Source organism: Pseudomonas sp. ATCC 43928 (assembly GCF_005938665.2).
GTDB lineage: Bacteria > Pseudomonadota > Gammaproteobacteria > Pseudomonadales > Pseudomonadaceae > Aquipseudomonas.
In genome coordinates this window covers 3696021-3926706 of record NZ_CP041753.1, presented here as the reverse complement: position 1 = coordinate 3926706, position 230686 = coordinate 3696021, and the positions used below count along the sequence as shown (strand labels likewise).

Annotated in this window: 181 protein-coding genes and 5 pseudogenes (2 of these 186 only partly in view); 83 read left to right on the top strand and 103 right to left on the bottom strand. The window is 60.5% G+C overall.

The features are described 5' to 3' along the window. The 4 genes from pqqC to FFH90_RS17790 all read left to right on the top strand — a co-directional run. Positions 1-517: the 3' portion of a pyrroloquinoline-quinone synthase PqqC gene (gene pqqC, locus FFH90_RS17805; protein ID WP_018929700.1), read on the top strand. It extends 236 nt beyond the left edge of the window; the window shows 517 of its 753 coding nt (coding positions 237-753); its start codon lies beyond the left edge, outside the window; the stop codon is at positions 515-517. Next, entirely contained in the window at positions 514-1647 is a 1134-nt protein-coding gene (gene pqqE / locus FFH90_RS17800) for a pyrroloquinoline quinone biosynthesis protein PqqE (RefSeq protein ID WP_064618299.1), read from the top strand. Before pqqC ends, pqqE begins: the two co-directional genes overlap by 4 nt. Before the next feature lie 116 nt (positions 1648-1763). Further along, positions 1764-2927, top strand: coding sequence for an alcohol dehydrogenase-like regulatory protein ErcA (ercA, locus tag FFH90_RS17795; RefSeq protein ID WP_018929698.1), 1164 nt, complete (start codon positions 1764-1766; stop codon positions 2925-2927). After that, entirely contained in the window at positions 2911-4638 is a 1728-nt protein-coding gene (locus tag FFH90_RS17790; protein ID WP_111453495.1) for a NahK/ErcS family hybrid sensor histidine kinase/response regulator, read from the top strand. The genes ercA and FFH90_RS17790 overlap by 17 nt, the downstream gene beginning before the upstream one ends. A 61-nt stretch (positions 4639-4699) precedes the next feature. Here the strand turns inward: FFH90_RS17790 and FFH90_RS17785 are convergent, their stop codons facing one another. Beyond that, complete coding sequence (locus FFH90_RS17785) at positions 4700-5650, bottom strand: polysaccharide deacetylase family protein (protein WP_138867753.1); 951 nt, start codon at positions 5648-5650, stop codon at positions 4700-4702. A 202-nt stretch (positions 5651-5852) separates the two neighbouring features. Here FFH90_RS17785 and FFH90_RS17780 point away from each other — a divergent pair, with 202 nt between their 5' ends. Both FFH90_RS17780 and FFH90_RS17775 read left to right on the top strand, forming a co-directional pair. Continuing rightward, a complete protein-coding gene (locus tag FFH90_RS17780; RefSeq protein ID WP_138867752.1) occupies positions 5853-7517 on the top strand; it encodes an MFS transporter in 1665 nt (554 codons plus the stop codon). Next, a complete protein-coding gene (locus FFH90_RS17775; protein WP_138867751.1) occupies positions 7514-8659 on the top strand; it encodes an HlyD family secretion protein in 1146 nt (381 codons plus the stop codon). The genes FFH90_RS17780 and FFH90_RS17775 overlap by 4 nt, the downstream gene beginning before the upstream one ends. 29 nt (positions 8660-8688) lie before the next feature. Here the strand turns inward: FFH90_RS17775 and copD are convergent, their stop codons facing one another. After that, entirely contained in the window at positions 8689-9549 is an 861-nt protein-coding gene (gene copD, locus FFH90_RS17770) for a copper homeostasis membrane protein CopD (RefSeq protein ID WP_138867750.1), read from the bottom strand. Positions 9550-9552: 3 nt separating this feature from the next. Continuing rightward, a complete protein-coding gene (gene copC, locus FFH90_RS17765; protein ID WP_138867749.1) occupies positions 9553-9918 on the bottom strand; it encodes a copper homeostasis periplasmic binding protein CopC in 366 nt (121 codons plus the stop codon). A gap of 139 nt (positions 9919-10057) precedes the next feature. On the opposite strand from copC, the gene FFH90_RS17760 reads away from it, so the two are divergent. Beyond that, positions 10058-10678, top strand: coding sequence for a TetR/AcrR family transcriptional regulator (locus tag FFH90_RS17760; protein WP_138867748.1), 621 nt, complete (start codon positions 10058-10060; stop codon positions 10676-10678). A 78-nt stretch (positions 10679-10756) separates the two neighbouring features. Here FFH90_RS17760 and preA read toward each other — a convergent pair whose 3' ends face one another. The 3 genes from preA to hydA form a co-directional block, all read right to left on the bottom strand. Continuing rightward, positions 10757-12031, bottom strand: a complete 1275-nt coding sequence (preA, locus tag FFH90_RS17755; protein WP_138867747.1) for an NAD-dependent dihydropyrimidine dehydrogenase subunit PreA — start codon at positions 12029-12031, stop codon at positions 10757-10759. Next, positions 12032-13399: an NAD(P)-dependent oxidoreductase gene (locus FFH90_RS17750; protein WP_138867746.1), complete on the bottom strand. Its 1368-nt coding sequence runs from the start codon at positions 13397-13399 to the stop codon at positions 12032-12034. It abuts the gene before it with no gap. Between the two features lie 206 nt (positions 13400-13605). Further along, the gene (gene hydA / locus FFH90_RS17745; protein ID WP_138867745.1) at positions 13606-15045 is read right to left on the bottom strand and encodes a dihydropyrimidinase; all 1440 of its coding nucleotides are present in this window, start codon (positions 15043-15045) and stop codon (positions 13606-13608) included. Between the two features lie 621 nt (positions 15046-15666). Between hydA and FFH90_RS17740 the strand changes: the two genes are divergently transcribed. Beyond that, positions 15667-17151 carry an NCS1 family nucleobase:cation symporter-1 gene (locus FFH90_RS17740; RefSeq protein WP_018929683.1) on the top strand — a complete coding sequence of 495 codons (1485 nt, stop codon included), beginning with the start codon at positions 15667-15669 and terminating at the stop codon, positions 17149-17151. Positions 17152-17298: 147 nt separating this feature from the next. Beyond that, on the top strand, positions 17299-18582 hold the full coding sequence (locus FFH90_RS17735; RefSeq protein WP_138867744.1) for a Zn-dependent hydrolase: 1284 nt from the start codon (positions 17299-17301) through the stop codon (positions 18580-18582). A 21-nt stretch (positions 18583-18603) separates the two neighbouring features. Here FFH90_RS17735 and FFH90_RS17730 read toward each other — a convergent pair whose 3' ends face one another. Both FFH90_RS17730 and FFH90_RS17725 read right to left on the bottom strand, forming a co-directional pair. Beyond that, positions 18604-19017: a DUF6691 family protein gene (locus tag FFH90_RS17730; protein WP_019648908.1), complete on the bottom strand. Its 414-nt coding sequence runs from the start codon at positions 19015-19017 to the stop codon at positions 18604-18606. A gap of 2 nt (positions 19018-19019) precedes the next feature. Beyond that, positions 19020-19454, bottom strand: a complete 435-nt coding sequence (locus tag FFH90_RS17725; RefSeq protein ID WP_026345784.1) for a YeeE/YedE family protein — start codon at positions 19452-19454, stop codon at positions 19020-19022. Between the two features lie 171 nt (positions 19455-19625). Between FFH90_RS17725 and FFH90_RS17720 the strand changes: the two genes are divergently transcribed. Together FFH90_RS17720 and FFH90_RS17715 are read left to right on the top strand one after the other, a co-directional pair. After that, positions 19626-21122 (top strand): helix-turn-helix transcriptional regulator, encoded by a 1497-nt coding sequence (locus tag FFH90_RS17720; RefSeq protein WP_138867743.1) that lies wholly within the window; start codon positions 19626-19628, stop codon positions 21120-21122. Positions 21123-21315: 193 nt separating this feature from the next. Beyond that, positions 21316-21564 carry a DUF1652 domain-containing protein gene (locus tag FFH90_RS17715; RefSeq protein WP_064618276.1) on the top strand — a complete coding sequence of 83 codons (249 nt, stop codon included), beginning with the start codon at positions 21316-21318 and terminating at the stop codon, positions 21562-21564. A 454-nt stretch (positions 21565-22018) separates the two neighbouring features. On the opposite strand, the gene FFH90_RS17710 is transcribed toward FFH90_RS17715, so the two are convergent. The 3 genes from FFH90_RS17710 to FFH90_RS17700 form a co-directional block, all read right to left on the bottom strand. Beyond that, positions 22019-23134: a Gfo/Idh/MocA family protein gene (locus FFH90_RS17710; protein WP_111453507.1), complete on the bottom strand. Its 1116-nt coding sequence runs from the start codon at positions 23132-23134 to the stop codon at positions 22019-22021. Between the two features lie 187 nt (positions 23135-23321). Beyond that, positions 23322-24089: an SDR family oxidoreductase gene (locus FFH90_RS17705; protein WP_018929676.1), complete on the bottom strand. Its 768-nt coding sequence runs from the start codon at positions 24087-24089 to the stop codon at positions 23322-23324. A 25-nt stretch (positions 24090-24114) separates the two neighbouring features. Next, positions 24115-25182 (bottom strand): phosphotransferase family protein, encoded by a 1068-nt coding sequence (locus tag FFH90_RS17700; RefSeq protein ID WP_111453508.1) that lies wholly within the window; start codon positions 25180-25182, stop codon positions 24115-24117. Positions 25183-25370: 188 nt separating this feature from the next. On the opposite strand from FFH90_RS17700, the gene FFH90_RS17695 reads away from it, so the two are divergent. Then, entirely contained in the window at positions 25371-25766 is a 396-nt protein-coding gene (locus tag FFH90_RS17695; RefSeq protein ID WP_018929674.1) for a DUF4280 domain-containing protein, read from the top strand. Positions 25767-25960: 194 nt separating this feature from the next. Here FFH90_RS17695 and FFH90_RS17685 read toward each other — a convergent pair whose 3' ends face one another. The 10 genes from FFH90_RS17685 to tssB all read right to left on the bottom strand — a co-directional run bounded on the left by FFH90_RS17685 (position 25961) and on the right by tssB (position 38588). After that, a complete protein-coding gene (locus tag FFH90_RS17685) occupies positions 25961-26503 on the bottom strand; it encodes a toxin-antitoxin system YwqK family antitoxin (protein WP_138867741.1) in 543 nt (180 codons plus the stop codon). A 12-nt stretch (positions 26504-26515) separates the two neighbouring features. Beyond that, entirely contained in the window at positions 26516-28525 is a 2010-nt protein-coding gene (tssI, locus tag FFH90_RS17680) for a type VI secretion system tip protein VgrG (RefSeq protein ID WP_064618266.1), read from the bottom strand. A 61-nt stretch (positions 28526-28586) separates the two neighbouring features. Then, positions 28587-30038 (bottom strand): hypothetical protein, encoded by a 1452-nt coding sequence (locus tag FFH90_RS17675; RefSeq protein ID WP_064618264.1) that lies wholly within the window; start codon positions 30036-30038, stop codon positions 28587-28589. Between the two features lie 140 nt (positions 30039-30178). Then, positions 30179-32722: a type VI secretion system ATPase TssH gene (gene tssH, locus FFH90_RS17670; RefSeq protein ID WP_138867740.1), complete on the bottom strand. Its 2544-nt coding sequence runs from the start codon at positions 32720-32722 to the stop codon at positions 30179-30181. 2 nt (positions 32723-32724) lie between these two features. Then, positions 32725-33750: a type VI secretion system baseplate subunit TssG gene (tssG, locus tag FFH90_RS17665; protein WP_111453516.1), complete on the bottom strand. Its 1026-nt coding sequence runs from the start codon at positions 33748-33750 to the stop codon at positions 32725-32727. Then, positions 33714-35507 carry a type VI secretion system baseplate subunit TssF gene (gene tssF, locus FFH90_RS17660; RefSeq protein WP_138867739.1) on the bottom strand — a complete coding sequence of 598 codons (1794 nt, stop codon included), beginning with the start codon at positions 35505-35507 and terminating at the stop codon, positions 33714-33716. The genes tssG and tssF overlap by 37 nt, the downstream gene beginning before the upstream one ends. Continuing rightward, positions 35491-35934 carry a type VI secretion system baseplate subunit TssE gene (gene tssE / locus FFH90_RS17655; protein WP_111453518.1) on the bottom strand — a complete coding sequence of 148 codons (444 nt, stop codon included), beginning with the start codon at positions 35932-35934 and terminating at the stop codon, positions 35491-35493. The genes tssF and tssE overlap by 17 nt, the downstream gene beginning before the upstream one ends. A 15-nt stretch (positions 35935-35949) precedes the next feature. Continuing rightward, complete coding sequence (locus tag FFH90_RS17650; RefSeq protein ID WP_018929664.1) at positions 35950-36447, bottom strand: Hcp family type VI secretion system effector; 498 nt, start codon at positions 36445-36447, stop codon at positions 35950-35952. Positions 36448-36522: 75 nt separating this feature from the next. Further along, entirely contained in the window at positions 36523-38010 is a 1488-nt protein-coding gene (gene tssC / locus FFH90_RS17645; RefSeq protein WP_019648924.1) for a type VI secretion system contractile sheath large subunit, read from the bottom strand. A gap of 29 nt (positions 38011-38039) precedes the next feature. Continuing rightward, positions 38040-38588, bottom strand: coding sequence for a type VI secretion system contractile sheath small subunit (tssB, locus tag FFH90_RS17640; RefSeq protein ID WP_026331704.1), 549 nt, complete (start codon positions 38586-38588; stop codon positions 38040-38042). A gap of 228 nt (positions 38589-38816) precedes the next feature. On the opposite strand from tssB, the gene FFH90_RS17635 reads away from it, so the two are divergent. The 5 genes from FFH90_RS17635 to tssA all read left to right on the top strand — a co-directional run bounded on the left by FFH90_RS17635 (position 38817) and on the right by tssA (position 46359). After that, positions 38817-39266: a type VI secretion protein gene (locus FFH90_RS17635; RefSeq protein WP_138867738.1), complete on the top strand. Its 450-nt coding sequence runs from the start codon at positions 38817-38819 to the stop codon at positions 39264-39266. 66 nt (positions 39267-39332) lie between these two features. Continuing rightward, a complete protein-coding gene (gene tssK / locus FFH90_RS17630) occupies positions 39333-40664 on the top strand; it encodes a type VI secretion system baseplate subunit TssK (RefSeq protein ID WP_064618253.1) in 1332 nt (443 codons plus the stop codon). A gap of 18 nt (positions 40665-40682) precedes the next feature. Further along, positions 40683-41450 (top strand): DotU family type IV/VI secretion system protein, encoded by a 768-nt coding sequence (locus FFH90_RS17625; RefSeq protein ID WP_138867737.1) that lies wholly within the window; start codon positions 40683-40685, stop codon positions 41448-41450. Beyond that, entirely contained in the window at positions 41447-45265 is a 3819-nt protein-coding gene (locus FFH90_RS17620; protein WP_138867736.1) for a type VI secretion protein IcmF/TssM N-terminal domain-containing protein, read from the top strand. Before FFH90_RS17625 ends, FFH90_RS17620 begins: the two co-directional genes overlap by 4 nt. Then, positions 45262-46359 carry a type VI secretion system protein TssA gene (gene tssA, locus FFH90_RS17615; protein WP_018929657.1) on the top strand — a complete coding sequence of 366 codons (1098 nt, stop codon included), beginning with the start codon at positions 45262-45264 and terminating at the stop codon, positions 46357-46359. Before FFH90_RS17620 ends, tssA begins: the two co-directional genes overlap by 4 nt. Here the strand turns inward: tssA and FFH90_RS17610 are convergent. Next, a complete protein-coding gene (locus FFH90_RS17610) occupies positions 46356-47327 on the bottom strand; it encodes a 2-hydroxyacid dehydrogenase (protein ID WP_018929656.1) in 972 nt (323 codons plus the stop codon). The two genes, tssA and FFH90_RS17610, sit on opposite strands and share 4 nt — an antisense overlap. Before the next feature lie 520 nt (positions 47328-47847). On the opposite strand from FFH90_RS17610, the gene FFH90_RS17605 reads away from it, so the two are divergent. Continuing rightward, entirely contained in the window at positions 47848-49128 is a 1281-nt protein-coding gene (locus tag FFH90_RS17605) for a serine/threonine transporter (protein WP_138867735.1), read from the top strand. Positions 49129-49140: 12 nt separating this feature from the next. Here the strand turns inward: FFH90_RS17605 and FFH90_RS17600 are convergent, their stop codons facing one another. Then, on the bottom strand, positions 49141-49821 hold the full coding sequence (locus FFH90_RS17600) for a glycosyltransferase (RefSeq protein ID WP_158538457.1): 681 nt from the start codon (positions 49819-49821) through the stop codon (positions 49141-49143). Positions 49822-49968: 147 nt separating this feature from the next. Further along, complete coding sequence (gene acnB / locus FFH90_RS17595) at positions 49969-52578, bottom strand: bifunctional aconitate hydratase 2/2-methylisocitrate dehydratase (protein ID WP_018929654.1); 2610 nt, start codon at positions 52576-52578, stop codon at positions 49969-49971. Positions 52579-52987: 409 nt separating this feature from the next. Between acnB and FFH90_RS17590 the strand changes: the two genes are divergently transcribed. Continuing rightward, positions 52988-53458 carry a DUF1289 domain-containing protein gene (locus FFH90_RS17590; RefSeq protein WP_007937731.1) on the top strand — a complete coding sequence of 157 codons (471 nt, stop codon included), beginning with the start codon at positions 52988-52990 and terminating at the stop codon, positions 53456-53458. Between the two features lie 23 nt (positions 53459-53481). Here the strand turns inward: FFH90_RS17590 and FFH90_RS17585 are convergent, their stop codons facing one another. Next, on the bottom strand, positions 53482-54345 hold the full coding sequence (locus FFH90_RS17585; protein ID WP_064618244.1) for a universal stress protein: 864 nt from the start codon (positions 54343-54345) through the stop codon (positions 53482-53484). 159 nt (positions 54346-54504) lie between these two features. On the opposite strand from FFH90_RS17585, the gene FFH90_RS17580 reads away from it, so the two are divergent. The 3 genes from FFH90_RS17580 (at position 54505) to FFH90_RS17570 (ending at position 57268) form a co-directional block, all read left to right on the top strand. Beyond that, the gene (locus FFH90_RS17580; RefSeq protein ID WP_018929651.1) at positions 54505-55113 is read left to right on the top strand and encodes a tRNA-(ms[2]io[6]A)-hydroxylase; all 609 of its coding nucleotides are present in this window, start codon (positions 54505-54507) and stop codon (positions 55111-55113) included. A gap of 160 nt (positions 55114-55273) precedes the next feature. Next, on the top strand, positions 55274-55981 hold the full coding sequence (locus FFH90_RS17575) for a winged helix-turn-helix domain-containing protein (protein ID WP_138867980.1): 708 nt from the start codon (positions 55274-55276) through the stop codon (positions 55979-55981). Next, positions 55982-57268 (top strand): ATP-binding protein, encoded by a 1287-nt coding sequence (locus FFH90_RS17570; RefSeq protein ID WP_138867733.1) that lies wholly within the window; start codon positions 55982-55984, stop codon positions 57266-57268. On the opposite strand, the gene FFH90_RS17565 is transcribed toward FFH90_RS17570, so the two are convergent. The 4 genes from FFH90_RS17565 to FFH90_RS17550 form a co-directional block, all read right to left on the bottom strand. Beyond that, positions 57265-57753: a GFA family protein gene (locus FFH90_RS17565; RefSeq protein WP_138867732.1), complete on the bottom strand. Its 489-nt coding sequence runs from the start codon at positions 57751-57753 to the stop codon at positions 57265-57267. The two genes, FFH90_RS17570 and FFH90_RS17565, sit on opposite strands and share 4 nt — an antisense overlap. A 145-nt stretch (positions 57754-57898) precedes the next feature. Continuing rightward, positions 57899-59170, bottom strand: a complete 1272-nt coding sequence (locus FFH90_RS17560; protein ID WP_018929647.1) for a cation:dicarboxylate symporter family transporter — start codon at positions 59168-59170, stop codon at positions 57899-57901. A gap of 93 nt (positions 59171-59263) precedes the next feature. Continuing rightward, positions 59264-60472: a pyridoxal phosphate-dependent aminotransferase gene (locus FFH90_RS17555; RefSeq protein ID WP_138867731.1), complete on the bottom strand. Its 1209-nt coding sequence runs from the start codon at positions 60470-60472 to the stop codon at positions 59264-59266. Positions 60473-60482: 10 nt separating this feature from the next. Beyond that, positions 60483-61148 carry an RraA family protein gene (locus FFH90_RS17550; protein ID WP_018929645.1) on the bottom strand — a complete coding sequence of 222 codons (666 nt, stop codon included), beginning with the start codon at positions 61146-61148 and terminating at the stop codon, positions 60483-60485. A 128-nt stretch (positions 61149-61276) separates the two neighbouring features. On the opposite strand from FFH90_RS17550, the gene FFH90_RS17545 reads away from it, so the two are divergent. Then, positions 61277-62173, top strand: a complete 897-nt coding sequence (locus FFH90_RS17545) for a LysR family transcriptional regulator (RefSeq protein WP_138867730.1) — start codon at positions 61277-61279, stop codon at positions 62171-62173. A gap of 46 nt (positions 62174-62219) precedes the next feature. Here FFH90_RS17545 and FFH90_RS17540 read toward each other — a convergent pair whose 3' ends face one another. The 3 genes from FFH90_RS17540 to FFH90_RS17530 all read right to left on the bottom strand — a co-directional run bounded on the left by FFH90_RS17540 (position 62220) and on the right by FFH90_RS17530 (position 64852). Beyond that, positions 62220-62837 carry a DNA-3-methyladenine glycosylase gene (locus FFH90_RS17540; RefSeq protein ID WP_138867729.1) on the bottom strand — a complete coding sequence of 206 codons (618 nt, stop codon included), beginning with the start codon at positions 62835-62837 and terminating at the stop codon, positions 62220-62222. Positions 62838-62911: 74 nt separating this feature from the next. Then, on the bottom strand, positions 62912-63724 hold the full coding sequence (locus FFH90_RS17535) for an isocitrate lyase/phosphoenolpyruvate mutase family protein (RefSeq protein WP_018929642.1): 813 nt from the start codon (positions 63722-63724) through the stop codon (positions 62912-62914). Between the two features lie 45 nt (positions 63725-63769). Beyond that, on the bottom strand, positions 63770-64852 hold the full coding sequence (locus FFH90_RS17530; RefSeq protein WP_138867728.1) for a bifunctional transcriptional activator/DNA repair enzyme AdaA: 1083 nt from the start codon (positions 64850-64852) through the stop codon (positions 63770-63772). 126 nt (positions 64853-64978) lie between these two features. Between FFH90_RS17530 and FFH90_RS17525 the strand changes: the two genes are divergently transcribed. Then, positions 64979-65392, top strand: coding sequence for a VOC family protein (locus FFH90_RS17525; protein WP_018929640.1), 414 nt, complete (start codon positions 64979-64981; stop codon positions 65390-65392). Between the two features lie 3 nt (positions 65393-65395). Here FFH90_RS17525 and FFH90_RS17520 read toward each other — a convergent pair whose 3' ends face one another. Both FFH90_RS17520 and FFH90_RS17515 read right to left on the bottom strand, forming a co-directional pair. Then, positions 65396-66016 (bottom strand): LysE family translocator, encoded by a 621-nt coding sequence (locus tag FFH90_RS17520; RefSeq protein WP_019579340.1) that lies wholly within the window; start codon positions 66014-66016, stop codon positions 65396-65398. A 170-nt stretch (positions 66017-66186) separates the two neighbouring features. Further along, positions 66187-66399 carry a DUF1059 domain-containing protein gene (locus tag FFH90_RS17515; RefSeq protein WP_007937743.1) on the bottom strand — a complete coding sequence of 71 codons (213 nt, stop codon included), beginning with the start codon at positions 66397-66399 and terminating at the stop codon, positions 66187-66189. Positions 66400-66640: 241 nt separating this feature from the next. Between FFH90_RS17515 and FFH90_RS17510 the strand changes: the two genes are divergently transcribed. Continuing rightward, the gene (locus FFH90_RS17510) at positions 66641-67228 is read left to right on the top strand and encodes a LysE family translocator (protein WP_018929638.1); all 588 of its coding nucleotides are present in this window, start codon (positions 66641-66643) and stop codon (positions 67226-67228) included. Between the two features lie 24 nt (positions 67229-67252). Here the strand turns inward: FFH90_RS17510 and FFH90_RS17505 are convergent, their stop codons facing one another. From FFH90_RS17505 to FFH90_RS17495, 3 genes are all read right to left on the bottom strand, one after another. Next, on the bottom strand, positions 67253-70936 hold the full coding sequence (locus tag FFH90_RS17505; protein ID WP_138867727.1) for a hypothetical protein: 3684 nt from the start codon (positions 70934-70936) through the stop codon (positions 67253-67255). Positions 70937-71108: 172 nt separating this feature from the next. Further along, positions 71109-71942, bottom strand: a complete 834-nt coding sequence (locus tag FFH90_RS17500; protein ID WP_138867726.1) for an AraC family transcriptional regulator — start codon at positions 71940-71942, stop codon at positions 71109-71111. 34 nt (positions 71943-71976) lie between these two features. Beyond that, on the bottom strand, positions 71977-72480 hold the full coding sequence (locus FFH90_RS17495; protein ID WP_018929635.1) for a VOC family protein: 504 nt from the start codon (positions 72478-72480) through the stop codon (positions 71977-71979). Between the two features lie 265 nt (positions 72481-72745). On the opposite strand from FFH90_RS17495, the gene FFH90_RS17490 reads away from it, so the two are divergent. The 4 genes from FFH90_RS17490 to FFH90_RS17475 all read left to right on the top strand — a co-directional run bounded on the left by FFH90_RS17490 (position 72746) and on the right by FFH90_RS17475 (position 76669). Then, on the top strand, positions 72746-73201 hold the full coding sequence (locus tag FFH90_RS17490; protein ID WP_007937751.1) for a (2Fe-2S)-binding protein: 456 nt from the start codon (positions 72746-72748) through the stop codon (positions 73199-73201). 36 nt (positions 73202-73237) lie between these two features. Next, positions 73238-75406, top strand: a complete 2169-nt coding sequence (locus FFH90_RS17485; protein WP_138867725.1) for a xanthine dehydrogenase family protein molybdopterin-binding subunit — start codon at positions 73238-73240, stop codon at positions 75404-75406. 1 nt (position 75407) lies between these two features. Continuing rightward, the gene (locus FFH90_RS17480; protein ID WP_018929632.1) at positions 75408-75986 is read left to right on the top strand and encodes a hypothetical protein; all 579 of its coding nucleotides are present in this window, start codon (positions 75408-75410) and stop codon (positions 75984-75986) included. A 74-nt stretch (positions 75987-76060) separates the two neighbouring features. Continuing rightward, a complete protein-coding gene (locus FFH90_RS17475; RefSeq protein ID WP_064618228.1) occupies positions 76061-76669 on the top strand; it encodes a GGDEF domain-containing protein in 609 nt (202 codons plus the stop codon). Here FFH90_RS17475 and FFH90_RS17470 read toward each other — a convergent pair. Together FFH90_RS17470 and FFH90_RS17465 are read right to left on the bottom strand one after the other, a co-directional pair. Then, positions 76660-77937 carry an amidase gene (locus FFH90_RS17470; protein ID WP_138867724.1) on the bottom strand — a complete coding sequence of 426 codons (1278 nt, stop codon included), beginning with the start codon at positions 77935-77937 and terminating at the stop codon, positions 76660-76662. The genes FFH90_RS17475 and FFH90_RS17470 overlap by 10 nt on opposite strands. Continuing rightward, positions 77934-78359 (bottom strand): VOC family protein, encoded by a 426-nt coding sequence (locus FFH90_RS17465; protein WP_138867723.1) that lies wholly within the window; start codon positions 78357-78359, stop codon positions 77934-77936. Before FFH90_RS17465 ends, FFH90_RS17470 begins: the two co-directional genes overlap by 4 nt. Positions 78360-78473: 114 nt before the next feature. Here FFH90_RS17465 and FFH90_RS17460 point away from each other — a divergent pair, with 114 nt between their 5' ends. Next, entirely contained in the window at positions 78474-79328 is an 855-nt protein-coding gene (locus tag FFH90_RS17460; RefSeq protein WP_138867722.1) for a LysR family transcriptional regulator, read from the top strand. Between the two features lie 69 nt (positions 79329-79397). On the opposite strand, the gene fabI is transcribed toward FFH90_RS17460, so the two are convergent. The 8 genes from fabI to gloB all read right to left on the bottom strand — a co-directional run bounded on the left by fabI (position 79398) and on the right by gloB (position 90203). Beyond that, the gene (fabI, locus tag FFH90_RS17455; RefSeq protein WP_007937760.1) at positions 79398-80192 is read right to left on the bottom strand and encodes an enoyl-ACP reductase FabI; all 795 of its coding nucleotides are present in this window, start codon (positions 80190-80192) and stop codon (positions 79398-79400) included. Between the two features lie 22 nt (positions 80193-80214). Then, the gene (locus FFH90_RS17450; protein WP_018929627.1) at positions 80215-81825 is read right to left on the bottom strand and encodes an ABC transporter ATP-binding protein; all 1611 of its coding nucleotides are present in this window, start codon (positions 81823-81825) and stop codon (positions 80215-80217) included. 1 nt (position 81826) lies between these two features. Beyond that, the gene (locus FFH90_RS17445; protein ID WP_007906755.1) at positions 81827-82846 is read right to left on the bottom strand and encodes an ABC transporter permease; all 1020 of its coding nucleotides are present in this window, start codon (positions 82844-82846) and stop codon (positions 81827-81829) included. A 1-nt stretch (position 82847) separates the two neighbouring features. Then, positions 82848-83921: a microcin C ABC transporter permease YejB gene (locus tag FFH90_RS17440; RefSeq protein ID WP_018929626.1), complete on the bottom strand. Its 1074-nt coding sequence runs from the start codon at positions 83919-83921 to the stop codon at positions 82848-82850. Between the two features lie 4 nt (positions 83922-83925). Continuing rightward, on the bottom strand, positions 83926-85767 hold the full coding sequence (locus tag FFH90_RS17435; protein WP_096480091.1) for an extracellular solute-binding protein: 1842 nt from the start codon (positions 85765-85767) through the stop codon (positions 83926-83928). Continuing rightward, the gene (locus FFH90_RS17430; protein ID WP_138867721.1) at positions 85764-87596 is read right to left on the bottom strand and encodes an extracellular solute-binding protein; all 1833 of its coding nucleotides are present in this window, start codon (positions 87594-87596) and stop codon (positions 85764-85766) included. Before FFH90_RS17430 ends, FFH90_RS17435 begins: the two co-directional genes overlap by 4 nt. Before the next feature lie 285 nt (positions 87597-87881). Further along, a complete protein-coding gene (locus FFH90_RS17425; RefSeq protein ID WP_019579327.1) occupies positions 87882-89336 on the bottom strand; it encodes a transglycosylase SLT domain-containing protein in 1455 nt (484 codons plus the stop codon). Positions 89337-89435: 99 nt separating this feature from the next. After that, positions 89436-90203, bottom strand: a complete 768-nt coding sequence (gloB, locus tag FFH90_RS17420; RefSeq protein ID WP_018929622.1) for a hydroxyacylglutathione hydrolase — start codon at positions 90201-90203, stop codon at positions 89436-89438. A gap of 65 nt (positions 90204-90268) precedes the next feature. Between gloB and FFH90_RS17415 the strand changes: the two genes are divergently transcribed. The 5 genes from FFH90_RS17415 to FFH90_RS17395 all read left to right on the top strand — a co-directional run bounded on the left by FFH90_RS17415 (position 90269) and on the right by FFH90_RS17395 (position 95601). Beyond that, positions 90269-91027 (top strand): methyltransferase domain-containing protein, encoded by a 759-nt coding sequence (locus tag FFH90_RS17415; protein ID WP_018929621.1) that lies wholly within the window; start codon positions 90269-90271, stop codon positions 91025-91027. A gap of 93 nt (positions 91028-91120) precedes the next feature. After that, positions 91121-91573: a ribonuclease HI gene (gene rnhA, locus FFH90_RS17410; protein WP_003180633.1), complete on the top strand. Its 453-nt coding sequence runs from the start codon at positions 91121-91123 to the stop codon at positions 91571-91573. Positions 91574-91664: 91 nt separating this feature from the next. After that, entirely contained in the window at positions 91665-92423 is a 759-nt protein-coding gene (dnaQ, locus tag FFH90_RS17405; RefSeq protein WP_007937771.1) for a DNA polymerase III subunit epsilon, read from the top strand. Positions 92424-92716: 293 nt separating this feature from the next. Further along, positions 92717-94972, top strand: a complete 2256-nt coding sequence (locus tag FFH90_RS17400; RefSeq protein WP_018929620.1) for an Orn/Lys/Arg decarboxylase N-terminal domain-containing protein — start codon at positions 92717-92719, stop codon at positions 94970-94972. Between the two features lie 14 nt (positions 94973-94986). Next, positions 94987-95601 (top strand): GNAT family N-acetyltransferase, encoded by a 615-nt coding sequence (locus FFH90_RS17395; RefSeq protein WP_138867720.1) that lies wholly within the window; start codon positions 94987-94989, stop codon positions 95599-95601. On the opposite strand, the gene FFH90_RS17390 is transcribed toward FFH90_RS17395, so the two are convergent. After that, on the bottom strand, positions 95567-96460 hold the full coding sequence (locus FFH90_RS17390; RefSeq protein WP_138867719.1) for a LysR substrate-binding domain-containing protein: 894 nt from the start codon (positions 96458-96460) through the stop codon (positions 95567-95569). The genes FFH90_RS17395 and FFH90_RS17390 overlap by 35 nt on opposite strands. Positions 96461-96548: 88 nt before the next feature. Next, entirely contained in the window at positions 96549-96785 is a 237-nt protein-coding gene (locus FFH90_RS17385) for a hypothetical protein (protein WP_018929617.1), read from the bottom strand. 184 nt (positions 96786-96969) lie between these two features. Between FFH90_RS17385 and FFH90_RS17380 the strand changes: the two genes are divergently transcribed. Beyond that, on the top strand, positions 96970-97530 hold the full coding sequence (locus tag FFH90_RS17380) for an NADPH-dependent FMN reductase (RefSeq protein ID WP_019579321.1): 561 nt from the start codon (positions 96970-96972) through the stop codon (positions 97528-97530). A gap of 144 nt (positions 97531-97674) precedes the next feature. Next, positions 97675-98958, top strand: coding sequence for an arsenic transporter (locus tag FFH90_RS17375; RefSeq protein WP_018929615.1), 1284 nt, complete (start codon positions 97675-97677; stop codon positions 98956-98958). A gap of 22 nt (positions 98959-98980) precedes the next feature. On the opposite strand, the gene FFH90_RS17370 is transcribed toward FFH90_RS17375, so the two are convergent. Continuing rightward, complete coding sequence (locus FFH90_RS17370; protein WP_018929614.1) at positions 98981-99931, bottom strand: DUF1853 family protein; 951 nt, start codon at positions 99929-99931, stop codon at positions 98981-98983. Positions 99932-100043: 112 nt separating this feature from the next. On the opposite strand from FFH90_RS17370, the gene FFH90_RS17365 reads away from it, so the two are divergent. The 8 genes from FFH90_RS17365 (at position 100044) to FFH90_RS17330 (ending at position 111078) form a co-directional block, all read left to right on the top strand. Continuing rightward, positions 100044-100934 (top strand): NAD(+) kinase, encoded by an 891-nt coding sequence (locus tag FFH90_RS17365; RefSeq protein ID WP_007906781.1) that lies wholly within the window; start codon positions 100044-100046, stop codon positions 100932-100934. After that, positions 100931-101905, top strand: a complete 975-nt coding sequence (locus FFH90_RS17360; RefSeq protein ID WP_178114263.1) for a metallophosphoesterase — start codon at positions 100931-100933, stop codon at positions 101903-101905. Before FFH90_RS17365 ends, FFH90_RS17360 begins: the two co-directional genes overlap by 4 nt. Beyond that, entirely contained in the window at positions 101902-102771 is an 870-nt protein-coding gene (locus FFH90_RS17355) for a rhomboid family intramembrane serine protease (RefSeq protein ID WP_018929612.1), read from the top strand. The genes FFH90_RS17360 and FFH90_RS17355 overlap by 4 nt, the downstream gene beginning before the upstream one ends. A gap of 31 nt (positions 102772-102802) precedes the next feature. Continuing rightward, on the top strand, positions 102803-103063 hold the full coding sequence (locus FFH90_RS17350; RefSeq protein WP_007937782.1) for a YeaC family protein: 261 nt from the start codon (positions 102803-102805) through the stop codon (positions 103061-103063). Then, entirely contained in the window at positions 103060-103890 is an 831-nt protein-coding gene (locus FFH90_RS17345; RefSeq protein WP_018929611.1) for a DUF2797 domain-containing protein, read from the top strand. The genes FFH90_RS17350 and FFH90_RS17345 overlap by 4 nt, the downstream gene beginning before the upstream one ends. A 10-nt stretch (positions 103891-103900) precedes the next feature. Then, on the top strand, positions 103901-106558 hold the full coding sequence (pepN, locus tag FFH90_RS17340) for an aminopeptidase N (RefSeq protein ID WP_138867718.1): 2658 nt from the start codon (positions 103901-103903) through the stop codon (positions 106556-106558). A 1039-nt stretch (positions 106559-107597) separates the two neighbouring features. Further along, positions 107598-108665 carry a YCF48-related protein gene (locus FFH90_RS17335; RefSeq protein ID WP_138867717.1) on the top strand — a complete coding sequence of 356 codons (1068 nt, stop codon included), beginning with the start codon at positions 107598-107600 and terminating at the stop codon, positions 108663-108665. A gap of 28 nt (positions 108666-108693) precedes the next feature. Next, complete coding sequence (locus FFH90_RS17330; RefSeq protein ID WP_018929607.1) at positions 108694-111078, top strand: RND family transporter; 2385 nt, start codon at positions 108694-108696, stop codon at positions 111076-111078. Positions 111079-111142: 64 nt separating this feature from the next. On the opposite strand, the gene FFH90_RS17325 is transcribed toward FFH90_RS17330, so the two are convergent. The 3 genes from FFH90_RS17325 to FFH90_RS17310 form a co-directional block, all read right to left on the bottom strand. After that, complete coding sequence (locus FFH90_RS17325) at positions 111143-115858, bottom strand: dermonecrotic toxin domain-containing protein (protein WP_138867716.1); 4716 nt, start codon at positions 115856-115858, stop codon at positions 111143-111145. Positions 115859-116002: 144 nt separating this feature from the next. Further along, a complete protein-coding gene (locus FFH90_RS17320; RefSeq protein ID WP_018926179.1) occupies positions 116003-116722 on the bottom strand; it encodes a FadR/GntR family transcriptional regulator in 720 nt (239 codons plus the stop codon). 258 nt (positions 116723-116980) lie between these two features. Further along, a complete protein-coding gene (locus FFH90_RS17310) occupies positions 116981-118717 on the bottom strand; it encodes an IlvD/Edd family dehydratase (RefSeq protein ID WP_018926177.1) in 1737 nt (578 codons plus the stop codon). A gap of 193 nt (positions 118718-118910) precedes the next feature. Between FFH90_RS17310 and FFH90_RS17305 the strand changes: the two genes are divergently transcribed. The 9 genes from FFH90_RS17305 to FFH90_RS17270 all read left to right on the top strand — a co-directional run bounded on the left by FFH90_RS17305 (position 118911) and on the right by FFH90_RS17270 (position 125766). Next, positions 118911-120233, top strand: a complete 1323-nt coding sequence (locus FFH90_RS17305) for an MFS transporter (RefSeq protein WP_018926176.1) — start codon at positions 118911-118913, stop codon at positions 120231-120233. Between the two features lie 43 nt (positions 120234-120276). Next, positions 120277-121269, top strand: coding sequence for an AraD1 family protein (gene araD1 / locus FFH90_RS17300; protein WP_111453546.1), 993 nt, complete (start codon positions 120277-120279; stop codon positions 121267-121269). Positions 121270-121279: 10 nt separating this feature from the next. Beyond that, on the top strand, positions 121280-122860 hold the full coding sequence (locus tag FFH90_RS17295) for an aldehyde dehydrogenase (NADP(+)) (protein ID WP_138867715.1): 1581 nt from the start codon (positions 121280-121282) through the stop codon (positions 122858-122860). A gap of 198 nt (positions 122861-123058) precedes the next feature. After that, the gene (locus FFH90_RS17290; RefSeq protein WP_018926173.1) at positions 123059-123355 is read left to right on the top strand and encodes a DUF5629 family protein; all 297 of its coding nucleotides are present in this window, start codon (positions 123059-123061) and stop codon (positions 123353-123355) included. Beyond that, the gene (locus FFH90_RS17285; protein WP_138867979.1) at positions 123348-124517 is read left to right on the top strand and encodes a lactonase family protein; all 1170 of its coding nucleotides are present in this window, start codon (positions 123348-123350) and stop codon (positions 124515-124517) included. The genes FFH90_RS17290 and FFH90_RS17285 overlap by 8 nt, the downstream gene beginning before the upstream one ends. A gap of 155 nt (positions 124518-124672) precedes the next feature. Then, positions 124673-124852 (top strand): hypothetical protein, encoded by a 180-nt coding sequence (locus FFH90_RS17280; protein ID WP_018926171.1) that lies wholly within the window; start codon positions 124673-124675, stop codon positions 124850-124852. Positions 124853-125058: 206 nt separating this feature from the next. Further along, positions 125059-125184, top strand: coding sequence for a hypothetical protein (locus FFH90_RS30385; protein WP_007901166.1), 126 nt, complete (start codon positions 125059-125061; stop codon positions 125182-125184). A gap of 115 nt (positions 125185-125299) precedes the next feature. Beyond that, entirely contained in the window at positions 125300-125512 is a 213-nt protein-coding gene (locus FFH90_RS17275; RefSeq protein ID WP_018926170.1) for a hypothetical protein, read from the top strand. Beyond that, on the top strand, positions 125509-125766 hold the full coding sequence (locus tag FFH90_RS17270; protein ID WP_018926169.1) for a hypothetical protein: 258 nt from the start codon (positions 125509-125511) through the stop codon (positions 125764-125766). The genes FFH90_RS17275 and FFH90_RS17270 overlap by 4 nt, the downstream gene beginning before the upstream one ends. Before the next feature lie 161 nt (positions 125767-125927). Here FFH90_RS17270 and FFH90_RS17265 read toward each other — a convergent pair whose 3' ends face one another. The 11 genes and pseudogenes from FFH90_RS17265 to FFH90_RS17215 form a co-directional block, all read right to left on the bottom strand. Next, positions 125928-126533 (bottom strand): glutathione S-transferase, encoded by a 606-nt coding sequence (locus FFH90_RS17265; RefSeq protein ID WP_111453549.1) that lies wholly within the window; start codon positions 126531-126533, stop codon positions 125928-125930. Further along, on the bottom strand, positions 126530-130171 hold the full coding sequence (locus FFH90_RS17260) for an AAA family ATPase (RefSeq protein ID WP_138867714.1): 3642 nt from the start codon (positions 130169-130171) through the stop codon (positions 126530-126532). The genes FFH90_RS17265 and FFH90_RS17260 overlap by 4 nt, the downstream gene beginning before the upstream one ends. Continuing rightward, positions 130168-131412 carry an exonuclease SbcCD subunit D C-terminal domain-containing protein gene (locus FFH90_RS17255; protein WP_138867713.1) on the bottom strand — a complete coding sequence of 415 codons (1245 nt, stop codon included), beginning with the start codon at positions 131410-131412 and terminating at the stop codon, positions 130168-130170. Before FFH90_RS17255 ends, FFH90_RS17260 begins: the two co-directional genes overlap by 4 nt. A 275-nt stretch (positions 131413-131687) precedes the next feature. Then, positions 131688-133326: pseudogene (locus FFH90_RS17250) on the bottom strand (BatD family protein). After that, a complete protein-coding gene (locus tag FFH90_RS17245) occupies positions 133323-135059 on the bottom strand; it encodes a VWA domain-containing protein (protein WP_138867711.1) in 1737 nt (578 codons plus the stop codon). The pseudogene FFH90_RS17250 and the gene FFH90_RS17245 overlap by 4 nt, the downstream one beginning before the upstream one ends. Continuing rightward, positions 135056-136150, bottom strand: a complete 1095-nt coding sequence (locus tag FFH90_RS17240) for a VWA domain-containing protein (RefSeq protein WP_064618194.1) — start codon at positions 136148-136150, stop codon at positions 135056-135058. The genes FFH90_RS17245 and FFH90_RS17240 overlap by 4 nt, the downstream gene beginning before the upstream one ends. Beyond that, positions 136143-136640 carry a DUF4381 domain-containing protein gene (locus FFH90_RS17235; protein ID WP_138867710.1) on the bottom strand — a complete coding sequence of 166 codons (498 nt, stop codon included), beginning with the start codon at positions 136638-136640 and terminating at the stop codon, positions 136143-136145. Before FFH90_RS17235 ends, FFH90_RS17240 begins: the two co-directional genes overlap by 8 nt. Beyond that, entirely contained in the window at positions 136637-137581 is a 945-nt protein-coding gene (locus FFH90_RS17230; RefSeq protein ID WP_086946141.1) for a DUF58 domain-containing protein, read from the bottom strand. Before FFH90_RS17230 ends, FFH90_RS17235 begins: the two co-directional genes overlap by 4 nt. A gap of 5 nt (positions 137582-137586) precedes the next feature. Then, complete coding sequence (locus FFH90_RS17225) at positions 137587-138546, bottom strand: MoxR family ATPase (protein ID WP_007941298.1); 960 nt, start codon at positions 138544-138546, stop codon at positions 137587-137589. Positions 138547-138793: 247 nt separating this feature from the next. Beyond that, positions 138794-139147 carry a hypothetical protein gene (locus FFH90_RS17220; protein WP_086946140.1) on the bottom strand — a complete coding sequence of 118 codons (354 nt, stop codon included), beginning with the start codon at positions 139145-139147 and terminating at the stop codon, positions 138794-138796. A gap of 121 nt (positions 139148-139268) precedes the next feature. Next, a complete protein-coding gene (locus tag FFH90_RS17215; RefSeq protein ID WP_138867709.1) occupies positions 139269-139688 on the bottom strand; it encodes a hypothetical protein in 420 nt (139 codons plus the stop codon). Here FFH90_RS17215 and FFH90_RS17210 point away from each other — a divergent pair. Continuing rightward, positions 139663-144570, top strand: a complete 4908-nt coding sequence (locus FFH90_RS17210) for an NAD-glutamate dehydrogenase (protein WP_018926160.1) — start codon at positions 139663-139665, stop codon at positions 144568-144570. The genes FFH90_RS17215 and FFH90_RS17210 overlap by 26 nt on opposite strands. 103 nt (positions 144571-144673) lie before the next feature. Here FFH90_RS17210 and FFH90_RS17205 read toward each other — a convergent pair whose 3' ends face one another. The 3 genes from FFH90_RS17205 to FFH90_RS17195 all read right to left on the bottom strand — a co-directional run bounded on the left by FFH90_RS17205 (position 144674) and on the right by FFH90_RS17195 (position 147227). Next, entirely contained in the window at positions 144674-145093 is a 420-nt protein-coding gene (locus FFH90_RS17205) for a cupin domain-containing protein (RefSeq protein WP_138867708.1), read from the bottom strand. A gap of 283 nt (positions 145094-145376) precedes the next feature. Continuing rightward, entirely contained in the window at positions 145377-145670 is a 294-nt protein-coding gene (locus FFH90_RS17200) for a putative quinol monooxygenase (protein WP_018926158.1), read from the bottom strand. 123 nt (positions 145671-145793) lie between these two features. Then, positions 145794-147227, bottom strand: coding sequence for a PLP-dependent aminotransferase family protein (locus tag FFH90_RS17195; protein WP_018926157.1), 1434 nt, complete (start codon positions 147225-147227; stop codon positions 145794-145796). Between the two features lie 207 nt (positions 147228-147434). On the opposite strand from FFH90_RS17195, the gene FFH90_RS17190 reads away from it, so the two are divergent. The 3 genes from FFH90_RS17190 (at position 147435) to FFH90_RS17180 (ending at position 149579) form a co-directional block, all read left to right on the top strand. Next, the gene (locus tag FFH90_RS17190) at positions 147435-147875 is read left to right on the top strand and encodes a carboxymuconolactone decarboxylase family protein (protein WP_018926156.1); all 441 of its coding nucleotides are present in this window, start codon (positions 147435-147437) and stop codon (positions 147873-147875) included. Between the two features lie 92 nt (positions 147876-147967). Further along, on the top strand, positions 147968-148954 hold the full coding sequence (locus FFH90_RS17185) for a LysR family transcriptional regulator (RefSeq protein WP_138867707.1): 987 nt from the start codon (positions 147968-147970) through the stop codon (positions 148952-148954). 106 nt (positions 148955-149060) lie between these two features. Next, positions 149061-149579, top strand: a complete 519-nt coding sequence (locus tag FFH90_RS17180; protein WP_138867706.1) for a GNAT family N-acetyltransferase — start codon at positions 149061-149063, stop codon at positions 149577-149579. Between the two features lies 1 nt (position 149580). Here FFH90_RS17180 and FFH90_RS17175 read toward each other — a convergent pair whose 3' ends face one another. Further along, positions 149581-150273, bottom strand: coding sequence for an aspartate/glutamate racemase family protein (locus FFH90_RS17175; protein WP_064618188.1), 693 nt, complete (start codon positions 150271-150273; stop codon positions 149581-149583). A gap of 78 nt (positions 150274-150351) precedes the next feature. Between FFH90_RS17175 and FFH90_RS17170 the strand changes: the two genes are divergently transcribed. After that, positions 150352-151128 (top strand): helix-turn-helix domain-containing protein, encoded by a 777-nt coding sequence (locus FFH90_RS17170; RefSeq protein WP_111453557.1) that lies wholly within the window; start codon positions 150352-150354, stop codon positions 151126-151128. A 70-nt stretch (positions 151129-151198) separates the two neighbouring features. Next, positions 151199-151693: a hypothetical protein gene (locus FFH90_RS17165; protein WP_064618184.1), complete on the top strand. Its 495-nt coding sequence runs from the start codon at positions 151199-151201 to the stop codon at positions 151691-151693. A gap of 144 nt (positions 151694-151837) precedes the next feature. Here the strand turns inward: FFH90_RS17165 and FFH90_RS17155 are convergent, their stop codons facing one another. Then, entirely contained in the window at positions 151838-152059 is a 222-nt protein-coding gene (locus FFH90_RS17155) for a cbb3-type cytochrome c oxidase subunit 3 (RefSeq protein ID WP_138867705.1), read from the bottom strand. A 15-nt stretch (positions 152060-152074) separates the two neighbouring features. Then, positions 152075-153502 carry a cytochrome-c oxidase, cbb3-type subunit I gene (gene ccoN, locus FFH90_RS17150; RefSeq protein WP_026286424.1) on the bottom strand — a complete coding sequence of 476 codons (1428 nt, stop codon included), beginning with the start codon at positions 153500-153502 and terminating at the stop codon, positions 152075-152077. A gap of 264 nt (positions 153503-153766) precedes the next feature. Here ccoN and FFH90_RS17140 point away from each other — a divergent pair, with 264 nt between their 5' ends. The 4 genes from FFH90_RS17140 (at position 153767) to FFH90_RS17125 (ending at position 157778) form a co-directional block, all read left to right on the top strand. Next, entirely contained in the window at positions 153767-155440 is a 1674-nt protein-coding gene (locus FFH90_RS17140) for a nitrite/sulfite reductase (RefSeq protein ID WP_064618180.1), read from the top strand. Continuing rightward, positions 155437-155931 (top strand): DUF934 domain-containing protein, encoded by a 495-nt coding sequence (locus tag FFH90_RS17135; RefSeq protein ID WP_018926147.1) that lies wholly within the window; start codon positions 155437-155439, stop codon positions 155929-155931. The genes FFH90_RS17140 and FFH90_RS17135 overlap by 4 nt, the downstream gene beginning before the upstream one ends. Positions 155932-156017: 86 nt before the next feature. Then, positions 156018-156986: a hypothetical protein gene (locus FFH90_RS17130; RefSeq protein WP_138867703.1), complete on the top strand. Its 969-nt coding sequence runs from the start codon at positions 156018-156020 to the stop codon at positions 156984-156986. 120 nt (positions 156987-157106) lie between these two features. Then, positions 157107-157778: a DUF3313 domain-containing protein gene (locus FFH90_RS17125; RefSeq protein WP_018926145.1), complete on the top strand. Its 672-nt coding sequence runs from the start codon at positions 157107-157109 to the stop codon at positions 157776-157778. A gap of 456 nt (positions 157779-158234) precedes the next feature. Here the strand turns inward: FFH90_RS17125 and FFH90_RS17120 are convergent, their stop codons facing one another. After that, a complete protein-coding gene (locus tag FFH90_RS17120) occupies positions 158235-158660 on the bottom strand; it encodes a YciI family protein (RefSeq protein ID WP_019579276.1) in 426 nt (141 codons plus the stop codon). Between the two features lie 181 nt (positions 158661-158841). Between FFH90_RS17120 and FFH90_RS17115 the strand changes: the two are divergent. From FFH90_RS17115 to FFH90_RS17080, 8 genes and pseudogenes are all read left to right on the top strand, one after another. Next, positions 158842-159138: pseudogene (locus tag FFH90_RS17115) on the top strand (polyketide cyclase); the annotation flags it as partial. Between the two features lie 149 nt (positions 159139-159287). Further along, positions 159288-159788: a thiol peroxidase gene (tpx, locus tag FFH90_RS17110; protein WP_018926141.1), complete on the top strand. Its 501-nt coding sequence runs from the start codon at positions 159288-159290 to the stop codon at positions 159786-159788. Positions 159789-159968: 180 nt separating this feature from the next. Further along, entirely contained in the window at positions 159969-161285 is a 1317-nt protein-coding gene (locus FFH90_RS17105) for an MdtA/MuxA family multidrug efflux RND transporter periplasmic adaptor subunit (protein WP_019020895.1), read from the top strand. Further along, a complete protein-coding gene (locus FFH90_RS17100) occupies positions 161282-164386 on the top strand; it encodes an MdtB/MuxB family multidrug efflux RND transporter permease subunit (RefSeq protein WP_138867702.1) in 3105 nt (1034 codons plus the stop codon). The genes FFH90_RS17105 and FFH90_RS17100 overlap by 4 nt, the downstream gene beginning before the upstream one ends. Further along, positions 164383-167490 carry an efflux RND transporter permease subunit gene (locus tag FFH90_RS17095; RefSeq protein ID WP_019650008.1) on the top strand — a complete coding sequence of 1036 codons (3108 nt, stop codon included), beginning with the start codon at positions 164383-164385 and terminating at the stop codon, positions 167488-167490. Before FFH90_RS17100 ends, FFH90_RS17095 begins: the two co-directional genes overlap by 4 nt. Beyond that, positions 167487-168968: an efflux transporter outer membrane subunit gene (locus FFH90_RS17090; protein WP_111453564.1), complete on the top strand. Its 1482-nt coding sequence runs from the start codon at positions 167487-167489 to the stop codon at positions 168966-168968. The genes FFH90_RS17095 and FFH90_RS17090 overlap by 4 nt, the downstream gene beginning before the upstream one ends. A gap of 261 nt (positions 168969-169229) precedes the next feature. Beyond that, positions 169230-171365, top strand: a complete 2136-nt coding sequence (locus tag FFH90_RS17085) for a bifunctional diguanylate cyclase/phosphodiesterase (RefSeq protein ID WP_138867701.1) — start codon at positions 169230-169232, stop codon at positions 171363-171365. A gap of 193 nt (positions 171366-171558) precedes the next feature. Further along, positions 171559-172305: an SDR family oxidoreductase gene (locus tag FFH90_RS17080; RefSeq protein WP_018926135.1), complete on the top strand. Its 747-nt coding sequence runs from the start codon at positions 171559-171561 to the stop codon at positions 172303-172305. A 75-nt stretch (positions 172306-172380) separates the two neighbouring features. Here the strand turns inward: FFH90_RS17080 and mapR are convergent, their stop codons facing one another. The 3 genes from mapR to FFH90_RS17065 form a co-directional block, all read right to left on the bottom strand. Then, complete coding sequence (gene mapR / locus FFH90_RS17075; protein WP_018926134.1) at positions 172381-173790, bottom strand: GntR family transcriptional regulator MpaR; 1410 nt, start codon at positions 173788-173790, stop codon at positions 172381-172383. A 169-nt stretch (positions 173791-173959) separates the two neighbouring features. Beyond that, entirely contained in the window at positions 173960-175390 is a 1431-nt protein-coding gene (gene ccoG / locus FFH90_RS17070; protein ID WP_138867654.1) for a cytochrome c oxidase accessory protein CcoG, read from the bottom strand. 195 nt (positions 175391-175585) lie between these two features. Then, positions 175586-175819 carry a DUF3203 family protein gene (locus FFH90_RS17065; RefSeq protein ID WP_018926132.1) on the bottom strand — a complete coding sequence of 78 codons (234 nt, stop codon included), beginning with the start codon at positions 175817-175819 and terminating at the stop codon, positions 175586-175588. A 278-nt stretch (positions 175820-176097) separates the two neighbouring features. Between FFH90_RS17065 and FFH90_RS17060 the strand changes: the two genes are divergently transcribed. The 3 genes from FFH90_RS17060 to glgB all read left to right on the top strand — a co-directional run bounded on the left by FFH90_RS17060 (position 176098) and on the right by glgB (position 183877). Beyond that, entirely contained in the window at positions 176098-178095 is a 1998-nt protein-coding gene (locus tag FFH90_RS17060) for an alpha-1,4-glucan--maltose-1-phosphate maltosyltransferase (RefSeq protein ID WP_138867653.1), read from the top strand. Between the two features lie 206 nt (positions 178096-178301). Further along, positions 178302-181643 carry a maltose alpha-D-glucosyltransferase gene (gene treS, locus FFH90_RS17050; protein WP_138867652.1) on the top strand — a complete coding sequence of 1114 codons (3342 nt, stop codon included), beginning with the start codon at positions 178302-178304 and terminating at the stop codon, positions 181641-181643. Between the two features lie 2 nt (positions 181644-181645). Then, complete coding sequence (gene glgB / locus FFH90_RS17045; RefSeq protein WP_138867651.1) at positions 181646-183877, top strand: 1,4-alpha-glucan branching protein GlgB; 2232 nt, start codon at positions 181646-181648, stop codon at positions 183875-183877. A gap of 108 nt (positions 183878-183985) precedes the next feature. On the opposite strand, the gene FFH90_RS17040 is transcribed toward glgB, so the two are convergent. From FFH90_RS17040 to FFH90_RS16970, 16 genes and pseudogenes are all read right to left on the bottom strand, one after another. Continuing rightward, positions 183986-185050: an autotransporter outer membrane beta-barrel domain-containing protein gene (locus tag FFH90_RS17040; protein WP_086946121.1), complete on the bottom strand. Its 1065-nt coding sequence runs from the start codon at positions 185048-185050 to the stop codon at positions 183986-183988. Between the two features lie 425 nt (positions 185051-185475). After that, positions 185476-186276 carry an endonuclease/exonuclease/phosphatase family protein gene (locus FFH90_RS17035; protein ID WP_018926127.1) on the bottom strand — a complete coding sequence of 267 codons (801 nt, stop codon included), beginning with the start codon at positions 186274-186276 and terminating at the stop codon, positions 185476-185478. A 126-nt stretch (positions 186277-186402) separates the two neighbouring features. After that, complete coding sequence (locus FFH90_RS17030) at positions 186403-187161, bottom strand: PIG-L deacetylase family protein (protein WP_018926126.1); 759 nt, start codon at positions 187159-187161, stop codon at positions 186403-186405. Positions 187162-187447: 286 nt separating this feature from the next. Then, the gene (gene glgX, locus FFH90_RS17025) at positions 187448-189604 is read right to left on the bottom strand and encodes a glycogen debranching protein GlgX (protein ID WP_138867650.1); all 2157 of its coding nucleotides are present in this window, start codon (positions 189602-189604) and stop codon (positions 187448-187450) included. A gap of 93 nt (positions 189605-189697) precedes the next feature. Continuing rightward, complete coding sequence (locus FFH90_RS17020) at positions 189698-190039, bottom strand: DUF2934 domain-containing protein (RefSeq protein ID WP_064618159.1); 342 nt, start codon at positions 190037-190039, stop codon at positions 189698-189700. A gap of 21 nt (positions 190040-190060) precedes the next feature. Beyond that, complete coding sequence (locus FFH90_RS17015) at positions 190061-192847, bottom strand: malto-oligosyltrehalose synthase (protein ID WP_138867649.1); 2787 nt, start codon at positions 192845-192847, stop codon at positions 190061-190063. Then, complete coding sequence (gene malQ, locus FFH90_RS17010) at positions 192844-194922, bottom strand: 4-alpha-glucanotransferase (RefSeq protein WP_138867648.1); 2079 nt, start codon at positions 194920-194922, stop codon at positions 192844-192846. Before malQ ends, FFH90_RS17015 begins: the two co-directional genes overlap by 4 nt. Further along, a complete protein-coding gene (gene treZ / locus FFH90_RS17005) occupies positions 194919-196715 on the bottom strand; it encodes a malto-oligosyltrehalose trehalohydrolase (RefSeq protein ID WP_138867647.1) in 1797 nt (598 codons plus the stop codon). The genes malQ and treZ overlap by 4 nt, the downstream gene beginning before the upstream one ends. A gap of 13 nt (positions 196716-196728) precedes the next feature. Beyond that, the gene (gene glgA, locus FFH90_RS17000; protein ID WP_138867646.1) at positions 196729-198315 is read right to left on the bottom strand and encodes a glycogen synthase GlgA; all 1587 of its coding nucleotides are present in this window, start codon (positions 198313-198315) and stop codon (positions 196729-196731) included. A gap of 570 nt (positions 198316-198885) precedes the next feature. After that, positions 198886-199839 (bottom strand): D-2-hydroxyacid dehydrogenase family protein, encoded by a 954-nt coding sequence (locus tag FFH90_RS16995; RefSeq protein WP_138867645.1) that lies wholly within the window; start codon positions 199837-199839, stop codon positions 198886-198888. A gap of 13 nt (positions 199840-199852) precedes the next feature. Then, positions 199853-200896 (bottom strand): alpha/beta fold hydrolase, encoded by a 1044-nt coding sequence (locus tag FFH90_RS16990; RefSeq protein ID WP_018926118.1) that lies wholly within the window; start codon positions 200894-200896, stop codon positions 199853-199855. Between the two features lie 139 nt (positions 200897-201035). After that, entirely contained in the window at positions 201036-201470 is a 435-nt protein-coding gene (locus FFH90_RS16985; RefSeq protein WP_138867644.1) for a YqaA family protein, read from the bottom strand. Then, a complete protein-coding gene (locus FFH90_RS16980) occupies positions 201470-201916 on the bottom strand; it encodes a DUF411 domain-containing protein (protein ID WP_018926116.1) in 447 nt (148 codons plus the stop codon). Before FFH90_RS16980 ends, FFH90_RS16985 begins: the two co-directional genes overlap by 1 nt. 202 nt (positions 201917-202118) lie before the next feature. Then, positions 202119-202646: pseudogene (locus tag FFH90_RS30730) on the bottom strand (methyl-accepting chemotaxis protein); the annotation flags it as partial. A gap of 333 nt (positions 202647-202979) precedes the next feature. After that, positions 202980-204113 (bottom strand): annotated as a pseudogene (locus tag FFH90_RS30725) (cache domain-containing protein); the annotation flags it as partial. 241 nt (positions 204114-204354) lie between these two features. Next, positions 204355-205350 (bottom strand): aldo/keto reductase, encoded by a 996-nt coding sequence (locus tag FFH90_RS16970; RefSeq protein ID WP_064618145.1) that lies wholly within the window; start codon positions 205348-205350, stop codon positions 204355-204357. Between the two features lie 115 nt (positions 205351-205465). Here FFH90_RS16970 and FFH90_RS16965 point away from each other — a divergent pair, with 115 nt between their 5' ends. Then, the gene (locus tag FFH90_RS16965; RefSeq protein ID WP_111453580.1) at positions 205466-206392 is read left to right on the top strand and encodes a LysR family transcriptional regulator; all 927 of its coding nucleotides are present in this window, start codon (positions 205466-205468) and stop codon (positions 206390-206392) included. Here FFH90_RS16965 and FFH90_RS16960 read toward each other — a convergent pair. From FFH90_RS16960 to FFH90_RS16940, 5 genes are read right to left on the bottom strand one after another with little or no spacing between them, the layout of a single operon-like run. Continuing rightward, positions 206381-207340, bottom strand: coding sequence for a GNAT family N-acetyltransferase (locus tag FFH90_RS16960; protein WP_138867643.1), 960 nt, complete (start codon positions 207338-207340; stop codon positions 206381-206383). The genes FFH90_RS16965 and FFH90_RS16960 overlap by 12 nt on opposite strands. After that, complete coding sequence (locus tag FFH90_RS16955; RefSeq protein ID WP_168206170.1) at positions 207340-208629, bottom strand: phenylacetate--CoA ligase family protein; 1290 nt, start codon at positions 208627-208629, stop codon at positions 207340-207342. Before FFH90_RS16955 ends, FFH90_RS16960 begins: the two co-directional genes overlap by 1 nt. A gap of 40 nt (positions 208630-208669) precedes the next feature. Continuing rightward, positions 208670-211072, bottom strand: a complete 2403-nt coding sequence (locus tag FFH90_RS16950; protein ID WP_138867642.1) for an aldehyde dehydrogenase family protein — start codon at positions 211070-211072, stop codon at positions 208670-208672. A gap of 1 nt (position 211073) precedes the next feature. After that, positions 211074-212204, bottom strand: a complete 1131-nt coding sequence (locus tag FFH90_RS16945) for an acyl-protein synthase (RefSeq protein WP_168206169.1) — start codon at positions 212202-212204, stop codon at positions 211074-211076. Between the two features lie 21 nt (positions 212205-212225). After that, entirely contained in the window at positions 212226-213467 is a 1242-nt protein-coding gene (locus FFH90_RS16940; RefSeq protein ID WP_138867641.1) for an MFS transporter, read from the bottom strand. Between the two features lie 593 nt (positions 213468-214060). Here FFH90_RS16940 and FFH90_RS16935 point away from each other — a divergent pair. Next, positions 214061-214249, top strand: a complete 189-nt coding sequence (locus tag FFH90_RS16935; protein WP_138867640.1) for a hypothetical protein — start codon at positions 214061-214063, stop codon at positions 214247-214249. Here FFH90_RS16935 and FFH90_RS16930 read toward each other — a convergent pair. Beyond that, positions 214239-214640 (bottom strand): hypothetical protein, encoded by a 402-nt coding sequence (locus FFH90_RS16930; protein ID WP_018926106.1) that lies wholly within the window; start codon positions 214638-214640, stop codon positions 214239-214241. The two genes, FFH90_RS16935 and FFH90_RS16930, sit on opposite strands and share 11 nt — an antisense overlap. A 235-nt stretch (positions 214641-214875) precedes the next feature. Between FFH90_RS16930 and FFH90_RS16925 the strand changes: the two genes are divergently transcribed. Next, positions 214876-217221, top strand: a complete 2346-nt coding sequence (locus tag FFH90_RS16925; RefSeq protein ID WP_138867639.1) for an acylase — start codon at positions 214876-214878, stop codon at positions 217219-217221. Between the two features lie 56 nt (positions 217222-217277). Here the strand turns inward: FFH90_RS16925 and FFH90_RS16920 are convergent, their stop codons facing one another. Next, entirely contained in the window at positions 217278-218279 is a 1002-nt protein-coding gene (locus FFH90_RS16920) for a FecR family protein (protein ID WP_111453586.1), read from the bottom strand. Positions 218280-218410: 131 nt separating this feature from the next. After that, positions 218411-223273 carry a dermonecrotic toxin domain-containing protein gene (locus tag FFH90_RS16915; protein ID WP_138867638.1) on the bottom strand — a complete coding sequence of 1621 codons (4863 nt, stop codon included), beginning with the start codon at positions 223271-223273 and terminating at the stop codon, positions 218411-218413. 229 nt (positions 223274-223502) lie between these two features. Between FFH90_RS16915 and FFH90_RS16910 the strand changes: the two genes are divergently transcribed. Beyond that, the gene (locus tag FFH90_RS16910; RefSeq protein ID WP_018926102.1) at positions 223503-224543 is read left to right on the top strand and encodes an Ldh family oxidoreductase; all 1041 of its coding nucleotides are present in this window, start codon (positions 223503-223505) and stop codon (positions 224541-224543) included. A 23-nt stretch (positions 224544-224566) separates the two neighbouring features. Here the strand turns inward: FFH90_RS16910 and FFH90_RS16905 are convergent, their stop codons facing one another. Then, the gene (locus FFH90_RS16905) at positions 224567-224884 is read right to left on the bottom strand and encodes a YqjD family protein (protein ID WP_018926101.1); all 318 of its coding nucleotides are present in this window, start codon (positions 224882-224884) and stop codon (positions 224567-224569) included. Positions 224885-225050: 166 nt separating this feature from the next. Between FFH90_RS16905 and FFH90_RS16900 the strand changes: the two genes are divergently transcribed. Beyond that, complete coding sequence (locus FFH90_RS16900; RefSeq protein ID WP_007983592.1) at positions 225051-225302, top strand: hypothetical protein; 252 nt, start codon at positions 225051-225053, stop codon at positions 225300-225302. Here the strand turns inward: FFH90_RS16900 and FFH90_RS16895 are convergent. Then, the gene (locus FFH90_RS16895) at positions 225295-226215 is read right to left on the bottom strand and encodes a LysR family transcriptional regulator (protein WP_111453588.1); all 921 of its coding nucleotides are present in this window, start codon (positions 226213-226215) and stop codon (positions 225295-225297) included. The genes FFH90_RS16900 and FFH90_RS16895 overlap by 8 nt on opposite strands. 85 nt (positions 226216-226300) lie before the next feature. Between FFH90_RS16895 and FFH90_RS16890 the strand changes: the two genes are divergently transcribed. Together FFH90_RS16890 and FFH90_RS16885 are read left to right on the top strand one after the other, a co-directional pair. Beyond that, the gene (locus FFH90_RS16890; RefSeq protein ID WP_138867637.1) at positions 226301-227224 is read left to right on the top strand and encodes a carbon-nitrogen hydrolase family protein; all 924 of its coding nucleotides are present in this window, start codon (positions 226301-226303) and stop codon (positions 227222-227224) included. Between the two features lie 68 nt (positions 227225-227292). Further along, a complete protein-coding gene (locus tag FFH90_RS16885; protein ID WP_138867636.1) occupies positions 227293-228855 on the top strand; it encodes an alkaline phosphatase D family protein in 1563 nt (520 codons plus the stop codon). Between the two features lie 8 nt (positions 228856-228863). On the opposite strand, the gene FFH90_RS16880 is transcribed toward FFH90_RS16885, so the two are convergent. The 3 genes and pseudogenes from FFH90_RS16880 to FFH90_RS16870 form a co-directional block, all read right to left on the bottom strand. Further along, positions 228864-229337 carry an LEA type 2 family protein gene (locus FFH90_RS16880; protein WP_018926097.1) on the bottom strand — a complete coding sequence of 158 codons (474 nt, stop codon included), beginning with the start codon at positions 229335-229337 and terminating at the stop codon, positions 228864-228866. Between the two features lie 54 nt (positions 229338-229391). Next, positions 229392-229616: pseudogene (locus FFH90_RS16875) on the bottom strand (xanthine permease XanP); the annotation flags it as partial. Between the two features lie 44 nt (positions 229617-229660). Continuing rightward, the gene (locus tag FFH90_RS16870; RefSeq protein ID WP_018926095.1) at positions 229661-230554 is read right to left on the bottom strand and encodes a LysR family transcriptional regulator; all 894 of its coding nucleotides are present in this window, start codon (positions 230552-230554) and stop codon (positions 229661-229663) included. Positions 230555-230655: 101 nt separating this feature from the next. On the opposite strand from FFH90_RS16870, the gene FFH90_RS16865 reads away from it, so the two are divergent. Further along, positions 230656-230686, top strand: partial view of a polyamine ABC transporter substrate-binding protein gene (locus FFH90_RS16865; protein WP_018926094.1) — the 5' end (the start) only. It continues 1061 nt past the right edge of the window; the window shows 31 of its 1092 coding nt (coding positions 1-31); the start codon lies at positions 230656-230658; its stop codon lies beyond the right edge, outside the window.

The following is a 230686-nucleotide window of genomic DNA, read 5'->3' as shown; positions in this document are numbered from 1 at the left end:
GATTCTCGACCATGACGGAGTCCCCGGCAGCGAAGGCGGCATCGAAGCCTGGTTGCGTCTGGGCGAAGCGGTGGGGCTGGATCGCGAACAAATTCTCTCGCAAGAGTTGGTGCTGCCGGGTGTGCGATTTGCCGTGGACGCCTACGTCAATTTCGCCCGCCGTGCTTGTTGGCAGGAAGCGGCCAGCAGTTCGCTGACCGAACTGTTCGCACCGCAGATCCATCAGTCTCGGCTCGACGCCTGGCCCAGCCATTACCCATGGATCGACCCGGCCGGTTACGACTATTTCCGTACGCGCCTGAGCCAGGCCCGGCGCGATGTCGAGCATGGCTTGCGCATCACCCTGGCGCATTACGTCACGGTCGAGGGCCAGCAGCGCATGCTGGAGATTCTGCAGTTCAAGCTTGATGTGCTGTGGAGCATGCTCGACGCGATGAGTATGGCCTATGAGCTGGACCGCCCGCCGTATCACACGGTCACCGCCGAGCGGGTCTGGCACCGGGGGATCGCCCTGTGAACGCGATCGAGCAGCAACCCGGCCCACCGTTGTGGCTGTTGGCGGAGCTGACCTATCGCTGCCCGCTGCAATGCCCGTATTGCTCCAATCCCTTGGATTTCGCCCAACAGGGTGAGGAGTTGAGCACGGAAGAGTGGATCCGGGTGTTCCGCGAGGCCCGGGAGATGGGCGCCGCGCAACTGGGGTTTTCCGGTGGCGAGCCGTTGGTGCGCCAGGACCTGGCCGAGCTGATCAAGGCCGCGCGGGACATGGGTTACTACACCAACCTGATCACCTCGGGTATCGGCCTGACCGAGCAGAAGGTCCGCGACTTCAAGGTCGCCGGGCTGGACCACATCCAGATCAGCTTTCAGGCCGCCGACGAAGCGGTCAACAACATGCTCGCTGGATCACGCAAGGCCTTCGCCCAGAAACTGGCCATGGCCCGGGCAGTGAAAGCCCAGGGCTACCCGATGGTGCTGAACTTCGTCACCCATCGGCACAACATCGACCAGATCGCGCAGATCATCGAACTGTGCCTGGAGCTGGAGGCGGATTTCGTCGAGTTGGCGACCTGCCAGTTCTACGGCTGGGCCGAACTCAACCGCGTCGGCCTGTTGCCGACCCGCGAACAATTACAGCGCGCCGAGCGCATCACCAACGAGTATCGCCAGCGGCTTGAGGCCGAGGGCCACCCGTGCAAGCTGATTTTCGTCACCCCGGACTATTACGAAGAGCGCCCCAAGACCTGCATGAATGGCTGGGCCAACCTGTTTCTCGACATCACCCCGGACGGCACGGCGTTGCCTTGTCATAGCGCGCGTCAGCTGCCGGTGCAGTTCCCCAATGTGCGCGAGCACAGCGTCGAACACATCTGGAACGACTCCTTCGGCTTCAATCGTTTTCGCGGCGATGACTGGATGAAAGAGCCGTGCCGTTCCTGCGATGAAAAACATAAGGACCTGGGCGGCTGCCGCTGCCAGGCATTCATGCTCACGGGGGACGCGAGCAACGCCGACCCGGTGTGCAGCAAGTCGCCGCACCACAGCGTCATCCTCAAGGCCCGGGACGAAGCCGACGCGCCGGGGCAGGGCATGGAACACCTGACATTGCGCAATGAAAAGGCTTCGCGGCTGATCTATCGCGGATAAATTGCGAACGCGAAGCCCCCACCCCCGGTAGTTGCTACCCATTGGTCTGATTGCATTCGCAGCCGGATGCTTTAGTGTTGGCTTTACCTTTCAAAACAATAAAAACAGGCTTTCCAATGAGCCAGAATCTCAGTCAACTGCGTAAATTCGTTTCACCTGAAATCATCTTCGGTGCCGGCTGTCGGCATAACGTCGGCAATTACGCCAAGACCTTCGGCGCCCGCAAGGTGCTGGTGGTCAGCGACCCCGGTGTGATCGCCGCCGGTTGGGTCGCCGATGTCGAGGCCAGCCTGCAAGCCCAGGGCATCGATTACTTTGTGTACAGCGACGTTTCGCCCAACCCGCGGATCGAGGAAGTGATGCTCGGCGCCGAGCTGTACCGGGAGAATCACTGCGATGTGATCGTCGCGGTCGGCGGCGGCAGCCCGATGGATTGCGGCAAGGGCATCGGCATCGTCGTCGCCCACGGGCGCAACATTCTTGAATTCGAGGGTGTGGACACCCTGCGCATGCCCAGCCCGCCGCTGATCCTGATCCCGACCACCGCCGGCACGTCGGCCGATGTGTCGCAGTTCGTGATCATCTCCAATCAGCAAGAACGCATGAAATTCTCCATCGTCAGCAAGGCTGCGGTGCCGGACGTGTCGCTGATCGACCCGGAAACCACCCTGAGCATGGACCCGTTCCTGTCGGCCTGTACCGGCATCGACGCGTTGGTCCACGCCATCGAGGCCTTCGTTTCCACCGGCCACGGGCCGCTCACCGATCCCCACGCGCTGGAGGCGATGCGGCTGATCAACGGCAATCTGGTGCAGATGATCGCCAACCCGAACGACATCGCCCTGCGGGAAAAGATCATGCTCGGCAGCATGCAGGCCGGGCTGGCGTTCTCCAACGCGATCCTCGGCGCGGTGCACGCCATGTCCCACAGCCTCGGTGGATTCCTCGATCTGCCTCACGGCTTGTGCAACGCGGTGCTGGTGGAACACGTGGTGGCGTTCAACTACAGCTCGGCGCCGGAGCGCTTCAAGGTGATCGCCGAGACCTTCGGCATCGATTGTCGCGGCCTGAATCACCGGCAGATCTGCGGACGTCTGGTCGACCACTTGATCGCCCTCAAACACGCCATCGGCTTCCACGAAACCCTGGGCCTGCACGGGGTGAGCACGTCGGACATTCCGTTCCTGTCGCAACATGCCATGGATGACCCCTGCATCCTTACCAACCCGCGCGAGTCCAGTCAGCGCGACGTCGAGGTCGTCTATGGCGAAGCCCTCTGACGAACAGCAACGGGCGCTGACCGGGTTACTCGGGCTGGGCAATCACTCGGCGCGCAAGAGTCATTACCCGGAACTGGCCGCGCGCCTGGATGAACTGGAGGCCGAGCGCAACCGCTACAAATGGCTGTTCGAAAACGCCGTGCACGGAATCTTCCAGGCCAGCCTGCAGGAAGGCATGCGCGCCGCCAACCCGGCGCTGGCGCGGATGCTTGGCTATCAGGACCCGCAGGAGGTGCTGTTTTCCCTGACGGACCTGGCGGGCACGCTGTTCGTCGGCGGCGCGCAAGAGCTGGAAGGCATCGGCGAGGTCCTCCAGCGTGAGCGCAGCCTGCTGGGCTATGAAACCCAGCTGCGGCGCAAGGACGGCACTGTCCTCGACGTGTTGATGAACCTGCTGCTCAAACCGGATCAGGAAGGCCTGGTGGAGGGGTTCGTCGCCGACATCACCGAACGAAAACAGGCCCAGGAGCGCTTGCAACAGCTCAATGATCAACTGGAGCAACGGGTCACCGCGCGCACCAATGAGTTGCTGGACGCCAACCGCAATCTGCAACAACAGATCACCGAGCGTAAACAGATCGCCGAAGCCTTGCGCGACGCCCGTGATGCCGCCGAAGCGGCCAATCGCAGCAAGGACAAATACCTCGCCGCCGCCAGTCACGACCTGCTGCAACCGCTCAACGCCGCGCGTTTGCTGATCTCGACCTTGCGCGAGCGCAAGCTGCCCGACGTCGAGCAGGTGTTGGTGGAACGCACGCATCAGGCGCTGGAAGGGGCCGAGGACTTGCTCACCGATCTGCTGGATATTTCCCGGCTCGATCAGGCCGCGGTAAAGCCGGACATCGCCCTGTACCGCCTCGATGAATTGTTCGCGCCACTGGTTTCGGAGTTTCAGTCGGTGGCCGCGGCGACCGGGTTGAACCTGCGGGTGCACATGGGTGATTACGCGATTCATACCGACTTGCGGCTGATGACGCGGATTCTGCGCAACTTCCTCAGCAATGCCTGCCGCTACACCGACGACGGCAGCATCCTGCTGGGTGCCCGGCGCCGGGGCGACGTACTGCGAATCGAAGTCTGGGACACCGGGCGCGGGATCCCGGCGGATCGTCTCGATTCGATCTTCCTTGAATTTAACCAACTGGACGTTGGCCGCGCCGCCGATCGCAAGGGCGTGGGCCTGGGACTGGCGATTGTCGAACGCATCGCCAAGATCCTCGATTACCGGATTCAGGTGCATTCGCGGCCAGGGCGCGGTTCGATGTTCAGCATCGAGGTGCCGATTTCCCGTGAGATTCCACTGCCGATCAGCCAGGCCGCGCCGCAGCCGAGCACCGGCAACCCGCTGCCGGGGCGCCGCCTGCTGGTGCTGGACAACGAAGTCAGCATCCTTGAAAGCATGAGCGCACTGCTCGGGCAGTGGGGCTGCGAGGTGGTCACCGCCACCGATGAGGCCACCGCGCTGGTGGCTTTGCAGGGGCAGGCGCCGGAACTGATTCTGGCGGATTACCACCTCGATCACGGGGTGGTGGGCTGTGAAGTGGTCCGGCATCTGCGCGAGCATTTCAGCCGGACGATACCGGCGGTGATCATCACCGCCGACCGCACCGATCAGTGTCGACGCTCGTTGCAGCGGCTCGACGCGCCATTGCTGAACAAACCGGTGAAACCCGGCAAGTTGCGTGCGGTGTTGAGTCAGTTGTTGGCGTAGCGAGCCGATGAAAAGATCGCAGTCTGCGATCTTTTCATTCCGGTTTTGGCGGTGATTTGGCTCAGTGGTTGTACGCCGCCTCGGTGTTATCGATCAGCGGGTTCTTTTCGGTCAGCACGATCTGGGCAATCTGATCCTTGCGCATGAAGCTGACCTTCGGATGGGACTTGGCGTAACGGATAAAACGCTCCACCGCCTCGACCATCGCCGGGGTGCCGCCGATGCGGTCATGCAGACTCACCGACATCATCCGCCGCTGGCTGGCACCTTCGGCGTACAGGCGGTCGAATTCCAGCACCAATTGCCGGTAGAACTGTTGCGCCGAGAAGTGCCGGCCTTCGATCAGCACAATGTCGTTGTTGCGCAGGGTGTAAGGCACCACGGCGAATTTCCTGCCACGGACCAGTGTCACAAACGGCTCATCACGGCTGACGTCATCGATGTGATAGGTGAAGTTCAGATCCTGCAGCACTTTCAGGGTATTGGGGCTGCGCCGCAGCCAATTGGCGTTGTAGCCCACCGAGCGCTGGCCGGTGAGTTTCTGCACCGCCTCGACGCCGTCGCCGATGAAGGCCTTCTCTTGCTCGTAGCTCATGTTGTAGGAGTCGGCCCAGCGCATGCCATGGGCGGCGACTTCATGGCCGCGATCGGCGATCGCCCGCACCAGTTCAGGGTGTTTCAATGCCGCTTCGCCCACCACATGGGACGTGACCTTGATGCCGTTGCGGTCCCACAAGTCGAGCATCCGCCACAGGCCTTCCTTGTAGCCGTAGTCGAACCAGGTCTGTGCCGGCATGTCCGGGTAACCCTTGGGCAATGGAGTGCCGGAGAACGGACTTTCGGCACCGTCGGGCTGGCCGCCGGTTTCGAATTGCATGGAGAACGAAATCACCAGTTGCGAGCCATCCGGCCACGGGCGTTCCTGGGCGAACGCGAGGGACGGCAGCAGCAGGGCGGCGGCCAGCAGATTTTTCAGCAGGCGGGGGGAGCGTTGCCAGCGGGCAGTGGTCATAGGGGGCACCTTTTGAGTTGAACAGTGCCGTGAGGGTGTCATTTGGATTGCCCCGGAAAAATCCGCTACGGGCGAGAAGACTTTTAAACAGAATTTACGAATCCCGCCGAACACACCGTCCAGTGCGGGAGTAAGCCTGTGGCGAGGGATTTGTGTTTCAGCTGTGGCAAACTGACCACACTCCTTGAACCAAGGCCATCGAATGGATCACTACACCCCGCGCGACTGGCAGCCCCACGAGCGGCCCAGCCTGCCCGGATCGCCCTCGACGCCGTTGCACTCCAACCCCAGGCGGCTGGCCTACGCGCTGGTGGGGGTGTTGGTGGCATTGACCGGTGGTCTTGGCAACTCGCTGGTGGTCGCCAACCTGCCGTATCTGCAAGGCGCGCTGGGCGCGACCACGGCCGAGATGGCCTGGCTGCCGGCGGCTTACGTCATGACCAACGTGTCGATGAACCTTCTGCTGGTGAAGTTTCGTCAGCAGTTCGGCCTGCGGGCTTTCACCGAAGTGTTCCTGATGCTTTATGCGCTGGTGACCTTCGGCCATTTGTTCGTCAACGACCTGAGTTCGGCGATCGCCGTGCGCGCGGCCCACGGCATGGTCGGCGCAGCGCTGAGTTCGTTGGGCCTGTATTACATGATCCAGGCCTTCCCGGCGAAATGGCGGATGAAGGCGCTGGTATTGGGCCTCGGCACCTCGCAACTGGCTTTGCCCATGGCGCGGTTGTTTTCCGAAGACCTGCTGCAGATCGCCGAATGGCGCGGGCTGTACCTGTTCGAACTGGGCATGGCGCTGTTGTCCCTGGGCTGCGTGTTTCTGCTGAAACTGCCGCCGGGTGACCGCTTCAAGACCTTCGAAAAACTCGACTTCCTGACCTTCGCCATCCTCGCCACCGGCGTGGCCTTGCTCTGCGCGGTGTTGTCTTTGGGGCGGATCGACTGGTGGCTGGAAGCGCAGTGGATCGGCGTGGCCTCGGCGGCTTCGATCGTGTTGATCCTCACGGGCCTGGCCATCGAGCACAATCGCAGCAACCCGATGCTGATGACCCGCTGGCTCGGCAGCGGGGCGATGATCCGCCTGGCCCTGGCGGTGATCCTGATTCGCATGGTGACGTCGGAACAGTCCACCGGCGCGGTGGGGTTCATGCAGACGCTGAACATGAGCAGTCAACAGCTGCACAGCCTGTATGTGGTGATGTTGATCGGCAGTGTCGCCGGCCTGGTCACCAGCGCCCTGACCATCGACCCCAAGCACCTGATCATGCCGCTGAACATCTCCCTGGCGCTGATGGCGGTCGGTTCGGTGATGGACAGTTATTCGAACAACCTGACCCGCCCGGAAAACCTGTATTTCAGCCAGTTTCTGCTGGCCTTCGGCGGGACGTTCTTCCTCGGGCCGACCATGGTCTTCGGCATGCGTAACGTGCTGTCCAGCCCGCGCAACCTGGTGAGTTTCTCGGTGCTGTTCGGTATCTGTCAGAACCTCGGCGGCTTGATCGGCGCGGCACTGCTGGGGACGTTCCAGATCGCGCGCGAGAAGTTTCATTCCAGTCACATCGTCGAGCAGCTGACGTTGCTCGACCCGCGTGTGGCGGCGCGGGTCCAGAGCGGCGGCAACGCGGTCGGCTCGATAATTGCCGATCCGAGCCTGCGCAACCTGCAGGGCATCCGTAGCCTGGCCGCTGCCGCCACTCGCGAGGCTAATGTCCTGGCCTATAACGATGTGTTCATGCTGATTGCCGTGATCGCGGTGCTGACCATGATCTGGATTTCCATTCGCGCCCTGTGGCTGATGAGCACTACCCAAGCCGTTGCCCCGGCGCCTGCCACTCCAACCAAACAATCCAGCGGTGCCACTTCTTCATGACCGAACCGACCACCACGACAACCAACACTATTGCCGCCACCCCCGAAGGCGTGACGCCGCCATCCTCGCCGGGCTCTGAACCGCGCTCGCTGGGGGTGCGGATCATCTCGTCCCTGGGCTTTGCGGCGATTGCTCTCGTCGGTGTACTGATCGTGTTGTACGCCTGGCAACTGCCACCGTTCAGCAGCGCGGTCGAGACCACGGAAAACGCCCTGGTGCGCGGGCAGGTGACGATCATCGGCCCGCAACTCAGCGGTTACGTGTACGAAGTGCCGGTGCAGGATTTCCAGTTTGTGAAGGCCGGGGATTTACTGGTGCGCCTCGACGACCGCATCTACAAGCAGCGTCTCGATCAATCCCTGGCACAACTGGCGGTGCAGAAAGCCGCGCTGGCCAACGTGGTGCAGCAACGCAACAGCGCCGAAGCGACCATCAAATTGCGTCAGGCCGCCGTCGCCGACGCCCAGGCACAGTTGCGCAAAAGTGAAGCGGATTTGCGCCGCAACAAAGAGCTGGTCGGTGATGGCTCGGTGTCGAAACGCGAGCTGGACGTGACCCTGGCCGCCAACGCCCAGACCGTTGCCGCCGTGGCGCAAGCCCAGGCCAATCTGGACATCGCCCGCCAGGATCTGCAAACGGTGATCGTCAATCGCGGCTCGCTGGAAGCGGCGGTGGCCAGTGCTGAAGCGGCGGTGCAACTGGCGCGGATCGACCTGTCGAACACCCGCGTGGTGGCGCCGCGCGACGGTCAACTCGGGCAGATCGGCGTGCGCCTTGGCGCCTACGTCAACTCCGGGGCGCAGCTGATGGCGTTGGTGCCGAACCAGTTGTGGGTGATCGCCAACATGAAGGAAACCCAGATGGACAACGTGCGGGTCGGCCAGCCGGTGAGCTTCACCGTCGATGCGCTGAACCACCAGAAATTTCACGGGCGGGTGCAGCGGATTTCACCGGCCACAGGCTCCGAGTTCAGTCTGCTGCAGGCTGACAATGCCACTGGCAACTTCGTCAAGATCGCCCAGCGGGTGCCGGTGCGGATCAGCGTCGATGCCGATCAGGAACAGAGCGAACGGCTGCGGCCGGGGATGTCGGTGGTGGTGAGTATTGATACCGCTGCCGCGGGTGATCCCAATAATCCATGACCACCGCAAAAACCTGTGGGAGGTGTGTTTCAGGCAATGGTCATCGGGGGCAGGGTGCCCAGCAGTGAAACCGCCGCTACCGCGCCGATCCCCAGTATCCATTCCAGCATGACGCTGGTGCGCAACAGCCCCGGACGCTGCTGGCAATCCTTGACCCGCAGCCGATTGAACAGCGCCAACCCCAGCATCGCGATCACCAGCACAACCTTGATCAACAGAATCAGCGCAAACCCGGACAGCAACGGCGTCGGCCAGAACACGCCGGTCAGTACGCGCACGTTGATCAGGCCGGTCATCACCAACCCCGCCACCAACGCGTAACCGATCCCGCTGAAGCGTTGCAGTATCGCGCTCAAGGGATGATCGTCCGGTTGGCGCAGGATCATCACCAGCAACATCAACCCACCGAGCCAGGCGCCGACGCACGTCAGGTGAACAATCTGGTTGAGGATTAACAGTTGGCCTTGCAGGCCGTCGAGCATGGCGCCATGACCGACCGGGGCCAGGGTCGCCAGCAGCAGGCTGGAAAGGCCGATGCGCCAGGCCATGTTGGAACGCCAGGGCGTCAACAACAATGCCACGAGCAACAGATTGAGCAGCAGATGCCAGCGCCATACCTGACCGAAAAAGGTATTGCTCAGTACCAGGTTCAGCGTCGTCGGGTCGAATGCCGCCTCCGGGGAACTGGCCATGCTGGCGGTGATCAGCAGCAACCAGCCGACGCCGCTGAGCAACGCCACCACGCTGAGCCAGCGGGTCACTCGCGCCAGTGCCGGATCCAGCCATTTCGTTTCGCGGCCCAACAGCAAAGGCCTGAACACCCAGGCCCCAAACAGCATCAGCACCACGGTGAAATGCAGGAAGCGGCACAGCACCAGCGCCTCGGTCATGAATTACTGACCCACCTTGAAGCGGTAGGCGCCTTCACTTTTATGGGTGTCGACCGACACGGCGTGCCATTCGACCTTGTAATCGCCAGCGGCCAACGGCGCTGCCGGGGTGACGACCAGGGTTTTCTTGTCGCTGCCTTCGGTGGCGAGGCTTTTTACCGGTACGTCGGCACCGTCCTTGCTGATTTTCACTTTGGTGAACGTTGCTTCAACCCCTTCGGAAAACACCAGGCGCAGTTCCGTTGGCGCGCTCACCGAGCTGTCGGCCGCCGGGGTCTGGCTTTTCAGATGGGCGTGGGCAAACACCGATGAGGCGGCGAGCAGCGAGCCGAGCAGGGCAGCGGTGGTCAGGGCGTTCTTGAGCAGCATCGTGAAGACCTCAGCGGCAGGTTCAAAGTGGCGGGCAGTTTACCTGCCGCAGGGCCGCTGTACGAAGTTTCGTTTTCCCCTGTCGCCGCGACGTAGAGCGGATGCTAGTCTTGAGCAACGCTGTTGTCAGGGAGCCCTCATGGGCAATCACAAGATCGAGATTCGTCGCAGTAACGTCGAAAAAATCCTGTTGGCGGCCGAAAAGGTCTTCGCCGAAAAAGGTTTCGGCAGCACCGCCATGGCCGACATCGCCGCTGAAGTGCAACTGCCGCGCTCCAACCTGCATTACTACTTCAGCACCAAGAGCGATCTGTACAGCGCGGTGCTCCTGGGTTTGCTGGAGGTCTGGAAGCAAGACGCCCTGTGCTTCGAGATGTTCGACGACCCGCGCGTGGTGCTTAGCAGCTACATCCGCGCCAAGATGAACCATTCCCGCAGCCGGCCGTACGGTTCGAAAGTCTGGGCCAACGAAATCATCCACGGCGCTCCGACCCTCGGTGAGAAGCTGGACGCGAGCCTGTACGACTGGGCCAAGATGAAGGAAGCGAAAATTCGCCAGTGGGTGGAAGACAAACGCATCCTGCCGGTGGAGCCTTCCAGCCTGTTGTACATGATCTGGGCCTCGACCCAGCACTACGCCGACTTCGATCATCAGGTGAACATCCTGAATGATCATCAGCCGTTGTCGGACATGCAGTTCGAACGGGCGGTGCAGACGGTGACCAGTGTGATCTTGCGAGGGATCGGGTTGGAGCCATAGATCAAGGGATCGCAGCCTCGTTTCACTCGACAGCTCCTACAGAGTGCAACGAGGCTGTGATCCCTTGATCTTCAGCCCTCAAACCGTGACATGGTAGGGATTGCGGGGATCATGGTTCCAATCCAGAAACGGCTTGCCCGTATCCACCGGGACCATCTCGATGCAATCCTGCACCGGGCAGGTGATCTGGCACAGGTTGCAGCCCACGCACTCCTCATCGATCACTTGATATTTATGCGTGCCATCGGCCTGTTTGAGGCTGGCAATCGCCTGGTGCGAGGTGTCTTCGCAAGCGATGTGGCAGCGACCGCAACCGATGCACGCCTCCTGATCGATTTTCGCAATCACCTGATAGTTGATGTCCAGGTACTTCCAGTCCGTGGTATTGCTCACCGCACGCCCGGAAAAGTCCGACACGCTGGCGTAGCCCTGACTGTCCATCCAGCGTGACAAACCGTCCTTCATCTCCTCGACAATCCGGAAGCCATGCAGCATCGCCGCCGTGCACACCTGCACCGAGCCGCTGCCCAGGGCAATGAATTCCGCCGCATCGCGCCAACTGCCGATGCCGCCAATGCCGCTGATCGGCAAGCCCTGGGTCTGCGGGTCGCGGGCGATCTCGGCGACCATGTTCAACGCAATCGGCTTCACCGCCGAGCCGCAATAACCGCCGTGGGTGCTTTGGCTGCCGACGGCGGGATTGGCGACCATGCGCTCCAGATTGACGCTGGTGATCGAATTGATGGTGTTGATCAACGACACCGCATCGGCGCCGCCACGGTGGGCGGCACGGGCGGCGACGCGGATGTCGGTGATGTTCGGCGTGAGTTTGACGATCACCGGCAACGAGCTATAGGTCTTGCACCAGCGCGTGACCTGTTCGACGTATTCTGGCACCTGGCCGACCGCCGCGCCCATGCCCCGTTCCGGCATGCCGTGGGGGCAACCGAAATTCAGCTCGATGCCATCGGCGCCGGTGGCTTCCACCAGCGGCAGGATGTTTTTCCACGACTCCTCGACGCAGGGCACCATCAGCGACACGATCAGTGCGCGGTCCGGCCAGTCCTTTTTGACCTGGGTGATTTCCCGCAGGTTGATCTCCAGCGAACGGTCGGTGATCAGCTCGATGTTGTTGAAGCCCATGACTTCACGGTTAGCACCGAAGTGCGCCGAGTAGCGTGACGACACGTTGACCGCCGCCGGGTCTTCCCCCAGGGTTTTCCAGACCACGCCTCCCCAGCCGGCCTCGAACGCGCGGACCACGTTGTAGGCTTTGTCGGTCGGCGGCGCGGAAGCGAGCCAGAACGGGTTGGGGGCCTTGATGCCGGCGAAGACAATCGAGAGATCGGCCATTTACGCAGCCTCCACGTTGAGCATGAGTTGAGCGTTGATCGCCTCGGCGGCCAGCTTGCCGTGCTGCACGGCTTGCACGGTGAGGTCCTGATCGAGGCTGGTGCAGTCGCCACCGGCATACACGCCGGGAATGCTGGTGCGCAGCTGCTCGTCGACGAGGATGCGATCGCCCTGACGCTTGAGTTCACGGGCCAGCGGGTCGGCGAGGGCGGAAGTGTCGAAGGTCTGGCCGATGGCTTTGAAGATCGCGTCGGCGGCCAGTTCGAAGGTTTCGCCGGTGGTTTGCAGGCGACCTTCCACCAGGCGGGTACGGGCGAAGCGCATGCCGCGCACATTGCCCTGATCGTCGAGCAGCACCTCTTCGGGTTGCGCCCAGGTCAACAGCCGCACCTGATTGGCCTTGGCGATGTCCTGTTCGTGACCGGTGGCGCCCATGTCCGCGACACCACGGCGGTACACCAGGTTCACGTCCCGGGCACCGAGACGGGCCATTTGCACGGCCATGTCGATGGCGGTGTTGCCGGCACCGAGGACGATGCAGCGTTCGGCCAGCGGCAGTTGCGTCAGGTCATCGGCCTGGCGCAGTTCGCGGATGTAGTCGGTGGCGGGGAGCAGGCCGGGGGCATCCTCGTTGGGCAGGCCCAGTTGTTTGCTGGCGGCCAGGCCCAGGCCGAGGAACACCGCATCGAATTGCTGATGCAGTTCGCTGAGGGTCAGGTTGTCGCCGAGTTTCTGCCCGTGACGAATCTCGATCCCGCCAATCCCCATCAGGAACTCAAGCTCCTTCTGCGCGTAGTCGTCCACCAGCTTGTACTTGGCGATCCCGTATTCGTTGAGGCCACCGGCCTTTTCCCGGGCCTCGAAAATCACTACGTCATGGCCGTGCATGGCGCTGCGGTGCGCGCAGGACAAACCGGCCGGGCCTGCACCCACCACGGCGATGCGCTTGCCGGTTGCGGCGGCGCGCTGGAACGGGTGTTCGCTGAAGTGTGCGTTGTCCACGGCATAGCGTTGCAGCAGGCCGATCAGTACCGGCGCGCATTCCTGGGCGTTGTTGCGCACGCAGGCTTGCTCGCAGAGGATCTCCGTCGGACAGACCCGGGCACAACTGCCACCGAGGATGTTGGCCGAGAGGATCTTCTGCGCCGCACCCTGCACGTTTTCCTGATGGATATTGCGGATGAACGATGGAATGTCGATGTCGCTTGGGCACGCGTTCACGCACGGCGCGTCGTAGCAATACAGGCAGCGCGAGGCTTCCAGATGCGCCTGACGCTCGTTGAGCGGCGGCGCCAGGTCGGTGAAATGGCCGGCGAGGGCGGCCGCGTCCTCATGGGGATGCGGGAGGTGGTTCAAAGTCTTGATCACGGTGTTGGCCTCACGGTTAATTGAGGTACTGCCTCTGGTGGGCATTGGTTTTTTCGCATCATCCTGTGGCGAGGGAGCTTGCTCCCGCTGGGTGGCGAAGCCGCCCCACATCCTGCCAAATCGGTTGTCCTGCCCCCCCGAGTCGACTGGCTTTGGGCCTGCTGCGCAGTCCAGCGGGAGCAAGCTCCCTCGCCACAGAGGGCAGATCAGCGTTTTACTGCTGTCGGCTTGTGCAACTCAGCCCGCTTGCTCAGCAAATCAAACACCACCGGATACGCCGGCCGTTCGATATACCGGCCCGCGCCACGCTCGGCGCGCAAATCACCATCGGCCCACACCACACGGCCCTGGCTGACGGTGTGACTCGGTACGCCACGCACGGTCTTGCCTTCGAAGATGTTGAAGTCGACCTGCTGGTGGTGAGTCTTGGCTGAAATCGTCCGCGTGCCTTCCGGGTCCCACAGCACCAGATCGGCATCGGCACCGACACGGATCGCACCTTTGCGCGGGTAGAGGTTGAAGATCTTCGCGGTGTTGGTGGAGGTGAGCGCTACGAAGTGCTGCATCGACAAACGCCCGGTGTTCACCCCTTCATCCCAAAGCACTGCCATGCGGTCTTCGATACCGGCGGTGCCGTTGGGGATCTTGCTGAAGTCGTCACGGCCGGCGGCTTTTTGCTCGGCGCAGAAGCAGCAGTGGTCGGTGGCGGTGGTGTGCAGGTTGCCCGCTTGCAGGCCGTGCCAAAGGGCTTCTTGATGACCGCGCGGGCGGAAGGGTGGGCTCATCACGTAACCGGCGGCGGTCTGCCAGTCCGGGTGTTGGTAAACGCTGTCGTCCAGCAGCAGATGCCCGGCCAGCACTTCGCCGTACACCGGTTGGCCCTTGGCGCGGGCATAGGTGATTTCGTCGAGGGCTTCCTTGGTCGAGACGTGGACCAGGTATAGCGGCGTGCCCAACGTTTCGGCGATGCGAATCGCCCGGCTCGCGGCTTCACCTTCCACCTGCGAAGGTCGTGATAGCGGATGCGCTTCCGGCCCGGTGATGCCCTGGGCCATCAACTTGCGTTGCAGGTGATAGACCAGCTCGCCGTTTTCCGCGTGCACGGTCGGCACCGCGCCCAATTCCAGGCAGCGCTCGAAACTCGCCACCAGCGTATCGTCGGCGGCCATGATCGCGTTCTTGTAGGCCATGAAATGCTTGAAGCTGTTGACCCCGTGCTGGCTGACCAGCTCGGCCATTTCCTCGCGGACTTGCTCGCTCCACCAGGTGATGGCGACGTGAAAGCCATAGTCAGACGCCGACTTCTCGGCCCAGCCGCGCCATTGATGAAAGGCCTCCATCAATGATTGCTGTGGGTTGGGTATCACGAAGTCGATGATCGACGTGGTGCCACCGGCCAATCCCGCCGCGGTGCCGCTGAAAAAATCTTCGCTGGCCACCGTGCCCATGAAGGGCAGTTGCATGTGGGTGTGCGGATCGATGCCGCCGGGCATCAGGTATTGGCCGCTGCCGTCGAGCACTTGCGCATCGGCGGGAACATCGAGGTTTTCACCGATGGCTTTGATCACGCCGTCGGCGCAATACACGTCGGCGCGATAACTTTCATCATGGGTAATAACGGTGGCGCCACGGATCAACAGAGACATTCCGAGTTCCTCGCAGGCATGACCGACTATTGCCGGTTCTAGATGTTTTATATGAAGCAGACGCCAATCGGTGTATTCCTGTCAGCGCTGTCAAGAATAGACGCTAGCTGCAGTTTGTGGATTGAGCAAGAATATTTTTTATAAGCTTATTATTGTTTTAACTGTTTGATAAATAACGATAAAAAATGAAAATCACCAAAATGGTGAGACCGCTCACCATTTTGACGCACTTGACAGGTTGGAAATATGGTCAAGATTTTCTATGTGAAATCAGCCGGTTGAGGATGGTCTATGGTTGATGCGCAACCTTACAAAAAAGATCGACGCACCAGATTGAGTCCTGACTGTTCGGACAACTTGCCTGGCATTCGGCCTGAGTGACAGGGCAACTGACCGGGGACTCGCTAGCTGGATAAATAAAGCTGATTAACATCAGTTGGTTAGCAAAGTTTTATGGCACTGCCCGAGGCGCAAGCGGGGCACCCGGCACGTTTATTGATGCCGCCGCTGGCACCGTGGCCGGTCCGTAAAAGTTGTCAGTTTCTCCGGCCATCGTCCGGCTCGCGCGCATTGCGCCAGCCTCTGATGAGCAAAAATAATCAAAAGAACAGTGGAGCGGCCATGCAACAGATCAGATCGCAAGTGACCGAGCGCGACGGCTTGTTTGAGCTCGAAGCCGGCAGCGATGTCCTCGACAGTCCCCGATACAACCACGACATGGCACCGACCAAGGTGCGCGAACGAACCTGGAACAAATGGCACATCACCGCGCTGTGGGTCGGCATGGCGATCTGCGTGCCGACTTACACCCTCGGCGGAGTGCTCACGGCCTACTTCGGCCTGACCGTGGGCGAAGCGCTGCTGGCGATTCTGTTCGCCAATATCATCGTGCTGATCCCGCTGACCCTGAATGCCTTCCCCGGCACCAAGTACGGCATTCCGTTTCCGGTATTGCTGCGCTCGTCCTTCGGCATTCTCGGTTCCAACATCCCGTGCCTGATCCGCGCCCTGGTGGCGTGTGGCTGGTTCGGCATCCAGACCATGTTCGGTGGGCTGGCGATTCACCTGTTTCTCGGCTCGGTGTTCGATGGCTGGAAGGCCCTCGGCGGTACCGGCGAGGTGATCGGCTTCATGCTGTTCTGGGCCTTGAACCTGTGGGTGGTGATTCGCGGCGCGGACTCGATCAAGTGGCTGGAAACCCTCTCGGCGCCGTTGTTGGTACTGGTGGGCGTGGGCCTGCTGGTGTGGGCCATGCCGAATGTATCGATGACCGAGTTGCTGGCGATCCCGGCCAAGCGTCCGGAAGGGGCCGGCGTGGCCAGTTATTTTGCCGCCGGGCTGACCGCCATGGTCGGCTTCTGGGCCACGCTGTCGCTGAACATCCCGGACTTCAGCCGCTACGCGAAAAGCCAGAAGGACCAGATCGTCGGGCAGATCATCGGTTTACCCCTGACCATGTTCCTGTTCGCCTCCCTCGGCGTGGTGATGACGGCCGCGTCGGTCAAACTGGTGGGTGTCACCGTCTCTGATCCGGTCACCCTGATCGGCCATATCCAGAGCCCGGTCTGGGTCGCACTGGCCATGGCGCTGATCATCATCGCCACCTTGTCCACCAACACTGCGGCCAACATCGTGTCGCCAACCAACGATTTCCAGAACGTCGCGCCCAAGTACATCAACCGCACCACGGCGGTGATGCTCACGGGGTTGGTCGGGTTGGCGCTGATGGCCCATGAACTGCTGAAAAAGCTCGGGCTGATTGTCTCGGATCTGAGCCTGGAGACGGTGTATTCCAACTGGTTGCTCGGCTATTCGAGCCTGCTGGGGCCGATCGCCGGGATCATGGTGGTGGACTATTTCCTGATCAAGAAACAGCAACTGGATTTGGCCGGCCTCTATCGTGATGACGTGTACCCGGCGTGGAACGGGTTTGGCTTCATCGCGTTCGGCGTGCCGGTGGTGTTGACGCTGCTGTCGCTGGGCAGCGATGCCTTCAGCTGGTTCTACAGCTACGGCTGGTTCACCGGCTCGGCCTTGGGAGGGCTGATTTATTACGGGTTGAGTTCGATGCGGCCGAGTCCGACTGTCGTGAAATCTCCGGTGTGATGAGTGATCGTTCCCACGCTCTGCGTGGGAACGCAGCCAGGGACGCTCCGCGTTCCAGGAGCGGACGCAGAGCGTCCAGGGATGAATTCCCATGCGGGGCGTGGGAACTAGCGAAGAAACCGATAACAACTGCCTGAGGAGATCACCATGAACGCTGCTGTAGACGTTCTGCAATCCACCCATCAGCACATCAATCGCGACCGTCTGTGGCAGTCGCTCATGGACCTGGCCAAGCTCGGCGCGACGGTCAAGGGCGGTGTCTGCCGGCTGGCCCTGACCGACCTCGACCGCCAGGCGCGCGATATCTTCGTCAAGTGGTGCGAGGAGGCCGGTTGCACGGTCAGCATCGACGCCGTCGGCAACATCTTCGCCCGTCGTCCGGGACGCAATCCGAATCTGCCACCGGTAATGACCGGCAGCCACATCGACACTCAGCCCACCGGCGGCAAGTTCGACGGTTGCTTCGGCGTGCTGGCCGGGGTCGAAGTCTTACGCACCCTCAACGACCTCGGCGTGGAAACCGAAGCGCCGCTGGAAGTGGTGGTCTGGACCAACGAGGAAGGCTCACGCTTCGCCCCGTGCATGATGGGTTCCGGCGTGTTCGCGGAAAAATTCACCCTCGAGGAAACCCTGGCCAAGGTCGATGCGGCGGGCGTGACCGTCGGCGAAGCCTTGAACGCCATCGGTTACGCCGGGCCGCGCCAGGTCAGTGGTCATGCCGTGGGAGCGTACTTCGAGGCGCACATCGAGCAAGGGCCGATTCTTGAGGACGAACACAAAACCATCGGCGTGGTGATGGGCGCGCTGGGCCAGAAATGGTTCGACCTGAAACTGCGCGGCGTCGAAGCCCACGCCGGCCCGACGCCAATGCACTTGCGCAAGGACGCGCTGGTCGGCGCCGCGGTGATCGTCGGTGCAGTCAATCGCGCAGCCCTCGGTCATCAACCCCATGCCTGCGGCACCGTAGGCTGCCTGCAAGCCTATCCCGGCTCGCGCAACGTGATTCCCGGCGAAGTGCGCATGACCCTGGACTTCCGTCATCTGGAACCGGCGCGACTCGACTCAATGATCGCCGAAGTCCGCGAGGTCATCGAAACCACTTGCGAGCAACACGGCCTGACCTTCGAACTGACACCCACCGCCGACTTCCCGCCGCTGTATTTCGACAAGGGCTGCGTCGAAGCGGTACGCGGTGCGGCTCAAGGGCTCGGTCTGTCGTACATGGACATCGTCAGTGGAGCAGGGCACGACGCAATCTTCCTCGCCGAACTCGGCCCGGCCGGGATGATCTTCGTGCCTTGTGAAGGTGGTATCAGCCATAACGAAATCGAAAACGCCGCGCCGGATGATCTGGCCGCCGGGTGCGCCGTGTTGTTGCGGGCGATGCTGGCGGCGTCGCAGGCAATTGCCAGTGGTAAGCAGGCGGCTTGACCACTGACCTGGCGGGGATGCTCAACGGCGGGTTTGCAGCGCTTTGAACATCAGCATCCCCGCCAGCATGGCGATGGCGAACACCCAGGCCTGCCAGTGCCCCGTCGGCAACAACACCAGTGCCGGGCCGGGGCAGATGCCGGCAATACCCCAACCGATGCCGAAGAGCAGGCTGCCACCGATCAGGCGTCGGTCCAGCTCACGGCTGACCGGCAATTGCATAGGCGCACCCAGCAAGGATGTCGGTTGTTTCATGGCCCAGTGAAACGGCCCCCAAGCCACGGCAATGGCGCCGATCATGACCAGCGCCAGTGACGGATCCCACAGGCCGGCAATGTCCAGAAAACCCAGCACTTTGGCCGGGTTTGCCATGCCGGCCAGCAACAGGCCGATGCCGAACAGCAGGCCGGCGAGGAAAGCGGTCAGTTTGCGCATGTTCAATACCCCAGCAAATGACGCAGGACGAACGCGGTCACGAAGCCTGTGAACATGAAACTCAATGTCGCGGCAATGGAGCGTGGTGACAGGCGCGAGATACCGCACACGCCGTGACCACTGGTGCAGCCGGAGCCATAACGAGTGCCGATGCCGACGCACAATCCAGCGATGATCAGCCCCACCGTACCGGTTTTGAATTCGATGGTCGGCCACACATGAAACAGCGTCCAGACCAACGGTGCCGCCAACAGTCCGAGCAGGAACAGGGCTTTTTCACCTCGTCCTGAATCATTACGCTCAAGCAGGCTGCCCAACAGCCCGCTGATCCCGGCAACTCGCCCGTTGGCCACCACCATTACGCTCGCGGCGAGGCCAATCAGCGCTCCTCCCGTGAGGGCAGACCAGGGGGTGAAGTGAAGAGAATCAAACACCATGGCAACTCTCCGTATAGACAAAAAGCGGCACTAAACCACTCTTTCCCTATTGAGCATAGGGCTACTTTGGGAGGGCCACGGGTGCCGGGCTTTTTGCACTATCACAAACGTCTGCGGTCGTAATCTTCACTGGGCAGCGCGCAAAAGTGCCGCCGCAATTGTGGAGTTCCAATGAGCCAGGACGTCCTGAGCACTGAAACCAATCGCCGCCAGTTGCAGCAGATCATCGCCGGCCTGTCCGATGGGGTGATTCTGCTGGAGCTCGACCAGACCATTCTCTGGGCCAATGACGCCGCGCTGGCCATGCACGGTGTCAGCGAGATTGGCGAGTTGGGGGCCAATGCCGGGGAGTACGCCAAGCGTTTTGCCTTGCGTTATCGCAACAATCATCCGGTAGCGATCGAGAACTATCCGATCAGCCGCGTGGCCCATGGCGAGACGTTCAGCGATGTGATGGTGGAGGTGACGCAGCTGGAAAATGAAGAGCGCACCTGGGTTCACAGCGTGCGCAGCATGGTGCTGGCGGACCGTGCCGGTGAGCCGGAATCGTTGGTGCTGATCATGAACGACGTTACCGACTGGGCCAGCGCCGAGCAGCGCTTCGAGAAAACATTCAACGCCAACCCGGCCCCGGCCGTGATCTGCCGCCTCAGCGATTTGCGCTACATCAAGGTCAACCAGGGTTTCGTGGACATGACCGGCTATGCCCGGGATCAGGTGATCGGCGCTTCAACCTATGAACTGGATGTGCTGGAACGTGCCGAAAACAAGGATCTGGCCAAGCAGCGTCTGCGTGACGGCGCGACCATTCCGCAGATGCAGGCCGAGCTGCAATTGGCCGACGGTGGCAGCAAGCAGGTGATCGTTGCCGGGCAACCGCTTGAGCTCAACGACGAAGCTTGCATGCTGTTTTCCTTCGTCGACATGGAGCTTCGGCACAAGGCCGAAATCGCCCTGCGCCAGAGCGAGGAACGGTTCGCCAAAGCGTTTCGCCTCACTCCGGTGCCGATCCTGGTGTGCCGCGCCGCGGACCAAGTAGTGATGGACGTCAACGAAGCCTTCCTGGAGTCCCTCGCATTTCCCAATGATGAAGTGCTCGGCAAGACCGTGGCGCAACTCGGCTTCATTGATGACGCGGGCGCTCGCACGCGACTGTTTGCGACCCTGGAGAAAAGCGGGCGCGTGGATCGTGTCGATGTCAGGGTGCGCCGGAAGGATGCCGTGCTGATTGATTGTGCGGTCTCGGCGGACACCGTGAACATTCAGGACGGCTCTTGCTATCTGCTGGTGTTGATGGACATCACCGAGCGCAAGCGCACCGAGTTGGAGTTGGTGTCGGCGATCGAAGAGGTGATGAAAGATGCGTCTTGGTTCAGCCGTACGCTGATCGAAAAACTCGCCAATGTGAAAAACGTCAATTCGCCGCAGTTGCCCAGTGTGTCGTTCACCGACCTGACCACCCGGGAGCGCGATGTGCTCGGCCTGATTTGTGAAGGCCTGGCCGACAAGGAGATCGCCGCGCGCCTGAAACTCGCGCCCAATACAGTGCGCAATCATGTGTCGACGGTGTACTCCAAGCTCGATGTGCATAGCCGTAGCGAGGCGATTGTCTGGGCTCGAGAACGAGGTCTGTTCTCCGGCGTGAAGCGGACCAAGGGGCAACGTTAAGGTGCAAATGCACTAGTGCGGGTGGTGCAATTTCATGTATTGATCAGATGGGGCTTTTTCTAGGCTGTCGGGGTGCGAGACGTGGCTTGGGCCCGGTATCGCGTCCTCTTCGATGCAGCTGAAGGAACAACCTCATGGGTGCGAAAAGAACAGGCGGGCAGTCGACTTTACGCTGTCGCCAAGGTGAGTCGGGATGAGTTACCTGGTGCAATTGCGTATGCGGTTGGAGCGGAGCTTTTTGCCGTTGGCCTGTGAGTGTGCGCTTGCCGGGGATAATTCGTTGACGGTGAAGCTTTACCATCCGGCGACAGGGCAGGTGGATCTGGTGGTCAGCGGGTTGAACGTGGCGACGCTCCGGACGCCGGAGGCAGTGGCGGCGTTGATTGAAGAGCTGCGCTATGAGCTTGAAAGCAGTGGCTTGAATCGATCCTCCGCTCTTTAGGCGTCATATCCCGCAGGCCTGCGGTAATGGAATGGTCGCAGTCTTTCTGGCATTGGCGGGTAGCTAAGCTATAAGGAATGCGAGGGTATTTCTTTTCTGTGACAGGGCCGCGGGTTCGCGGGATGGTTTTCGAGTCGCGGAAAATGTCGATTACTTACCGCGGGTCAGCCTATGAACAATTTTGGGAAATGTGCTTTTTCACCACTGTCGCTCGCACTCTGCATGGCAATTCTCGGTGGTTGCGCCAGTCCGCCGCCTCCACCCCCGGCCGTACCGCCACCGACACCGGTTCGTACCTGTTCGACCACCGAAAGTACCGATGTACAGGGTGATATGAGGGCTGAAGGGCAGGTGACCCGAACCACGACCCTGACCCGTTGCGTCACTCAGTAAACCGGGTCCGGTGTACCGCCAGTAGCACGTGCAACTGGCGGTGTATGACCTGAGCGTCGGTTCAGACTTCCTCGATCCTGACCCACCGCGACTCTCGTGCCGCCAGACGAATCGCTGTTGCCAGGCGTTCGACTTCCCACGCCTGCTCGAAATCGGTCCCGTCCTGGCCGAGACCGGCCAGCGCCATCACCAACTCATGCACTTCAAGGGTCTTGAGTTCGTTGTAACCCAACTGGTGCCCCGGCGCCGGGCTGAAGGCGGCGTAACCCGGCAAATCCGGCCCCGCCAGCAGCCGTTGGAAACCGTTTTGCCCGGCACGATACAGCCGCAGTTCATTCAAGCGTTCCTGATCGAACGCCAGGGTGCCTTGGGTGCCGCTGATTTCAAAACTCAGGTGATTCTTGTAACCGTGTTTGAGCCAGCTGCTGCTGAACGTCCCTCGCGCGCCATTGGCGAACCGCAGCAATGCGTGGACCTGATCGTCGACCGCGACCTCGCGTCGTTCCTGACCACCCGCCGTCACGGGGCGTTGCGCATGTACGGTCTGGGTATCCGCGCACACCGCCTCGACGTCGCCCAGCAGATGACGGGCCATGGCCAGTAAATGACTGCCCAGGTCCGCCAGGGCGCCGCCGGCGTAATTGGCGTCGCAGCGCCAGGACCAGGGTGAAACGGGATCGGCCATGAAGTCTTCGCTAAACTCGCCCTGGAAACTGATGATCTGCCCCAGCGCGCCGTTTTGAATGAAATCCCGAGCCAGGCCGATGATCGGGTTGTGCTGATAGTTGTAACCCACCCGCGTCACCACGCCTGCGGCTTTGGCTGCAAGGCGCATGGTACTGGCCTGCTCGAGGCTCACCGCCAGCGGCTTTTCGCAATACACCGGTTTACCGGCGGCGATGGCAGCCATGGCCATGGGGTAGTGCAGATGATTGGGGGTGGTGATGGCGATCAGGTTGACCTTGGGGTCATCGATCAACTGTTGCCAGTCACTATGAGCCGCCTCAAAGCCCCAGGCATCGGCGCAGTGGCGGGCGCGCTGCGGGTCGGCGTCGGCAAGGGCGGCGAGTTTGAGCTTCAGCGGCAATTCAAAAACAGCGCTGACATTGCGAAAGGCCAGGGCGTGGGCGCGGCCCATGAAACCTGTGCCGATGAGTCCGATACCGAGTTCGCGCATAGCCGGGGTCCTTTGGATTTTTATTTTCAGGAGGGCTATTTATGGAATAAAAATTCGCAATATGCAAATTTCGGAATAAATATTCTTGTAGTGAGAGTGCCAATCCCCCTACGCAGGGGCGGGGTGCACGCGAGGGAAACAAAAAAGGCAGCCCTGAGGCTGCCTTCGGTTTATTCGCAAAACCGAATCAGGACAGGAACCCGCCATCCACATTCAGCGAAACCCCGGTCGTATAGCTGGAAGCATCACTCGCCAGGTACAACACCGCACCGGCCATTTCACTCGGATCCGCCACGCGCTTGAGTGGAATCTGCTGCAATGCGGTGTTCAAAATTGCCTCGTTCTTCACCAGCGCCGATGCAAACTTGGTGTCGGTCAAACCCGGCAGCAAGGCGTTGCAGCGAATGCCGAACTGCGCGCATTCCTTGGCGAATACTTTGGTCATGTTGATCACCGCTGCCTTGGTCACCGAGTAGATGCCCTGGAAGATCCCCGGTGAGATGCCGTTGATCGAGGCGACGTTGATGATGCTGCCACCGCCGTGTTCGCGCATCAGCTTTCCGGCTTCCACCGACATGAAGAAGTAGCCGCGAATGTTCACGTCGACGGTTTTCTGGAAGGCGCTGAGGTCGGTGTCCAGCACGTTGCAGAACTGCGGGTTGGTCGCGGCGTTGTTGACCAGGATGTCCAGACGCCCGAATTGTTCGCGGATGGCGGCGAAGACCTGGGTGATCTGTTCCATCTCACCGATGTGGCAGGCAATGGCGGTGGCCTTGCCGCCGGCGGCGATGATCGCGTCGGCGACGTGTTGGCAGCCATCGAGCTTGCGGCTCGAAACGATCACGTGGGCACCTTGCTGTGCCAGCAGTTTGGCGATGGCTTCACCGATGCCGCGACTGGCACCTGAGACGAAAGCGATCTTGCCGTCGAGGTCGAACAACTGAGTCTTGGACATGATTTTTCCTTGTTATGGGGCCTGATCAGAGGCTGGATTTCTGAATGACCTGCAAGCTCATCTGCTCCAGCAGTTTGTTCATGTGAATGAACTGTGCGAAGCGTTTGTCCTGGGTCTGACCATGGAAGAAGCGGTAGTAGATCTGCTGCACGATGCCGGCCAGACGGAACAGGCCATAGGTGTAGTAGAAGTCGAAATTGTCGATCTGGATGCCGGCGCGCTCGGCGTAGTAATCGACGAATTCGCGGCGGGTCAGCATGCCGGGGGCGTGGCTTGGCTGGCGGCGCATCAGTTGCACCGGTGCCGGGTCGTCGGCTTCGATCCAGTAGGCGAGGGTGTTGCCCAGGTCCATCAGCGGGTCACCGAGGGTGGTCAGCTCCCAATCCAGCACGCCGATGATCTGCATCGGGTTGTTCGGGTCGAGGATCACGTTGTCGAAGCGGTAATCGTTGTGGACGATGCTCGACGTCGGGTGATCGGCTGGCATTTTGTCGTTGAGCCAGGCCTTTACCGCTTCCCACTTCGGCGCGTCCGGGGTCAGGGCCTTCTCGTAGCGCTCGCTCCAGCCTTTGATTTGCCGCGCGACATAACCTTCGGGTTTACCGAGATCACCCAGGCCATAAGCCTTGTAGTCGACCCGGTGCAATTCGACGAACTTGTCGATGAAGCTCTTGCACAGGGTTTCGGTCTTCGCTGAATCAAGACCCAGTTCCGGTGGCAGTTCGGAGCGCAGGATGATGCCCTTGACCCGTTCCATCACATAGAACTCGGCGCCGATCACCGATTCGTCAGTGCAGTGCACGTAGGCTTTGGGGCAATAGGGAAAACCGTCCCGTAGCTGATTGAGGATGCGAAATTCACGGCCCATGTCGTGGGCGGACTTGGCTTTGTGGCCGAATGGCGGCCGCCGCAGGACGAATTCCTGTTCGGGGTATTCCAGCAGGTAAGTCAGGTTCGACGCACCGCCCGGAAACTGGCTGATCACAGGCAAACCACTCAGACCCGGAATGTGCGCCTTGAGGTATGGATCGATCAGGCTGGCATCGAGTTCTTCGCCAGAGCGGATACGGGTGGACTGGTCAGTAAGCGCCATGCTTATCCCTTCTGCTTATTTTGGAGGCCAGACATCATTGGCTAATCTAATGGCGCTCCGGGGTGGCCACAAGCGCGGCACGGTCTTATAGGTTAGCGTGTTGCCGGATAATCAGCGTTCCTGATGTGCGCGAACAGGCGCGGCGGGCTATGGTTCAGGGAGCGTCGCTTCCAGGAAGGAGATTCGACATGGGCTGTCCGCAAGTTTGCGCCACCGCGACCCTGCAATGCAGTTTCGGCGCGGCGCCGGCGGTACTCAACGTGCTGCCAGTGAACCGCACAATGACCGGGGGCATGCCGGCGGCGAACATCATGGACCACATTCCGTTGGTGAACGTCATGCCGTTCGGCACGTGCATGAGCATGGCCAACCCGATGGTCGCGGCCGCCACCGCCGCGGCGCTTGGCGTGCTGACGCCGATGCCGTGCATCCCGGCCACCGCCACCCCGTGGATCCCCGGCGGCGCGCCGACCCTACTGCTGGGCGGCATGCCGGCCATCGATGCCAACAGCACCTTGATGTGCAACTGGGCCGGAGTGATCAAAATCGTGATGCCGGGGCAAATGCAGATGCTGATTCCCTGATCGCCACAACCTCTGTAGCAGCTGGCGAAGCCTGCGTTCGGCCGTAGCAGCTGTCGAGCTTGCGAGGCTGCGTTCGGCTGCGAAGCAGTCGTAAAACCTGAGATTGCGGTACATCAGGCAGACTGCGTCAGCCGGACTTGCGACTGCTTCGCAGCCGAACGCGGCCTCGCGTTGCTCGGCAGCTGCTACAGAGCTCAGGCTTGAGAAGGATCGCTCCAGCGCCTGAACCACCAGCGCATTCGTGAGATCGGCTTGCCGTCGGCGTCCAATGGTCGTCCGTCGCTGGCGAAGCCCTGTTCCGGTTCCAGCAATTGACCGTTGAGATATCGAGCCTCGACGGCCGGCTTGCCGTTCGGATGAAAGCGTTGATAGCGCCCGTCGCGCACGCCGTCGCGGTAAAACTCGACCTCCGCCAGTTGCCCATCGGGAAAGTAATTGAACGCCTCGCCATGCAACAGCCCTCGGCGATAAGTTGCCTTGCGCTGCAGACTGCCTTCGGGGGCATAGAAACTGGCAACCCCCTGCAGCTTGTCATGGACAAACGGCAGCTGCGCCGAGACCTTGCCATTGGGGTGGTAGAGCAGGGTGGTGCCTTGCAGCTCGCCGTGGCTGTAGTGCAAATCAGCCTGCGCGCGCCCGTCATCCTTGATGTGCAGCGCACCGTCGAGCTGGCCATCGAGCAGGCGCCCTTTGAGCTGTTTATCGTTCTGTTGCAAATCCAGCGGCGTGATGGCCATGGGTTCTCCTGATCAGTTGACCTGCACCAGACCCCCCTTGATGGTCAGCATGCCGCCACCATCCACGGTCTGCGAAGCGGCGCCCTTGTTGGTCAGGCTGATCCCGGCATCGTTGGTCATCGTCGTGCCGGCCTTGTTCTCCAATGAGGTACCAGCCTGATTGCTCATAGAGGTGCCGGCCTTCTGGCTGATCGAAGTACTGGCCTCGGCCGCCAGATCGGCGCCGCTCTTGATCGCGAAACTGCCACCGCTTTGCAGGGTCAGGGTGCCGGTCACTTTGATGGTCAGGTTGCCGTCCACCGTCAGGCTGTAATCTCCGGTGACCTTGTGCGTGTAATTGCCGCCGGTACTGTGGGTCTGGTCGGCGCCCACGGTCACCGTGCGGCTGTCCTTCACATCGAGCGTGTCGCTGCCGGTCTGGATGGTCACGCTGCGTTTGCCTTTTTCCAGGGTCACGGTCTCGTCGCCGTCCTTCACCGTGCGCGTGCGAGCGTTCTGCACGGTCAGGGTTTCGTCGTGGCCGACCGTGGCGGTGGTGTCGTTGAGCACGTTGATCTTCAGGTCTTTCTGCGCCTGCAAAAACACCTCTTCGGCGTCTTTCTTGTCCTCGAAGCGCAACTCGTTGAAACCGCCGCCGCCCTTGGACGATTGGGTCTTGATTCCCGACTGGGTCTGATTCGCCGGCAGCGCATAGGGCAGCGCGTTGTCACCGTTGTAGACGCAGCCGGTTACCAGCGGTCGATCCGGATCGCCATCGATAAAGGTCACGATCACTTCCTGGCCGATGCGCGGCACGAACTGCATGCCGAAGCCCTTGCCACTCCAGGGCAGTACAACTCGCACCCAACAGGAACTGGTTTCGTCGTTCTTGCCGTCGCGGTCCCAAGGGAACTGCAACTTGATCCGGCCGTATTCGTCGGTCCAGATTTCTTCGCCCGACTTGCCGACGACAATTGCCGTTTGCGGGTGCATGCGCGGTTTGGGGGTGATGCGTTCCGGGCGGTACGGCGTGGCCTTGGGGATTGCCTCGAAGCGATTGCGATAGCTGTCGTGACTGGCGTCATGTGTCACCGCCGTCACCACCCAATCGATGTTCAACGTTGAATCATCGTGCCCGGCGAGGGTGAACCAGTGCCCCGGCACCAGCCAGCGGCAGTCGCTTTCACCGACAAAGCGTTTCTCCTGACTGCGCAAGCCGTCGACCCGCTGCTTGGTCAATGCATCGCCGCGCGCCTTGGCGTTGTAGCCGCCCGGATGCTCATACATCGAACGCGGCCCGGCCACCGCTTCGGCTTGGCCGTACAGCGATGTGGTCGGGGTGGTGAATTCATAATCCGTCGACCGATACACACCAGCCACGGCCTGAACGCAGACCTGCCCGGAGCGAATGCCGTGCAGTTCACGTTCGCCCAGTTGCTGGCCGAGATAGCTGACCTTGGGTCCATTGGGAATCGGCACAAACGCATCGTTACTGTCACCCAGCACCAGCGTGTGCTTGCCGTCCTCATGGGTGAAAAACCAGAAAATCCCTTCTTCCTCCAGCAACCGCGAGACGAACGCGAAATCGGTTTCGCCGTACTGCACGCAGTATTCGCGCGGGGTGTAACTGCCGGTGAGTGAGAGCTTGAAGTCGGTGAAGGCGTGGGCCTTGAAAATCGTGGTGACGATGTCTGAAGTGCTGAGGTTCTGGAACACGCGGTTGTTGCTGGCAAGGGTCAGCCACCAGAGCCATGGCCGTAGTACAAGCTGATAGCGCTCGGCGGTGGCGTCGGCGGGGAGTTGTCGGATTTCGGCGACCAGCGCGTCCAGCGGGCGGGTGAGGGCGTCGTTGTGCAGGGTGGCGGTGACGTGGGTGGCGACGGCGGTGGTCAGGGTGAGCGAGGAGCCGTCGTTGAGGCCGTTGAGAATTTGCGAGCCGAGCTGGTTGAGGGCCTCTTCGCCGGAAAGGGATTCAGGGTAAAGCGCCGACAGCGAGGCGGCGGTGAGGGAAAGGCTGGTGGTGGCATCGACGGAGCGGGGCATCAAGTAGCCTCAGGTGGTCAATGAATCAGCTTCGCAGCGAACCATTCTTGGCGCGGCGGCATCAACTAAGCTTAAGTCCGGCCAATGAGCAGCGTTCATCTATTGAAGTGTCTGATATGAAACTAATTCTCGACTTGATAAGGTTGTAGAAGTCGCGTTTGCTGAGGCCGAATACCTCAGTGCTACCCTTGGTTTTTCTGCTGCGGGCCATTATGGTCCGAATCACAAGATCGTTGATCTGATTGGCCGATAACTCGTCAAACATTAAGGTGAACAATACGGCTAATTGGTTGGCGTCTGCCAGATTTATGTTGGTGTTGTTTTCAGTAATGGCATATTCCTGATAGGTGTTCTGATAGTTGAGTGTCAGACGCTGTTTGATGGGAATATAGTGGTTCAGGGCAGAAATACTGGCCACCACCACGGCGATACCATCGGGAACTTGAGCATTCCAGGGTAAATGGGCCATGGGTGCCGGTTTCTTTTTAGTGGGAACCGGTTTTCCTGAGGTAGGATTGACTGTCATGGCGGTGAAGTTGTAAGTGGCAGCACCGACAATCATCACTCCGTTGTCACTGGTGCCCAGTGCCAATACACTTTTGTATTGCGTGCCTAATGCACCGCTGGCGTCGAGGATAGGAGAAAGGTCATCCCTGATGTCTGGGTCCATTACCTGATAGATATGATCCGTAACAGTAGGGTTGTCGTCCCCGCCTAATGAATAAATGAACTGATCGGCGATATAACAGAAATCTTCGTCTTTGACGTGTATATGCAACCGTTCACCAACATATTCGACCTCGGTAACCTCTTTTAATAACTGCAGGTTGTGAGTTTCGCAAAGCTTGATGATCTTTGCATTCCTGGCCCCAGGCAGTACTGCTCCCGTGAATTCGGAGCCGCCGGGGCGGGCAAGCCAGTTCATCTTTGGCGAGTGTTTGCTGGCAATATCGACCACCCAGGCGGCGGTGGCGCTACCGCCGTAGATAGCGCGGTCAATATTGGGAACTTGTTGCTCCTCGTCTTCAAGAAATTCGATACCTTCGATAACTTGTGAGTATTCAACACCGGGCGCAGGTGTTCCTGTTATTTTGGGCGGTTTACGTTGGGCGCCAATGCCGGTGGCAATCACTATTTTTTCAACGATTAAGGCATGCGAGGTATCAAACCAGGCGACGTAATTTCCTGGTTGGGTGAGTGACTTGGATATCCGCCGTACCTTGCGTGAAGGATTGTGACCGTAGCGACTACCTTTGACGATTTCACTGACGCCTTGCTGAAAAACACCTGAGGAGAGGAAGTTGTCCAGGCTCATTTCACCATTGGCAACCGTGAACGACGGTGGTGGAGAACCCGGTAAGTGCAGGAGGTGGGCGGGCTGGCCCATGGGGTGTTCTACGAGTTTTGCCCATAGTCCATCCTCACCGACAACTACAGTTTTATAGCCATCGGATGAGGTGTTCAGGAACACTGCAGCGGAAACGCCTGCGCCTATTATCAGTCGGGTCGGCATGATGACTTACCTCATATTGGCTGCACTACCTTCATCGAAAAATAACCAGCACAGCACATGGCAACTGCTTCCTCTGCTATGCGACATCTTCGGGTTTACACTTTGCTCCTGTTTACACAAGAGAGTCAGTCGTCCGGGACTTACTCCAACACCCACTCCGCCAACTTCCCCGTCACCTGCGTCATCAACACATTCTCGACATCCCTCGCACCCGCCGCACTGCACTTGGCCAACACCGCCTGCACAATCCCGGCATCGAACTCAAACTGTTTCCCGGTCGCAGCCTTGTACCGGCCGCGCAATTTCTCCAGCTTCGCCAGCACAATCCCTTCCAGCGTCGCTTCATCCAGTGGCCGATACGCCACCACCGTCATGCGCGCCAGAAACGCCGGGCGAAAGGCTTTCAGCAGCACGTGATGCAGCACTTCGTTGAAGGCATCGGTGCCCAGTTGAGCGGTCGGTGTGTCGAGCAGCAACTCAGCCCCGACGTTGCTGGTGGCGAGCATTACGGTGTTTTTGAAGTCCACCACCAGCCCGGTGCCGTCTTCCATCACGCCTTTGTCGAAGACGTTGTAGAAGGCTTCGAGCACGTCCGGATGGGCCTTTTCGATTTCGTCGAGCAGCACCACCGAATAGGGTTTGCGCCGCACCGCTTCGGTGAGTACACCGCCGCTGCCGTAGCCGACGTAGCCGGGTGGGGCGCCTTTGAGTTGGCTGACGGTGTGGGCTTCCTGGTATTCGGAAAGGTTGATGCTGATCAGGTTGCGTTCGCCGCCATACAGCGCGTCGGCCAGGGCGTAAGCGGTTTCGGTTTTGCCGACGCCGGTGGGGCCGACCAGCAGGAACACGCCGACCGGTTTTTGCGGGTCGGTGAGGCCGGCGCGGTAGGCTTGCAGGCGTTGGGCGATGGTGTTCAGCGCGGTGCTCTGGCCCATGACGCGCAGGCCCATGCGCTGGCCGAGGGTGCGCACGGCATGGGCTTCGTCGGCGAGCATCTTGCCCACCGGGATGCCGGTCCAGCCGGCGATCACCGCAGCCACGGTTTTGCCGTCGACCTGCTCCGGCACCAGCGGATCGTCCTGGCGAATGGCGTCCAGCCCGGCCTCCAGGCGCACCAGTTCGGCGGCCAGATGATCGATGCGGCTATCAGTCGCTTCGTCCGGTTTATCGTTGTCGGCGCGTTCGCTCAAGGTGAGTAATTCGCGACGGGTTTCCAGCAGTTCGCGCACGGCGATCCGTTCTTCGTTCCAGCGAATTTCCAGCTCGCGAATGGCCTGCACGTTACCCACGGATTCGGTTTCCAACAGGGTAATGCGTTCACGGTGATCGAGCCCGGTGGCCTGTTCGCGACGCAGGCGTTCGACTTCATCCTTGAGGCTCTGCTGGCGATGGCGCAGGCTTTCCAGCGGTGGCGGCACGTCGTGCTGGCCGAGGGCGACCCGGGCACACGCGGTGTCGAGCACGCTGATGGCCTTGTCCGGTAACTGGCGCCCGGAGATGTAGCGGTGGGACAGTTTCACCGCTTCGTGGATCGCCGCGTCCAGCACCTGCACACCGTGATGCTGTTCCAGTTTCGCAGCCACGCCACGGAGCATTTCTACTGCGGTGATTTCGTCCGGCTCCTCGACTTGCACCAACTGAAATCGCCGGGCGAGGGCGGGGTCTTTCTCGAAGTATTTTTTGTACTCAAGCCAGGTGGTCGCGGCGAGGGTGCGCAGCTCGCCACGGGCCAGCGCCGGTTTCAGCAGATTGGCCGCGTCGCTGCCGCCTTCCGCGCCGCCAGCGCCAATCAGGGTGTGGGCTTCGTCGATGAACAGAATGATCGGCTTGTCGGCGCTGCGCACCGCGTCGATCACGCCTTTGAGCCGCTGCTCGAACTCGCCTTTGACCCCGGCACCGGCCTGCAACAAACCGAGGTCGAGTACCCGCAGGCTGACTTCCTGCAATGACGGTGGTACATCGCCGGCGGCAATGCGCAAGGCCAGGCCTTCGACCACCGCCGTTTTGCCCACCCCCGGTGCGCCGACCAGGATCGGGTTGTTCTGACGACGCCTAAGCAGGATGTCGATGCACTGTCGAATCTCACCGTCGCGGCCGACGATGGGATCGATGCGCCCGGCGTGGGCATCGGCGGTCAGGTCCTGGGTGAACTGGTCGAGCACTGAATCCTGTTTCGGTTGCGGATGGCTGGCACTGACCGGCCGCGTGCCACCAACGTGTTCGCGCGAGTTTTCGGTCCACTCCAGCAAATTACTGCGCAAGGCTTCCCGTGGAATTTTCAACAGCGACGAGGCGCTATTGAGCAGCAGGCTGCGACGTTCATCACGGTCGAGCAGGGCCAGTAGCAGCAAACCCGAGCGGATGCTCTCCAGGCCAAGCACACTGGCCTGAACCACCGCATCTTCAAGCAGGCCGATGGTGTGCGCCGAGAGCGCCGGGGTGCGGGTACTGCCGGATTTGAACAGTTCCAGGGCCTTGTTGATTTCCGCCGTCAGGGCATCGCGCTCCAGCCCGAAGCGCGGCAGCAGCCAGGCGAAGTCGCCGCCCTCGATGTCCAGCAACTCCAGCAGCAAGTGTTCGATTTCGACGTAATGATGACCCCGTTGCAGGCAGCGCTGTGCGGCCCGTTCGAGGGCGCGGCGGTTGTCCGGGTTGAGGCGTCCGATCAGACTGGCCAGTTCCATGTTCAGGTGATCTCCAGCTGACGAAGGCGGGTTTCGATCCGTTGCACGGCAAGGCTGGTCTGGCGTTGCAGGCCGCCGTTCCAACTGAGCAAGGGCGGGGCCTGGCGACCGAGTTTCATCGGACTGGCACCGCGCACCAACAGCACCAGTGTGCAATCCAGGTCGGGGCCGAAATACAGCGCGCTGAGACTGGCCAGCGCCGGATGGGCTTCACCGTCCGGCAGAAACCGCGCCGCCTGCGCCGAGGTCAGTGGGCCAAGGGTCAGGCGGATGCCGGCGTGTTCATCCCAGACCCGAGTGCCGGCCACCGCGTTACGACCCAGTTGCAGGTTGCGCCCGCCCGGTTGCAGTCGACTGCGACTGGCCGGCGGGATTTCCCGCCAGGCACCTTCATAGGCGCTGAGTTCTACCGGCAATTCGAAGTGCTCGCGCACGATCGCGGCGAAGCCGGCCAGGGAACGACGACCGTCGGCAAACAGTGCGCTGCACGCCAAGACGGCAGAGTCGGGTACGGCCTGGCGTTCCTGCAAGGCTTTGGGCAACAGCCCGGTCAGCGCCCGCAGTTGCGCCTGCACCGGCGACGCGCCGGGGGCCGTGAAGCCGACGGCGATCCGGTGTTTGCGCATCACCTTGTACAGCAGGCTGAGCAAGCGATGCTGGAACAGATCGAGGAACTCGGCCGGGGCATAGTCCTTGGCCCGGGCCCGTTGTTGCAGCCATTCCTGATAGGCGTAGGGCAGGGGGCCGTCCGGCCCGCCGAGGCCAAACACTGGTGTCGTGAGCGTCGGTGGCTGGCCCGCGTCCAGGGTCAGACTTTCGATTTCGCTGGCGGAAAACAGCGGCGTCAACGGCCCGCGCAGGCGCAAGGCTTCCGCTTGAGGGGCGGTGCCGCTGCCCAGGGATTCGGCTTGCGGGTGTTCGCGTTCCAGCAGCAACAACGCCTGCAACAACTCGAACGCCTGCGGATCGCGCCGCAGCTTCTGACTCAGACTCAGAGGGACAGCGGCATGCCGGCTTGGGGTTGCCATGTCTTGACCTCCTTGTCTGACTGGACCAGAACCGTGCGCACGAATCGATTGGCCGTGGCATAGAGTGAAAAGAACTGCGCCAGCACCGCTGAGAACAACACGGCGCTGCTGCCGACGAAATGCTGTGGGTCGAGTTGCAGCCGGACCTCCAGCCCATTGCGCCAGCCGCGCCACGCGTCTTCACCAACATGGGCGATCACCCGTTCGCAGCCGAGGCTTAACAAGCCGTCGATTTGCCGCAAGGCGCTGGCCTCGTCACGCAGGTTGTGCAACTGAAGGATTTCCTTGAGGGCATCCAGCGCTTGCGGCCCCTCGACCAGTGACAAATGGTTGAGGGTCAGTTGCGACACCAGCCGCCAACGGGATTCGCCATCCAGTCGCGGCAAACTCTGCGGGCTCGGCGGGTTGCGCAAACGGGCCCAGGCCACCGGCCCCGGTCGTTCGAAACCCAGGGGGGTGCCGGCCGGCAGGCTCTGGGCCAGATGCCGGTTGGTGCACAGCAGTTCCCCGGTGAGGCTGTATTCGCTGGCCTCGGTCAGCGGATCGAGCCGGGTGTCCACCAGACTCACCATCAGGTCGGTGCCCAGACGATTCGGGGTCATGCCGCTGACCCGTCGCGTATGCCAATAGCATTGTTTGTCGCCGCCGATATGCTGACTGCCGTAATACGCTGGCACCCGTTGCACGCCCTGGCTTGAGCTGGCGCGCATGGCGCGGATGCTGTGGATCTCGACGCTGTTTTCCCGGTGACTGTCGGCGACCAGGCGATACTCGCTGCGGGTGCCGTCCGGGCGCAGTGGTTCCGAGGTTCGTGGAAACAGGTTGATCACCGGTGCGCAGCCCAGGGCGAAGTCGCTGGCCTGAAGGTGCAGGCGGTTGGCCGGGGCGCGGTCGAACACGATGTACAGGTACAGCGTCTGGCTGTCGCTGGAGGCGCCGGCCAATGGAATGTCGAAGAAGTTGAATTTGTCCGGGAACGCAAAGTACTCGGCGAGCAGGCGCATGCCCGGATGCACGCCGTCCTCGTCCGGCAACAGCACTTCGTCGCAGGCAAAACCGACGATTTGCGGTAACCCCGCCAGCATGACCGGCACGCTGCCGACCGGTCCGGCCAGCACCTTCACCGCGTGGGCGCCGAGCAGGTCATACAGGCAGGCGTTGATCACCGGTGAGGCGGCCAGGTGCACGCGCAATTGTTTGATGGCCAGCGTCGACCACTGGCTCTCACCCAGGCAACGCAGGCTCAGGCGCAAGGCCGAACGCGCCTGCGCCACACCGGTCAGGGCCTGTGCTTCATCGCTGCCCAGCAGCAGCGCTTCGTTGATTTCCACCGGCCACAATCGAACCGCAGCGCTGGTGCGAAAGTGGATGCTCTCGCCTTTGCTGGTGGTGACGAATAGCGGTGTGTCGCGGGGCAATGGATAACCATCGTTCAGGTTGCCCTTGCTCGGGTCCGGCTCGAACTGCACGATCGCGCAGGACGGCAACGGCCGCATGGCCAACGGGTAAAGCTGTTCGAGCAAGGCGTCGCTGAACTCGGCGTAATCGTCATCGAGCCGCCGTTGCAAGCGTGCGGCGAGCAGGGCGAAACCTTCGAGCAGTCGTTCGACATGTGGGTCGGGGCATTCACCGGGGGACAGTTCCAGGCGTCTGGCGACCTTGGGATAACGCTCGGCAAAAATGCTCCCGGCGTGGCGCAGCCAGGTCAGTTCGCGTTGGTAGTAATCGAGCAGTTGCGGGTCAATCGAGTCGCTCATGACGCACCTCAAGACCATGGCTGGCCTTCTCGATGACAAAGGCCACGGGCCAGTGCTGCTGGCCGCTGCGTAACTCGCCCACCAGCCGAATGCTCAGTTGCTGCGGATGGCCGGGGACCGGATTGACCTGGACCTCGCCCAGTTGCAGGCGCGGTTCGAAATGGGTGATCGCCTCGCGGACTTCCCGCGCCAACTGACGACGGTCATCGCTGCGCTGCTGTTGCAAGGCAGTCCAGTCAGCGATGCCGTAGTCGAGAATGCTCGGCGGGGAGGTCAGCGGACGTGAGCCGCGTCGGGTGTTGAACAGGCGCAGCAACTCCGTGTGCACCGAGTCGAGCAGCCCCTGGCGATCGAACACCTGCACGGTGTCGACCTCGCTGGCGGCGAGGCGCTCGAACAACGGTGGGAGCATGCCGGTGCCTGCCATGGCCGACGCGTCCGCTTACTTGACGAGCTTGTTGGCGGCCATGTCCCAGGTCGAGGCGGCCGTGCCTTCCTTGGTGCCGTCGTCTTTCTGGGCGGTGAGCTCCCACTTGATCTTGGTGAAGTTCAGGGAAATGGTTTCCACCGGTTTGCCACCCGTACCACCACTGACGCTGACATTGGACAGCACCACGTTGGTCAGTGTGTAGATGATGAACGGCATCAGCTTACCGCTGCCTTCGGCGGCGTTACGGCCGATGGTGATCTTGGCTTCGGGGATCGGTTTGCCGGCGCAGCAATATTCGTTGAGCGAAGGCGTCGAGCTGTCGACGAACTTGGTCAGGGTGAACTCGCCGATGTGCGGCTTGCCGGAGGTGCGCTCCGAGTTGCTGACGTCGTTGGTCACCTGCATGGCCACGTTGTGGCTGTAGGACATGACTTCGATCTTGTCCTTGTAACCCTCGAGCAAGCTATCGCCTTTGATGTCGCCGCCGAGGTCGAGAATGATTGCATCCATCGCATGAAACTCCTGAAAGTAATCGTGCTAGATAAGAAGGGGAATCCCGCCGGGTTGACCCCGGCGGGAGGCAGGTCAGGCGGCTACCGGTGGCGGCAGGGTCGCGACCAGGCGGATCGACGCGGTCAGTTCCTCAAGCTGGAAGTGCGGCCGCAGGAACACCGTGGCCTTGTAGGCTCCGGGCTTGCCGGCGACCTCGGTCACATCCACCCGGGCTTCACGCAACGGGTACTGCGCCTTGATCTCTTGCGGCGCGTTGTCGTTGATCAGCACGTAGTCGGCGATCCAGTTGTTGAGGTAGGTCTGCACGTTGTCGCGGGTCATGAAGCTGCCGACTTTGTCGCGCATGATCACCTTCAGGTAGTGCGCGAAACGCGAGGCCGCGAGCACGTACGGCAGCATCGCCGAAATCCGCGCGTTGGCATTCGCCTCGTTGGTGTTGTAGACCTTGGACTTGTTGGTGGTCTGGCCGCCGAAGAACACCGCCACGTCGCTGTTTTTCTTGTGGCACAGGGCGATGAATCCGAGGTCGTTGAGCTCTTTCTCGCGACGGTCGGTGATCGCCACTTCGGTCGGGCATTTGAGCGACAGGTCGCCGGAGGTTGTACGGAAGGTATGGGCCGGCAGGCCCTCCACCGCACCACCGCCTTCGGCACCGCGAATCGCCGCGCACCAGCCGTATTTGGCGAAGGCTTCGGTGATCCGTTGCGACAAGGCCCACGCTGCATTGCCCCACAGGTATTTGCCGTGGTCGCTGCCGTTGACGTCTTCGACGTAGTTGATGCCTTCCACCGGCGACGTGTCAGGACCGTAAGGCAGGCGCAGCAGGAAGTGCGGCAGCACCAGCGATACGTAGCGCGAATCTTCGCTTTCACGGAACGAGCGCCACTTGATCAGCTCCTGGCTCTCGAACACTTTCGACAGATCCCGTGGCACGGCCAGTTCGGTGAAGCTGTTCATGTCGAACAACCGAGGGCTGGCGGCGGCAATGAATGGCGCATGGGCGGCCGCCGCGACGTTCGACAGTTTCTCCAGCAGGCCGATGTCCTGCGGGTGCCGGCCGAAGGTGTAGTCACCCACCAACAGGCTGAACGGGTGGCCGCCGAAGGTGCCGTATTCCTCTTCGTAGATCTTCTTGAACAGCGCGCTCTGGTCGAACTCGACGGCTTTTTCCAGGTCGTTCTGCAGCTCTTTCTGGGTCACGTTGAGCAGGCGCAATTTCAGCCGGGAACTGGTCTCGGTGTTCTTAACCAACAAGTGCAGGCCGCGCCAGGAGGCTTCAAGTTTCTGCAGGTCCGGGTGGTGCAGCACTTCGTTCAGTTGAGCGCTGATCAGCTCGTCGATCTGGCTGATGCGGTCGTTGATCATCGCCACGGTGTCCTTGTCGACGGCCATGCCTTCATCGAGGACCTGAGTGGCGAATTCCGCGAGCATGTCGCGGGCGTAATCCTGTTGGCTGTCGTCATGGGCCATGCGGCCTTTGGCGATTATTTCATCGAGCAAGGACAAGGTCTCGCTTGCACTGTCACTGGCTTGGGTCTGGGCGGCGGATGAGGCGGGCATGGCAAAATTCTCCCTGGGTGGATGAGCGATCAGGCTTGCGGTTCAGCCGGTGCTTCGCTGTCGCCAGCAGGAGCGGGAGCGGCGGTGTCCGGACGAGCCGACTTGATCTCTTGCAGTCCCTCGGTGTTGGCAATGACGTCACGCAACAGCTTGTCCAGATCATCGTTGCCGTCGAGTTTGGTCAGCAGGTCGCGCAGACGCTGGCGAGCTTCGAACAGACGCCGCAGCGGAGTGACTTGCTCGACCACCTTGACCGGGTCGAAGTCATCGATGTGTTTGAAGTTGAGCTCGATGTTGAGCTTGCTGTCGTCGCCGCTGAGGGTGTTGTTGACCTGCAAGGTGGCGCGCGGGCCGATCGAGGCGAGGACTTCATTGAAGTTGTCGCGGTCGATTTCGGTGAAACGCCGTTCATTCAATTTCGGGAGTGGTTCGAGAGGCTTGCCGGAGAGGTCGGCAAGAATACCGACAACCAATGGCAATTCTTTCTTCTCGATCGCGTTGCCGATTTCGACGTCGTAGGTGATTTGCACCCGGGGTGGGCGAACCCTGTCTAGCTTGTGCTGAGTACTTTCTGCCATGGTGGCTGACTCCGATGCATGAGGCGGGAGCAATGCATCGGGAGGCCCGTTTCATCGCATTCCCTTACTGGACCGTAGGTTAGAAAGGGAGGGCAGAGGACCTGTCATTCCTTTGACGAACCTTCCGAATTCGTCGTGCCGACCGAACTACCCAAGACGCTAGAACAGGTCTATAAAAAAGCAAACGAAAAACGTTTTTGGACCGTGTCGAGAAAAGGAAAATTCATTTTGTACGCACGTCTCTTTTCTTTGGTTCTGCTCCTCACACTCGCCGGGTGTTCGTTGTTCGGGCCTCGCGTCGATCTCGATAACCTGACGCTGGACGTCGCGCCCCGCGCCAACGACGACACCCCGATTGCGGTGGACTTCATTGCGGTGAACGACGCAGATCTGCTCAAGCAATTGTCGGGTATCACCGCCCGCCAGTGGTTCGCCGAGCGTGAGCAGTATCAGCGCGACTACCGACAGCTGATGACAGTCTGGGGACTGGAGCTGGTGCCGGGTCAATTCATCGACAAACAACCCTTCCCGCTGGGGGGCAAGCGGGCGGCTGGACTTTTAGTCTTCGCCAGCTATACCACTCCCGGAGCACACCGGTTGCGGCTGGACGATCAAAGCAACGCCTGGCTCAAGTTCGACAGTCGCGAGATGACACTGGTCAGCGACCACCCGAACTGAACACAGGATTGCTCCCACAAGGGCTGATGTTCAAGTCAGGCACCACAAGAGGTCGAAGGGAATCGTATGAGTCTGCTTCCTGACGCGGTTTGCTGGCATGAGGGCATGCAGTTGCTGCCCCAGCATTTTCAGTTGCAAGGGCTCCGGGCCGAGGCGTTGGTAGCGCATTTCGCCCAAGCATGTAATCCGTGGTTCTGGGGCGTGACCCGCGTTGAATTCGATCCCTCGGCACTGAGCGCCGGGCTGGTGCGCCTGCTCAATTTGCAGGCGACGTTGCCGGACGGTTTGCCGGTCAATTTGCAGGCCGGTGTCGGGCCGATGCTGGAGCTCGACGTCAGTGAAGCGATCGACGCCACGGACAACGCCACTGTCACCGTTTACCTGGCGGTCAGTCCGCTGTGGCGTGCCGGTCAGTTACTGCCGCTCAAGGGGCGATTGCAGTCTGTCGTCGGCGATGCGCTGCCGGATCTCACCAGCGGCGAGTACCCCGAATCGATCACGGTGTGGCGCCCGAATCCGCGTTTGTGCACGCAACTGAACAAGGCCGATTCGGTCTGCCTGCCGCTGCTGAGAATTCGCAAGGAAGGCGGCGGTTTTCTTGCGTTGCCTTACACACCGCCGACGCCGTGCCTGTTACCCGAATCGGTGGTGGGCCGGCGCGTGGCGGGACTGTGTGCCAGGGCGCGGGAGAAATGCATGTTCCTCGCCGGTCGCTTGCGCCAGGCGCAGCAGGCCGGCAATCAGGATGATTCGATGGAAATCCGGCGTCAGTTGACCGCGCTGTGGGCGCGGTTGCCGGAAGTCGAAGGTCTGCTGAACAGTCGCGTGGCCACGCCGCAGGCGCTGTATGGCTCGCTGCTCGGGCTGACCGGCGCCTGGTCGGCGCTCGATCCATTGGCGGGTGTTCCGGCGTTCGCCCCGCTGGATTTTCTGGAGTTGCAGCGCGGCTATGAAACGGTGCTCGACTGGCTGGAAAAGACCCTCGAACTGATCCGCGCCGGCTATCGCAGCCTGGCGTTCGAGCGCAACGAACAATCCTTCTCGATTCAATTGCCCGACGACCAACCGAGCCAACGGCTGGTCATCGGTTTGCGCATGCCCAATGGCGCCAGCGAACAGGCCGCCAGCGAATGGCTGAGCGGAGCGATCATCGCCTCGCAGCCGCACATTCCGTTGCTCAGCCGTCAGCGCATGAGCGGTTTGTCCCATCAGGCCATGAGTCGCAATGAGCAAGTGGCCTACGGCGTTGGCGACGATACGCGGTTGTTCGTGGTGACGGCCGAAGGCCAATGGTTCGACGGGCAGTTGCCGTTGCTGATTGCCGCACCGGCTTCCAGGCTGGCCAGCAGTCCATGGCAAGTGGTGTTGTTTGTGGCCCAGGCGAGTGAAAGTGCTTGATCGAGGAAGGAACGTCATATGTCTGAGGGGAATGCCGGGACAGGTACACGAGGCCTCAACGAAGCGCCGCTGAGCAGTGCTTTTCGCCAGGCCTGGCAGCAATGGTCCCAGGACTGGAGCCAGTTGCCCAAGGACAGCGAAGACGAAGCGCTGGTGGAAGCGGTGGTCGAACTCTCCACGCAAATCTCCCAGCGACTCTGGCGAACGGCTTTTGCCAAAGTCGGTGATGCCGCCACCGAACAAGTCAAAGCGCTGGTTTATGCCTTTGTCGCGCTGGTCGATGAAACCTTGCTGTTCACGCCGTGGCCGGGCCAGTCGGCCTGGCAGGATAAACCCCTGGAATCGCGGATGTACTCCAGTCGTCAGGCCGGCGAGCGGATACCGTTGGCGATCAAGGAACTGCTGGATGAGCAAATCCCTACCACTCGCGATCTGGCCAATGTCTATTTGCAGTGCCTGGTGCTGGGCTTTCAGGGGCGTCTGCGGGGTGAACAGAATCAGGCCCAGCATGAAAAATGGCGCCTGGCGCTGTTCACCTTTGCCTGGCAGCACGAGGCGGATTATGCCGATGTCAGCGCCCGGCTCGAACAACCTTCGGCGGTGACGCCGCTGCAATTGCCGGTGCGTCTTTCGTTGCCCGATGGCTTTCGCCTGTGGTTGGGAATTCTTGCCGTGGTCCTGCTGCTGACCGGGTTGGGGCAGATGTTCTGGCGTGACATTCGCCAGGAGCTCGAACCGGTCTTGCAACTGACCGATTCGGTGGCCACCTCGGAGCAAGACTCATGAGCACGCTGGGGATTATCGGCCTGATCATCGTCGTGCTGTTGGTGCTGGCGATTGTCGCCGTGGCGGTCTGGTGGTTGCGCACGCAAAGCGGCGCGGCGATCCGCAGTTTTTACCTGGCGGTGCGGCAGATGGAGCAGGAGCAGGGCACCCGGGATCGCTACCAGATTCCCTGGCTGCTGATGCTCGGCAACGAGACTCAGGGCACGCAGTTGTGCACCCAGTGGCGCTTGCAGCCCACCGACAAACCGGGCTGGTTCGGTCGCTGGTGGTCGGACCCCGAAGGTGCCGTATTGGTGGTGCCCCAGGCGCTGTTTTTGCCGGATGAAAGCATGCACCTGCAACGGGGTGGCTGGTGGCGCTTGCTGGGTTTGATCCTGCGCTTGCGCAGTCAGCGTCCGCTGGACGGCGTGATCTGGACGGTGCCGATCAGTCGGCTGGGCAATGCCGAGCAGGCGGCGGCCCTCGGCCTGGCGGCGCGTCGACGTTTTATCGATCTATTGCAGCGCTTCGGTTTGAGTCTGCCGGTGTACGTGGTCGTTACCGGCATGGAAGAGTTGCCGGGTTTTCAGGAGTTGATTAGCGCGCTGCCGGTCGAGGCTCGCGAACGTACGCTCGGCTGGTCCTCGCCCCACGGGCCCGATGCGGTGTGGCAGGCGCAATGGAGCGATCAGGCGCTGGATCAGGTCAACCGGGCCCTGGCGGAATCGATCATCGAAATCGGCGCCTTGTCCGGGCAATTGAGCGTCGATCTGTACGGCTTGCCGGAGCGCTTCGAAGCCTTGCGGCGCAATCTGCAATCCTTGCTGGAACCGGTTTTCCAGGGTAATGCGCAAGGCGAAGCACCGCGTTTTCGCGGGGTTTATTTCACCGCCAGCCAGCCCTCGGATGACAGCGCCGACGGGTTTTCGGCCTACGACACCGGCTTGCAGCAGAGCGCTTTCGCCCGGCAACTGTGGCAGCGGCGGGTGGTCGCCGAGCGCGGTCTGGCTCAGGTGGTGCCGCGTCTGTTACGCCTGCGTCAGCGCTGGCAGCGCGTGACCGGTGGGGTGGCGCTGGTGGTCGCGCTGCTCTGGGGCGCTGGCATGCTGTGGGTGTGGCAGGACTCGGAAAAGGATGCCCATGAGTTGTCGCGCCTGATGCAAGGGGCGCAGAAAAATTACGTGGCGGTCACGGATGAATCTCATCGGCTGGAGGCGACCCGGCGCAACGTCCAGGGTTTCTGGCGGGTGCTGGAGAAGGCGCAGCGCTGGCGCTTCACCTCGGTGGTGTTTCCGACCTCCTGGTTCTCCTCGCTGGATGCGCAGTTGGAGAACGAATTGCGCCTGACCGCACAAAGTCACTTGTTGTTGCCGCTGCGCGATCTGTTGAGCGCGGATCTGGCGCAACTCAAGACCATTCGCAACACCGAACGACGGGGCAACGTCGAAAGCGAAGACCCGGCCCAATGGCAAAACTACGTCAAGGCCACGGAGCTGGTCGAGCGTGCGGTGAGTCTGGAGCAGCAGAACCAGTGGTTCAGTCAGGCGCTGAACAACACCAAGGCGCCGCTCGAAGACCTGGTGTTGCTGAGCAACAACGCCCTGTCGCTGAACCTCAACGCTGGCACGTTGCACCGCGCCGGTTTTTACAACCGGGCGCTGCTGGATGTCGACAACAGTGAGTTGAAACCACTTGACCTGACCGTCGAGCGCGCGCAGATCGAGGAGAACTTCCTCGGGCTCATGGAGCGCTGGCTGGACCAGTATTTTCTCGCTGACAACTTTGTCCGTCAGGCCGGTTATCTACGTTTGCACCTGGAGCGGCTGGAGGTCGGCAGCGGCAATTCCCTCACCGAGCTGGAAGATCTGCGGGCGTTGATCGACGACCTGCAAGCGCTGGTCGGCTTGACCAACTCGGCGTGGAGCCGGGGCAAGGGACAGGATCTGGTGCCCGGTTACCGGGCGATGATGGACAAGGTGCGCCAAAGCACATTGCTTGGTCCGCAGGTCGAACAGCAACTGGATCAACAGGCGTCGAAGTTGCAGCAGAGCTTTCGTGACCAGTGGATCACCCAGGCCGGGGCCAGGGACAATTTGCTGATTCAGCAAGGCAGCGGGCAACTGGTCTTGCAGGAGCATGTGGTGCAGTTGAACAACGCGGTGCAGGCACTGTTCAAGCGTGATTTCGTCGCCATCGCCTTGCAGGCGGATCAGTCCGACGTCCCGGATGGACAGGGGCGCGGTGTTGATGGCGACGACCTCGACAGTGCGCTGAACTACTTCGCCAGTTACAAGAGTTATGCCGCCGAAGAGCTGCCGCGCATCCCCCCGGCGTATCGCGGCGCGTTGCTGCAAGCGGCCGAAGGCGCGGTGGTCAAGGCCATGTTGTCGAGCCTGCGCGAGCACAATGCGCAGGTCCAAAGTGGTGTCTTCAATGTGCAGGCCTCTCAGGCGATTGCCTTGCAAAAGGCTTTTGTCGAAGTGCGCCGCAGCGATCTGGCCACGCGTTTGCAAACCGCTTTGAACCGCCGCGCCCTGGCCGACATCGTCAGTGGCCTCGATGAAATCGTCGCCCAGCCGCTGTTCAGCGGGCGCACCGAAATCAGCCAGTGGGACGGCTCGAAAAACTTCGGCCTGCAACTGTACGGTGCCAATGACGTTCAGGATCTGAAACTGAGCCTCAAGCAGCAGTTCAACACCATGCTCGGCATCACCGAACGCCGCACTTCGGCGCTGGAATGGCTGAAAGTCCAGCAACAGAACCTCTCGGCGCTGGATTACGAACGGGTGACGCAGTTCAGTGCGCTCAACGATGAACTGCTCAAATACAAAGAACAGAACCCCGCCAGTTCGCCAGCGCAGATCGAGCAGTTGGTGAGCCGCGACTTCATCGAAATGGACGTCGCGTCCTGTGGCCAGATCCTGCAAACCGCCAACCTGTCCGGCGGGCGCGGAACGTTGGCATTGCGCGCCATGGATCTGCAACAAACCGCCATGCAACGCTGCCAGTTCCTGCAACAGCAGCAGGCTGCGGCGGCCTGGAATGAGCTGGCCAATTATTTCAACCAGTACCTGGCAGAGCGCTTTCCGTTTGCCAATGGCTTGCAGGCCAGCGACGCCGACCCGGCCCGGGTCCAGCATTTGCTGGAGCTGATCGACAAGCGTTTGCCGGTGGCGCAGGCCGGATTGGCTCTGAGCCAGACCCCGGAACGCCTGGCCGCCGAGGACTTTCTCAATCGCCTGAAGCAAGCCAGCACCTGGCTGGGGCCGATGTTCGTGCGCGACAAGAGCGGCGTGCTGGGGGTGGAGATGGATGTGCGCTGGCGTACCGATCGGGAGGAAGAGCGCGGTGCCGACCAGGTGATTGCCTGGGGCTTGAATGCCGGGAATCAACAAATCAGCTATCCCGGCGAGGCTCAGCAGAACCTTCGCTGGATGGTCGGCCAACCAGTCCGGCTGACCTTGCGTTGGGCCAGAAATGGCTATCAGCGTCCGGCCAACGATCCGTTACAGCCGAGCCTGGTGGTGCGTGATCTGGAAGCGGGTTGGGAGTACAGCGGTCCATGGTCGCTGTTGCGCTTGATGCGTTCGCACGTGTCGGTGCAGCGCCAGCCGAACCTGGACTACACGGATTTTCCGTTGACCTTGCGCCTGCCCGTGACCACGCAGGCCAGCGCAGCGGAGCAAACCCTGATGTTTGTGCGCCTGTCGTTGATGACCCAGGGCTCGAAATTGCCGTTGTCCATCCAGCCCTTGCCGACCCGGGCTCCGCGTTCACCGTTCCTGGTGACGCGCTCGACCGCGGCGATTGAATCCCATGAGGAGGAGGGCCTGTGAATCAACCATCAACACCGTTGCCGGAACTGATTGCGCAACTGCTCGAACCGATCAGCAAGGAGGCGCCTTGTGGTCAGGATTTGCGTTATGAACCCGAGTTCGACCGGTTGCGCGAACTGCGCCGCGAGGATGACACCAGTTTGCCGACAGGGGTGTGGCAGTCGTCGATCAAGCGCGCCCAGTGGCCGGAGCTGGAAAAACTGGCCACGAGCCTGCTGCTCGAGCGCAGCAAGGATTTGATGCTCAGCGCCTGGCTGGGGGAGGCCTGGCTGCATCAGGACGGGCTCGATGGGTTGCCGGGCAGCCTGGCGCTGGTGGCCGGGTTGTGCGAACGCTATCCCGAACACCTGCACCCACAGGCTGAGGATGGCGACCTGTCGTGGCGAGTGATACCGCTGGAATGGTTGGCTCGACGCTACGCTGAAGTGTTGCTGACCCGAGTGCCGTTGTTCGAACCGCACAACCACGAATTCGACGGTTTCTGTCTGGACGCCTGGCGCCGGTTGCAGTTGCAACAGGTGCAGGGCAGCGACAGTAAAGCGGCCAAGACCTCGGCCGAGAACGCGCGCAACGAACAGAAAAAAATCACCGAACAGATTCGTGCCACACCGTTGTCATTCTGGTTGCGCAGCCAGGGCAGTCTGCTGCTCAGTCAGCAGCACTTGCAGCGCCTGGAGGTGTGGAGCGACGCTTTTCTCGGGAATCAGGCCCCAGGCTTCAAGGCGCTGCAGGACGTGATCGACGCGTTGTTGACCCTGGTTCAGGAGTTTATCGCCATGCATCCACGAAAACCGACCCCGGCGCCTCCGGTCGAAACGCCAGTGGTGGCTGCATCGAGCCCCAGCCCGACCGCCGCGCCTGAAGTCCTTGCAGTGCCCCAGGTGTTCAGCGAACCGGCGAATCGTGAAGAGGCGTACCGGCAATTGCTGCTGATCGCCGAGTACCTGGCGCGCACCGAACCCCACAGCCCGGTGCCCTATCTGATCAAGCGGGGTGTGGAGTGGGGCAACAAGCCCCTGAGCGAGCTGCTGGGCGAACTGATCAGCGCCGATGCCGAATCCCGACGACTCTGGACACTGTTGGGCGTTCTTTAGTGATTGAGCCGGGTGGTTGTCGACGGTGGCGGTAACGCAATGGGCGTCAGTACCGGTTGACCGGAAAAAAACGCCGTCAGGTTTTTGCCGGCCAGTTCGACGGTGCCTTGGGTGGCCTCCGGGGACAATCCGGCGACATGCGGAGTCAGAATCACGTTGGCCAACCCCTTGAGGGCGTCCGGTACCTGGGGTTCGTGGTCGAAGACATCCAGCGCGGCACCGGCGATCCGCCGCTGTTCGAGCGCGGTGATCAGGTCCGCCGTGACGACCACGCTGGCTCGGGCGATGTTGACGAGGAATCCGTTGGGCCCCAGGGCGTCGAGCACTTGCCGGTTGATCAGGTGTTGGGTGCCGATCCCGCCCGGGGTGGCAACTATCAGAAAGTCTGATTGGCGTGCCAGCTCGGTAGGCGTCGAGCAATAGCTGTACGGCACATCGCTGCGATGCTGGCGGTTGTGGTAACTCACTCTCATATCGAAGCCGTTGGCGGCACGTTTGGCGATAGCGAGGCCAACGGCACCGAGGCCGAGGATGCCTATGTGTTTGCCGGCCAGCGAAGGACGCATGATCTTCGGCCACTCGCCCCGACGGACGGCAGCATCTGCCCGAGGGATGTCACGAACCAGTGCCAGCAGCAACGCCATGGCGTGATCGGCAACGGAGGAGGCATTGACGCCGGCGCCATTGGTGACAGTGATGCCCCGGTTGACGGCGGCCTGCAGGTCGACGTGTTCGTAACCGGCGCCGATCACGCAGATGATCTTGAGGTTGGGCAGGGCGGCGATTTCATTGGCATACAGGCCCAACGGGCCACGCGTCAGCACCGCATCGATCTGGCTGCCCTGCCGGGCAATGGCGGCAGCGCGCTCGGCCGGGGTTGGGGCCAGGATCAAATGAAACCCCTGATGTTCGAGAATCGGCAGGTATTCATTGATGGTTTCAACCAGTACCAGAACGGTTGCGGTCATGCTGGGCTCCTGTGGGCAGCGGAGTGTGGGGCTCGAACGTCGCGTCAGATTGCTGACTCCAGAGCAGATTGGCAATGGTCCGAGATCATAGGCTATTGGTTGGCAAGCACCTGTGCAGGCGTTGGCGATACCGGCGAGCTTCTTAGATACAACACTAGATCAGTGCGCGGCAGGTGGAGAGGATTTGTCCGCGATGAAATTGCCGCAGCAGCTGTCGAGCCTGCGTTCGGCTGCGCAGCAGTCGTAAAGTCAGGCGCTGCGGTTCGTCAGGCACACCGTACATTAGGGTTTACTAAAGCGTGTCAGAAAACGACACATCGCATACCCGCTGCCGACAATTATTTTTCTAAAAGCGACAGGCCTTTGATCTGCTCCGCACAACCATTGCTCAGCTAAGCCTTTGCTTCTGCTCGTTTATCGCGGAGAATCCCGCCCCTGTTTCGGCCGGAGCATGTCTGTCGGTTTTTTCCGACGCGTCCTGACCGAGTGGCAAGTGACCGGAAAGCGGAGATCCGACCGGATGAATGATCAGGCCAATAGCGTCGACGAACGCTATGTAGCGGCGACACCAGCGAGCCTCGAAAGCTGGAATCGCCATGACACCACCTGGATGCTGGGCCTGTTTGGCACGGCAATCGGGGCCGGTACCCTGTTTTTACCCATCAACGCGGGGCTGGGCGGCTTTTGGCCGTTGCTGATCCTGGCATTGCTGGCGTTCCCCATGACGTTTTACGCGCACCGTGGCCTGACCCGCTTTGTGCTGTCCGGTCGTGAAGGTGCAGACATCACCGAAGTGGTGGAAGAACATTTCGGCATTAAGGCCGGTGCGCTGATCACCTTGTTGTATTTCTTCGCGATCTTCCCGATCCTGCTGATCTACAGCGTGGCCCTGACCAACACCGTGGGCAGTTTCCTCGAACATCAGCTGCACATCATGCCGCCACCGCGCGCCGTGCTGTCGTTCGTGCTGATTCTCGGCCTGCTGGCGGTGGTGCGTTGCGGTGAGCAGGTGATCGTCAAGGCCATGAGCCTGATGGTGTATCCGTTCATCGTCGCGCTGCTGTTCCTGGCGGTGTTCCTGATTCCTCACTGGAATGGCGGCATCCTCAGCACCGCGTCCACGCTGCCTGAGTCGTCGGCGCTGCTGCACACCCTGTGGCTGGCGATTCCGGTGATGGTGTTCTCGTTCAACCATTCGCCGATCATTTCGGCGTTCGCGGTGGACCAGAAACGTCGCCACGGCACGCATGCCCAAGAGCGCAGTTCGCAGATCCTGTCCCGCGCCCACCTCTTGATGGTGGTGATGGTGCTGTTCTTCGTCTTCAGCTGCGTGCTGACCCTGTCGCCGGCGCAACTGGCGGAAGCCAAGGCACAGAACCTGTCGATCCTGTCGTACCTGGCCAACCACTTCAGCAACCCGACCATCGCCTTCGCGGCGCCGTTGATTGCCTTCGTGGCCATTTCCAAGTCATTCCTGGGCCACTACATCGGCGCCAGCGAAGGCTTGAAGGGCTTGATCGTCAAGAGCGGCAAACGCCCGGCGCCGAAGACCCTGGACCGCATGACCGCAGCGTTCATGCTGGTGGTCTGCTGGGTCGTCGCGACCCTGAACCCGAGCATTCTCGGCATGATCGAAACCCTCGGTGGCCCGGTCATCGCGGCGATTCTGTTCCTGATGCCGATGTACGCGATCCGCAAAGTACCGGCGATGGCGCGTTACCGTGGCCAAGCCTCCAACGTCTTCGTGACGCTGGTGGGCCTGGTGGCCATTTCGGCGTTGATCTACTCGCTCAGCGCCTGAAACAGCGGGCGATCAATCGGAGCTGCCCCGGTTGATCGCCCCCTTCGAATGCCCGGCCAGACGACCTTTGGTTCGCTGGCGGCAATGCTCGATAGCCGCAACGGCTTTTTCACAGGCCTTGCACAGCGTGGCCGGCGCAGAAGCTTGCTGCGGTGCGAACCACTCGGGGCAGAAGCTGATCACGCCGTCCGGCGAATGCATCCATTGGCTCATAACGTGTTGAACCGTCCCGCTCAGGCCCTTTCTGGCGCGCAAGGCGTTAAGTGATGGCGCACAGAGCTGGTCCAGCGCCAGCCGATGGACCTCGCGCAAGAACGGTGAAATCTGTACCGAAAGGTAGGCAATGCCGAACGTCTCCTGGGCCACACGTGCGCCCAACGCCCAAAACGAGCCCACCACCACGATATCCTCATGGCGCCGCGCTGCGATGTAGTCATAGGTCGGTTCGAGCAGGTGCGAGACTGCGTTCCACTGCTCTGCCAAAGCGCTTTTCGAGTCTCGCGGGCGGGGCGTGTCGTCGCAGGTTTGCTGGCCTAACGGCTCGAATTCCAGCCCGTACTGTTCGACGGTGGCTTTGAACGCCGGCAGGCTGCACAAGGTCGCGCGATGACCGCGCAGGTTCAGTGCATTGGCCAGGCCAATGAAGGGGAAAACGTCACCGGGCGAACCGATGGCGATCAGGATGACCCGCATGACTCCTCCTTGAGATAAGGCCCGTGGGGCCTCGTGGCACGCCGTCCTGGTGCCGACATCAGGCAAAGATAGCTGGGTAATCGGCGTCAGGCATAAAAAAACGCCGCTCATCTCACGATGGGCGGCGTTTTTCATGGCTTTGTAGCGTTAGGCTTGAACGACCGGGATGTTGGCGTTCGCAGCAGCTTCACGGAACTCGGCGATCTGGTCGAAGGACAGGTAGCGGTAAACGTCGGCCGCCATGCTGTCGATCTTGCCAGCGTATTCCATGTACTCCTCGACGGTCGGCAGGCGACCCAGGATGGACGCAACGGACGCCAGCTCGGCCGAAGCCAGGTAGACGTTCGCGCCGTCACCCAGACGGTTCGGGAAGTTACGGGTCGACGTCGACACCACGGTGGAGTTCGGCTCTACACGTGCCTGGTTACCCATGCACAGCGAGCAGCCCGGCATTTCCATGCGTGCGCCGGCCTTGCCGTAGATGCCGTAGTAGCCTTCTTCGGTCAGCTGGTGAGCGTCCATTTTGGTGGGCGGCGACAGCCACAGACGGGTTGGCAGCTGACCTTTGACCTGTTCCAGCAACTTGCCGGCAGCGCGGAAGTGACCGATGTTGGTCATGCACGAACCGATGAACACTTCGTCGATCTTCTCGCCAGCAACGCTGGAGAGCAGACGGGCGTCGTCCGGATCGTTTGGTGCGCAGAGCACAGGCTCATTGATGTCCGCCAGATCGATTTCGATGACTTCGGCGTATTCGGCGTCGGCATCGGCTTCCATCAGTTGCGGGTTGGCGATCCAGGCTTCCATCGCTTGAGCGCGACGCTCCAGGGTACGTGCATCGCCGTAGCCTTCGCCGATCATCCAGCGCAGCAGGGTGATGTTGGATTGCAGGTACTCGGTGATCGACTCTTTCGACAGCTTGATGGTGCAACCGGCAGCCGAACGTTCGGCCGACGCGTCGGACAGCTCGAAAGCCTGTTCCAGCGTCAGGCCTTCCAGGCCTTCGATTTCCAGGATGCGGCCGGAGAAGGCGTTTTTCTTGCCTTTCTTCTCGACGGTCAGCAAGCCATTCTGGATGGCGAAGTAAGGAATGGCATGAACCAGGTCACGCAGGGTGATGCCAGGTTTCATTTTGCCTTTGAAGCGCACCAGGATCGATTCCGGCATGTCCAGCGGCATGACGCCGGTGGCTGCGGCGAACGCGACCAGACCGGAACCGGCCGGGAACGAGATGCCCATCGGGAAACGGGTGTGCGAGTCGCCACCGGTACCCACGGTGTCTGGCAGCAGCATGCGGTTCAGCCACGAGTGGATGATGCCGTCGCCCGGACGCAGGGAAACGCCGCCGCGGGTCATGATGAAGTCAGGCAGGGTGTGGTGGGTGGTCACGTCGATCGGCTTTGGATAAGCCGCGGTGTGGCAGAAGGACTGCATCACCAGATCAGCGGAGAAGCCCAGGCACGCCAGGTCTTTCAGTTCGTCACGGGTCATAGGACCGGTGGTGTCCTGGGAACCCACGGTGGTCATCTTCGGTTCGCAGTAGGTGCCAGGACGAACGCCTTTGCCTTCTGCCAGGCCGCAAGCCTTGCCGACCATTTTCTGCGCCAGGGTGAAGCCCTTGGTGCTTTCGGCCGGTGCTTCAGGCTTCTTGAACAGGTCGAACGGTGGCAGACCCAGTTCGGCGCGAGCCTTCTCGGTCAGGCCACGGCCGATGATCAGCGGAATACGGCCGCCGGCGCGGACTTCGTCCAGCAGAACCGGGGTCTTCATTTCGAAGGTGGTCAGGACTTCGTCGCTGTTGTGCTTGGTGACTTTGCCAGCATGCGGGTACAGGTCGATCACATCGCCCATGTTCATGTTGGAAACGTCGAACTCGATTGGCAGTGCGCCGGCATCTTCCATGGTGTTGTAGAAGATCGGAGCGATTTTGCTGCCGAAGCAGAAACCGCCAGCGCGCTTGTTAGGCACGTAAGGAATGTCGTCGCCGAAGAACCACAGTACCGAGTTGGTAGCGGATTTACGCGAGGAACCGGTACCGACCACGTCACCGACGTAGGCGATAGGGAAACCCTGGCCGCGCATTTCTTCGATCTGCTTCATCGGGCCGGTCTTGCCTTGCTCGTCCGGAACGATGCCGTCACGGGCCATTTTCAGCATGGCCAGGGCGTGCAGCGGGATGTCTGGACGCGACCAGGCGTCTGGAGCAGGGGACAGGTCGTCGGTGTTGGTTTCGCCGGTCACCTTGAAGACGCGCAGGCTGATCTTGTCGGCCAGCACCGGGCGCTTCTTGAACCACTCGCCGTCAGCCCAGGACTGCAGCACGGCCTTGGCGTGAACGTTGCCGTTCTTGGCTTTTTCAGCCACGTCGTGGAAGGCATCGAACATCAGCAGGGTGTGCTTGAGTTCTTCGGCAGCCACTGGCGCCAGTTCGGCGTCGTCCAGCAGGTTTACCAGGGTCACGATGTTGTAGCCGCCCTGCATGGTGCCGAGCAGTTCAACAGCGCGCTTCTTGTCGATCAGAGGGGATTTGGCTTCGCCCTTGGCGAGGGCAGACAGGAAACCGGCCTTTACATAGGCGGCTTCGTCCACTCCTGGCGGAACGCGATTGGTGATCAGGTCAACGAGGAAAGCTTCTTCGCCAGCCGGGGGATTCTTCAGCAGCTCGACCAGGCCTGCAGTTTGTTCGGCGTTAAGCGGCTGGGGAACGATACCCAGTGCTGCGCGCTCTTCGATATGTTTGCGGTAGGCTTCAAGCACAGTTATTACCCTCATCAGTGGTCCCAAATGGGTGTCCGGGACGCTCATCCCGAAATTACCGTACTCATGCGCTGCGTGGCGTTGTGGGCCGCTTAGCCAGAATTACCGGCAATTCCTTACAGAAGCTGCTTTCAAAGTTTTACGCCTGCAGAACGGGGAGCTGATGAGGGTTGGCGTTGGGCTTTTCCCCGCTGGAAAAACCCTTCGCCAACACCGCTCTGAAGGAACGACTGTGCTCGTGACGCTTTGAAAACAGCTTCTTAACGGACATTGGCGCCTTAAAAGGCTGGCTGATTCTACGGCAAAAAAATTTGAAAGGTAAGTTAGGTCCAAAACTTTGAGGGGTGATGAATGTTAGACAAAGGGCTAACATGCCGACCTGTTCTGCTTTCCCGTGTTTTGTCTACCTATGCCCAATCAGACCATCAAGACCCCCTGCGTCGGCCTCTGCTCCACTGTTTACGGTGATTTGGTGTGCCGTGGCTGCAAGCGTTTCCATCACGAAGTGATCCACTGGAACGGTTACAACGAGGAAGAAAAACGCGCGGTGTGGTTGCGGCTTGAGCAGCTGTTGTCGCAGGTGATGGCTGCCAAGGTAGAAATTTTCGATCCCGCGCTGCTGAGAATGCAGCTGGAACAGCGCAAGATCCGCTTTGTGCCGCATCAGTCGGAGTATTGCTGGGCTTATCAGTTGATCGCCCGGGGCGCGCGGGTCATCAATAATCTGGAAGCCTACGGAATGGTGCTGCTGCCGGAGTTCCGCGACTGGAACCTGCCGGAATTGCGCGATGCCATTGATCGGGAATTTTTCCTGCTCTCGGAAGCGCATTACCAGCGCTACATTGCGCCGGGGTTTCTGAAGGACGCCTTTGGCGGATAGCCTTTGAAGGCAAAAGATCTTGCTCAATGCCGGGTCACGATCTCTTCCAGATGATCCATGATCTCGTCCGGCTTGAGCACCAGCACATCGCTTTCCAGCGCATCGAGCACCACTTCCGCCGTATTGCCGATCAACGCCCCGGACAACCCGGTCCGCGCCACCGTGCCGATCACCGTCACGGAGGCCCCCAGCTTATGGGCCATGAATGGAATCAATACATCCGCCGGGCCTTCCTCGATGTGCAGGTGGTCGTCGTCGATGTCGAACTCGGCCTGGAACGCCTGGCACTGCTCGCGGTAACGGGCCTCGATGGTTTCCTTGAGCTGCATCGTCGGGTCGGCCGCCGACAGCATCGGCGACGGATGGGCGCTGATTACGTGCAGATGGGCTTTGGCCAGGCTGGCAATGTCGTAGCCATGATCGATGATGCTGGCATGCAAGGTGCGGTGTTCGCCGTCCATGTTGCCGACATCGATGGCCGCCAGGATCACTCCACCGGTCCAGGGTTTGGCGGTTTTCACCAGCAGCACCGGAGTCGGGCAGTAGCGCAGCAGTTTCCAGTCCGCCGGAGTCAGCAGGGCCTTTTTCAGTGGGCTGTCGGGATAATGCTGCTTGACCACCAGCCCACAACCTTCAGCCTGCTGCACATCGATAATGGTGTCGTGCAGGCTTTCGTTCCAGGCTTGCTCGGTGGTGACGTTGTACCCGTCCGCCAGCAGAGCCGCCTTGAGCACGCCGAGCATCGCGCTGTGATCATGCTTTTTATCGCAGACCAGCAGGTGCAGATGAGCCTGGGTCACGCCAGCGATCAATTTGGCCCGTTTGAGCGCCAGGCTTTCCGAGTGTTCGGGTTCGATGACCACCAGAATGCTGCGAATGGCTTGCATGATCGGGATCTCCAGGAAGGTAAAAACACTGCGTTGGACAACTATAGTTGCTGGTCGGGCATTCGCGACTTGATGCATATCAACGGTGGCGACTGGTGGTCTGTCGGCAGGCCGGTATAATCGGCGCCCTTCGTTTTGAACCTTTTATCCGTGAGCCCCATGATCCTTCCCGAAATTCACGAGTTCCTCGGCTGCCGCACGCCCGACGGTTGGGTCCAGGCCGCGCTGGCCGATCAGGAAACGCTGCTGATCGACCACAAAAACTGCGAATTCAAGGCGGCCAGCACGGCGTTGAGCCTGATTGCCAAGTATCACTCCCACGTCGATCTGATCAACCTGATGTCGCGTCTGGCCCGGGAAGAGCTGGTGCACCACGAGCAGGTCATGCGCCTGATGAAAAGGCGCAAGATTGAACTGCGCCAGCTGTCCGCCGGGCGTTACGCCTCGGGGCTGCGCAAAGTGGTGCGCAGCCACGAGCCGGTGAAGCTGGTGGATACGCTGGTGGTCGGCGCGTTCATCGAAGCCCGCAGTTGCGAGCGTTTCGAGGCGTTGGTGCCGCATCTGGATGAGGAGCTGGGCAAGTTCTATTTCGGCCTGCTGAAAAGCGAGGCCCGGCATTTCCAGGGGTATCTGAAACTGGCCTATCAATACGGTGACGCCAAGGACATCGCCCAGGTGATCGACAAGGTGCGCGACGCCGAACAGGCGTTGATCGAGTCGCCGGATGTGGAGTTCAGGTTTCACAGTGGTGTGCCGGTCGCGGCGTGACAACGTGTCATCTTCAATAATTGTAAAAAACTCTTAAAAGAATGAAACATCGCCAAAAACCGGCTCTCGTGGCCGGTTTTTGCTGTCTGCGATAACCGTCCCTTCACCGATTGGCGCCATAATGCCGGCCATTTCATTCAAGGGTTGGCAGACGGTCATCATGGAGAGTCTGGGTTTTGGCAAAGTATTGCTGGTGGAAGACGACGAGAAGCTCGCCGGGCTGATTGCGCATTTCCTGTCCCAACACGGTTTTGAAGTCCGCGAGGTACACCGTGGAGACCTCGCGGTAGCCGCTTTCCTTGAATTCAAACCGAAAATCGTCGTACTCGACCTGATGTTGCCGGGCCAGAGCGGCCTGCACGTGTGCCGCGAAATCCGCAGCGTATCCGACACACCCATCGTCATTCTCACCGCCAAGGAAGACGACCTCGATCACATACTCGGCCTGGAATCCGGTGCCGACGACTACGTGATCAAACCCATCAAGCCCCCCGTGCTGCTCGCTCGTCTGCGTGCCTTGCAACGCCGTCAGATGCCGGACAGCAGTGTGTGCAGCTCACTGGAATTCGGCCATCTGAGCATCGATCGCAATTGCCGCGAAGTGCGCCTGGCGGGCGAGGGCATCGAGCTCACCACCATGGAATTCGAACTGCTGTGGTTGCTGGCCAGCGCTGCCGGCAAGACGCTGTCCCGCGACGACATCCTCAACCGCATGCGCGGTATCGCCTTCGACGGCCTCAACCGCAGCGTCGACGTGTACATCAGCAAACTGCGCGGCAAGCTCAAGGACAACCCGCGCGAACCGGTGTGCATCAAGACCGTGTGGGGCAAGGGCTATCTGTTCAATCCGTTTGCGTGGGAGCTGTAGATGCTGCGGTTATTTTTGGGACTGTTTCTGGTGATGACGGTTGGCCTGGTACTGGGGCTGCAAACCGTCGAGCGCACGTTCGATGCGCTGCTCGATGGTCAGATGCGCAGCTACAACCAAGAGGCGGTGCGTGGTCAGGCCTGGTCGCTGGTCGAGCAATTGCGCGGCCTGGACAGTCCGGCCCGGGAGCGACAGTTGGAAGCCATACGCCCTCACTACGGTTTGGGCCTGGCTCTGGTCGAGACCGATCAATTGTCTCTGACCGGTCAGGAACAAGCCGAGTTGGCCCAGGGCCTGCTGGTGATGCGCGACAAATACACGCAGTTCATCTCGCGCATTGACGACGGTTCGCAGCTGCTCAGCATCAAGCTGCCGGCCGAGCCGAGTCTGATGCCGTTCTACATTGCCGCGGCCTATCTGATGATCGCGGTGATGATCGGTTTTGTGTTGTTTTTCTGGGTGCGCCCGCACTGGCGCGATCTGGAGACACTGCGCCTGGCCGCCGAACGCTTTGGCGATAACGACCTGTCGGCGCGTATCCAGTTGTCCAAGCGCTCGAACATTCGTGACCTGGCCGAACACTTCAACCTGATGGCCGCGCGCATCGAGGGACTGATCGCCAACCAGCGCGAGCTGACCAACGCGGTGTCCCATGAGCTGCGCACACCCATCGCGCGGTTGTCGTTCGAACTCGACCAACTCAAGCAACAGCCCGACCCAACCCAGAGCCGCGAGTTGATCGCCGACATGTACGCCGACCTTGGCGAGCTGGAAGAAATGGTTTCCGAGTTGCTGACGTACGCCAGCCTTGAACGCGGCGCCACGGTGATTACCCGGGAGAACATTCAGGCCAGCCATTGGCTAGACAGCGTGGTGGGCAGCGTGACGCTGGAGGCTGAAGCCGCCGGGGTGCAACTGCTGATTGTCGAATGTCAGGTTGACGAAATTCGTATCGAACCGCGCTTCATGGCCCGGGCAGTGATCAATTTGCTGCGCAACGCCATTCGTTATGCCGACCAGCGGGTGGAAGTGTCGTTGGTGCGCACCGGTGATCACTACGAGGTGCAGGTCAACGATGATGGGCCGGGCGTGCCGCTGGACGGGCGGGAGAAAATCTTCGAACCGTTCTCGCGCCTCGATGCCAGCCGCGACCGCCGCACCGGTGGTTTCGGCCTGGGCCTGGCGCTGGTGCGGCGGGTGTCTCAATCCCATGGCGGGCAAGTGGAAGTGGCGGATTCTCCGTGGGGCGGGGCGTCGTTTCGCATGACCTGGGCGCATTTGGATTAGCGGCTCAAACCCAGGCGTTCATGCCACTGGGCAATGGATTCTACCGGGTACACCTCGAATTGCTGGTCCCCCGGATGCACCTCGACTTCCACCCACGGCGCCTTGGAGCCGAGCATCAGGTGCGTGTGCTCGGGCGGCACCGGCAACGGGGTGTCGATGGCCGAGGCAAACGGGTGAATCAGCTCCGGCCATTCAAGGCTGAACAGCCATAATCCCGAGCCGCACAGGGAACAGAAATGCCGCTCGGCGGTGCTGCGCCGGGCGCGCTTATCGCCTTCGTCCTTGAGCCGCGCATGGTAAATCGAGATGTGCTTGCGACCACGCACCTTGAGGCTCTGGGCGTCGCCCGCCAGGTTGATCGCATAACCGCCACCGCCCTGGGTCTTGCGACAGATGGAGCAGTAGCAACGCTGATAAGGGTAGGGGTGGGCGCTGGTCAGGCTGAACGACACCGCGCCGCAATGGCAGGAGCCTTCGAGCTGCATGGGGGCCTCCGATGGGGTTGGGATGACTCAAGACAGACTAGACCGTAAGCGTTTCTGGACAGTTGAATTTATGGTGGCCGTTCAGGCGCCTTCGCGGGCAAGACACAAGCGGGCTTGCTCGCGAAGAACGATGACGCGGTCTGCGCTACGAGCACTGCCCCTGCGGCACCCTCAGGCAATGAGCCTCGCGACCCTCCCACTTGGCGATCACCAGTGGCGCCAGTGCATTGCCAAGCACATTCAGGGCGGTGGTCGGCATCTCCATCAACCGATAAACCCCGGCAATGAACGCGATGCCTTCCAGCGGTAATCCGGCACTGGCCAGGGTGGCCGAGAGAATCACGAACATGAACCCCGGCACGCCGGCAGCCCCTTTGGACGTCAGGACCATGGTCACCACCAGCAACGCCTGATCGCCCAGGCTCAGGTCGATGCCGTACAACTGGGCGACGAACAAGGTGCCGATACCGAGAAACAGCGACGCACCGTCAAGGTTGAAGGAATAACCCACCGGCACCACGAAACTGACCAGCGACGGCGGCACGCCATAGGTCTCGAGTTTCTTCATCAGTTGCGGCATCACCGCCGCCGAGCTGGCGCTGGAGAAGGCCAGGACCAGTTCATCCTTGATGTGGCGCATCAGCGCGAACAGGTTGATCCCGCACAGTCGCGCCACCAGGTTGAGCACCACCAGCACGAAGAACGCGATCGCCACGTAGCTGACCATGATCAGCTTGGCCAGTGGCAGCAAAGAGCTGAAACCGAAGTTTGCCACGGTCACGGCAATCATCCCGAACACACCGATCGGCGAGTAGGCCATGATCATCGATGTGACCTTGAACATCGCTTCCGAGACACCGCGCAGCAACGCGATCAACGGCTCCTTGCGTTCGTTGCCAAGCTTCGAAACGCCGAGGCCGAACATCACGGCGAAGAACAGCACCGACAGCAGACTGCCTTGGGCCATCGCGTTGATGACGTTGTCCGGAATAATGCCGACGATGATTTGCCCCAGGCTGTGCCCTCCGGCTGCGCTGCTGGTCGGCAGGGTAACGGCGGCCGCCTTGAGGCTCGCCAGATCAGTGCCGGCACCGGGTTTTAACAGGTTGCCGATTACCAGTCCGACGATGATTGCCAGGGTGGTGATGCTGAAGAAATACGTCAGCGACTTGACCCCGATGCGGCCCAGGGATTTGCCGTCGCCATGACCGGCAATGCCGACCACCATGCAGGAAAACACAATGGGTACGACGATCATCTTCATCAGCTTGATGAAAATGTCGCCGGCCGGTTGCAGCAGGTTGTTCACCAGCCATGGACGAGACTCGGGAAAGCTGTGCAGCAGGGCGCCGATGGCAATGCCGGCGAGCAGGCCGATCATGATTTGCCAGACCAGCGCGATACGGGGCTTGTGCATGGGGGATGCCTCATTTGATGACGTGATTATGAGTGTTGTTCTAGGCAGTCAATGAGCAGCCGTCCGATGGCTGTCGGGTGTTGCGATCAGCCGTCAGCGCAAGCGTTGGCACGCTTGTTCAAGTCGACGGCAACCTTCTTCGATCACGTCCAGCGAACTGGCGAATGACAGGCGGATATACGGCGACATGCCGTATGCCGCGCCGCTGACCGTGGCCAGGCCGTGCTCCCTGAGCAGGTAGGCAACCAGTTGCGTATCGCTGTCGATGCGCTCGCCGCTGGTGGTGGTTTTGCCCATCAACCCGCTGACGTTGGCGAACACATAGAACGCCCCGTCCGGTGGGGTGAAGCTCAGGCCGTTGATCGGTTGCAACAGTTCGAGCATGCGGTCACGGCGTTGTTGGTAAACCTCGCGCATGCCCGCAATCGGTGCCTGATCTCCGGCGAAAGCCGCGACCGCTGCCGCCTGGCTGACCGAACTCGGACACGTGGTGGTCTGCGACAGCAGTTTGCCGATGGCACCGATCAACCACGCCGGACCTGCGCCAAACCCAAGACGCCAACCGGTCATGGCGTAACCCTTGGACGCGCCGTTGACGATCAGCGTGCGCGGTTTCAGGTCTGGGGCGAGCAGGGTCAGCGACACATGCCGGGCGTCGCCATAAACGAACTGCTCGTAGATTTCGTCGGCCATGATCAATACGTGAGGATGCCGACGCAGGACGTCTGCCAGTGCCAACAGCTCGGTTTCGCTGTAGACCGCGCCACTCGGGTTGTTCGGCGTGTTGAGGATCACCCATTTGCTGCGCGGGGTGATTGCCTGCTCCAGCGCCGCTGGCGAGAGCTTGAAACCGTTGGATTCATCGCCGGGAATGATGACTGGAGTGGCGTCGTTCAACCGGGCGATGTCCGGGTAAGACACCCAGTACGGCGTGTGCACGATCACTTCATCGCCCAGGTTCAGTGTTGCGGCCAGGGCGTGGTAGATGATGTGCTTGCCGCCGCAGCCGGTAACCACTTCGTCGAGCCCGTAATTCAGACCGTTATCGCGCTCAAGCTTGAGGCAGATCGCTTTTCGCAAGGCGAGTGTGCCGTGGGTGGCCGTGTAGTGCGTGTCACCGCTGTGCATCGCGGTGCTGGCGGCGTCGAGGATATGTGCCGGGGTGTCGAAATCCGGTTCGCCCATGGTGAAGTTGACGATGTCCCGACCCTGGGCGCGCAACTCGGTCACCAGTGCGTTGGCGGCGATGCTCGGCGAAGGCTGAATGCCCAGCACCCGATCAGACAAGAATGAAGTGCTCATTGTGTTCCCCTTAATCGGCCAGGCCGGCCTGCTGCAAGACCTTGTCCATCCAGCTCTGGCGCAGGGCACCGGTGGCGATTTCGGCTTTGACTTGTTCTTCGTGGGCCGCATGTTGTGCCGCGCGACGCAGTACTTCGGCAGCATCGGCCTGGGAAAACGCCACCAGGCCGTCTTCGTCGCCGACCAGCAAATCGCCCGGTTGAACCAGCATGCCGCCAATCGACACCGGTACGTTGATCTCGCCCGGACCGCTCTTGTAAGGGCCGCAGTGCACGACGCCGCGGGCGTAGCAGGGGGTATCGTCGAAACTGGCGACATCGCGAATCGCGCCGTCAATCACGAAACCGACGCAGCCACGCTGCTGGGCGTAGAGCTTGACCAGTTCGCCGATCACCGCGTTGTTGGTATCGCCCTGGGCGTCCACCACCAACACATGGCCGGGTTGCAGCATGCTCATGGCCTTGTAGATCAGCAGGTTGTCGCCCGGACGGGTTTTGACGGTCAGGGCGGTGCCGACCAATTTGCCGCTGCGGTTGTAGCGGGTCAGGCCGCGAGCACCAATGTGCCGGCCGAGGTTGTCGCTGATGTGCGGCGTGACCACATTGGCGAACGCTTCGAGCACTTCGGCAGCGGCCAGCGGTGGGTTGGGAAGAATGCGTGAACCGGGCAAGGACATGGCTGATCTCCTGAAGAATGAGTTAGCAGCCGATCAGGGCTGTGGCTCGATCTTAGGAGTGATAAACAAACAGTTTTAGCGATATTTTATTATGCGGTAGTATCGCTTTTTTTCATGTGGTGTTTGCAATGATCACCTTTAAGCAGATTGACGCGTTGTTCTGGATTGCCGAGTTGGGCAGCTTCGAAGCGGCAGCGAACAAGCTGAACATGTCTCAGTCGGCGATTTCCAAACGTATCCAGGAGCTGGAAGAAACCTTCGACGTGGAGATTTTCGACCGCAGCAAGCGCAACGCACGGCTGACCGAGAAGGGCGGCGAACTGCTGGATTACGCCAAGGATTTGCTGGAACGCCGTGACTATTTGCTGGAGCGGGTCAGCGCCCGTGAAGTATTGGTGCGCAGGTTTCGCCTCGGGGTCACCGAACTGACGGCGTTGACCTGGTTGCCGGCGCTGGTCGAGTCGCTGCGGCAGGCTTACCCCAAGGTGCAAATCGAGCCTTCGGTGGAACTGAGTAGCGAACTGTTTCGCAAACTGGAAAACGATCAACTCGATCTGGTCATCGTCCCGGATGTCTACAACGATGCGCGGTTCGTCAGCACCCCACTGAAGTCCGTCGAAAACGCCTGGATGTGCGCACCAGATCTGATTACCGACCCGGATCCGGTGAGTATCGAGCGCCTGGCCGGTTGCACGGTGCTGACCCAGGGTTCGCAGTCCGGGACTGGCTTGATCTACGAGCGCTGGATGGCCTCCCACAACGTGCAGATGCCTAAAACCATCACCAGCCATAACTTGCTGGTGCAGGTCGGATTGACCTTGTCCGGAGTTGGCGTGAGTTATTTGCCCAAGGCTTGCCTGTCACACTTGATCGAACGAGGCGCATTGCGCGCCTTGGTGACGACGCCGGGCCTGCCACGGATTCGCTACGCCGCGTTGCACCGCACCGATCGTCAATTCGGTCTGAACCAGGATGTCGCGCAACTGGCGTTGCAGTGTTGCGATTTTTCGCGGCTGTTGCTCTAAGCACTCTGTAGCCGCCAGGCTTGCCCGCGATGAACGATAGCGCCGTCTACCGGTTAGGCACCCGCCACAAATACCACGACGCCACCGTCCGATAAGGGCTCCATGCCAGCCCGATATCAATCATCTGCTTGCGACTCGGCTGTTGTTCCAGCCCCTTCAACCGGCGATAACCCTCTCGCACTCCAAAGTCATCGGCCGGCAAAACGTCCGGGCGCTCCAGGCTGTAGATCAGCAGCATTTCCACGGTCCAGCGGCCCACTCCGCGCAAGGTGATCAAACGCTCGATCAATGCTTCATCGTCCATCGCCAGCGCCGTGGCGTAGTCCGGCACCACGCCGTCCAGAGCCGCCTGGGCGATGCCCTGAATGGTTGCGATCTTGCTGGCGGAAAAGCCGCAACCGCGCATCTGCTCGAAGTCGGTCGCCAGGATCTGCTCGGGTCTGGGGAAGGTGCTCGCGGGAAACAACGCCAGCAGCCGGCCGACAATCGCATCGCCAGCCTTTGCATGCAGTTGCTGATAGGCAATCGCCCGCACCAGCGACTCATAAGGATCGCGCGCCGCATGGGGTTGATGCAGGCAGGGGCCGATGGCGCTGATGTGGCGCTGCCAGTCGGTATCGAGGGCCGAGAGAAATTCGCTGGCCAGTTGATAGGTGTCGGGCATGGAGCATCCTGAGGGGCGGGTGGCTGCGGGAAGACTAGTCGTCTCCCCGCAGCGCCGCACTCCATTGCTTGCGGTCAAACTTTGCCGGTCGGGGCCAGCAGGGCGTTCACTTGGCTGTAGGTGAAGGCCTTGAGGTGACTGCTGTCGAGCGTGCCGGTTTGCAGAAAGCTTTTGGCCAGGCCGGCCATGGCGCCGTAGAGGAATTCGGCGATGCCCGAGCCGGCGCTCAAACGGCGCACGCCAAGGGCTTGCAGTTCTTCAGGCGAAGGCAGGCCCGGGAAGCCGAGCACGTTAAGCGGCAGCGTCGTGCCGTGGCACAGGGCGTCGATCTCGTACGCCGCCGTGACGCCAGCGGCGAACAGTCCGTCGGCACCGGCCGCCTGATACAACGCGGCGCGTTTGAGCGTCTCGGCGACGCGATCTTCGGCCGGCACCAGGCCCCTGAGGTACACGTCAGTGCGGGCATTGATGAACAGCTTCACATCCCGGCGATTGGCAACCTGGCGCGCGATTTCGATCTTGCGGGCCAGCAGGTCGGGCGAGGCAGCACCGTCCTCGATATTGATCCCCACGGCACCGGCGGCGATCACCGCGTCGACCACTTGCGCAACTCGCTCCAGGTCATCGGAATAACCCGCCTCAATGTCCACGCTCAACGGCACGCTGATGACCCGGGCGATGGATTCGACGGTGGAAACCAGCCGCTCAAGCGGCAAGGTGTTGCCATCCGGATAACCATGCACCCAGGCCACCGCTGCGCTGCTGGTGGCCACGGCTTTGCTGCCCAGCTGCTCCACCAGTCGCGCCCCGGTGGCATCGGCGACGTTGGTCAGAATCAACAGCCCGCTCTGGTGCAGTTGATGGAATTGAGTGTCGAGTGTGTCCATTGAATGTCCCTCCTTATGACTTTTTATTGAAAAACAATGGAGTGATCAGAATGCCAGTTGTTGGGTGATTTGCACCGCGGCGCTTTCCAGCCTGAGCAGAAACGCTTTACGCGGTTGTCCACCACCATAGCCGGTCAACGAGCCGTCTGCGCCGATCACCCGATGACAGGGCAGCACAATCGCCAGACGGTTTTGCCCGTTGGCCATGCCCACGGCGCGACTGGCGCCGGGCTTGCCCAGTTGCGCGGCAATCGCGCCATAGGTGCTGGTCTGGCCGTAGGGGATCTTCATCAATTCGCTCCACACCTGCTTGGCGAACGCGCTGCCGGGCAGGTGCAGGGGCACGTTGAATTCGCTCCGTTTGCCGGCGAAGTATTGCGCCAGTTCCTCTTCGATCTGCTGCAAATGCCCGTTGTGTCCGGGGGCCACGGCGTAGCCATAATGGTTCTGCAGTTCTTCGATTTCCTTGGTCAATGCCGGTCGGTCGAGAAACTCCAATAGCACCAGCCCACGCCGTTCGGCCATGGCGATCATCGGTCCCAGTGGCGTGGTCAATCGGGTGAACAGCAACGGCTCGCTGTGGGCGGCGCGACCGGGGGTGATGTGGAATGACTTTTGAAACGCATCGCGAAAACCGCTCAAGGATTCGTAGCCGGAATCGAACGCCGCGTTGTCGATGGATTCGCCCTGTTTGATGCCACCGAGGGCGATGCCCAGGCGTCGGCTGCGCAACCAGGCGTGAAAGGTCATGCCGAAATGCTGCTTGAACCAGCGCCGCAGTTTCAGCGGCTCGATGCCCTCGGCGAGCAATTGGGCATCGGTCCAGCGCTGGTCGGGGTCGGCGTCGACGGATTTCAGCAGTCGTTGCACCCAGTCCGGCGCAATGGCCGCGGCGTCCAGCGGCTTGCACCGCAGGCAGGCTCGATAACCCGCCGACATCGCCTCATCGGCATGGGCGAAGAACTCGACGTTTTCCGGCTTCGGTTTGCGCGCCGTGCAACTGGGGCGGCAGAAGATGCCGGTGGTTTTGACCGCGGTAAAGAACACCCCCTCGTAGGCGGTGTCGCGTTCGAGCATGGCGCGAACCATCTCGGCGTGGGGCGGAAGCACAGCGTTTTGTAGGTTCATGGGCTGAGCATAAGCCGCGTTGCCTGGCGCCTCTACCGGAAAATCGACAGAGAATTTTTGTACCCTGAGCTACAGTCATCGGGTCACCGGCAATGCTGTAAACGATATTTTCAGGAATCCATCCCAATGCAAGCATTCACGATTAAACACATCGATCACATCGTCCTGCGCGTCGAGGACCTCGAACGCAGCATCGCGTTTTACGGCGAGGTACTCGGCGCCGAACTGGTCAAGCGCCGCGACGATCTGGGCCTGGTGCATTTGCGTGCGGGCACCTCGATGATCGACCTCGTCGATATCCAGGGCGAACTCGGCCGCACGGGCGGGGCTGCCGCTGGTCGCGAACGGCGCAACGTCGATCACTTCTGCCTGCGCATCGAACCGTTTGACGAGGATGCGCTGGTCAGTCACTTGCAGTCCTTCGGCCTGAAACCCGAGAAAGCCGCCGTGCGTTTTGGTGCCGAAGGCAACGGGCTGTCGATCTATTGCTTCGATCCGGACGGCAACCAGGTCGAACTGAAAGGACCGTCCCAAGCGTAAAGGTCAGGCCCGTTTCGCCATCAACAGCACCGAAGCTGCCGCCGACAGCAACCCCGCGCAGCAACGGTTGAACATCCGCTTGCCCCGTGGTTCGGCGAACCAGCGGCGCATGTGCAGGCCCATGTAGGCGTAGGCGCTGATGGCAATCCATTCCAGCAGCAGGAACAACGCGCCGAGCACCGCGAATTGTGGCGCCACCGCCTGGGTCGGGTCGACGAACTGCGGCAGGAAGGCGGTGAACAGCAAAATGGCCTTGGGATTACCCGCTGCCACCAGAAACTCCTGCCGCGCCAGGGCCAGGATCCCCACTGGCGTGCCGGTGATGTGCTGCTCGGCCTCGGGATTGGCACGCCACAGTTGCCACGCCAGGTACAACAGGTAAGCGGCACCGATGATCTTGATCGCATAGAACAGCCATTCCGAGGTTTTCAGCACCACCGACAATCCGGCGGCGGCCAGGCCGATCATCCCGGCAAACGCCAGCAAACGCCCGACGCCGGCCACACAGGCACGACGATAGCCATAACGGGTGGCGTTGCTGACCGACAGCAGATTGTTTGGGCCGGGGGCCATGTTCAGGGCGAAGCAGGCCGGCAAAAACAGGAGGAGGGTGGCGAGGTCCATGAACGGGGCTCTAGGAACGAGAGCGGTATTTTTATCATGGGTGGTTGGTGATTTGGCCCATACAGCGGTGGATGCAAATAGCCGTACAGAGAAAAACACGGGAAAAACACGGGACAGACCACGATTGTTCGGCATTTGCCTTGAATCGTGGTCTGTCCCTTTTTGCGTTCCTACGCCGGACGCGGTGCTTCTACGGGCGGGGTGCCGTCGTGGAACATTGTCTTCAGTTGAGCACGCAGTTCTGGTGAATCGGTGTGCTTGTGAACACTGACCGCATGCTGTGCCGCGGCCTCCAGCAGTTCGTTTTCAGAGTCTGCGGACAGGGCGACCGAGCATTTGGACGCGCTTGGGAACTCGCGGCAGTCGATGTATTTACGCGCCATGATCTTCTCCTCCCTACGATGAAGGCAGGCTGTGGCCTGCGTGAACGATCACTCGACGCGCCCCGCATCGAGTGTGCCGACTCTTGAAGTATAGGCCCGCCATAAGGTCCCTCGTGACAGTCTTGCAACCTACAGGAAGTGACATGCGTCGCGGGACAGGCAAGGGTTGTTTTCTTCAATACAGCATTCCCCTGGCTCTTTACTTTGAGCCCTGGTTCAACTGAATTGAAGAAGGTATGCAATGAGTCTGATTCTTTCCATGGCGGCGTTTGCCTTGGTCGCTTCCATTACACCGGGGCCGGTGAACATTGTGGCGTTGAGCTCGGGGGCGCAGTTCGGTTTTCGCGCCAGTCAGCGACATGTCGCCGGAGCAACGCTGGGTTTCGTTTTATTGCTGGTATTGATGGGATTGGGGTTGCATGAGGTATTGCGGTTGTGGCCGGCGCTGACGCAAGTGGTGCAACTGGCGGGTGTTGCGTTTCTGTTGTTCATGGCCTGGAAACTGGCGGCGGACGATGGCCGCATCGATGCGGATAAATCGCGCCGGGCGCCGTCGATGTTATATGGCGCGATGATGCAATGGCTCAATCCGAAAGCCTGGCTGGCCTGTGTAGCGGGCATGGGCGCGTTCGTCGCGGACGGTGAGGCGCGGCTGGTCTGGCAGTTTGCGGCGGTGTATCTGGTGATCTGCTATGTGTCAGTCGGCTGTTGGGCGTATGCCGGGACATGCCTGCAGGGTTATCTGAATAATCCTGTAGGCATGCGATGGTTCAACCGGCTCATGGCATTGTTGCTAGGGCTGAGTGCGGTGTATTTGTTGCTTTCCTAAGCAACATACCCTCAGTCATTTACCTTAATCGAGTCCGTGCAGCAAACTGAACTCTTGTTTTGTCAGCGGTGTGAACCGGTTGTTTCGAAGCTGGCTGATGGCATACAGGGCACGACCCGTACGGCCATTACCGTCGCCTAGACCGTGGAAACCTACGACGGTCGCCAGCAACTGTTTGTCGAAATGCTCATGACTGGAGTTCAGTGTTTTCAGATGTTGTTCCATCGCGGCGAATCCACTGATGTTGCTAGCGTATTTCTTGTCATTGACGCCCACGCGCACGACGTCCGAGGTGGCTGGCACGATACGGGCATGCAGCTGTTTGATCACGGTCGGATCAGTCAGTGTTTTTTGATTGCCGGCGTACTCGCGCAGTACCGCAACGATGCTGTCGAGGTCGTTGCCAGGGGAGGTAGAACCATTGACGATCCAGGCGCCGGCCCTTTGCGAGTTATCGGTAAAGCCCATTGGATTGAAGGCTGATTCTGGCATGACCTGATTAAACGGTACCTTGCCCAGGTCTTGCTGTAATACGTTTTGTTGGTAATTCTTCATGTAGGTGACGTTTTTCGCTTCGACCTGGGCAAAGGTTGCCAGTGTATCGGCGTAACCTTGAGCACCGGATGCGGAGCGGGCGCTGGTGTAGCTGTATTGAGCTTTTTCCAGGACTGCCTTGAAAAGATCTTCAACAGGCGTTCGACCGATCAATCCCTGCAGATCTTGCGCTTGCTTGAGTCCGAGCGCCGATTCAACAAGCGCATTGTTGAACAGATGCTCCAGTTCGGACGGCAGAGCGCCATCTGGCAGTCGACTGTTCTTGTTGCCCAGGCGGGTCACAATCTGTTCAACGGTTTGAATGCTGTCGTCCTTGAACAGCGCTCGACCATGGGCAACCGTGTCCAGCGACATTCGAATCCGGGGGCCTGCGCCGGTATGGTTGATGGCCCGGAGTAGATCATAGCTGTTCGCGCCCGTCAGATAGCGCAACTGCCGCCGAGCCAGATACGGGGTGGAGAGCGCATGAGCGCCTAGTTTCTTCACGCCCCGAGCCAATAGTTTTCCGCCGCCCTTGAGCAGTTGAGGCACTCCGTCAATGGGGTTGAAAAGGCTGATGACAGTACTGCCAACAACTTTGGACGTGGAAAGGAGTTTGGAGACCAGGGTCGTGGCCTTGGCGCTGATAGCGGTAACTTTAATGCCGACGACGGCAAAGGAAACAGCGAGGGCCGCCGCGTCCATGACACAGCCGTGAATAGCGCGGTTTTGTCGGGCAGCAACCCCCGAGGAAAGCTCCTCGACGCATTCCTTGAACGGAATGATCAGGTTCAGAATGAATGTGAAGATGGCGTCGGTCTTTTCAATCGCTTTTTCCCGTCGTGTCTGATCGAGGCCCAGTTGCATCAGTTCATCTACAGTGAAATAGGGGTTCTCTTTTGCAATAAGGTCGCTGATTGCTTCTTTTCGCGTGGAACGAAAGTAACGGTTCGGCGAGGGGGGGCCTGCACTGGCCGACGATGGGTTGAATTCTCCGATCTTGCGGATAAAAAAGGCGGACCGGGAATAGCTGCGGGGGGCCGTGTTCGCTCGATAAGCCTGTATATCCAGACGGCCTTCCAAATGGTGTTTGTGGTTCACAAACGTCGCTACAGCGGACCCACTGGCCATGAAGAGAGGGCGAAACACTTCGCCAAGTTCCTCGCTGTATACGCATTCCGTCCTCATTGGAAACAGTTGATAACAACGAAGCTCTGAATCAAGTACCGCACAAATGAGAACGCCATAACGGCCCGTCTTCCCTGGAACGGGCGTCGCTGGTCTTGCTACGCCCGTCGGGTTGGGAATATTGGTAAATCGGGTGGTTGTGTATTCCTGAACACTATAGATACCTAGATGGCCGTCCTCGATGAACGACCTGTCCTTCGGGCTTAGTTGCGAAAAGGTGACGTTGATAATGGCCGACAATGCTTCGGTCATTGAGTTGTGATGATTGTGGACCGCTTGCTGAAATAAATCCGCAACGGGGTACATGTCAGCCAGATCAGGGAAAGCCTCGTAAATGCTGGTGCCTTTGGCTCGATCCCAATCCTGGGTGTGAAGCTCGTCGCCCAGGTAAAGATCGACAACCGATACCCGCCTTCCTGCGCCGCCGCCCGTTCCGCGATGTTTGACCAACAGTTCCTCGGGGTCACAATCCGGCACCTGGGATTTCAGTTCTTTAAGCGCGAGCGCCTTGCGATGGGGCAGCGGTTTGCCCAGATCAATCAAGGCGCTCGTCATCATGTCCGCATGTTGCTTGTACTCATCCATCGCCACCGTAACGGCTTGCTGATTGAGGTTGCCCTCTGAATCCCGGGAGATCAGGTCGTTCATCAGCGCCCAAGTGATCACCGGGTCAGCCGAGTGTGCGGCAAACACTGCTTTGAGCTCGGGTGTCAATTGCGATGCGCGGGCGAACCCCAGCAGGTGTTGGTAGGCCATGCTCCGGGAAACACCGGGGGTGATCGCTTCGGCAAAGTGTACGGCCTGGGTGAAGACGACCCACGCCGGTGTGCCGATACGCAGATTGGACGGCAGTTCATGGGCAAGATATTCCGGCGCCATGCCACCCAGGACCCATTCCGCGACGAGCGGGGCAATCATGGCGTCGAGCTTGAGTTGGCTGACCAGATGCTGTTCAAGTTGCGTGCGGACCGCTGAGGGGGAAAGCAGCAAATGACGTTTCGAGTAGAGGTCAAAACCTGCAAACGAGGTATTGGCGCTGTCCAGTTCCGGATCAAGGTCAAGCAGCATCACCGCAATCATCAGCTGTTCGATGAACTGCTCGGTGGGCTTGGGGCCGTTTTCATCAGCGAACCAGCCTAATGCCGTCATGAACGCATGCCCATTATTCGCGCTCGACACTGCAATATCGATCAGCCGTGTCAGACGGTAACCTTGGCTGGTGGGCAGTTTGTCGGCGGAAAAGCTTTCAAGTTTCAGCGCATGGCCATAAAGCGAAACCAAAGGAAGTTCGCCTCCGGTTTCTTCCTCGATCACATCGCGAATGAGGGCGCGATTTTTCTCCGTGAGTTCGAACGGTGAGTCTTTGGGAGGGCTCAGCAACTCCCAGTAGTTCCCATAGGGCGACGGTGCTGGAAGGGGGGTGACATTCAGTAAGTCAATTAACTCTTTTGCACTTTCCACGCTGGCCGGAAGTGGCAAGCTGTGAAAACGCAACCACTGACTTATTGTGATTTTTTCGGTGGACGTCACCCATCCGCCAGTCAGCTTGGCACTGCCTGAAAGGAGGCGTAGTTGTTCGTCGATATCGGCAACGCCAGTGAAGTGATGGGCGATGTCGTTACGCTCGGAGAAGAAACTGACAGTGATCAGCTCACCGTTGGTTTCACGGGTACTGATGTTGTCATAGGAATAAAAGAGTTGGCCGTGTTCATTGACATGAAAGATGTTTGTTCGGGAGATGCCTTGTTCGACCGCGATTTTTTTGAAGTCGGGTTGCCGGCTGAGCCTCGCCAGGCAGGTAGTAGCTGGATGATGTAGTTGGGAGAAGTCGGAATTCGGGTCACAGGTAACTGATACACGATCCCACGACCATCCAACGGTTGCCATGACGTCTTCATCGCTGAGGAAGTTGGCGATGGCTTCAATGACTAATTGTTTTTCGCGTTGGTTGCTGGAATGAAATACGTTGTTGTTCGGCGTGTTCAAGTAAGAAGCTCCATCTTCTGATATTGGGTTGTAGCGTGGGAAGGGAGCTTAAATAAGAGTTTGGAGTGTTGTCATATTAGTTATATGACTTTGTATGAATTTTACCGGCATGGCTCGTGGGTTTATATTAACTAACCTGTTTTTGACAGGGGGCGCATGTCGACATATTAACTTACCCGCGATATTGCCCTGGTGTCGCCGCCAGATGTTGCTTGAACGCCCGCTGAAAATGCGCCTGATCAGCAAATCCGGCCTCCAATGCGACATCGGCGATCAGCCTGCCGCTACGCAGTCGATCCCGGGCGAACTGGATGCGCCGGTTTACCAGAAATGCATGGGGCGTCATGCCGTAATGCTGTTTGAAGGCGCGGATAAGGTAGGACGGCGACAGTTGCGCCGCTTCGCAAATGTCTTCGAGCTTGAGCTGGTGCGTGCAGTTATCGCGGATGTAGTCGGCGGCCCGTTCCAGCTTGAAGTTAGGCTCGCGCAACGGTTGATCTATAGGGTTGAGCCGCTGTTGCACCTCGGTGAAAAACTCCACCGCCGCGCTGTGCTTGCGCAGCACGTCTTGCTGCTGATCGATCAACACCTCGTATACGTTCTTCAGGCCGGCAAACAGCTCGAGATCGCGATTGTGGGTGATGGAAAACCGGCGAAACGCCGAATCCTGGCTGAAGCCGAGCTGATGCTGCAAGTCAGTCAGCCAAGGCGTCTCGACGTACAGCATCAGGTACGACCAAGGCTGGTCATCGATCGGATTGCAGGCATGCACATCGCCGGGGTTCATCAACACCACGGTACCGGCGCTGACCTGAAACTCCGATTGCTCATGGATGTAGGTGCTGCGCCCAGCGGTGATAGCACCGATGGAAAAGTGTTCGTGGGAATGCCGGGCGTAGCAGACCTCGCGGCCGTCGGCGATGGAGCGGGCTTCGATGAAGGGCAGGGCGTCGTCGCGCCAGAAACGCGGGGCTTTGTCTGCATCTTTGGCGACGGTGTGCTTCATCTCGATGTCCTTGGCGGGCCAGTGCCTGAGTGTATTAGCTCTGGCCGGCAAAGGCTCGTTCCAGTTCGGCGATGTCGAGCTTTTTCATTTGCAGCATCGCTTGCATCGCGCGCTGGGACTTGTGCGTATCGGGGTCTTGCATCATGTGCATCAGCGCGATCGGCACGATCTGCCATGACACGCCGAATTTATCCTTGAGCCAGCCACATTGCTGCGCCTGCACAGGCCCACCGGCGGACAGGTTGCCCCAGAAGTGGTCGACTTCCTCCTGATTCTGACAATTGACCTGGAACGACACCGCTTCGTTGAAGGTGAACACTGGCCCGCCATTGAGACCGGTGAAGGTCTGGCCATCAAGCTCGAAGCTGACCGTCATCACCGAACCTTCCGGGCGGCCGTGGATTTCCTGACCGGCCTTGCCGTAATGGGTGATGGCGGTGATTTTCGAGTGATCGAAGATCGAGCAATAGAATTTCGCCGCCGTTTCGGCCTGATCGTCAAACCACAGGCAGGGCGTGATTTTTGGAAAGCGTTGCATGGCGGTTGTCCTCGGCAGGTTGAACACACTGGATTATCAGATTAGCCAGTCCGCAGTAGACGGGTGGCGCCGTAGATCGACAAGTCCGTAGCAGCTGCCGAGCTGCGCGAGGCTGCTGCTACGGGACGGGAGCGACCGGTGGTCGATGAACATGGCTTGTGGGTCAAATTGCGCTTAGCTGTAGGGATGACCCGAGGCGCCGCGTAGGTATTTCGCTACCACAGCGGCGCCCCTTCAGAACACCGTGAGTCTGAGGAAATCAGCCATGCTGACCCTGAATATCAATGGCAAGGACCAGGAACTGGATGTCCCCGCGGACATGCCGTTGCTCTGGGTTCTGCGCGATGTCGCGCACCTGACGGGCACCAAATTCGGTTGCGGCATGGCCCAGTGTGGCGCCTGCACCGTCCACGTCGACGGTGCGCCGCTGCGCTCTTGCATCACGCCCGCCACGGCGGTGGCCCACGGGCAGAAAATTCTCACCATCGAAGGCCTGTCCAGCGACGGCTCGCACCCGGTGCAACAGGCCTGGGCCGAACTCGATGTGGTTCAGTGCGGTTATTGCCAGTCCGGGCAGATCATGTCGGCGGCCGCGTTGCTGGCGAAGATCCCCAAGCCTACCGACAGCGACATCGACCAGGCGCTGTCCGGCAACATTTGCCGCTGCGGCACCTACCCAAGAATCCGCGCCGCGGTCAAACGCGCCGCCGAGATCGGGTGAGGCGACGTTGAAGCCACGTTGAAGGGAGTCTGAGCAATGAACAGCATCAACCCTGTCTCGCGTCGCGGTTTTCTCAAGGGCAGTGCCGTGTTGGGTGGCGGTCTGGTGGTGGCGTTTGTCATTCCTGGCGGCCATCGCTTCGCCTTCGGTGCCGAGAATCAAGGAGAGGAATTCGCGCCCAATGCCTTTTTACGCATCGGCAACGACAACAGCGTCACTGTGCTGCTCGGCCATTCGGAAATGGGCCAGGGCATCTGGACCGGCCTGACCATGTTGATCTCCGAAGAACTGGACGCCGATTGGTCGAAAATTCGCGTCGAACACGCGCCAGCCTCGGCCGCCGAGTATGGCCTGCCGGCGTTTGGCGGGATGCAAATCACCGGCGGTTCGACCTCGACCTGGATGGAGTTCGATCGCTATCGTCAGGCCGGCGCAGCGGCGCGCTTGATGCTGATCGACGCGGCGGCCAAGCGCTTCGACATGGCGCCTTCGCAGATTCGCACCGAATCGGGCGTGGTCATTGCCGGCGACAAACGCGCCACTTACGGCGAACTGGCGGATGACGCCGGCAAGTTGCCGGTGCCGGATCCAGCCTCGATCAAGTTCAAGGAAGCCAAGGACTGGAAGGTCATCGGCAAACCCACCAAGCGCCTCGATACCCCGGAGAAAATCACCGGGCAGGCCAAGTTCGGCATGGACGTGCAATTCGACGGGCTTATGACTGCGGTGGTCGCTCGGCCGCCAGTGTTCGGTGGCAGCGTCAAATCCTTCGAAGGCGCCGAGGCGCTGGCGGTGCCTGGCGTGCACAAAGTGGTGCAGGTGCCCACGGGAGTCGCGGTGATTGCCGATCATTATTGGGCGGCGAAGCTGGGGCGCGATGCGCTGAAGGTTGTATGGGAACCGGGGCCGAACGCCGGGCTCGACAGCCAGCAACTGCTGGAAAGCTTCCGTAAACTCGCCGCCACCCCCGGGACCTCGGTCAGCCAGGCCGGGGACGCGACGGTGATGTTGGGCAGGGCGGCGAAGACTATCGAGGCCGAATACAGCGTGCCGTACCTGGCCCACGCGCCGATGGAACCGCTCAATTGCACGGTGAAAATCACCAAGGACAAATGCGAAATCTGGACCGGCACGCAGTTCCAGACCCTGGATCAGATGATCGCGGGGAAGATCACCGGGCTCAAACCCGAACAGGTCGAGATCCACACCCAATTCCTCGGTGGCGGCTTCGGGCGTCGGGCCAACCCGACCTCGGACTTTGTCAGCGAGGCGGTGTACGTCGCCAAAGCGGCGGGCGAACCGGTGAAAACCGTCTGGTCCCGAGAGGATGACATTCGCGGCGGTTACTATCGCTCGGCATTCCTGCATCAGGCACGCATCGGGCTGGACGCCGACGGTATGCCGATCGCCTGGAAGCATATGCTGGTCGGGCAGTCGATCATGGCCGGCACGTCGTTCGAGGCGACCATGGTCAAGGACGGTGTCGACAAAACCTCCGTCGAAGGTGTGGCCGACAGTCCTTATTTTGAGGGGCTGGCCAATCACCTGATCGACCTGCATTCCCCGCAAACCGGCATCAGCGTGCTGTGGTTGCGGTCGGTGGGGCATACCCATACGGCATTCGTCATGGAGTCGTTGATCGATGAGTTGGCCGAGGCGGCCGGCAAGGATCCGGTGGAATATCGACGAACCTTGCTCAAGGCGCATCCACGGCATCTGGGGGTGCTGAATCTGGCAGTGGAGAAAGCCGACTGGAAAGCGCCGTTGCCGGACGGCCACGCATTGGGCGTGGCGGTGCATGAGTCTTTCGGCAGCTACGTCGCCCATGTGGCGGAGGTGTCGCAGGACAACCTGGCGATTCGCGTACACCGGGTGGTGTGTGCGGTGGATTGCGGCATTGCGGTCAACCCGCAGAGCATCGCCGCGCAGATGGAGTCAGGCATCACCTTCGGTCTCGGATTTACCTTGCACAGCAAACTGACGTTCAAGAACGGCCAGGTGCAGCAATCCAATTTTCACGACTATCAGGTGTTGCGCCTGAACGAAATGCCCGTGGTCGAAGTGCATATCGTCCCCAGCACCGACAAACCCGGCGGCATCGGCGAGGTTGGTGTACCGCCCGTGGCGCCGGCCGTGGCGAACGCGGTGTTTGCCCTGACCGGGCAGCGTCTGCGGGAACTGCCGCTGCAATTGTCGGGGGTGTGACATGAAACGACATCTGTTGCTGGGCGCGGTGGTGCTGATCGGGCTGACTGGCTATGCCTCGGACCTGTTCGCTGATGATAAAGAGGCGCTGAAGGCGTTTGACACGGTACAGAAGGTGTTCCAGAGCCCGCGCTGTCAGAACTGCCATATCCCCGGCGATTCGCCTTTACAGTTCGACGCCGGCAATCCTCACGCGATGAGGGTGGTTCGCGGGATGGATGGCAAAGGGGCGGCCGGTCTGCCGTGTGCCAGTTGCCATGCCGACAGCAATCCGCCCGCCAGTTATGGGCCTCACACACCGCCTGGAGCGCCGCATTGGAGCCTGCCGCCAGCCGCGCACAAAATGGCCTGGATCGGCCTGCCGCCCGACAGGTTGTGCGCAATGATCAAGGATCGTTCCAGTAATGGCGATCGTGATTTTGCGGCACTGATCAAACATGTCAGCGAGGACAAACTGGTGCTCTGGGGCTGGCATCCAGGTGAGGGACGGACGCCGGTGCCGGTGCCCCACGACATTTTCGTCACCCAGTTCAAACTCTGGGCGGACGCTGGAGGGCCGTGTCCGGTGGCGGGTAGCTGACCAGCGGCGCGTTTATAGGGAGTCAAACCGGGTGTGAACGACTCTAACGTTTATATCCATCAAGGGAGTGAGTAATGCTAACCCCAGAAAAACCGCTCAAACCCGGCGTGGGCACGCCGAACGTCCTCGACGGCGCCGTGCAGGACCGCGATGTACTGCGCGACCTGGCGCGCAAGGCCGAGCAAGAACTGATGGGCGTGCAGATGGCGAGCATGGATGAGTTGACGCTGCTGTCCAATCGTCATGGCTTCGAGGCTCTGGCCCAATTGGCGCTGGAGGCTTGTCGGCAGTTGGGCCAACCTGCGACCCTGTTGTTTTTCGACCTTGACGACTTCAAGCGCATCAACCGGTTGTATGGGCGTGCCGAGGGCGACAACGCCCTGAAAACCTTTGCCGACGTGCTGCGCATCGCTTTTCGTGAAAGCGATGTGATCGGTCGGCTGGGCAGCGATGAGTTTGCTGCCTTGTTGACCGGCGCCAACACGGTGGAGATTGCCGCGATCAGGGCGCGCCTCGAAGAAATACTCGATGAGCGTAATGCCACGGTGCATCGTGGCTATGACATTCGCTTCAGTGTCGGGCAGATCGAGTTTGATGCTCAGCTAACCCAAACGGCGCAAGATCTGCTGGCTCTGGTCGATAAGGCGTTGCGTGCCCGACAGTTCGAAGCTCGTCATTCTTGAATGGCGCCTTGCAAAACCGCTGCAACGTGCTCGGCCGTTCGTAACAGCCGACCATCCTCTCTGAACCTTCCGATCATCTGTAGCCCGACAGGCAACATGGCTTGGCCGGGCCTCAGCGGTATGTTCAGTTGCGGCCAGCCAAACGCCCCCCAGAACTTGATGAAATCCGACGGTCCGGTGCTTTCCAGGCCGACCGGCGCGACCATCCCGCAAGAGGCGCCGAGCATGGCGTCGAAGGGGCGGCAAAGCTCGCTCAAGCGTGGGGCAAGATCAGCCAGGCGCGCCTTGGCAGCGGATTCCTGTTGCCAGGTTGTGGTCGCCGCCCGCTCGAACATGGCCAGGGTCGAAGGGCTCAATTGTGTTCGGTGTTGTTGAAACTCCTTTGCCAGCGAGCGGGCACCTTCGCAATCGTTAATCAACTGATGATCGTCGAACACACCTGCAAACTCATCCGGCAGCCGTACGTCGCTCACGTGATGGCCGGCGCTGCGCAACTGATCCACCGCCTGTTCCAGGGCAAGGACCACGTCGGGGTCCACTTGATCCCAGCGCGACGTGCGGCAGAACCCCAAGTGCAGCGGACGCCGCTCGATGTCCGGCATCACAAACCCGGGAATCAACACGCGCGCTACCAGGTGCAGGTCGCGCACTGACTGGCCATACCAACCCACGGTGTCGAAGCTCGGCGCCAACGGTTTTACCCCTTCCAGCGATACCAGGCCCAGCGACGGTTTGAAAGCGAAGAGGCCGCAGTAGGATGCCGGCTTGAGCAACGAGCCAGCGGTCTGGGTGCCCAGCGCCAGGGCAAAGAACCCTGCAGCCATCCCGGCCGCCGAGCCCGCGCTGGAGCTGCCCGGCGTTCGCGTAAGGTCGTGGGGATTGCGGGTTGGACCGGTGTGCATGTACGCAAACTCGGTGGTATGGGTCTTGCCCATGATCAGCGCCCCGGCCTGGCGCAGCAGCGTCACGACGTGGGCGTCCCGGGAGGGTTGATGGTCGGTATAGATGGGTGAATAGAACTGCGTGGGGTGGGTCGCAGTGTCGAAAATGTCCTTGATACCCACGGGGACGCCGGCCAGCAGACCCTGGCCGTTGTGCTGCGCCGCATCGGCGCGGACCTGCCGGGCGTCGAACGAGACGAAAGCCTGGATATCCGGCTCCCGCGCCTGAATGCGCTGAAGAAAGGTTTCGACGACGATGGCAGCGGTGGTCTCGCCATTGACCACCGCTTCACTGAGGGTGGTGGCGTCAAGGGGCAGGCGGATCATTTGGCGAACAACTGATTGATATTTTTGAACGCCTTGAACTCCAGAGCATTGCCGCAGGGATCGAAAAGAAACATCGTGGCTTGTTCGCCCACCAATCCCTGAAACCGGATGCCCGGCTCGATCACGAAGTGTGTACCCAGGGCTTTCAGGCGTTCGGCCAGCGCCTCCCATTCTTCCATCGGCAATACCACACCGAAATGCGGCACCGGTACGTCGTGGCCGTCCACGGCGTTGGTATGGGCGGCTTCCTGAGAAGCGTTTTTCGGGGCCAGATGAATCACCAGTTGATGGCCGAAAAAGTTGAAATCGACCCAGTGATCGCTGGAGCGACCTTCTTCCAGGCCGAACACCTCGCCATAGAAATGCCGGGTAGCGTCCAGATCGTAAACCGGGATGGCCAAATGAAAAGGGGACAGTTGCATCGGATGTGCCTCGACGGGTTGAGCGTTGAGGCTGAGTTTAGTCCTGTGCTTTTTGATTGAAAGACGATAATTTTTGCAGCGAGCTCAAATTATTTCGATCAATTGGGGGGCCGTATGCTGCGGGAACTGAAAACCTTCATTGCCGTGACGCGCCATGGCACGTTCGCAGCGGCAGGCATGCACATCGGCCTGACTCAGTCGGCGGTCAGCGCGCAGATCCGCAATCTGGAGCAGGCGTTGGGCATACGTCTGTTCGATCGCACCGGGCGCCAGGCGCTCCTCAATGCCGCAGGGCAGCGAGCGTTGCCGATGGCTCAGGAAATGCTCGAGATCTTCAGTCGCATGGCCGTCAGTGATGACATCAGTGAGTTTCGTGGCGAATTGAAGATCGGCGCGGTGGCCACCGTCCAGACCGGTTTGTTGCCACGGACGCTGTTGCGACTCAGGCAACAGGCGCCATTGCTGGAGGCGAAACTGGTGCCGGGGGTATCCCTGAACTTGCTGAGCCAGGTGGATACTTGCGAAGTGGACCTGGCGATTCTGATCAAGCCGCCGTTTGAATTACCCAAGGAATTATCGGTGCAAGTCATTCGCCGGGAGCCGTTTGTGCTGATCGTGCCGGCCGACCTCGAGGGGGATGACCCGCTGCAGTTACTCGCCAGCCATCCCCACGTACGCTACGACCGCAATTCATTCGGTGGGCGATTGGTGACGCGTTTTTTGCGCGAGCAGCAGATTGATGTACAGGTGGCTCTGGAGCTGGATGAGCTGGAAGCCATTGTCAAGATGGTGGAATGCGGGCTGGGTGTTTCGCTATTGCCCGAGGCGGGGCTGTGGCTTGAGCATGGGGCGAAGGTCAGGATCATCCCGCTGGGAGAGCTGACGTTCTACCGGGAGATCGTGCTGTTGCAGCGTTATAGCCAGCGTACACAGCCGATCCAGCAGTTGTTTGCTCAGTGTTTGTTGTGAAGATCTTTTGAATTTGAGGGCACAAAAAACCCGCCTGAAGAGGCGGGTTTTTTAACGGCTAACCGAAGATCACTCTTCGATGTTGCCCATGGCGGTGGTGTTGAAGCCGCCGTCTACGTACATGATTTCGCCGCTGATGCCGGACGCCAGGTCCGAGCACAGGAAGGCGCCGGCGTTGCCGACTTCTTCGATGGTGACGTTACGACGCAGCGGGGTTTGCGCTTCGTTGGCGGCCAGCATTTTGCGGAAGTTCTTGATGCCGGAAGCGGCGAGGGTGCGGATCGGGCCAGCCGATACGCAGTTGACGCGGGTGCCGTCCGGGCCCAGGGAGCCGGCCAGGTAACGTACGCCAGCTTCCAGGGAAGCCTTGGCCATGCCCATTACGTTGTAGTTCGGCATGGTGCGCTCGGCGCCCAGGTACGACAGGGTCAGCAGGCTGCCATTGCGGCCTTTCATCATTTCGCGACCAGCCTTGGCCAGGGCCACGAAGCTGTAGGCGCTGATGTCGTGAGCGATGCGGAAACCTTCACGGGTGGTGGCTTCGGTGAAGTCGCCGTCCAGTTGGTCGCCCGGGGCGAAGCCGACGGAGTGCACGATGCAGTCCAGGCCGTCCCACTTCTTGCTCAACTCTTCGAAGACCTTGGCGATTTCGGCATCGCTGGCCACGTCGCACGGGAAGCACAGCTCAGGGCTCGAACCCCAGCCCTGTGCGAATTCTTCGACACGACCCTTGAGTTTGTCGTTCTGATAAGTGAAGGCAAGCTCAGCGCCCTCGCGATGCATGGCGGCAGCGATGCCGGATGCGATGGACAGCTTGCTGGCGACACCGACGATCAGTACGCGCTTACCGGCGAGAAAACCCATGTGTTGCTCCTCTCTTTCAGGTTTATTGCGCAGTGGCTGGTGCCAGAAAAGCGGCTTCCAGCAACTGCTGTGTATACGGATGTTGGGGGGCGGCAAAGATACTTTGCGCGTCTCCCTGTTCGACCACTTGGCCATGCTTGACCACCATCAGCTGGTGGCTCAGCGCTTTGACGACAGCCAGGTCATGGCTGATAAACAGATACGTCAGGTTGTACTTGGTTTGCAGTGAACGTAGCAGCTCCACCACTTGGCGTTGCACGGTGCGGTCGAGGGCCGAAGTCGGCTCGTCCAGCAGAATCAACGCCGGTTTTAGCACTAAAGCCCGGGCAATGGCGATTCTCTGCCGCTGCCCACCGGAAAATTCATGGGGGTAGCGGTGCCGGGTTTCCGGATCCAGGCCTACCTCCTTGAGTGCCGCAATAATCGCTTGTTCCTGCTCGGCCTCGGTGCCCATCTTGTGGATCCGCAGGCCTTCACCGACGATCTGGCTCACGCACATCCGTGGGCTCAGGCTGCCGAAAGGGTCCTGGAACACCACCTGCATTTCCCGCCGCAGCGGCCGAACCTGTTGCTGCGTCAGGCAGTCTAGCTGCTTGCCTTCAAAACGGATCGCACCTTTGCTACCGATCAGCCGCAAAATCGCCAAACCGAGCGTCGACTTGCCGGAACCGCTTTCTCCCACAATCCCCAGAGTCTGTCCCTGGGGCAGGCTGAAATTGATGCCGTCCACCGCCTTGATGTGGTCGACGGTCTTTTTCAGAAAGCCTTTCTTGATCGGGAACCAGACTTTCAGGTCCTCGACCTGCAGCAAGGGCGGGCCAATTACATTGGTCGCAGGCTTGCCGCTGGGCTCCGCTGCCAGCAGTTCCCGGGTGTACGGATGCTGCGGCGCGCGGAACAATTCTTCGCACGATGCCTGTTCGACGATGCAACCGCGCTGCATGACACATACGCGATGCGCAATTCTTCGTACAAGGTTCAAATCGTGACTGATCAGTAACAGCGCCATGCCCAGGCGGGCCTGCAATTCCTTGAGCAATTCGAGGATTTTCAGCTGAACAGTCACGTCCAGAGCGGTGGTCGGTTCGTCGGCGATCAGCAGTTCCGGCTCGTTGGCCAGGGCCATGGCGATCATGACCCGCTGGCGCTGGCCACCGGACAATTCGTGGGGCAGGGCCTTGAGACGCTTCTCGGGTTCCGGGATGCCGACCATCTCCAGCAGCTCCAGCGTGCGCCTGGTCGCGACTTTGCCGGTCAGGCCCTTGTGGATGCCCAATACCTCGTTGATCTGCTTCTCGATCGAGTGCAGTGGGTTGAGCGAGGTCATCGGCTCTTGAAAGATCATCGCGATCCGGTTGCCGCGGATGTGGCGGATGGTTTTCTCTTTCAGCTCCAACAAGTTCCGGTCGGAATAGGTGATGGTGCCGGACGGATGCCGGGCCAGCGGATAGGGCAGCAGCCGCAGGATCGAGTGGGCAGTCACCGATTTGCCGGAGCCGCTTTCACCCACCAGCGCCAGGGTTTCGCCGCGCTTGATGTCGAAGCTGACGCCTTCGACCACCCGCTGAACGTGCTCGCCAACGACAAATTCGACGGCCAGGTCGCGCACTTCGATCAGATTGTCCTGATTCATTTCACTTCCTCGGGTCGAAGGCATCGCGAGCGGACTCGCCGATGAATACCAGCAAACTCAACATCAACGCCAGCACCGCAAACGCACTCATACCGAGCCACGGCGCTTGCAGGTTGGATTTGCCCTGGGCCACCAACTCACCCAGCGACGGGGCGCCCGGCGGCAAACCGAAGCCGAGGAAGTCGAGGGCGGTCAGCGTGCCGATGGCGCCGGTCAGGATGAACGGCATGAAGGTCATGGTCGAGACCATGGCGTTGGGCAAAATGTGGCGGAACATGATCGCACCATTCTGCATGCCCAGCGCCCGGGCCGCGCGCACGTATTCCAGATTCCGCCCGCGCAGGAACTCCGCGCGCACCACATCCACCAGGCTCATCCACGAAAACAGCAACATGATCCCCAGCAGCCACCAGAAGTTCGGCTGCACGAAACTGGCGAGGATGATCAGCAGGTACAGCACCGGCAGCCCGGACCAGATCTCCAGGAAACGCTGCCCGGCCAGGTCGACCCAGCCGCCATAAAAGCCCTGCAAGGCGCCGGCGATCACGCCGATGATCGAGCTGAGGATGGTCAGCGTCAAAGCGAACAGCACCGAAATCCGGAAACCGTAAATCACCCGGGCCAACACGTCGCGGCCCTGATCGTCGGTGCCCAGCAGGTTGTCGGCGGACGGCGGCGCGGGGGCCGGGACTTTCAGGTCGTAGTTGATGCTCTGGTAGCTGTAGGGGATCGGCGCCCACACCACCCAGGCGTCCTTGGCCTTGAGCAGTTCGCGGATGTACGGGCTCTTGTAGTTGGCTTCCAGCGGGAATTCACCGCCGAACGCGGTTTCCGGATAGCGCTTGAGCGCCGGGAAGTACCAGGCGTTGTCGTAATGCACCACCAGCGGTTTGTCGTTGGCGATCAGCTCGGCGCCGAGGCTTGCGCCGAACAGAATCAGAAACAGCCACAACGACCACCAGCCTCGCTTGTTGGCCTTGAACAGCTCGAAACGTCGGCGATTGAGAGGGGACAGGTTCATCTCAATGCTCCCGGCTTTCGAAGTCGATGCGCGGATCGACAAGGGTGTACGTGAGGTCGCCGATCAGCTTGAGCACCAGCCCCAGCAGCGTGAAGATGAACAGCGTGCCGAAGACGATCGGGTAGTCGCGGTTGATCGCTGCTTCGAAACTCATCAGGCCGAGGCCGTCGAGGGAGAAGATCACTTCCACCAGCAATGAGCCGGTGAAGAAGATCCCGATGAGCGCTGAAGGGAAGCCGGCGATCACCAACAGCATCGCGTTGCGAAACACGTGGCCGTAGAGCACGCGGTGACGGGTCAGGCCCTTGGCTTTGGCGGTGACCACGTATTGCTTGTTGATTTCGTCGAGGAAGCTGTTTTTGGTCAGCAGCGTCATGGTCGCGAAGTGGCCGATTACCAGTGCAGTGACCGGCAGAGCCAGGTGCCAGAAATAATCGAGGATCTTGCCGCCGGTGCTGAGCTCATCAAAGTTGTTCGAGGTCAGGCCCCGTAGCGGGAACCAGTCGAAATAGCTGCCGCCGGCGAACACCACAATCAGCAGGATGGCGAACAGGAACGCCGGGATCGCGTAACCGACGATGATCGCCGAACTGGTCCACACATCGAAGTGGCTGCCGTGTCGCGTCGCCTTGGCGATCCCCAGCGGGATAGACACCAGGTACATGATCAGCGTGCTCCACAGCCCGAGGGAGATCGACACCGGCATCTTTTCCTTGATCAGGTCGATGACCTTGGCGTCGCGGAAGAAGCTGTCGCCGAAATCCAGGGTGGCGTAGTTCTTGATCATGATCCACAAGCGTTCCGGCGCCGATTTGTCGAAGCCGTACATGTGCTCGATTTCCTTGACCAGCGCCGGGTCCAGGCCCTGGGCGCCGCGATAGGCGGAACCTGCCACCGACACTTCGGCTCCGCCGCCGGCAATGCGGCTGGTGGCGCCTTCGAAGCCTTCGAGTTTGGCGATCATCTGTTCCACCGGCCCACCGGGGGCGGCCTGGATGATCACGAAGTTGATCAGCAGAATGCCAAACAGGGTCGGGATGATCAGCAGCAGTCGCCGAAAAATATACGCCAGCATCTGATTACTCCGTGCCCGCAGGGTCGGCTTGCAGTTTTGTTTCGACTTCTATCGCAGGTGTCGCGTCGGGTTTGACCCACCAGGTATTGATGCCGATGTCATATTTGGGTGAAACCTTCGGGTGGCCGATGTGGTTCCAGTACGCCACGCGCCAGGTCTTGATGTGCCAGTTGGGGATCACGTAATAGCCCCATTGCAGCACCCGGTCCAGCGCCCGGGCGTGGGCCACCAGGCTTTTGCGCGAATCGGCGTTGATCAGTTGCTCGACCAGTTGGTCCACCACTGGGTCTTTAAGGCCCATGGAGTTGCGGCTGCCGGGTTTGTCGGCGGCGGCGGTCATCCAGAACTCGCGCTGTTCGTTACCCGGCGAGTTGGATTGCGGGAAACTGCCGACGATCATGTCGAAGTCCCGGGAGCGTACGCGGTTGATGTATTGCGAGACGTCGACCCGACGGATCACCAGATCGATGCCCAGGTCGCTGAGGTTGCGCTTGAACGGCAGCAGCACCCGCTCGAACTCGGTCTGGGCCAGCAGGAACTCGATGGTCACCGGTTTGCCGGTGGCGTCGACCATCTTGTCGTCGACGATCCGCCAGCCGGCCTCTTGCAGCAGTTGATAGGCTTTGCGCTGCTGGGTGCGGATCATGCCGCTGGCGTCGGTCAGCGGGTTCTGGAACGCCTCGCTGAACACTTGCTCGGGAATCTTGCCGCGGAACGGGTCGAGAATCGCCAGTTGATCGGCGTCCGGCAGGCCAGTGGCGGCCATTTCCGAGTTTTCGAAGTAACTGCGGGTACGCACGTAGGCGCCGTTGAACAGTTGCTTGTTGGTCCACTCGAAGTCCAGCAACAGGGTCAGCGCCTGGCGCACGCGCACATCCTGGAACACCGGACGACGCAGGTTGAACACGAAGCCTTGCATGCCGGTGGGGTTGCCGTTGGGGATTTCTTCCTTGATCAGCCGCCCTTCGGTCACCGCCGGAATGTTGTAGGCCTTGGCCCAGTTTTTCGCGGATATTTCCAGCCAGTAGTCGAACTGACCGGCCTTGAGTGCTTCCAGTGCGACGGTGTTGTCGCGGTAATAGTCAGTGGTCATCACGTCGAAGTTGTAGAACCCGCGATTGACCGGCAGGTCCTTGCCCCAGTAATCCTTGACCCGTTCATATCGCACGGAGCGCCCGGCCTTCACTTCGGTGACTTTGTACGGGCCGCTGCCCAGCGGTAGTTCCAGGTTGCCCTTATTGAAGTCACGGGTGGCCCACCAATGTTTGGGCAGCACCGGCAACTGGCAGAGGATCATTGGCAATTCGCGGTTGTTGTTGTGCTTGAACTTGAACAGCACTTTGAGCGGGTCTTCGGCGATCGCTTCCTCCACGTCGCTGTAATAGCCGTGGTAGAGCGGGGCACCTTCCTTGATCAGGGTCTGGAAGCTGAACACCACGTCTTCGGCGCGCACAGGGTGGCCGTCGTGGAAACGTGCTTCGGGGCGCAGATAGAAGCGCACCCAGGTGTTGTCCGGGGCTTTTTCGATTTTGCCTGCGATCAAGCCATATTGAGTGAACGGCTCATCGAGACCCTGTTTGGCCAGGGTGTCGTAGATCATGCTGATGTCGTCGGCCGGCACGCCTTTGCTGATGAACGGATTGAGGCTGTCGAAGCCACCGAACCCGGCCTGACGGAAGATTCCGCCCTTCGGCGCGTCGGGGTTTACGTAATCGAAGTGCTTGAAGTCGGCCGGGTATTTCGGCGGCTCGTTGTACAGGGTCAAGGCGTGTTGCGGGGCGGCGCAGGCCAGCCCGGCGAACAACAGACCGCTGGCCTGCAAGAGCAGGGCGCGTAAGGGAGTCATTGATCTTTCTCCGAAGATTTCAGCCACCAAGCGCTCAGGCCCAGGGTGTAGGGCGGCGTGGTGACGAAGGCGAACCGGTTGCGGTAGGCCAAGCGGTGATAATTGAGGTACCAGTTGGGAATGATGTAGTGCTGCCATAGCAGCACCCGGTCGAGCGCCTTGCCGGCGGCGACTTGTTCATCCCGGGTCTGGGCGCCGAGCAGTTGTTCGAGCAAATGGTCGACCACCGGGTCGGCGATGCCTGCGTAGTTCTTGCTGCCCTTGATCCCGACCTGGCTGGAGTGGAAGTACTGCCATTGTTCCAGGCCCGGGCTGAGGGTCTGGTTGAGGGTCATCAGGATCATGTCGAAATCGAATTGATCGAGGCGCTGTTTGTACTGGGCGCGATCGACCGTGCGCAGCCGTGCGTCGATACCGATGCTGGCGAGGTTCTCGACGTAGGGCTGAAGGATCCGCTCCAGGTTCGGGTTGACCAGCAGGATCTCGAAGCGTAGCGGTTGGCCGATGCTGTTCTGCAGCCGCTGGCCATTGAGCTTCCAGCCGGCTTCGGCGAGCAGGCCCAAGGCCTTGCGCATGGTTTCGCGCGGAATGCCGCGGCCTTCGGTCTGCGGCAGGCTGAACGGCTCGGTGAGCAGCTTGGCGGGCAACTGATCGCGATAGGACTTGAGCAACAGCCACTCATGGCCGACCGGCAGTCCCGTGGCAGAGAACTCGCTGTTGGGGTAGTAACTCATGGCGCGTGTGTAGGCGCCGCTGAACAGCGTGCGGTTGGTCCACTCGAAATCGAACATCAGCCCCAGCGCTTCACGGACCTTGATCTGGGCGAAGGTCGACCGCCGAGTGTTCATGAACAGGCCCTGGCTCTGGGTCGGGATCTGGTGCGGGATCTGCGCCTTGATCACCTCGCCACGGCGCACGGCCGGGAAGTCGTAGCCGTTGTCCCAGTTTTTCGCCTGATGCTCGATGTAGATGTCGAACTCGCCGGCCTTGAACGCTTCGAAGGCCACGTCGCTGTCACGGTAGAACTCGACTTCCATGCGATCGACGTTGTATTTGCCGCGATTGACCGGCAGGTCCTTGCCCCAGTAATCCTTGACCCGTTCGAAGACGATCTGCCGCCCGGGGGTTACCGAAGTGATGCGATACGGCCCACTGCCCAATGGCGGCTCGAAGGTGGTGGCCTTGAAGTCGCGATCTTTCCAGTAATGCTGGGGCAACACCGGCAACTCGCCCAGGCGCAGGATCAGCAACGGATTACCGGAGCGCTTGAAGACGAAGCGAATGCGCTGCGGGTTGAGGATGTCGACCCGCGACACTTCCTGCAGGTTGGTGCGGTATTGCGGATGACCTTCCTTGAGCAGCAGACGGTAAGAAAACGCGACATCGTAAGCGGTGATCGGCGTGCCATCGTGGAAGCGCGCTTCGGGGCGCAGGTTGAACACCACCCAGCTGCGGTCTTCGCTGTATTCCACCGATTGGGCGATCAGGCCATAACTGGACGTCGGCTCATCGCCCGACGGCGCGTACTGGCCGGTGCCGACCATCAGCGGTTCGTTGAGTTCGTTGATGCCGTATTGCAGGAAGTTGGGCGTGGAAACCGGGCTCGAACCTTTGAAGGTGTAAGGGTTGAGCGTATCGAAGGTGCCAAACGCCATCACCCGCAACGTACCGCCCTTGGGCGCTTGCGGGTTGACCCAGTCGAAGTGGGTAAATCTGGCCGGGTACTTGAGCGTGCCGAACTGCGCATAACCGTGGCTTTCGCTGATCGTCGCGCTTGCGGGGGAGCTCAAGGCCAGGCTGATCAGGAGCAGTAGGAGGGGACGCTTCAAGTCAGAGATCCGATCCAGGCGGCTTGGGCTTTGTGGGCCGTACAGTAACAGCTTGTATCGACAGGAAAAAGACGGGGGCTTAATGCATTGTTAACCGCTGCCTCGATAGCCCTGCGGATCGCAGAGCCTGTGGCGAGGGAGCTTGCTCCCGCTGGGTTGCGAAGCAGCCCCAAAACCTGAAATCCGGTAACTTCTGACACGCCGCGTACTTGGGTTTACGACTGCTTCGCAGCCGAGCGGGAGCAAGCTCCCTCGCCACAAAAGCCCCTAGGCAGGGCGTGCTGTTTAATGCGGGGAAGAAACCGTCAGCATCTGACCCGGTTTCAGCGCCTGGCCTACCCGAGGGTTCCAGCGCTTGAGGTGTTGCATTTCGACATTGAAACGTTTGGCAACCATGTACAACGAGTCGCCTTGCTGGACCTTGTACTGGGTCTGCGGTTTCTGTTTGTCTGACTTGCCGCTGGTTTTGCTGTTCGCCGCCACGACAGTGTTGATGCGACCGCCGCTGCGCTTGGTGGTGTCCTGCATCACAAGGGTCTGGCCGACCTTGAGGTTCTTGCCGTTCAGCTTGTTCCAGCGTTGCAGGTCCTTGACGTCGACCTTGTTGGCCCTGGCAATGGAGGCCAGATTTTCTCCGCGCTTGACCCGGTAGGCGCGCTTGATGCTGGCGATTTCGCTGTCGTCGGCACCTTCGAACACCGGCTTGAGCGGCCGCTGGCTGATCAGCTCTTCAGGACGCATGGTCGACAGGCTGGCAGTCAGCAGTTGCGCCTTGGACGTCGGCACCAGCAGATGCTGGGGGCCGTCGATGGTGGTGCGTTGCTTGAAGGCCGGGTTGAGCTGGAACAGTTCGTCTTCGTCGATGTTGGCCACCGCGGCAACCTTGGACAGGTCCATGCGCTGGTTGATTTCGACGACCTGGAAGTACGGTTCGTTGGCGATCGACTTGAGGTTCACGCCATAGGCATCGGGCGCCAAGACCACTTGCGACAGCGCCAGCAGCTTCGGCACATAGGCCTGGGTTTCCGCTGGCAGCGGCAGGTTCCAATAATCGGTTGGAAGGCCGAGCTTCTCGTTGCGCTCGATGGCCCGGCTGACCGTGCCTTCGCCGGCGTTGTAGGCCGCCAGGGCCAATAGCCAGTCACCGTTGAACATGTCGTGCAGGCGGGTCAGGTAATCCATGGCCGCGGTGGTCGAGGCAGTGATATCGCGACGGCCATCATAGAAACGGGTTTGACGCAGGTTGAAGTAACGCCCGGTGGAAGGAATGAATTGCCAAAGGCCCACCGCGTCGGCCCGGGAATAGGCCATCGGGTTGTAGGCGCTTTCAATCACTGGCAACAGCGCCAGTTCCAGCGGCATGTTGCGCTCTTCAAGGCGTTCGACGATGTAGTGAATGTAGAGGCTGCCGCGTTCGCCGGCGTTTTCGAGGAAGGACGGGTTGCTGGCGAACCACAGGCGCTGCTGCTCGATGCGCGGGTTGACGCCCAGGTTGTCCTGCAACTGGAAGCCCTGGCGCATGCGCTCCCAGACGTCCTGGGGAACTTGCGGTGTTGGTTTTTCGCTGAGCCAGATTGGTTTTTGCTTGGCTCGCGCGGCGATATTCGGTGTGTGTGTCGCTTCGGTCTGCGGCACATGGCTTGAACAGCCCGCCAAAGTGGCGGACACAGCCACCGCGATGGCTTGAGCCAAGCGGGTCAATGCGTCTGAATTGGTGGCTTTACGAATAGGTGACGACATTGGCTGGAAGTAAGTTCCGGGCGAAAATGTCGGGCGATTCTAGAAAGCACACCCCCTGCGGTCAACCATTCAGAATTTTTGTACCATTGCGCAGGCAGCTTAGAACGTATCTTTCCAAGCCCGCAATGCAGCAAAGACCGCACTCGGCGCCCGGTTTTCGGTTCCATTCCGTTCGTCCACTTTTTCTTTAACGGATGTTTCGCCGGTACGCAAAAACGGATTGGTGAGCTTTTCCAGCGCCAGGGTCGAAGGCAGCGTCATGATTCCGGCTTCCCGTTGACGGGTGACTTTGGCCAGTCGTTCGAGGGTGTCGGGATTGCCCGGTTCGACCGCCACGGCAAACTTCAGATTGCTCAGGGTGTACTCGTGGGTGCAGTAGACCAGCGTGTCTTCGGGAAGCGCCGCGAGGCGGCTCAGCGAGTGATGCATTTGCTCGGGCGTGCCTTCGAACAAGCGTCCGCAACCGGCAGCGAACAGGGTGTCGCCGCAAAACAGATGACCGCGGTGGTAATAGGCGATATGCCCGAGGGTATGGCCCGGTACTGTGATGACATCGAAGTCCCAACCCAGCACGTTGATCCGGTCGCTGTCCTTGAGGGCCACGTCCCGTGCCGGGATGGTCTCGCTGGCCGGGCCATGGACGGTTGCGTCTGTCGCTTTTTTCAGCCGCTCGACGCCGCCGACATGGTCATGATGGTGATGAGTGATCAGAATATCGCTTAGCACCCAACCCGGGTGCGCCGCGAGCCACGCCTCTACGGGCGCGGCATCGCCCGGATCGACTACGGCGCAGCGCTGGGTGCTGTGGTCTTGTAACAACCAGATGTAGTTGTCGGTGAAGGCGGGCAGGGCACTGATCTGTATCATCGTCGGATTCGCCAAGCGGAAAACATTGGCGCATCTTAGAGCTTCCTGGCGCGTTGGAGAATGCAATGACCGATAAAGCGTTCGCTCAGGCTGATCCTGACTGGCTGGCATTGATCAGCGCGGCCCGTGACTGGCTGTCCGGTCCCATCGGGCAATTTTTGCTGGACGAAGAACGACGCATGCTCGAAGACGAGTTGGGGCGCTTCTTCGGCGGCTATCTGGTGCATTACGGCCCCTCGGCACAGACGCCACCGGCGGCGCCGCAGGTGCAGCGCAATGTGCGACTCGGCGCGCCGTTGCCGGGGGTCGAGATCGTCTGCGAAGAGCAGGCCTGGCCCTTGAGCGAGCATGCCGCCGATGTGGTGGTGTTGCAGCATGGGCTGGATTTCTGCCTGTCGCCACACGGCTTGTTGCGCGAAGCGGCGAGCAGTGTGCGCCCCGGCGGGCATCTGCTGATTATCGGGATCAACCCCTGGAGCAGTTGGGGCCTGCGTCATGTGTTCGCCCATGACGCCTTGCGCAAGGCGCGCTGCATTTCGCCGTCGCGGGTCAGCGACTGGCTGAACCTGCTGGGCTTCGCGCTGGAGAAACGCCGCTTCGGGTGCTATCGTCCGCCGCTTGCGTCACCTGCCTGGCAAGCTCGTCTGGCCGGTTGGGAGCGCAAGGCCGGTGACTGGCAATTGTCGGGTGGCGGCTTCTATTTATTAGTCGCGCGCAAGATCGTGGTGGGGCTGCGGCCGGTGCGCCAGGTACGGCGCGAACCGATGGGCAAGCTGATTCCGTTGCCGATGGCCAAGGTCAATCGTCGTCACATCGAGCCGTAATACACTTTTTTATATTCCCGGCCGGGTATGCCCCGGCCTCGGGCATCGTCGGTCGCCGATCGGCGAGCCAGCGCATTTTCTGGATAGATTGGCATGAGCGATAGCGTAGAACTCTTCACCGATGGCGCCTGCAAGGGCAACCCTGGCCCAGGCGGCTGGGGCGCGTTGCTGGTGTGCAAGGGCGTTGAAAAAGAACTCTGGGGCGGCGAAGCCAACACCACAAACAATCGCATGGAGCTGATGGGGGCGATCCGTGGCCTGGAAGAGCTCAAGCGTTCTTGCGACGTGCTGCTGGTGACCGACTCCCAGTACGTGATGAAAGGCATCAACGAGTGGATGGCCAACTGGAAGAAACGCGGCTGGAAAACCGCCGCGAAGGAACCAGTGAAAAACGCCGACCTGTGGAAACTGCTCGACGAGCAGGTCAACCGCCACAACGTCACCTGGAAATGGGTGCGCGGGCACATCGGCCATCATGGCAACGAACGGGCCGACCAACTGGCCAACCGTGGCGTGGATGAAGTGCGCGGGTACAAGCAGGCTTGATTCCGGCGTAACACGGTCTATCTGAAAGACCCACGCGAGCGTGTTAACATCGCCGCTTTTGCACGATTGACCCGTTGAGAGCTGAGCACTGATGGCCACCAGATCCGTTGTACTCGATACCGAAACCACCGGCATGCCGGTGACTGACGGCCACCGGATTATCGAAATCGGTTGTGTCGAGTTGATCGGTCGGCGGCTGACCGGCCGGCATTTCCACGTTTACCTGCAACCGGATCGCGAGAGTGACGAAGGCGCCATCGGCGTCCACGGCATCACTAACGAATTTCTGGTGGGCAAGCCGCGTTTCACTGAAGTGGCCGATGAATTTTTCGAGTTCATCAAGGGCGCGCAGCTGATCATCCATAACGCGGCGTTCGACGTTGGCTTTATCAACAACGAATTTGCCTTGATGGGCCAGCACGATCGCGCGGACATCACACAACACTGCACGATCCTCGACACCCTGATAATGGCCCGGGAACGTCACCCGGGGCAGCGCAACAGCCTCGACGCCTTGTGCAAACGCTATGGCGTCGACAACTCCGGCCGTGAACTGCACGGCGCCTTGCTCGACTCCGAGATTCTCGCCGACGTTTACCTGACCATGACCGGCGGCCAGACCAGCCTGTCGCTGGCCGGTAACGCGTCCGATGGCAACGGTTCGGGCGAAGGCGCCGATAATTCCGCCACGGAAATCCGTCGTCTGCCGGCCGATCGCCAGCCGACCCGGATCATCCGCGCCAGTGAAGAGGATCTGGCTCAGCACGTTGCGCGTCTGGAAGCCATTGCCAAATCCGCCGGCGCGCCGTCGCTGTGGCAGCAATTGGCCGAGGCCAAGGCCCAGGCCTGAGTCCCTTCGAGCGGAAGGTTTTTTGTGGCGAGGGAGCTTGCTCCCGCTCGACTGCGCAGCAGTCGCAAATCCTGCCAATATGGTTCCGAGCGAATGCAGGGAGGGGCGCTTCGCAGCCCAACGGGAGCAAGCTCCCTCGCCACAGGTATCTTTCTCGACACCGAGTTTGCTGGCCACATGATGGTGCGCCGGCCGGCCCACTTCAGGGCATCCCCCCTCGCCACATGCGCTCCAACCCTCTACCCTGAGGTGATTGGCAGGCCACGGTCTGCCGCCTCAGGACGCCGAGCCTCATGTATAAAGATTTGAAATTCCCGGTCCTGATCGTCCACCGCGACATCAAGGCCGACACCGTTGCCGGTGATCGTGTGCGTGGCATTGCCCGGGAGCTGGAGCAGGAAGGTTTCAGTATCGTTTCGGCGGTCGATTACACCGAGGGGCGTCTGGTCGCCTCGACCCATCACGGCCTTGCCTGCATGTTGATTGCCGCCGAAGACGCCAGCACCCACGCGCATCTTCTGCACAACATGGCCGAACTGATCCGCCTGGCGCGGGTTCGGGCGCCGGACCTGCCGATTTTCGCCCTGGGCGAGCAAGTCACCCTGGAAAACGCCCCGGCCGACGCCATGGCCGAGCTCAATCAGCTGCGCGGCATTCTCTATTTGTTCGAAGACACCGTGCCATTCCTTGCCCGTCAGGTTGCCCGCGCGGCGCGCAAGTACCTGGACGGCCTGTTGCCGCCGTTCTTCAAGGCGCTGGTGCAGCACACCGCAGACTCCAATTATTCCTGGCACACGCCGGGGCATGGCGGCGGCGTGGCGTATCACAAGAGCCCGGTAGGGCAGGCGTTTCACCAGTTTTTCGGGGAAAACACCCTGCGTTCGGATTTGTCGGTGTCGGTGCCGGAACTCGGTTCGCTGCTCGATCACACTGGCCCGCTGGCTGAGGCGGAGGCGCGAGCGGCTCGCAACTTCGGCGCCGATCACACCTTTTTCGTGATCAATGGCACCTCGACCGCCAACAAGATCGTCTGGCATTCCATGGTGGCACGCGATGATCTGGTGCTGGTGGATCGCAACTGCCACAAGTCAGTGTTGCATGCGATCATCATGACCGGCGCGATTCCGCTGTACCTGTGCCCGGAGCGCAATGAGCTGGGGATCATTGGCCCGATTCCGTTGAGTGAGTTCAGCCGCGAATCAATCCAGGCCAAGATCGACGCGAGCCCGCTGACCCAAGGCCGCGAGCCCAAGGTCAAGTTGGCGGTGGTGACCAACTCGACTTATGACGGCCTCTGTTACAACGCCGAACTGATCAAACAGAGCCTGGGCAACAGCGTCGAGGTGCTGCATTTCGACGAGGCCTGGTTCGCCTACGCGGCATTCCACGAGTTCTTCGCCGGCCGTTATGGCATGGGCACGTCCCGCAGCGAAGACAGCCCCTTGGTGTTCACCACTCACTCCACACACAAACTGCTGGCGGCGTTCAGCCAGGCGTCGATGATTCACGTGCAGGACGGCGGCGCGCGGCAGCTGGATCGCGATCGTTTCAACGAAGCGTTCATGATGCACATCTCGACCTCGCCGCAGTACAGCATCATCGCCTCGCTGGACGTGGCCTCGGCGATGATGGAAGGGCCGGCCGGTCGTTCGCTGCTACAGGAAATGTTCGACGAAGCGCTGAGTTTTCGCCGGGCGCTGGCCAATCTGCGCCAGCATATCGCCGCCGATGACTGGTGGTTTTCCATCTGGCAGCCGCCCTCGGTCGAAGCCATCGAGCAGGTGGCCGCCGAAGACTGGCTGCTGCAACCTGACGCCGATTGGCACGGCTTTGGCGGCGTGACTGACGACTATGTGCTGCTCGATCCTATCAAGGTCACGCTGGTGATGCCGGGGCTGACGGCGGGCGGCGCGCTGAGTGCGCGGGGGATTCCGGCGGCGGTAGTCAGCAAGTTCCTCTGGGAACGCGGGCTGGTCGTGGAAAAGACTGGGCTGTATTCATTCCTGGTGCTGTTCTCGATGGGCATTACCAAGGGCAAATGGAGCACGCTGCTGACCGAGTTACTGGAGTTCAAGCGCAGCTACGACGCCAACGTCAGCCTGGCCACCTGCCTGCCGTGCGTGGCGCAACAGAACATGGCCCGTTATCAAGGCATGGGGTTGCGCGATCTGTGCGATCAATTGCACGCCTGTTATCGCAGCAACGCCACGGCCAAACACCTCAAACGCATGTACACGGTGTTGCCGGAAGTCGCGATGAAGCCAGCGGACGCCTATGATCAATTGGTACGCGGGGAAGTGGAGGCCGTTTCGATCGATGCCCTGGACGGGCGGATCGCGGCAGTGATGCTGGTGCCATACCCGCCGGGGATCCCGTTGATCATGCCCGGTGAGCGTTTCACCGAGTCGACCCGCTCGATCATCGATTACCTGAAGTTTGCCCGGGCGTTCGACAGCAGCTTCCCCGGGTTTGTCGCCGATGTGCATGGCTTGCAACATGAAGACGAGGGCAATGGACGGCACTACACCGTCGATTGCATCAAGGAATGAGGACCTTTGCGAGTATGCAGCCCGTCATGAATCCCAAATACCCGGGCCTCTCGGTGCGTGTCGCCGATGAGGGTTTTGCGGCTTATATCTGGGGCAGTGATTTCAGTTTTGAAGTCGCCGCCTATGGCGCAGCAGAAGTCGGCAAGCCGGTGGCGCAGTGGCCGGTGACGCCAATCACCCCGTATCGCAAGTGCTACGGCATCGATCCCGAAGAGTTCAGCAGTTTTCGCGACGCCGCCGACAGTGCGATTTTCATGGCCTATCTGGATGATGAGCCGGTGGGCCACCTAGTGGTCAGCACCAACTGGAACGGTTTCGCCCATATCGATGAATTGGCGGTGCATGCACCGGCGCGTCGCCATGGCGTGGCCAAGGCGTTGCTGGACGTAGCGCAGTTCTGGAGCCGCAAGAAAAAGCTGCCGGGCATCATGCTGGAAACCCAGAACAATAATCTTGGGGCCTGCCGGCTGTATGAACGCTGTGGCTACGTGGTTGGCGGGATCGATCATCTGCGTTATCGCGGGATCGACCCGAACACCGCCGAAGTCGCATTGTTCTGGTATCGATTGTTCGATAACCCGCTGGAAAAACCGATCAGCTCGCCAGCATCGCCACGGCTTGTTCCGTGATGATATCCAGCAGCGTCTGAGCCGCCGGAGAGGGCTCGGCGTTTTTCAGGCGCAGGGCGTAGACGCTGACCGGTACCGCAGGCGCCAGCGGGCAGGCATCGAGCCCGGCCGATTTGGCGCCGAGGGCGGTAAATGGATCGACAATCGCCAGGCCTTCACCGGCCTCGACCATGCTGCGCATCATTTGATGCGTCTGCACCCGGGTCTGGATGACCGGGGCAGGGCGCAGCGCATGCAGCTTGTTGTCCAGCGCCGGACTGAGCGGGTCGTGACCTTCCAGGCCGACCATTGACTGGCCGGCCAAGTCTTGCAGGGAAATGTACTTTTGTTTCGGTTGCAGCCAGCCATGGGGTGCCAATAGCTGGAGCTTGCCCTGGGCGATGACCTGGCAATCGATATCGGCATGGTCCGGGTCGTGCAGGCTCAGGCCCAGATCGCTTTCGCGCAGCAGCAGGCTTCTGACAATCTCGCGGGTCGGTTGGCTCAGGAGGGTGCAAGGTGCATCGGGGAGACGTCGGCGCAGCGCCGCGATGCTCTGCGGCAACAGTTGTTGCGCCAGCGGCGGGGTGCAGATGATTCGCAGGGGCGGGGCCAGATATTGCTTGAGGCTGCTGGCTAGTCGCTGGACCGGCTCAAGGGCCTCGTAGACGCGGGCGATCTCGACCTGCAACTCCCGCGCCTCGCGCGTGGCTTGCAGACGGCCACGCACGCTGGCAAACAGCATGAAACCCAACTGATCCTCGGCATCGCGCAACGTGCGTTCAACCTCGGTCACGGGCAACTGCAACCATTCGGCGGCGGTGCCCAGGTGACCGGTCTGCAGGAGCGCCTGGATCACTTCGATATGACGTAAACGCATGCGTGAAGTCCATGTTCAGCAGGTGAGGGAGTCAGTGACTGAATCCTAACTCAAGTGCGCGCATATGACTTCTGCTCATAACAGCGGGTTATGAAGCGACGTTCGTTTCAGGTTCGCGAATGAGGGTGACACCGGTTTGCACCAGCACAAACGCGTTGTCGTCGAGTTTGTTGACCCGATCGCCAATGGCCAGTTTATAGGTGGTGACAGGCGCAGAGCCGGCGAGGCCGTCGTGCGACAGGGTGGATTCCTGGAACTCATGCACGGAATAAACACGGCCTTCCGCGTCTCTTGCATGGAACTGACCGACGAGTACTGCTGCCATCTGCTTAGAACCTCTGGAGATAAATCACTCAATTTGCGGTTCTGTAGACCGTGGTTGGGCGAGGTAAGTTTTCCTACAGGAAAAAAATAGTCAGGGGCGGCGATTTTCCGTCGCCCGCTGGTTGAATCGTCATTTGATCATCTATAACTAGAAGCTCTTTCCATCGAACAGTCGAGTATCTTCCATGAGCAACGTCTACGAGATCGCCGTTCTGGTCGGCAGCCTGAGAAAAGCATCGATCAACCGCAAGGTCGCGCTGGCGCTGGCCGAGCTGGCGCCTGCCAATCTGAAGCTGACGATCGTCGAAATCGGCGATTTGCCGCTGTACAACGAAGACATCGATGGCGATTCACCGCCGGCAGCCTACAGCACTTTCCGACAACAAGTGCGCTCATCCGACGCGGTGCTGTTCGTGACCCCGGAATACAACCGTTCGGTGCCGGCGCCGTTGAAGAATGCGATTGACGTCGGTTCGCGTCCCTATGGCCAGAGTGTCTGGGACGGCAAGCCGGGTGCGGTGATCAGCGCTTCACCGGGCGCCGTCGGCGGATTTGGCGCCAACCACAATGTGCGCCAGTCGATGGTGTTTCTCAATGTGCCGTGCATGCAGCAGCCGGAAGCTTATCTGGGCGGCGCCGGTTCAGCGTTCGACGAGGCGGGCAAGTTGTCGGAGTCGCTCAAGCCGTTCCTGCAGAAATTCATCAATGCGTATGGGCAGTGGGTCGAGCAGCATAAAAAGCCATGACCGCTTCCTTTTAGCTCGTAGCGGCTGTCTCGCAGGCTCGGCAGCTGCTGCATCGGGCATTTCATCCCACCTTCACTTTACGGCCTATTCAAACCTCCCTATATTCCGCGCTTCGTTTTTCCGTCGGGCTGGAACCGGGTTTATATGCTCATCGCATCGTTGATTTTTTTGCTGACCATCACCCTGGTGATCTGGCAACCCAAAGGCCTGGGCGTCGGCTGGAGTGCGGTATTCGGCGCGGTGCTGGCACTGCTGTCCGGGGTGGTGCACCTGAGCGATATTCCGCTGGTATGGCAGATCATCTGGAATGCCACTGGCACCTTCGTTGCGCTGATTATCATCAGCCTGCTGCTGGATGAGGCGGGGTTCTTTGCCTGGGCCGCGTTGCATGTGGCCCGTTGGGGGCGGGGCAGCGGGCGCAAGCTCTTTGCTTATATGGTGCTGCTCGGCGCACTGGTCTCGGCGTTGTTCGCCAATGACGGCGCGGCGCTGATTCTTACGCCGATCGTGATTTCCATGCTGCTGGCGTTGCGTTTTTCCCCGGCGGCGACCCTGGCGTTCGTGATGGGGGCCGGTTTCATCGCCGACACCGCGAGCCTGCCGCTGGTGGTGTCGAACCTGGTGAACATTGTTTCGGCTGACTTCTTCAAGATCAGTTTCAACCGCTACGCCGCGGTGATGATTCCGGTCAATCTGGTAAGCGTGGCGGCGACCCTGGCAATGTTGATGGTGTTTTTCCGTCGCGACATCCCCCGTGATTACCATCCCGAGCAGTTGGCAGACCCGGCCACCGCGATTCACGACACTGCAACGTTTTATGCCGGTTGGGTGGTGTTGGTGATTCTGCTGCTCGGCTGCTTTGCCCTTGAGCCGTTGGGCATTCCGATCAGCGCGATCTCCGCGGTGTGCGCTGCATTGCTGCTGGCCATTGCCGCCCGTGGCCACAAGATTTCCACGCGTAAGGTGATGAAAGAAGCGCCGTGGCAGATCGTGATTTTTTCCTTAGGGATGTACCTCGTGGTATATGGCCTGCGCAACGCCGGGCTAACCGGGTATCTGGCCGGTTGGCTGGATGGCTTCGCCGGTTACGGCGTGTGGGGCGCGGCCATGGGCACCGGGGTGCTGACGGCGTTGCTGTCGTCAGTGATGAACAATCTGCCGACCGTGCTGATCGGCTTGCTCTCGATCGATGCCAGTCAGGCGACCGGCGTGGCGAAAGAGGCGATGATCTACGCCAACGTCATCGGCAGCGACCTGGGGCCGAAAATCACCCCGATCGGCAGTCTGGCGACCTTGCTGTGGCTGCATGTGCTGCAGCGCAAGAATATCCGGATTGGCTGGGGCTACTACTTCAAGGTCGGGGTTGTGCTGACGGTGCCGGTGTTGTTGGTGACGTTGGCGGCCTTGGCGTTGCGGTTATCCATCTAGACCGGGCGGACACTGCAAGCGCTCAACCACTGCCCGGCACATTCGGCCAAAGATCGGACACCAGGAACAGCCGCTCGGCCTCTTCCCAATCCCCTTTGGCATTCTCTGTCAGCCGCACCATCAATTGCGCCGGTGCCAGCGGGTCCAGATCGCTCAGCCACGTGTCCAGCTGTTCAGCGCTCCAGGTCTGCTCCTTGGGATAGTGCGCTGGCGCCAGCCAGGCATGGCGGGGCAGGGGTTGCCAGCGACCGTACGGACGCTGGACGACAAACTCCGCCCAGTCCTTCTGGTGCAGCCAGCTACCGCGTAAATGCTGAGGATGTGCACCGCTGGGTGGTTCGGCCTGCCCCGGCCACGGATAGAGCAGATAACCGCCCAGCCATAGATGCGCGCTGAACTGCTGGATATCCAGCGACGCCAGCACATCACGGCTCTCCGCCCGCGCGGAAATCGGCAATTGATGCCGGCTCAGGTGTTCCAGTTTGCGGTCCAGCCGATCATGACAACCTGGTCCGAGCCACTGCGCGGTGTCACGGCCGTCACCGTTCTGCGGGCCGAGATAGAGCTTGATCGCCAGTTCCAGATGATGCACGCCATCGCGATCGCGCAGCAGCATGTCCAGCTCGCCCAAGGTGTGGCCTTCACGGCGGATCGGCATGTTGGCGGCGATCAGCTCGATCCCCGGTGCGTGCCGCACGGCGTACTGCCACAGCCGTTCGTAGTACAAACCCAGGCGCCGGGTCCTGGCCTGGGCCAGCCAGTGCAGCAAATCGTAACTGTCACGATCCAGATGCCTGAGCCAGTGTTCCAGGCGCTCCGGCGCCTGCACCCAATCGCTGCCGGCCAGGGGATGACGCTGCGGCCACGGGGTGGCGTCGAGCATCGGCGGCGCGAGGATGACCCAAGCCAGGTCGCGCACTTCAGGGTGGCGCAACTGGTGAGGTAACTGGAGCAAGTCTGGAAATAGGATCATCTTGCGAGCATAGCCCGAAACTAGAGCACACCGTTGTGGCTGAAAGGGTTTTGTCTACGCCGCGCTTTCGCCCATAATCGTGTTTTTCGCCGCCACACGCGTTAGGGGCCTCATGGAGCAATTTCGTAATATCGGCATCATCGGTCGCCTGGGCAGTTCTCAGGTGCTGGATACCGTCCGCCGACTGAAACGGTTTCTGCTCGATCGTCACCTGCACGTGATCCTCGAAGACACCATCGCCGAAGTCCTGCCGGGCCATGGCCTGCAAACTTCGTCGCGCAAGATGCTCGGTGAAGTCTGTGACATGGTGATTGTGGTCGGTGGTGACGGCAGCCTGCTGGGCGCTGCCCGGGCGCTGGCCCGGCACAACATCCCGGTGCTCGGTATCAACCGTGGCAGCCTGGGATTCCTCACCGATATTCGCCCCGATGAGCTGGAAGTCAAAGTCGCCGAAGTGCTCGACGGCCATTACCTGGTGGAAAACCGCTTCCTGTTGCAAGCCGAAGTCCGGCGCCACGCCGAGGCCATCGGCCAGGGCGATGCACTGAACGACGTGGTGCTGCACCCCGGCAAGTCGACGCGAATGATCGAGTTCGAACTGTATATCGACGGCCAGTTCGTCTGCAGCCAGAAGGCCGACGGCCTGATCGTCGCCACGCCGACCGGTTCGACCGCTTACGCCCTGTCGGCAGGCGGCCCGATCATGCATCCCAAGCTCGACGCTATTGTGATTGTGCCGATGTACCCCCATACCTTGTCGGGTAGGCCGATTGTGGTCGATGGCAACAGTGAGCTGAAAATCGTCGTGTCCAAAGATATGCAGATTTACCCGCAAGTCTCCTGTGACGGGCAGAACCACTTCACCTGCGCGCCCGGTGACACCATCACCATCAGCAAGAAAGCGCAGAAACTGCGGCTGATTCACCCGCTCGACCACAACTACTATGAAGTCTGCCGGACCAAACTCGGCTGGGGCAGCAAGTTGGGTGGTGGAGGCGACTGATGCTCGATCCCGCGCGTAGCTACGACCTGATCGGTGACGTGCACGGTTGCGCTCTGACCCTTGAGCACTTGCTCGACCGGCTCGGTTATCAAAAACACGGTGGTGTCTGGCGGCATCCGTCGCGCATGGCGGTGTTCCTGGGCGACATCATCGACCGCGGCCCACGGATTCGCGAGGCACTGCACATCGTTCACGATATGGTCGAGGCCGGCCAGGCGCTGTGCATCATGGGTAACCATGAATTCAACGCCCTGGGCTGGAGCACGCCGGCGCTGCCGGGCAGCGGCAAGCAGTTCGTGCGCGAACATACGCCGCGCCACGCCCGCCTGCTTCAGGAAACCCTGACCCAGTTCGAAGATCACCCCCAGGATTGGCATGACTTCCTGCAATGGTTCTATGAGCTGCCATTATTCGTCGATGCCGGGCGCTTCCGCGTGGTGCATGCCTGCTGGGACGCCGGCCTGATCGAACCGTTGCGCGGGTTGTTCCCCGACGGTTGCATCGATGAACACTTCCTTCAGGCCTCCGCGGTGCCGGGCAGTTTTGCCTGCACCGTGTTCGATCGCCTGCTGCGCGGCACCGACATGCGCTTGCCCCACGGTTTGACCATGACCAGCGGCGACGGCCTGACGCGCTCGTTTTTCCGCACTAAATTCTGGGAAGACGACCCGCAAACCTACGGAGACATCGTGTTCCAGCCCGACGCCTTGCCCGAGCCGGTGGCCCGCACACCGCTGTCGTCCAGTGAAAAAGACAACTTGCTGCGCTACGGCATCGATGAGCCGATGCTGTTCGTCGGCCACTACTGGCGCAGCGGCAAACCGGCGCCGATCCGCCCGAACCTGGCGTGCCTGGATTACAGCGCGGTGCTCTACGGCAAACTGGTCGCTTATCGTCTGGATCAGGAAACCCGTCTCGACCCGCATAAATTTGTCTGGGTCGATGTCGAGCGGCCGGAGGTGTTGCAATGACGGCGGTGGCGGTATTGCGTCTACCACTGGCGGTAGATTTGAGCGGGTTCGTCAAACTGCTGCAGCGCATGCAAGTGCCCCATCGGGTCAGCGAAGAGGCGGGCGAGCAGGTACTGTGGGTACCGGCCAGCATCAGCGAAGACGTGCGCTCGTTGTACGAACGCTTTCCGGCCGGCGACCCCGATCAGCAACTGGATATCCCGGTGGCGCCGACCCTGCAACGTCCGGGTTTTGTCGAGCAATTGCGCCACAGCAAGGCCACGGCGTTCGTGCTGTTGCTGAGCCTGATCGTCGGCGTGGTGACGCTGCTGGGCGAAAACCTCGAGACGATGCGCTGGCTGACCTTCCTCGATTTCCGCGTGGTCGGCGACTACATCCATTTCACGCCACTGGCCGACAGCCTGGCGGCAGGGCAGTGGTGGCGTCTGGTGACGCCGATGCTGATCCACTTCGGCATCCTGCACCTGGCCATGAACGGCATGTGGTATTGGGAGCTGGGGCGGCGCATCGAGTCGCGTCAGGGCAGCATCAACCTGATCGGCCTGACGTTGCTGTTCAGCCTGGTATCCAACTATGCCCAGTTTTTTTTCAGCGGCCCGACCCTGTTTGGCGGGTTGTCCGGGGTGCTGTACGGCCTGCTCGGGCATTGCTGGATCTTCCAGTTGTTGTCGCCGAACCCGGCTTATCGCCTGCCTCGTGGGGTGTTGGTGATGATGCTGGTGTGGCTGTTGTTGTGCCTGTCGGGGCTGGTCTCGATGATCGGTTTCGGCGAAATTGCCAACGCGGCCCACGTCGGCGGGTTACTCATCGGATGCTTCACCGGTTTGTTGGGCGGTTTGTACAACCGCCGTAAACTGGCCGTCTAATCAGTTATGAATGAAGAGCGCGGAGCCCTTGATGTCCTCTTTTAACGAAATGATCAAAAACATTACCCCGGATATCTACCAGAGCCTGAAACTGGCGGTGGAAATCGGCAAATGGTCCGACGGTGGCAAACTCACCGCCGAGCAGCGCGAACTCTCCCTGCAAGCGATGATCGCCTGGGAAATCCAGAACCTGCCCGAGGAACAGCGCACCGGCTACATGGGCCCGCAGGAGTGCGCGTCGAAGTCGATCGAAGTGCCGAATATTCTGTTCAAGTCGGATGCCATCCATTGATCGAGATTGGCCGCGGTGCAATCAGCAAAATGTCGGCGCGCCTTGACGGGCCGAACGTGCAGTACGCTTTTCGTCTGGGCGACGCCGAGGTACCGGTCAATCCGTTGATCGGCACCACGGTGCGCCTGGAGTACTTGGGGGCGATCCACTGCACCCATTGCGGACGCAAGACCAAAACCAGTTTCAGCCAGGGTTACTGCTACCCGTGCATGACCAAACTGGCGCAGTGTGACATCTGCATCATGAGCCCGGAGCGTTGCCACTACGATGCCGGCACTTGCCGGGAGCCTGAGTGGGGCGAGAAGTTCTGCATGACCGACCATGTGGTTTACCTGGCCAATTCGTCGGGGATCAAGGTCGGCATTACCCGCGCCACCCAACTGCCGACCCGTTGGCTCGATCAGGGTGCCAGCCAGGCCTTGCCGATCGTGCGCGTCTCGACCCGCCAGCAGTCGGGCTTCGTCGAAGACCTGTTCCGCAGTCAAGTCGCTGACAAGACCAACTGGCGTGCTTTGCTCAAGGGCGATGCGGTGTCGGTGGACCTGGCGCAGGTTCGCGATCAGCTGTTTGAAAGCTGTGCCGAAGGTTTGCACAGTTTGCAGGAACGATTCGGCCTACAAGCAATCCAGACAATTACCGATGTCGAACCGCTCGAAATCCGCTATCCGGTCGAGCAGTACCCGGCCAAAATCGTCAGCTTCAACCTGGACAAGAACCCGATTGCCGAAGGCACGCTGTTGGGGATCAAGGGTCAATACCTGATTTTCGACACCGGCGTGATCAATATTCGTAAATACACGGCCTACCAGCTCGCCGTGCATCAGTAAGGACTCAAGCATGCGCACCGAACAACCGAAGATGATTTACCTGAAGGACTATCAGGCGCCCGAGTACCTGATCGACGAGACGCACCTGACCTTCGAGTTGTTCGAGGACCACAGCTTGGTCCATGCGCAACTGGTGATGCGCCGCAACCCTGAGCGTGGCCCGGGCCTGCCGCCATTGGTGCTCGACGGCCAGCAACTCGAGCTGCTGTCGGTGACCCTGGCCGACCAGGAGCTGAGCGCCACCGACTACCAACTGACCGAGAACCATCTGACCCTGCACCCGACCGCAACAAGCTTCACGGTCGACACCAGCGTCCGGATCCACCCGGAAACCAACACCGCCCTGGAAGGCCTGTACAAATCCGGTACCATGTTCTGCACCCAGTGCGAGGCCGAAGGTTTCCGCAAGATCACCTATTACCTCGACCGCCCGGATGTGATGAGCACGTTCACCACCACGGTGGTCGCCGAGCAGCACAGCTATCCGGTGCTGCTGTCCAACGGCAACCCGATTGCCTCCGGTCCCGGCGAAGACGGCCGGCACTGGGCGACCTGGGAAGACCCGTTCAAGAAACCGGCTTACCTGTTCGCGCTGGTGGCCGGTGACTTGTGGTGTGTCGAAGACACCTTCACCACCATGACCGAGCGCTCCGTGGCGCTGCGCATTTATGTCGAGCCAGAAAACATCGACAAGTGCCAGCACGCCATGAACAGCCTGAAGAAGTCCATGCGTTGGGACGAAGAAGTCTACGGTCGCGAGTACGACCTGGACATCTTCATGATCGTCGCGGTCAACGACTTCAACATGGGCGCCATGGAGAACAAGGGCCTCAACATCTTCAACTCCAGCGCCGTGCTGGCCCGTGCCGAAACCGCTACCGACGCCGCGCACCAGCGGGTCGAAGCGATCGTCGCCCACGAATACTTCCACAACTGGTCGGGCAACCGCGTGACCTGCCGCGACTGGTTCCAGCTGTCGCTCAAGGAAGGCTTCACCGTGTTCCGCGATTCGGAGTTCTCGGCCGACATGAACTCGGCCACGGTCAAGCGCATCCAGGACGTGGCGTACCTGCGCACCCACCAGTTCGCCGAAGACGCCGGCCCCATGGCTCACGCCGTACGCCCGGACAGCTTCATCGAGATTTCCAACTTCTACACCCTGACCGTGTACGAAAAGGGTTCGGAAGTGGTCGGCATGATCCACACCTTGCTCGGGGCCGATGGCTTCCGCAAAGGCAGCGACCTGTACTTCGAACGCCATGACGGCCAGGCCGTGACCTGCGACGACTTCATCAAGGCCATGGAAGATGCCAATGGCGTCGACCTGACCCAGTTCAAGCGCTGGTACAGCCAGGCCGGCACACCGCGTCTGGCGGTGAGCGAGTCCTACGACGCCACGGCGAAAACCTACAGCCTGACCTTCCGCCAGAGCTGCCCGGAAACCCCGGACAAGGTTGAGAAGCTGCCGTTCGTGATTCCGGTGGAGCTGGGTCTGCTTGATTCGAAAGGCGCGGCAATTGCATTGCGTCTGTCCGGTGAAGCCAGTGCTCAAGGCACTTCGCGGGTGATCTCGGTGACTGAAGCCGAGCAGACCTTCACCTTCGTCGACATTGCTGAAAAACCACTGCCGTCGTTGCTGCGCGGCTTCTCGGCGCCGGTGAAACTGAGCTTCCCGTACGACCGCGATCAACTGATGTTCCTGATGCAGCATGACAGCGACGGTTTCAACCGTTGGGATGCCGGCCAGCAGTTGTCGGTGCAGGTGCTGCAAGAGCTGATCGCCCAGCATCAGAAGGGCGAAGCGCTGGTGCTGGATCAGCGTCTGGTTGCAGCCCTGCGTACCGTGCTGTCCGACGAGACGCTGGATCAGGCCATGGTCGCTGAAATGCTCTCGCTGCCAAGCGAGGCGTACCTGACCGAAATCAGCGAAGTGGCTGATGTGGAAGCGATCCACACCGCTCGCGAATTTGCGCGCAAGCAACTGGCGGACACGCTGTTCGAAGCGCTGTGGCTGCGTTATCAGGCCAATCGCGATCTGTCGAAGAAGACTCCGTATGTGGCCGAGGCCGAGCACTTCGCCCGCCGCGCACTGCAGAACATTGCGTTGTCCTACCTGATGCTCAGCGACAAGCCAGAAGTATTGGCGGCAACCCTTGAGCAGTTCGACAGCTGCGACAACATGACCGAGCGCCTGACCGCGTTGGCCGTGTTGGTGAATTCACCGTTCGAAACGCAGAAAGCCAAGGCACTGGCGAGCTTCGCCGAGCACTTCAAGGACAATCCGCTGGTCATGGATCAGTGGTTCAGCGTTCAGGCCGGCAGTGTATTGCCAGGCGGTCTGGCGCGGGTCAAAGCCTTGATGCAACACCCGGCGTTCAACATCAAGAACCCCAACAAGGTGCGCGCGCTGGTCGGCGCGTTTGCCGGACAGAACCTGATCAACTTCCACGCGGCGGATGGTTCCGGGTATCGGTTCCTGGCGGATCTGGTGATTGAGCTCAACGGCTTCAATCCGCAGATTGCTTCTCGCCAACTGGCGCCGCTGACGCGCTGGCGTAAGTACGACAGCGCCCGTCAGGCGTTGATGAAAGGCGAACTGGAGCGGATTCTCGCTTCGGGGCAGCTGTCCAGCGACGTGTACGAAGTGGTCAGCAAAAGCCTGGCTTGAGTTTGGCCTTGCTCCCTCAGGGTTCACTTGGACCCTGTAGGAGCGAGGCTTGCCCGCGAAGGCGGCCTGATGGCCGGCCGGGTTTTTGATGGTGTACATATCCGTTTCTGCGGTAACGGCTACTTATGGTTTCGCCCTTACGGCGACTCCCTTTTTTACAAGCGCCTAAAAAAGGAAGCAAAAAACGCTCGCCCCAAGCGTCCGGCCCCTCGCTAAGGCTCGGCGTTCCTTCGCTCCGGTATCCATCTGGGGGCATCGCCCTACGGTTGGCTTCGCTTCAACCTACATGCGATGGGTTCGACTGCGTCGAACGGCGCTGCGCGCCCATCCCCAGATGAACACCTCCACTCAGCCTCCCGAAGGGGCGGGTAGATCAAGATCCAAAGCCAAAGCAAAGCAAAGCAAAGCAAATGCAAGATCAAAAGATCGCAGCCTCGCTTCGCTCGACAGCTCCTACAGGGAAATGCGTCCGCTTGAGATCAGGCCGGCCGGGAGGCCGCCTTGCTTTTGATTTTGACGCACCGCCCCCTCGAGAGGCCGAGTGGAGGTTCTGCGCAGTGGGCAACCCGGCATGGATGCCGGGTTAGCCGCCCCCGGCCATGGATGGCCGATGGCGGCGGGCCCACGGAGCAGGACCGGAGCGAGGGCATGCCGAGCCTGGGCGAGGCACCGAACGAAAGGGGCAAAAGCGCTTTGGTTACTTTGGCGCTTTTCCAAAGTGACCCGCTGTAAGAGCGGAACCAATAGCCGCCGTTACCGCAGAAACGGATATGTACCCCAGACCCCAGACCCCAGACTCCAATCACCGCTCCGAATGCCTCCCCATTCACCCACACCCCATATCCCCCCGGTTAACAAAACATAACGTGGCGTCGATTGTCAGACCTTTCCAAACCCCGATAGGATAAGCCCAGCTTCCGAAGGGGCTCTGGATTGCGGGTTTCAGGACTATGCTCTGGAATAGGGCAGTCCCGGTGAGCACCCCCTTACGGCGCCCTGAAAGGTTGAATGACCTAACAATAATAATGGGGGAAGGTCTATGAGTGAGCCTGTCATGGGTGTGAGTATTTGCCGCCCGCCGGCGTTACGCAGGTTCGCGTTGCTGGCTACAGCGCTCTCGCTGTTGGGTTGTGCCGTGTTGTCGGCCCCTGTGCTGGCCGCTGCCGCGCCGACCGCCGACGTGGTCTATTCCATTGAATCCGCCAAGGCCAGCAAGGGCCTGATGCTCGATGTCGTGCATGCCGGCAAACGCCTGGTGGCGGTCGGCGATCGCGGGCACGTTCTTTATTCCGATGACCAGGGCGCGACCTGGACCCAAGCCAAGGTGCCGACCCGGCAACTGCTGACAGCGGTATTTTTTGTCGATGACAAGCACGGTTGGGCCGTCGGCCATGACGCGCAGATCCTCGCCAGTGAAGACGGCGGTGTCACCTGGACCAAGCAATTCGAAGACCTGCGCCGCGAATCGCCGCTGCTCGACGTCTGGTTCAAGGACGTCAACAGCGGCTATGCCGTGGGCGCCTACGGTGCCTTGCTGGAAACCACCGACGGTGGCAAAAACTGGGAAGACGTCAGCGATCGCCTGGCCAACGAAGACCAGTACCACCTCAACGCCATAGCTGCAGTCAAGGATTCCGGCATTTTCATCGTCGGCGAGCAGGGCAGCATGTTCCGTTCCGCCGATGAAGGGCAGACCTGGGAAAAGCTTGAAGGCCCCTACGAGGGCTCGCTGTTCGGCGTCATCGGCACCGCGCAACCGGCCACGCTGCTGGTCTACGGCTTGAGGGGCAATCTCTACCGCTCCACGGATTTCGGCACCACCTGGGAGCAGGTCGAACTCAAGGCTGCACGCGGTGCGCTGGAATTCGGCCTGTCCGGCGCCACGTTGCTCGACGACGGTTCCATCGTGATCGTCGGCAATGGCGGCAGTGTCATTCGCAGCAGCGACGACGGCGAGACCTTCAGCGTGTTCAACCGTCCCGATCGCATTTCCGTCTCGTCGGTCACGGCGGCGGGTAACGGTAATCTGATTCTGGCAGGCCAGGGCGGCGTGCGCGTCACCTCGCCAACGGGCGCAGAGAATGGCACAAACGGGTCGTCCAAATGAGCCGGGCAAATAATAAGAAGGCGGGTCTATGACATCCTTAAGCACTCCTCATCAGGACAAGGCGACGTTTCTTGAGCGCCTGATCTTCAACAACCGCCCGGCGGTGATCGTCATCTGCCTGCTGGTCAGTATTTTCCTGTTCTGGCAGGCGACGCTGATCCGGCCGTCCACCAGTTTCGAAAAAATGATCCCGCTCGAGCATCCGTTCATTGAAAAGATGATGGAGCACCGCAACGATCTGGCGAACCTGGGCAACACTGTACGGATTTCCGTTGAAGCCACCGATGGCGACATTTTCTCCAAGGAGTACATGGAGACCCTGCGCCAGATCAACGACGAGGTGTTCTACATCTCCGGCGTCGACCGTTCCGGCCTCAAGTCGCTGTGGAGCCCGAGCGTGCGCTGGACCGAGGTGACGGAGGAGGGCTTCGCCGGTGGTGAGGTGATTCCCCAGAGCTATAACGGCTCCCAGCAGAGCCTCGACCTGCTGCGCAATAACGTGCTCAAGTCCGGGCAAGTCGGGCGGCTGGTGGCCAACGACTTCAAGTCGAGCATCGTCGACATCCCGCTGCTGGAGTCCTATCCGGACCCGCAAGACCAGGGCAAGTTGCTGGCACTGGACTACCGCAAGTTCTCGCATGAACTTGAAGACAAGATCCGCAACAAGTTCGAAACCCAGAACCCTAACGTGAAGATCCACATTGTCGGGTTCGCCAAGAAAGTCGGCGACCTGATCGACGGGCTGGTCATGGTGGTGATGTTCTTCGGCGTCGCCTTCGTCATCACCCTGATCCTGCTGTACTGGTTCACCAACTGCATGCGCAGCACCGTGGCAGTACTGAGTACGACGCTGGTGGCGGTGGTCTGGCAGCTCGGCTTGATGCACTTTTTCGGCTTCGGGCTGGATCCGTACTCGATGCTGGTGCCGTTCCTGATCTTCGCCATCGGGATTTCCCACGGCGTGCAGAAAATCAACGGTATCGCCTTGCAGTCCAGCGAGGCGGACAACGCACTGACTGCGGCGCGGCGAACATTCCGTCAGTTGTTCCTCCCGGGGATGATCGCGATCCTCGCGGATGCGGTGGGCTTTATCACGCTGTTGATCATCGACATCGGCGTGATTCGTGAACTGGCCATCGGCGCGTCCATCGGCGTGGCGGTGATCGTATTCACCAACCTGATCCTGCTGCCGGTAGCTATTTCCTACGTGGGTATCAGCAAACGCGCCGTCGACCGCAGCAAGAAAGACGCGCACCGCGAGCATCCCTTCTGGCGCCTGCTGGCGAACTTTGCCAGCCCGAAAGTCGCACCGGTCTCCATTCTCCTGGCGCTGATCGCCTTTGGCGGTGGCCTTTGGTACAGCCAGAACCTGAAAATCGGCGACCTCGACCAGGGTGCGCCGGAACTGCGTCCGGACTCGCGTTACAACAAGGACAACAGCTTCATCATCAACAACTACTCCACCAGTTCCGACGTACTGGTGGTAATGGTCAAGACCAAGCCTGAAGGGTGCTCGCGCTATGAAGCCATGGCACCGATCGACGAGCTGATGTGGAAGATGCAGAACACCGAGGGCGTGCAGTCGGCGATCTCGCTGGTGACCGTGTCCAAGCAAATGATCAAGGGCATGAACGAGGGCAACCTGAAATGGGAAACCCTGTCGCGCAATCCGGACGTGCTGAACAACTCCATCGCCCGTGCCGATGGTCTGTACAACAACAATTGCTCTTTGGCGCCGGTGCTGGTGTTCCTCAACGATCACAAGGCCGAAACCCTGGATCGCGCGGTTCATGCGGTGCAGGACTTCGCCAAGGACAACAACAAGGAAGGCCTGGAATTCCTCCTCGCCGCCGGTAATGCCGGGATCGAGGCCGCCACCAACGAAGTGATCAAGCGTTCCGAACTGACGATTCTGGTGCTGGTGTATATCTGCGTCGCGACCATGTGCATGATCACCTTCCGTTCCTGGGCGGCGACCTTGTGCATCGTGCTGCCGCTGGTGCTGACCTCGGTGCTCGGCAACGCACTGATGGCGTTCATGGGCATCGGTGTGAAAGTGGCGACCTTGCCAGTGGTGGCACTCGGGGTGGGGATCGGCGTGGATTACGGGATCTACATCTACAGTCGCCTGGAAAGCTTCCTGCGTGCCGGCCTGTCGCTGCAAGAGGCGTACTACCAGACGCTGAAGTCCACCGGTAAAGCTGTGTTGTTCACCGGTCTGTGCCTGGCAATCGGCGTGTGCACCTGGATCTTCTCGGCGATCAAGTTCCAGGCCGACATGGGCCTGATGCTGACCTTCATGCTGCTCTGGAACATGTTCGGCGCGTTGTGGCTGCTGCCGGCGCTGGCGCGGTTCCTGATCAAGCCAGAGAAACTGGCGGGGCAGAAGGGCAACTCGCTGTTTGCTCACTAGGCGTCAGCCTGACCCAAAAAGCCGCAACTCAGGTTGCGGCTTTTTTTATGGGGGACCGAATCACTCAGCGTGGTTGTAGCGTCAGGAATGCACTGTTGGCCAGTTCCTTGCTGATGATCCCGCGGTGGATATCGATTTTCTGTTTCGGATCTGTAGCCTTGGCCATCGCCGATTCGTAGGTTTCGAAGCGTTGTTCCCTGGTTTTCAGATGGGCCTGGGTATATTGCGTCTTGGCATCATCGAAGCGCTCATAGTGGAAATGCGCGTACCCCCAGGGTTGATCGTCTTTGTTCAACAGGACGTACTCCTGCATGAAGTCTTTACGTCCGGTTTTCAGTTGTACGCGATTGCCGATCATGCGCGGGTAAACCTCCTTGCACCGTAACAGAAACTCCACACCCTCACTGCTGGGGGGCTGGGCCAGTGTCATGCGGATGCGCAGTTCCGATGCCTTACTGTCGAGGGCTCGCGCGTGATCGCGTAAATCGCGGATTAACGAGGCATCTTGTTCCCGGTTTGGCGAGGGTGCCTCATGGTGTTCCAGGCCCTCGGCATACCCGGTCAGCTTTTGTGCTTCGCGTTGCAATTGTTCTTCAATTTCCTTGGGTGAGCTTGCGCGTTGCGCGTAACCCTCGATTTTCCTTACCTGCTTGTCGACATTGGCGATGGCCTTGCGGGCATCCCCTTTGAGCTGTGCGTAGGAGTGCGCGGAGGCCTTGGGTGCGGGCTGCCTGACCTCGATCATTTCTACCCAGACATTCGGTTCATGTTCATGGAACGAAGCCAGTGGTGCATCTTCGAGTGGACCGTTGATATCAACAATGTCTCCGCCCTGGTTAGCCACGCGGGGGCGAATATCACCGATCAGAGTGCCCTTGGCGGTTTTGATGACCCGCTTGCGACTGGCCCATGAAGAGGGGCGCTGGATCGGGGGCTTGCTGGCTCCGGGTGAAGACGGACCGGGCTCGGAGACCGAAGGTTGCGGGAGATTTTGAAGGTCGTCGGCCAGACGTCGCTCGGCATCGAGGCGCAGTTCACCGATGATCTCTCGCAGGCGATTGAAGGCCGCCGGCTGTAATTCTTCGGCATTGAAGATGCCGATACTTTCAAGCCCGTCCAGTGCTTTGCGGTAGTGATCGACCAGGTTGTCCAGAACGGCGATCCGATCGCTATTGTTATAAGTGCGAGAAGTTTGCAGTTCGGAATGGGAGCGAGACAGCAACATCAGGGGATCGAGCGCGCGTTCGAGTGGGGCCATGGTGGCGCTACCCAGTCCCTTCAGGCTGAGAATACGCAAGATGCTCAGTTGGTAGGATTTGACTCGCAATGCGGTCAATTCATTATCGGAGCGATTGTCGGTCAACCGTTTCCAGTCCTCCAAGCCCAGGCGAGACAAGTGTTTAAGCTCCGCAAGTCGGCTCTCTGCTTCTTCGTAGAACTTGATCATGGTCTCGTTGACTTCGGAGGTCCTGCGCATGAATTCGAAGTATCGATCCAGTACGACGTTGCCCTTGTCCTTGATTGCTTCGCGCAAGTGTTCGATACCGCGGGTCAAGTCCGCGTAAGTTCGATTGGTGGCTTCCCGTTCCCGGTCGGCAATGACCACACGTTTGCGCGCGTTGTTGATGAGATTCTCCAGCAGGCTGCGCTGCAGGTTTGGATCGGGATCAGATTTGCTCAGAGCGCTTTTTTCGCGGATTTCGGCAAGCGCCGTGACATAGGTTTCGCTCTGTTTGTCCAGCTCGTCCGCGAACCGTTGGCGAAAAGTCGCGCGATCCTGCTCGCTGCTGGCGGGGTCGTTTGTTTTCAGCTCCATCAGTTTTTCCGCGATATCAACGCGTTTTTGCACCTGCGTCTGTTGCTGCAAAAATTCCTGGTGGTTCAGTTCAAGCAGGCTGATGCGTTGCTGTTTGCTCTCGCGCAGGGCATCCCGCCTGGCGTTACGTCCTCCGCCGAGCAGTTTCAGCCCTTGATCCAGCGTCCACCGGCCGTATCCATCGGTTTTGAGCTTGATGCCCGGATGGTCGGGATGCTCGGGATGCACCAGGTAGACCTCACCGAAACCGGGCACGACACTCACGCGAAACAGCAGGCCGGCGACCGTGACGTGCCATTTGTTGTCGATCCGGTACAGCCCCTTGAACGGACCGGTTGCAACAGGCTCTGGCAGAGACGCGGGCCATGCAACCTTGACCGCCTGCAGCTTGTTGAACAGCCGCGCCGAGGTCGAGTCCCGAGCGGTCGACAGGTTGAAATCCAGCAACGTATTGCCACTGCCCGGCGGTTCGGAGGGCAGTCCGGGTGTTTCTTGAGTGATGGTTGTCTCGGGATGCAGCAAGTCCAGTGGCAACAGACGGCGCAGCGGATCGAGGGTCACCTGAGCGTCTTCGCCCATGCGCTCTGGCGCGAGTGCAGGCCGTTCACCTTGAGTTCGTGCGACATGCAAAAGGAGCAGGCCGATGTTCAAGAGCACATCGATCCAGGCCAGATTCCGGGTAGTTGGGTCATCACTGTCCAGTGCGGGCAGGTCGTTGATCAGGCTATGGGTGATTTGCAGCATCCAGCCCACCAGCATTGCCGGGCCGCGCAACAGCGGCAGTACCAGGTTGTTAAAGACCAGCCAGCCACCCTCAAGGATGATCGCCCAACGGCTTTCGGCATTGGACACCGATTGCCTGTCAGCCAGATCGGCCAGCGCCCGGGCGTTGCTGGCGAACAGGCTGGCCGGCAATCGACCTTCCTCCACTGCACTGAGCCACCGGGCCGCAGCTTCGTCGCCTGCCAGAATCGCCGGTTTCGGCTTGTCGGGCGGTGAGAACTCGTCGCCGATGTGAAAGTGGTTGATATGCGGTTCGTTGAAACCGTTGTTGTCGTAAACCGGACGTGCGCGGTCCGGGAGCCAGGTCAGCACGCTGGTTTGCAGCGCGCCCTGTTGCGCGATCGCTTTGAGCAAGTCGCTGCGAGCGGCGTATTGCTGCAGTGACGGGGTGTACAACGGGCGATAGAGGATATGCGGACCACTGGCCTGCAAGTCTTTGGGCTCGATGATGAACATGTTGGCGGCCACATCACAGTCGGCGCCGTCCTTGCGTTGGAACGCCAGGGGCCGGATGACCACGGCCTGTTCATCGACGACCCGTTCGGCGGCGGTGCGACTCATCAACGCATCGACATAGCGATACCCCAGATGGGTGAACCCGTGCTCACCCTTGATCGAATGCTCGAGGGCCAGCAGGGGGAGATGAACCGACAGTTCCAGCGCGAACAATCGTTCCCGCTCCCGTGCGTCGTCGGTCTCGCCGAGCAGCAAGGTTTCGATCAGTTCGGGATAGTGCTGGCCGACATTGACCCGGCTCACCAGGTCCAGCAGATAGGCGTCGGTAGTCCACTGCTGAATCAGTTGATCTCCCGTGTGGCGGACAGTCATGCGGCCCTTGGGTTTTGCGGCGAGATTGTTGATCGCCAGCTCGGTCAGGGTCATTTTGACGGTTTCGATGTAGCCGCTGCCGAGGTCACCGACAGGGACATGAAAGGTCAGTTCCAGCTCGTCGGAGTTGTAACCGGGCGCCAGCGGATAATCTTCCTGCATCTGCTTGTGCAAGGCTTTTCGGGCAAACGTACGAAGGTCGTCGATGCCATCGTTGAAGGTGCGCCCCTGAGTCTGTTGCTTGACGCTGGCCATGGCCAGGACGTGCTTGCGATAGGCCATGCGGTCAGTGGGTGTCGCTGCTTGCAACCACTCGGGAATCGATGCCTGTATCGGTTGAAAAACGGCATCGACCGGCTGGCTGTCGATGAACAGCGTGGCGACTTCGGTGATCGCATCAACGTGTTTCGCCAACTCGCCCAGGCCCTGGCTGGCAGGCAATTTGAGCGCAGCCAGATCTTCCAGTTGCCGGTTCAGGAGCAGGGCAGCCTGAATGTCAAAGATGTTGCCGTCCGGCTCAAACCGCTTCCAGGTGATGACATCAGCTTTGTATGCCCGCTGAAACCGTGCGCCCCAAGCCAGGCCGAAAGCTTCCAGGGAAGAGAAGGGCTCGATTTTGCCGGTCACGCTGCACAACAAATGGGTTTCACCACAAGTCACCAGGAGCTCGGAGGCCTGCAGCGTAATCGACACGTCACCTTTGGTCAGGGTGGTTTGCAGGGTGCAGGCTTGTATCGGGCCTTTTGACCGGGGCTGCTGGATTCGCTGCAGGTTGTCCGGGTAACTGGCCAGTTCCGTGAGAATCCCGGCCTGTACCGGGTTGCTTTTCGACAGGCGGGTCGCGGATGTCTGCAGGACACCGGCCAGCAAGTTTCCCAGCCATTGCCAGCGGCTGACGCCGGCCTCGTCCTTCTGGTTCCAGTAAAGGGTCAGCGATTCCTGAAACCCGATGTGCAGCAAGTCGGGCAGCTCAAGGATGACCCCCGCAATCACCTGGAGATCAGGCAGGCGTGATGTGGTTTTGCCGACAGTCAGTTGCGCGGGCGCACGGTTGGTCAGAAAGCAGGCACGACCGAACCGCTCGCTGAAATCGACAGGTGTGCCGCTGGCCAGATAATCCAGTACCAGGTCCAGCAGTAACGTGAGGCGCCAGGCCCCGTTGGGAATCGGCTGCGCGATTTTGGTTCGCTCAGGGTCGAAGTCCAGTTGCGGGTATTTTTCCAGTACGCCGTCCTTGAGCAGGCGAGCGGTTTCCGAGCGCAGGGTGGGGCGGGAGCTGAAGCGGGCGCTGACGGCGTGCGCGATGATATCGGTCATGTCCGCCGTGGCAGGGGGGGATGCAGGTATCGGCATGATGCAATCCTTTGCATGGGTTGAGTCACGCAAAGTAAGGCGAGGCCGGAATGGATGTGCGGTAACGGGATACCGCAGATCCGACAATTCGATGATCTAAGTGATGACTACGTGGTGGCAATGAGCCCAGGGGAATTGTGGTGGTTATGCGGGATCGGTGCCGAGCACCACATTCAGCGCGTTACGCGCATCGTCCAGTTGCACCAACGTCGCATGCCGCGCACCCAGCGCATCGCGATTCTCGATAGCCGTGAGAATCGCCTTATGCCGAGGCAACGCCAGTTCATGCAGGTTCGGCCGTTGGTTGGAGTGTTTCAAGGCTTCTGCAATCGCCACCGACAACATGTTGCACAGGTTCGCCAGCAAGTCGTTGTGGGTCGCGTCGGCGATGCGGCTGTGGAAATCCAGGTCCGGCTGCAACAAGGCTTCAGGCGTCGGTGCTGACTCCATGCGTTGGTAGGCTTCACCGATGGAGGCGATGTCTGCGTCGGTGGCGAACTGCGCGGCCAGGGCTGCAGCGGCCGGTTCAATGATGCTGCGCACGCTGGTCAGCAGGCTGAAGAACTCATTCTGCGGGCTGCTTTGCATCAGCCAGTGCAGCACGTCCGGGTCGAGCATGTGCCACTCCCGGCGCGGCTTGACCACGGTGCCGACCCGCGGACGGGAATACACGAGGCCCTTGGCAACCAGCACTCGGGTCGCTTCGCGCAGGACTGGCCGGCTGACCGCGTATTCCTCACACAACAGGGCTTCGGCGGGCAGTTTGTCGTCCGGTTTGAAGCGTCCCGAGACAATCTGCATGCCCAATTCCTGGACGATGCGCGAGTGCATGCTTTTGCGGTCGGAGGGTTTGCGGTAATCCATGGGGAACGGCGCGGTCCTGTGCGATGGGGTGCTGCGCATGATAGCAGGCGTGGCGGGCACAATCATTGTGGCGAGGGAGCTTGTCGGATCGCCGCACCGTCCCGCTCGGCTGCGAAGCAGTCGCAAATCGGCCGGCACGGTCTGCCTGACAAATCGCGACTGCCTGTATTGGGGCCGCTTCGCAGCCCAACGGGACGGTGCGGCGATCCGACAAGCTCCCTCGCCACAGGTTCTACTGTGGTTACAGAATCCAGAGGGTCAGTGAGAGTGACGCGGCACCTCGGCTCCACGACAACCGACGAGGAAGTCGAAGTCGCAGCCCTGATCCGCCTGCAGCACATGGTCGATGTACAGCTGGCGATAGCCGCCCACCAGCAACTGTTGTGGCGGTTGCAGATCGGCCATGCGCGCGGCCAGTTCGGCATCCGGAATGTCCAGATGCAAACGTCCACTGGCGCAATCGAGCTCGATCCAGTCGCCTTCCTTCACTGCCGCCAAAGGCCCGCCGGCGGCGGCTTCCGGTGCCACATGCAACACCACGGTACCGTACGCCGTGCCGCTCATGCGTGCGTCGGAAATCCGCACCATATCCGTCACACCCTGGGCCAGCAGCTTGGCCGGCAAGCCCATGTTGCCGACTTCGGCCATGCCCGGATAACCCTTCGGCCCGCAGTTTTTCATTACCAGAATCGAGTTGGCGTCCACGTCCAGTTCCGGATCGTTGATCCGCGCCTTGTACATGTCGAAATTCTCGAACACCACCGCGCGCCCGCGATGTTGCATCAGCTCGGCACTCGCCGCAGAGGGCTTGAGCACCGCACCCAGTGGCGCCAGGTTGCCGCGCAACACGCAGATGCCGCCGTCGGCGCGGATCGGGTTGTCGAGGGTGCGGATCACTTCGTCCTGGCCGTAGATCGGCGCGTCCTTGGTGTTTTCACCGAGGGTTTTGCCGTTGACGGTGAGGGCGTTCGGGTTCGGAATCAGGTTGGCTTCGCCCAGGCGACGCAGCACTGCAGGCAAGCCACCGGCGTAGTAGAACTCTTCCATCAGGAAGCGCCCGGACGGTTGCAGGTCGACAATGGTCGGCATGCCGCGACCGATGCGGGTCCAGTCGTCCAGGTCCAGTTCGACACCGATGCGTCCGGCGATGGCTTTCAAGTGGATCACCGCGTTGGTCGAACCGCCGATGGCAGCGTTCACCCGGATGGCGTTTTCGAAGGCTTCCTTGGTGAGGATTTTCGACAGCTTCAAATCCTCGCGAACCATCTCCACCGCACGCATACCCGACATGTGCGCCAACACATAACGGCGCGCATCGACTGCCGGAATCGCCGCGTTGTGGGGCAGGGACGTGCCCAGCGCTTCGGCCATGCAAGCCATGGTCGAGGCGGTGCCCATGGTGTTGCAGGTCCCGGCGGAACGGGACATGCCACCCTCGGCCGCGAGGAAATCATCAAGGGTGATCGTGCCAGCCTTGACCTGTTCGCTGAGCTGCCACACCACCGTGCCTGAACCAATGTCCTGGCCCTTGTGCTTGCCGTTGAGCATCGGTCCACCGGTGACGACGATCGCCGGCACGTCGCAACTGGCCGCGCCCATCAGTAGCGCCGGAGTGGTTTTGTCGCAACCGGTGAGCAGTACCACGCCATCGATCGGGTTGCCGCGAATGGCTTCCTCGACGTCCATGCTCGCCAGGTTACGGGTGAGCATGGCGGTGGGGCGCAGGTTCGATTCGCCGTTGGAGAACACCGGGAATTCCACAGGAAAGCCACCGGCTTCGATCACCCCGCGTTTGACGTGCTCCGCGATCTGGCGGAAATGCGCGTTGCACGGGGTCAGTTCCGACCAGGTGTTGCAAATGCCGATGATCGGCTTGCCGTGGAACTGATGGTCGGCGATGCCCTGATTCTTCATCCAGCTGCGGTACATGAAGCCGTTCTTGTCGGCAGTGCCAAACCATTGGGCGGAGCGCAGGGTGGGTTTCTTATCAGTCATGATCGGTTCTCTTATTGTATGACTATATTGTTCGAGCTGTGGCGTAACATAAGCGCAATTTCGGCTGTTTGGAAGTGTTGTTGGTTAAATAGTAATACTATATAGTCGTTTTCAACGGAGGGATGGCCCTGATGGTTTTCCGCGAGAGGCGTCCCCCGAGGTTCTATAACAACAACAATCGGAGACCGAACTCATGAGCCAGGAATTGCGGCTTATCCGTCGCATCACGTTGAAACTGATTCCCTTCCTGATCCTGCTGTACCTGATCGCCTATGTGGATCGCTCCGCCGTGGGGTTCGCCAAGCTGCACATGGGCGCCGACGTCGGCATCGGTGATGCGGCTTACGGATTTGGTGCCGGGCTTTTCTTCATTGGCTACTTTCTGCTGGAGATCCCCAGCAACCTGATGCTCGACCGCTTCGGCGCCCGACGCTGGTTTGCGCGGATCATGGTCACCTGGGGCGCTATCACCATCGGCATGGCGTTCGTCCAGGGCCCGAACAGCTTCTATGTGATGCGTTTTCTGCTCGGCGCGGCCGAAGCCGGGTTCTTTCCAGGCGTGCTGTACTACATCACCCAATGGTTCCCGATTCGCCATCGCGGCAAGATCCTCGGGCTGTTCATCCTTTCCCAACCCATCGCCATGATGATCACCGGCCCGGTGTCCGGCGGTTTGCTCGGTATGGACGGCACGCTTGGCCTGCACGGCTGGCAGTGGCTGTTCATCGTCATCGGTACGCCAGCGATCCTGCTGACCTGGCCGGTGCTGCGCTACTTGCCGGACGGCCCGGACCAAGTGAAATGGCTGGATCAATCCGAGAAAGACTGGCTGACCGGGGAACTGAAAAAAGACCTCGCCGAGTATGGCCAGACCTGCCACGGCAATCCGTTGCATGCACTGAAGGACAAACGGGTGTTGCTGCTGGCGCTGTTCTATCTGCCGGTGACCTTGAGCATCTATGGCCTCGGTTTGTGGCTGCCGACGCTGATCAAGCAGTTCGGTGGCACGGACCTGGTGACCGGGTTCGTGTCATCGGTGCCGTACATCTTCGGAATCATCGGTTTGCTGATCATTCCGCGCAGTTCCGACCGCCTGAATGATCGCTACGGTCATCTGGCGGTGCTGTATGTGTTGGGTGCCATCGGCCTGTTCCTCAGCGCCTGGCTATCGGTACCGGTGCTGCAACTGGCGGCGCTGTGCCTGGTGGCGTTCGCGCTGTTTTCCTGCACGGCGGTGTTCTGGACCTTGCCGGGGCGCTTCTTCGCCGGCGCCAGTGCGGCGGCAGGAATCGCGTTGATCAATTCGGTGGGCAACCTCGGCGGCTACATCGGCCCGTTCGTGATTGGTGCGCTGAAGGAGTACACCGGCAACCTGGCGTCGGGGCTGTATTTCCTGTCCTGCGTGATGGTGTTCGGTCTGGTCCTGACCGGCGTGGTGTATCGCCTGCTGGAACGCAAGCATGTGCTGCCGGCCGACCAGTTCGCGGCAAGTGCCCGCGGTGCTACCCGTACCTGACGCGAGATTGGCCAACAAGTTTTGCATTAACAGGAGAAGGTTCATGCGTTTAGTTCAGTTCGAATTGAGTAATGGCGAACGCCGCGTCGGCGTGGTCGAAGACGGTCTGGTGCGTGAAGTGCAGGATGCGCATACGGTGCGGGATCTGGCGCTGGCGGCGATCGAGGCGGGCACCAGTCTTGAGCGACAGGTTCAAACCCTGGGGCTGGGCATCAGCCACAACTATGCCGAGCTGCTGGCCAAGCTACGCATCCTGCCGCCGCTGGATCACCCGGACCCGGCGCATACGCTGGTCAGCGGCACCGGCCTGACTCATTTGGGCAGCGCCTCGGCTCGGGACAAAATGCATCAGCAGGCCGGCGATGAAGCGGCGATGACCGACACCATGCGCATCTTCAAGTGGGGTGTGGAGGGCGGTAAACCTGCAGCCGGCCAGGCCGGCGTGCAACCGGAATGGTTCTACAAGGGCGATGGCAGCATCGTCGTGCGACCGGGCAAGCCTTTCCCGCTACCGCCCTTTGCTGAAGATGCCGGGGAAGAGCCCGAGCTCAGCGGCCTCTATGTCATCGGCCACGACGGCAAACCGTATCGCCTCGGTTTTGCGGTGGGTAACGAGTTCTCCGATCACGTGATGGAACGCAAGAATTACCTTTACCTGGCCCATTCGAAACTGCGCAGTTGCAGCTATGGCCCGGAGCTTCGGGTCGGCGAACTGCCGCAACACCTGGCAGGCACCAGTCGCATCCTGCGCGACGGCGAAGTGCTGTGGCAGAACGAGTTCCTCAGTGGCGAAGCCAACATGTGTCACAGCCTGGAAAACCTCGAGTATCACCATTTCAAGTACAGCCAGTTCCTACGCCCCGGCGACGTGCACATCCACTTCTTTGGCACCGCGACCCTGTCCTTCGCCGATGGCATCCGTACCCGGCCGGGTGATGTGTTCGAGATCAGCCAGGCCGAGTTCGGCGCACCCTTGATCAACGGCATCGCACCGGTTGAAGCAGCGTTCGAACCCGGCACCGTCGGCACACTTTAAGGAGACACCCATGACCCGGATTCTTGGTCACAACTACATTGGCGGTGAGCGCAGCGCTGCCGGCACCGTCAAACTGCAAAGCGTCGATGCCAGCACTGGCGAGGCCTTGCCCCACGATTTCTACCAGGCCACCGTTGCAGAGGTCGACGCCGCCGCGAAGGCTGCTGCCGCCGCTTACCCGGCCTATCGCAGCCTGAGCGCCGAGCGCCGTGCGCAATTTCTGGACACGATTGCCGATGAACTGGACGTCCTTGGCGATGAGTTCGTGGCCGTGGTCTGCCGCGAAACCGCGTTGCCGGCGGCGCGGATTCAAGGTGAGCGTGGGCGCACCAGCGGCCAGATGCGTCTGTTCGCCAAGGTGCTGCGGCGTGGTGATTTCTATGGCGCGCGGATCGATCTGGCGCTGCCGGAACGCCAGCCACTGCCGCGTCCGGACCTGCGTCAGTACCGTATAGGTCTGGGGCCGGTGGCGGTGTTTGGCGCGAGTAACTTTCCGTTGGCGTTTTCCACGGCTGGCGGTGACACCGCTTCGGCCTTGGCCGCCGGCTGCCCGGTGGTGTTCAAGGCCCACAGCGGCCATATGGCAACCGCAGAGTGGGTGGCTGACGCGGTGATTCGCGCCGCTGAAAAAACCGCCATGCCGGCCGGTGTGTTCAACATGATCTACGGCGGTGGAGTAGGGGAAGCGCTGGTCAAGCACCCGGCGATTCAGGCGGTCGGTTTTACCGGTTCACTGAAAGGCGGTCGGGCGCTGTGCGACATGGCCGCGGCACGGCCGCAGCCGATTCCGGTGTTCGCCGAGATGTCGAGCATCAACCCGGTGATCGTGTTACCGCAGGCGCTGGATACTCGTGCTGAAAGCATCGCCCGTGACCTCACGGCTTCAGTGGTGCAGGGCTGCGGGCAGTTCTGTACCAATCCGGGGCTGGTGATCGGCATTCGTTCGCCGCAGTTCAGTGCGTTCGTGCAGCAGGTGGCCGGGCTGATCGGCGATCAGCCGGCGCAAACCATGCTCAACGCCGGCACCTTGAGCAGCTATGGCAAAGGCCTGCACAAGCTTCTTTCGCATCCGAAAATCGAGCACTTGGCCGGTAATCCGCAACAAGGCAATCAGGCGCAGCCGCAATTGTTCAAGGCGGATGTGAGTCTGTTGCTCGATGGCGATGAAGTGCTGCAAGAGGAAGTGTTTGGCCCGACCACGGTGTTTGTTGAAGTGGCGGATCAGGCGCAACTCAGTGCTGCGCTGAACGGCCTGCACGGGCAACTGACGGCAACGATTATCGGTGAGCCGGCGGACTTCGAACGCTTCGGCGAGCTGACGCCCTTGTTGGAGCAGAAGGTCGGGCGGATCTTGCTCAACGGTTATCCGACCGGTGTGGAAGTCTGCGATTCGATGGTCCATGGCGGACCGTATCCAGCGACTTCCGATGCGCGCGGCACTTCGGTGGGCACCCTGGCCATCGACCGTTTCCTGCGCCCGGTGTGCTTCCAGAACTACCCCGATAGCCTGCTGCCGGACGCGTTGAAGAATGGCAATCCTTTGCGCATCCAGCGCCTGGTCGATGGCAAACCATCGCGTGATGCTCTCTAGCCGCCCACAACTGATTGGCTCGGTCCGCTGTAACTGATCGTTCCCACGCTCTGCGTGGGAATGCAACCCGTGACGCTCCGCGTCACATCAACAGCCGAACGCAGAGCGTCCGTTGAGGCATTCCCACGCGGAGCGTGGGAACGATCATTGCGGTGTGATGAGCTATCATTGCCCTTTCCCATTCAAAGATTGACTGCCATGACTGCCGTAAACGACACCTTGCTCAACGCCCTCGAACATTGCGACATGCTGGAGATCGACGGGCTGCACGCTTTCGACTTCTCTCTCGATGAAGACGATAACCTGCACATCGAATGCATGGACGGTCGGGCGCTCAAGCGCTGGGAGTTCAGCATGGCGCAGATCAAGGCGGCGACTTTCGATCCCGATTTGAAGAGCTGGATCATCACCGGTGATTCCGGTGAACACCGTCTGGTGCCTATGGAAGCGTTTGGTGGTCAGGATGACGAGGACGAAACGAATGAGGATGCGTAACTTCTGGCCACTGTTGATCGCCGGCAGCGTCGGTGCTATGGGCGTGCAGGCGGCGCCGGTCGACAACTACGAATTGCTGGTGGGGTCGTACACCGCCGGCCAGAGCCAGGGGATTTATCGCCTTAACTTCGACAGCCGCACCGGGCAGATCGATGCCAAGCCGCTGCAAGTGGTGAAGAGCGCCAACCCGTCCTGGCTGACCGTGTCCAAGGATCAACGTCGCTTGTTCGCGGTCAACGAAAACGGCCCGGGGCAGGCCGATCCGGTAGGGCGCGTCAGCAGTTACGCAATCGATCCGAAAACCCATGAGCTGAGCCTGATCAACCAGATGCAAACCCTGGGCAACGAGCCGACCCATTCGAGCATCAGCGGTGATGCCAGCCATCTGTTTGTCAGCAACTACTCGGTGGCTGAAGACCCGGGTGGTACCCTGGCGGTGTTACCGGTGAGCCCCGATGGCAAGCTGAAACCTGTCGTGCAGATGAGCGGTCATCCGTCCAGCCGGATCGACCCCGAGCGGCAGATGTCGGCGCACGTGCATTCGGCGATCTCTTCGCCGGATGGTCAATACGTGTTTTCCAATGACCTGGGCGCGGACAAGATCTTTATCTATCGCTTCGACCCCAAGGCCAATCCGGAACTGCCGTTGACTGCCGCCAAACCCGCGTCCGTCCCGTTGCCCCCCGGCAGCGGGCCGCGACATTTACTGTTCAGCGCCGATGGCAAGCACGCCTGGCTGACCATGGAAATGAGCGCGCAGGTGGCGGTGTTCGATTACAAGGACGGCCAACTCGAACAAACGCAGTTGGTCGATCTGGCGGCGGGGCTGCCCACATCGGGCAAGGCCGCGGCTGCGCTTCACGCCTCGGTCGATGGCAAGTTCCTTTACGTCAGTAACCGTGGCACCGCCAATCAGTTGCTGGTGTTCGCCATCGACCCGGCAACCGGCCACCTCAAGGAGCTTCAGCGCCGCTCGGTGGACGGCGATCACCCGCGCGAGTTCAGTCTCGACCCGAGCGGCAAATTCGTGCTGATTGCCAACCAGAAGAGCAACCAGATTGTCGTCATCGAGCGTGACGCCAAGACCGGTCTGTTGGGCAAAACCGTGCAAAAACTGCCGATGGATGCCCCGAGCGATCTCAAGTTCCTGCTGCGTCAATAGGCCGCAGGCCCCGGTTGATGGGGCCTGCAACCTTCTATTAATGAGACTGATATCGGCTAATGCTACAAAGCATTTCAAGGCGCCGACCCTCGGGAGTTAAGTTTGCTTCACGGCCCAACCGGGCAAGCAAGCCAACTGAATCGAGGAATACCGCCATGAACTTCAATCTCTTCTCTGTTATCGCCGCTTCCGCTATTTCCGCCACTGTTGCTCTGCCTGCCAGCGCCAACGTTGAAATCAGCGACAAAAAATCCCACACCCAAAGCTACACCCAGAAATACCTGCAACAGAGCGCCAACTTCTACGCCGCGCTGGATCACAAAAACCAACACTGAAATGTCAGCCCTGCACCCTTTATGCAGGAGCGAAGTCACTTGCCGATCGGCCCACAGGCGTCGAAAAGCCCCGAAGTGATGTCGCTCCTGCATAACGCATTTACGACAGCATCATATTGCCATCAATGTATTGCTTGATATCACATAGCCATGTGTTTAAATTTGGCGCTGATTTTTTGACTCCTTCTCTAATAAGGATCGACAGCATGGCAATGCGTCTGGCAGTGGTTCTCCTGTTTCTCTATTCCACCCCGATTCTGTCGGCTGCCCAGCCCGTTCCCAACGAGCCGGACGCGGCCCGTGAGCGCTTGATGAGTTTTATCGAGGACTGAAACACGCTGGGTTAAAGATCAATAAAACTGATAGCTACTATGCATAAAGGTCGCTAGTTATCTTCTGTTTTTTGATCGATTCTGTGGGCACTGAAACATGCCCACGGAGATCACCATGGCCAGCACCATCCTCACTTCTGCCAAACACGGCGCCTACCTGGCCATTGGTCTTTACGTGGCCATGGTGTTGGTCGTCAGCCTTTCGGCTCAATCGCAACACAGCCTTCAAGCACCGATTCAGGTCGCTTATCCCGGTATCCAGTTCGAACACCGCGCTCAACACGCGGTGGTTGATGACGTCGACTTGGCGGGGGTGGCAGGGGCATGAAAGGACGCAGACTCTGGGTCATCGCCTTTCTGGCGTTCATGACCAATGGCGCTTCGTTGTTGGGGATCGGGCAGGGCTCGGCGGGCTCGGTGGCACGGGCCATCGAATGCAACCACAACATCGCCCACAACATCCAGACCGCCAAGGCGCTGGAGTTGCTGGTGGGTAATCCGCCGAGCAAATCCAATGGCGAATTTTTCGGGCCATTCCAGGTGGATTGCTCGGCGTTGGGGATGTGTGAAGTGTTGGCTTGATTCCCTTACCTGCACACACCCACACCTGTAGCAGCTGCCGAAGGCTGCGTTCGGCTGCGAAGCAGTCGTAAAACTAGAGCTTGCGGTGCATCACTCAGACCGCATCAGCCGAGTTTACGACTGCTACGCAGCCGAACGCAGCCTCGCACGCTCGGCAGCTGCTACAAAGGCTGCTTCTGCATCACACCGGTGAACAGATCCGATTCCAGAAAGCGCTGCAACCAGCCCTGCAATCGCACATAAGGCGTTTGCCCGAACCACTCGCGATCCACATGGGCGAATTGCCGCACGAACGGCATCAAGGCGACATCCGCCAGGCTCGGGTGCTCGCCCAGCAAGTAGGCGCGCCCCTCCAGCAATTGATCCAGCTTGCGCAAGAACACCTCGCCCTCGGCGCGATAAAACGTCATTGGCTGCTCAGGATATCGTTCGGCGTATTTGTAGCGATTGAGGTGCACCTTGAACACCTCATCGTTTTCTTCGATCAGCCCGGCGATGTATCGCTGCCCGACAGGGTCATCCTTGAGCAACCAGTCCTGCGGGTCGTTCTGCGCCAGCGCCCAGCGCATGATTTCCAGGCTTTCATCGATCACCCGGCCGTCCACGCTCAGCACCGGCACCGTGCCTTTACTTGACAGTGCGAGCATTTCGGCCGGTTTGGCCTTGAGGCTGACCTCGACGATATTCACCGCAACCCCCGAATAACGCAGGGCCATGCGAGCGCGCATGGCGTAGGGGCAGCGGCGGAACGAATACAGCGTGATCATTTTACCTCCAGGGTACTCAGGCCGTTGCCCTGGCGGTGGACCTGGATCTGCACCGGAATCCGTTCATGCATTTCCTGTACGTGGGAAATCACCGCGACCTTGCGTCCCTGCGCTTGCAGGCCGTCGAGGGCGTCCATGGCCAGTTGCAGGGATTCGGGGTCGAGGCTGCCGAAGCCTTCGTCGATGAACAGCGATTCGATTTTCAGCGTGCTCGATGCCATCGATGCCAAACCGAGCGCCAGCGCCAGCGACACCAGGAACGTCTCGCCACCGGACAGCGAATGCACCGAGCGCAGTTCATCGCCCATCTCGGTGTCCATCACCAATAACCCGAGCATGCTGCCGCCCCGTTTCAGGCGATAGCGCCGCACCAGTTGCCGCAACTGGACGTTGGCGTGATGCACCAGCAGGTCGAGGTTGTAGGCCTGGGCGATTTTGCGGAAGGTGTCGCCGGTGGCCGAACCGATCAGCGCACTCAAGCGCGCCCAGCGCTGGTACTCGGCATAGGCGTCGGCGATCTGCTGCGTCAGCGCCTGATTGGCGTTTTGTCGACGCTGATCTTCGGTTTGTTCAGCACGCAATTCGGCGCAGCGATGCTCGCTGGCGGCGAACAGGTTTTGCAGCTCGGCCAGTGCCGTGGCCAGTTGTCCGGCGTCCAGGTTGCCGTTGTGCTGCGCCTGATGATCGCGCAAGCGCTGATCCCGCTCCTGCAACAGCACCTTGGCTTGCGCGATGTCTTGTTCGCTTTGCTGCAATCGTTGACGCAGCTCGCTGAACTGTTGGTCGTTGACACCGAGCAGCGCTTCCAGCCCACCGTCGTCCAGCTCCGGATGCTGCGCGCGCCAGTCGGCGATCTTGCTGCTCAGCTCGCGGTCTTCGCTTTCCAGGGCTTGCGCACGTTCCTGTTGCGCCTTGAGTTCGGCGGCCAGTTGCACCAGCCCCGTGCGCACGCTTTGCAGTTCCTGATTGGCCGTCGCTTCGGCATTGCGTGCCTGCTCGACGGCCTGATCCAGTTGCTGTTGCCATTGTTCGGCGCTGGCGTGTTCGCCCAGCAGTTGCGTCAGTTTTTCCTGGCAAGCCTGTTGTTGCCCGGCCAACGCGCTGAACTGCTGCTGCGCGGCGTCCAGTTGCTGGGTGCGGGTCTGCTGGCGGTCCTGTTCTTTGTCCAGCGTCTGCTGGCGTTGTTGTTGCTCGCCGAGTTCATCGCGCTGCTGCTCGAGTTGTTGCAGGCGCTGGGCGATCTGCTGGTCAAGCTGCATGAAAGTCGCGGCGGGTTCGTTGCGCAGCGCTTCCAGCGTCTGGGCTGGCAGCAGGCTGCTGAACGCGCTCAGCTCTTCGTCCAGGCGTTGGCGATCGCTGCTCAACTCCCTTTGCTGGTTGAGCAGGTGTTGTGTCGCCTGTTGGTTCGCCGCTTCGGCGCTGCGCAGTTGTTGCGCCAGTCGCGCGGCATCTTGTTGCAGGGTGAGCAGGGCGGTTTGCCGCTGTTCGTCCTGGGTGATGCTCTGGTTCAACTGGCTGCTTTGTTGGGTCAGCCAGGCATCGCGTTTGTCTGCGTCCTGGGCCAACAGTTGAGCAGACAGAGGGTGCGCTTCCAGGCTCGGTGCCAGGCTCTGTTGCTGAGTGGCGAGTTGTTCTTGCTGTTGCAGCAATTCCTTTTGCTGAGCAATCAGGCCACCGACTTCGGCGCGCAGATCGGTGAGTTTTTCCTTGAGCAGGTCAACGGCTTTCTGGGCGTTGGCCTGTTCGTTTTCATCGTGCCGACCGAGGCTTTGCAGCAAGGCTTCGGGCTGATGATAAGGATGGTCCGGGCTGCCACAAACCGGGCACGGCTGATCGTCCAGCAGTTGTGCACGCAGCTCTTCGACGCTGGCACTGCGTGCCAGGCGCTGACGTTCCAGCAGTTCGCGGGTGACGGTCAGGGTCTGTTCGGCAACGGTCAATTCGGCTTTGGTTTTCACGCCGTCCTGGGTCAGACGATCACGCTCTTGCTGAGCGGCGAGTTGGCGCTGCTGCAACTCGGCGCCGCGTTTGTCCAGTTCCTGCTGGCTGGCCCACAGCCGCGTCAGCTCTTCAATGGCCCGCAGTTGTTTGCGGTTGTCCTGTAGCAGGCTGCCGAGGATCTGAATCTGCTCGGCCACCGCTTCAGGTTCGGCGCCGGCCTCTTTGTACAGCAGCTCAAGGCTCTGGCGCTGGGTGGCCAGATCCTCGGCGGCGCGGGTGGCGCTTTGCTCCAGGGCGGCCAGTTCGGACTGGCCCTTGTTCAGGCGATTGCCGATCAGCATCAGTTGTTGCAGACGATCACGGTAGGCGTTCCAGGCATCGCTCAGCGGCGCCAGATGAGTGCTTTTCTCAAGCTCACCGGCAATTTGCCGCAACCGTTCTGCGACTTGTTTCTGCTGGTCAAGCAAGCCCTGAATCGTGCTTTGGCCCTGCGTGCAGGCCAGTTCCGCCTGCTGCTTGAGGTCGGCGCTGAGGCTGGCGTCCTTGACCAGGCGGGCGAGGGTGCTTTGCTCTTCGAAAGCCTGACGCAGCAGTGGCGCGCTGTTGCTGTGTTGGCTCTGCGCTTGGACCAGTGCCGTTTGCGCGGCGCTCAGACTGAGTTCGAGCCTGGCCTGACGCGCGTTCAGTTCAGTCTGCTGTTGAATATGCTGCTGAATCTGCGCCGCCAGCGGTGTGAGCTGGGCGGTCAATTCGGTCTTGCGCGCGAATTGGTGCCGTTGCGGGGCCAATTGCTCCAGACGGGTCAGCTTCAAGCGCTCGCCGGCCAGGCTGTCCCAGTGTTGTTGGGCGGACTGCAGTTGCTCGGAGGCGCTCTGTTGCGCGTCCTGCAACTGACGCAAATCCTTGAGCCAGGTGTGTTGCAGCTCCAATTGCTTGAGCTGCGCCTGCTGGGTCTTGAGTTGCTGCTGCGCGTCATTGAAGCGCTCATCGAGCTCGGCCCGGGCTTCAGGCGACAGTGGCGTGACCCCGGTGGCCTGGTCCTGCAACAGCTTGTGGGCTTCGCGCGCTTCTTTGGTCTTGTCGAAGGCGCGGCGACCGAGGCGGGTGTAGAGCGCGGTGTCGGTGAGCTTTTCCAGCAGTTCGCTACGGTCGTTGTCGTCCGCCTTGAGGAATGCACTGAACTCGCTCTGGGCCAGCAACACGGCGCGGGTGAACTGTTCGAAGTTCAGGCCCAGCGCGGTTTCGAGCTGAGTCTTGTACTCGCCTTTCTGGCTGGCCAGCAGTTGATCCTGATCGATGTCGCGCAGGCTCTGGCGACTGGCTTGCAGCTTGCCGCCGGCCTTCTCCCGAGCGCGATTGGCCTCCCAGCGCGCGCGATAGCGACGACCGTCGATGCCGACGAAATCCACTTCGGCATAACCTTCTCCGGTGCCACGACGCAGCAGGGTCCGCGGGTCGCCGGTGCCGATTTCGCCATCAGCGTCCGGAACCTTGGCATCGCGGCCGGTATTGTTCAGCCGCGGCACGGCGCCAAACAGCGCCAGGCACAGCGCATCGAGCAGGGTGCTTTTGCCGGCGCCGGTCGGCCCGGTAATCGCAAACAGGCCGGCACTGGCCAAGGGTTCGGCGGTGAAGTCGATTTCAAATGGCCCGGCCAGGGAGGCGAGGTTTTTCAGGCGGATCGCGAGGATTTTCATGGTTGTTCGCTCTCCATCTGCACATCTTGCAGCAGCTCGGCGAAGTCCCTGAGCGTTTGCTCGTCGACCTCGCTGCCGTAGTTGTCCTGCCAGGCGCGGCTGAACAGTTCCTGCGGCGTCAGTTGGTCCAGTTCGATCAAGGTGGCGCCGTCCTCGACGCCGTCGCGGCTGCCGTTGCCGGCGTATTCGGCGGCAATCCGCACCAGCCGTACCGCTTTGCCTTGCAGGGCTGTTTCCACTTGATGGCGCAGGTCCGGTTGCGGTTCATCGAGGCGCACCCGCACTTCCAGCCACGGCTGGCGCTGGATGTCGGCGAGCAGGTCAATGTTGGGCAGGTCGGCCAGTTGCAGCAGGATCTCCGCCAGCGGCGCGGGGCCGAGGCGTTGCAGGTTCACTGGTCGGGGAATGAGCTTCGGTTCGACGCTGAGCAGGGTTTCGCCATCCAGTTTGATGTCGAGAATCTGATGCTGATAACCGATCTCGGAGAATGACAGCGGGATCGGCGAGCCGCTGTAGCGGATGCGCTCTTCACCGTTGACCTTCTGCGGCTTGTGCAAATGCCCGAGGGCGACATAGCTGACGCTCGGCCCGAACAGGCTGGCAGGCAGGGCTTCAGCGTTGCCGATGATCAGGCTGCGCTCGGAGTCCTCGGACACCGAACCGCCGGCCATGTGCGCATGGCTGATAGCGATCAGCGCCTGACCCGGCTTGCGCTTGGCGTTCGCCGCTTCAATCAGCCATTCGTGAACCTGGCCGATGCCGCGCAAATAGTTGTCACCCAGCTGCGCGCCGGTCACTTCGGCGGGGCGCAGGAACGGCAGCGCCAGGCACCAGGCAGCGATTGCGCCGCTGGCATCCGGCAACGGCAGCAACAGGCGTTCGGCATCCAGTTGGCCGTCATCCAGCCACAGCACGCGCCCCAGGGCGTGAGTGCGCAAGCGGCGCATCAACGGCGCGGGCAGTTCGATACGCGAGCCGGAGTCGTGGTTGCCGGCGATCATCACGATGGTCAGCAAGGGCTGCTGCTCGTGGGCGCTGACGATGAAATCGTAGAGGCGTTCCTGGGCTTTGACCGGCGGGTTGACCGTGTCGAAGATATCGCCGGCAATCAGCAGCACATCAGGCTGGTCCAGCTTCAGCTGACGCAGCAGCCAGTCGAGAAAACAGGTGTGCTCGAAATCGCGTTCCTGGCCGTGCAGGTTCTGCCCAAGGTGCCAGTCGGAGGTGTGGAACAGACGCAAGGCGTACTCCGCAACAAAATAAGGTGATGGCCGCGGGGGAAATGATGGCGGCTAAAGAGGGGAGAGTTTACTGGCAAATACTTGGGATGGCGCGATGGATCTGATCGAGCCGAAGGCCTGTGGCGAGGGAGCTTGCTCCCGCTGGGCTGCGAAGCAGCCCCAAAACCACACCCCTCATTTCTTCCGGTATGGCGCATCAGCCATTTGCGACTGCTGCGCAGCCGAACGGGACAGTGCGGCGATCCGACAAGCTCCCTCGCCACAAGGTCCAGTGATTATTTGGGATAAAGCGGCGGCAACCCGCTGTCGCCGACCACGCCTTGAAACCCTTCGGCCGTCGGGATCGCCCGGATGGCGCGCCAGAGTTCTTCGCCTTGCCAGTACTGGCCGGTTTCGCTGTAGAGCGCGCCGTTCAGGCCGTCGAGGGCATCGGACAGCGGCACGAAGCGGGCGGCCATGTCGGCCAGGGTTTCCGGTTGTTCGGGCCCAGGCGTCGAGGGCCTGGCGGGTGGCGTGGGTGTCGTTGGCCTGGCAGGCGCGTTTGAGGTCGTCGAGCAGCGTGCGTGGGCTCGGGCCGGTCTGCGCTGCCCGCAGGACTGCCGGTTGCGAGCGGGCGCGCCACCAGAGGCCGAAGCCTAGCAGGGTGGTGCAGGCCAGAATTGCCGTGCTGAGTTTCCACCACCAAAGGGCTTCGTTGCTGGCGCCGGACATCACCAGCGGGCTGCTCGCCGGGGTGTCGACGATCAGGCTCGGATTGCTCGCCACTTGCAGCGTGCGGGCCGGCAGGCTGGTGTGTTCCAGATGATCCTCGAAGGTGTTCCACCAGATTACTTCAACGCTCGGCAAGTCGATGTCGCCGGTGCGGGTCGGCACCAGGGCTTCACGATCCTCGCGACTGCCGACCAAGCCACGCTCTCCGCTCTGGTTGCTCAGCACCGGTTGATCCGGGTAGCGCCGCAGGCCGTTGATCTCGGTGGCGGGCAACGGTGGCAGTTGAGAGCTGGCGAGGCCTTCGGCGCTCAAGGTCAGGCTGCGGGTCAGCGAGTCGCCGACCTGCGCATGATCCGGTTCCGGGCTCCAGCTTTCACTCAGGCTCAGGCTGCGGGCCGGTAGCCAGGGAACATCGGCTGGATAACTGCCGGGCTTGGCCTTGACCGTCAGCGGAATCTCGGTGGAACTGACGCGCATCAATTTGCCCGGTTTTGGCCCCTGGGGCGATCCGTCCTGGGACGGTTGGGCATCGACCAGTGTGGCACTGAACACTTGCGCCGGAATGGTCAATACACCGCTGTGCTGTGGGTAGATCGCGTAGCGCATTTCGATCACGCCGTGGCGCAAACCGTTGATGGCTTTCTCGTAGGTGCGCGACTCGCCCAGTTGTTCGATGCGCGCATCGGGAATCTGCAATGGGGTCAGGCTGCTGTCGTCGTACAGCGACACCGAATGATAAATGCGCAAGGTCAGGATCGCCTGAGCCTGCACATAGACGCTGTTTTGGTCGAGGCTGGCTTCGATGAACACCGGCGCAAGCGTGTTGCTGCTGTCCTGGGTTTCGCTTTCGATCACCTGCACGGTAATCGGTTGGCTCTGCGCCTCGCCCAGTTGCAGTGACGGAATTACCACACTGCCGTTCTGCCGGGGCAGTAGGGTGATGATCCAGCGGGTGGTCGCTTGAGTGTTGCCGTTGAGGGTGTTCGGTTGGTTGACCTGACGGGTACCGCGCACCTCGAACTGCGGCTCCAGCGGAGTCAGGTCGGGTTTGCCGAACTGGGTCACGTCGCTGGATTCCAGAGTCAGTTCGACCGTCTCCCCGGAACTCAGGCGACTGCGATCGACACTGGCGACCAGCTCCGCGGCCTGGGCCTGAACGGTCCACAGAAGCAGTGCAAGCAAGAAGGCGGTGAAGCGGGTCATCGAGTTTTTCCCTGATCCTGATGTTGTTGCTGTTCGTACCAGAATTTGCGCCGGAGCAGTTCGCCGGGGTCATCCGGGATCTTGCGCAGCCATTGCTCCAGCGCCTGTTGCTGTTCGCCTTCGAGCATGTCGCTGGCGGGGCGCCGTGGTGGCGTGGTGCTTTGTTCATCCCCCAATTCGCTGCCCGGAACTTCATTGGCGCCCGATTGCGGTGGTGCCGTGGGCGGCTGCTCGGCGTCCGGCGTGGCCTGTTGGGCATCGGTTTTCGGCTCGCCATCGCTCGGCTGGGTGGCGCTGCCCGGTGGCGGTTCCTGAGGCATGGTTTCGGTTTCGCCCTCGGCGGTTTTGTCCGGCTCGACGGGCGGTGTAGCGGTTTTCTGCTTGAGCAGCGTTTCCACCAGTGCCTTGTTGGTCAGCGCCGGGCGCAGGTCTGGCTGAAGCTCCAGCGCTTGCTCATAAGCATCCAGCGCCGCTTCCAGTTCGCCGCTTTTGGCCAGCGCGTTACCCCGATTGTAGTGGGCGTGGGCGTCGTTGCCTTGGGCAAACCGCTGGGCGGCGCCACTGTAGTCGCCAGCTTCATAGAGCGCCACACCTTGCCATTGCGGGTCTTCGAAATGCTGCGCGGCTTCGGCAGGGCGCTTTTGTTTGAGCAAGTGCAAACCCTGCTGATCGGGCCGCAGCCACAGGTCTTCGAAATCGAAGGCATAACTCGGTTGCGGCAGCAGGAACAGCAGCGGCAAGCAGAACAGCCAGCCGCGACGCCCGGCACAGGCGGCCAGCAATAATAACGGCAGCAGCAGCCAGTAACCCTGATCGGCCCAGGTGTCGAGGCGCAACGTCTGGCCGTCGTGGCGCAGGTCCCGTGGGCCGTCGAGCAGGCCGAGGTCGCGCAGGTCGGCATCGTCCAGGCGTGCCTGGGCGTAACCTCCACCCAGGCCATTGGCAAAGGCTTTCAGGCTGGGGCCGTCCAGATGCGGCACCAGAATCGCGCCCTGATCGTCCTTGAGGAAACTGCCGTCGTCCTGTGCGACCGGCGCACCTTCGGCGGTACCGATGCCGAGCATCAGAAATTGTGTGGACTTGGCGTCCAGCGCCTGACGAATCCCTTGGCGTTCGTGTTCCGTCAGCGACGAACCGATCAGCAGGATTCGCCCCTGGCCAAGGGCTCCCTGATCCAGCAGCGTCAGGGCCTTGGCCACCGCCAGATCGGCGCGATGACCGGCCTGGGGCATCAGCGACGGCTTGAGCGCATCCAAAAGATTGCGGCTGGTCGACAGGTCATCCGACAGTGGCACCAGCGTATGGGCGCTGCCGGCGTAGACGACGATGGCGGTCTGCGCGTCGCTGCGGTTTTGCAGCAGATCCAGCAGTTTGCGCCGGGCCTGTTCCAGCCGGTTTGGCACCACGTCGGCGGCAAGCATTTCCGGGGTCAACTCAAGCAGCACCACCAGCGGGTCAGCGGGTTTCTGGCCGGTTTGCTCAACGCGTTGCCAGCTCGGCCCCAGCAGGGCCAGCACGGTCAGCACCCAGGCCAGGCCCAGGGCGACCCACGGCAGTTTGCTCTCGCGACCGCTGCCACCACTGAGCAACGCGGCATGGAAGGCCGGTGGCAGAATCATTTGCCAGCGACCCGCGCGCTTCTGCCGGTGCCAGAGTTGCCAGAGCAACCAGCCCAGCAACGGCAGCAATAGCAGCCACCAAGGGCGGAACCAGTACGGCCAGAGAGCGATCATCGGCGCCTCCGCAGACGCAGGCGTTTGAGGCGCTGACGCCAGTCGGGCAGTTGCGTATGCAGAAACCGCTCTTTGGTAAACAGCTTCTTGGTAAATAGACGTTGCAACGGGTTATCCGGCCAGCGCTCACGGATCACCAGCAGCATGCTCAACAGCAGCGCCATCGCCAGAGGCCAGTGATACAACGCCTGGGCCGGACGGGCCTGCGTAGGTTGCTGGGCTACTGGTTCCAGTTTGTCGAGGGTGGTCTTGATCGCCTGCAATTCCTGGCCGTCGCGGGCGCGGAAATACTGGCCTCCGGTGGCTTGGGCAATGGCTTTCAAGGCCGGCTCGTCGAGGTCCAGGCTCGGGTTGATGCCCAGGAAGCCCAGGGTGCCGCTTTGTTCCGGGTCGGCGCCAATGCCGATCGGGTAGATTTTTACGCCTTCATTCGCCGCCAGACGTGCGGCGGTCAGCGGATCGATTTCGCCGCCATTGTTGGCGCCGTCGGTGACCAGAATCAGCACGCGGCTTTGTGCCGGGCGTTGGCGCAGGCGTTTGAGGGCCAGGCCGATGGCGTCGCCGATGGCGGTGTTCTTGCCGGCGATGCCGATCCGCGCTTCGTCGAGCCAGACACGCACGGTATGGCGGTCGAAGGTCAGCGGCGCTTGCAGATAGGCCTGGCTGCCGAACAGGATCAAACCGACCCGATCGCCATCGCGACTTTCGAGAAAATCACCGAGCAAATGCTGCACCAGTGACAGTCGGCTGACGTCTTCGTCCTGCCACTGCATGTCGGGGAAGTCCATTGAGCCGGAGACGTCCACCGCCACCAGCAAATCGCGGCCACTGGCGGCAATCGGTAGCGGTTCGCCGAGCCATTGCGGGCGCGCTGCGGCGATCAGCAGCAACAGCCACATCAGAATGAACGGGGCTTGCTGGCGCCAGGTCGGCAGGTTGGCCCGGGCGCGGCGGCGAGCGAGGCCTTCGAGGTCGCTGAGGAAGCTGACCTTGAGCGCCGGTTCGCCACTGTCGGCCACCGGCAACAGCACCCGCATCAGCCACGGTAGCGGCAGCAGGGCGAAAATCCACGGCCAGGCGAACTCAAACATGTTTGCGAATCCAGGTGTCGACGGCTTGAGTCAGGCCGGCGATGGCCTTGTCGTCGAGTTTGCATTCGGGCTTGTAGGCACCTTCCACCAGCACCATCCAGCGCGTGAGGCCGGCAGCCGGGCAGCGGTTATCAAGGAACGCCAGCCATTGGCGGCCGTTGAGGGTGTGGCTCTGGCTGTAGGGGTAATGGTTGCGGCACAGGCGTTTGAGCAAACCGTTGAGTTGCTGCAGCCAGGCACCGGCCGGGGCGCCGTCGTAGGGTTTGGGCATCAGCGCGAGTTCGGCCAGGGCGGCGAGGCGCACCGGGTCCAGCGGTTGTTCAGCGCGCACGACAGGGCGCTTGTCCGGAATGAAGCGTCGCAACTGCCATACGCCGAAACCGATCAGCGGCAGCAACAACAGCAGCAGCAGCCACCAGCCCGGTGCCGGCGGCCAGAAGCCGATCGGTGGCGGGGAAATCAGCGGTTGCAGTTGATCGAGGCTGCTCATCGACCTTTCCCCGGACGTTGTGGGTTCAGGTATTCACGCAATTGCTCGACCATTTCGCTTTGGGTGCTCAACGGCATCAGCAACACCCGCAGCTTCTGCGCCAGCAGCTCCCAGCGGTCAATGCGTGCTTCCGCTTGGGCGCGATAGGCCTGGCGCAGGTCGAAATTCAAGGTGTCGAGTTCCAGTTGCGCGCCGTGTTCGGCAAAACGAAGCAGGCCGGCGGCGGGCAGGGCGTGATCCAGCGGGTCGGACACCGGCAGCAGCAACAGGTCGCAATGGCGCGACAACAGGCTCAGTTGCTGCTCGGCACTGTCGGACAAGGCGCGTTCGTCGCAGATCACAATCACCAGGCTGCCGGGGCGCAGCACTTCCCGGGCGCGGCGCAGGGCTATGCCGAAGGCGTCGCGGTCAGGTTCGCGCTCGGCGTGCAGCGATTGATTGACCCGCACCAGCCGGTTGAGCAGTTGCAGCAGGCTCTGCTTACTGCGTCGCGGCTTGATTTCGTAATGCTCGTTGTCGCCGAACACCAGCCCGCCGACCCGGTCGTTATGCCCCAGCGCGGCCCAGCCAATCAGGCTCGCGGCCTGGGCGGCCAGCACCGACTTGAACATCAACCCGGAGCCGAAAAACAGCCGACGGCTCTGTTCAACCATGATGAAAATCGGTCGTTCGCGCTCCTCATGGAACAGCTTGGTGTGCGGTTCCTGGGTCCGGGCGGTGACGCGCCAGTCGATGCTGCGCACATCATCGCCGGCCTGATAGACCCGCACCTGATCGAAGTCCACCCCGCGCCCGCGCAGTTTGGAGTGGTGCAGGCCGATCAGCGGGCTGCGCTGGCTCGGCGTGGAAAACAGCTGCACTTCGCGCACGCGATGGCGCATCTCGATCAGCTCGGCGAGGCTGATGCGGATGCCTGGCTCGGGCGGCAGAAGGGTGTTCATCGGGGTCAAGCGACGGCTACGACGTCGAGAATCCGCTGGACCACCCGGTCCTGGTCGATGCCAGCGGCTTCGGCTTCAAAGGAAAGAATGATGCGGTGACGCAACACATCGAACAGCACCGCTTGAATGTCTTCCGGGCTGACGAAGTCGCGACCGGCCAGCCAGGCGTGGGCCCGGGCGCAACGGTCGAGGGCGATGGAACCGCGTGGACTGGCGCCGTAGGCGATCCATTCGGCCATTTCCGGGTCGAACTTGGCCGGGATCCGCGTGGCCATGACCAGTTGCACCAGGTATTCCTCCACGGCGTCGGCCATGTACAATCCGAGGATTTCCTTGCGCGCGGCGAAGATCGCCTGCTGGCTGACCCGGCGTTCAGGTTTGGTTTCGCCGTGCAGTGCTTCGCCACGGGCCTGTTGCAGAATCCGTCGTTCGACGGTGGCGTCGGGGAAGCCGATTTTCACGTGCATCAGGAACCGGTCGAGCTGGGCTTCGGGCAACGGGTAGGTGCCTTCCTGCTCGATGGGGTTTTGCGTGGCCATGACCAGAAACAGCGGCGACAGCTCGTAGGTGCTGCGCCCGACGCTGACCTGGCGTTCGCCCATGGCTTCGAGCAGGGCCGACTGGACCTTGGCCGGGGCTCGGTTGATTTCGTCCGCCAGCACCAGGTTATGGAAGATCGGGCCTTGCTGGAACACGAAGCTGCCGGTTTCCGGGCGATAGATTTCCGTGCCGGTGATGTCGGCCGGCAGCAGGTCGGGGGTGAACTGGATGCGATGGAACTGTGCTTCGATGCCTTCGGCGAGTTCTTTGATGGCCTTGGTCTTGGCCAGCCCCGGGGCGCCCTCGACCAGCATGTGACCGTCGGCGAGCAAGGCGATGAGCAAGCGCTCAATGAGTTTTTCCTGGCCGAGAATCTGCGTTGAAAGAAAGGTTCGCAGCGCGAGCAGCGCTTCACGATGTTCCATCGATGACTGTTCCTGGAAAGGGTGACCGAAGACGTTCGAATAACGCCAGGGCTGGGGGCGTTACTTTAATCCATCGCGGGGGGCGCCGACTAACGGCATTTTGTAGAAATGTGCGGATTAACGCTCGTTCCCACGCTCTGCGTGGGAATGCATCACCGGACGCTCTGCGTCCCGCTTTAAAATCGTGACGCAGAGCGTCACAGGCTGCATCCCCACGCAGAGCGTGGGAACGATCACTAAACCGCCATCAGATTTCGCTGATGTAAGTACCAATCCCATTGAGGATGTTCTGCAAGGTTTCTTCCACCTCAGCCAGATCGCTGGCATCGGTACTGTGCAGGATTTCCAGCGAATCATTGCCACCCAGCGCATCGGCGTCCACGGCGGCGATTTCGATCAGCAGACGGTCAGGGCTGAGGGTGACTTTCACGCCATCCAGGGCCGAAGGCTTGTCGTGGAAGATGATCTCCAGCTCGTCCTCGTCCGGAAAGCGGCTCATCAGGAACATTTCGCCCTCGGCACTGGTGCAGCAGAGCATGGCCAGATTGTCTTCTTCGTCATCGCACGGGTTGACGATCAAGAGGTCGGTTGTGATTTGCATGGGAAAAATCCTGGCTCGGCGAGCGTTGTGAACACAACAAACGGCAATTCTGCCAGCCCTCGGGAATTTCTGCTTGGCTGAGTGTCTGAGGATGTGTCGTGAACATCCGATGCATCTCGAGTCATTTCTGGTACGAAGGTGCCGTAAAACCGGGCATAAAACGCCCATTTTTCTGCACGGCTGCTAGTGTTGTTCGAGGCGCATGCCACGAGTTACGTGCCGATGACCGAATATGTCGCAGCGCTGCAAGCACGGCCCTTGCCGCACTGGTTAAGCTGCGCAACGGATGAGCACCCGTAAAGGCATTGACGATGGCTGCGATGGTAGCCCCGCCAGTCGTTTTTGCAGATGCCCATTCAATGGAAGGTGAATGTGACCTGAGTGTCTCGTCCAGCTTCACCCAACTGTCGTCCTGTTTCCTCTGCCCGAGAATCAGGAACAGGGTGACGGATTGCCCCGAAAGGGGTTTGCACGCGACGCTTCCATCAATAACAAGCCCAAGCGGAGTACCACAGATGGCGTTCTTCACCGCAGCCAGCAAAGCCGACTTCCAGCACCAACTGCAAGCGGCACTGGCGCAGCACATCAGTGAACAGGCACTGCCACAAGTGGCGCTGTTCGCCGAACAATTTTTCGGCATCATTTCCCTCGACGAGCTGACCCAACGTCGGTTGTCCGACCTCGCCGGTTGCACCCTTTCTGCATGGCGCCTGCTTGAGCGCTTCGATCACGCTCAATCGCAAGTGCGTGTCTACAACCCCGATTACGAACGCCACGGCTGGCAGTCGACCCACACCGCGGTCGAAGTGCTGCACCACGATCTGCCATTCCTGGTGGATTCGGTGCGTACCGAGCTGAACCGTCGCGGCTACAGCATTCATACCCTGCAAACCACTGTGCTGAGCGTGCGTCGCGGCAGCAAGGGTGAGCTGTTGGAAATCCTGCCGAAAGGCACCCAGGGTGAAGGCATTCTGCAAGAATCGCTGATGTACCTGGAAATCGACCGTTGCGCCAACACGGCCGAATTGAATGTCCTGACCAAAGAGCTGGAGCAGGTTCTCGGTGAAGTCCGCGTTGCGGTCGCCGATTTCGAACCGATGAAAGCCAAGGTCCAGGAGCTGATCGAAGGCATCGACAATAGCCAGTTCGCCATCGACGCCGAAGAAAAATCCGAAATCAAGAGCTTCCTGGAATGGCTGGTGGGCAACCACTTCACCTTCCTGGGCTACGAAGAGTTCGTGGTGGGCGAGGATCAGAACGGCGGTCACATCGACTATGACCAGAGCTCGTTCCTCGGCCTGACCAAGCTGCTGCGCGCCGGCCTGACCGTCGATGACCTGCGCATCGAAGACTACGCCGTCAACTATCTGCGTGAACCGACGCCGCTGTCGTTCGCCAAGGCGGCACACCCAAGCCGTGTCCACCGTCCGGCCTACCCGGACTACGTGTCGATCCGCCAGATCGATGCCAACGGCAAGGTCATCAAGGAATGCCGCTTCATGGGCCTGTACACCTCGTCGGTGTATGGCGAAAGCGTGCGGGTCATTCCTTACATCCGTCGCAAGGTCGAGATCATCGAGCAGCGCTCGGGCTTCCAGGCCAAGGCTCACTTGGGCAAGGAACTGGCCCAGGTACTTGAAGTGTTGCCTCGCGATGACCTGTTCCAGACGCCGGTGGATGAGTTGTTCGCCACCGTGATGTCGATCGTGCAGATCCAGGAACGCAACAAGATCCGCGTATTCCTGCGCAAAGACCCGTACGGTCGTTTCTGCTACTGCCTGGCCTATGTGCCGCGTGACATCTACTCCACCGAAGTGCGCCAGAAGATCCAGCAAGTGCTGATGGATCGTCTGAAAGCCTCTGACTGCGAGTTCTGGACCTTCTTCTCCGAATCCGTGCTGGCCCGTGTGCAGCTGATTCTGCGGGTCGACCCGAAGAACCGTCTGGACATCGACCCGGTTCTGCTGGAAAAAGAAGTGGTGCAGGCCTGCCGCAGCTGGCAGGACGACTACGCCAGCCTGGTGGTCGAGAGCTTCGGCGAAGCCCAGGGCACCAACGTGCTGGCCGACTTCCCGAAAGGCTTCCCGGCTGGTTACCGCGAGCGCTTCGCCGCCCACTCGGCTGTGGTCGACATGCAGCACCTGCTGAGCCTGAGCGAAAAGAATCCGCTGGTGATGAGCTTCTATCAGCCGCTGGGTCAGGTATCGGGCCAACGTGAGCTGCACTGCAAGCTGTATCACGCCGACACGCCGCTGGCGTTGTCCGATGTGTTGCCGATCCTGGAAAACCTCGGCCTGCGCGTACTGGGTGAATTCCCGTATCGCCTGCGCCACAACAGCGGTCGCGAGTTCTGGATCCACGACTTTGCGTTCACGGCTGCCGAAGGCCTGGAACTCGACATCCAGCAACTCAACGACACCTTGCAGGACGCTTTCGTCCACATCGTGCGTGGCGATGCCGAGAACGATGCGTTCAACCGTCTGGTACTGACCGCCGGCCTGCCATGGCGCGACGTGGCGCTGCTGCGCGCCTATGCCCGTTACATGAAGCAGATCCGTCTGGGCTTCGACCTGGGTTACATCGCCAGCACCCTGAACAACCACACCGACATCGCTCGCGAGTTGACCCGGTTGTTCAAAACCCGTTTCTACCTGGCGCGCAAGCTGGCCAGTGACGACCTGGAAGACAAGCAACAACGCCTGGAACACGCGATTCTGAGCGCACTGGACGATGTTCAGGTGCTCAACGAAGACCGCATCCTGCGTCGTTACCTGGACCTGATCAAGGCGACCCTGCGGACCAACTTCTACCAGACCGATGCTCACGGTCAGAACAAGTCCTACTTCAGCTTCAAGTTCAACCCGCACCAGATTCCAGAGCTGCCGAAGCCGGTTCCGAAGTTTGAAATCTTCGTTTACTCGCCGCGCGTCGAAGGCGTGCACCTGCGCTTCGGCAACGTGGCTCGCGGCGGTCTGCGCTGGTCCGACCGTGAAGAAGACTTCCGCACCGAAGTCCTGGGCCTGGTAAAAGCCCAGCAAGTGAAGAACTCGGTCATCGTGCCGGTGGGTGCGAAGGGTGGCTTCCTGCCGCGTCGCCTGCCACTGGGCGGCAGCCGTGACGAGATCGCGGCCGAGGGCATCGCCTGCTACCGCATCTTCATCTCGGGCCTGTTGGACATCACCGACAACCTGAAAGACGGTGCGCTGGTGCCACCGGCCAACGTCGTGCGCCATGACGACGATGACCCGTACCTGGTGGTGGCGGCGGACAAGGGCACTGCGACCTTCTCCGACATCGCCAACGGTATCGCCATCGACTACGGCTTCTGGCTCGGCGACGCGTTCGCATCTGGCGGTTCCGCCGGTTACGACCACAAGAAAATGGGTATCACCGCCAAGGGCGCGTGGGTCGGCGTACAACGCCACTTCCGCGAACGCGGTATCAACGTCCAGGAAGACAGCATCACCGTGGTAGGCGTCGGCGACATGGCCGGTGACGTGTTCGGTAACGGCTTGCTGATGTCCGACAAGCTGCAACTGGTCGCAGCCTTCAACCACCTGCACATCTTCATCGACCCGAACCCGGAGCCTGCCAGCAGCTTCGCCGAGCGTCAGCGCCTGTTCGACCTGCCGCGTTCGGCCTGGTCGGATTACGACACCAGCATCATGTCCGAAGGCGGCGGTATCTTCTCCCGTAGCGCGAAGAGCATTGCCATCTCCGAGCAGATGAAAGAGCGCTTCGACATTCAGGCCGACAAGCTGACCCCGACCGAACTGCTCAATGCCTTGCTCAAGGCACCGGTAGACCTGTTGTGGAACGGCGGTATCGGCACGTACGTCAAAGCCAGCAGCGAAAGCCACGCCGATGTCGGCGACAAGGCCAACGATGCACTGCGCGTGAACGGTAACGAACTGCGCTGCAAGGTTGTGGGCGAGGGCGGTAACCTCGGTATGACCCAACTGGGTCGCGTCGAGTTCGGCCTCAATGGCGGCGGTTCCAACACCGACTTCATTGACAACGCCGGTGGCGTGGACTGCTCCGACCACGAAGTGAACATCAAGATCCTGCTGAACGAAGTGGTTCAGGCCGGCGACATGACCGACAAGCAGCGTAACCAGTTGCTGGCGAGCATGACCGACGAAGTCGGTGGCCTGGTGTTGGGCAACAACTACAAGCAGACCCAGGCATTGTCGCTGGCGGCCCGTCGTGCCTTGCCACGGATCGCTGAATACAAGCGCCTGATGAACGATTTGGAAGCCCGTGGCAAGCTGGATCGCGCCATCGAGTTCCTGCCGTCGGAAGACGCGATCAACGAGCGCGTCGCGGCAGGCCATGGCCTGACCCGTGCCGAGCTGTCGGTGCTGATCTCCTACAGCAAGATCGACCTCAAGGAGCAGTTGCTGGGCTCCCTGGTGCCGGACGACGACTACCTGACCCGCGACATGGAAACCGCTTTCCCGCCGACGCTGGTCAGCAAGTTCTCTGCCGCCATGCGCCGTCACCGCCTGAAGCGCGAAATCGTCAGCACCCAGATCGCCAACGATCTGGTCAACCACATGGGCATCACCTTCGTTCAACGGCTCAAAGAGTCGACCGGCATGAGCCCGGCGAACGTGGCCGGTGCGTATGTGATCGTGCGTGACATTTTCCACCTCCCGCACTGGTTCCGTCAGATCGAAGCCCTGGATTATCAGGTCTCGGCCGACGTACAACTGGAGCTGATGGACGAGCTGATGCGTCTGGGCCGTCGCGCTACGCGCTGGTTCCTGCGTGCCCGCCGCAACGAGCAGAACGCCGCCCGTGACGTCGCGCATTTCGGTCCGCACCTGAAGGAGTTGGGCCTCAAGCTTGACGAACTGCTCAGTGGCGAGATTCGCGACACCTGGCAAGCTCGCTATCAGGCGTACGTCGAAGCCGGTGTGCCGGAGTTGCTGGCACGCATGGTGGCTGGCACCACGCACCTGTACACCCTGCTGCCGATCATCGAGGCTTCCGACGTGACCGGCCAGGACCCGGCGGATGTGGCCAAGGCTTACTTCGCCGTGGGCAGTGCGCTGGACATCACCTGGTACCTGCAACAGATCAGCGCCCTGCCGGTTGAAAACAACTGGCAAGCCCTGGCCCGTGAAGCGTTCCGCGATGACGTCGACTGGCAACAACGTGCGATCACCATCTCGGTCCTGCAACAGGGCGACGGCACCCAGGACGTGGAAACACGCCTGGAGCTGTGGATGGAGCAGAACGAAGGCATGATCGAACGCTGGCGCGCCATGCTGGTGGAAATCCGTGCCGCCAGCGGCACTGATTACGCCATGTACGCGGTGGCCAACCGTGAATTGCTGGATGTCGCGTTGAGCGGTCAAACGGTAGTACCTGCCGTTATCACCGCTACTGCGGGTGCCGAGCTGGAACCGGCTGCCTGATTGAGCGTTGAATGAAAAAGCCCCGTCTCGAGAGAGACGGGGCTTTTTTTTGCCTGACGGTTTTTTTTGGGGGGGGGCTGGTCGGGCCTCTTCGCCTCAGCGATCAGTTCTGCAAAGGAATCAACACTTTCTCATCCGGGGCCAACACCATGAACACCAACAGCTTGGCGGGTTGGGTGGCGCTGGCATTTTTCGAGACCAGATGTTCCGAACCGGCCGGTTCGTACCAGAATTCGCCAGCCTTGTAGGTGGTCGCTTTTTCGCCTTTGACTTGAGAGGTGATCTCCCCTGACAGCACGTAGGCCATGGCCGTACCCTGGTGTTTATGGGCAATGGAAGATTGGCCCGGCTGGTAATCGACTTCGATCATCAAGGCTTTTTTGCCAGGTGCGTTTTTTAGCATCTGGTCCTGCAGAATGGTGACGTTTTCCGAAGGGGCGGCGGTTTTGTCGGCGAATGCCGAGGCTGAAACGCTCAGGGCCAGGGCGGTGAGAGAGGCGGCAAAAAAACGAAGTGCATTCATGGTGGATTACCTGTGGTGGTGAGTCGTCAGGGACCACGGTAAGCCGCGCCGTCGGGCAATCAAACGGCCAATTTTCCGGAAGGTGAGGGGACCAATCACGAGTGCGAAGAGCTAAAGGGTGATGAACTGTGGCGAGGGAGCTTGCTCCCGTTGGGCTGCGCAGCGGCCCCAAAACCGGTGGGCGCAAAGGGCCAGACAGACTGCGTTCGCTGGGTTTACGTCTGCTGCGCAGACGAGCGGGACGGTGCGGCGATCTGACAAGCACCCTCGCCACAGGTGTTTGTCAGACGATAGGAAAGCTGTTGAAGTCGACGGCATTGGCCAGTCGGCTGTCGATCAGGCCGATAAAGCCTTGCACTTCGGGGCGATTGAAATGCGCTTGCATGGCCGCTTCCGATTGCCAGCGGGCGCTGACCGTCCAGCGGGTGTCGTCTTCGGGGCAGCGGTCGACCATATAGCCGTCACAGCCCGGAAGTTCGCGCAGGGTGTCGACAATCTTTTGCAGTTGTTTGCCCAGTTCGTCCGAGCGACCGGCGGCAGCTCGTATCTTTACGGTGTTGAACACTTGGTTGGACATTACTCACACTCCTGAATCAGGCCGGACGAATCCTGCTCATTGAGGGATAACGCTCATGCAGGATAGGCCTGCCCCCTTGGGCCGCCAATAGCCAATCACCGGATAAAACCGCAGACCAATCCCTCAACCAACCTGCTGCAAAATGTCCCGCAAACGGTCCAGGGCGATGTCGATGTCCAGGGTTTCGATCGCCCCGAATCCCAGGAAAAGCCCGGCCCGTGGCGTTTGCTGGTAAAAAAAATCGTCCAGGGTATAGAGCCCCACTTCGACTTTTTTCGCGAGTTCGATCACCAATGGAATATCGACCGGCACCTTGCACAGTACCGCCATGTGAAACCCGGCCGTGGTCGGCACCGCTTCGAACCATGGCGAAAGGTCGCCCGCCATCCTCGCCAGGATCCGTTCGCGGCGCCCGGCGTAAATCGTGTGGCAACGCCGGATGTGCTTGAGCAGACAGCCTTCGGCGATGAACTTGGCCAGCGCCCATTGGGGCAGGGTGGAGGTGTGCCGGTCGGTGAGTTGCTTGGCGCTGATCACCGCTTCGAGAATCGCCGGCGGCAAAATCGCATACCCCAGCCGCAACTCCGGCAACAGGGTCTTCGAGAAGGTGCCGACGTAGGCGACGATGCCGCGTTCATCCAGGCTTTGCAGCGAGTCGGTGGGCCGTCCTTCATAGCGGAACTCGCTGTCGTAATCGTCCTCGATGATGATCGCCCCCAGTTCGTGGGCCCGCTCCAGCAGCGCCAGCCGACGCTCGTGGCTCATGGGCATGCCCAAGGGGAACTGGTGCGAGGGGGTGACATAAATCAGCCGCGTGCCGTCGGGAATGTGCTCGACCTGGATGCCTTGCGCATCGACCGGCACGCCGACCACCGTTGCGCCATGAGTCCCGAACAACAGGCGCGCCGGAGGATAACCGGGGTCCTCCATGGCCACGAGGCTGCCCGGTTGGGTCAACACCCGGGAAATCAGGTCCAGCGCTTGCTGCGCGCCATTGCACACCACCACGTCTTCGTCCCGACAATTGACCCCGCGGGAAAATGCGATGTGCTGTGCGATTGCATTGCGCAGCGCCGGCAGGCCTTCGGGCTGGCTGTAGAAACCCTTGGAGCCGGCGATCTGGCGCAAGGCATGGGAGGTACAACGGCGCCAGTCGTCCTGCGGAAATTGGCCCTTGCTGGTTGCACCACCGATAAAGTCGTAGCGCAGCGAGCCTTCCAGCGTCGGGTGGCGCAAGAACGTCGGCAACTTGCGCCAGCTCTCGATGACATCGAAGCTGGCCAATTCCGAATGGCTCTGTTTACGGACGACTTTTGCCGCCCGGGCATTGACGTAGGTGCCTTTGCCGATCACCCCGGTGAGGAAGTTTTCGTAGGTCAGTTGCGCATACGTGTCGGAAATGGTCTTGCGCGAAATCCCCAGTTGTTCGGCCAGCAAACGGCTGGGCGGCAGCTGCGTGCCGGCTGCCAGGCGCCCGGATTCAATGGCGCTGCGCAGTTGCCGGTACAGCTGGCCTGCCAGATCCTTGCGGCCGTTGATGACAACGTGAAGTTCCATACCGGCGGGGCTCCTGGGCGATTGTGAGGCGACTGTGCGTCGCGCCAGATTACCTGCATGAGTGACTGCACAGAAGTTGTGTGGGTGAAAAACCGGCGATTGGTCTTCTGTCGGGCGGTCCATGGCTTTTTCGCTGAATTGGCTCTGTAACGCTCGTGCATCAGCGCCTAACGTGGAGATACCGATTCGCGCCACGAGGCCGCCGCCATGACCGTTCGCCTGGATTACTACAGCGCATCGCCCAAGGCGATGAAAGCCATGATCGCCATGGAGGCCTTGACCCGTGATCTGAGCATCGAACCGGCGTTGCTGAACCTGATCAAGATCCGCGCCTCGCAGCTCAATGGCTGCGCCTTCTGCACTGACATGCACTCGGTGGACGCACGTCGTATCGGCGAGACCGATCGGCGGCTGTATGCAATCGTGGTCTGGCGCGACAGCGGCTTTTTCAGCCCTCGGGAGCGGGCGGCCCTGGCCTGGACCGAAGCGGTGACCCTGCTCGCGCAAAGCCATGTGCCGGACGATGTTTATGCACTGGCCCGGGAGCAGTTCGGTGAAGGGGAATTGGTCGACCTGACGATGGCCATCAGCGCCATCAACAGCTGGAATCGCCTGGCGGTGAGTTTTCGGCAAACCCCCGGCGGTTGATTATCGGTTTGGTTTTTGCCCGCTTGTCACATCAGGTTCATGAACGATCAGCAGGATGAAACGCTCAAGGACAGATCGACAGGGAGTCATCAATGTCATTCATGGAATCCGCCGGGCGTCAGGGCGTGGCCGAGTACCATTCGCCCGTAGAACACAGTAACGCCTTACACTCACGGATAGCCGGAATCGATCCGGTGTTGCTGCAGTCTTTCAGGGTCACCGCCCGCTGTGGCTGTTTCATGCAGGCGTCCCGCAGTCTCAACATCAAGTCGACCCAGTTGCGTAAACAATTGGCGCAACTTGAAACACAACTGCAGCGCTCGTTGTTCTGCCATTCGGGCAATGGCTTTGCCCTCAGTCGTGACGGGTTGCAGCTTCAGGCGCAGTTGATGGCCTTGGCCCGTGAACGCGACTTGCCGGTGATCGAACAGCCCTTGATTCGCCTGGCCGTGGCCGAGTCGATCCTGCACGACATCCTCGGTCGCGACCTGGTCTCGCTGCTGCGGCGCAACGCCAGTGTGCGCCTGGACATCATTTCCCTCGACAGCGAGTTGTCCCTGCGGGCGATCAGCGCCGATGTGGTGGTGTGGCTGGCGGGCACCGATTCGCCATTGCCAAGCCCCAGTTTTGCTGTCAGCGAGCCCCAGCGGCTTGCGCGGCTGGACTATCTGCCGCACATCGCCAAGCGCTATTCACGGGTCGCGGCCCGCCCGGACAGCCTGGGTGACCTGGTCGACTTCATGCTGGTGCAATGGCAGCACGACCGCCAGGTCGAGACCTTTGGGCCGTGGAACCGTCTGGTGGAGCAGCGCTTGGCGGGGGTGGTGCAGTTGCATTCCTATGAGTTGATGCTGGAGATGATCCGTTGCAGCGCTTGCATCGGTTTGTTGCCGCACTACATGAGCCGATTCGATCGAGGGCTGCTGGCGTTGCCCGGGCTGTTCAACCAACCGATGCAGCGCCAGGTGTGGATGGCGGTCAATGCCGACTCCCGAAATGAGGCCGAGGTGCAGGGAGTTGTCGAGCTGATCCGCAATACCTTCAACGAGCGGCGGGAGTGGTTCGAGCAGCTCGACTGAGCTTCTGGCAAGAACACTTATGTGGCGAGGGGGCTTGCCCCCTCGCCACATAGGTTTGCACCGTTATAGAGTAAGCGGCCATGTACGCATCAAGGACGAAACTTTCATGCCCGCCGACCCCGTCATTACCCTCGAACGCTTCAACGAATCCCACATCGAGGGTGTCACCGCCCTCTACAACGACCCGGCTGTGGCCCGTCAGGTGCTGCAGATGCCGTTTCAGTCCACCGAGGTCTGGCGCCAACGCCTGATGGTCGACAACGAACGGGCGGTGAAACTGGTGGCGCTGCACCAGGGAACGGTCATCGGCAACATCGGTCTGGAACAGTTTTCGCGAGTTCGCCGCAGCCACGCCGGCAGCTTCGGCATGGGTGTCGCCGTGGCTTGGCAAGGCAAGGGTGTCGGTTCGAAGCTGCTGGCGGCGGCGCTCGATGTCGCCGACAACTGGATGAACCTGCAACGGGTCGAACTCTCGGTGTACGCCGACAACGAAGCGGCCATCGGCCTGTACCGAAAATTCGGCTTCGAGACCGAAGGCCTGTTCCGCGACTATGCCGTGCGTGACGGTCGCTTGGTCGATACCCTGAGCATGGCGCGCTTGCGTCGCACGCCCAAGGAAGGTTGAGTCAGTCGCCCAAGGCAAACGCCACCGCCGCCTGCGCATGCAGTTCGGTGGTGTCGAACAAGGGCAGGGCGCTGTGCTCGGGTTTGATCAGCAGGCCGATCTCGGTGCAGCCGAGGATGATCGCCTGGGCGCCGCGTTCGGTCAGCGCTTCGATCACCCTTTGATAGACCTGGCGCGACGCCTCGCTGATGACCCCGACGCACAACTCGTCATAGATGATCCGATGCACCGCCTGACGCTCTTCAGCCTCCGGCACCAGCACCGTCAGGCCCTTGGCCGTCAGACGTGCCTTGAGAAAGTCCTGCTCCATGGTGAATGCAGTACCGAGCAGGCCCACCCGCAGCGCACCGGCGTCCAGCGCCGCCTGAGCGGCCGGGTCGGCAATGTGCAGGAACGGAATATCAATCGCAGACTGAATCTGCCCGGCCACCTTGTGCATGGTGTTGGTACACAACACCACGCAGTCGGCGCCGCCAGCCTCCAGGCGTTGCGCGGCATCCACCAGAATCGCCGCCGCATCGTCCCAGCGCCCGGCATGTTGGGCCTGTTCGACAGGGCCGAAGTCGACGCTGTACATTAGCAATTTCGCCGAACGCAACGGCCCGAGGCGGTCGCGTACCTGCTGGTTGATAAGACGGTAATACTCGGCGCTGGACTCCCAGCTCATGCCGCCGATAAGGCCGATGGTGCGCATGTCATGCTCCTGTGAATGGCAAACCCTTGCGAGAGAGTGTCCAGTGGATCCTTGTTCCGATCTATCAGGAAATTTCACATGCCCGGTGTGCTGAGCGAGAACCTGTTGGGCGGCAGACTCTGCCTGCAACTCTTGCCCCGTGCGCCTTACAGTGCGCGGGATCCGGCGCAGTCACAAACCCTCGGAGTGACGCTGGAACGTCAGCAGGGCGTGCATGCGATCGATTCTGACCGGCGGACGGATTTCGATACCTGGCCGGGCGTATTGGCGTACACGCCGGTCGGCGTGGAGGTGTTTTCCGAATCGGCCAGCGGTGGCGAGTATCTGTTGATGCGGCTGGACGAACAGTTCGCCAGCGAACAATTACCCAGTGTCGCCCACCGTGTGCAGTCTTGCGGCAATCGACGTGCGCTGACCATCGCACGTGAGATTCGTCGTCAGTTGCTCGCCACGCAGCCCGACCTGCTGGCGCTTGAGCAATGTGCCGCGGCGCTGGTTGGCGTCGCGGGTTCGATAACCGATACAACGCAGCGTGCCACGCCCAAGGCCTTTGCCCGAGTCATGGAACAGATCGCCGAGCAGTTCCAGCACCCCCTGACGCTGGAACAATTGGCTGTCACCTATGGGCACAACGAACTGCGCTTTCTGCGCGATTTCACCCAGGCTATTGGCCTGACGCCTCACGCCTACCTCATTGAAGTGCGGCTTCAGGCCGCACGCAGGCTGATCGAGCGCACGGCTCTGCCCTTGGCCAGCATCGCTCTGGATGTTGGCTTCGCCCATCAGTCCCACATGGGCAGTGCCTTTCGCAAATACCTGGCCATGACCCCAAGCCAGTACCGCTCGCGCTTTTAGTCGTACGCCGGCAGCGCGCATCTGCCATGCTCAAAGTCCGCAGCACCGCTTCAACCAAAGGAACACCGCAATGGACGACGTACAGCAACTGGGCGAGATGCTTCGCCACTACGCAGAAAGCGAAGCGCACAAGAAGCAACTGTTTGAAGCGCAATCGGCCGTGTGGGCGACGCGCATCGGGGAGTTGTTCGATCAGATCCAGCAGTGGCTGGCACCGGTCCTGGCACCGAACCTGCTGGAAGTGAGCCGCGAGGCGTATGTCGCATCCGGGCCGAGTGTGCCGGTGGAGACGTCGACGTTCAAGACCGAGAAACTGAGCGTCGTTATCGCCGGCAAACCGGTGGAGTTTGTGCCGGACGTGATGGGCGTTGGTGGGCAGATTTCCCTTGCCGTGATGGGGTTGACCGCGGCGCGCTATGGCAGTATTTCGCTGGTGTGCCTGCCACCGTCCAGCGCCTGGCAATGGCGCAAGACCAACGGCCTGAAAGACCCGGACACGTTTGCCTTCGATGCAAACTTTTTGGCGCAGCAACTGCAGAGCCTGATTCCCCGCGAGCGCAACTAATGCCTGTGTGGCGAGGGGGCTTGTCGGACCGCCGTACCGCCCCGTTCGAGTGCGCAGCGCTCGCAGGTCTTGGGTCCGCTGCGCGGCCCAACGGGGGCAAGCCCCCTCGCCACAAGCCCGCTCCCCCAGTGAATTGGGTGTACCTCAGATTTCGAGGTTGCCCCAGCCAGGTTTCAACTCTTGCGGCGCTACCGCTTTCACTGTCTTGCCGGTAGCCAATTCCACCCGCCGCGCCACCTCGGGGTCATCGGCAAACGGAATCAGGCTGGCATCGTCCAGGCTCTCGGGCGTCTGCTGTTTCAAGCAGTATTCGATCGCCAGCCAAAGACCCAGCACGCCCAATAGATTCAACGCCATTTCGATCATGTCAGGCTCCTTGCCTCAGGCATACTGCGCTTCAAGTTCGGCCATCTTCACATCCGCAACCCGCACCGTACGCCACACGTTATAAGCCATCAGCAGCATGCCGCTGAGGAAGAACACCCCGCCGACAAACCGCACGATGAAGCCCGGATGGCTGGCCTGCAGCGCCTCGACGAACGAGTAAGTCAGCGTGCCGTCGTCGTTGATTGCACGCCACATCAAGCCCTGGGTGATGCCGTTGACCCACATCGAGGCGATGTACAGCACGGTGCCGATGGTCGCCAGCCAGAAGTGCAGGTTGATCAGCGGCACGCTGTGCATTTGCGTGCGGCCAAAGACTTTCGGGACCATGTGATAGATGGCGCCGAAGGTGATCATCGCCACCCAACCGAGGGCGCCGGCGTGCACGTGGCCGATGGTCCAGTCGGTGTAGTGGGAGAGGGCATTGACCGTCTTGATCGCCATCATCGGCCCTTCGAAAGTCGACATGCCGTAGAAGGCCAGGGACAGCACGAGGAAGCGCAGGATCGGGTCGGTACGCAACTTATGCCAGGCCCCCGACAGCGTCATCATGCCGTTGATCATACCGCCCCAGCTCGGCGCCAGCAGAATCAGCGACATCGCCATGCCCAGGGACTGCGCCCAGTCCGGCAGTGCGGTGTAGTGCAGGTGGTGGGGACCGGCCCAGATGTACAGGGTGATCAGCGCCCAGAAGTGCACGATCGACAAGCGATAGGAATACACCGGCCGACCCACCTGTTTCGGCACGAAGTAATACATCATGCCGAGGAACCCGGTGGTGAGGAAAAAGCCCACCGCGTTGTGCCCGTACCACCACTGCACCATGGCGTCGGTGGCCCCGGAGTACACCGGATACGACTTGAACCAGTCCACCGGAATCGACAGGTGATTGACCACGTGCAGCATGGCGATCACCACGATGAACGCGCCGAAGAACCAGTTGCCGACGTAGATATGCTTGGTCTTGCGGCGCACCACGGTGGTGAAAAACACGATGGCATAGGCGAGCCAGACCACCGTCATCCACACCGCGCCGGAGAACTCGATCTCGGCGTATTCCTTGGTGGTCGTGTAGCCCAGCGGCAGGCTGATCAGCATCACCACGATCACCGATTGCCAGCCCCAGAAGGTGAATGCAGCGAGTTTGTCCGAGAACAGCCGAACCTGGCAGGTGCGCTGCACGGCGTAGTAACTGGCGGCGAATTGCGCACTGCCGGCAAAGCCGAAAATCACCAGGCTGGTGTGCAGCGGGCGCAAGCGGCCGAAGGTGGTCCACGGCAGGTCGAGGTTCATCTCGGGCCATACCAGTTGCGAGGCGATCCATACCCCCATCGCCATCCCGACGACGCCCCATACCACGGTTGCCACGACGAATTGGCGGACGACCTTGTAGTTATAGGCCAGTCCGATTGTTGCTGTGCTCATGGTCAGTTCTTCCACGGTTGCAAAGTCTTGCCAGGCCACCCGGTCTGGCATGCGATGAACTGTAGAAACCCTGCCGGAAACAAAACAGTCTCAGGAAACTTTCATTTATACGGATCAGATGCAGGGCATGCCTGCGGCCATCAGTCGCGTCCTGATACGGTTTTTTAGTGTTTAGCTGAATCTGTAACGTGCTGTGCCGCAGGTTCATAGTCGCTACCTCGAGAGCGAGCCGCAGAGCCCGATCAATCCTGATGAGGTAGCCACATGTATCAATACGATGACTATGACCGGGCCCTGGTGTTCGAGCGTGTTGCGCAGTTTCGCGATCAGGTCGAACGTTTCATGGCCGGCGAATTGAGCGAAGAAGAGTTCCTGCCCCTGCGTTTGCAGAATGGCCTGTATATGCAAAAACACGCCTACATGCTGCGCGTGGCGATTCCTTACGGCACCCTGAGCGCCAGGCAAATGCGCACTCTGGCGAGCATTGCCCGGGACTACGATCGTGGTTACGGCCACTTCACCACCCGGCAAAACATGCAGTTCAACTGGATCGAACTGGCCCAGGTCCCGGACATCCTCGAACGCCTGGCCCAAGTGGAAATGCACGCGATCCAGACCTCCGGCAACTGCGTGCGCAACATCACCACCGAAGCCTTCGCCGGCGTTGCGGCGGACGAGCTGATGGACCCGCGTCCGCTGGCGGAGATCCTGCGGCAATGGTCGACCATCAACCCGGAATTCCTGTTCCTGCCGCGCAAGTTCAAGATCGCCATCTGTTCGGCGAAACAGGACCGCGCGGCGATCATGATGCATGACATCGGTCTTTATCTTTATTGCGACGATAGCGGGCAAATGCTCTTGCGGGTGATCGTTGGCGGCGGGTTGGGGCGTACGCCGATTCTCGGTCTGCAGATTCGCGAAGGCTTGCCGTGGCAGCATTTGCTGTCTTATGTCGAGGCGGTGCTGCGGGTCTACAACCGCCACGGACGGCGCGATAACAAGTACAAGGCGCGGATCAAGATTCTGGTCAAGGCCCTGGGGATCGAAGCGTTCGCCAAGGAAGTGGAGGAGGAGTGGCAACACCTCAAGGACGGCCCGGCGCAGTTGACCGACGTCGAGTATGAGCGTGTCGCCAGCGCCTTTGTGCCACCCGATTACCGTTCACTGGCCGGCACCGACCTGGACTTCGGCACGCGCCTGGCCGAGCACCCGGCGTTCGCCCGTTGGGTGGCGCGCAACGTTCAGCCGCACAAGGTGCCGGGTTACGCCAGTGTGGTGCTGTCGACCAAGCCGGGTATCGCCGCGCCGCCGGGGGATGTCACGGCCGAACAAATGGAAGCGGTGGCGCTATGGTCCGAGCAGTTCGGTTTCGGCGAAATCCGCATCGCCCATGAACAGAACATCGTCCTGCCGGACGTGCCCAAGGCAGACCTTTACGCGCTGTGGTGCCTGGCCTGCGAGCAAGGCCTGGGGAGTGCCAACATCGGCTTGCTGACTGACATCATCGCTTGCCCTGGCGGCGACTTCTGCGCCCTGGCCAACGCCAAGTCGATCCCCATCGCGCAAGCGATTCAGGCGCGTTTCGACGATCTGGATTACCTGCATGACCTGGGCGACATCAGCCTGAACATCTCTGGCTGTATGAACGCCTGCGGCCATCACCACATCGGCAACATCGGCATCCTTGGCGTCGACAAGAACGGCAGCGAGTGGTACCAGATCACCCTCGGCGGCGCCCAGGGCAAGGACAGCGCGTTGGGCAAGGTCATCGGCCCGTCCTTCAGTGCCGCCGAAGTGCCCGATGTGATTGAACGGATCATCGGCACGTTCGTGCGCTACCGCGAGAGCGAAGAACTGTTCGTCGATACCCTGGCGCGCATCGGTCTGGAGCCATTCAAGGAACGGGTTTATCCAAAGGTGCTGGAGGTGTCGGCATGAACAATCTGCTGCGTTTGCGAGAGGGCGGTGCCGAGTGGGTGCGCGATGACCCGTGGCAGTTGATTCGTGAAACGACCGGTGAACCGCCGGCCGGGCCGCTGATCCTGCCGTTACCCCAGTGGCTGGCCCTTAACGCCGACACCACAACCGCGCTCGAAGGTGTCTGGCTCGGTCCTGACGACGAAGTGACAAATCTGATTCCGTGGTTCCCCGACCTGCCGCTGATTGCCCTGGACTTCCCGAGTTTTCGCGACGGACGTGCCTACAGCCAGGCCTATCTGTTGCGCACGCGATTCGGATGGCAAGGCGAATTGCGCGCGATTGGCGATGTGCTGCGTGATCAACTCAGCCACATGCGCCAATGCGGTTTCGACAGCTTTGCCGTGCGTGAAGACAAGTCTGCCGAAGATGCGCTGAAGGGACTGGCGGGGATGAGCGTGTTGTATGGGCGTTCGGTGATCGAGCCGCGGCCGTTGTTTCGGCGGCGGTAGGGCATCGAGATCTTTTGCTTGGGCCAGTGATGGCATTTTGATAGAGTCCGCGTCTCATAAGGAGTCGGTGAAGAAAGGAGTCTGGTTTGGGCGCGGGCAAGAAGATTTTAGGGTTGATAGCGCTGTTGCTGATGGCGGCCCTGTGGGGCAGTTATTTTTATGTGTTCAAAGAGAACCGTAACGGCCAGCTCGGGGATGCGTTCGACAGCTACGCCTGGTGCGGCACGCCGCCGGCCAGCGATAGCGGCGGGTTGGGCAAGGATCAACTGTCGCTGCGCATCACCAACAACGTTCGCGGCGAGTTCATGCTCTCGGGGGCGGTTGTCGTTTCCGAGCGCACCTTTGATCGCTACGACCTGGGCCGCAACGAACTGCGGCTGCGCATGGAGCCGCTGCAGTGGTCCTACGGCGTTGCGCCGATTTTCATGGAACAGGTCAAGATCAAACCCCTGAGCCGCAACCTGTCTTCAGTCAACAAAAGTGCCTACGCCGAACTTGAGCCCCGGCCCATCGACGTCCAGGGGCGTGCGACCGACTTTCCGTTCGACACCTACCGCTACGGTTACAAACCGGTGTTGTACTACCTCAAGGGTAACGAGCGCATCGACCTGCGCTTCAAAAACGTCACCACCAGCATGCAGATGTCCAACACCTTTACGCCGATCCAGAAGTACAACCGTGTCGAGTACATCAACGAGAAAAATTCGCTGATCAGTGAGCAGGACTACAAGCCCTACGGCGCCAACGAATGCGCGTTCAGCGTCGAGCGCAAAGGCTCGTTCAAGGTGATTGTGTTGCTGTTGTTGCTGGTGATGTGCCTGCCGCTGCTGCACGTGTTCTATCGCGACGAGCCGGGCATCGACTTTCTCGCGACGCTGGTGAGTATTGGCGCGATCCGGGTGTTCCTGGTGGGGCCGTTGAACGATTTCCAGTTGTACACCATCGACTTCCTGTTCGGCGCGGTGATCATCCTGGTGGGCACGGTATCGTTGATCAAGGCGATGCGGGCCAATAGCCGGCGGGAGTTGGCAGCGAAAAGCGGGTCTTCGTGGTGATTATCGCGACCGTGGCGAGAGCTGAAAATTGTGATTTTCGATACAAAAACGCCGGGCATTAGCTATACCTGTAACTCTCGTAGGCAATACCGTTGCCGTCCTTCTGACAGGAGTTAAAGCATGAAGCTTGCGTTAATGATGAGCACACTGTGCATCGCCTCTCTCGGGGTGGCGGGTTGCGCCAGCAAAGTCGTCGAGCCAGACCAGTACTCCGGCTTTCTCAAGGACTACAGCCAGCTCAAGGAAGCCAAGTCGCCATCGGGCGCCGTGGTGATGCGCTGGGTCGATCCCAAGCTCGACGTCAACAAATACACCAGTGCCTACATCGAGCCGACTCAGCTCTATCCCAAACCGCAACCGACAGCGAAAATCCCTCAGACCACGTTGAACGGCATCACCAGCTACTACGATCAAGCGCTCAAGCGCGAACTGGGTAAATCCCTGCCACTGGCCAGCGGCCCCGGCCCAGGCGTTATCGTGGTGCGTGCGGCGATCACCGCCGTCAGCAGCAAGACCGAAAGCCTCAAGCCATATGAAGTGATCCCGATCGCCCTGGTGGCAGCGGCCGTCACCACCGCCAGCGGTGCTCGCGATCAGCAAACCGATCTGGCCACCGAAGCGGTGTTTCTCGATGGCGGCACCAACAAAGTCATCGCCCAGGTGGTGCGCAAGGGCACCGGCAAACCGCTGGAAAACGAAGCTCAGGTGATGAAAGCCGATGACGTGAAAAACGTGATCGATGGCTGGGCTTCGGACATGAATCAGTCGTTTGTAAAATTCAAGTCCAAGTAACGCGGGTTCATTGTTCGCGCAAGATCGTTCCCAGGCATGGGAACGATCAATCCCCTTGGCTATTCCCCCGGGATGTCGGCCGGTATGACAGTGAGCGCAACCGGCGCCGCATGACTTTGCATTGTCTGGGCACCGACACCACAACTTGCGAAAAGCGCCATCAGGCTGAATCCCGCAACGCGAAGCAAACCTTTCATAGACGTTTCCTCATTTTCCGAAGATGACATTCGGTATGGCCTGCATGAAGGCTTTTTTTTACTCTAGCAGGTGGTTGTCGCGTCAACGGGTTTGCTTGTTGAATTGAAGGTCCATTCGCGGGCAAGCCGCGCTCCCACAGGTATTGAGTGAGCCTTGGCTGATTTGCCAACCACAATCACCTGTGGGCATGGACTTGCTCGCGAAGAAGGATTGTCAGTCAACATCATTGTTGAATGCTGAGTCGCGTGTGGGTGTGCTTCAGTGCTTCTTCGCCTGTGCCCGCACGCGCTCTTCCTGCTCACGCAGTTCCGGGGTGAACTCGGCACCGAAATCTTCGGCCTCGAACACCTGGCGAATCTCGATCTCGGCCTCTGTACCCGGCATCGGGTTGGGGCAGCGCTTGACCCACTCGATCGCTTCTTCTTTCGACTTCACCTGCCACAGCCAGTAACCGGCGATCAGCTCTTTGGTTTCGGCGAACGGGCCGTCGATCACTGTGCGTTTATCTCCCGAGAAGCGCACACGGGCACCTTTACTGCTGGGCTGCAGGCCATCGCAATCGATGAGGATGCCGGCCTTGGCCAGTTCCTCGTTGTAATTGCCCATTGCGGTCATCAGTTCTTCGCTGGGCATCACGCCGGCTTCGGAATCGGGGCTGGCTTTTACAATGATCATGAATCGCATGGTCTTGTCTCCGTTGAAGTTGAGTGATTCATTGCATAGTCGAATGGGCGTGACTTGAATCGACAATGCACCTAAACAAAAATTGTCCTTTTCGTTTTAGTCGATGTTGTAGAGAACAGATGTATTTTCGACATCCTCCTCGCGATCAAATATTCCTGTGAGACCCATCCAACGACCAACGGAAGGTGCCCCCCAGTTCCGCTTCAGGCACTGGATGTTCAACCTGATCCCGTCGAACTGGACGGTGGTGATCCGGGAGGTCGGCGATACGCATTTCATCGATGAAATGCTCAAGGGGCCGCTGCGCGCCTTTCGTCATGAACATCGGGTGGCGGCGGGAGAGGGCGGTACGCTGTACACCGACCGCGTGACCTATGCGGCGATTGGCGGTGCTTTGACTGAAGGGCTGCTGGTGAATGCCTGCATGCGGCGGATTTTCGCGGCGCGGCACCGCAATATGCTGCGGTTGCTCGGGTAGTGCACGTGCATCCAGCCCTGTGGAATTGCAGGTTTGCCTCTCCCGCCACTCATGACAATTTGTGTTTTTGCATAGGTCCCCGGCTCATTTCGTGGTTAACTTCGGCCTCGTCAAAATTCTCTACATCAACGTTCAGAAGGACTCCGTTCATGGCTCAAGTCACTCTTAAAGGCAACCCGGTTCAAGTCAACGGCCAACTGCCACAAGCCGGTTCCCAGGCGCCAGCCTTTTCCCTGGTTGCCGGCAATCTGTCCGACGTGACCCTGGCGAGCTTCGCCGGCAAGCGTAAAGTGTTGAACATCTTCCCAAGCGTCGACACCCCGACCTGCGCCACCTCCGTGCGCAAGTTCAATGCCCAGGCCAATGACGTGGCCAACACCGTGGTGCTGTGCATCTCGGCTGACCTGCCGTTCGCCCAAGCCCGCTTCTGCGGCGCCGAAGGCCTGGAAAACGTACAGAACCTGTCGACCCTGCGCGGTGCCGAGTTCAAGGAAAACTACGGCGTGGCCATCGCCGATGGTCCACTCAAAGGCCTGACCGCCCGTGCCGTCGTGGTTCTGGACGAAAACGACAAGGTCCTGCACAGCGAACTGGTCAAGGAAATCGCTGAAGAACCGAACTACGACGCAGCGCTCGCCGTTCTGAAGTAAGCAAAGTTTTACAATTGTTAACGGCCTGGCCCTGTCCAGGCCGTTTTCATTTGTGCTTCAGTGTCTTAGCCAAAACTCCTGTTAGGTAAGCCAAAGGTAAATTGCCGGTAAAGGCGCTTTGCTTAATACCCGCCAGTGCTTATCGTTCAGCCTCCCGTAGAAAAAAAGCGCACGCGCCCAATGGTTGATCATTCCATGCAATCCTCCGCTTCCCGCAATCCTCGTCGCTGGCTGTTCGGCCTGCTTGTCCTGTTGGTCATCGTCGGCCTGTGCTGGAAGTTCTGGCCCGCTGGCAGCAGCCCGAAGGAGGGCGCAGGGCAGAAAGCCGTTGCCGGGCATACCGGTCGGTCGGGGGGGATGCGTCCGGGATTCGGCGGGGCGACGGGACCGGTTCCGGTGCGCGTGGCGCCGGTGGTCAAAGGCGATTTTCCGCTGTATTACAAGGCGCTGGGCACGGTCACGGCGCTGAACACCATCAATGTGCGCAGCCGCGTCGGTGGCGAACTGGTCAAGGTCTATTTCGAAGAAGGGCAGATGGTCAAGGCGGGTGACCTGCTCGCCGAGATCGATCCACGTCCTTATCAGAATGCCTTGCTCCAGGCCGAAGGCACCTTGCTGCAGAATCAGGCGCAATTGAAAAACGCCCAGGTCGACGTCGAGCGTTATCGTGGCCTGTACCGCGAAGACAGTATCGCCAAGCAAACCCTGGACACCGCCGAAGCGCTGGTCGCCCAGTATCAGGGTACGGTCAAGACCAATCAGGCGGCGGTCAACGACGCCAAGCTCAATCTGGAATTCACCAAGATCCGCGCTCCGATCACCGGGCGTGTGGGTCTGCGGCAGCTGGACGTCGGCAACCTTGTGGCGGCCAACGACACCACGGCGCTGGTGATCATCACCCAGACCCAACCGATCAGCGTGGCCTTTACCTTGCCGGAAAACAGCCTGGACACCGTGCTGACCCGCTATCGCACCGGCGCCAAGCTGCCCGCCGAAGCCTGGGACCGCGGCGACACCCAATTGCAGGCCACCGGCGTGTTGCAGAGCCTCGATAACCAGATCGACGTCACCACCGGCACCCTGAAATTCAAGGCCCGCTACGAGAACCGCGATCAAGCGCTGTTCCCCAATCAGTTCGTCAACGTGCACCTGCTGGCCGATACCCTTAAAGATGTGGTGCTTGCACCCTCGGCGGCGATCCAGTTCGGCACCAACGGCACATTCGTCTATGCGCTGGACGGCGACAAGAAGGTCACCATCCGCCAGTTGAAAGTCGGCGCCAGTGATGGGGAAAACACCGTGATCACTGAAGGCCTGGCCATCGGTGATCGGGTGGTGCTGGAAGGCACCGACCGCCTGAAGGACGGCAGTGAAGTGGAGGTGGTCAACGACAGCAAGGATGTACCGACCACTCCGACCGAACATCTGCAAGGCAAATCGGCGGCGACCCCAGGCGAGCCGGCGGCCACCGACAAGGCGAAAAAGGGCGGCGCATGAACATCTCGCGGCTGTTCATCCTTCGCCCGGTCGCCACGACCCTGAGCATGCTGGCCATTATTCTGGCCGGGGTGATCGCTTATCGGCTGCTGCCGGTGTCGGCATTGCCCCAGGTCGATTACCCGACCATCCGCGTCATGACGCTCTATCCCGGCGCCAGCCCTGATGTCATGACCAGCGCCGTGACTGCGCCGCTGGAACGTCAGTTCGGCCAGATGCCCGGCCTGACCCAGATGGCCTCGACCAGTTCCGGTGGTGCCTCGGTGCTGACCCTGCGGTTCAGCCTCGACATCAACATGGATGTCGCCGAGCAGCAGGTGCAGGCGGCGATCAACGCAGCGACCAATTTGCTGCCCAAGGATCTGCCCGCGCCGCCGGTGTACAACAAGGTCAACCCGGCGGATACCCCGGTGCTGACCCTGGCCATCACTTCCAAAACCATGCTGCTGCCCAAGCTCAATGACTTGGTCGACACCCGTATGGCGCAGAAAATTGCGCAGATCAGCGGCGTCGGCATGGTCACTATTGCCGGCGGTCAGCGTCAGGCGGTGCGGATCAAGGTCAACCCCGAGGCCCTGGCGGCCAACGGCCTGAACCTGTCGGACGTGCGCACCTTGATCGGTGCCTCCAACGTCAACCAGCCCAAAGGCAACTTCGACGGCCCGACCCGGGTGTCGATGCTCGACGCCAACGACCAGCTGACGTCGCCCAAGGACTACGCCAACCTGATTCTGGCCTATAAAAACGGCGCGCCGTTGCGGCTCAAGGACGTGGCGGAAATTGTCGATGGCGCCGAGAACGAACGCCTGGCGGCATGGGCCAATGAAAACCAGGCCGTGCTGCTGAACATCCAGCGTCAGCCCGGCGCCAACGTCATCGAGGTGGTCGACCGGATCAAGGCCTTGCTGCCGAGCATCACCGACAACCTGCCGGCCGGCCTCGACGTCACGGTGCTCACCGATCGCACACAAACCATCCGCGCCTCGGTCACCGACGTGCAACACGAACTGCTGATCGCCATCGCCCTGGTGGTGATGGTCACGTTCCTGTTCCTGCGACGGGCCAGTGCCACGATCATTCCGTCGGTGGCGGTGCCGCTGTCGTTGATCGGCACCTTCGGCGTGATGTACCTCGCCGGGTTTTCGGTCAACAACCTGACCCTGATGGCGCTGACCATCGCCACCGGTTTCGTGGTGGATGATGCGATCGTCATGCTGGAGAACATTTCCCGCTTCATCGAAGAGGGCGACAGCCCGCTGCAAGCGGCGCTCAAGGGCGCCAAGCAGATCGGCTTCACCCTGATTTCCCTGACGCTGTCGTTGATCGCGGTGCTGATTCCGTTGCTGTTCATGGCCGACGTGGTGGGGCGTTTGTTCCGCGAGTTCGCGATCACGTTGGCGGTGGCGATTCTGATTTCGCTGGTGGTGTCCCTGACCCTGACGCCGATGATGTGCGCGCGGTTGCTCAAGCGTGAGCCCAAGGAAAAGGATCAGGGCTGGTTCTACCGCTCCAGTGGCGCGACCATCGACTGGATGATCGCCGCCTACGGGCGCAAGTTGCAGTGGGTGCTCAAGCATCAGCCGCTGACCTTGCTGGTGGCCATCGGCACGCTGGCATTGACCGTATTCCTGTACATGGTGGTGCCCAAGGGCTTCTTCCCGGTGCAGGACACCGGGGTGATCCAGGGGATTTCCGAGGCGCCACAGTCGATTTCCTTCGCGGCGATGAGCGAGCGCCAGCAGGAATTGGCCAAGGTGATTCTGGCTGACCCTGCGGTCGAAAGCCTGTCGTCCTATATTGGCGTCGACGGTGATAACTCGACGCTCAATAGCGGCCGGTTATTGATCAACCTCAAGTCCCACAGCCACCGCAACCTGAGCGCCACCCAAGTCATTGCCCGCTTGCAACCGGAGCTGGACAAGCTGGTTGGCATTCGCCTGTTCATGCAGCCGGTGCAGGACCTGACCATCGAAGATCGGGTCAGCCGTACGCAGTACCAGTTCAGCATGTCGTCGCCGGATGCCGAGTTGCTTGGCTTGTGGAGCGGGCGTCTGGTCGAAGCCCTGGCGCAACGGCCGGAACTGACCGATGTCGCCAGCGATTTGCAGGACAAGGGTTTGCAGGTTTATCTGGTGATCGACCGCGATGCGGCGTCGCGGGTTGGCGTATCGGTATCGAACATCACCGACGCGCTCTACGACGCCTTCGGCCAGCGGCAGATTTCCACCATTTACACCCAGGCCAGCCAGTACCGCGTGGTGCTGCAATCGCAGTCCGGCGAGAAGATCGGCCCCGATGCGCTGAACCAGATTCACGTCAAGACCACCGATGGCGGGCAAGTGCGCCTGTCCAGCCTGGCGCATGTCGAGGAGCGTCAGGCGCAGCTGGCGATCACCCACATCGGCCAGTTCCCGGCGGTGATGATGTCGTTCAACCTGGCGCCCGGCGTGGCGTTGGGGCATGCGGTGCAGATCATCGATCAGGTGCAGAAAGACATCGGCATGCCGATTGGCGTGCAGACCCAGTTCCAGGGCGCGGCCGAAGCGTTCCAGGCGTCGCTGTCGAGCACCTTGCTGCTGATTCTGGCGGCGGTGGTGACCATGTACATCGTGCTCGGCGTGCTCTACGAGAGCTACATTCACCCGATCACCATCCTCTCGACCTTGCCCTCGGCGGCGGTCGGCGCCTTGCTGGCGCTGCTGTTGAGCGGTAATGACCTGGGGATGATCGCGATCATCGGCATCATCTTGCTGATCGGTATCGTGAAAAAGAACGCGATCATGATGATCGACTTCGCCCTCGAGGCTGAACGTAATCAGGGCATGGACCCGCAGGCTGCGATCTATCAGGCGGCGCTGTTGCGTTTCCGGCCGATTCTGATGACCACCCTGGCGGCATTGTTCGGCGCGGTGCCGCTGATGCTCGCCACCGGTTCTGGCGCGGAGTTGCGCCAGCCTCTGGGTCTGGTGATGGTCGGTGGCTTGCTGGTGAGTCAGGTGCTGACGCTGTTCACCACGCCTGTCATCTACTTGTACTTCGACCGCCTCGGGCGGCGCTGGGGCCGTAAGGCCCAGTCCGTGGACCCGGTAGAACAGCCATGAACCTGTCCGGACCTTTCATCAAGCGCCCGGTCGCGACGATGTTGCTGAGCCTGGCGATCATGTTGCTGGGCGGCGTGAGTTTCGGCCTGTTGCCGGTATCGCCGCTGCCGCAGATGGATTTCCCGGTGATCGTGGTCCAGGCGAGCCTGCCCGGTGCGAGCCCGGAGGTCATGGCCTCAACCGTGGCCACGCCGCTGGAGCGTTCCTTCGGTACCATCGCCGGGGTCAACACCATGAGCAGCCGTTCCAGCCAGGGCTCGACCCGGGTGATTCTGCAGTTCGACCTGGACCGCGACATCAACGGCGCGGCGCGGGAAGTGCAGGCGGCGATCAACGCCTCGCGCAACCTGCTGCCCAGCGGAATGCGCAGCATGCCGACCTACAAGAAGGTCAACCCATCGCAAGCGCCGATCATGGTGCTGTCGCTGACCTCGGATGTGCTGGAAAAAGGCCAGCTCTACGACTTGGCCTCGACCATTCTGTCCCAGAGCCTGTCCCAGGTGCAGGGCGTAGGTGAAGTGCAGATCGGCGGCAGTTCGTTGCCGGCGGTGCGCATCGAGCTCGAACCCCAGGCGCTCAACCAGTACGGCGTGGCACTGGACGATGTGCGCACCACCATCGCCAACGCCAACGTGCGCCGGCCCAAGGGCTCGGTCGAAGACGGCCAGCGGCTGTGGCAGGTCCAGGCCAACGATCAGCTGGAAAAGGCCAAGGATTACGAGTCGCTGATCATTCACTACGCAGACGGCGCAGCCCTGCGATTGAAGGATGTGGCCAAGGTCAGCGACAGCGTCGAGGACCGCTACAACAGCGGGTTCTTCAACGATGACGCGGCAGTGTTGCTGGTGATCAACCGCCAGGCCGGCGCCAACATCATCGAGACGGTCAACGAGATCAAGGCGCAGTTGCCGGCATTGCAGGCGGTGCTGCCGGCCAGCGTCAAGCTGAACCTGGCGATGGACCGTTCGCCGGTGATCAAGGCCACCCTGCACGAAGCGGAAATGACTCTGCTGATTGCCGTGGCGCTGGTGATTCTGGTGGTGTTCCTGTTCCTCGGTAACTTTCGCGCCTCTTTGATTCCGACCCTGGCGGTGCCGGTGTCACTGGTGGGCACGTTTGCCGTGATGTACCTCTACGGCTTCTCCCTGAACAACCTGTCGCTGATGGCGCTGATTCTGGCCACCGGGCTGGTGGTGGACGATGCCATCGTGGTGCTGGAGAACATTTCCCGGCACATCGACAAGGGCGTACCGCCGATGAAGGCCGCGTACCTCGGGGCGCAGGAAGTCGGCTTCACGCTGCTGTCGATGAACGTCTCGCTGGTGGCGGTGTTCCTGTCGATCCTGTTCATGGGCGGGATCATCGAAAGCCTGTTCCGCGAGTTTTCCATCACCCTGGCGGCGGCCATCGTGGTGTCGCTGCTGGTGTCGCTGACGCTGACGCCAATGCTTTGTGCGCGCTGGCTGAAGCCGCATACGCCGGGGCAGGAAAACCGTTTGCAACGCTGGAGCCAGCGGGCCAATGAGTGGATGGTCGGCAAATACGCCACCAGCCTCGACTGGGTGCTGCGTCATCGCCGACTGACCTTGCTCAGTCTGTTCGTGACGATTGGCGTAAACATTGCGCTGTATGTTGTTGTTCCTAAAACCTTTCTTCCCCAGCAAGACACCGGCCAGCTGATCGGTTTCGTGCGTGGCGATAATGGCCTGTCGTTCAGCGTGATGCAGCCGAAGATGGAAACCTTCCGCCGCGCCGTGCTCAAGGACGACGCGGTGCAAAGCGTTGCAGGGTTCATCGGTGGCAACAATGGCACCAATAACGCGTTCATGCTGGTGCGGCTCAAGCCGATCAAGGAACGCAACCTGTCCGCGCAGAAAGTCATCGAGCGTTTGCGCAAGGAAATGCCCAAGGTGCCCGGTGCGCAATTGATGCTGATGGCTGACCAGGACCTGCAATTCGGCGGCGGTCGCGAGCAAACCACCTCGCAGTACTCCTACATCCTGCAAAGTGGCGATCTCGGTGCGTTACGCGAGTGGTATCCGAAAGTTGTTGCCGCCTTCAAGGCCCTGCCTGAGCTGACAGCGATTGACGCCCGCGAAGGCCGTGGCGCCCAGCAAGTGACGCTGATCGTCGATCGCGACCAGGCCAAGCGGCTGGGCGTGGACATGAACATGGTCACGGCGGTGCTGAACAACGCCTATAGCCAGCGGCAGATTTCGACGATCTACGACAGCCTCAACCAGTATCAGGTGGTGATGGAGGTCAATCCGAAATACGCCCAGGACCCGGTCACCCTGAACCAGGTCAAAGTGATCACTGCCGACGGCGCGCGAATTCCGTTGTCGACCATCGCCCACTATGAGAGCAGCCTGGAAAACGACCGGGTCAGCCACGAAGGCCAGTTCGCTTCGGAAAGCATCGCCTTCGACATGGCCGAAGGGGTGACGGTGGAGCAGGGCTCGGCGGCCATCGAGCGGGCGATTGCCAAGGTCGGCCTGCCGGAAGACGTGATCGCGAAAATGGCCGGCACCGCCGACGCCTTCGCCGCCGCACAGAAGAGCCAGCCGTGGATGATTCTCGGCGCGCTGGTCGCGGTGTATCTGGTGCTGGGTGTGCTGTATGAAAGCTACATTCATCCGCTGACCATTCTTTCGACCTTGCCATCGGCCGGGGTCGGCGCGCTGCTGTCGATCTATGTGCTGGGCGGTGAGTTCAGCCTGATCTCCTTGTTGGGGCTGTTCCTGTTGATTGGTGTAGTGAAGAAAAACGCCATTCTGATGATCGACCTGGCGCTGCAACTGGAACGGCACCAAGGCCTGGAGCCGCTGGAATCGATCCGCAGCGCCTGCCTGCAACGGCTGCGACCGATTCTGATGACCACCCTGGCGGCGATCCTCGGTGCCTTGCCGCTGCTGCTGAGCCGCGCCGAAGGGGCGGAAATGCGTCAGCCGCTGGGCCTGACCATCATCGGCGGGCTGGTCTTCAGCCAGGTGCTGACCCTTTACACCACCCCGGTGGTTTACCTCTATCTCGACAAACTGCGCCATCGTTTCAACCGCTGGCGTGGGGTGCGTACCGATGCTGCTCTGGAAACTCCGCTATGACTGACCGTTCGCTTCTCAACCTGGCTGCACCGCTGATCACGGCCCGAGGCTCGCGTTTGCTGAGCCTGTCGCTGTGCGTGGCGATGCTCAGCGCCTGCGCCATCGGCCCGGATTACCAGCGCCCGCAAGCCGCCGCACCTGCGCAGTACAAAGAGGCGGCCGGCTGGCGTCAGGCCAACCCCAGCGATTCGTTGGCGCGTGGTGCCTGGTGGGAGCTGTATGGCGATCAGCAGCTCAACGGCCTGATCGAAAAGCTCAACAGCGCCAATCAGACCGTTGCCCAGTCCGAGGCCCAGTACCGTCAGGCCCAGGCCTTGGTGCGCAGTGCCCGTGGGGCGTTTTTTCCGACGGTGGACCTGACCGTCAGCAAGAACCGCTCCAGCCAGGGCACCGGCAGCAGCAGTTCGAGCCTGAGCAGTTCGTCCAGCGGCATCCGTGACACTTACTCGGCACAGGCCGGGGTCAGTTGGGAAGCCGATATCTGGGGCAAATTGCGTCGAGGCCTGGAAGCCGACACGGCCAACGCCCAGGCGAGTTTTGCCGACCTGGCGGCGATGCGCCTGAGCCAGCAATCGGAGCTGGTGCAGAACTACCTGCAATTGCGGGTGATCGATGAGCAGAAACGCCTGCTGGAAGCGACAGTCGAGGCCTATCAGCGCTCGCTGAAAATGACCGAAAACCAGTACCGCGCCGGAGTTTCCGGCAAGGATGCGGTGGCCCAGGCCACCACTCAGCTCAAAACCACCCAGGCGGAGATGGTCGACCTGATCTGGCAGCGCGCGCAGTTCGAGAACGCCATCGCCGTGCTGATCGGCCTGCCACCGGCCGAATTCAGCCTGGCCGAAACCAAAGACATCCCGGCGTTGCCCCAAGTGCCGCTGAGCCTGCCTTCACAGTTGCTGGAACGCCGTCCGGACATCGCCTCCGCCGAACGCTCGGTGATGGCCGCCAACGCCAACATCGGCGTGGCGAAGGCGGCCTACTACCCGGACCTGACCCTGAGCATGAACGGCGGCTATAGCAGTAGCACTTACGCCAATTGGATCAGCCTGCCGAACCGTTTCTGGTCGGTCGGCCCACAGCTGGCCATGACCCTGTTCGACGGTGGCCAGCGCTCGGCGGAAGTCGATCGCAGTGAAGCGGCCTACGACGAGACTGTCGCCAAATATCGCCAGACCGTGCTCGATGGTTTTCGCGAGGTAGAAAATTACCTGGTGCAGCTCAAGGTGCTGGAAGACGAAGCGGTCGTGCGCCAGGAAGCTCTGGATGCGGCGCGCGAATCCCTTCGCTTGACCCAGAATCAGTACAAGGCCGGGTTGATTGCCTATCTGGATGTGGTGGTGGTTCAGGCCACGGCGCTGAGTAACGAGCGCAACGTGTTGAGCTTGCTGCAGAGCCGGCTGATTGCCAGCGTGCAGTTGATTGCCGCGCTGGGCGGTGGGTGGGATGGGCAGCTTCAGGTGAGTGACAAGCAATAACCCCATTCTGTGTGGCGAGGGAGCTTGCTCCCGCTCGGCTGCGAAGCAGTCGCAAACCGATTGATGCGTTTTGACTGAATGTACGCGTGAGCATCTTTGGGACGGCTTCGCCGTCCAGCGGGAGCAAGCTCCCTCGCCACAATGATCTTGATGGCTTTTTGATTACTTTGTGAGTGCGTTCGTCCGCGGAATCAGTACAATCGCCGGCTTTGCTCCCCCGAGAACAAACACAGTATGGCGGGGGCTGTTGCGAGAAATCCCATGCTCATTGGTAGTTATTCCCTTACGCTGGTTTTCATATCGCTGTGCGTGGCGATACTGGCCTCTTATACCGCGCTTGACCTCACCGGACGCATCGCCACGGCCAAGGGCCGAGCGGTGCATTTATGGACGGCGGGCGGCGCTTTTGCGATGGGCATCGGCGTGTGGTCGATGCATTTCATCGGCATGCTTGCGTTCACATTGCCGATCGACCTGGGCTACGACACCACCCTCACGGCACTGTCGCTGTTGATCGCGGTGCTGTCTTGCGGCTTTGCCCTTTGGCTGGTCAGTCAGCCACGGCTGCCGGCCTGGCAACTGGCGTTCGGCGCGCTGGTCATGGGCGCGGGTATCAGCGCCATGCATTACACCGGCATGGCCGCCATGCGCATGCAGCCGGGCATCGATTACGACCCGACTCTGTTTGGCGCGTCGCTGCTGATTGCCGTCGGCGCGTCGGGCGCGGCGTTATGGATCGCTTTCCGCCTGCGCCAGCACACGCCGCATGTTCGCCTGTTTCGTGCAGGTGCTGCAGTCATCATGGGCATTGCCATCGTCGGCATGCACTACACCGGCATGGCCGCGGCGCGCTTTGCCGACGGCAGTTTCTGTGGTGCGGCGGTCAGCGGCTTGAACGGCAAGGGGCTGGACAGCCTGGTGCTGATCACCACCTTGGCGATATTGAGCATCGCCTTGCTGACGTCGATCCTCGATGCCCGCCTGGAGGCTCGCACCGCGGACCTCGCCCACTCGCTGACCGTGGCCAACCGTGAACTCACTCAACTGGCCTTGCACGACACCCTGACCGGTTTGCCCAACCGCATGTTGCTGGCCGACCGTATCGATCAGGCCATATCGAAAGTGCAGGAGCAGGGCAGCTGTTTTGCGTTGATGTTCATTGATCTGGACGGCTTCAAACCGGTCAACGATGCGTTCGGCCATCACATGGGCGACCAGCTATTGCGTGAAGTTGCACTGCGCCTGCGCGAAGACCTGCGTAGCCAGGACACCCTGGCGCGGATCGGCGGCGACGAGTTCGTGTTGCTGGTGCGCCTGAACGAGCCGAACGATGCGCTGAGCCTGGCGGAGCGTCAGGTCGGGTTGATTGCGCGCTCGTTCCGGGTCGCCGAACATGACTTGCAGATTTCCGCCAGTGTCGGCATCGCGCTCTATCCGGGCAACGGTCAGACGGCCGATGAGTTGCTGATGAACGCCGATGCCGCGATGTACCACGCCAAAGGCGCCGGGAAAAACGGTCATCGCTTCTTCGACGCCTCGATGAACAGCAACGCGCGCAAACAGCTGCAATTGCTCCAGGACTTGCGCAGTGCCGTCGATCAGCAACAGTTCAAACTTTATTACCAGCCCAAATTCGACGCCGGTCATGGCCGACCAGTGGGCGCCGAGGCGTTGCTGCGCTGGGAGCATCCGACCCTGGGCCTGCTGCAGCCGGACACGTTCATTGACCTTGCGGAGAAGACCGGGCTGATCATTCCGATTGGCGAGTGGGTGCTCAACGAGGCCTGTCGGCAGATGCGCGAGTGGTACGTGCTCGGTTACACCGATTGGCGTATCGCGGTGAACCTCTCGGCCTTGCAATTCTGCCACGCGGGGCTGGTGCAGAGCGTTGCCAAAGCCCTGGCCACCCATCATTTGCCGGCCAACAGCCTGACCCTGGAAATCACCGAAACCACCGCCATGAGCGACGCCGATGCGAGCATGACGGTGTTGCAGGAGCTGTCGGAAATGGGCGTCGACCTGTCCATCGATGACTTCGGTACCGGCTATTCGAGCTTGATGTACCTCAAGCGCCTGCCGGCCAATGAACTGAAGATCGACCGGGGTTTCGTCCGCGATCTGGAGCACGACAGCGACGACGCGGCCATTGTCTCGGCCATCGTCGCCCTCGGCCAGGCGCTGGGCCTGCGGATCGTCGCCGAAGGGGTGGAAACCGGCGTCCAGCAAGACTTCCTGACCCAGCTGGGCTGCGACTCGTTGCAGGGCTACCTGCTCGGGCATCCGCTGCCGGCCGATCGCTTCATGGTCGACATTCACCGAGCGGAACAGGTTGGGGACGTCGTACCTGTAGCAGCTGCCGAGCCTGCGAGGCTGCGTTCGGCGGCGAAGCCGTCGTAAACCCTACATGCAAGGTTGTACCGACACACCGCGATAGCCCATTTCACGACGGCTTCGCCGCCGAACGCAGCCTCGCAGGCTCGGCAGCTGCTACAAGATGTACCATGCCCCTTGATGTGGACCCATGCAAAACCCGCCAATGGCGGTTATTCTTGGCCCCGACTGCTTACGCTAGGAACGGGGGAAAGCCAGCATGGACAAAGTTATCGTCATCACCGGCGGCAGCCGTGGAATCGGCGCCGCCACGGCCCTGTTGGCCGCCGAACAAGGTTATCGGATCTGCATCAATTATCAGTCCGACGAACAGGCGGCGCTCAGTGTGCTGGAGCAAGTCCGCGCACGCGGTGCCCAAGCCATCGCCGTGCGTGCCGACGTCAGCATCGAAGACGAAGTGATCGCTCTGTTTCATCGGGTGGACACCGAACTGGGTCGGGTCACCGCGCTGGTGAACAACGCAGGCACCGTCGGGCAAAAGTCGCGGATCGACGAAATGTCGGAATTCCGCATTCTGAAAATCCTCAAGACCAACGTCCTGGCGCCGATCCTCTGCGCCAAACACGCGATTTTGCGCATGTCGCCCAAACACGGCGGGCAGGGCGGCAGCATCGTCAACGTCTCCTCGGTCGCCTCGCGTTTGGGTTCACCCAACGAGTACGTGGATTACGCCGCGTCCAAGGGGGCGCTGGACACCTTCACCATCGGCCTGTCCAAGGAAGTGGCGGGCGAGGGGATTCGCGTCAATGCGGTGCGTCCGGGTTACATCTACACCGATTTCCATGCATTGAGCGGCGATCCGGACCGGGTCAGCAAGCTGGAATCGGCGATTCCGATGGCCCGCGGTGGGCGGCCGGATGAAGTGGCGGAGGCGATTGTGTGGTTGTTGTCGGATAAGGCGTCGTATGCGACCGGGACTTTCGTCGATCTTGGTGGTGGACGGTAAAGATCAGAAGCAAGATCAAAAGATCGCAGCCTTCGGCAGCTCCCACGCGCCTGTGGGCGCCGCGATCTTTTGCTGTTAAAAGGACCTGACAATCCGCCCCAACGTCTCCATCGCCTTCTCCGAATCCTCGGTCCACGGGCTGCCATAATTCAACCGAATACAATTCCTGAACCGCTGGGTCGGTGAAAAAATCGGCCCCGGTGCAATGCTGATCCCCTGCGCCAATGCCATCTGAAACAACTTCAACGAATCCATCTGCGGTGGCAGTTCCAGCCACAGGAAGTAACCGCCGGCCGGTTGGCTGACGCGGGTCTGGGCCGGGAAGTAGCGGGCGATGGCGGCGAGCATCGCACTTTGCTGTTCTTCCAGGGCGTAACGCAGTTTGCGCAGGTGCCGGTCGTAGCCGCCGTGTTGCAGGTAATCGGCGATGGCGGCCTGGGCGGGCATTGAAGCGCACAGCGAGGTCATGAGTTTCAGCCGTTCGATTTTCTGCGCATAGCGCCCGGCGGCGACCCAGCCGATGCGGTAGCCGGGGGCCAGGCTCTTGGCGAACGAACCGCAATGCATCACCAGCCCTTCGGTGTCGAACGCCTTGGCCGGTTTCGGCGCCTGTTGGCCGTAATAGAGCTCGGCGTAAACGTCATCCTCGATCAGCGGCACCTGATGGCTGCGCAACAACTCCACCAGTTCCTGTTTCTTCGCCTCGGGCATGGTCGCGCCCATGGGGTTCTGGAAACTGGTCATGCACCAACAGGCCTTGATCGGGTGCCGTTCCAGGGTCTGGGCGAGTACGCCGAGGTCGATGCCGTCTCGCGGGTGGACGGGGATTTCCACGGCTTTGAGCTTCAGCCGTTCCAGCACTTGCAGGCTGGCGTAAAACGCCGGGGCTTCGATGGCCACCAGATCGCCAGGCTCGGTGACGGCTTGCAGGCACAGGTTCAGCGCTTCCAGCGCACCGTTGGTGATCAGCAGTTCCTCCATCGGCAGCATCAGCCCGCCGACCATGTAGCGCAGGGCGATTTGCCGACGCAGTTGCGGGTTGCCCGGCGACATGTCGGTGACCACCATGCGCGGGTCCATCTCCCGGGAAGCACTGGCCAGCGAGCGGGACAAGCGCTGCAGCGGGAATAGCGTGGGGCTGGGGAAGGCCGAGCCGAAGGGCACGGTGGTGGGGTCCTTGATCGAGTCCAGCACTGAGAACACCAGTTCGCTGACGTCGACTTCGGTGGACTCGTTGACCTGGCTGCTGATCACCGGCTCCGAGAACGGGCTTGGTGCATGCGCATTGACGAAGTAGCCGGAACGCGGTCGCGCGCGGATCAGGCCGCGACGTTCGAGCAGGTAATAGGCCTGGAACACTGTGGACGGGCTGACGCCGTAGGTCTGGCTGGCGTAGCGCACCGACGGCACCCGATGGCCGGGGCCAAGTACGCCGGAGCGGATCAGTTCAGCGATGTCGTCGGCGAATTTTTCGTAGCGTTTCATCGAGTGCCCGGTTTTAAGTTATTCAGTGGGTGCGCTGTTGTGGCGAGGGAGCTTGCTCCCGCTCGGCTGCGTAGCAGTCGTAGATTTTCAGGGGCGCTTCGCGCCCCAGCGGGAGCAAGCTCCCTCGCCACAGAGGACCGCATCCGACAAAGGATTGCATCTTAAAGGCTCAGCGGTTCATCGGTGCAACAAACCGGCTCTTGGCCACGCTATAGATACCCGGCTCATCGTTGTCGACAATCTTGAAACTGATCGTCTGCGAGCTGCTGCTCGGCCGTTCCGTGGTCATCGCCACCGACACCGGTACATCGACTATTTCACCGGGGGCCAGGCTCAGTTCGGTCTTGCCTTGCAACTGGAAGCCGTCGTCGTCGACCAGTGTCAGACGGTACTCCTGACGTTGCTGGGTCTTGTTGATGACCTTCAGGCTGTAGATGTTTTCGATCTGGCCTTCGCTGTTCTCGCGGAACAGGCCACGGTCCTTGCTCACGTCCAGCGACACCATCGGCCGCTCCACCAAGGCCAGGGCGAAGGCGCCGATCATCACCAGCAGCACCGCGGTGTAACCGATCAGACGCGGGCGCAGCAGGTGGGTCTTGCCACCCTGCAATTGATGCTCCGAGGTGTAGCTGATCAGCCCTCGGGCGTAGCCCATTTTGTCCATGATCGAATCACAGGCGTCGATGCATGCGGCGCAACCGATGCATTCCATCTGCAAGCCATCGCGGATGTCGATGCCGGTCGGGCAAACCTGGACGCACACCTGACAGTCGATGCAATCACCCAGGCCGACCTCGGCGGGTTTCACTTCACGTTTGCGCGGGCCACGGTTTTCGCCGCGAGCCACGTCGTAGGAAATGGTCAGGGTGTCCTTGTCGAACATCACGCTCTGGAACCGTGCGTATGGACACATGTGCATGCACACGGCTTCACGTAGCCAGCCGGCGTTGATGTAAGTGGCACCGGTGAAAAACAGCACCCAGAACAGGCTGACACCGCCGATTTGCAAAGTCAGCAGTTCTTCGGCCAGGGGCCGGATCGGTGTGAAGTAGCCGACAAAGGTCAGGCCGGTGAGCAGGCTGATCGCCAGCCACAAGGTGTGTTTGGCCGAGCGGCGGAGCAGTTTGTTCAGGCTCCAGGGCGCGGCTTGCAGCTTGATCCGCTGGTTGCGCTCGCCTTCGGTGATCTTCTCGCACCACATGAAGATCCAGGTCCAGGAGCTCTGCGGGCAGGTGTAACCGCACCAGACCCGGCCTGCGAACACGGTGATCGCAAACAGACCGAAGGCGGCGATGATCAGCAGCGCCGACAGCAGGATGAAATCCTGGGGCCAGAAGGTCGCGCCGAAGATGTGGAATTTGCTTTCGGACAGGTCCCAGAGCACCGCCTGGCGGCCGCCCCAGTTCAGCCACACCGTGCCGAAGAACAGTAGAAACAGAAACCCCGCGCCGCTCATGCGCAGGGTGCGGAACAGGCCGGTGAAGCTGCGGGTGTGGATCAGGTTGTCACTGGACTTGGCCTTCATCTTTGGACGCGAAGGCTCATTGTTTTTTATAAACGAGGCAGGTTCAACGGTTCGGACGGGGATTCTATCGCTCATGGTCTTTCGCTCATCAGCCTCCATCAGGCCTGAGCACTATGACCAGCGATCTGTTTGCATAACAGACTCAGCTAACGCAATAAAAAGCGGATCAGATGGGCTGCCCACACCCGCCTGCGACAACTTGATGCACCCGCAAGGGCGGGCTGCAAGTACCTATGTCAGGCGCTGGTGGGGTGTGTTGATGCCGGTCAGTCAAATCACCGAATCACTGTTCGTGGCCTTCAAATGCCGGCGACCGTCCACGGCGCCTGCTACGGTCAATGCGTCGGCTTCTGCTTCGGTGATGTAGAAGCGCTGGCCGTCGAGTTCTACTGCCGACATGGATTTTTCCTCGTCAGTGATTATGGTGATATCAGGGCAAAGGCGAATTTCTTCGCCGTTTTCGGTGATGAAGAAGCAGGTCTGGTTGTCGATGCGCACGGTCATGGAGGAGGCCTTTTTGCGGATTCATTAAGTGTTAGGGCGCATTTGCCGGTGATTGTTCTGTGCAACCGATAGATGGCGTGAGTCGTGCTTAAGTTGGTTGACCCGTGCCCGGGGGATTGATTCCTCGAAGGACCTGGCAAATCCCTCTGAACTTTGCCGGCGCCTGTGGCTCGGAACTTATGTGTGTTCATACCCTTGAGTTCATCTCGGGGCAGATCGCTTCGTGTGAGTGATGACCAGGCACAAGAGCGTCCTTGGGGCGTAAGGAGAGATGCTCGATGACCGCTGAAAAAACCACAGAACTGAGCTACAACCCGCATATACCGCTGTCCCAGGCGTTGCTGCTGCCGCGTATCGTGATCGAAAACACCATGCCGACCCTCGATGGCGGGCAATTTGCCGTTAAAGCCGTGGTCGATCAGGACGTGGTGGTGACCAGCAAAGTGTTTGCCGACGGTCATGACAAACTGGCCGTGCGCATCCGTTGGCGTGCCGAAGGCGACGACACCTGGCAGAGCGAGGTGATGGCCGAGTTGGGCAATAACGGCTGGCAGGGCCAGTTCCGTGTCAAGAAGCAGGGCCGCTATGCGTTCTGTATCGAAGCCTGGATCGATCAGTACGCCAGTTTTTGTTATGAGCTGAAAAAGAAGCACGGGGCCTGCATGTCGGTCAGCCTGGAATTGCAGGAAGGGCGCCTGCACGTCAAGCAGGCAGCGGAACGCAGTGAAGGCCTCCTCAGCGAGCAGCTGGCGGCGTTGCACCATGAGTTGTCCGGTCTGCTCGAAACCGAGCAGGTTGCCTTGTTTCTGCACCAACGCAGCGCGGACTTGATGGCCCAGGCCGATCATCGTCCCTTCGTGAGTCTGAGTCCTGAATTTCCGGTGGACGTGGAGCGGGAGTTGGCGCAGTTCGCCAGTTGGTATGAATTGTTCCCACGCTCGATCACGGATGATCCGGCCCGTCATGGCACCTTTAATGACGTGCATACGCGGCTGGCGATGATTCAGGACATGGGCTTCGACGTGCTGTACTTCACGCCGATCCACCCGATCGGCCGCAGCTATCGCAAAGGCCCGAACAACTCGTTGACCGCCGGCCCCGACGACCCGGGCAGTCCTTACGCCATCGGCAGCGAAGAAGGCGGGCATGAGGCGATTCACTCGGAACTGGGCAGCCGCGAAGACTTTCGCCGGCTCGTCGCGGCGGCCGCCGAACATGGGCTGGAAGTGGCCCTCGACTTTGCGATTCAGTGTTCCCAGGATCACCCTTGGCTCAAAGAGCATCCGGGCTGGTTCAACTGGCGCCCGGACGGCACGATCAAATACGCCGAGAACCCGCCGAAGAAATATCAGGACATCGTCAACGTCGATTTCTATGCCGTGGATGCGATTCCCAGCCTGTGGGTTGAATTGCGGGACATCGTGGTGGGCTGGGTCGAAGAGGGCGTGAAGCTGTTTCGCGTTGATAACCCCCACACCAAACCGTTGCCGTTCTGGCAGTGGTTGATCGCCGATGTGCGGGCGCTGTACCCCGAGGTGATTTTTCTGGCGGAAGCCTTTACCACGCCGGCGATGATGGCGCGCCTGGGCAAGGTCGGTTACTCCCAGAGCTACACCTATTTCACCTGGCGCAACACCAAGACCGAACTGGCGACTTATTTCACCGAACTCAACGAGTCGCCATGGCGTGAATGCTACCGGCCGAATTTTTTCGTCAATACGCCGGACATCAACCCGGCATTCCTGCATGACTCCGGGCGCCCGGGTTTTCTGATTCGCGCGGCGCTTGCGACCATGGGTTCCGGGTTATGGGGCATGTATTCGGGCTTCGAGCTGTGTGAAGCGGCGCCGGTGCCGGGCAAGGAGGAGTACCTCAATTCCGAGAAGTACGAGATCCGCCCGCGGGACTTCAACGCGCCGGGCAACATCATTGCCGAAATCGCCCAGCTCAACCGCATCCGCCGGCAGAACCCGGCGCTGCACACGCATCTGGGCCTGAAGGTCTACAACGCCTGGAACGACAACATTCTGTATTTCGGCAAGCGCAGTGAGGATGGCAGCAATTTCATTCTGGTGGCCGTCAGCCTCGATCCGAATAACGCCCAGGAAGCGAATTTTGAATTGCCGCTGTGGGAAATGGGCCTGCCCGACGATGCCAGCACCCAAGGCGAAGACTTGATGAACGGTCACCGCTGGACCTGGCACGGCAAGTACCAGTTCATGCGGATCGAACCGTGGCATCTGCCGTTCGGGATTTGGCGGATTTCGACTCCTTGAATCCATCGCGCTTCCCTGTGGCGAGGGAGCTTGCTCCCGCTCGGCTGCGAAGCCGTCGTAAACCCGGTGAGCGCGGTGGAGCGGATGAACTGCAATGGGGTTGCTGCGCAACCCAGCGGGAGCAAGCTCCCTCGCCACAAAGAGCCACTCCGGGAACCATGAGTATTTCGCCTTAGTGGCTTTACAGTATTAAACAGGAGTTTCAAATGGCGAAGAAACCCAGGTCAGCCACCTTCATCAAAGACCCGCTCTGGTACAAGGATGCGGTGATCTACCAGGTTCACGTTAAGTCTTTTTTCGACTCCAACAATGACGGGATCGGCGACTTTCCCGGCCTTATCGCCAAACTCGATTACATTGCCGATCTGGGCGTCAACACCATCTGGCTGTTGCCGTTCTACCCCTCGCCACGACGCGACGATGGCTACGACATCGCCGAGTACCGTGGCGTGCACCCCGACTACGGCACCCTGGCCGATGCCAAACGCTTCATTTCCGAAGCCCATAAACGCGGTCTGCGGGTGATCACCGAACTGGTCATCAACCACACCTCGGACCAGCACGCCTGGTTCCAGCGCGCGCGCAAGGCCAAACCCGGCTCGGCGGCCCGCGACTTTTACGTCTGGTCCGATAACGATCAGAAATACGACGGCACCCGCATCATCTTCCTCGACACCGAAAAGTCCAACTGGACCTGGGACCCGGTGGCCGGTCAGTACTTCTGGCACCGCTTCTATTCCCACCAGCCGGACCTGAATTTCGACAACCCGCAAGTGATGAAAGCGGTGCTGTCGGTGATGCGCTACTGGCTCGACATGGGCATCGACGGCCTGCGGCTGGACGCGATCCCGTACCTGATCGAGCGCGACGGCACCAACAACGAAAACCTCCCCGAGACCCACGACGTCCTCAAGCAGATCCGCGCCGAGATCGACGCCAATTACCCCGATCGCATGCTGCTGGCCGAGGCCAATCAGTGGCCGGAAGACACTCAGCTGTATTTTGGTAACACCGACGCCAAAGGCCAGAACGGCGACGAATGCCACATGGCGTTTCACTTCCCGCTGATGCCGCGCATGTACATGGCGCTGGCCCAGGAAGATCGTTTCCCGATCACCGACATTCTGCGCCAGACTCCGGAAATCCCTGCCAACTGCCAGTGGGCGATTTTCCTGCGCAACCACGATGAATTGACCCTGGAAATGGTCACCGACAAGGAGCGCGATTACCTGTGGAACTACTACGCGGCCGACCGTCGGGCGCGGATCAACCTGGGGATTCGCCGGCGTCTGGCGCCGTTGATGGAACGCGATCGTCGTCGCGTGGAGCTGCTCAACAGTCTGTTGCTGTCGATGCCCGGCACGCCGACCCTGTATTACGGCGATGAAATCGGCATGGGTGACAACATCTACCTCGGCGACCGCGACGGTGTGCGCACGCCGATGCAGTGGTCGATCGACCGTAACGGCGGCTTCTCCCGCGCCGACCCGGCCAGTCTGGTGTTGCCGCCGATCATGGACCCGCAGTATGGCTATCTGTCGGTCAACGTCGAAACCCAGGCCGGCGACCCTCATTCATTGTTGAACTGGACCCGGCGCATGCTCGCGATACGCAAGCAGTCCAAGGCCTTCGGTCGCGGCACGCTGAAGATGCTGTCGCCGAGCAATCGCCGGATCCTGGCTTACACCCGTGAGTTCACCGGCGCGGACGGCAAGCACGAGATCATTCTGTGCGTGGCCAACGTGTCCCGCAGCGCGCAAGCGGCGGAGCTGGATTTGTCGGCGTATGTCGGCATGGTCCCGGTGGAGATGCTCGGCGGCAACGCGTTCCCGCCCATCGGTCAGTTGAATTTCCTGCTGACGCTGGCGCCTTACGGGTTCTACTGGTTCGGCCTGGCGGCGGAAAATCAGATGCCGAGTTGGCACGTGGAGCCGGCGCAAAGCCTGCCGGACTTCACCACGCTGGTGCTGAAGAATCGTATGGAAGAGCTGCTTGAAGCACCGTCCCGCGCCACGCTGGAGCAGGCCATTCTGCCGAGCTGGCTGCAGAATCGCCGCTGGTATGCCGGCAAGGACGGCACCATCGACAGCGTCAACCTCGCTTACGGCGTGCGCTTCGGCGACCCGCAGCATCCGGTGCTGTTGAGTGAAATCGACGTCACCAGCGCTGGCCAGACCAGCCGCTATCAGTTGCCATTCGGCTTTATTTCCGAGGAGCAGGTTGGCGCGGCTTTGCCGCAGCAATTGGCGCTGGCCAGGGTCCGTCGCGGTCGTCAGGTCGGCCTGATCACCGACGCCTTCAGCCTCGACAGCTTTGTTCATGCAGTGTTGCAGGGCATGCAGGCCAGTACGGTGTTGCCCTCGGACGGTGGCGAGATCCGTTTCGAGCCTACTGATGAATTGGCCAAACTGGGGCTGAGTGCCGAGTCGCAGGTGCGTTACCTGTCTGCCGAGCAATCCAACAGTTCGGTGGTGATCGGCGCCAGCCTGGTGCTGAAGTTAATCCGCAAGGTCGCGTCAGGGGTGCACCCGGAACTGGAAATGAGCGCGTACCTGACCCATGCCGGTTTCAAAAATATTTCGCCGCTGTTGGGAGCGGTGATTCGTCGCGATGCGGCGGGCGAGGACACGCTGTTGATGATCGCCCAAGGTTACTTGAGCAATCAGGGCGACGCGTGGGAATGGACCCAGAACAACCTCGAACGGGCGCTTCGTGACGAGCTCGCCGATGCCGTGTCCGAGCAGGAGCAGCACTACAACGCCCTCGGCGAGTTGAAGGATTTTGCCGGCATGCTCGGCCAGCGTCTGGGGGAAATGCATCAGGTGCTGGCGACCCCGAGCGTCAACCCGGACTTTGCCCCACAAATCATGAGCCAGAAAGATGCCCTGGCTTCGGCCAAGGACGTGGCGGCGCAGCTGGAGCATGCACTGAAGCTGCTCAAGCAACATCAATCCGAACTGAGCGCGACGGACCAGACATTGGTCAGCCGCTTGCTGGACAACAAAAAAGCCATCCTCGGACATATCCAGGAGCTGGGCAAAAAGGCCGCTGGCGGCTTGCGTATCCGCGTCCATGGTGACTTGCACCTGGGGCAAGTGCTGGTGATCAAGGGCGATGCCTACCTGATCGATTTTGAGGGTGAACCCGCGCGGCCGCTGCATGAGCGCCGTGGCAAACACAGCCCCTATAAAGACGTCAGCGGGGTGTTGCGCTCCTTCGATTATGCCGCGGCGATGGCGATCAACGTGCACAACGTCGATAACACGGCGGATGCTCAGGCGGCGCGTCAAAGGGTTGCCGAGCGTTATTTAAGAGAGGCGCGACAATCATTTGTCGACGCTTATCGGCTGGCGGCAGCTAGTCTTGCTCATGCATGGCAAGATCCTGAAGGCGAGGATGCTGCGCTGGCGTTGTTCGGTCTGGAGAAGGCGGCTTACGAAGTGGCCTATGAGGCTGAAAACCGCCCCACTTGGCTACCGGTGCCGTTGCACGGTTTATATGGATTATTGAGTGGGCTTAAACCCTTTTCCGATCTTGGTGGAGAGTAGTCATGAGTTTCTCGAACAAGGAACAGGGGCACGTTAAAGAGGCGCTGCTGCCCAAAGCGCGGGATATCGACGCATTGGTACGCGCCGAACATCAGGATCCCTTCGCAATTCTCGGCCCGCACAGCGATGGCGCTGGCGGGCAATTCATTCGGGCGTATCTGCCGGATGCCTTGAGTGTGCAAGTGGTGGACAAGGCCTCCGGAGAAGAACTCGGCAGCCTTGAGGCGACCCAGACGCCGGGGTTGTTCGTCGGGCACTTCGAGCGGGCACAGCCTTATCTGCTGCGAACCCGTTGGGCCGGCGGTGAGCAACTCGCCGAAGACCCTTACAGCTTTGGCCCGTTACTCGGCGAGATGGACTTGTACCTGTTCGCCGAGGGCAATCACCGGGATCTGAGCAGTTGCCTCGGCGCGCAGTTGAAGACGGTCGATGGCGTGGAGGGTGTGCGCTTCGCCGTGTGGGCGCCGAACGCCAGAAGGGTCTCGGTGGTCGGCGATTTTAACGTCTGGGACGGTCGTCGGCATCCGATGCGCCTGCGCCATCCCACTGGGGTCTGGGAGTTGTTCATCCCGCGCCTGCAAGCGGGGGAGGCCTACAAATACGAAATCCTCGGCGCCCACGGCATTCTGCCGCTCAAGGCCGACCCGGTGGCCCTGGCCACAGCGCTGCCGCCAGACACCGCGTCGAAAGTCGCTTCGCCGCTGCAAGTCGACTGGCAGGATCAGGACTGGATGCAGTCGCGGGGCGAGCGTCAGCGAACCAGTGCACCGCTGTCGATCTATGAGTTGCATGCCGGTTCCTGGCAATGCGAGCTGGATGACCTGGGCGAAGTCGCCCGTCAGTACACCTGGCCCGAGTTGGCCGAGCGGCTGATTCCGTACGTCAAAGAGCTGGGTTTCACCCACATCGAACTGATGCCGATCATGGAACATCCATTCGGTGGCTCCTGGGGTTATCAATTGTTGTCGCAGTTTGCCCCGAGCGCCCGTTACGGCTCGCCGGATGAGTTCGCCGCTTTCGTCAACGCGTGTCACCAGGCCGAAATCGGCGTGATCCTTGATTGGGTGCCGGCGCATTTCCCGACCGATGTCCATGGCCTGGCGCAGTTCGACGGCACCGCGCTGTACGAATACGGCAACCCGATGGAGGGCTTTCACCAGGACTGGGACACGCTGATCTACAACCTGGGCCGCACCGAGGTGCACGGCTACATGCTGGCGTCGGCGCTGCACTGGCTCAAGCATTTCCATGTCGATGGACTGCGGGTCGACGCAGTGGCGTCGATGCTGTATCGCGATTACTCGCGCAAGGCCGGCGAATGGGTGCCCAACCGTCACGGCGGTCGGGAAAACCTGGAAGCCATCGATTTCCTGCGTCATCTCAACGACGTAGTGGCGCTGGAAGCACCGGGCGCACTGGTGATTGCCGAGGAATCCACCGCGTGGCCGGGTGTCAGCCAGAGCACACAACAGGGCGGGCTGGGTTTTGCCTATAAGTGGAACATGGGCTGGATGCATGATTCGCTGCATTACATTCAGCAGGATCCGGTGTACCGCGCCCATCATCACAACGAACTGAGTTTCGGCTTGGTGTATGCCTGGTCCGAGCGTTTCATCCTGCCGATTTCCCACGACGAAGTGGTACACGGCAAGCATTCGCTGATCGACAAAATGCCCGGCGACCGTTGGCAGAAGTTTGCCAACCTGCGGGCTTACCTGAGTTTCATGTGGACCCATCCCGGCAAGAAGCTGTTGTTCATGGGCTGCGAGTTCGGCCAGTGGCGCGAATGGAATCACGATCAGCAGCTGGACTGGTACTTGCTGCAATACCCGGAACACCAGGGTGTGCGCAAGCTGGTCGGCGACTTGAATCGGTTGTATCGCGAAGAGCCTGCCCTGCACGATCAGGACGATGTACCGCAGGGCTTCCAGTGGTTGATCGGCGACGACGCGATCAACAGCGTTTATGCCTGGCTACGCTGGAGCAAGGAGGGCAGGCCGGTATTGGTGGTGGCCAACTTCACCCCGGTGCCGCGTCAGTCCTACCGCGTCGGCGTGCCGTTTGCCGGGCGCTGGGTCGAGTTGATCAACAGCGACGCCGACACCTATGCCGGGTCCAATTACGGTAACGGTGGCGGGGTGTTCACCGAGGAAGAACCGAGCCATGGGCAGGCACTTTCCCTGGTGTTGAATTTGCCGCCGTTGGCGGTGTTGATTCTGCGACCGGAGGGTTGATCGAAAAGATCGCCGGCTTCGCCGGCTCCTACAGGATCGGGTCGCCCCAGGTGGGCGGGACAACGTTGAACCGTAGGAGCTGCCGAAGGCTGCGATCTTTTGATTTTTTTACCAACGCATCCGCACCCCAAGGCTGCCAATCAACCCGTTCAAATCATTTTCAACCACATTGCTGCTGTAGTCGGCGCTGACATACAGGCTGACCGAAGGCGTCACTCTGGCCACCAACCCCAGACCCACGTCTACTGTCGATGAGTTGCGACTGCTGCTGATTTTGTCGACCTGATCCAGGCTCACTGTGTTGCCCGTGTACACCGTGTGCCACAAATTGGTCCGCACATAGGGTTCGACCGGCAGGCCGTTGATATCGTAATTGCCTTTCAAGCGTGCACCGACCCGACCGCTCCAGGAGGTCAGGTCGCTGGACGAGGCGTTGCCTGACCCGGCATATGGCGTATCCAGCGTGATGCGTTGATTGATCAACTGCGCCTGGGGTTCAACCACCCAGTTGTCGCCCAGGCCAATCGGGAAACCACCTTCCACCGACACTGTCATCGCGCTGCCTTCGGTGGTTTGTCGCACGCCCTGGTCGTTGCGGCTAAAACCGCTGACCCGGCCGCCGCTGGCCGTCAAGTCGACGTGCCAGCCTTGCGCCCCGGTCAGGCTCCAGTAGGCACCAAGGCTTTGGCCTTGAAGGTTGAGCGTGTCATGGCTGGGGTCGGCGAGGGCGCGGCTGGTCAGCAGGCCGTTGTCGTTGCCCTGGAATTGAGCGGTGCCGCCGATCAGTCCGACCCGCTGGATACTACCGCTGTTGCTTTGCACGGTCAGGAGTGCCGGGCCTTTGAATTCGCTGGCTCCGGGGATCGTGCCCTGGGTCAGATAATCGGTTTGTGCCTGCCGCGACGTCGGGCCATAGGCGTGGTCCCAGGCCAAGGGCGCGGCGTCTTCGATCGTCAGGCGTGAGCTGGGTAAGTCTGAGTTGACGCGTAAACGGTCAGGATATGTGGCGACGCCGAAGGGCAAGGTAATTGTCGGCAGTTGCTGGCTGTACCAGGGCGTTGTTTCGTCCTCGGCAGACGACGCTCGCACCTCCATGGATGAGCACAGCAGGAGTGAACCGGAGACGACGCAAAAAGTGAATTTTATCTCTTGTGGGGTGAATGAAGTTCTCATGGAGGTCTACCTTGCAATCGCATGCGTATCTCGCTGTGGCGTCTCTCCTACCCCGAATGAGGGGCGACCGAATGGATTGAGGCAAGGTCCGACCCGCCCGTTTACGGGTGTCTGGAGGCTTGCCCCTGATGGATTTCCGGGGGTAGTAAGGACTAGCTAAGAAGACCGATGACGCCGCGTCAAGAAAATGGCCGATAAGTGGTACGGCTATTTCAGACTCTGTAAGTGACTGATTATTGGCGCCGATCTAAGTTGTTGTTTGTGCGAAAAATCATCCTGAAAGGTGCAATCCAGACGTATTGGGTAGTGGGCTATCGGTTGCGTGACGGATGAACAGTGCAAAATCCATGAGCAAGTCCGTGACGTGATTACTGTCATTTTTTCTGCTTCAGGCCGCAGTTCTTGGCGCCTGTCGCTTGACGGTGTTACAGGCGTACCTCCACTGCCAGCGGCAAATGGTCCGACAGGTGCGTCCAGGGTTTGTAGCCGAGTATGCGCGGCTCATGACTGCTGGCATTGCGCAGGTAGATGCGATCCAGGCGCAGCAGGGGAAACCGTGCCGGGTACGTTTTCGCCGGGCGGCCGTGGTGGCGTTCGAACGCTTCATGCAGGTAGTCGCGTCGGGCGAGGGTGGCATTGCCTTGCAACTGCCAGTCGTTGAAGTCGCCGGCAATGATGACCGGGGCGTCCTCTGGCAACGATTCGAGTAACAGGCAGAGCAACTGCAGCTGGAGTTGTCGATGGCTTTCCAACAGGCTCAGGTGCACGCAAATGGCATGCACTTCGGCATGGCCCGGCACATCCAGCACACAGTGCAGCAAGCCGCGCCGCTCGGGGCCGGTGATCGAGACATCGAGGTTGCGAAATTCGCGGATCGGGTATTTCGACAGCAGGGCATTGCCGTGATGGCCGTCGGGGTAGACCGCGTTGCGACCGTAAGCGAAATCGCTCCACATGCTGTCGGCCAGGAATTCGTACTGCGAGGTCGGTGGCCAGTCGTTGTAACGGGAGGAATGCCGGTCATGCTCACCGACCACTTCCTGCAGAAACACCAGGTCCGCCGACGTACTGCGTACCGCTTCGCGCAGTTCCGGGAGGATGAAACGTCGGTTGAGGGCGGTGAAACCCTTGTGAGTATTGACCGTCAGTACTCTGAGTCGGCGAATCGCCGGGGGCGTGTTCGATGGCACTGATTCGACGGCTTGGCGTTCGGCATCGTGGGTCACGTTCACTCCTCTGAATCAGGGCTGCTGTATGTATGCGACTGATGCGTGGGCGAGCAGTTCAAACACATTCACCACACCCGTAGCAGCTGTCGAGCACCGCGAGGCAGCTGCTACGAGCGAGTCCGATCAGACAAACACAATTTCATACGGCAACCGCATGCGTTCCAGAATCACTCGTGGCAGCAGCGGGGCGATGCCGATCGCCGGTTCGCCGTCGAGCTGGCTGGCGTAGGCATAGGTGGCGTGGCTTTTGCGCGCGACAGTCCAGGTGTCGAGGCGTAGCTTGCGCGCGCGATGCCAGGGGATCAGCCCATGCTCGCGCATCGGCCAGTGCCAGGCCCAGACCGGTATTTCGTTGAGCGTCGCCCCTACCAGGGCGGCAGCCCTGGCGCTGGCACGGCCGACAGCGTCGTGGTCGACGATGCCGTCTTCGCGCCAGGTGGTGAACACCACATCGCCGGGGCGCAGGTAGCGGACGATGAATTGGGTCAATTCAGACTCTCGCTCGGCCAGAGCGTTGTCGGTGAAGCCGCCGCGAATCCACTTCAGGCTGTGCATCGGCAAGCCGAGTCGACGCAAGGCTTCGACACTTTCCTGGGGGCGGAACACGCTCAGGCGCTTTTCCGACCACTGACGCGACCCCGGATGGCTGGCGCTGCCGTCGGTGATCGAGATCAGTTGCAGAGGATGACCGAGGGAGCACAACAGTTGCAGCAGGCCGCCGCAAGTCACCACTTCATCGCCGGGATGCGGGGCGATCACCACCGCGCGAGCTCCAGCAGGGACCAGTGTTTCGGTGTTGATGACGGGGATGTTGTCCAGTTGTGGGGCGCTGTTCCAGATCTGCGCAGGCAAGCTGTTTTCGCTGATGGAAACCGGTCTCATAGGCGCTACGTCCTTGTTCTGTCTGGCCCTCAGTCGTGCGCAATGCTTGCGGGAGCAAGCCTGGCAGACCCGTGAAGGCGGGTAGATAGCAATGTGCGGCGCTCCGAACCCTGGATTGCCGCGGTCAGAGTATTGCCCATGAAACGCTATTCGTCGCCTCAGCCTTTGGTCTGATGCGGTTTTTTTAACCCAGGCTGTGTCAGGCTTCGCAAAAAGTCACCGAAACCGTCCCTTGGTAGCAGCTGCCGAGCCTGCGAGGCTGCTACAGATATTATGGTGATCACTCTCACTCTTCTTCCTCATGCTGCAGTTCAAACAACAGCAGCGAACGGCCGGTGACCGAATATTCGCGACCGAACTCAAAGCGTTCCTGGCCCCGAATCGACGGTTGATTGGTATCGATCATGCAGGTCCAGAAACCGCCGTCAGGCACTTCCGGCAGCAGGAAGTTGACGATGTCATGGTGCGCGTTGACCACCAGCAGCAGGGTCGCGTCGGCACCCTTGCGGCGAATGCCGGTTTCCTGGGCGCGGCCATCGAGCAGTATGCCCATGCAGCGACCGTGGCCTTCTTCCCATTGCTCATTGGACATTTCGCTGCCGTCCGGGGCCAGCCAGGTCACGTCCTTGACCCCGATGTCCTCGTTGTAATTACCCACCAGGAAGCGCCCGCGCCGCAGGATCGGATAGGCCAGGCGCAACTTGATCAGGCGTTTGACGAACTTGAGCAGCGCCTTGCCGTCTTCGCTCATGTCCCAATTGACCCAACCGATCTCGCTGTCCTGGCAATAAGCATTGTTGTTGCCTTTCTGGGTGCGGGCGAACTCGTCGCCGGCCACCAGCATCGGCGTACCCTGGGACAGCAGCAGCGTGGCGAAGAAGTTGCGCATCTGCCGCAGGCGCAGGGCATTGATCTCGGGATCGTCGGTGGGGCCTTCGACGCCGTGGTTCCACGACAGGTTGTTGTTGCTGCCGTCCTGATTGTTCTCGTCGTTGGCCTCGTTGTGCTTGTCGTTGTACGACACCAGATCGTTGAGGGTGAAGCCGTCATGGGCGGTGACGAAGTTCAGCGAAGCATACGGTCGACGGCCGCGCTGGTTGAACATCTCACCGGAGGCGGTCATGCGGCTGGCGAAGTCGGCGAGCTGGCCGTCGTCACCTTTCCAGAACGCGCGCACGGTGTCGCGGAATTTGTCGTTCCATTCGACCCAGCCCGGCGGGAAGTTCCCGACCTGATAACCGCCGGGGCCACAGTCCCAGGATTCGGAAATCAATTTCACCTGACGCAGCACCGGGTCCTGGCGACAGGCGACGAGGAAGCTGTGCCGTTCGTCGAAGCCGTCATGGTAGCGGCCGAGGATGGTTGCCAGGTCGAAACGGAAACCGTCCACGTGCATTTCCGTGGCCCAGTAACGCAGCGAGTCAGTGACCATTTGCAGCACGCACGGGTGGCTCAGGTCCAGGGTGTTGCCGGTGCCGGAATCGTTGATGTAGTAGCGTTTGTCGTCGGGCCTCAAGCGGTAGTAAGAGGCGTTGTCGATGCCGCGCATGGACAGGGTCGGGCCTTGTTCGTTGCCCTCGGCGGTGTGGTTGTAGACCACGTCGAGGATCACTTCCAGATTGGCGTCGTGCAGGTGCGCGACCATCTCCTTGAACTCGGCGATCTTGCCGCTGGCCAGGTAGCGCGGGTCCGGGGCAAAGAACGCAATGCTGTTGTAACCCCAATAATTGGTCATGCCTTTGTGCAGCAGATGCTGGTCGTTGACGAAGGCATGGATCGGCAGCAACTCCACAGTCGATACGCCGAGCTTGCGGATGTGTTCCAGCACGTCATCGACCATCAACCCGGCGAAGGTGCCGCGCAGGTTCTCGGGAACGGAGGGGTGAAGCATGCTGAAACCGCGCACGTGAGTCTCATAAATGATCGTCTTGTCCCATGGCACGCTGACCCGATGGTCATGGCCCCAGGTGTGGGCCGGGTCGATCACTTTGCACTTGGGCACGAAGGGCGCGCTGTCGCGCTCATCGAAACTGAGGTCGGCGTCGGGGTGGCCGATGGTGAAGCCGAACAACGCTTCGGACCATTTCAATTGGCCGACCAACTGTTTGGCATAGGGGTCGATCAGCAGTTTGTTCGGGTTGAAGCGATGACCGTTGGCCGGGTCGTACGGCCCGTACACGCGATAGCCGTAGATCAGCCCCGGATGGGCGTCGGGCAAGTAGCCGTGGTAGGTCTCATCGGTGTATTCCGGCAGTTCGATACGCTCCAGTTCCACCTCGCCGGCATCGTCGAAGATGCACAGTTCGACCTTGGTCGCGTGAGCCGAAAACAGCGCGAAATTGACCCCCAGGCCATCCCAGGTCGCGCCTGGCGGGAAGGGCAAGCCTTCACGGATTCGCGAGGCCTCGTGAGGTTCGGGCGCGGTTTTCTTTGGACTGGTCATAGCTGCTCCTGCAACGGTATTTTTCGAGGGCGAATGCGCTCTCGGTGGCGAGCGGGCTCGCCACGAAGTCAATCAGGACAAGACAGTGAAGCGTCAGACCTCGGGTGGTTTACGCGCGGTGCGCGGCTTTTTCACGGTGGTTTTTTCGCCCGGCGGGATCACTGCCGAAGCGGCAGCGGGTTTGGCTTTGGGCTTGGCGCGGGGTTTGGTTTCGAGGCCCTTGCCATTGACCAGCTTGCCGTCGGGCTTGCTGGCCGCGGGCTTGCTTGCGGTTTTGCTGCTGCTCGCTTTGGCTGGTTTGCCGGGCGCCAGGGCTTCGGCCTCGGCGAGTTTGCAGGCCATCTCCCAATGGCGGGCCTCCTGGCCCTCGGGTTTTCCTTCGGATTCCCAGATTTGATAGGCAAATTCGCGAACGCGTTTTTCGTCGGTACTCATCGCAATGCTCCTGAACTGAACTCAAGTTTGGGTAAAGAGATTGACCGGGAAATCCCCCAGCGCGGCGCCGACCATCAGCTCCTTGTGTTTTGTGACTGCGACGCTGGTAAAAAGTCCCTTCAGATTTTCTTCGGTGGTCGTGAACGGCAATTTGATTCGGGTATCGCCCCACAGCGACGCGTCAATCCGGGGGGCGGCACTGTTTTCCAGCAGTCCGGCACAACGTATCGGTACGGCCACGATTGCCCGTTTTCCCTGCCATTCTCGAGCAAACGCCAGTACCCGGTGAGCCTGGCTGCCAATCACTTCAAGGGCTTGGTAAGTGCCTTTTTGAAACAGTTCGGCATGCTCGGCACGCCGGTTCAGCGCCCGGGCGATCAGGGTTTGCTTGATGCGCCCGTCACGCCAGTTCGCCAACAGAGCGGGCAGGTCAAGCGGTAGGTGCATGGCCTGCTGACGGCTGACGTAATCCACCGGCCGGCGGTTATCCGGATCGACCAGCGAGAAGTCCCAGAACTCGTTGCCCTGATAGAGATCCGGCACTCCCGGCACGGTCATTCGCAGCAAGGTTTGCGCCAATCCATTCAGTGCACCCGGGACGGCAATGCATTGAGCGGCTGCCTCGATGGCCGCGCGCAATGGCTGACCTTCGGGGCTTAGCAGCAGGCGTTCGAGAAACCCGTGGGTCGCCTGTTCATATGCCTCGTTTGACGCGCTCCAGCTGCTTTGCAACTTGGCTTCGCGCAGGGCTTTGCGTTGCCACTGCCAGAGGCGTTTGGCGTAGTCCTCGAGCGCAGGTTGATCGTCGCTACACAATTCCAGTGGCCAACTGCCGAGGATTGCTTGATAGAGAATCAGCTCGTCGCCCGCCGAGGGCGCGCCGGGGTCGCTGCGCAGTTCGCCCGCGAGGGTTCGCCAGTGCTCGACCTGTTCGGCGTACCAGGCGCTGCGCTCGCTTAACACCGCCAGCCGCGCGCGGGTGTCTTCACCGCGTTTGTGGTCGTGGGTCGCGGTGGCCAGCAGGTTGTCGGGGAATTCGGCGAGGCGATTGGCGCAGGCGGCATGGAAGTCGGCAACCGGGGCGCTGAACTGCTCGGTGTTGTAGCCGACATCGTTGCGCGACAGCAGCACCGCCGAGCGATAAAGCGCGGTGTCTTCCACCGCTTTGGCCGCTGTCGGTGAGGTCAGTTGCTGGAAGCGCACGCACGCATGCTTGAGCAGTTTGCGTGGACGGCCCACCGGGCGCTTGCACCAGGGTTGGCCACCGAGCCAGCCGGCCAGGCAATCGAGCACCGGCCAGTCGGCCTCGCCAAGGGTTTGCCTGGCACCGGCCATGGCTTGCTGGAAAAACACCTCGTCCTGGGCCGCGCGACCCAACGGGCTGATGTAAGTGCGGTACACCGGGAAGTGCACGATCAGTTCCTGCAAGGCCCGTCGGATCGCGCCGAGGGTCAGGTCCCGGGTCATCAGGTCGTCCCGGGCCACTTGCAACAGGGCATGGGCAACACTTTCGAAATCCCCGGCGAGGGAACCGTTGAGAATCTGCTGGCGCGCCAGTTGTGCTTCCTGGCGGAAATCGGCGGGCCGTTCGCTGTGCCGGCTCCAGAGTTCACCCAAGGCCTGGGTGCCTTCGGGGTCGTGTTGCAGCAGCGACAACTGGTTCATGAATTCGTAACCGGTACTGCCATCGACGCACCAGTCGCGGTGCAGGGTTTCGCCTTCGCCGAGGATCTTCTCGACGTAGATTGGCAGGTGTCGGCCGGGTGCCATTCGATCGACTCGACGTCGCAGTTTGCGGCAGTAGCCACGCGGGTCGGCGAGGCCGTCGATGTGGTCGATGCGCAGTCCGTCGACCAGACCTTCGGCCACCAGCTCGAAGATTTTTGCATGGGTCGCTTCGAACACCGCCGGCCGTTCGACGCGCAGGCCGCCCAGTTCATTGATATCGAAAAAGCGCCGCCAGTTGATGTCGTCCGCCGCGGTGCGCCAACTGGCCAGGCGATAACTCTGGCGCTCCAGCAGGTTATGCAGGCGCTGGAAACCGTCGGGATTGAGCGAGTCGTAAGTGTCGAGGGTGTGCTGGATGGCGTGCAGAATGGCCGGATCACTGGCCAGTTCCCGCAGCTCGGCTTTCAGTGGAATCGCCAGGCTGTACACGTCGGACTGATAACTCAAGGTGTCGAAGCGGTCTGCCAGGGATTTGAGCCGTTCAGCCTGCTCGGCATTCAATCGGTCATCGGCCTTGAGCAGTTCGCCGTAGTCGGTGGGGCATATCGGGAAGTGGTGTTCATAGTGCTCGACATGAAAGGCGCCGCGCCGGGCATCGAAACGCAAGGGCAGGGTGCCGTCCTGCAAGGCGATGCCGTAGTCGCTACCCAGAAAAGGCAGCAGCAACTGGCCTTCCATCAACGGGTCGGGCGAGTGCCACTGAATGTCGAAGAACTCGCCGTAAGGGCTCAGCCGTCCCCATTCCAGCAAGTCGAGCCACCAGGGATTGTCGCCACCGCCGACGGCCATGTGGTTGGAAACGATATCGAGGATCAGCCCCATGTTCTGTTCGCGCAACGCAGCGACCAAACGGCGTAACGCCGCTTCGCCGCCCAGTTCAGGGTTGACCGTGGTCGGGTCTACCACATCGTAGCCGTGCATGGAGCCGGCGCGGGCGGCGAGCAGCGGTGAGGCATAGACGTGGCTGATGCCCAGGCTGGAAAAGTACGGCACCAGCGGGATCGCCTGATCCAGGGTGAAGCCTCTATGAAATTGCAGCCGCAGGGTCGCCCGCAGCGGCTGGCTGAGCGGTTGATTCATTGGTCACGCTCGGCCGCCTGAAGTCGCGCACAGGCGAGCAGTTCCAGGCGGCGGGCGGCGTCCGGATCATCGAGCAGGCTTTCGCTGTCGCCGGGCAATCGGCGGGACCAGTTGGGGTGGGTGTCGGTGGTGCCGGGCAGGTTGGCCTGCTGTTCGATACCCAGGGCATCCTCCAGTGGCAGCAACACCAGCGGCGCGCGGGTATGACCGAGGAAGCGGATGGCGGCGTCGAGCACCTGATCGGTTTCATGGGACTCTTCACGGAAATTTTGCGGGTCCTGGCTCAGCACCCGGCGCAAGCCTTCGCGCTCGCGTTCGCGATGTTGACGCCATTCGATTTCACCCGTGGCGTCGACCAGGCCCAGGCGTGCGCTCCAGTCGATATCGCGGCCATGCCACCAGCCATTGAGCGTCGGCAGGTCGTGGGTGCTGGTGGTGGCCAGGGCGTTGTCCGGCCAGTCGAGAATCGGTTTGAAGTGTGTGTTGTCCTGTTCGAACAACAGCACGCGCATGCCGAGGATCGAGCGCGCGATGAGTTTTTCGCGCAGGCCATCAGGCACGGTGCCGAGGTCTTCGCCGAGAACGATAGCCTGGTGCCGATGGGATTCGAGGGTCAGCAGGCGCAGCAGGTCGTCCACCGGGTAATAGAGATAGGCTCCGTCGCTGGGCGGCGCGTCCTTGGGGATCACCCACAACCGCTGCAGGCCCATGACGTGATCGATGCGCAGGCCGCCGGCATGGGCGAAATTGGCCCGCAGCATTTCGATGAACGCGCGAAAGCCGTTACGCACCAGACCTTCGGGGGAAAACGCGGATATCCCCCAACCCTGGCCGGTGCGGTTGAGGATGTCGGGTGGCGCACCCACGGTCAGGGAGGCGAGTAATTCGTCCTGGCGACTCCAGGCCTGGCTGCCGCCGCCGTCAGCGCCCACCGCCAGGTCGGCGATCAGGCCGATGCCCATGCCGGCACCACGGGCGGCGGTTTGTGCGCGCTCCAGGCTGCGCGCAATCAGCCATTGGCAGAATGCGTAATAGCCGATGCGGGCCGAGTTCTCTTCGGCAAATTGCGCCAGAGCGGCGCTGCGCGGGTTACGCCATTGCTCGGGCCACTCGCGCCAGTCGAGGCTTTCACCGCGCCTTGCACGGGCTTCCTGGATCGCTTCGAAGCGGCAATGATTTTCCAGCGCTTCGCCACCGGCGTGACGGAAGCTGCTGAAGTCGGCATGCAAGGGGTGTGCGCCGTGGGTGAATCCTTCGTACAAGGCTTCCAGCAAGCGATGCTTGGCCTCGGCGGCGGTGGGCCAGTCGATGAGCTGTAAGGTTTCCAGATGCTTGAGTTCGCCAGCCAGGCCCGTGGCGTCGATTGCGGTGCGCAGGGCACGCTCACCGAGAATCGCGCCGGGCGCTGCGTACAGGCTATTGAGAAACAGACGGCTGGACGGCGAGTAAGGGCTGTAGCGCTGGGTGTCGCCGCTGAACATCGCATGCAGCGGGCTGATCGCTAATGCTTCGGCGCCCCGTTCGCCGGCCACCCGGGCCAGATCTTCGAGGGCCTGGGTATCGCCGAAACCGCCATCGCCGGGGCGGCGCAGCGAATACAATTGCACGCTCAGGCCCCAGGCGCGCGGGGTTTGACTGTCAACGGCTTCGCCGACGCCGTAGCAGCGCTCGGGCGCCACCGCCAGGGTGAACGACTGATCGTCGATGCTGACGTGCTGATAACCCACCGGCACCAAACCGGGCAAAACAGCGTTGTCATCGAGCTTGAGGTTGAGCCGCGAGCCGTCTTCGAGATGGATCTCACACGGGGTTTGCGGTGCAAAGTAGTGGGCCAGATCAAGACCGACACCAACGTCACAGGTCAGCAGGGGCGGCAGGTGCCGGGTTTGCTGTGCCTCCTGCAGTTGCAGCAGGCTGGCGTCGATTTCCTGGGCGGTGCTGGCGGGATGGCCAAGCCCGGCCAGCACTGAACGCAGCACCGCCGGGGTAACTTTCTGTGGACGGCCATTGGCGTCGATCCAGTCGACGGCCAGGCCGGCTTGGCTGGCCAGTATTTCCAGTTGCGCATCGCTCATGGTCGCTCTCCATCCGGGGGTAGCAAAGGGGCTGCGGCTGTGAGGCTGACGAGCGCGCAATACGGGGCAAGGGTGCCCTGATCCAACAGACCGGCCGAGTGCGGCGGGTATTCGAACAGCAGTGTCGCGTCGGCCTGTGGGGAGTGGACCACGGGTGCGTCGCTGAGGTTCAGGTCAATGCGCAACTGACTGCCATCGCCCAGCCGCCAGCGTGCCGACACCGCGCCCTCGGCCAGTACCTGCGCGCCCAGCGCGTGGGCACCGGGCAGGTGCGGGATGATGTGTTGATGGCGGATTTGCAGCAGTCGACGATACAGCTCATGAATGGCCGGTTGCCGGGTGGCGGTCAGCTTCGGCCGCGACGCTTCGAAAGTCTGCATCGCGTTCGGGTCGGGAATCTGCTCGCGTTTGTGCGGGTCGGCAAAGGCGCTGAAGGCCGCGAATTCGTTGCGTCGACCTTCGCGCACCAACTCCGCCAGCTCACCGTGGTGGCTGGTGAAGAACAGGAACGGTTGTTCGGCGGTGAACTCATCGCCCATGAACATCAGCGGAATCATCGGCGACAACAGCAGTAACACGGTGGCAGCACAGAGGGCCTCAGGCCGGGCCAGTTGATGCAAGCGTTCACCAAAGGCGCGGTTGCCGATCTGGTCGTGGTTCTGCAAAAAAAGCACGAAGGCCGTCGGCGGCAAGTGACCGCTCGGCTCACCGCGCGGCGTACCGTGGCGGGTGATATGGCCTTGAAACACGAAGCCCTGGCTCAGGCAACGGGCCAGTTGTTCGGTGGGGTTTTGCGCATAGTCGGCGTAATAGGCATCGGTTTCACCGGTAAGCAACACGTGCAGGGCGTTATGGCCGTCGTCGTTCCACTGCGCGTCGAAACCTTGCTCCAGCAGGCTGGCCTGGTTGTGCTCGTTTTCTGCCATCAGCCACACATGCCGCGCCGGATTGATATGTTGGCGAACCCGTTGCGCCAGCTCTTGAAGGAAGTCCGGGTCTTCGATGGCGTGCACGGCATCCAGGCGCAGGCCGTCGAAACGGTACTCCAGCAACCACATCAGCGCATTGTCGATAAAGAAGTCACGCACCTCGCGCCGGCGGAAGTCGATGGCTGCGCCCCACGGCGTGTGTTGGTCTTCGCGGAAAAAACCTTTGGCGTAGCGATGCAGGTAATTGCCGTCCGGGCCGAAGTGGTTGTAGACCACGTCGAGAATCACCGCCAGGCCATAGCCGTGGGCCGTGTCGATCAGGTGTTTGAGTTGTTCGGGCGAACCGTAGGAGGCCTGCGGTGCGTAAGGCAGAACCCCGTCATAGCCCCAATTGCGCTCGCCGGGAAACTGCGCCAACGGCATCAGTTCGATGGCGGTAATCCCCAACTCGACCAAGCGCGCCAGATGCTGCTCGACCTCGCTGAAACCGCCGAGCGCACCAACATGCAGTTCGTAGATCACCGCCTCGTTCCATGGCCGACCTTGCCAGGCACTGTGCTGCCAGCGATAGGCGAGGGGATCGACCACCACGCTGGGGCTGTCGATATCGCCCGCCTGGGCGCGGGAGGCCGGGTCCGGCACCTCCAGTTCGCCATCGATGTTGTAGCGGTAGCGGGTACCCGCGGGACAGCGGGTCTTGATCACAAACCAGCCGTCGGCCTGAGGCAGCAGCGGCAGGGATTGTCCGTTTTCCAGCTCAAGACTGACGTAAAACGCATCTGGCGCCCACAAGGCAAAACGCGTGTGTTCAGCGTCCAGCATGATTGCGCCGTGGGGCCAGGTTTCAAGAGTCCGTAACGGCATCGTTGAAAACCTCTTACTGTTTGCCCGATTTACCCAGCGCTTTAGCCACCAGTTGTTCGTAGAGTTCGGCGTAGGGTTCGACCGCCTTGCACCAGTTGAAAGGCGCCGCCATGGCCCGGCAACGCATGGCGTTGAGCAGGCCGGGGAAGGCGAACACCTTGAACGCGCGGCTCAGGGCTTCGCGATAGCTCTCCACGGTGGATTCGTCGAAAAGAAAACCGGTCACGCCGTTTTCAATGGTGTCGGCCAGGCCGCCGGTATTGCGCGCCACCGGCAATGAGCCGAAGCGCTGGGCGTACATCTGGCTCAGGCCGCAAGGTTCGTAACGCGAAGGCATCAGCAGGAAATCACTGCCGGCAAACATCCGGCGGGCGTCGGTTTCATTGAAGCCGATGTGCACGCCGATTTGCCCGGGGAAGCGCAACGCCAGCTCACGCATGGCTTGTTCTTCTTCCGGTTCGCCGCGGCCGATGATCGCAATCTGGCCGCCATTGGCGACAATGTATTCGGCCACCGCTTCGGTCAGGTCCAGGCCTTTCTGGTAGACAAGCCGCGAGACCACGGCGAACAGCGGGCCTTCAGAATCATCCAGGCCGAATAACCGGCGAACGTGCGCCGCGTTGACTGCTTTACCGTCCCAGTCGCCGATGCCGAACGGGCAGAACAGGTGCGGATCGGTGGCTGCGTCCCAGCTTTCATCGATGCCATTGGGAATCCCGCTGAGCAGACCTTGCTGGGTCTTGGCGGCGAGAAAACCGTCGAGGCCGCAGCCGAAGGCCGGCGTGGTGATTTCCTGGGCATAGGTGGCGCTGACGGTGGTGATGTGGCTCGAGTAGGCCATGCCGGCCTTGAGGAACGACATCTTGCCGTAAAACTCCATACCTTCCTGCTGCAAGGCATGCACGGGAATACCGAGTTCCGGGCATGAGCCGAGGCTGGTGACGCCTTGGTACGCCAGGTTATGGATGGTGAACAGGGTCGGGGTGCGTTGGCCACGCCAGTGCATATAGGCAGGGGCCAGGCCGGCGGGCCAATCGTGTGCATGCACCAGATCCGGGCACCAGTGAATTTGTGCGAGGTTGGCGGCGATATCGGCGGCCGCAAGCCCCAGGCGGGCGAAACGAATATGGTTGTCTGGCCAGTCACGGCCGTTGTTGGCGCCGTAGGGTGAACCTTCGCGCTCGTACAGTTCAGGGCAGATCAACACGTAAATGACCAGGCCGTCGGGCATGTCCATGCGCCCGATCTTGCAGGGCGGCAACGCGGCGTGCCCGCCCAGTTCACCGATGATATGAATTGGATTTTCGCTGTTCAGCACTTGCGGGTAACCGGGGATCAACACCCGGACATCGTGCAGGTGAGCCATGGCTCGCGGCAGCGCGGCGGAAACGTCTCCCAGGCCACCGGTCTTCACCAGATCGGCAATCTCCGAGGTGACGAACAACACTTTTTTCTTGTTGGGATTCTGACGGACTACCGGTGCCAACGCCTTGGTGACCGGGACGCTGACCGATTTGGCGGTAAGGGCTCCTACGGTGCTGGCTTCGCCGACCTGTTGATGAGCACGTTCTCCCTGAACATCTAACGCCGTATTGATCATATGCATCTCCCCGTGTTGTTGATCTGATTCCAAACCTGGCACAAACGGTGTTGGCCAATTCCTGTGGCCGGGCGCAAACGCGCTACGCATCGGTGAGCAAGTGCTGCCCATGCGCTGTAGCTCAATGGGTGAAGTGGCTGTTGCAAGGAATGCACCAGTCGCTGTGCCCTACCTTTCAGCTGACCTGAAGCCAATACGAAAAGTTTCTATTTATTTCACCGAATGACCAGTCGGTTTTATTCCCCGAAAACAGTCTAGGCCAGAACCTAGAGCGGGGTGGTCAACCGGACAAATTGTTCGACAATCGGTTGGGGGAGGGTACAAAACACACGGGCTTTATGGGGAAACGCACCGACGAAGGGCAGGTTTGTTTTTTGGGGTGGGTCAAATCGGGACCGGGAAGTCACGCTAGTTGGGCGCGATGGAATAGGGATTGCACCATTTCGGTGCGCAGGATTTAGGAGGGTGTGGTGGATTTGAGGGACTCTTCGCGGGCAGGCCTCGCTCTCACAGGGGAATGCATTTCACATGTGGGCGCGCGGCTTGCCCGCGAAGAACGATAACGCCGTCTCAGCCCAGCAACCGAATCGGCGCCCCGGTCGCCCAAGCCTGAATGTCCTCGATCATCTGCGAAAAGAACAGCTGATAGTTCTGTCGGCTGACGTACCCGACATGGGGCGTGGCCAACACATTGTCCAGGGTTCTGAACGGATGATGGCGGGGCAACGGCTCGTGCTCGAACACGTCCAGAGCTGCGCCCGCCAGGCGCTTTTTCTGCAGCGCCTTGATCAGCGCCGACTCATCGACAATCGGCCCGCGCGCAGTATTGACCAGCCATGCCGTGGGCTTCATCCAGTCCAGCGCCTGAGCGTCCACCAGCCCTCGGCTGCGCTCGCTGAGCACCAGATGGACTGACAGCACATCGGCTTGCTCGAACAGTTCCTGCTTGCTGACATAGGTCACGCCGACTTCGGCCGCTCGTTCACTGGTGAGGTTTTCGCTCCACGCAATGACGCGCATGCCGAACACCTGGCCGAATTGGGCAACCCGTTGACCGATACTGCCCAGGCCGAGGATCGCCAGCGTCTTGCCCTGCAAGTCGCCACCCAGGCCTTGCTGCCAAAAGCCCGCGCGCAAGGCGTTGGCTTCGGCCACCAGGTTGCGGGTCGCGGCCATGATCAGTGCCCAGGTCAGTTCTGGCGCGGCATGTTTGTAGCTGTCGGTGCCGCAGACCTGGATGCCCAGCGCGGCGGCGGCCTTCAGGTCCAGGGCGGCGTTGCGCATGCCGCCGGTAACCAACAGTTTGAGGGTGGGCAAGCGCCGCAGCAGGTCTTCGTCGAACCGGGTGCGCTCGCGCATCACGCAGATCACCTCGAATGCGCCCAGGCGCTCGGCCAGGGTTTCGTTATCGGCCGGGTAGTCATGGATAAAACTCACCTGGCCGATGCTGTCCAGCACTGACCAGTCCACCACGTCGCGCGCCACGTCCTGCCAGTCATCGATCACCGCAATCTGCACCGCCATCAGCCTTACCTCATCAACGAACGGGATTGGTTTTGTTCAGCCAGCCGAGCAACGCCTGATGAAACTTCGCCGGCTCCTCCATCTGCGGCGCGTGGCCCAGACCCGGGAATTCAATCAGTGTCGACTGGGGGACCAGCTTCGCCACTTGCTTGCCGAGTACATCGTAATGACCGATTTTCGCCTTGACCTCAGGCGGTGCGATGTCTTTGTTGATGGCTGTGGTGTCGGAGGTGCCGATCAACAGCAGGGTCGGCACTTTCAGGTCCTTGAACTCGTAGTACACCGGCTGGTTGAAGATCATGTCGTAAATCAGCGCCGAGTTCCACGCCACCGCTGTTTTGCCCGGTCCTTTGGCCAGGCCTGCGTACATGTTCACCCAGCGGTCAAACTCGGGCTTCCAGCGGCCGTCGTAATAGGTGGTGCGTTGGTAGTCATGAATACCTTGCGCGGTCACTTTCAGCTCGCGCTCATACCATTGATCGACCGAGCGATATGGCACGCCGAGGGCTTTCCAGTCTTCCAGGCCGATGGGGTTGACCAGCGCCAGTTGTTCGACCTGATCGGGGTATTGCAGCGCATAGCGGGTGGCGAGCATGCCGCCGGTGGAGTGGCCGAGCAGGGTCGCCTTTTGTATGCCGAGGGCTTTGAGCAGTTGCTGAGTGTTGCTCGCCAGTTGCTGGAAACTGTACTGATAGTGGTCCGGTTTACTGGAGGTGCAGAAGCCGATCTGGTCCGGGGCGATGACCCGGTAACCGGCCTCGCTCAGTGCCTTGATCGAGCTGTCCCAGGTGGCTGCGCAGAAATTCTTGCCATGCATCAACACCACGCTGCGGCCGTTGGCCTTGCCTTGGGCGGCAACGTCCATGTAGCCCATTTGCAGGGATTTGCCCTGGGATTGAAAGGCGAAATGCTTGACCGTGTAGGGGTAGTCAAAGCCCTGGAGTTCCAGGCCGTATTCTGGTGTTTCGGCCTGGGCCTGGTTCTGGGCATAAACGAGAACCGGCAGTGCCGCCGTTAGCAGCAGGCCGGGTAACCAGCGGGAAAGGATGGGCGACATGGGGAAACTCCACAGGAAATCCGCCGATGCTGGATTGGCGTGATTAGGGTGACATTAAACGCAGTCAAGCCATTCCCCTCGCGATGCACTCTTTTTGTAGCAGCTGCTACGGCGAACGCCGATACACGGGGCCTTTCGTTCAACCCATCCAGCCCAACGTGGCCATTGCCAGTACGCCATAGCGGGCACCCTTGGCGAGGGTCACGATCATCAGGAAACGCCCCAGCGGTTCGCGCATGACGCCGGCCACCAGCGTCAGCGGGTCGCCGATGATCGGCACCCAACTCAGCAGCAAGGACCAATGACCGTAGCGCAGATAATGTATTTGGGCTTGTTGAAGATGACGAGGGCTGACCGGAAACCAGCGCCGCTCGCGAAACCGCTCGATGCCGCGTCCCAGCCACCAGTTCAGCAGCGACCCCAGCACGTTGCCCAGCGTTGCCACTGCCAACAGCGACCAGAGCCAATACCGGTCGCTGAGCAACAACCCCACCAGCACCGCTTCGGACTGCAAGGGCAGCAGGCTCGCGGCGCCGAACGCCGCGAGAAACAACCCGATGTAGGCACCGAACATCAATGGGCGGGGTAGTCCGCCACCACCACGTCAGTGCCATCCTTTTGCAGGCCGATCACCTGATAGGCATCGCTCATGCCGTCCATTTCCATCCCGGGCGAGCCCATCGGCATACCGGGGGCAGCAACTCCCAACAGATCGTCACGTTTGCTCAAGGCCAGCACTTGGTCGGCCGGCACATGGCCTTCGACGAACTTGCCGTTGATCAAGGCGGTGTGGCACGACGCCAGGCGAGGCGGTACGCCGTGTTGTTGCTTGAACTGGCTCATATCGGCTTCGACGTGGTCTTCGACCTTGAAGCCGTTGGCTTCCAGATGGCTGACCCATTTTTTGCAGCAGCCGCAATTGGCGTCGCGGTGCACTTCGATCGGGATCAGGTCGGCGGCCTGGGCCAGGGAGGAGATGAAGAGGGCGCTCAGGGCGGCCAGACGCAGGTGGGTTCGCATGGGAGTCTCGTCTCGGGTTACGGCCAAAAAGGTGCATTTTGACTCTTTTATCCGACTGGGCATTGCGCGAGTGTTTCTAAGTTATACAAGGTCGGCTGGCCAGATCATCGCAGGTTGATGCTGTCAGCTGAATGAGCGAGGAATGACAAAAATGTCAGGTGTGCCGTCTGAGCGTCGAAAACCGGCGCTCAGGGGGCGACAGTCAACGCACCTTGAACCGCCCCATGATCGCGCTCACCCGGTTGTTGGCCTCCAGCAATTGCCGGGTGTTGAGTTCGCTGGCCTGACCGCTTTGCACCAGTTCGTCGACCATGTGGCGGATCTGCACCATGCTGCGGTTGATCTCTTCGGTCACGGCGCTTTGCTGCTCGGCGGCCGTGGCGATCTGGGTGCTCAGGCTATTAATGTGGCTGACGGAGCCGGCCATTTCATCCAGGCCGGAGTTGACCCGGGCCGTGGCATCGGCGGCTGACTGGCAGCTGGCCTGGGTGTTTTCCATGGCGCTGACCGAGGAACTCACGCCTTGGGTCAGGCGAGACAGCATTTCGTTGATTTCCGAAGTGCTGGCCTGTGTGCGGGCGGCGAGGGCACGGACTTCATCGGCAACCACCGCGAACCCGCGACCTTGCTCACCTGCCCGGGCGGCTTCGATGGCCGCGTTGAGCGCGAGCAAGTTGGTCTGCCCGGCAATGGCGCCAATCACCCCGAGAATCTCGGTGATGCGCTGGGCGTCCTGTTGCATGCTTTCGACTTTATGGGTGGCACTCGCCACTTCGCCGATCAGCGCCACCACACTGCTGGACGCTTCGCCGACCACCACGCGGGAGCGATCGGCGTGTTCGTTGGCGCGCTGGGTGAAGGCGGCAGTCTCGGCAGCGTTTTGCGCGACGCTGTCGGCGGTCGAACTCATTTCGGTGATGGCGGTGACGGTCTGATCGGTTTCCGAGGCGTGACGCACCAGAATCTTGCTGGTATGCGCGGAGGTGCGCTGCAGGTTCTCCAGGCTCGACGCCATTGCGCCGGTGGCCTGAGTGACTTCGCCGATCATGTTCTGCAAGTAGGCAATGAAGGCGTTGACCGAATGGCCGATGGCGCCCAGTTCGTCTTCGGCGCGGATGGTGATGCGTCGGGTCAGGTCGGCATCCCCCGTGGACAAGGCATCGATGTTGGCTTTCAAGGCTTTCATACGCTGGATCAGTTGGCGGATGGCGTACACCTGCAGCAATACCAGCAGGATCACCATCGGAATCTGCAACAGGCTCAAGGTGCTCAGCACATCGTCACGCTGGGCGGTGATCAGCCGGGTCGGCAGGGCGGTGGCGAGGAACCACGGCGTGCCTTCGATCGGACGCATGAAGAAGGTGCTGGCTTCGCCGTTGTCATCGAACTCGACCCGTTGCAGGGGTTGGTCACGCTGCGCCAGACCAGCCTTGACCTGAGCGGCAAACGGCGAGTTGGCAGCCAGCTCGCTAATGTTTTTCAACACGATCGGCCCGCTGATTCGCGAGCTGTTGCTGATGATCTTGCCGTCGCCCTCGACAATCAGCATCTCGGCGCCCAGGTCTTTTTCCTTGCGCGCCACCAGGTCGTTGAAGAAACCCAGGGTCACGTCGATGGTCGAGACACCGTACGCCGCGCCGTTTTTCTGAATGGCCATGGCGCAGTTGGTGCGCGGTTCGGCGCTGGCATCATCTTTATAAGCGGCGGCCCAGGCACATTGGCCGCGCGGGGTCTGCATGCCGCCCTTGTACCAGGTCTGGTCGTAATAGTTGGGTGCCGCGTCGCTGTTCCAGAACGTGTTGACCGCCAGTTTGCCCGAGGCATCGCGGTGCCAGAAGGTGCTGAACTTGTTGCGCCCGGCTTCGCGCTGACCAGGCAACGGCCAGATCCCGCCACCAAAGACCTTCAGTTCACCGTACTGATCGACCAGGCCTGGCAGAACCGTGTCGATGGCGGCGCTGTCGAGCAGGGGAATGGTCTGGGTGATGCTGCGCTGCTGGGCTTGCACCTTGTTCAGTTCACCCTGGATCTGCTCGGCCACTTCGGCGATGCGATTGAGGGCAACTTGTTCTTCGGTGTGACGCAGCTTCGGCGCGACCAACTGGCTGATGCCAGCCACGGTCAGCACGGATAGCAGCAGGATGAACAGGACCAGAAACAGCGTGTAGCGAGCCTGAATGGTACGGAATGCGGGCATGGGACCGGTCCTTGTGCAGCGTTTTTATTATTGGGTAGGGGTTCGAAAATCGGCGGCGTCGAAGGGCTATCGGCGCGCGAAGGCTGAGCTTTAGGTACGGTCGTGCAAGATTTGACTGGGGTGACGGGGGGGTGGGCGGGAAGTGTCGATCTCGGTCCCCATTGGCAAGGGCGTGAAGGCCAGGGCCTGACGTGGTCGGTTGTGTTGGCCCGCTCGAACTGTCGAGCGGGCCAGGCAACGGCTACCGGTCGAGCAACTTCATGACCTCTTCCGGATAGCGCAAGCCAGCGGTGGCATTGGCCGGGAATATCGCTTCAAGGGCCTGCAACTCTTCGCGGCTCAGTTTCACCTCCAGCGCGGCCACATTTTCCTCCAGGTATTTACGCTGTTTGGTGCCCGGAATCGGGATCAGGTAATCCCCTTGAGCCAAAACCCAGGCTAAGGCCAATTGGCCGGCTGTCACGCCTTTGTCGGCGGCCAGTGTTTGTACCTGCTGCACCAGCAACAGGTTTTTGGCAAAGTTTTCCCCTTGGAAACGTGGGCTGAAGCGACGGTAGTCGTCTGCGGCGAAGTCATCCGGGCTTTTCAGTGCCCCGGTCAAAAAGCCCCGGCCCAACGGGCTATAAGGTACAAAGGCCACGCCCAGGCGCTGGCATGCGGCCAGGCAACCGTTCTCTTCCTGATCGCGGCTCCACAGCGAATATTCACTTTGCAGGGCGCTGATCGGATGAACCTTGTGCGCTCGCTCCAGTGTATCGACCGAGGCCTCACTCAATCCCAGGTAACGCACCTTGCCGGCCCTCACCAGTTCGGCCATGGCGCCGACGGTTTCCTCGATGGCCACCTGCGGATCGATGCGGTGCTGGTAATACAAATCCAGGGTTTCCACGCCCAGGCGCTTGAGGGTGCCGTCGATCGCTTCGCGAATGTATTCCGGGCGACCGTTGACGCCACGCGCGCCGGGGTTGGACGGGTCGCGGACAATGCCGAACTTGCTGGCCAGGAACACTTGGTCGCGCTTGCCGACAATCGCCTTGCCGATCAGCTCTTCGTTGGTGTGTGGGCCGTACATGTCTGCCGTGTCGAGCAGGTTGATCCCCAACTCCAGCGCGCGATGCAGCGTTGCCGTGGCTTCGCGTGTGTCCACGCCGGTGGTGTAGAAATCGGTCATGCCCATGCAGCCCAGACCGATGGCTGACACCTGTGGTCCGTTCTTGCCCAGTTGACGTGTTTGCATGAAATGAACTCCCTGTGGATGTAGGCGCTTAGTGTCGATCTCGACAGAACGAAGATAAACCGGCTAAAAGTGCTATCACTGTTCGTAATTTCTAAATAATCATCGAGTCCTGACCATGGATCGTTTAAACGCCATGCGTGTATTCACGCGAATCGTCGAACTGGGCGGCTTCGCCAAGGCGGCGGACAGCCTGCAATTACCGCGTGCCTCCGTGACCATTCTGATCAAGCAACTTGAGGCCCACCTGGGCGTGCAACTGCTGCAACGCACCACCCGGCAAATCAGCCTGACGCTCGATGGCGCAGCCTATTACCCGCGTTGCGTGCGGTTGCTGGCGGATCTGGAGGAAACCGAAGCCGTGTTTTCCGCTGCTCGCCACAACCCCAAAGGCCTGTTGCGAGTGGATATGCCGGCGGGAGTGGGGCGTTTGATGGTGATCCCGGCATTGCCGCAATTCACTGCACGCTATCCCTTGATCGAGCTGGAAATCGGTTTGAATGACCGGACTGTGGATCTGATCCGCGAAGGTGTCGATTGCGTGTTGCGGGGCGGCTCGGCCCTGGACGAATCACTGGTGGCGCGACCGCTGGCCACACTGGATCAGGTCACGTGTGCGAGTCCCGAATACTTGCAACGTTGCGGGACTCCGCGGTGTCTGGAGGATCTGAAGGGGCATCAGATGGTGGAGTACTTTTCCAATAGCACGGGCAAACGCTACGGACTGGAGTTTGTCGTCGATGGGCAGTTGCGGTTGATCGACCTGCCCAAGCACGTCGCGGTCAACAGCTCCGATGGCTATCTGGCGGCGTGTGAGGCGGGATATGGCTTGGTCCAGGCTCCGTATTATCACGTTGCCCGTCAATTGAAGGAGGGACGTTTGATCGAGGTCCTGAGGGATGTGCCGCCACCGGGTATGCCGCTGACGGCGCTCTATCCTCCTCACCGCCAGTTATCCCGGCGGGTTAGGGTATTTGTCGACTGGCTGGTGGAACTTTGCGCTCAGCCGGGTAATGACTTTTACAGGAAACCCTCACGCGGCTGAGCGGGCTCCAATGGATGCATCGGCGCAGCGCTGGCTTCTCGTGGCGCTCGCGTTCTGCTGCAAATCGTCATGCAACTGTTGCATGTATACGCAGCCCAGATCGAGGGATCGAACCTGCACGCCCCGATGAAACAGGGCGAACCAGCCATTGTCACCTGACGTAGGCATCAAGCCGGTAAAGGCGAAGCCCAGCGCCGAAAAACTGCACAAGTCCCGGGCGAAGTGCCGGGACAGTTCGAGCCGTGCCGAGATCACCCAGTGCCCGGGCAGTTGCCGGAGTTGCTCAAGTAAATCATTGTTCAAATGCTGAATGATAATGTCGACCCGATGCTGATGTTGTTCAATTTGCAAGGACGTGGCGAGGCGCGGAGTGTCCTGGTGGGTTCCGAACACCGAGCACAGGTGCTGCATAAGCGCCCGGCAGCTTTCGGGCCATTGGATATCGGGGAGTGGTCGTGTGTGTCCTTCGATCATGTGGCAACACATCACCATGGTTTCCGGAAGTGGTTCGCCAAATGGCGAGGGGACGTAGTCGGGAAGCAGTCCAGTGTTGTGGAAACCGAGTTTTTTTGCGATGCGTTGCGTGTAGGGATGGTGGGTCACTTGCATGATCGAGGCGCTTTTAAGCCCCAGAGAACCTGCCTGTCTCAGCAGTTCGCGGCCCAGACGAGTGGCGATGTCCTGCCCCTGCGCGGCGGGATGTACCACGGTGAGGGCCAGTTCCGCGGTATTCGAAGGTGTGTCGCGTCGCAACGCGGCATGACCGAGGACGGCTGTGTCATCCACAGCCAGCATTGATTGCCAGTGACCCTCGGCATTGTGCTGATTGATCATGTTCGGCAGGTAAACATCCGGCTGAGCGTAATGATCGCCGTAGACTTCTTGAAACAATCGACTCACTGCGTTTGCATCGGAAGGGCGGTAGGCGCGAATTATCAACGGGGTCATCACACGAACTCCTGCAAGGGAACGTCATACACTCGCAAATCCAGCACCCGCAGTTGTTTGCCCGAGCGAGGGTGGAGTTTCAGGTCTGTGGTTGCGCAAGGCAGTACTCGAAACTCCAGCAGACCCTCGCGGCTCAGGTCGTCGATGGCGGGGTAGTGGGCGAGCAGCGCTTCACGCAATTCGCGGAGCACCGGTTCGACGGCTTGTAACTGAGGTTCGGGCACCCACTTCACGCTCAGCAGATCCTTGGGGCCGGTCTGCTCGATCAGCAATTGCCATTGTTCGCTGCGCGCTACACGCTGGACGATCTCGTGTATTTCTTCAGTGAATAGCGACAACACACCGACTCGTACTCGTTGACTGTGGGCACTGCGCCCTTTGAGCGCGAATTTACGCCTCGGGGTTGCGGCCGGCTCACGCCAACAGGCACGGTCGCCCACTGGGTAGCGCAGCAGCGGCATAAGCCGGCGTGTCAGGTTGGTCAGTACCAACAACCCGGTGCGATCGCACTCTTCAATCACTTCACCGGTGTGTTCGTCGACGATTTCCAGCAGGGTTTGTTGATCGAACACCCGATGCTCGCCCAATGCGCAGTCGCGATCGCTGGCGCCTATCAGCCCGGCGTCTACGCTGGCGTAGCCGATCGAGGCGATACGGGCATTGGGGAACATTTCCCCAAGGATTGCCAACTGCGGAGCAAACAGGCTTTCGCCGGCATATAACAGCGTCTCAACCCCGTACAACACACGCCGATGCTGCGCCAGGTAGGCGCAGAATTGCAGCAGTTGTGCCGGTACGCCGGCCAGAACGTTGATCCGATGCCGCTCTATGGCATCCGCCAATACGTCCGGCTCGACGTTTCCGGTAAACGGAAATTCGCAGATGGATCGCTCGACATAGGCCAGGGAGTCGTGGACGAACAGAAAGCTGGCGTAGAGATCCCCTGAAAAAAACAGGTTGGCAACCCGGTCGCCATTGTCCAGTTGAGCTGAGAGGCTGGCGCCGAACGTGCTGACCAAGGCTTGCCATTCCTCGTAGGAGTAAACCGCAAGTTTGCCTTGGCTGGTCGAGCCTCCGGTTTTTAATACCAGTGCATCATCGACATCTCCGGTCAGGACTGACCAATGACTCAAGTCGTTGCTACCGGACCAATAGTCGGCCACATGGGTTAATGGCAGATCTTTTAAAGTAAACCCGTTCTCGGGCAAGTGTTCCAGATGTTTATGGTAGAAGTTGGAGTGTTGTCTTATATAAGGTACAAGTTGTTCAAGCGAATAAGTTGGCTTCACGGGATTCTCTTTTATAGTGGGCGTCTTGCGTCGACTTCTCTTATTTTCGTTGATCGATAACTAAGGGGGTTTTGCCACTGTGTTTGTTTCGGGTGAATGCTTGTTCAACGCATGTTGTCACCTCCACAATTAAAAGTTCAGCGCGCACCGCATTCGCCAAGGCTTCGTGGGTCAGCAGTTTTTCGTGTACCCACTCGGCGTCTGCATCCGCGAGAACGTACATGCGTTCGACCCCGTTGGCGGTGTGGTCCAGGACCACTTGAATGGGGGATCCCACACTGAGTTCCAGCGCCGCGGGCGAAATGAACTCCGTGCCAATGCGCACCAGTTTGTCGTGTCGCTGCAGCAGTTCGAATCGCGGCGTCTCCAGTCCGCAAGGGCAGGTTCCGGGTATCCAGCGGCCGGTGTCGCCGATGTCATATCGGCGCACGTGCTGACCCTGCCGGGCGCGTGACGTAAACAGCAGGCGGCCGATCTCATTGGCCTGTACCGGCGCATCCTGTTCGAGCTGGACGATTTCCAGATGCTGGATTTCGCTCATCAAGTGGAATACGCCGTCCGCCGTTGCCCGGCAGGCATGCCCCAGGGGGCCTGCATCGACGGAGCCATACATGGCGGAGCGAATCGTCGACACCCCACAGCTTTCCATCAGGCGCCGACTGGCTTCTCCCGGATGTTCGCCGCCAAGGAATACTTTGCCGATACCGGCATAAGCGCGAAGTCGGGCCTGCTCTTTGAGAAACAGCCGATGCAACGTGCTGGGCATGCCGATCAGCACGGTGACACGCTGCTCCACGATCAGTCGGGCGATTTCGCTGAAGTCATCGTCCTGGGGAGCCCCCATGGACAAATGCACAACCCCCATCCGTTCAAGAATGTTGGAACAACTGAAAAAACCACCATAAAGGTTGCCGCCGTAGAACAGGTTCATCACCCGGTCCAGTGACGGATCGAGCCCGACGCAGAACATGCCGTCGGCCGAGGCGCGCATTTGTCGATGAAAGTCTTGATAGCTGAAGCCAGCCAGCGCCGGGGTCCCGCTGCTACCGCCGGAGCGGAAGTACAGCTGTGCTGCGGACCCGATCGGCTGGGCCATAAAAGTGTCCTTGTCCATGATCGGGTCATGGGATGTGTCGGGGGCGGGCGGAACTGGGTCGAGCGTTGCACGACCTGTTAAGACATGCTGGGGCAAACTCACCGAGAGGCGGCGACTCAGACGCGACAGCGCGTAGACGCCATCGTGGGGCTCGCCGGTGTATCCGTCATGGATCGATTCGCAAGGTGCAATGCGACTGACGCCGGCATTGACCAATGTTCGAACGAGCTCAGGCGTTTTTTCCGAGGGGGACATCAACGCGCAGCTTTGCAGGAAGTTGCGCCAGGGCTGCAGCGTCTCGGCGAGCAGATACTGAGGAACCGGTTTGAGCACAATCGTACGAAACAACGGTGACGGCGCGAGCTTTTGATGGTGCTCCCAGATGACGCGCCATCCGAGGCCAGTCCACACTTGGCCGGTCTGATTGGCATAGCACTGATCGAGCCGTGCCATGGCGGTGCGGGTGGTGATTTCCGATGCTTCCTGATCTGTCGGCGTTAATGCCGGCCAGTGTGGGGCGCGACGGTTGAAGGCTTCGGCCAGTCGATCTCCGAGGTTCTGCAAGACGGCCGGATCGTTGCTGTCCACCAGCACCCATTGAGGACTGGAACACGCTTGTTGATCCAGTCGACAGACCTCATCCGCCAGGGCATCGAGCGCCGAAGGCGACGCCGCGTCAGGCGACAGATAGGCGAAGCTGATCTTGTGTCCCCAATCGATCCAGCGACAGCCGGACGGGATCTGCTGGCGTATCGATTTAAGCGCCGCTTCTGCGCCCCAGGCGGATACCCCATCGGCCTTGGCGCAGAGTTGAGCGATGCACGAGGTGTTCACCGGCAGTACCGCTACGAATTCGGCCAGTCTGCCGCTGGTGTCGCACTGAACAAGGGCGGCGAGCAATTGTGCGGTCAAACCCTGATCGCTGGAGCTGGGGCGCAGCCAGTTGATGTTGCCGGCCAGCAGGCTTTCGAGGATCGCGCAGAACGCCAGCATCGGCGCATTGCCCGGGGTGATATGCACCACCAGCCCCAATGGATGCCAGCTTTCGAAGCTTGGCTGGCGGTAGTCGATACGCCGCAGTGAACGCGGTTGCGGGCCCAATTCCCGTTCAAGCTTGGTGCTCAGGTTGCTGCGCTGGCAGAAGTCGATAAGCCCCTGACATTGGTCGTCGTCCAGGGGCAGATCCAGGCTGCGAGCTTGCAACTGCGTGGCAAAGCAAGCGGCGGACTCGATCACGATATCGCTGTCGATCGGCGTAGCCAGCAGCCGGGGCAGCGGTTGCTGAAGGAGTTCGAGGGCGCTTTGGGCAGAGATGTCGTCGTGCAGTTGGCCATTGATCAGGTACATATCAAGCTCCCCCGATCAGTTCTGAAGCGGCCATGGCACAGCTACGACTGGCGCTGGTGCCGGCACGTCCATGCAGTTCGAACCAATCGGTCGTCAGGCCGCATCCGCAACTGGCGCCGGGGTGCAACGTTGCCAGATCGCCCATGACCACAGCATGAGCAGGGCTTGAGGAAATGTAGGGGGAGACGAATTCCAGCAAACCGCGCTGGCCGTAGGGCTGGACAGTGAAATCGGATGGGTTGCGCACGAAAACCTTCGAGTAAATCGGTACATGAAAATGATGGTGGGCACACTGGATATAGGGCACGGCATGCTCTACGGCGCCGTAGCCGTCCCGGCAGCGGGACAGGTCGATACCCAATTGCCGGTTGATGCGGGCATACAACTGATGCAGGGGAATCTCCTGTGCCGCCTGGGTTTTCCAGCCGCCCCCCAGCAACACCAGTGACTGGGCAGGCAACTGCAAGTCGGCCACGCCTGTGTCCTCCATGTGCTGCAGTGCATGGGAAAGGAACGCCGGAAAACCGAGAATGCGAACGGGCAATCCTTCCTCGGCAAACTCCTGCAGGGCGCGAATGACACCGAAGAGGTCGAACTCGTGGCCTTTGCCGGTCAGGCGCAAGCCGTAAGCGGCTCGGTTGACGGGGGCATAGCTACACAGAAATTGATCGGTATAGGCCGTGCCCAGGGTAATGACCGCCTCGGGTTCGTAGCTCAGAAGCAAATAATTGCAGGGGCTGTCCGGGGTGTCCCAGCCGTAGTGCCGGAAAATGTGGCTCACCATGCCTTGGGCGGCGACCATGCTGCGATGGTCGTAGCGCATGCGACTCTTCTGACCGCTGGTGCCGGATGAGGTCATCTCCAGCGCGCCTTCGCCTGTGTGACTGATCAGCAGATGACGTTTGAAGTAATTGGCGAAAATCGGCGGCAACCTTGACCAGTCATCCAGTGTCTCGAGAGTGCGGGCATCAAGGCCATTGGCGTTCAGCCAGCGTTCATATCCGGGCGTGTGATGACAATGAAACAGGCTGATTTCACCCATTGCCTGATCGAACAGACCTTCTGGCATGGATTCCAGGCAATAGGGTTGCGTTAACGCGCAAAGCGCATCGGCGTGGGGTAGATGGATCATCAAAAGACCTATGGGGTGGTATCAGACGGCAAGCGTGATATGAGAGCGACGCAGAAACAGTCGTAAGGGCGCCAGGCACAAGAGTCCCGTGAGGCCGGCCATCAGGGCGAAGGCTTCAAGGCTGTCACCGGCACCCAGTGCGGCGATAATTGAGCCGCCGCCACCCATGACGGCAATGGAGATCATGCCGATCATGGCCGAGACCAGGCCTTTGCTGTCGTCGCTGGAGAACAGGGCGAGCCGGTACAGCGCGGCATTGCTCATGCCGAGACCGATGGCGTAAAGCGATAGGCAACTGACCAACAGCACCGTTGAAGCACCGGTGAACGTTATGGTGATCAATGCAATGAGCCCGCCGCAAAATGGCCAGAGCGCATATCGAATCAGTTGAGGCAGTTCAGTGTTGGCAATCAATCGGTTGAGTATCAGATTGCCGAAAATGACGGCCGTAAATACCGGGATTTGCCACAGGCCATACTGCAGAGGAGGAAGTCCCTGGCTCTGGATCAGCAAGATTGGCGCCAAGCCGATCCAGGCAATCAACGGCAGGCTCATTAGTCCCAGGGCGACGGTAGCGCTCAGGAATTGTGTGTTGGTGAGCAACGCGGCGTATCGGCGCACGGTGCCGTTCCATTCAAAGGGCACTGCGGCCAATTGTTGACCGTCCTGGCGCGCGGTGCCCACGGTTTCCGGCATGAACAGGTAAAGCCCGAGCCAGACCGTCGCGCCGCCGACACCCAACACTAAAAACAGCTCCCGCCAGGAAAGCCATTCCAGCGCCAGGCTGCCGAGCAGGGGGCCGAGCAGCGGGGAGAGCAGCGCAACGTTCCCCAGCAACGCCATGATTTTTACCGCGTCGGCTTCGCAGAAAACTTCTTGCAGGGCTGGATAACTGACTGCAATGACAAATCCCAATCCGATGCCCTGAATCAGGCGCAAGCCGTTGAAGGCAAGAATGCTCTGCACATAGAACGCCACGGCACAGGCCAGGGCGAACACCGCACAACCGATGAGCAACAGCCTGCGACGACCGAAGTGATCGGACAATGGTCCGATAAGCCACTGCAGAAGAACGCCGCCAATCAAGTAAAGATTGAAGGCATATGGAACGTGACTCGTACTGGCATCCAGTTGATGGGTGACGGTCAACATGGCCGGCATAATCATATCGCTGGCCATATAAGTCAGCAGTTCGAAAAGAGTGATTGCAAGACAAAAACCGAATAATCGAGGCGGACTTATATCTATCAAAGGTTTGCGCATGGCGTTCCCGTTGGTGCTGGAGTTGGATAAGGCAGCAGAGCAAGAGTAACCATGGCTCATGAATAATTACATGTGCTTATGTGAGGCTAAGAGTTTCAATACTTTTCGTTATGTGTCTGGCTGGAAGTTCAGGGGAAAGAGGAGTGGGGTTTTGTAAATAAAATTACAGAGAAATAAGAATAGTCCTACACAAAAATGCCCGCTATAGAGCAGGCATTTGTACGCGACTTGTAGGGTGATTTCTTCGTCTTGTGAGTGAATGGTAAGTTATTCACTGGTCAAGAAAGCAGTTTAACGTTATCGACGCTGATAGTAGCCGTGTCCGTCACGGTCGTAATGGTGGCCGCCATGCCAGCCGTTATTAGGAAAAATGATGCAGCCACTCAGGGTCAGGAGGGCGAGCAGTGGAATCAGCTTTGTGATTCGACGGAACATTTTAAAAATCCTCATGGTTATCGCCGCAATGAAGTCAAAACTCTTCATCGGCTGTAACATGAGACCCCGTTTGCAGCCCCGCATTCGCGCAGAACTGTAGTGGTTTGGTATGCAATCGGATACAAACCGGATACATTTTTTTGGTTCAGGAACCCGTAATGACCCAGTCGCAACGTTTGAAATACTCGATTCTGATTTCCCTGGTGGTACTGGGGATCATGTTCGGCCTTTCCTGGCTGCAGAACGCAGGGTTCATCAGCGAGAAGCTGTTCCAGTACATCGCCATTGGCGTGGCGGTGGTCGTGGTGGGGATCAATGGCGTGATGCGTCGCAAGGTCAAGCCTTGAGCGACGCCTGCTGGCCTGATTGCTCGCCATGAAGGACGGCGACAGCCTGTGGATGCAGGCTGTAGCTTTTGTCTGGATTGAGCGTGATAACGCCTTCACTGCACAGGCGTTTCAACACTTCGCGGACACTGAGAAAGGACAGGGGAATGTCCAGGTCCAGCAAATGACTGTGCACACCGCGCACACCCAGGCTGCGGTCGCCTTCGGCGGCGCTTAGCAAGGCGTCGATGACTTTCAGGCGAATCAGGCTGGTCCGCAGGCCAAAGCACTTGAGCAAAAACCTGATCCGTTCGTTACCCTGGCGTTCGGTCTGTTGATTGCAAGCACCGGAGCTCATGGCGCTGCCCTTTGATGCATGGCTACCATCCGTTGGCAGTTGCGGGTTGTACATGCAAAAACTCCTTTCCAGAGCCTGATCATGAAAATGTGATGGGTGCTCTTGATCAATAAGACGAACGAGCCGGGAAATAATGAAGACCTGCATGTAGAAAATTTGTCGCCGCGACGTCAGCGCTCTGTGAGAAGGGCATTTGGGGATGCCCTCGAAGACCTAATTTTTTTGGTGTTCGCTTCGTTTTTCTGGAAGGCGCATTGCGTGTCATACGTCTTTTCGATCAGGAGCGAGCGTGATTATTTCCAGGCAGTTAACCAGGTTGAGCCTGGCGGGTGTGTTTCTGGGGCTGAGCCTTGCGGCAAACGCGCGCAGTCAGCCAGAGCAGGCGACGGCCGACATCCGTCGAACCAGTTTCGGCGTACCGCATATCCGCGCCGAAAACGAGCGCGGGCTCGGCTATGGCATTGGCTATGCCTACGCTCAAGACAACTTGTGCTTGCTGGCCAATGAGATCGTCACCGTCAATGGCGAGCGTTCGCGGTATTTTGGCCCGGAGCAGGTGACGCTCGAGGAGCGCGGTAACCTGGCCAGCGATCTGTTTTTCAACTGGCTGAACACCCCTGAGGCTGTCGCCGGTTTCTGGCAGGCGCAAACTCCGGAAGTCCGTGAGCTCATTGAAGGCTATGTGGCGGGTTACAACCGTTCGCTGACAGAGCGTCGAGCGCAGGGTTTACCGCAGCAATGCCAGGGCGAATGGGTGCGCGCAATTACCGCCCAGGACCTGGTCAAGTTGACTCGTCGATTGTTGGTCGAAGGCGGCGTGGGCCAGTTTGCCGAAGCACTGGCCGGCGCGACTCCGCCTAAAGCCGTCGCTCATGCGGCAGGCGACCCGGCGTCGTTCCAGTTGGCGACTTCACGCATGCAACGCTTCGCTCTGGATCGAGGCAGCAACGCCGTGGCGGTTGGCAGCGAGCGTTCGTTCAACGGTCGCGGAATGCTGCTGGCCAACCCGCATTTTCCTTGGGTGGGCGGGATGCGTTTCTATCAGATGCACCTGACCATTCCCGGCAAACTGGATGTGATGGGCGCCGCGTTGCCCGGTCTGCCGATGATCAACATCGGGTTCAACCAGCATCTGGCATGGACCCACACCGTGGACTCGTCCAAGCACTTCACCTTGTATCGCCTGCAACTCGATCCGAAGGAGCCGACCCGCTACCTGCTCGATGGCAAGTCCTTGCCAATGAAAAAGCAGACGCTGACAGTCAGCGTGAAGCAACCCGATGGCCAGACCCGGCAGATTTCCCATGTGGTCTATAGCTCGGCGTTCGGGCCGATTGTGCAATGGCCCGGAAAACTGGACTGGAACAATCAGTTCGCCTATAGCCTGCGCGATGCCAACCTGGACAACGACCGGGTCTTGCAGCAGTGGTACACGATGAATCGTGCCGCCAGCCTCAAGGATTTACAGGCTTCGGTGCACAAGATTCAGGGGATCCCGTGGGTCAACACCCTGGCAGTGGACGATCAGGGGCAGACGCTTTACATGAACCTGTCAGTGGTGCCGAACGTCAGTGCCGAGAAGTTGGCCAAGTGCAGCGATCCGCGAGCGGGGTTACAGATGATCCTGCTCGACGGCTCCAACAGTGCTTGTGCCTGGGACGTCGACCCGCACGCCGCGCAAAAAGGCATTTATGCCGCAGACAAATTGCCGCAACTGCTGCGCAAGGATTTTGTGCAGCATTCCAACGATTCGGCCTGGATGGCCAACCCGGCACAACCGCTCACCGGTTTCTCGCCATTGATCAGTCAGGACAGCCAGCCATTGGGGCTGCGTTCGCGCTTCGCCCTGGAGCGCCTGAGCTTTTTAAACAAGGCGGGTCCTATTGCGGCGGCGGATCTGCAACACATGGTGATGGACGATCAGGTGTATCAGGCGGCCCTGGTGATGCCGGACCTGCTGCAATTCTGTGCCGCGGACCTCGGCACCGATGCGCCGACGCTGACGCCCTTGTGTGCCAGTCTCAAGGCTTGGGATCACCGAGTGAATCTGGACAGTGGGCTGGGCTTTGTGCATTTTCAGAACGTCATGCTGGCGTTGCAGCAAAGCCCTGACTTCTGGCGTGTGGCGTTCGATCCGAAGGATCCGCAACACACCCCGAGTGGCCTGGCCACCGAACGGCCGGAAGTCGCCAAAGCGGTTCGAGCGGCGATGCTGGCTTCGGTAGAGAAGGTCGAGACCCTTGGCCTGAAGGCCGACAGCCGCTGGGGCGATATCCAGGTGGCCAGCAGTGGCGGGCAGCAAACGCCGATCCACGGCGGGCCGGGCGCGCTGGGTGTGTATAACGCCATTCAAAGCGTGCCGAGAACCGACGGCAAACGTGAAGTCGTCAGTGGCACCAGCTATTTGCAGGTGGTGACGTTCGATGACAAGGGGCCGCAGGCTCAGGGTTTGCTGGCATTCTCGTTGTCCAGTGACCCGGCGTCGAAGTATTCCCGGGACCAGACACAGGCCTTTTCGAAGAAGCAGTTGAGTGTGTTGCCGTTCACCGAGCAGCAGATCACGGCTGATCCGCAGTATCAGGCTCAGACGATCCGCGAGCAGGATGAAAAGGTGGGAAAGGTCGCCGCGCAGTAACAGCGATAGCGTTTAAATGAAAAGGTGAAGGCCGTACCCCGCAAGGGTCGCGGCCTTCAGCTTTTTGGGGCTTGTTGAGGCATTGAGTTGAGGACCGGATTGCCGTCCTGGTTGCGGGTCAGGTAGACCGGCAGCACCTTGGGCAGCGAAGCCACCAGGTTATTGAGCTCTTTGATGTTGTAGATACCGCCGAGGCGAATCGAACCAGCGCTGTGGTCCGCGAGCATCACCGGTTTGTTCAGATAACGATTGATCAAGGGCAGGGCATCGGTCAGCGCCAGATTATCAAGCACCAGTTTGCCGCTGCGCCAGGCCAGCGACTGGTCGTTGGCATAGGTCTGGCTGATTTGTGGCGTGAAGTCGCCGTGCCTGTAACGTGCCTGCATCGCAGGTTCCAGGCGTAGACCGTCGCCGGGCAGGGCATCGTTGCTGGTCACCAGCACGGAACCCTCGATCAGGTTCACGCGTACCTGGTCTTCATACATCCAGACATTGAATTGGGTGCCGGTGACACGAATCCTGCCGTCGCCCGCCCTGACAATGAACGGGTGCTGCAGGTCGTGGCTGACGCTGAAGAAGGCTTCGCCTTTTTTCAGCGTGACACGACGTTGATCCTTGTAATTGCTGAACGTCAGTTCACTGCCCAGGTTCAGCTCCACCTGGCTGCCGTCACCCAGCGTGACCTGACGAACATTATCGGTCGCCTCGAAATGCTGGTAGGCATTGGGCAGCCACCCCAGGTTCCATCCGGTATACGCCGCCAGCGGCAGCGCCAGGGCGCAGACGGTAGCGGCGATGCCGAAGGTGCGCCAGGGCGTTGTCGGTTTGAGCCGAACAGCCGGTGTGACGGATTCAGGACGAGGCAAATCCCCCGCAACATCCCAGATCTCCAGCATGGCTTCGTACTCGAAGGCGTGCAGCGGATGGGCATCACGCCATTGCTCGAACGCCAGGCGTTCCTCTGCCGTGCAGTCGCTGGCGTGCAGACGCATGCACCAGTGCGCAGCGGCATCGGTGATGGCGTCGTATTGGGCTTGCGAGAGAGAGTGGTCGGTCATTGACTCATCCTGATTTCCTGCATTCTAACCTTGAGGGGAAGCCTGCGAGAACAATCGTCATGGCATTTCCCCATCAAAGTCGAAGTTATTTTCAGGGCACTGACATTGCGCCAGTGCCTGGTGACCGCGTTTCAGGGGGTGTCGACGTGAAGTTGACGTCCCAAATGAGAGATAAGCCAAGCGACAGAGTCAGCATTGGCCAGCTGGACAGCCAGTCTTGTCGTAGCATCCTTTTTGAAATGCGTGCGTGCTTCTGCCAGGTTTTTTTTTCCGGTCAAACTCAAAATCCGCTCACGTGTACGGTTGGTTTCCTCGTAGAAGGTTTGACCAAAATCTTCCCATACATTTGTATCGTCATTCAAAACGGCGAACAGTTCGGATAAGGGGGTATGGATTGAAAGTGCTTCCTTCTGAAGCTGTGTCAGCGCCTTGCTCAAATGGTTGCCACGGGGCGTAGTGGTATCAATCAGGTCGACAAACGGTCTGCTTGCATCCATATAAGCAATATCCTCCGTGTCACAAATCACATGCGACAGCTCGTGGATCAACGTCGTTGCGCGGGCGTGGGCACGGATCGGGAACGCGGCATCGGTCATGTAATTACGGTAGTGATCCATGTAAGGCATAAAATACTTCTCTGCCAGGTAGATTTTTTTCTGTTGATCGGTGGGGATCGTGAAGGCAAACATATGGTCCCGGTCACCGGGATGAGCTCTCCCGGTGACGAAGCGTTCCGACTGCTCGTTCCTGAGGGTCGGATCCAACAAGGCACCGAGGATGTCCTCTACGACCTTCTGGATCATCGTCACATGCTCGGGCGATATCTCCGACACATCAAGAAACCTCCTGACGAGCTGATGAACCGGTGTCTCTGTGTCGCCTGAATTTTTCAACAGTTGCAAGTTACGAAAACCGTTCCACGCATAGGTGGTTGCGAAGTCAAGGCCTTCGTCGATCAGCCGCGCCCGCACAGGGAAGAGCCGGCGTATTTGAGCCATTCCGTTGGCTTCGACGTTCATCCCGCCACGGACAGCGTTCCACGTTTTCAACCTCTTGATCAGGCTGTACTGACGAACCAGCTCATCCGGTTCCCGCACCCACTGCTTTGAGGCGTTTCGAGCAACATGGGGGCCGCTTCCGTCCGGACCGCTGATGCGCCAGCGCAGTCCACGTTTTTCGAGTTGATAGACCTTTCCTTCAACCGCTCCGTATTTTTTCTGTGTGGTCGGGTGCGTGTAGAGCCCAAGGGCGCTGTCCCGGGTCATTGAGCCAAGGTTGACATCAACGTGCTCGTGGCTCTGCAAACCGGTGCGTGCGGGATCGGTAGTGGCGATGTCCTGCCATTTAAGGCTGGCACTGGCTGGGGAGGGGGAAGACTCGCTGGCCGCTGCAGAGGGCTCTGCCTGGCCTTCCATCGACTGGCGCAACATCGCCAGTTGCGTGATGCCGCTGATAAAGGATGTTATCGCCGGGCCCCATTTGTGTTGTTGAAGCTCCTCCGCAGACTGCTTGACCTCACGATAGCTGCGCCACACGACAATCGGGTAGGCCAGTTTGCCCATCAGGAACGTATAGGCCTGTTCCAGATCGTCGCCCAATACACGTTTTACGGTTTCCCACTCGCCCTGAGCGTTTTTGTTGGACTGGGTGCCCAACAGCCGCGCGAGGAGTTTGATATTTTCGTTGAACAAGTGCCTGAACAGATGGCCCTTGATGGGGTTGGAGGCCAGACTGATCTTGCCGGACGCTTTCGTACCCCTCACATGGGTGTCGTAATGCGTGCGGCCGGTGTCCGACAGACTGTTGCGCACCCAACTTTGTAATGGACCTTGTGACTTGAGCTCGGTCAGCAACAGCTGTTCGTTTTCATATTCCTTCACGCCATGCTCAGGGCTATAGGGCGCGATAAGCACCTCGGGTCCAGGGGTGTTCTGTTTGGGGCCGATCAAATACATTCCCGGGACTTTGATCGACTGGTCTTTACCGAAGAGAAGCTCAAGTGGACGGATTATCGCATTCGTACCGCTGACGGCCTCGCGGGCGATTGCATCGGGCATGTCCATGACCTGCCGAACGAGGTCGAACCCGGTTTCGCTCAGGCGTTCCTGCAGTTTTAGCGAATGCGCGTAGTGCAGCAGTTGCCAGGGCAATTGTGCGGCGAACAGCTGCCTGCAGGATTTCGCAGTGGTGCTGGTTTCGGCAAGCGCCGCCTCCACAAATTTTTTGTGGAACTGACCGACATTCAGCTTTCGTATCAGGCTCTTGATGTAAGGCTTGTCCATTTTGGCAGGGATGGCGGCTGAGGTGAGTGACTTCAACTTGAAGTCGGCACTGTCCAGTTCATCAAAGTGAGTCAATGCAAAAGCCGACAGCGTTAACGTCTTTGCCGTGGACATCAGGCGCGAGGCAACCTGCACCTGGACGTTGTCCGGATCAATGGTCAATTCATCGGCCTTGAGTAACTCTTTCAACTCGAACTGTGCCGTGCGTTCAAGAGAGCGCACGCCGCTCAGGTAATCCTTATTGTCCTGGGCATTGCTCCGGTATTGCTGAAGCAGTTCTGCATGCAGTCTCTGATCCTGTATGGACGCTTTGGCCAACCATGCCGGAAGCTTTTGTTGTGTCGTCAGAGAGCGCGCGAGATCTGTTGCCCGACGCAGCCCCGTCATCGGTTTATGCAATGCCACCAGGCTCAGTAGATTCTTCAGGACCGGTTCGGTCAGGGGGGAGGCCAATGCGCGTTCGACGGACAGTTGATCCAGCCGAACAAATGGTTTTTGTACGTGATCCAGAAAATTCTCATGAATCAGCTGTAATGGCGCGAGGGTAAAGGTGCGCCCTGATGTTCGCTGGCTTCTTTCGATATTCTCCAGAATCGCTGGGCGATCGTCCTCGCTCTGCAAACGTTTATTGAACGCTGTCAGCAGCGGTGTGAGGGCGGAAAAGGCTTCGAATCCCGAGGCGGGGGTCCATAAAATCGCCTTGCCGGAGTGGGTCGGGTCCAGGCCGCCGCGTTCGGTGAGTACAAAACAACTGGCGAGATCGAGCAAGTCACTGGAGTCGCCGGCCTTCAGCGCAAGGGAAAAGACATCCGGCAGAAACCCGTTCAGCGCTGCGCGTTGCAGCCGGACCGGCGTCTCAAGCACCGTCTTGATCATCGCCAGTTCCGTCGTCCCAAGCGCGCGGATGACACCCAGCAGCTTGTGCTCGCTACGCAATGCGGTGGTCAGGGTATGCACAAACTTGGGTTGCAGTTGCTCAAGGGACGAACGGGTGAGGGTTTGTGCCGCCGCTAACGTTTTAACCGAAATGGACGGGTGTTTATCCAGCTGTTGCTCAAGTGCCTGCTTGACGGTGGAGAGACTTTCCAGTTGTTCTTTTGCCGATTCTGCCCGCACGGTGGCCGGTCGGGCACTCCATCGCTGATCGGCCCGGGTGCTCCAGCGGCCGTTTGCATCGCCGGTCAACAGGCGATTGTCGATCAGGCCCCGTACATCCAGCGCATTGTCGAGCAACGCATGTACATTGAGCGTGCCCTCGCTTTCCCGGTACCGGCTCAGGGCGTAGGTCAGGTTCTGCCATTGCTTGGCCCGGACATCTTCCATGAGTCGCTCAAACACCTGGCCGCTAATCGGTTCAGCAATGATCAGGCGCTCCTGTGGCTCAAGCGACAGGAAGGTGCCGCGTTCCTCGAGGGACATGAAATTAAGCAGATTGTCCTCGTGACCTTCACTTTTGAGCATGGTCAGTATCGTGTCTTTTATCGCTGCAAGATCGGTACTGGCCTGGATGCCTGAGGAGTGGGTGTACAGGTAGCCCAAGGTGTCTGAGTTACCGCACATAAAGGTGGATGCGAGCTCTACGTAATGTTTGTAGAGGGCGCTGACACGTACGGTCTCGACACGTAACGGCAGGGCTGGCGCAGGCGCGGCGCCGCTGACGCTCATCAACTCCAGATATTCAGTGGTGTTCAAAATACCTTGCTGACGTTTTCGCAGAAGATCCACATGGTAGGCATCCCGCATACCCTCGGCGAAAAAGTCGGAACGGGACTGCCCGCTGCTCATGGGAGAATTCCAGAAGGTTTCGAGCAGACTCTGCAGATGGGGCGTGAAGCTTTGCGCGATCTCTTTTACCTCGAGTTCCCAGGCCTGGTTATCAGCGTCGCTGCTCACACCGTGGCCGGGGTTGGAGAAGGTCCTGATGTCGCCATCCGGCCATTGATTGGTCAGGTAGAAGTGCAGCAGGGCATCGCTCAGAGATAGCGAAGAAAGCTTGCGCCGGTTTTCCGGGTTGTCGGTATTGGAGGAGGGAGATGCGCTGTCGATAAAACTATCCAGTTGCGTACGGCGCTGGTCCAGTTTGGGAAAACGCTTGGCCAGGGCGATGTTGAGCAGCTCGTCCAGCATCGATTGCAGCGACGGAATTTTCACCAGTTCAGCCAGCATCGTCTGGATGTTCTGCGTCTGGTTGCGGTCGAGGATCTGCTCCTGGTCCTGAAACCCCGCCCCCTCGATTTTTTGCGGCGTCACTGTCAAACCCGTGGCAGCCAATGCAGTCGCCCGCTGTTCGATGGAGAGATAGCGCAACAGCGCCTGCTTGCCGTCGTCCTGGCTCAGCAGTTCCTCGAGTTTCTTGGTGAGGTCGGTCATGTCCGCGTATTTGACGAGACCTTTCCACGGTGTGTAGAGGATGACTTCGCCGTTGGCCTTGTGTTCGTTTTTGACATCGTCCTCGACTTTGGGGTGACTCATGCAAAACGCACCGGCCAATGGAATGTCAGTCCCGTCGGGCATCTTCAACATCAACCGATCTATCTGCATCGGAGTCTTTTGGGTTGCGCGAACCTCGTGGGTGGCGAGATAGACACCACCCCTCAACCATTTCAAATCGTCAAGAGTGAGATGCAGCGCTTTCTCGCGATCACCGGGGTGTTTGGCATTGGATGCACGTTCTGCCTCGTCGAAAAAATACGGCAGTGCTGGAGCAGTCATGATTTTTCCTCGATGGGCTGCGATCGATGGCGATCGCAGGTCGTTGGCTCGAGGGAAAACAGTAGGGCCAATGGAAAGCCCGGGTGCGGTACATATTGCTTGAGCTTATCCTTTGTCGCAGGCTTGACAGGACGCCGGTAAAACAGCGCTTAATCGACGACTTCTTTCGGTTGTCCTGCAACCTCGCTTGACCTGTTGCCCATACCCAATAATAAAACCGGAGCTTCAGATGACCGCATCGCCTGAAATGGCCGTCAACTCGAACACACAGAACCTCGACTTCGACGCGCTCGTTCAATTGCTCGAACAGATTTTCCTGCGCCATGGCACCTCGGCCGATGTCGCCAGAACCCTGGCCCTCAACTGCGCCAGCGCCGAACGTGACGGAGCTCACAGTCACGGCGTTTTCCGTATTCCCGGTTATGTGTCGACGTTGCAGAGTGGCTGGGTCAATGGCCAGGCCGTGCCGGTGGTCGAGGACGTGGCCTCGGGTTTTGTCCGGGTTGACGCCGGCAATGGATTTGCCCAACCGGCCCTCGCGGCGGCGCGGCCCTTGCTGGTGGAAAAAGCCCGCAGCGCCGGCATTGCGGTGTTGGCGATCCGCAATTCCCATCACTTCGCCGCCTTGTGGCCGGACGTCGAGCCGTTTGCCGATGAAGGATTGGTAGCGCTGAGCGTGGTCAACAGCATGACCTGCGTGGTGCCGCACGGTGCCGATCGTCCGCTGTTCGGGACCAACCCGATTGCCTTCGCCGCGCCCAGGGCCGGCGGTGCGCCGATTGTCTTCGACTTGGCGACCAGCGCCATCGCCCATGGCGATGTGCAGATCGCCGCGCGTAAAGGCGAACGCTTGCCAGCGGGCATGGGTGTGGACAGCCTCGGCCAGCCGACTCAGGACCCGAAAGCCATTCTCGAAGGTGGCGCGCTGCTGCCGTTTGGCGGGCACAAGGGCTCGGCGCTGTCGATGATGGTGGAGTTGTTGGCGGCGGCGTTGACTGGTGGCAACTTTTCTTTCGAGTTCGACTGGTCGAACCATCCGGGGGCCAAAACCCCCTGGACCGGGCAACTGCTGATCGTGATCGATCCGAGCAAATCGGCGGGGCAGAATTTTGCCGAACGCAGCCAGGAACTGGTCCGGCAGATGCATGGTGTGGGGCTCAAGCGTTTACCGGGGGATCGGCGTCACCTGCAACGCGCCAAAGCCAATGTTGAAGGCATTGCGCTCGATCCACAAACGCTGGCGAATCTGCGGGAACTGGCCGGGTCTTGAGCCCGTTCCCACAGGTCAATGGTTCAACGCCGACCCAACAACAGACCAACCACCAGGCCGAAACCCGCAGAGATGGCCACGGTTTGCCATGGATGGCCGCCAATGTAGGTTTCGGTGGCGTCGACCGCGGGTTGGGTCCGGTCACGAACACTGGATAACGAGCTTCGGGCCTGCTGGAGTTTCTGGGCGATTTGCCCGCGAAGGGTGTCTGCTTCTTCTCCGACCAGTGAGGCACTGCTTTTCAGCAGTTTTTCCGACTCTTCGATCAGGGCCTGAAGTTCGCTGAAGACCTGATCCTTGATTTGATCATCGGCGACTTGATCGACGGTTTTGCGAGCCATTTGGTGTACTCCTTACAGTGAATGGACAGTGAGCAATGGAGTCTGCCGCCGTGGCAAAAGTTGCAGCCATTTTGCGCGGTGACTCACCCCTGACGAAAAATCCAGCGCAGGACATTTCTTCCTACAGTGTAAGATGTCGCCTATTTTACGCAGCAGGTAATTCCCCATGAGCTTCAATCTGGCCGACAAACCCCTCGCCGAGCGCGCGGCGCTTGAAGATGAAAAATCCCGTCTGTTCGAACTCTGGCAAAACAACCTGGGCAAAGCCAAGGGCGAAGCCGCGCGGTTGTTCGGTGAGCGCGCCAAGCGCAAAGGCAAATGGGCGGAATGGGTACGCGCCGAACTCGACGGCATGTCGCCGCCGGAATTCGCGAACATGGTGCGCAGTGAAGTCAATCGCTTGATGGCCGCTAAATAAACGCCCCGGAAAAAATCGCGGCAATCGCTTCACGCACTTTCAACACCACCGGATCGAGCTGTGTGCTGGTGCGCCAGCCCAGTTCGATCGGGTAACGCGGCAGCGCCAGAGGGCAGGGCAGCAACGCCAGTCCACTGAGGGCGGCGATACTTTGCGCCGCATGGGCCGGAATGGTCGCCACCGCCTGACTGCCCTTGAGCAGATACGGCAACGCGGCAAAGTGAGTGGTCGACGCGCATACCCGCCGACTCAATCCCAGCGCCGCCAGACCTTCATCGGTAATCCCGATAAAACCGCCCGAGGACACCAGAATGTGCTCGCGGGCGACGAACTCATCAAGGCTGAGACTCTGTTGTCCTTCGGCCAGGTTGAGGGGATCCACCAGGCAAAGATAACCCCCTTCACCCAGCACTTGGCGGCTCAGCAGTCGCTCGGCAAACCCGCCTGCGGTGATCGCCAGATCGATGCTGCGTTCCATCAAGGCCCGGGCGACGATCTGGCTATGGGTCTGGCGAAAGATCAGCCGCAGTTTCGGCGCACGGTGAGCGATTTCCTCGATCAATCGTCGCCCGTAGGCGATTTCGAAATCATCCGACAAACCCACGGTTACCGAGCGCCCGTCGTATTGATGGGCCGCCGGGTCAACCATCGCCAGGCTCTGGCGGCATTTGTTCAGCGCATCGCTGATTACCGGTTTGAGCTGGTTGGCCTTGAGCGTCGGCGCAAGGCCTCGGCCAGTGCGCACGAACAACTGATCACCATACACCTCGCGCAACCGGCGCAACGCCGCGCTGACCGCCGATTGCGTCACGCCAAGACGCAGCGCGGCGCGGCTGGCACTGGACTCCTCATGTAGCGCTTCGAAGACTTTGAGCAAGTTGAGATCGACGGTGGCGATATTCATTTGGTTCATATCATTCAGCAGTGATTCGGGCTTTATTCATGATCCTGTGGCGCCGGAGAATGAGCAACACCTCATTCCTGACGGAGCCACCGTAATGCCCAAGTCAATCGTTGCTGCCCTGCAAATCGGCGCCTTGCCCGGCGGCAAGGCCGACACCCTCGATCAAATCCTCTCTTGGGAAACCGCCATTATCGAATCCGGCGCGGCGTTGGTGGTCATGCCCGAGGCGTTGCTCGGTGGCTACCCCAAAGGCGAGAGCTTCGGCACGCAACTCGGCTATCGACTGCCGGAAGGTCGTGAAGCGTTTGCCCGGTATTTCGCCAATGCCATCGACGTGCCTGGTACCGAGACCGACGCCTTGGCCGGGTTGTCGGCCCGCACCGGGGCCAACCTGGTGATCGGTGTGATCGAACGCGCCGGCAGCACCTTGTACTGCACCGCGCTGTATTTCGACCCGCAGGCAGGGCTGGTTGCCAAGCACCGCAAATTGATGCCCACCGGCACCGAGCGACTGATCTGGGGCAAGGGCGATGGCTCGACCTTGCCGGTGATCGACAGCCAGGTCGGGCGGATCGGCGCGGTGGTGTGCTGGGAAAACATGATGCCGTTGCTGCGCACCGCGATGTACGCCAAGGGCGTGGAGGTCTGGTGCGCGCCGACTGTGGACGAGCGCGAGATGTGGCAGGTCAGCATGCGTCACATCGCCCATGAAGGACGCTGCTTTGTGGTCAGTGCCTGTCAGGTTCAGGACTCGCCACAAGCCTTGGGCGTGGACGTTGCCAACTGGCCGGCGGAGCGCCCGTTGATTGCCGGCGGCAGTGTGATTGTCGGGCCGATGGGCGATATTCTCGCCGGGCCGCTGCGTGGCGAGGCGGGATTGCTGACCGCCGAAATCGACACCGATGACCTGATCCGCGCCCGGTACGACTACGACGTGGTCGGGCATTATGCGCGCCCGGACGTGTTTGAGTTGACGGTGGATGAGCGAGCCAAACCGGGCGTGCGGTTCAACACATAATCCGTCGGGGGGTGTGATTGTCGTCTAGTCTCCAGGCGTTCACACCCCCGTCAACGGATGGACTCGCCATGAGTTTGTTACTAGGCCCGATTCTGCAGTTTCGTGGCATCAATAATAATGTCTACAACGTGTCTGCCGTGGTGGTTTCACCCTTGGGCGAGCCACCTCCCACGGTAAAAGTGCCCAAGGATGTGACTGCCGACACACCCTTGGCCATCGCCGATATCCCGCTGCTCAACCCTAATTCCCGCGTCTGGCGCATCGATTTCAAGGCGGCGCAGGATCAGGCCGTTGCCACCAGTTACACGGTTTCCGTAGACGGTGCGCAGGCCAACTTCGTCGTTCCGGCCAAGGGCCAGTCGCCGCGCATTGCGTATGTGTCGTGCAACGGTTTCTCCGACCCCAAGGAAATGGAGAAGGTCGACCGGAACAACGAGCGTTGGGAGCACATGTGGGGTGCTCACCAGGGCGAGCCCTATCATCTGCTGTTGATGGGCGGCGATCAGGTTTACAGCGACGACATGCGCAGCAGTGTGCCGTCGATGAAAGCATGGTTCGCCAAACCCTTCGCCGACCGTCAAAAGGCCGCTTACAGCAAGGTGATCGAAGCCGATCTGGACAAGTTTTTCACCAGGCTCTACCTGGAATGCTGGAAACAGCCCGAGATGGCCAAGGTGTTCGGCGCCATTCCGACGGTGATGATGTGGGATGACCATGACATCATCGATGGCTGGGGTTCCTACGATGAGATATTGCATTCAAGCCCGGTGTTCCAGGGGCTGTTTGCCACAGCCAAACGCTATTTCAGGATTTTCCAGCAGCAACTGATCCAGACGCATCCTCACCTCAAGCCGTCCGCTGATACCCATCCCTGCGCGATTCCCGGCACTGCTGATGGCTTTCACCTGGGGTTCACCGGCCTGGGCGAGTTGGCCTTGCTGGTTCCCGATCTACGCAGCGAACGCGCGCCGGACTTGACCACCCCGCAGGCCCAACAAACCCGGGTTATTTCCCCGGTCAGTTGGGATGCGATTTATGCCTGGCTGGACAAGGTCCCGGCGCACAAGCACCTGTTGCTGATGTCGAGTATTCCGGTGGGTTACCTTGATTTACAGGCGGCCGAAAAGGCGCTGGACGTGATGGTGGGGCAACAGGAGCTCGAGGACGATTTACGCGACCACTGGCGAAGCCTGCCGCACCGCAGTGAACGCAAGCGGTTGATCATGCGGCTGCTGGATTTCGCCAAAGCCCAATCATGCAAGGTCACGCTGGTGTCTGGCGACGTTCATGTGGCCGGGGCCTGTGTGATCGAATCGAAGTTGCCCCGGCATGGCAGCGATGGCGCGGGGAAAATCTACCAATTGATTTCCACCGGCGTCGTGCATCCTGCGCCGCCAGTGTTGGCGGTGCACTTTCTGGAGTCCATCGGTGCGAACCAGGAACAGATCGACTACGGCATCACCGGAACCATGTTGCCTGTTGGCGCAAGGGGGCGTTACCTGATCGCCGCTCGAAACTGGTTGGCGATCGAGCCGGATGAAGGCGGCAACGGCAAGACCCGACTGTGGGCCAACTGGCACGTAGAAGGTCTGAAGCATAGTGTGACGCAGGTGATCGACCCCGTTACATAGCGGGGGCGTTACCAGGTGCCAGAGATCGAGCCCGGCAGGCTGAGCTTGCCGCTATCGACAAAACGCATGGTGCCGAACGCCCCTCCGGCCAGTTTGCCGTGCAGTACGTAAGGCAGATTGTCCAGTGTCTGCGTCTGACTCAGTCCGAGGGTCTGACGCAGCACCGAGAAGGCCGAAACGCTCACCGGCACCACGATCACTGCTTCGGAGAATCGTGGGATTGAGCCCGACTGATTGCTGACGCCGGAAGCTAGCGGCTGGCCATTAACCTCTAGGTCCAGCGCCACGCCGTTATAGGCGATCGCGGTTTCATTGGGGTTTTGCACGCGCAGTTTTACCGCGAAGCGTACTTCCAGCTCCTGGCTTTGCAGCGGCTCGATACCGACCACGTTGATGTGCAGCGGGTCGCGACTGGGGAACAGGGCGCAGGCGCTCAGGGAGAGCAATAGAAGGGATAGGGACAGGGCCAGCAATCTGCGCATGAACATATTCTCGTAAAGAAAAAGGCGAACCGCTCAAAGCTCGGCCTTCGAGCATTACGGACGGTTCAACTGTGCGACAGCCACAGGTGACGCGGGTTCACCCTTGGCCGCAACATCCGGGTTCTGCATCACCTGAAGCACCGAGGCTTCCGGGTCGAACTCGTCTTCTTCCAGCTCGATGAACTCTTCGGGCAGGAAGATATTCAGCACGATAGCGCACAACGCACCGACAGTGATCGCGAAGATGTTGTGCAGCGCCTTCGGCAGCTCGCGCAAGACTACAAGCCCCCTCGCCACAGGGGTGATCATTCAACGGCAGAGCTTCAAGCAAACGCCGCAAGCAGATCCTCTTCAAAGGCCTTTTGCGCATCCCCCGGCACCTGTGCGCGATGGCGCGCCAGGTGGAACGCCACCTCGAAACTCATATCACCCTGGCGCACGGCACGGAGCAATCCTTTGTCTTCCCAGCTTTGGGCGAAGTGATCGGGCAAATACCCCACGTGCTTGCCGGACAGAATGAAGGCGAGGGTGCCTTCGACCTGCTCGGATCGCGCTGAACAGAGCTTCCCCTGAAACGGCTCATCGCTGCGCAGGAAACGATAGGGGTGATCGACCCGGTCGCAGGCCTGGAGCGCTTGATCGTCAGGTGCGTCATCGGTGAACAGCGGATGCCCGGAGGCGCAGTACAGGTGCTGGGTTTCGGTGAACAGTTCACGGTAGTCAAAAGCACGCTGCGCCTGTGAGAAATAGCCGATCGCCAGGTCCAGCCGTTGTTGCAGCAACAACCGCTCCATTTCGCCGGGCATCGCGCTGATCAACTCGATGCGCACCGATTCGTCACGTTCGCGAAAGCGTCGGATCGCCTCGGCCACCCGTTCCAGCACGGACTGATCAAGCGCTTCGGACAAACCCAGGCGCACTTCGCCGATCAAACGTCCGGCCACACCGTTGGATTGATGGCGGAACGCTTCAATGGATTGGAACAAGGCACGGGTGGCAACGAGCAACTGTTCACCCTTGGGCGTGATCTTGAACCCGCCCTTGCCGCGACTGCACAGGCGATAACCGAGCCGGGTTTCGAGCTTGGCCATCTGCTGGCTGATGCTCGACTGGCTCAGCCCCAGGTCACCCTGGGCCGCGCTGAAGCCTCCGTATTCCACCACGCTGACAAACAGGCGCAGCAGGTGCAGGTCCAGATCATGCAGTTGGCCGAGCATCAAACATTACTCCGCAATAAAGTCAGGATAACTAACTTGGTATTTTTTCAATGTAACCGACGACGCATCCTGCAACCACTTCCTCCAGTCAGGTGTTCGTCATGGCTCCGCTCTTCAAGCTGTGTTTACCCG

What these genes read in the sequence shown, in the direction of transcription:
- FFH90_RS17015 (WP_138867649.1), bottom strand. Translation starts at nt 192,847, where the DNA reads ATGAATCAACCGCTCAGCCAGCCGCTGCGGGCGACCCTGCGGCTGCAA.
- araD1 (WP_111453546.1), top strand. Translation starts at nt 120,277, where the DNA reads ATGCGTTTAGTTCAGTTCGAATTGAGTAATGGCGAACGCCGCGTCGGC.
- FFH90_RS17125 (WP_018926145.1), top strand. Translation starts at nt 157,107, where the DNA reads ATGAAGCTTGCGTTAATGATGAGCACACTGTGCATCGCCTCTCTCGGG.
- FFH90_RS17305 (WP_018926176.1), top strand. Translation starts at nt 118,911, where the DNA reads ATGAGCCAGGAATTGCGGCTTATCCGTCGCATCACGTTGAAACTGATT.
- FFH90_RS17550 (WP_018929645.1), bottom strand. Translation starts at nt 61,148, where the DNA reads ATGTCCTTGCCCGGTTCACGCATTCTTCCCAACCCACCGCTGGCCGCT.
- FFH90_RS17295 (WP_138867715.1), top strand. Translation starts at nt 121,280, where the DNA reads ATGACCCGGATTCTTGGTCACAACTACATTGGCGGTGAGCGCAGCGCT.
- FFH90_RS17285 (WP_138867979.1), top strand. Translation starts at nt 123,348, where the DNA reads ATGCGTAACTTCTGGCCACTGTTGATCGCCGGCAGCGTCGGTGCTATG.
- FFH90_RS17725 (WP_026345784.1), bottom strand. Translation starts at nt 19,454, where the DNA reads ATGGTGTTTGATTCTCTTCACTTCACCCCCTGGTCTGCCCTCACGGGA.
- ccoG (WP_138867654.1), bottom strand. Translation starts at nt 175,390, where the DNA reads ATGAGCGATAGAATCCCCGTCCGAACCGTTGAACCTGCCTCGTTTATA.
- FFH90_RS17385 (WP_018929617.1), bottom strand. Translation starts at nt 96,785, where the DNA reads ATGGCAGCAGTACTCGTCGGTCAGTTCCATGCAAGAGACGCGGAAGGC.
- FFH90_RS17710 (WP_111453507.1), bottom strand. Translation starts at nt 23,134, where the DNA reads ATGCGCGAACTCGGTATCGGACTCATCGGCACAGGTTTCATGGGCCGC.
- FFH90_RS17515 (WP_007937743.1), bottom strand. Translation starts at nt 66,399, where the DNA reads ATGGCGCGTAAATACATCGACTGCCGCGAGTTCCCAAGCGCGTCCAAA.
- FFH90_RS17060 (WP_138867653.1), top strand. Translation starts at nt 176,098, where the DNA reads ATGACCGCTGAAAAAACCACAGAACTGAGCTACAACCCGCATATACCG.
- FFH90_RS17355 (WP_018929612.1), top strand. Translation starts at nt 101,902, where the DNA reads ATGACGGCGGTGGCGGTATTGCGTCTACCACTGGCGGTAGATTTGAGC.
- FFH90_RS17185 (WP_138867707.1), top strand. Translation starts at nt 147,968, where the DNA reads ATGTCATTCATGGAATCCGCCGGGCGTCAGGGCGTGGCCGAGTACCAT.
- preA (WP_138867747.1), bottom strand. Translation starts at nt 12,031, where the DNA reads ATGGCCGATCTCTCGATTGTCTTCGCCGGCATCAAGGCCCCCAACCCG.
- treS (WP_138867652.1), top strand. Translation starts at nt 178,302, where the DNA reads ATGGCGAAGAAACCCAGGTCAGCCACCTTCATCAAAGACCCGCTCTGG.
- FFH90_RS17775 (WP_138867751.1), top strand. Translation starts at nt 7,514, where the DNA reads ATGACCGAACCGACCACCACGACAACCAACACTATTGCCGCCACCCCC.
- FFH90_RS17475 (WP_064618228.1), top strand. Translation starts at nt 76,061, where the DNA reads ATGCTAACCCCAGAAAAACCGCTCAAACCCGGCGTGGGCACGCCGAAC.
- FFH90_RS17290 (WP_018926173.1), top strand. Translation starts at nt 123,059, where the DNA reads ATGACTGCCGTAAACGACACCTTGCTCAACGCCCTCGAACATTGCGAC.
- FFH90_RS17090 (WP_111453564.1), top strand. Translation starts at nt 167,487, where the DNA reads ATGACTGACCGTTCGCTTCTCAACCTGGCTGCACCGCTGATCACGGCC.
- FFH90_RS17580 (WP_018929651.1), top strand. Translation starts at nt 54,505, where the DNA reads ATGATCCTTCCCGAAATTCACGAGTTCCTCGGCTGCCGCACGCCCGAC.
- FFH90_RS17195 (WP_018926157.1), bottom strand. Translation starts at nt 147,227, where the DNA reads ATGGAACTTCACGTTGTCATCAACGGCCGCAAGGATCTGGCAGGCCAG.
- FFH90_RS16920 (WP_111453586.1), bottom strand. Translation starts at nt 218,279, where the DNA reads ATGACCGACCACTCTCTCTCGCAAGCCCAATACGACGCCATCACCGAT.
- FFH90_RS17155 (WP_138867705.1), bottom strand. Translation starts at nt 152,059, where the DNA reads ATGATCGAAATGGCGTTGAATCTATTGGGCGTGCTGGGTCTTTGGCTG.
- tssE (WP_111453518.1), bottom strand. Translation starts at nt 35,934, where the DNA reads ATGGCAGGCACCGGCATGCTCCCACCGTTGTTCGAGCGCCTCGCCGCC.
- FFH90_RS17740 (WP_018929683.1), top strand. Translation starts at nt 15,667, where the DNA reads ATGCAACAGATCAGATCGCAAGTGACCGAGCGCGACGGCTTGTTTGAG.
- fabI (WP_007937760.1), bottom strand. Translation starts at nt 80,192, where the DNA reads ATGGGTTTTCTCGCCGGTAAGCGCGTACTGATCGTCGGTGTCGCCAGC.
- FFH90_RS16885 (WP_138867636.1), top strand. Translation starts at nt 227,293, where the DNA reads ATGAGTTTGTTACTAGGCCCGATTCTGCAGTTTCGTGGCATCAATAAT.
- FFH90_RS17100 (WP_138867702.1), top strand. Translation starts at nt 161,282, where the DNA reads ATGAACATCTCGCGGCTGTTCATCCTTCGCCCGGTCGCCACGACCCTG.
- FFH90_RS16960 (WP_138867643.1), bottom strand. Translation starts at nt 207,340, where the DNA reads ATGACCCCGTTGATAATTCGCGCCTACCGCCCTTCCGATGCAAACGCA.
- FFH90_RS16935 (WP_138867640.1), top strand. Translation starts at nt 214,061, where the DNA reads ATGACCCAGTCGCAACGTTTGAAATACTCGATTCTGATTTCCCTGGTG.
- FFH90_RS16870 (WP_018926095.1), bottom strand. Translation starts at nt 230,554, where the DNA reads ATGCTCGGCCAACTGCATGATCTGGACCTGCACCTGCTGCGCCTGTTT.
- dnaQ (WP_007937771.1), top strand. Translation starts at nt 91,665, where the DNA reads ATGGCCACCAGATCCGTTGTACTCGATACCGAAACCACCGGCATGCCG.
- FFH90_RS17140 (WP_064618180.1), top strand. Translation starts at nt 153,767, where the DNA reads ATGTATCAATACGATGACTATGACCGGGCCCTGGTGTTCGAGCGTGTT.
- FFH90_RS17620 (WP_138867736.1), top strand. Translation starts at nt 41,447, where the DNA reads ATGAGCACGCTGGGGATTATCGGCCTGATCATCGTCGTGCTGTTGGTG.
- FFH90_RS16940 (WP_138867641.1), bottom strand. Translation starts at nt 213,467, where the DNA reads ATGCGCAAACCTTTGATAGATATAAGTCCGCCTCGATTATTCGGTTTT.
- FFH90_RS17225 (WP_007941298.1), bottom strand. Translation starts at nt 138,546, where the DNA reads ATGGAACATCGTGAAGCGCTGCTCGCGCTGCGAACCTTTCTTTCAACG.
- FFH90_RS17585 (WP_064618244.1), bottom strand. Translation starts at nt 54,345, where the DNA reads ATGCAAGCCATTCGCAGCATTCTGGTGGTCATCGAACCCGAACACTCG.
- FFH90_RS17445 (WP_007906755.1), bottom strand. Translation starts at nt 82,846, where the DNA reads ATGAACCTGTCCCCTCTCAATCGCCGACGTTTCGAGCTGTTCAAGGCC.
- FFH90_RS17540 (WP_138867729.1), bottom strand. Translation starts at nt 62,837, where the DNA reads ATGCCCGACACCTATCAACTGGCCAGCGAATTTCTCTCGGCCCTCGAT.
- FFH90_RS17605 (WP_138867735.1), top strand. Translation starts at nt 47,848, where the DNA reads ATGAATGATCAGGCCAATAGCGTCGACGAACGCTATGTAGCGGCGACA.
- FFH90_RS17260 (WP_138867714.1), bottom strand. Translation starts at nt 130,171, where the DNA reads ATGAAAATCCTCGCGATCCGCCTGAAAAACCTCGCCTCCCTGGCCGGG.
- FFH90_RS16990 (WP_018926118.1), bottom strand. Translation starts at nt 200,896, where the DNA reads ATGTCGCCCATCCTTTCCCGCTGGTTACCCGGCCTGCTGCTAACGGCG.
- FFH90_RS16905 (WP_018926101.1), bottom strand. Translation starts at nt 224,884, where the DNA reads ATGGCTCGCAAAACCGTCGATCAAGTCGCCGATGATCAAATCAAGGAT.
- FFH90_RS17565 (WP_138867732.1), bottom strand. Translation starts at nt 57,753, where the DNA reads ATGCAGCTCGAAGGCTCCTGCCATTGCGGCGCGGTGTCGTTCAGCCTG.
- FFH90_RS16930 (WP_018926106.1), bottom strand. Translation starts at nt 214,640, where the DNA reads ATGTACAACCCGCAACTGCCAACGGATGGTAGCCATGCATCAAAGGGC.
- tssI (WP_064618266.1), bottom strand. Translation starts at nt 28,525, where the DNA reads ATGCCCCGCTCCGTCGATGCCACCACCAGCCTTTCCCTCACCGCCGCC.
- treZ (WP_138867647.1), bottom strand. Translation starts at nt 196,715, where the DNA reads ATGCCGTTACGGACTCTTGAAACCTGGCCCCACGGCGCAATCATGCTG.
- FFH90_RS16880 (WP_018926097.1), bottom strand. Translation starts at nt 229,337, where the DNA reads ATGCGCAGATTGCTGGCCCTGTCCCTATCCCTTCTATTGCTCTCCCTG.
- FFH90_RS16950 (WP_138867642.1), bottom strand. Translation starts at nt 211,072, where the DNA reads ATGTACCTGATCAATGGCCAACTGCACGACGACATCTCTGCCCAAAGC.
- FFH90_RS17675 (WP_064618264.1), bottom strand. Translation starts at nt 30,038, where the DNA reads ATGCCGACCCGACTGATAATAGGCGCAGGCGTTTCCGCTGCAGTGTTC.
- FFH90_RS16895 (WP_111453588.1), bottom strand. Translation starts at nt 226,215, where the DNA reads ATGAACCAAATGAATATCGCCACCGTCGATCTCAACTTGCTCAAAGTC.
- FFH90_RS17240 (WP_064618194.1), bottom strand. Translation starts at nt 136,150, where the DNA reads ATGTTTGAGTTCGCCTGGCCGTGGATTTTCGCCCTGCTGCCGCTACCG.
- FFH90_RS17450 (WP_018929627.1), bottom strand. Translation starts at nt 81,825, where the DNA reads ATGAATCAGGACAATCTGATCGAAGTGCGCGACCTGGCCGTCGAATTT.
- FFH90_RS30385 (WP_007901166.1), top strand. Translation starts at nt 125,059, where the DNA reads ATGGCAATGCGTCTGGCAGTGGTTCTCCTGTTTCTCTATTCCACCCCG.
- FFH90_RS17365 (WP_007906781.1), top strand. Translation starts at nt 100,044, where the DNA reads ATGGAGCAATTTCGTAATATCGGCATCATCGGTCGCCTGGGCAGTTCT.
- FFH90_RS17555 (WP_138867731.1), bottom strand. Translation starts at nt 60,472, where the DNA reads ATGAGCACTTCATTCTTGTCTGATCGGGTGCTGGGCATTCAGCCTTCG.
- FFH90_RS17190 (WP_018926156.1), top strand. Translation starts at nt 147,435, where the DNA reads ATGACCGTTCGCCTGGATTACTACAGCGCATCGCCCAAGGCGATGAAA.
- FFH90_RS17720 (WP_138867743.1), top strand. Translation starts at nt 19,626, where the DNA reads ATGAGCCAGGACGTCCTGAGCACTGAAACCAATCGCCGCCAGTTGCAG.
- FFH90_RS17230 (WP_086946141.1), bottom strand. Translation starts at nt 137,581, where the DNA reads ATGAACACCCTTCTGCCGCCCGAGCCAGGCATCCGCATCAGCCTCGCC.
- rnhA (WP_003180633.1), top strand. Translation starts at nt 91,121, where the DNA reads ATGAGCGATAGCGTAGAACTCTTCACCGATGGCGCCTGCAAGGGCAAC.
- glgA (WP_138867646.1), bottom strand. Translation starts at nt 198,315, where the DNA reads ATGATCAATACGGCGTTAGATGTTCAGGGAGAACGTGCTCATCAACAG.
- FFH90_RS17790 (WP_111453495.1), top strand. Translation starts at nt 2,911, where the DNA reads ATGGCGAAGCCCTCTGACGAACAGCAACGGGCGCTGACCGGGTTACTC.
- FFH90_RS17500 (WP_138867726.1), bottom strand. Translation starts at nt 71,942, where the DNA reads ATGAAGCACACCGTCGCCAAAGATGCAGACAAAGCCCCGCGTTTCTGG.
- FFH90_RS17105 (WP_019020895.1), top strand. Translation starts at nt 159,969, where the DNA reads ATGGTTGATCATTCCATGCAATCCTCCGCTTCCCGCAATCCTCGTCGC.
- FFH90_RS17270 (WP_018926169.1), top strand. Translation starts at nt 125,509, where the DNA reads ATGAAAGGACGCAGACTCTGGGTCATCGCCTTTCTGGCGTTCATGACC.
- FFH90_RS17030 (WP_018926126.1), bottom strand. Translation starts at nt 187,161, where the DNA reads ATGAGACCGGTTTCCATCAGCGAAAACAGCTTGCCTGCGCAGATCTGG.
- FFH90_RS17705 (WP_018929676.1), bottom strand. Translation starts at nt 24,089, where the DNA reads ATGTCCAAGACTCAGTTGTTCGACCTCGACGGCAAGATCGCTTTCGTC.
- FFH90_RS16970 (WP_064618145.1), bottom strand. Translation starts at nt 205,350, where the DNA reads ATGCAAACACGTCAACTGGGCAAGAACGGACCACAGGTGTCAGCCATC.
- FFH90_RS17600 (WP_158538457.1), bottom strand. Translation starts at nt 49,821, where the DNA reads ATGCGGGTCATCCTGATCGCCATCGGTTCGCCCGGTGACGTTTTCCCC.
- FFH90_RS16985 (WP_138867644.1), bottom strand. Translation starts at nt 201,470, where the DNA reads ATGTTCGGTGCCTACATCGGGTTGTTTCTCGCGGCGTTCGGCGCCGCG.
- ccoN (WP_026286424.1), bottom strand. Translation starts at nt 153,502, where the DNA reads ATGAGCACAGCAACAATCGGACTGGCCTATAACTACAAGGTCGTCCGC.
- tssB (WP_026331704.1), bottom strand. Translation starts at nt 38,588, where the DNA reads ATGGCAGAAAGTACTCAGCACAAGCTAGACAGGGTTCGCCCACCCCGG.
- FFH90_RS16900 (WP_007983592.1), top strand. Translation starts at nt 225,051, where the DNA reads ATGAGCTTCAATCTGGCCGACAAACCCCTCGCCGAGCGCGCGGCGCTT.
- FFH90_RS17510 (WP_018929638.1), top strand. Translation starts at nt 66,641, where the DNA reads ATGAGTCTGATTCTTTCCATGGCGGCGTTTGCCTTGGTCGCTTCCATT.
- FFH90_RS17485 (WP_138867725.1), top strand. Translation starts at nt 73,238, where the DNA reads ATGAACAGCATCAACCCTGTCTCGCGTCGCGGTTTTCTCAAGGGCAGT.
- FFH90_RS17715 (WP_064618276.1), top strand. Translation starts at nt 21,316, where the DNA reads ATGAGTTACCTGGTGCAATTGCGTATGCGGTTGGAGCGGAGCTTTTTG.
- FFH90_RS17695 (WP_018929674.1), top strand. Translation starts at nt 25,371, where the DNA reads ATGGGCTGTCCGCAAGTTTGCGCCACCGCGACCCTGCAATGCAGTTTC.
- malQ (WP_138867648.1), bottom strand. Translation starts at nt 194,922, where the DNA reads ATGAGCGATGCGCAACTGGAAATACTGGCCAGCCAAGCCGGCCTGGCC.
- FFH90_RS17735 (WP_138867744.1), top strand. Translation starts at nt 17,299, where the DNA reads ATGAACGCTGCTGTAGACGTTCTGCAATCCACCCATCAGCACATCAAT.
- FFH90_RS17095 (WP_019650008.1), top strand. Translation starts at nt 164,383, where the DNA reads ATGAACCTGTCCGGACCTTTCATCAAGCGCCCGGTCGCGACGATGTTG.
- FFH90_RS17435 (WP_096480091.1), bottom strand. Translation starts at nt 85,767, where the DNA reads ATGACTCCCTTACGCGCCCTGCTCTTGCAGGCCAGCGGTCTGTTGTTC.
- FFH90_RS16890 (WP_138867637.1), top strand. Translation starts at nt 226,301, where the DNA reads ATGCCCAAGTCAATCGTTGCTGCCCTGCAAATCGGCGCCTTGCCCGGC.
- mapR (WP_018926134.1), bottom strand. Translation starts at nt 173,790, where the DNA reads ATGAAACGCTACGAAAAATTCGCCGACGACATCGCTGAACTGATCCGC.
- FFH90_RS17520 (WP_019579340.1), bottom strand. Translation starts at nt 66,016, where the DNA reads ATGGACCTCGCCACCCTCCTCCTGTTTTTGCCGGCCTGCTTCGCCCTG.
- FFH90_RS16915 (WP_138867638.1), bottom strand. Translation starts at nt 223,273, where the DNA reads ATGACTGCTCCAGCACTGCCGTATTTTTTCGACGAGGCAGAACGTGCA.
- FFH90_RS17205 (WP_138867708.1), bottom strand. Translation starts at nt 145,093, where the DNA reads ATGAATGCACTTCGTTTTTTTGCCGCCTCTCTCACCGCCCTGGCCCTG.
- tssK (WP_064618253.1), top strand. Translation starts at nt 39,333, where the DNA reads ATGAGTCTGCTTCCTGACGCGGTTTGCTGGCATGAGGGCATGCAGTTG.
- FFH90_RS16910 (WP_018926102.1), top strand. Translation starts at nt 223,503, where the DNA reads ATGACCGCATCGCCTGAAATGGCCGTCAACTCGAACACACAGAACCTC.
- glgX (WP_138867650.1), bottom strand. Translation starts at nt 189,604, where the DNA reads ATGACCAGTCCAAAGAAAACCGCGCCCGAACCTCACGAGGCCTCGCGA.
- FFH90_RS17220 (WP_086946140.1), bottom strand. Translation starts at nt 139,147, where the DNA reads ATGCAAATCACAACCGACCTCTTGATCGTCAACCCGTGCGATGACGAA.
- FFH90_RS17545 (WP_138867730.1), top strand. Translation starts at nt 61,277, where the DNA reads ATGATCACCTTTAAGCAGATTGACGCGTTGTTCTGGATTGCCGAGTTG.
- FFH90_RS17525 (WP_018929640.1), top strand. Translation starts at nt 64,979, where the DNA reads ATGCAAGCATTCACGATTAAACACATCGATCACATCGTCCTGCGCGTC.
- FFH90_RS17560 (WP_018929647.1), bottom strand. Translation starts at nt 59,170, where the DNA reads ATGCACAAGCCCCGTATCGCGCTGGTCTGGCAAATCATGATCGGCCTG.
- FFH90_RS16945 (WP_168206169.1), bottom strand. Translation starts at nt 212,204, where the DNA reads ATGATCCATCTACCCCACGCCGATGCGCTTTGCGCGTTAACGCAACCC.
- gloB (WP_018929622.1), bottom strand. Translation starts at nt 90,203, where the DNA reads ATGATACAGATCAGTGCCCTGCCCGCCTTCACCGACAACTACATCTGG.
- FFH90_RS17425 (WP_019579327.1), bottom strand. Translation starts at nt 89,336, where the DNA reads ATGTCGTCACCTATTCGTAAAGCCACCAATTCAGACGCATTGACCCGC.
- FFH90_RS17165 (WP_064618184.1), top strand. Translation starts at nt 151,199, where the DNA reads ATGGACGACGTACAGCAACTGGGCGAGATGCTTCGCCACTACGCAGAA.
- FFH90_RS16995 (WP_138867645.1), bottom strand. Translation starts at nt 199,839, where the DNA reads ATGGCGGTGCAGATTGCGGTGATCGATGACTGGCAGGACGTGGCGCGC.
- FFH90_RS17700 (WP_111453508.1), bottom strand. Translation starts at nt 25,182, where the DNA reads ATGGCGCTTACTGACCAGTCCACCCGTATCCGCTCTGGCGAAGAACTC.
- FFH90_RS17170 (WP_111453557.1), top strand. Translation starts at nt 150,352, where the DNA reads ATGCCCGGTGTGCTGAGCGAGAACCTGTTGGGCGGCAGACTCTGCCTG.
- FFH90_RS17320 (WP_018926179.1), bottom strand. Translation starts at nt 116,722, where the DNA reads ATGGATTACCGCAAACCCTCCGACCGCAAAAGCATGCACTCGCGCATC.
- FFH90_RS17235 (WP_138867710.1), bottom strand. Translation starts at nt 136,640, where the DNA reads ATGAGCAGCCTCGATCAACTGCAACCGCTGATTTCCCCGCCACCGATC.
- FFH90_RS16965 (WP_111453580.1), top strand. Translation starts at nt 205,466, where the DNA reads ATGGATCGTTTAAACGCCATGCGTGTATTCACGCGAATCGTCGAACTG.
- tpx (WP_018926141.1), top strand. Translation starts at nt 159,288, where the DNA reads ATGGCTCAAGTCACTCTTAAAGGCAACCCGGTTCAAGTCAACGGCCAA.
- FFH90_RS17650 (WP_018929664.1), bottom strand. Translation starts at nt 36,447, where the DNA reads ATGGATGCAATCATTCTCGACCTCGGCGGCGACATCAAAGGCGATAGC.
- FFH90_RS17085 (WP_138867701.1), top strand. Translation starts at nt 169,230, where the DNA reads ATGCTCATTGGTAGTTATTCCCTTACGCTGGTTTTCATATCGCTGTGC.
- FFH90_RS17760 (WP_138867748.1), top strand. Translation starts at nt 10,058, where the DNA reads ATGGGCAATCACAAGATCGAGATTCGTCGCAGTAACGTCGAAAAAATC.
- FFH90_RS17400 (WP_018929620.1), top strand. Translation starts at nt 92,717, where the DNA reads ATGTATAAAGATTTGAAATTCCCGGTCCTGATCGTCCACCGCGACATC.
- pepN (WP_138867718.1), top strand. Translation starts at nt 103,901, where the DNA reads ATGCGCACCGAACAACCGAAGATGATTTACCTGAAGGACTATCAGGCG.
- FFH90_RS17065 (WP_018926132.1), bottom strand. Translation starts at nt 175,819, where the DNA reads ATGACCGTGCGCATCGACAACCAGACCTGCTTCTTCATCACCGAAAAC.
- FFH90_RS17080 (WP_018926135.1), top strand. Translation starts at nt 171,559, where the DNA reads ATGGACAAAGTTATCGTCATCACCGGCGGCAGCCGTGGAATCGGCGCC.
- FFH90_RS17380 (WP_019579321.1), top strand. Translation starts at nt 96,970, where the DNA reads ATGAGCAACGTCTACGAGATCGCCGTTCTGGTCGGCAGCCTGAGAAAA.
- FFH90_RS17280 (WP_018926171.1), top strand. Translation starts at nt 124,673, where the DNA reads ATGAACTTCAATCTCTTCTCTGTTATCGCCGCTTCCGCTATTTCCGCC.
- FFH90_RS17020 (WP_064618159.1), bottom strand. Translation starts at nt 190,039, where the DNA reads ATGAGTACCGACGAAAAACGCGTTCGCGAATTTGCCTATCAAATCTGG.
- FFH90_RS17175 (WP_064618188.1), bottom strand. Translation starts at nt 150,273, where the DNA reads ATGCGCACCATCGGCCTTATCGGCGGCATGAGCTGGGAGTCCAGCGCC.
- copD (WP_138867750.1), bottom strand. Translation starts at nt 9,549, where the DNA reads ATGACCGAGGCGCTGGTGCTGTGCCGCTTCCTGCATTTCACCGTGGTG.
- FFH90_RS17180 (WP_138867706.1), top strand. Translation starts at nt 149,061, where the DNA reads ATGCCCGCCGACCCCGTCATTACCCTCGAACGCTTCAACGAATCCCAC.
- FFH90_RS17480 (WP_018929632.1), top strand. Translation starts at nt 75,408, where the DNA reads ATGAAACGACATCTGTTGCTGGGCGCGGTGGTGCTGATCGGGCTGACT.
- FFH90_RS17465 (WP_138867723.1), bottom strand. Translation starts at nt 78,359, where the DNA reads ATGCAACTGTCCCCTTTTCATTTGGCCATCCCGGTTTACGATCTGGAC.
- ercA (WP_018929698.1), top strand. Translation starts at nt 1,764, where the DNA reads ATGAGCCAGAATCTCAGTCAACTGCGTAAATTCGTTTCACCTGAAATC.
- FFH90_RS17460 (WP_138867722.1), top strand. Translation starts at nt 78,474, where the DNA reads ATGCTGCGGGAACTGAAAACCTTCATTGCCGTGACGCGCCATGGCACG.
- FFH90_RS17120 (WP_019579276.1), bottom strand. Translation starts at nt 158,660, where the DNA reads ATGCGATTCATGATCATTGTAAAAGCCAGCCCCGATTCCGAAGCCGGC.
- FFH90_RS17730 (WP_019648908.1), bottom strand. Translation starts at nt 19,017, where the DNA reads ATGCGCAAACTGACCGCTTTCCTCGCCGGCCTGCTGTTCGGCATCGGC.
- tssH (WP_138867740.1), bottom strand. Translation starts at nt 32,722, where the DNA reads ATGGAACTGGCCAGTCTGATCGGACGCCTCAACCCGGACAACCGCCGC.
- FFH90_RS17335 (WP_138867717.1), top strand. Translation starts at nt 107,598, where the DNA reads ATGAGTGAGCCTGTCATGGGTGTGAGTATTTGCCGCCCGCCGGCGTTA.
- FFH90_RS17245 (WP_138867711.1), bottom strand. Translation starts at nt 135,059, where the DNA reads ATGATCGCTCTCTGGCCGTACTGGTTCCGCCCTTGGTGGCTGCTATTG.
- FFH90_RS17590 (WP_007937731.1), top strand. Translation starts at nt 52,988, where the DNA reads ATGCCCAATCAGACCATCAAGACCCCCTGCGTCGGCCTCTGCTCCACT.
- FFH90_RS17785 (WP_138867753.1), bottom strand. Translation starts at nt 5,650, where the DNA reads ATGACCACTGCCCGCTGGCAACGCTCCCCCCGCCTGCTGAAAAATCTG.
- tssC (WP_019648924.1), bottom strand. Translation starts at nt 38,010, where the DNA reads ATGCCCGCCTCATCCGCCGCCCAGACCCAAGCCAGTGACAGTGCAAGC.
- FFH90_RS17390 (WP_138867719.1), bottom strand. Translation starts at nt 96,460, where the DNA reads ATGCGTTTACGTCATATCGAAGTGATCCAGGCGCTCCTGCAGACCGGT.
- glgB (WP_138867651.1), top strand. Translation starts at nt 181,646, where the DNA reads ATGAGTTTCTCGAACAAGGAACAGGGGCACGTTAAAGAGGCGCTGCTG.
- FFH90_RS17470 (WP_138867724.1), bottom strand. Translation starts at nt 77,937, where the DNA reads ATGATCCGCCTGCCCCTTGACGCCACCACCCTCAGTGAAGCGGTGGTC.
- FFH90_RS17350 (WP_007937782.1), top strand. Translation starts at nt 102,803, where the DNA reads ATGTCCTCTTTTAACGAAATGATCAAAAACATTACCCCGGATATCTAC.
- FFH90_RS17535 (WP_018929642.1), bottom strand. Translation starts at nt 63,724, where the DNA reads ATGGACACACTCGACACTCAATTCCATCAACTGCACCAGAGCGGGCTG.
- FFH90_RS17135 (WP_018926147.1), top strand. Translation starts at nt 155,437, where the DNA reads ATGAACAATCTGCTGCGTTTGCGAGAGGGCGGTGCCGAGTGGGTGCGC.
- FFH90_RS17200 (WP_018926158.1), bottom strand. Translation starts at nt 145,670, where the DNA reads ATGTCCAACCAAGTGTTCAACACCGTAAAGATACGAGCTGCCGCCGGT.
- tssF (WP_138867739.1), bottom strand. Translation starts at nt 35,507, where the DNA reads ATGAGCGACTCGATTGACCCGCAACTGCTCGATTACTACCAACGCGAA.
- FFH90_RS17575 (WP_138867980.1), top strand. Translation starts at nt 55,274, where the DNA reads ATGGAGAGTCTGGGTTTTGGCAAAGTATTGCTGGTGGAAGACGACGAG.
- FFH90_RS17330 (WP_018929607.1), top strand. Translation starts at nt 108,694, where the DNA reads ATGACATCCTTAAGCACTCCTCATCAGGACAAGGCGACGTTTCTTGAG.
- FFH90_RS17685 (WP_138867741.1), bottom strand. Translation starts at nt 26,503, where the DNA reads ATGGCCATCACGCCGCTGGATTTGCAACAGAACGATAAACAGCTCAAA.
- FFH90_RS16980 (WP_018926116.1), bottom strand. Translation starts at nt 201,916, where the DNA reads ATGCGAACCCACCTGCGTCTGGCCGCCCTGAGCGCCCTCTTCATCTCC.
- FFH90_RS17375 (WP_018929615.1), top strand. Translation starts at nt 97,675, where the DNA reads ATGCTCATCGCATCGTTGATTTTTTTGCTGACCATCACCCTGGTGATC.
- FFH90_RS17495 (WP_018929635.1), bottom strand. Translation starts at nt 72,480, where the DNA reads ATGCAACGCTTTCCAAAAATCACGCCCTGCCTGTGGTTTGACGATCAG.
- FFH90_RS17625 (WP_138867737.1), top strand. Translation starts at nt 40,683, where the DNA reads ATGTCTGAGGGGAATGCCGGGACAGGTACACGAGGCCTCAACGAAGCG.
- FFH90_RS17210 (WP_018926160.1), top strand. Translation starts at nt 139,663, where the DNA reads ATGGCGTTCTTCACCGCAGCCAGCAAAGCCGACTTCCAGCACCAACTG.
- FFH90_RS17040 (WP_086946121.1), bottom strand. Translation starts at nt 185,050, where the DNA reads ATGAGAACTTCATTCACCCCACAAGAGATAAAATTCACTTTTTGCGTC.
- FFH90_RS17530 (WP_138867728.1), bottom strand. Translation starts at nt 64,852, where the DNA reads ATGAACCTACAAAACGCTGTGCTTCCGCCCCACGCCGAGATGGTTCGC.
- FFH90_RS17780 (WP_138867752.1), top strand. Translation starts at nt 5,853, where the DNA reads ATGGATCACTACACCCCGCGCGACTGGCAGCCCCACGAGCGGCCCAGC.
- hydA (WP_138867745.1), bottom strand. Translation starts at nt 15,045, where the DNA reads ATGTCTCTGTTGATCCGTGGCGCCACCGTTATTACCCATGATGAAAGT.
- FFH90_RS17570 (WP_138867733.1), top strand. Translation starts at nt 55,982, where the DNA reads ATGCTGCGGTTATTTTTGGGACTGTTTCTGGTGATGACGGTTGGCCTG.
- FFH90_RS17490 (WP_007937751.1), top strand. Translation starts at nt 72,746, where the DNA reads ATGCTGACCCTGAATATCAATGGCAAGGACCAGGAACTGGATGTCCCC.
- FFH90_RS17325 (WP_138867716.1), bottom strand. Translation starts at nt 115,858, where the DNA reads ATGCCGATACCTGCATCCCCCCCTGCCACGGCGGACATGACCGATATC.
- tssG (WP_111453516.1), bottom strand. Translation starts at nt 33,750, where the DNA reads ATGGCAACCCCAAGCCGGCATGCCGCTGTCCCTCTGAGTCTGAGTCAG.
- FFH90_RS17395 (WP_138867720.1), top strand. Translation starts at nt 94,987, where the DNA reads ATGCAGCCCGTCATGAATCCCAAATACCCGGGCCTCTCGGTGCGTGTC.
- FFH90_RS17275 (WP_018926170.1), top strand. Translation starts at nt 125,300, where the DNA reads ATGGCCAGCACCATCCTCACTTCTGCCAAACACGGCGCCTACCTGGCC.
- copC (WP_138867749.1), bottom strand. Translation starts at nt 9,918, where the DNA reads ATGCTGCTCAAGAACGCCCTGACCACCGCTGCCCTGCTCGGCTCGCTG.
- FFH90_RS17310 (WP_018926177.1), bottom strand. Translation starts at nt 118,717, where the DNA reads ATGACTGATAAGAAACCCACCCTGCGCTCCGCCCAATGGTTTGGCACT.
- FFH90_RS17610 (WP_018929656.1), bottom strand. Translation starts at nt 47,327, where the DNA reads ATGACCGCAACCGTTCTGGTACTGGTTGAAACCATCAATGAATACCTG.
- FFH90_RS17265 (WP_111453549.1), bottom strand. Translation starts at nt 126,533, where the DNA reads ATGATCACGCTGTATTCGTTCCGCCGCTGCCCCTACGCCATGCGCGCT.
- FFH90_RS17415 (WP_018929621.1), top strand. Translation starts at nt 90,269, where the DNA reads ATGACCGATAAAGCGTTCGCTCAGGCTGATCCTGACTGGCTGGCATTG.
- FFH90_RS17370 (WP_018929614.1), bottom strand. Translation starts at nt 99,931, where the DNA reads ATGATCCTATTTCCAGACTTGCTCCAGTTACCTCACCAGTTGCGCCAC.
- FFH90_RS17440 (WP_018929626.1), bottom strand. Translation starts at nt 83,921, where the DNA reads ATGCTGGCGTATATTTTTCGGCGACTGCTGCTGATCATCCCGACCCTG.